The 230686-nt window shown below is 69.3% G+C and carries 214 protein-coding genes (1 of these 214 running past the window's edge); 141 read left to right on the top strand and 73 right to left on the bottom strand.

Translation table 11 applies throughout. The features are described from left to right. The first annotated feature begins 47 nt into the window (after nucleotides 1–47). The gene (locus ACQEVO_RS04875; RefSeq protein WP_432909275.1) at nucleotides 48–1163 is read left to right on the top strand and encodes a D-alanine--D-alanine ligase family protein; all 1116 of its coding nucleotides are present in this window, start codon (nucleotides 48–50) and stop codon (nucleotides 1161–1163) included. A gap of 85 nt (nucleotides 1164–1248) precedes the next feature. On the opposite strand, the gene ACQEVO_RS04880 is transcribed toward ACQEVO_RS04875, so the two are convergent. Continuing rightward, on the bottom strand, nucleotides 1249–1884 hold the full coding sequence (locus tag ACQEVO_RS04880; protein ID WP_432909276.1) for a DUF3515 domain-containing protein: 636 nt from the start codon (nucleotides 1882–1884) through the stop codon (nucleotides 1249–1251). Nucleotides 1885–2521: 637 nt separating this feature from the next. Here ACQEVO_RS04880 and ACQEVO_RS04885 point away from each other — a divergent pair. From ACQEVO_RS04885 to ACQEVO_RS04900, 4 genes are read left to right on the top strand one after another with little or no spacing between them, the layout of a single operon-like run. After that, entirely contained in the window at nucleotides 2522–3535 is a 1014-nt protein-coding gene (locus ACQEVO_RS04885; RefSeq protein ID WP_432922329.1) for a thiamine-phosphate kinase, read from the top strand. Nucleotides 3536–3546: 11 nt separating this feature from the next. Then, a complete protein-coding gene (locus tag ACQEVO_RS04890; protein WP_432909278.1) occupies nucleotides 3547–4230 on the top strand; it encodes a uracil-DNA glycosylase in 684 nt (227 codons plus the stop codon). Between the two features lie 36 nt (nucleotides 4231–4266). Then, nucleotides 4267–4497, top strand: a complete 231-nt coding sequence (locus tag ACQEVO_RS04895) for a hypothetical protein (RefSeq protein WP_280398301.1) — start codon at nucleotides 4267–4269, stop codon at nucleotides 4495–4497. 50 nt (nucleotides 4498–4547) lie between these two features. After that, nucleotides 4548–5429 (top strand): alpha/beta fold hydrolase, encoded by an 882-nt coding sequence (locus tag ACQEVO_RS04900; protein ID WP_432909280.1) that lies wholly within the window; start codon nucleotides 4548–4550, stop codon nucleotides 5427–5429. A gap of 89 nt (nucleotides 5430–5518) precedes the next feature. On the opposite strand, the gene ACQEVO_RS04905 is transcribed toward ACQEVO_RS04900, so the two are convergent. The 3 genes from ACQEVO_RS04905 to rpmB form a co-directional block, all read right to left on the bottom strand. Continuing rightward, nucleotides 5519–6304, bottom strand: a complete 786-nt coding sequence (locus tag ACQEVO_RS04905) for an enoyl-CoA hydratase/isomerase family protein (RefSeq protein WP_432909282.1) — start codon at nucleotides 6302–6304, stop codon at nucleotides 5519–5521. After that, entirely contained in the window at nucleotides 6301–6789 is a 489-nt protein-coding gene (locus ACQEVO_RS04910) for a GNAT family N-acetyltransferase (RefSeq protein WP_432909284.1), read from the bottom strand. The genes ACQEVO_RS04905 and ACQEVO_RS04910 overlap by 4 nt, the downstream gene beginning before the upstream one ends. Nucleotides 6790–7018: 229 nt before the next feature. Then, the gene (gene rpmB / locus ACQEVO_RS04915; protein WP_011210730.1) at nucleotides 7019–7210 is read right to left on the bottom strand and encodes a 50S ribosomal protein L28; all 192 of its coding nucleotides are present in this window, start codon (nucleotides 7208–7210) and stop codon (nucleotides 7019–7021) included. A 493-nt stretch (nucleotides 7211–7703) separates the two neighbouring features. On the opposite strand from rpmB, the gene ACQEVO_RS04920 reads away from it, so the two are divergent. From ACQEVO_RS04920 to coaD, 5 genes are all read left to right on the top strand, one after another. Then, nucleotides 7704–9434 carry a DAK2 domain-containing protein gene (locus ACQEVO_RS04920; RefSeq protein WP_432922332.1) on the top strand — a complete coding sequence of 577 codons (1731 nt, stop codon included), beginning with the start codon at nucleotides 7704–7706 and terminating at the stop codon, nucleotides 9432–9434. Between the two features lie 36 nt (nucleotides 9435–9470). Then, the gene (gene recG / locus ACQEVO_RS04925) at nucleotides 9471–11747 is read left to right on the top strand and encodes an ATP-dependent DNA helicase RecG (RefSeq protein ID WP_432909288.1); all 2277 of its coding nucleotides are present in this window, start codon (nucleotides 9471–9473) and stop codon (nucleotides 11745–11747) included. Nucleotides 11748–12493: 746 nt separating this feature from the next. Then, a complete protein-coding gene (locus ACQEVO_RS04930) occupies nucleotides 12494–15892 on the top strand; it encodes a pyruvate carboxylase (protein WP_432909290.1) in 3399 nt (1132 codons plus the stop codon). Then, nucleotides 15889–16482 carry a 16S rRNA (guanine(966)-N(2))-methyltransferase RsmD gene (gene rsmD / locus ACQEVO_RS04935; protein WP_432909292.1) on the top strand — a complete coding sequence of 198 codons (594 nt, stop codon included), beginning with the start codon at nucleotides 15889–15891 and terminating at the stop codon, nucleotides 16480–16482. Before ACQEVO_RS04930 ends, rsmD begins: the two co-directional genes overlap by 4 nt. Before the next feature lie 3 nt (nucleotides 16483–16485). After that, nucleotides 16486–16971 (top strand): pantetheine-phosphate adenylyltransferase, encoded by a 486-nt coding sequence (gene coaD, locus ACQEVO_RS04940; protein WP_432909294.1) that lies wholly within the window; start codon nucleotides 16486–16488, stop codon nucleotides 16969–16971. Here coaD and ACQEVO_RS04945 read toward each other — a convergent pair. Next, a complete protein-coding gene (locus tag ACQEVO_RS04945; protein WP_432909296.1) occupies nucleotides 16939–17514 on the bottom strand; it encodes a GtrA family protein in 576 nt (191 codons plus the stop codon). The two genes, coaD and ACQEVO_RS04945, sit on opposite strands and share 33 nt — an antisense overlap. Before the next feature lie 223 nt (nucleotides 17515–17737). Here ACQEVO_RS04945 and ACQEVO_RS04950 point away from each other — a divergent pair, with 223 nt between their 5' ends. From ACQEVO_RS04950 to smc, 13 genes are all read left to right on the top strand, one after another. After that, on the top strand, nucleotides 17738–18484 hold the full coding sequence (locus ACQEVO_RS04950; RefSeq protein ID WP_432909298.1) for a DivIVA domain-containing protein: 747 nt from the start codon (nucleotides 17738–17740) through the stop codon (nucleotides 18482–18484). A 104-nt stretch (nucleotides 18485–18588) separates the two neighbouring features. Beyond that, the gene (locus tag ACQEVO_RS04955; protein ID WP_432909299.1) at nucleotides 18589–19248 is read left to right on the top strand and encodes a YceD family protein; all 660 of its coding nucleotides are present in this window, start codon (nucleotides 18589–18591) and stop codon (nucleotides 19246–19248) included. Nucleotides 19249–19250: 2 nt separating this feature from the next. Next, nucleotides 19251–19433 carry a 50S ribosomal protein L32 gene (gene rpmF, locus ACQEVO_RS04960; RefSeq protein WP_280402095.1) on the top strand — a complete coding sequence of 61 codons (183 nt, stop codon included), beginning with the start codon at nucleotides 19251–19253 and terminating at the stop codon, nucleotides 19431–19433. Between the two features lie 14 nt (nucleotides 19434–19447). Continuing rightward, nucleotides 19448–20170: a ribonuclease III gene (gene rnc, locus ACQEVO_RS04965; RefSeq protein ID WP_432909302.1), complete on the top strand. Its 723-nt coding sequence runs from the start codon at nucleotides 19448–19450 to the stop codon at nucleotides 20168–20170. A gap of 1 nt (nucleotide 20171) precedes the next feature. Further along, nucleotides 20172–21059: a bifunctional DNA-formamidopyrimidine glycosylase/DNA-(apurinic or apyrimidinic site) lyase gene (gene mutM, locus ACQEVO_RS04970; RefSeq protein WP_432909304.1), complete on the top strand. Its 888-nt coding sequence runs from the start codon at nucleotides 20172–20174 to the stop codon at nucleotides 21057–21059. A gap of 80 nt (nucleotides 21060–21139) precedes the next feature. Beyond that, entirely contained in the window at nucleotides 21140–21721 is a 582-nt protein-coding gene (locus ACQEVO_RS04975) for a dihydrofolate reductase family protein (RefSeq protein WP_432909306.1), read from the top strand. A gap of 3 nt (nucleotides 21722–21724) precedes the next feature. Further along, nucleotides 21725–22783 carry a PHP domain-containing protein gene (locus tag ACQEVO_RS04980; RefSeq protein WP_432909307.1) on the top strand — a complete coding sequence of 353 codons (1059 nt, stop codon included), beginning with the start codon at nucleotides 21725–21727 and terminating at the stop codon, nucleotides 22781–22783. 356 nt (nucleotides 22784–23139) lie between these two features. Beyond that, entirely contained in the window at nucleotides 23140–24657 is a 1518-nt protein-coding gene (locus tag ACQEVO_RS04985) for a PstS family phosphate ABC transporter substrate-binding protein (protein WP_432909309.1), read from the top strand. 220 nt (nucleotides 24658–24877) lie between these two features. Then, on the top strand, nucleotides 24878–25021 hold the full coding sequence (locus ACQEVO_RS04990; RefSeq protein WP_432909311.1) for a hypothetical protein: 144 nt from the start codon (nucleotides 24878–24880) through the stop codon (nucleotides 25019–25021). 63 nt (nucleotides 25022–25084) lie between these two features. Beyond that, nucleotides 25085–25558 (top strand): OsmC family protein, encoded by a 474-nt coding sequence (locus tag ACQEVO_RS04995; protein ID WP_280401319.1) that lies wholly within the window; start codon nucleotides 25085–25087, stop codon nucleotides 25556–25558. A gap of 29 nt (nucleotides 25559–25587) precedes the next feature. Then, on the top strand, nucleotides 25588–25854 hold the full coding sequence (locus ACQEVO_RS05000) for an acylphosphatase (RefSeq protein ID WP_432909314.1): 267 nt from the start codon (nucleotides 25588–25590) through the stop codon (nucleotides 25852–25854). A 114-nt stretch (nucleotides 25855–25968) separates the two neighbouring features. Then, on the top strand, nucleotides 25969–26388 hold the full coding sequence (locus ACQEVO_RS05005; RefSeq protein WP_432909315.1) for a DUF1707 SHOCT-like domain-containing protein: 420 nt from the start codon (nucleotides 25969–25971) through the stop codon (nucleotides 26386–26388). Between the two features lie 190 nt (nucleotides 26389–26578). Further along, nucleotides 26579–30208, top strand: coding sequence for a chromosome segregation protein SMC (gene smc / locus ACQEVO_RS05010; RefSeq protein ID WP_432909317.1), 3630 nt, complete (start codon nucleotides 26579–26581; stop codon nucleotides 30206–30208). Between the two features lie 275 nt (nucleotides 30209–30483). Here the strand turns inward: smc and ACQEVO_RS05015 are convergent, their stop codons facing one another. Further along, nucleotides 30484–30873, bottom strand: a complete 390-nt coding sequence (locus ACQEVO_RS05015) for a DUF2237 family protein (protein ID WP_033241367.1) — start codon at nucleotides 30871–30873, stop codon at nucleotides 30484–30486. A 167-nt stretch (nucleotides 30874–31040) separates the two neighbouring features. Between ACQEVO_RS05015 and ftsY the strand changes: the two genes are divergently transcribed. The 6 genes from ftsY (at nucleotide 31041) to ffh (ending at nucleotide 39522) form a co-directional block, all read left to right on the top strand. Continuing rightward, nucleotides 31041–32867: a signal recognition particle-docking protein FtsY gene (gene ftsY / locus ACQEVO_RS05020; RefSeq protein WP_432909320.1), complete on the top strand. Its 1827-nt coding sequence runs from the start codon at nucleotides 31041–31043 to the stop codon at nucleotides 32865–32867. A 251-nt stretch (nucleotides 32868–33118) separates the two neighbouring features. Continuing rightward, nucleotides 33119–34423 (top strand): ammonium transporter, encoded by a 1305-nt coding sequence (locus ACQEVO_RS05025; RefSeq protein WP_432922335.1) that lies wholly within the window; start codon nucleotides 33119–33121, stop codon nucleotides 34421–34423. 5 nt (nucleotides 34424–34428) lie between these two features. Next, complete coding sequence (locus ACQEVO_RS05030) at nucleotides 34429–34767, top strand: P-II family nitrogen regulator (RefSeq protein WP_432922338.1); 339 nt, start codon at nucleotides 34429–34431, stop codon at nucleotides 34765–34767. A gap of 93 nt (nucleotides 34768–34860) precedes the next feature. Beyond that, complete coding sequence (locus ACQEVO_RS05035; RefSeq protein ID WP_432909322.1) at nucleotides 34861–37329, top strand: [protein-PII] uridylyltransferase; 2469 nt, start codon at nucleotides 34861–34863, stop codon at nucleotides 37327–37329. A gap of 168 nt (nucleotides 37330–37497) precedes the next feature. Further along, nucleotides 37498–37806 carry a hypothetical protein gene (locus tag ACQEVO_RS05040; RefSeq protein ID WP_280401325.1) on the top strand — a complete coding sequence of 103 codons (309 nt, stop codon included), beginning with the start codon at nucleotides 37498–37500 and terminating at the stop codon, nucleotides 37804–37806. Nucleotides 37807–37956: 150 nt separating this feature from the next. Continuing rightward, on the top strand, nucleotides 37957–39522 hold the full coding sequence (ffh, locus tag ACQEVO_RS05045; RefSeq protein WP_432909324.1) for a signal recognition particle protein: 1566 nt from the start codon (nucleotides 37957–37959) through the stop codon (nucleotides 39520–39522). A 155-nt stretch (nucleotides 39523–39677) separates the two neighbouring features. Here the strand turns inward: ffh and ACQEVO_RS05050 are convergent, their stop codons facing one another. Continuing rightward, complete coding sequence (locus ACQEVO_RS05050) at nucleotides 39678–41573, bottom strand: vWA domain-containing protein (RefSeq protein WP_432909326.1); 1896 nt, start codon at nucleotides 41571–41573, stop codon at nucleotides 39678–39680. A gap of 343 nt (nucleotides 41574–41916) precedes the next feature. Here ACQEVO_RS05050 and rpsP point away from each other — a divergent pair, with 343 nt between their 5' ends. From rpsP to trmD, 4 genes are read left to right on the top strand one after another with little or no spacing between them, the layout of a single operon-like run. Further along, nucleotides 41917–42366, top strand: coding sequence for a 30S ribosomal protein S16 (rpsP, locus tag ACQEVO_RS05055; protein ID WP_432909328.1), 450 nt, complete (start codon nucleotides 41917–41919; stop codon nucleotides 42364–42366). After that, nucleotides 42366–42608, top strand: coding sequence for an RNA-binding protein (locus tag ACQEVO_RS05060; RefSeq protein WP_030521790.1), 243 nt, complete (start codon nucleotides 42366–42368; stop codon nucleotides 42606–42608). The genes rpsP and ACQEVO_RS05060 overlap by 1 nt, the downstream gene beginning before the upstream one ends. Then, a complete protein-coding gene (rimM, locus tag ACQEVO_RS05065) occupies nucleotides 42609–43133 on the top strand; it encodes a ribosome maturation factor RimM (RefSeq protein WP_432909330.1) in 525 nt (174 codons plus the stop codon). A gap of 10 nt (nucleotides 43134–43143) precedes the next feature. Further along, complete coding sequence (gene trmD, locus ACQEVO_RS05070; protein WP_432909332.1) at nucleotides 43144–43830, top strand: tRNA (guanosine(37)-N1)-methyltransferase TrmD; 687 nt, start codon at nucleotides 43144–43146, stop codon at nucleotides 43828–43830. A 427-nt stretch (nucleotides 43831–44257) separates the two neighbouring features. On the opposite strand, the gene ACQEVO_RS05075 is transcribed toward trmD, so the two are convergent. Next, complete coding sequence (locus tag ACQEVO_RS05075; RefSeq protein WP_432909334.1) at nucleotides 44258–45115, bottom strand: response regulator transcription factor; 858 nt, start codon at nucleotides 45113–45115, stop codon at nucleotides 44258–44260. An 89-nt stretch (nucleotides 45116–45204) separates the two neighbouring features. Here ACQEVO_RS05075 and ACQEVO_RS05080 point away from each other — a divergent pair, with 89 nt between their 5' ends. From ACQEVO_RS05080 to ACQEVO_RS05145, 14 genes are all read left to right on the top strand, one after another. After that, complete coding sequence (locus tag ACQEVO_RS05080; protein WP_432909336.1) at nucleotides 45205–46830, top strand: AMP-binding protein; 1626 nt, start codon at nucleotides 45205–45207, stop codon at nucleotides 46828–46830. Nucleotides 46831–46952: 122 nt separating this feature from the next. Continuing rightward, on the top strand, nucleotides 46953–49448 hold the full coding sequence (locus ACQEVO_RS05085; RefSeq protein ID WP_432922341.1) for a Tex family protein: 2496 nt from the start codon (nucleotides 46953–46955) through the stop codon (nucleotides 49446–49448). A gap of 28 nt (nucleotides 49449–49476) precedes the next feature. After that, nucleotides 49477–50427 (top strand): hypothetical protein, encoded by a 951-nt coding sequence (locus ACQEVO_RS05090; RefSeq protein WP_432909338.1) that lies wholly within the window; start codon nucleotides 49477–49479, stop codon nucleotides 50425–50427. 126 nt (nucleotides 50428–50553) lie between these two features. Continuing rightward, nucleotides 50554–50895: a 50S ribosomal protein L19 gene (rplS, locus tag ACQEVO_RS05095; protein ID WP_030521783.1), complete on the top strand. Its 342-nt coding sequence runs from the start codon at nucleotides 50554–50556 to the stop codon at nucleotides 50893–50895. Nucleotides 50896–51008: 113 nt separating this feature from the next. Beyond that, entirely contained in the window at nucleotides 51009–51797 is a 789-nt protein-coding gene (gene lepB, locus ACQEVO_RS05100) for a signal peptidase I (protein WP_432909340.1), read from the top strand. A gap of 34 nt (nucleotides 51798–51831) precedes the next feature. Further along, nucleotides 51832–52557 (top strand): ribonuclease HII, encoded by a 726-nt coding sequence (locus tag ACQEVO_RS05105; RefSeq protein ID WP_432909342.1) that lies wholly within the window; start codon nucleotides 51832–51834, stop codon nucleotides 52555–52557. A gap of 139 nt (nucleotides 52558–52696) precedes the next feature. Further along, nucleotides 52697–53002 (top strand): DUF2469 domain-containing protein, encoded by a 306-nt coding sequence (locus ACQEVO_RS05110; RefSeq protein WP_011210678.1) that lies wholly within the window; start codon nucleotides 52697–52699, stop codon nucleotides 53000–53002. 393 nt (nucleotides 53003–53395) lie between these two features. Then, complete coding sequence (locus tag ACQEVO_RS05115) at nucleotides 53396–53752, top strand: YraN family protein (RefSeq protein WP_432909345.1); 357 nt, start codon at nucleotides 53396–53398, stop codon at nucleotides 53750–53752. Beyond that, a complete protein-coding gene (locus ACQEVO_RS05120) occupies nucleotides 53752–55260 on the top strand; it encodes a YifB family Mg chelatase-like AAA ATPase (protein ID WP_432909347.1) in 1509 nt (502 codons plus the stop codon). The genes ACQEVO_RS05115 and ACQEVO_RS05120 overlap by 1 nt, the downstream gene beginning before the upstream one ends. After that, the gene (dprA, locus tag ACQEVO_RS05125) at nucleotides 55260–56486 is read left to right on the top strand and encodes a DNA-processing protein DprA (RefSeq protein WP_432909349.1); all 1227 of its coding nucleotides are present in this window, start codon (nucleotides 55260–55262) and stop codon (nucleotides 56484–56486) included. Before ACQEVO_RS05120 ends, dprA begins: the two co-directional genes overlap by 1 nt. A gap of 273 nt (nucleotides 56487–56759) precedes the next feature. Further along, nucleotides 56760–57005, top strand: a complete 246-nt coding sequence (locus ACQEVO_RS05130; protein WP_432909351.1) for a hypothetical protein — start codon at nucleotides 56760–56762, stop codon at nucleotides 57003–57005. A gap of 97 nt (nucleotides 57006–57102) precedes the next feature. Further along, on the top strand, nucleotides 57103–58017 hold the full coding sequence (locus ACQEVO_RS05135) for a tyrosine-type recombinase/integrase (protein ID WP_432922344.1): 915 nt from the start codon (nucleotides 57103–57105) through the stop codon (nucleotides 58015–58017). 378 nt (nucleotides 58018–58395) lie between these two features. Next, on the top strand, nucleotides 58396–58737 hold the full coding sequence (locus tag ACQEVO_RS05140; protein ID WP_432909352.1) for a YidH family protein: 342 nt from the start codon (nucleotides 58396–58398) through the stop codon (nucleotides 58735–58737). Between the two features lie 10 nt (nucleotides 58738–58747). Further along, nucleotides 58748–59068 carry a DUF202 domain-containing protein gene (locus ACQEVO_RS05145; protein ID WP_432909353.1) on the top strand — a complete coding sequence of 107 codons (321 nt, stop codon included), beginning with the start codon at nucleotides 58748–58750 and terminating at the stop codon, nucleotides 59066–59068. A gap of 420 nt (nucleotides 59069–59488) precedes the next feature. On the opposite strand, the gene ACQEVO_RS05150 is transcribed toward ACQEVO_RS05145, so the two are convergent. Then, a complete protein-coding gene (locus ACQEVO_RS05150; RefSeq protein WP_432909355.1) occupies nucleotides 59489–59977 on the bottom strand; it encodes a M23 family metallopeptidase in 489 nt (162 codons plus the stop codon). Between the two features lie 2423 nt (nucleotides 59978–62400). Here ACQEVO_RS05150 and rpsB point away from each other — a divergent pair. The 5 genes from rpsB to ACQEVO_RS05175 all read left to right on the top strand — a co-directional run bounded on the left by rpsB (nucleotide 62401) and on the right by ACQEVO_RS05175 (nucleotide 67199). Further along, entirely contained in the window at nucleotides 62401–63225 is an 825-nt protein-coding gene (rpsB, locus tag ACQEVO_RS05155; protein WP_280399290.1) for a 30S ribosomal protein S2, read from the top strand. Between the two features lie 147 nt (nucleotides 63226–63372). Further along, a complete protein-coding gene (tsf, locus tag ACQEVO_RS05160) occupies nucleotides 63373–64197 on the top strand; it encodes a translation elongation factor Ts (RefSeq protein WP_280399289.1) in 825 nt (274 codons plus the stop codon). A gap of 257 nt (nucleotides 64198–64454) precedes the next feature. Then, nucleotides 64455–65183: a UMP kinase gene (gene pyrH / locus ACQEVO_RS05165; RefSeq protein WP_432909358.1), complete on the top strand. Its 729-nt coding sequence runs from the start codon at nucleotides 64455–64457 to the stop codon at nucleotides 65181–65183. 50 nt (nucleotides 65184–65233) lie between these two features. Then, nucleotides 65234–65791 (top strand): ribosome recycling factor, encoded by a 558-nt coding sequence (frr, locus tag ACQEVO_RS05170; RefSeq protein ID WP_432909360.1) that lies wholly within the window; start codon nucleotides 65234–65236, stop codon nucleotides 65789–65791. Between the two features lie 478 nt (nucleotides 65792–66269). Beyond that, nucleotides 66270–67199, top strand: a complete 930-nt coding sequence (locus tag ACQEVO_RS05175) for a phosphatidate cytidylyltransferase (protein WP_432922347.1) — start codon at nucleotides 66270–66272, stop codon at nucleotides 67197–67199. Nucleotides 67200–67214: 15 nt separating this feature from the next. Here ACQEVO_RS05175 and ACQEVO_RS05180 read toward each other — a convergent pair whose 3' ends face one another. Beyond that, complete coding sequence (locus ACQEVO_RS05180; protein ID WP_432909361.1) at nucleotides 67215–67607, bottom strand: LapA family protein; 393 nt, start codon at nucleotides 67605–67607, stop codon at nucleotides 67215–67217. Nucleotides 67608–67729: 122 nt separating this feature from the next. On the opposite strand from ACQEVO_RS05180, the gene rlmN reads away from it, so the two are divergent. Beyond that, on the top strand, nucleotides 67730–68839 hold the full coding sequence (gene rlmN, locus ACQEVO_RS05185) for a 23S rRNA (adenine(2503)-C(2))-methyltransferase RlmN (RefSeq protein WP_432909362.1): 1110 nt from the start codon (nucleotides 67730–67732) through the stop codon (nucleotides 68837–68839). A 66-nt stretch (nucleotides 68840–68905) separates the two neighbouring features. Further along, nucleotides 68906–70129 carry an L-2-hydroxyglutarate oxidase gene (gene lhgO, locus ACQEVO_RS05190; protein ID WP_432909364.1) on the top strand — a complete coding sequence of 408 codons (1224 nt, stop codon included), beginning with the start codon at nucleotides 68906–68908 and terminating at the stop codon, nucleotides 70127–70129. Nucleotides 70130–70163: 34 nt separating this feature from the next. Here the strand turns inward: lhgO and ACQEVO_RS05195 are convergent, their stop codons facing one another. The 3 genes from ACQEVO_RS05195 to dxr all read right to left on the bottom strand — a co-directional run bounded on the left by ACQEVO_RS05195 (nucleotide 70164) and on the right by dxr (nucleotide 72902). After that, on the bottom strand, nucleotides 70164–70322 hold the full coding sequence (locus tag ACQEVO_RS05195; protein WP_432909365.1) for a P-loop domain-containing protein: 159 nt from the start codon (nucleotides 70320–70322) through the stop codon (nucleotides 70164–70166). A 112-nt stretch (nucleotides 70323–70434) separates the two neighbouring features. After that, nucleotides 70435–71637 carry a M50 family metallopeptidase gene (locus ACQEVO_RS05200; protein WP_432909367.1) on the bottom strand — a complete coding sequence of 401 codons (1203 nt, stop codon included), beginning with the start codon at nucleotides 71635–71637 and terminating at the stop codon, nucleotides 70435–70437. Nucleotides 71638–71762: 125 nt separating this feature from the next. Next, nucleotides 71763–72902: a 1-deoxy-D-xylulose-5-phosphate reductoisomerase gene (gene dxr / locus ACQEVO_RS05205; RefSeq protein ID WP_432909369.1), complete on the bottom strand. Its 1140-nt coding sequence runs from the start codon at nucleotides 72900–72902 to the stop codon at nucleotides 71763–71765. A 95-nt stretch (nucleotides 72903–72997) separates the two neighbouring features. On the opposite strand from dxr, the gene ACQEVO_RS05210 reads away from it, so the two are divergent. The 4 genes from ACQEVO_RS05210 to ACQEVO_RS05225 all read left to right on the top strand — a co-directional run bounded on the left by ACQEVO_RS05210 (nucleotide 72998) and on the right by ACQEVO_RS05225 (nucleotide 77427). Next, on the top strand, nucleotides 72998–73261 hold the full coding sequence (locus ACQEVO_RS05210; RefSeq protein ID WP_432909370.1) for a DUF2631 domain-containing protein: 264 nt from the start codon (nucleotides 72998–73000) through the stop codon (nucleotides 73259–73261). Nucleotides 73262–73430: 169 nt separating this feature from the next. Next, on the top strand, nucleotides 73431–74588 hold the full coding sequence (gene ispG / locus ACQEVO_RS05215) for a flavodoxin-dependent (E)-4-hydroxy-3-methylbut-2-enyl-diphosphate synthase (RefSeq protein ID WP_432909372.1): 1158 nt from the start codon (nucleotides 73431–73433) through the stop codon (nucleotides 74586–74588). Nucleotides 74589–74712: 124 nt separating this feature from the next. Then, complete coding sequence (locus tag ACQEVO_RS05220; RefSeq protein WP_432909373.1) at nucleotides 74713–75576, top strand: GNAT family N-acetyltransferase; 864 nt, start codon at nucleotides 74713–74715, stop codon at nucleotides 75574–75576. Between the two features lie 63 nt (nucleotides 75577–75639). Continuing rightward, a complete protein-coding gene (locus ACQEVO_RS05225; RefSeq protein ID WP_432909375.1) occupies nucleotides 75640–77427 on the top strand; it encodes a penicillin-binding transpeptidase domain-containing protein in 1788 nt (595 codons plus the stop codon). A gap of 19 nt (nucleotides 77428–77446) precedes the next feature. On the opposite strand, the gene ACQEVO_RS05230 is transcribed toward ACQEVO_RS05225, so the two are convergent. The 6 genes from ACQEVO_RS05230 to ACQEVO_RS05255 all read right to left on the bottom strand — a co-directional run bounded on the left by ACQEVO_RS05230 (nucleotide 77447) and on the right by ACQEVO_RS05255 (nucleotide 83286). Then, a complete protein-coding gene (locus ACQEVO_RS05230; protein ID WP_432909377.1) occupies nucleotides 77447–77659 on the bottom strand; it encodes a hypothetical protein in 213 nt (70 codons plus the stop codon). A gap of 216 nt (nucleotides 77660–77875) precedes the next feature. Further along, on the bottom strand, nucleotides 77876–78373 hold the full coding sequence (locus ACQEVO_RS05235) for a peroxynitrite isomerase (protein WP_432909378.1): 498 nt from the start codon (nucleotides 78371–78373) through the stop codon (nucleotides 77876–77878). 75 nt (nucleotides 78374–78448) lie between these two features. Further along, nucleotides 78449–78976, bottom strand: a complete 528-nt coding sequence (locus tag ACQEVO_RS05240) for a hypothetical protein (RefSeq protein ID WP_432909380.1) — start codon at nucleotides 78974–78976, stop codon at nucleotides 78449–78451. Between the two features lie 76 nt (nucleotides 78977–79052). Continuing rightward, nucleotides 79053–80435 (bottom strand): APC family permease, encoded by a 1383-nt coding sequence (locus ACQEVO_RS05245; protein ID WP_432922350.1) that lies wholly within the window; start codon nucleotides 80433–80435, stop codon nucleotides 79053–79055. Between the two features lie 119 nt (nucleotides 80436–80554). Further along, entirely contained in the window at nucleotides 80555–81415 is an 861-nt protein-coding gene (locus ACQEVO_RS05250) for a helix-turn-helix domain-containing protein (RefSeq protein WP_432909382.1), read from the bottom strand. Nucleotides 81416–81651: 236 nt separating this feature from the next. Further along, complete coding sequence (locus ACQEVO_RS05255) at nucleotides 81652–83286, bottom strand: class I adenylate-forming enzyme family protein (protein WP_432909384.1); 1635 nt, start codon at nucleotides 83284–83286, stop codon at nucleotides 81652–81654. 700 nt (nucleotides 83287–83986) lie between these two features. Here ACQEVO_RS05255 and ACQEVO_RS05260 point away from each other — a divergent pair. From ACQEVO_RS05260 to ACQEVO_RS05280, 5 genes are all read left to right on the top strand, one after another. Next, on the top strand, nucleotides 83987–84430 hold the full coding sequence (locus ACQEVO_RS05260) for a DUF4254 domain-containing protein (protein ID WP_432909386.1): 444 nt from the start codon (nucleotides 83987–83989) through the stop codon (nucleotides 84428–84430). A 168-nt stretch (nucleotides 84431–84598) separates the two neighbouring features. Beyond that, nucleotides 84599–85363: a GntR family transcriptional regulator gene (locus tag ACQEVO_RS05265; protein ID WP_432922353.1), complete on the top strand. Its 765-nt coding sequence runs from the start codon at nucleotides 84599–84601 to the stop codon at nucleotides 85361–85363. A 102-nt stretch (nucleotides 85364–85465) separates the two neighbouring features. Further along, nucleotides 85466–86329, top strand: coding sequence for a type I methionyl aminopeptidase (gene map, locus ACQEVO_RS05270; RefSeq protein WP_432909388.1), 864 nt, complete (start codon nucleotides 85466–85468; stop codon nucleotides 86327–86329). Continuing rightward, complete coding sequence (locus ACQEVO_RS05275; protein ID WP_432909390.1) at nucleotides 86326–87966, top strand: cobyric acid synthase; 1641 nt, start codon at nucleotides 86326–86328, stop codon at nucleotides 87964–87966. The genes map and ACQEVO_RS05275 overlap by 4 nt, the downstream gene beginning before the upstream one ends. 97 nt (nucleotides 87967–88063) lie before the next feature. Next, nucleotides 88064–88627, top strand: a complete 564-nt coding sequence (locus ACQEVO_RS05280; RefSeq protein WP_432909392.1) for an alpha/beta hydrolase — start codon at nucleotides 88064–88066, stop codon at nucleotides 88625–88627. A 64-nt stretch (nucleotides 88628–88691) separates the two neighbouring features. Here the strand turns inward: ACQEVO_RS05280 and ACQEVO_RS05285 are convergent, their stop codons facing one another. Beyond that, nucleotides 88692–89771: an alpha/beta hydrolase gene (locus ACQEVO_RS05285; RefSeq protein WP_432909393.1), complete on the bottom strand. Its 1080-nt coding sequence runs from the start codon at nucleotides 89769–89771 to the stop codon at nucleotides 88692–88694. A gap of 520 nt (nucleotides 89772–90291) precedes the next feature. Here ACQEVO_RS05285 and mqo point away from each other — a divergent pair. From mqo to ACQEVO_RS05315, 6 genes are all read left to right on the top strand, one after another. After that, complete coding sequence (mqo, locus tag ACQEVO_RS05290) at nucleotides 90292–91749, top strand: malate dehydrogenase (quinone) (RefSeq protein ID WP_432909394.1); 1458 nt, start codon at nucleotides 90292–90294, stop codon at nucleotides 91747–91749. Between the two features lie 133 nt (nucleotides 91750–91882). Then, entirely contained in the window at nucleotides 91883–92332 is a 450-nt protein-coding gene (locus tag ACQEVO_RS05295) for a GNAT family N-acetyltransferase (RefSeq protein ID WP_432909395.1), read from the top strand. Between the two features lie 57 nt (nucleotides 92333–92389). Continuing rightward, on the top strand, nucleotides 92390–94417 hold the full coding sequence (locus ACQEVO_RS05300; RefSeq protein ID WP_432922356.1) for a VWA domain-containing protein: 2028 nt from the start codon (nucleotides 92390–92392) through the stop codon (nucleotides 94415–94417). Between the two features lie 50 nt (nucleotides 94418–94467). After that, nucleotides 94468–95082 carry a cob(I)yrinic acid a,c-diamide adenosyltransferase gene (gene cobO / locus ACQEVO_RS05305; protein ID WP_432909396.1) on the top strand — a complete coding sequence of 205 codons (615 nt, stop codon included), beginning with the start codon at nucleotides 94468–94470 and terminating at the stop codon, nucleotides 95080–95082. A gap of 58 nt (nucleotides 95083–95140) precedes the next feature. Further along, nucleotides 95141–96781: a cobyrinate a,c-diamide synthase gene (locus ACQEVO_RS05310; RefSeq protein WP_432909398.1), complete on the top strand. Its 1641-nt coding sequence runs from the start codon at nucleotides 95141–95143 to the stop codon at nucleotides 96779–96781. After that, complete coding sequence (locus ACQEVO_RS05315; protein ID WP_432909399.1) at nucleotides 96778–97164, top strand: cobalamin biosynthesis protein; 387 nt, start codon at nucleotides 96778–96780, stop codon at nucleotides 97162–97164. The genes ACQEVO_RS05310 and ACQEVO_RS05315 overlap by 4 nt, the downstream gene beginning before the upstream one ends. A 10-nt stretch (nucleotides 97165–97174) precedes the next feature. Here ACQEVO_RS05315 and ACQEVO_RS05320 read toward each other — a convergent pair whose 3' ends face one another. Both ACQEVO_RS05320 and ACQEVO_RS05325 read right to left on the bottom strand, forming a co-directional pair. After that, nucleotides 97175–98305: a hypothetical protein gene (locus ACQEVO_RS05320; RefSeq protein ID WP_432909401.1), complete on the bottom strand. Its 1131-nt coding sequence runs from the start codon at nucleotides 98303–98305 to the stop codon at nucleotides 97175–97177. A 1-nt stretch (nucleotide 98306) separates the two neighbouring features. Further along, nucleotides 98307–99437, bottom strand: a complete 1131-nt coding sequence (locus tag ACQEVO_RS05325; protein ID WP_432909403.1) for a phosphotransferase family protein — start codon at nucleotides 99435–99437, stop codon at nucleotides 98307–98309. Nucleotides 99438–99750: 313 nt separating this feature from the next. On the opposite strand from ACQEVO_RS05325, the gene ACQEVO_RS05330 reads away from it, so the two are divergent. Beyond that, nucleotides 99751–100410 (top strand): DUF305 domain-containing protein, encoded by a 660-nt coding sequence (locus ACQEVO_RS05330; RefSeq protein ID WP_432909404.1) that lies wholly within the window; start codon nucleotides 99751–99753, stop codon nucleotides 100408–100410. A gap of 38 nt (nucleotides 100411–100448) precedes the next feature. Next, the gene (locus ACQEVO_RS05335) at nucleotides 100449–100859 is read left to right on the top strand and encodes a PPOX class F420-dependent oxidoreductase (RefSeq protein ID WP_432909406.1); all 411 of its coding nucleotides are present in this window, start codon (nucleotides 100449–100451) and stop codon (nucleotides 100857–100859) included. Between the two features lie 114 nt (nucleotides 100860–100973). Here ACQEVO_RS05335 and ACQEVO_RS05340 read toward each other — a convergent pair whose 3' ends face one another. The 7 genes from ACQEVO_RS05340 to ehuB all read right to left on the bottom strand — a co-directional run bounded on the left by ACQEVO_RS05340 (nucleotide 100974) and on the right by ehuB (nucleotide 108373). Further along, nucleotides 100974–102455, bottom strand: coding sequence for an MFS transporter (locus tag ACQEVO_RS05340; RefSeq protein ID WP_432909408.1), 1482 nt, complete (start codon nucleotides 102453–102455; stop codon nucleotides 100974–100976). Nucleotides 102456–102461: 6 nt separating this feature from the next. Continuing rightward, nucleotides 102462–103733: a uroporphyrinogen-III C-methyltransferase gene (gene cobA / locus ACQEVO_RS05345; protein WP_432909409.1), complete on the bottom strand. Its 1272-nt coding sequence runs from the start codon at nucleotides 103731–103733 to the stop codon at nucleotides 102462–102464. Nucleotides 103734–103950: 217 nt separating this feature from the next. After that, nucleotides 103951–104694: a peroxide stress protein YaaA gene (gene yaaA / locus ACQEVO_RS05350; protein ID WP_432909410.1), complete on the bottom strand. Its 744-nt coding sequence runs from the start codon at nucleotides 104692–104694 to the stop codon at nucleotides 103951–103953. A gap of 442 nt (nucleotides 104695–105136) precedes the next feature. Beyond that, nucleotides 105137–105892: an ectoine/hydroxyectoine ABC transporter ATP-binding protein EhuA gene (ehuA, locus tag ACQEVO_RS05355; protein ID WP_432922359.1), complete on the bottom strand. Its 756-nt coding sequence runs from the start codon at nucleotides 105890–105892 to the stop codon at nucleotides 105137–105139. A 46-nt stretch (nucleotides 105893–105938) separates the two neighbouring features. Beyond that, entirely contained in the window at nucleotides 105939–106586 is a 648-nt protein-coding gene (gene ehuD / locus ACQEVO_RS05360; RefSeq protein ID WP_432909412.1) for an ectoine/hydroxyectoine ABC transporter permease subunit EhuD, read from the bottom strand. Between the two features lie 76 nt (nucleotides 106587–106662). Beyond that, nucleotides 106663–107415: an ectoine/hydroxyectoine ABC transporter permease subunit EhuC gene (gene ehuC / locus ACQEVO_RS05365; RefSeq protein ID WP_432909414.1), complete on the bottom strand. Its 753-nt coding sequence runs from the start codon at nucleotides 107413–107415 to the stop codon at nucleotides 106663–106665. Between the two features lie 73 nt (nucleotides 107416–107488). Then, the gene (ehuB, locus tag ACQEVO_RS05370; RefSeq protein WP_432909416.1) at nucleotides 107489–108373 is read right to left on the bottom strand and encodes an ectoine/hydroxyectoine ABC transporter substrate-binding protein EhuB; all 885 of its coding nucleotides are present in this window, start codon (nucleotides 108371–108373) and stop codon (nucleotides 107489–107491) included. 364 nt (nucleotides 108374–108737) lie between these two features. Here ehuB and ACQEVO_RS05375 point away from each other — a divergent pair, with 364 nt between their 5' ends. Further along, the gene (locus ACQEVO_RS05375; RefSeq protein ID WP_432909418.1) at nucleotides 108738–110495 is read left to right on the top strand and encodes a proline--tRNA ligase; all 1758 of its coding nucleotides are present in this window, start codon (nucleotides 108738–108740) and stop codon (nucleotides 110493–110495) included. A 140-nt stretch (nucleotides 110496–110635) separates the two neighbouring features. On the opposite strand, the gene ACQEVO_RS05380 is transcribed toward ACQEVO_RS05375, so the two are convergent. Both ACQEVO_RS05380 and ACQEVO_RS05385 read right to left on the bottom strand, forming a co-directional pair. After that, nucleotides 110636–111223, bottom strand: a complete 588-nt coding sequence (locus tag ACQEVO_RS05380) for a TetR/AcrR family transcriptional regulator (RefSeq protein WP_432909420.1) — start codon at nucleotides 111221–111223, stop codon at nucleotides 110636–110638. A gap of 445 nt (nucleotides 111224–111668) precedes the next feature. Next, nucleotides 111669–112403, bottom strand: coding sequence for a glucose 1-dehydrogenase (locus tag ACQEVO_RS05385; protein WP_432909421.1), 735 nt, complete (start codon nucleotides 112401–112403; stop codon nucleotides 111669–111671). A 123-nt stretch (nucleotides 112404–112526) separates the two neighbouring features. Between ACQEVO_RS05385 and ACQEVO_RS05390 the strand changes: the two genes are divergently transcribed. The 4 genes from ACQEVO_RS05390 (at nucleotide 112527) to ACQEVO_RS05405 (ending at nucleotide 117158) form a co-directional block, all read left to right on the top strand. Beyond that, nucleotides 112527–113603 carry an NAD(P)H-dependent amine dehydrogenase family protein gene (locus ACQEVO_RS05390; protein WP_432909423.1) on the top strand — a complete coding sequence of 359 codons (1077 nt, stop codon included), beginning with the start codon at nucleotides 112527–112529 and terminating at the stop codon, nucleotides 113601–113603. Between the two features lie 106 nt (nucleotides 113604–113709). Beyond that, nucleotides 113710–113901, top strand: a complete 192-nt coding sequence (locus ACQEVO_RS05395) for a hypothetical protein (protein WP_432909425.1) — start codon at nucleotides 113710–113712, stop codon at nucleotides 113899–113901. A 181-nt stretch (nucleotides 113902–114082) separates the two neighbouring features. Then, nucleotides 114083–115834, top strand: a complete 1752-nt coding sequence (locus tag ACQEVO_RS05400) for a hypothetical protein (RefSeq protein ID WP_432909427.1) — start codon at nucleotides 114083–114085, stop codon at nucleotides 115832–115834. A gap of 166 nt (nucleotides 115835–116000) precedes the next feature. Next, on the top strand, nucleotides 116001–117158 hold the full coding sequence (locus tag ACQEVO_RS05405) for a hypothetical protein (protein WP_432909429.1): 1158 nt from the start codon (nucleotides 116001–116003) through the stop codon (nucleotides 117156–117158). A gap of 621 nt (nucleotides 117159–117779) precedes the next feature. Here the strand turns inward: ACQEVO_RS05405 and ACQEVO_RS05410 are convergent. Together ACQEVO_RS05410 and ACQEVO_RS05415 are read right to left on the bottom strand one after the other, a co-directional pair. After that, the gene (locus ACQEVO_RS05410; RefSeq protein WP_432909430.1) at nucleotides 117780–118214 is read right to left on the bottom strand and encodes a ferritin-like domain-containing protein; all 435 of its coding nucleotides are present in this window, start codon (nucleotides 118212–118214) and stop codon (nucleotides 117780–117782) included. 220 nt (nucleotides 118215–118434) lie between these two features. After that, the gene (locus ACQEVO_RS05415) at nucleotides 118435–118986 is read right to left on the bottom strand and encodes a hypothetical protein (protein ID WP_432909432.1); all 552 of its coding nucleotides are present in this window, start codon (nucleotides 118984–118986) and stop codon (nucleotides 118435–118437) included. Nucleotides 118987–119145: 159 nt separating this feature from the next. Between ACQEVO_RS05415 and rimP the strand changes: the two genes are divergently transcribed. The 11 genes from rimP (at nucleotide 119146) to truB (ending at nucleotide 130452) form a co-directional block, all read left to right on the top strand. Continuing rightward, nucleotides 119146–119769 (top strand): ribosome maturation factor RimP, encoded by a 624-nt coding sequence (gene rimP / locus ACQEVO_RS05420; protein WP_432909434.1) that lies wholly within the window; start codon nucleotides 119146–119148, stop codon nucleotides 119767–119769. Then, nucleotides 119766–120794, top strand: a complete 1029-nt coding sequence (gene nusA / locus ACQEVO_RS05425) for a transcription termination factor NusA (protein WP_432909436.1) — start codon at nucleotides 119766–119768, stop codon at nucleotides 120792–120794. Before rimP ends, nusA begins: the two co-directional genes overlap by 4 nt. Before the next feature lie 254 nt (nucleotides 120795–121048). Continuing rightward, nucleotides 121049–121270: a YlxR family protein gene (locus ACQEVO_RS05430; RefSeq protein WP_432909438.1), complete on the top strand. Its 222-nt coding sequence runs from the start codon at nucleotides 121049–121051 to the stop codon at nucleotides 121268–121270. Between the two features lie 108 nt (nucleotides 121271–121378). Beyond that, nucleotides 121379–124357 carry a translation initiation factor IF-2 gene (gene infB, locus ACQEVO_RS05435; protein ID WP_432909440.1) on the top strand — a complete coding sequence of 993 codons (2979 nt, stop codon included), beginning with the start codon at nucleotides 121379–121381 and terminating at the stop codon, nucleotides 124355–124357. A 117-nt stretch (nucleotides 124358–124474) separates the two neighbouring features. Then, nucleotides 124475–124765 carry a DUF503 domain-containing protein gene (locus tag ACQEVO_RS05440; protein WP_280401480.1) on the top strand — a complete coding sequence of 97 codons (291 nt, stop codon included), beginning with the start codon at nucleotides 124475–124477 and terminating at the stop codon, nucleotides 124763–124765. A 17-nt stretch (nucleotides 124766–124782) separates the two neighbouring features. Then, complete coding sequence (rbfA, locus tag ACQEVO_RS05445) at nucleotides 124783–125223, top strand: 30S ribosome-binding factor RbfA (RefSeq protein ID WP_432909443.1); 441 nt, start codon at nucleotides 124783–124785, stop codon at nucleotides 125221–125223. Nucleotides 125224–125235: 12 nt separating this feature from the next. Further along, on the top strand, nucleotides 125236–126243 hold the full coding sequence (locus tag ACQEVO_RS05450) for a DHH family phosphoesterase (RefSeq protein WP_432909445.1): 1008 nt from the start codon (nucleotides 125236–125238) through the stop codon (nucleotides 126241–126243). A 186-nt stretch (nucleotides 126244–126429) separates the two neighbouring features. Continuing rightward, entirely contained in the window at nucleotides 126430–127776 is a 1347-nt protein-coding gene (locus ACQEVO_RS05455; RefSeq protein WP_432922362.1) for an MATE family efflux transporter, read from the top strand. Nucleotides 127777–127888: 112 nt separating this feature from the next. Then, a complete protein-coding gene (locus ACQEVO_RS05460) occupies nucleotides 127889–128848 on the top strand; it encodes a metallophosphoesterase family protein (RefSeq protein WP_432909447.1) in 960 nt (319 codons plus the stop codon). Between the two features lie 36 nt (nucleotides 128849–128884). After that, entirely contained in the window at nucleotides 128885–129553 is a 669-nt protein-coding gene (gene npt, locus ACQEVO_RS05465) for a 4'-phosphopantetheinyl transferase Npt (RefSeq protein ID WP_432909449.1), read from the top strand. Then, nucleotides 129553–130452, top strand: a complete 900-nt coding sequence (truB, locus tag ACQEVO_RS05470; RefSeq protein ID WP_432909450.1) for a tRNA pseudouridine(55) synthase TruB — start codon at nucleotides 129553–129555, stop codon at nucleotides 130450–130452. The genes npt and truB overlap by 1 nt, the downstream gene beginning before the upstream one ends. A gap of 435 nt (nucleotides 130453–130887) precedes the next feature. On the opposite strand, the gene ACQEVO_RS05475 is transcribed toward truB, so the two are convergent. Genes ACQEVO_RS05475 through ACQEVO_RS05485 form a run of 3 tightly spaced genes read right to left on the bottom strand, consistent with a single transcriptional unit; the run spans nucleotide 130888 to nucleotide 133072 of the window. Then, the gene (locus ACQEVO_RS05475) at nucleotides 130888–131568 is read right to left on the bottom strand and encodes a GntR family transcriptional regulator (RefSeq protein ID WP_432909452.1); all 681 of its coding nucleotides are present in this window, start codon (nucleotides 131566–131568) and stop codon (nucleotides 130888–130890) included. Next, nucleotides 131555–132286, bottom strand: coding sequence for a maleate cis-trans isomerase family protein (locus ACQEVO_RS05480; RefSeq protein ID WP_432909454.1), 732 nt, complete (start codon nucleotides 132284–132286; stop codon nucleotides 131555–131557). Before ACQEVO_RS05480 ends, ACQEVO_RS05475 begins: the two co-directional genes overlap by 14 nt. Before the next feature lie 45 nt (nucleotides 132287–132331). Next, entirely contained in the window at nucleotides 132332–133072 is a 741-nt protein-coding gene (locus ACQEVO_RS05485; protein ID WP_280401473.1) for a maleate cis-trans isomerase family protein, read from the bottom strand. Between the two features lie 86 nt (nucleotides 133073–133158). Between ACQEVO_RS05485 and ACQEVO_RS05490 the strand changes: the two genes are divergently transcribed. Together ACQEVO_RS05490 and ACQEVO_RS05495 are read left to right on the top strand one after the other, a co-directional pair. Further along, nucleotides 133159–134124: a D-2-hydroxyacid dehydrogenase gene (locus ACQEVO_RS05490; protein WP_432909457.1), complete on the top strand. Its 966-nt coding sequence runs from the start codon at nucleotides 133159–133161 to the stop codon at nucleotides 134122–134124. Between the two features lie 13 nt (nucleotides 134125–134137). Then, complete coding sequence (locus ACQEVO_RS05495; RefSeq protein WP_432909459.1) at nucleotides 134138–135541, top strand: amidase; 1404 nt, start codon at nucleotides 134138–134140, stop codon at nucleotides 135539–135541. 191 nt (nucleotides 135542–135732) lie between these two features. Here ACQEVO_RS05495 and ACQEVO_RS05500 read toward each other — a convergent pair whose 3' ends face one another. The 4 genes from ACQEVO_RS05500 to ACQEVO_RS05515 all read right to left on the bottom strand — a co-directional run bounded on the left by ACQEVO_RS05500 (nucleotide 135733) and on the right by ACQEVO_RS05515 (nucleotide 139133). Then, nucleotides 135733–136380 (bottom strand): LysE family translocator, encoded by a 648-nt coding sequence (locus ACQEVO_RS05500; RefSeq protein WP_432909461.1) that lies wholly within the window; start codon nucleotides 136378–136380, stop codon nucleotides 135733–135735. Nucleotides 136381–136441: 61 nt separating this feature from the next. Next, entirely contained in the window at nucleotides 136442–136936 is a 495-nt protein-coding gene (locus ACQEVO_RS05505) for a DUF3830 family protein (protein WP_432909463.1), read from the bottom strand. Between the two features lie 63 nt (nucleotides 136937–136999). Next, on the bottom strand, nucleotides 137000–138247 hold the full coding sequence (locus ACQEVO_RS05510; protein WP_432909465.1) for an aspartate aminotransferase family protein: 1248 nt from the start codon (nucleotides 138245–138247) through the stop codon (nucleotides 137000–137002). Between the two features lie 142 nt (nucleotides 138248–138389). Continuing rightward, a complete protein-coding gene (locus tag ACQEVO_RS05515; RefSeq protein ID WP_432909467.1) occupies nucleotides 138390–139133 on the bottom strand; it encodes a metal-dependent transcriptional regulator in 744 nt (247 codons plus the stop codon). Between the two features lie 123 nt (nucleotides 139134–139256). Here ACQEVO_RS05515 and ACQEVO_RS05520 point away from each other — a divergent pair, with 123 nt between their 5' ends. The 4 genes from ACQEVO_RS05520 to ACQEVO_RS05535 all read left to right on the top strand — a co-directional run bounded on the left by ACQEVO_RS05520 (nucleotide 139257) and on the right by ACQEVO_RS05535 (nucleotide 144761). Further along, on the top strand, nucleotides 139257–140222 hold the full coding sequence (locus ACQEVO_RS05520; RefSeq protein WP_432909469.1) for a bifunctional riboflavin kinase/FAD synthetase: 966 nt from the start codon (nucleotides 139257–139259) through the stop codon (nucleotides 140220–140222). Between the two features lie 187 nt (nucleotides 140223–140409). Beyond that, nucleotides 140410–140679: a 30S ribosomal protein S15 gene (gene rpsO / locus ACQEVO_RS05525; RefSeq protein ID WP_432909471.1), complete on the top strand. Its 270-nt coding sequence runs from the start codon at nucleotides 140410–140412 to the stop codon at nucleotides 140677–140679. A 397-nt stretch (nucleotides 140680–141076) separates the two neighbouring features. After that, nucleotides 141077–143374: a polyribonucleotide nucleotidyltransferase gene (locus tag ACQEVO_RS05530; protein WP_432909473.1), complete on the top strand. Its 2298-nt coding sequence runs from the start codon at nucleotides 141077–141079 to the stop codon at nucleotides 143372–143374. Beyond that, nucleotides 143349–144761 (top strand): M16 family metallopeptidase, encoded by a 1413-nt coding sequence (locus ACQEVO_RS05535; RefSeq protein WP_432909475.1) that lies wholly within the window; start codon nucleotides 143349–143351, stop codon nucleotides 144759–144761. Before ACQEVO_RS05530 ends, ACQEVO_RS05535 begins: the two co-directional genes overlap by 26 nt. Before the next feature lie 45 nt (nucleotides 144762–144806). On the opposite strand, the gene ACQEVO_RS05540 is transcribed toward ACQEVO_RS05535, so the two are convergent. After that, the gene (locus ACQEVO_RS05540) at nucleotides 144807–145127 is read right to left on the bottom strand and encodes an ArsR/SmtB family transcription factor (RefSeq protein ID WP_432909477.1); all 321 of its coding nucleotides are present in this window, start codon (nucleotides 145125–145127) and stop codon (nucleotides 144807–144809) included. Between the two features lie 91 nt (nucleotides 145128–145218). Here ACQEVO_RS05540 and ACQEVO_RS05545 point away from each other — a divergent pair, with 91 nt between their 5' ends. Beyond that, complete coding sequence (locus ACQEVO_RS05545; protein ID WP_432909479.1) at nucleotides 145219–146424, top strand: MFS transporter; 1206 nt, start codon at nucleotides 145219–145221, stop codon at nucleotides 146422–146424. A gap of 40 nt (nucleotides 146425–146464) precedes the next feature. Here ACQEVO_RS05545 and ACQEVO_RS05550 read toward each other — a convergent pair whose 3' ends face one another. After that, nucleotides 146465–146860, bottom strand: a complete 396-nt coding sequence (locus ACQEVO_RS05550) for a VOC family protein (protein ID WP_432909481.1) — start codon at nucleotides 146858–146860, stop codon at nucleotides 146465–146467. 136 nt (nucleotides 146861–146996) lie between these two features. Here ACQEVO_RS05550 and ACQEVO_RS05555 point away from each other — a divergent pair, with 136 nt between their 5' ends. Beyond that, entirely contained in the window at nucleotides 146997–148097 is a 1101-nt protein-coding gene (locus ACQEVO_RS05555; protein ID WP_432909483.1) for an alcohol dehydrogenase catalytic domain-containing protein, read from the top strand. 396 nt (nucleotides 148098–148493) lie between these two features. Here the strand turns inward: ACQEVO_RS05555 and ACQEVO_RS05560 are convergent, their stop codons facing one another. Continuing rightward, a complete protein-coding gene (locus tag ACQEVO_RS05560) occupies nucleotides 148494–149024 on the bottom strand; it encodes a CGNR zinc finger domain-containing protein (RefSeq protein WP_432909485.1) in 531 nt (176 codons plus the stop codon). 25 nt (nucleotides 149025–149049) lie between these two features. On the opposite strand from ACQEVO_RS05560, the gene ACQEVO_RS05565 reads away from it, so the two are divergent. The 7 genes from ACQEVO_RS05565 to ACQEVO_RS05595 all read left to right on the top strand — a co-directional run bounded on the left by ACQEVO_RS05565 (nucleotide 149050) and on the right by ACQEVO_RS05595 (nucleotide 154418). Then, nucleotides 149050–149223 (top strand): hypothetical protein, encoded by a 174-nt coding sequence (locus ACQEVO_RS05565; RefSeq protein WP_432909487.1) that lies wholly within the window; start codon nucleotides 149050–149052, stop codon nucleotides 149221–149223. Nucleotides 149224–149397: 174 nt separating this feature from the next. Further along, a complete protein-coding gene (gene dapB / locus ACQEVO_RS05570; protein WP_432909489.1) occupies nucleotides 149398–150150 on the top strand; it encodes a 4-hydroxy-tetrahydrodipicolinate reductase in 753 nt (250 codons plus the stop codon). A gap of 44 nt (nucleotides 150151–150194) precedes the next feature. Then, on the top strand, nucleotides 150195–150656 hold the full coding sequence (locus ACQEVO_RS05575) for a hypothetical protein (RefSeq protein ID WP_432922365.1): 462 nt from the start codon (nucleotides 150195–150197) through the stop codon (nucleotides 150654–150656). 62 nt (nucleotides 150657–150718) lie between these two features. Continuing rightward, complete coding sequence (locus ACQEVO_RS05580; protein ID WP_432922368.1) at nucleotides 150719–151129, top strand: flavodoxin family protein; 411 nt, start codon at nucleotides 150719–150721, stop codon at nucleotides 151127–151129. Nucleotides 151130–151220: 91 nt separating this feature from the next. Next, complete coding sequence (locus ACQEVO_RS05585) at nucleotides 151221–151916, top strand: LuxR C-terminal-related transcriptional regulator (protein ID WP_432909491.1); 696 nt, start codon at nucleotides 151221–151223, stop codon at nucleotides 151914–151916. Next, a complete protein-coding gene (locus ACQEVO_RS05590; RefSeq protein WP_432909493.1) occupies nucleotides 151913–153298 on the top strand; it encodes a sensor histidine kinase in 1386 nt (461 codons plus the stop codon). Before ACQEVO_RS05585 ends, ACQEVO_RS05590 begins: the two co-directional genes overlap by 4 nt. 100 nt (nucleotides 153299–153398) lie before the next feature. Further along, nucleotides 153399–154418 carry a hypothetical protein gene (locus tag ACQEVO_RS05595; protein ID WP_432909495.1) on the top strand — a complete coding sequence of 340 codons (1020 nt, stop codon included), beginning with the start codon at nucleotides 153399–153401 and terminating at the stop codon, nucleotides 154416–154418. Here ACQEVO_RS05595 and ACQEVO_RS05600 read toward each other — a convergent pair whose 3' ends face one another. Next, nucleotides 154419–154871 carry a hypothetical protein gene (locus ACQEVO_RS05600; RefSeq protein WP_280398516.1) on the bottom strand — a complete coding sequence of 151 codons (453 nt, stop codon included), beginning with the start codon at nucleotides 154869–154871 and terminating at the stop codon, nucleotides 154419–154421. Between the two features lie 148 nt (nucleotides 154872–155019). On the opposite strand from ACQEVO_RS05600, the gene dapA reads away from it, so the two are divergent. Then, the gene (dapA, locus tag ACQEVO_RS05605; protein ID WP_280398517.1) at nucleotides 155020–155928 is read left to right on the top strand and encodes a 4-hydroxy-tetrahydrodipicolinate synthase; all 909 of its coding nucleotides are present in this window, start codon (nucleotides 155020–155022) and stop codon (nucleotides 155926–155928) included. Next, the gene (locus ACQEVO_RS05610; protein ID WP_432909497.1) at nucleotides 155925–157934 is read left to right on the top strand and encodes an RNase J family beta-CASP ribonuclease; all 2010 of its coding nucleotides are present in this window, start codon (nucleotides 155925–155927) and stop codon (nucleotides 157932–157934) included. The genes dapA and ACQEVO_RS05610 overlap by 4 nt, the downstream gene beginning before the upstream one ends. A 91-nt stretch (nucleotides 157935–158025) precedes the next feature. On the opposite strand, the gene ACQEVO_RS05615 is transcribed toward ACQEVO_RS05610, so the two are convergent. Both ACQEVO_RS05615 and ACQEVO_RS05620 read right to left on the bottom strand, forming a co-directional pair. After that, nucleotides 158026–158586 carry a hypothetical protein gene (locus tag ACQEVO_RS05615; RefSeq protein WP_432909499.1) on the bottom strand — a complete coding sequence of 187 codons (561 nt, stop codon included), beginning with the start codon at nucleotides 158584–158586 and terminating at the stop codon, nucleotides 158026–158028. Nucleotides 158587–158655: 69 nt separating this feature from the next. Next, nucleotides 158656–159051 carry a DUF4189 domain-containing protein gene (locus tag ACQEVO_RS05620; protein WP_432909501.1) on the bottom strand — a complete coding sequence of 132 codons (396 nt, stop codon included), beginning with the start codon at nucleotides 159049–159051 and terminating at the stop codon, nucleotides 158656–158658. Nucleotides 159052–159174: 123 nt separating this feature from the next. On the opposite strand from ACQEVO_RS05620, the gene ACQEVO_RS05625 reads away from it, so the two are divergent. The 3 genes from ACQEVO_RS05625 to ACQEVO_RS05635 all read left to right on the top strand — a co-directional run bounded on the left by ACQEVO_RS05625 (nucleotide 159175) and on the right by ACQEVO_RS05635 (nucleotide 163693). Beyond that, the gene (locus ACQEVO_RS05625; RefSeq protein ID WP_432909503.1) at nucleotides 159175–159798 is read left to right on the top strand and encodes a TIGR03085 family metal-binding protein; all 624 of its coding nucleotides are present in this window, start codon (nucleotides 159175–159177) and stop codon (nucleotides 159796–159798) included. A gap of 156 nt (nucleotides 159799–159954) precedes the next feature. Beyond that, nucleotides 159955–162570 (top strand): DNA translocase FtsK, encoded by a 2616-nt coding sequence (locus tag ACQEVO_RS05630; RefSeq protein ID WP_432909504.1) that lies wholly within the window; start codon nucleotides 159955–159957, stop codon nucleotides 162568–162570. Between the two features lie 118 nt (nucleotides 162571–162688). Next, nucleotides 162689–163693, top strand: a complete 1005-nt coding sequence (locus ACQEVO_RS05635; RefSeq protein ID WP_432909506.1) for a TerC family protein — start codon at nucleotides 162689–162691, stop codon at nucleotides 163691–163693. Between the two features lie 126 nt (nucleotides 163694–163819). Here ACQEVO_RS05635 and ACQEVO_RS05640 read toward each other — a convergent pair whose 3' ends face one another. After that, the gene (locus ACQEVO_RS05640; protein WP_432909508.1) at nucleotides 163820–164104 is read right to left on the bottom strand and encodes a YciI family protein; all 285 of its coding nucleotides are present in this window, start codon (nucleotides 164102–164104) and stop codon (nucleotides 163820–163822) included. 143 nt (nucleotides 164105–164247) lie between these two features. Continuing rightward, nucleotides 164248–164799, bottom strand: a complete 552-nt coding sequence (locus ACQEVO_RS05645; RefSeq protein WP_432909509.1) for an amino-acid N-acetyltransferase — start codon at nucleotides 164797–164799, stop codon at nucleotides 164248–164250. Nucleotides 164800–165005: 206 nt separating this feature from the next. Here ACQEVO_RS05645 and pgsA point away from each other — a divergent pair, with 206 nt between their 5' ends. From pgsA to ACQEVO_RS05705, 12 genes are all read left to right on the top strand, one after another. After that, entirely contained in the window at nucleotides 165006–165662 is a 657-nt protein-coding gene (pgsA, locus tag ACQEVO_RS05650) for a CDP-diacylglycerol--glycerol-3-phosphate 3-phosphatidyltransferase (RefSeq protein WP_432909510.1), read from the top strand. Continuing rightward, nucleotides 165659–166168: a CinA family protein gene (locus tag ACQEVO_RS05655; protein ID WP_432909512.1), complete on the top strand. Its 510-nt coding sequence runs from the start codon at nucleotides 165659–165661 to the stop codon at nucleotides 166166–166168. The genes pgsA and ACQEVO_RS05655 overlap by 4 nt, the downstream gene beginning before the upstream one ends. A 124-nt stretch (nucleotides 166169–166292) precedes the next feature. Beyond that, nucleotides 166293–166733, top strand: a complete 441-nt coding sequence (locus tag ACQEVO_RS05660; RefSeq protein ID WP_432909514.1) for a helix-turn-helix domain-containing protein — start codon at nucleotides 166293–166295, stop codon at nucleotides 166731–166733. Between the two features lie 223 nt (nucleotides 166734–166956). Beyond that, nucleotides 166957–167790 carry a phage shock protein PspA gene (gene pspA, locus ACQEVO_RS05665; protein WP_432909516.1) on the top strand — a complete coding sequence of 278 codons (834 nt, stop codon included), beginning with the start codon at nucleotides 166957–166959 and terminating at the stop codon, nucleotides 167788–167790. 28 nt (nucleotides 167791–167818) lie between these two features. Beyond that, on the top strand, nucleotides 167819–168757 hold the full coding sequence (gene pspM / locus ACQEVO_RS05670; RefSeq protein ID WP_432909518.1) for a phage shock envelope stress response protein PspM: 939 nt from the start codon (nucleotides 167819–167821) through the stop codon (nucleotides 168755–168757). A 49-nt stretch (nucleotides 168758–168806) separates the two neighbouring features. Next, a complete protein-coding gene (locus ACQEVO_RS05675) occupies nucleotides 168807–169040 on the top strand; it encodes a hypothetical protein (RefSeq protein ID WP_432923382.1) in 234 nt (77 codons plus the stop codon). Between the two features lie 76 nt (nucleotides 169041–169116). Then, the gene (locus ACQEVO_RS05680; RefSeq protein WP_432922370.1) at nucleotides 169117–169827 is read left to right on the top strand and encodes a PIG-L deacetylase family protein; all 711 of its coding nucleotides are present in this window, start codon (nucleotides 169117–169119) and stop codon (nucleotides 169825–169827) included. A 310-nt stretch (nucleotides 169828–170137) separates the two neighbouring features. Next, nucleotides 170138–171301: a glycosyltransferase gene (locus tag ACQEVO_RS05685; RefSeq protein WP_432909520.1), complete on the top strand. Its 1164-nt coding sequence runs from the start codon at nucleotides 170138–170140 to the stop codon at nucleotides 171299–171301. A gap of 42 nt (nucleotides 171302–171343) precedes the next feature. After that, the gene (locus ACQEVO_RS05690; protein WP_432909522.1) at nucleotides 171344–171538 is read left to right on the top strand and encodes a DUF3046 domain-containing protein; all 195 of its coding nucleotides are present in this window, start codon (nucleotides 171344–171346) and stop codon (nucleotides 171536–171538) included. Between the two features lie 289 nt (nucleotides 171539–171827). Then, the gene (recA, locus tag ACQEVO_RS05695) at nucleotides 171828–172865 is read left to right on the top strand and encodes a recombinase RecA (protein WP_432909523.1); all 1038 of its coding nucleotides are present in this window, start codon (nucleotides 171828–171830) and stop codon (nucleotides 172863–172865) included. 82 nt (nucleotides 172866–172947) lie between these two features. Next, the gene (recX, locus tag ACQEVO_RS05700) at nucleotides 172948–173601 is read left to right on the top strand and encodes a recombination regulator RecX (RefSeq protein WP_432922373.1); all 654 of its coding nucleotides are present in this window, start codon (nucleotides 172948–172950) and stop codon (nucleotides 173599–173601) included. A 243-nt stretch (nucleotides 173602–173844) separates the two neighbouring features. Further along, nucleotides 173845–174426, top strand: coding sequence for a class I SAM-dependent methyltransferase (locus tag ACQEVO_RS05705; protein ID WP_432909525.1), 582 nt, complete (start codon nucleotides 173845–173847; stop codon nucleotides 174424–174426). 58 nt (nucleotides 174427–174484) lie between these two features. On the opposite strand, the gene ACQEVO_RS05710 is transcribed toward ACQEVO_RS05705, so the two are convergent. From ACQEVO_RS05710 to ACQEVO_RS05725, 4 genes are all read right to left on the bottom strand, one after another. Then, a complete protein-coding gene (locus tag ACQEVO_RS05710; protein ID WP_432909528.1) occupies nucleotides 174485–175378 on the bottom strand; it encodes an amino acid ABC transporter permease in 894 nt (297 codons plus the stop codon). After that, a complete protein-coding gene (locus tag ACQEVO_RS05715) occupies nucleotides 175375–176004 on the bottom strand; it encodes an amino acid ABC transporter permease (protein WP_432922376.1) in 630 nt (209 codons plus the stop codon). Before ACQEVO_RS05715 ends, ACQEVO_RS05710 begins: the two co-directional genes overlap by 4 nt. Before the next feature lie 134 nt (nucleotides 176005–176138). After that, nucleotides 176139–176978, bottom strand: a complete 840-nt coding sequence (locus tag ACQEVO_RS05720) for a glutamate ABC transporter substrate-binding protein (protein WP_432909531.1) — start codon at nucleotides 176976–176978, stop codon at nucleotides 176139–176141. 73 nt (nucleotides 176979–177051) lie between these two features. Continuing rightward, nucleotides 177052–177780 carry an amino acid ABC transporter ATP-binding protein gene (locus ACQEVO_RS05725; protein ID WP_432922379.1) on the bottom strand — a complete coding sequence of 243 codons (729 nt, stop codon included), beginning with the start codon at nucleotides 177778–177780 and terminating at the stop codon, nucleotides 177052–177054. 848 nt (nucleotides 177781–178628) lie between these two features. Here ACQEVO_RS05725 and miaB point away from each other — a divergent pair. Then, nucleotides 178629–180182 (top strand): tRNA (N6-isopentenyl adenosine(37)-C2)-methylthiotransferase MiaB, encoded by a 1554-nt coding sequence (miaB, locus tag ACQEVO_RS05730; RefSeq protein WP_432909533.1) that lies wholly within the window; start codon nucleotides 178629–178631, stop codon nucleotides 180180–180182. Beyond that, entirely contained in the window at nucleotides 180179–180898 is a 720-nt protein-coding gene (locus tag ACQEVO_RS05735) for an Rv2732c family membrane protein (protein WP_432909536.1), read from the top strand. The genes miaB and ACQEVO_RS05735 overlap by 4 nt, the downstream gene beginning before the upstream one ends. Before the next feature lie 33 nt (nucleotides 180899–180931). On the opposite strand, the gene ACQEVO_RS05740 is transcribed toward ACQEVO_RS05735, so the two are convergent. After that, a complete protein-coding gene (locus ACQEVO_RS05740; protein ID WP_432909539.1) occupies nucleotides 180932–182320 on the bottom strand; it encodes a DUF349 domain-containing protein in 1389 nt (462 codons plus the stop codon). Nucleotides 182321–182815: 495 nt separating this feature from the next. Here ACQEVO_RS05740 and ACQEVO_RS05745 point away from each other — a divergent pair, with 495 nt between their 5' ends. From ACQEVO_RS05745 to ACQEVO_RS05780, 8 genes are all read left to right on the top strand, one after another. Beyond that, nucleotides 182816–183616 (top strand): hypothetical protein, encoded by an 801-nt coding sequence (locus ACQEVO_RS05745; protein WP_432909541.1) that lies wholly within the window; start codon nucleotides 182816–182818, stop codon nucleotides 183614–183616. Further along, complete coding sequence (gene miaA / locus ACQEVO_RS05750) at nucleotides 183613–184590, top strand: tRNA (adenosine(37)-N6)-dimethylallyltransferase MiaA (RefSeq protein ID WP_432909543.1); 978 nt, start codon at nucleotides 183613–183615, stop codon at nucleotides 184588–184590. The genes ACQEVO_RS05745 and miaA overlap by 4 nt, the downstream gene beginning before the upstream one ends. Beyond that, the gene (locus ACQEVO_RS05755; protein ID WP_432909546.1) at nucleotides 184587–185423 is read left to right on the top strand and encodes a TrmH family RNA methyltransferase; all 837 of its coding nucleotides are present in this window, start codon (nucleotides 184587–184589) and stop codon (nucleotides 185421–185423) included. Before miaA ends, ACQEVO_RS05755 begins: the two co-directional genes overlap by 4 nt. A 70-nt stretch (nucleotides 185424–185493) precedes the next feature. Beyond that, nucleotides 185494–186372, top strand: a complete 879-nt coding sequence (gene dapF / locus ACQEVO_RS05760; protein WP_432922382.1) for a diaminopimelate epimerase — start codon at nucleotides 185494–185496, stop codon at nucleotides 186370–186372. Nucleotides 186373–186467: 95 nt separating this feature from the next. Beyond that, on the top strand, nucleotides 186468–188033 hold the full coding sequence (gene hflX / locus ACQEVO_RS05765) for a GTPase HflX (protein WP_432909549.1): 1566 nt from the start codon (nucleotides 186468–186470) through the stop codon (nucleotides 188031–188033). 124 nt (nucleotides 188034–188157) lie between these two features. Next, nucleotides 188158–189054, top strand: coding sequence for a lysophospholipid acyltransferase family protein (locus ACQEVO_RS05770; protein ID WP_432909552.1), 897 nt, complete (start codon nucleotides 188158–188160; stop codon nucleotides 189052–189054). A 176-nt stretch (nucleotides 189055–189230) separates the two neighbouring features. Continuing rightward, nucleotides 189231–190376 (top strand): acyl-CoA dehydrogenase family protein, encoded by a 1146-nt coding sequence (locus ACQEVO_RS05775; RefSeq protein ID WP_280425989.1) that lies wholly within the window; start codon nucleotides 189231–189233, stop codon nucleotides 190374–190376. Nucleotides 190377–190723: 347 nt separating this feature from the next. Beyond that, nucleotides 190724–191704 (top strand): lipase family alpha/beta hydrolase, encoded by a 981-nt coding sequence (locus ACQEVO_RS05780; protein ID WP_432909553.1) that lies wholly within the window; start codon nucleotides 190724–190726, stop codon nucleotides 191702–191704. Between the two features lie 65 nt (nucleotides 191705–191769). Here the strand turns inward: ACQEVO_RS05780 and ACQEVO_RS05785 are convergent, their stop codons facing one another. The 3 genes from ACQEVO_RS05785 to ACQEVO_RS05795 all read right to left on the bottom strand — a co-directional run bounded on the left by ACQEVO_RS05785 (nucleotide 191770) and on the right by ACQEVO_RS05795 (nucleotide 195318). Beyond that, complete coding sequence (locus ACQEVO_RS05785; protein ID WP_432909555.1) at nucleotides 191770–193146, bottom strand: alanine/glycine:cation symporter family protein; 1377 nt, start codon at nucleotides 193144–193146, stop codon at nucleotides 191770–191772. Nucleotides 193147–193430: 284 nt separating this feature from the next. Next, complete coding sequence (locus ACQEVO_RS05790) at nucleotides 193431–194516, bottom strand: NAD(P)H-dependent amine dehydrogenase family protein (protein WP_432909556.1); 1086 nt, start codon at nucleotides 194514–194516, stop codon at nucleotides 193431–193433. A 10-nt stretch (nucleotides 194517–194526) separates the two neighbouring features. After that, nucleotides 194527–195318 carry an SDR family oxidoreductase gene (locus tag ACQEVO_RS05795; RefSeq protein WP_432909558.1) on the bottom strand — a complete coding sequence of 264 codons (792 nt, stop codon included), beginning with the start codon at nucleotides 195316–195318 and terminating at the stop codon, nucleotides 194527–194529. 110 nt (nucleotides 195319–195428) lie between these two features. On the opposite strand from ACQEVO_RS05795, the gene ACQEVO_RS05800 reads away from it, so the two are divergent. Continuing rightward, nucleotides 195429–196346, top strand: coding sequence for a helix-turn-helix domain-containing protein (locus ACQEVO_RS05800; RefSeq protein ID WP_432909561.1), 918 nt, complete (start codon nucleotides 195429–195431; stop codon nucleotides 196344–196346). Nucleotides 196347–196521: 175 nt separating this feature from the next. Here the strand turns inward: ACQEVO_RS05800 and ACQEVO_RS05805 are convergent, their stop codons facing one another. Together ACQEVO_RS05805 and lexA are read right to left on the bottom strand one after the other, a co-directional pair. Beyond that, nucleotides 196522–197268: a histone deacetylase gene (locus tag ACQEVO_RS05805; protein WP_432909562.1), complete on the bottom strand. Its 747-nt coding sequence runs from the start codon at nucleotides 197266–197268 to the stop codon at nucleotides 196522–196524. A gap of 75 nt (nucleotides 197269–197343) precedes the next feature. Then, a complete protein-coding gene (gene lexA / locus ACQEVO_RS05810) occupies nucleotides 197344–198060 on the bottom strand; it encodes a transcriptional repressor LexA (RefSeq protein ID WP_432922385.1) in 717 nt (238 codons plus the stop codon). Nucleotides 198061–199069: 1009 nt separating this feature from the next. On the opposite strand from lexA, the gene nrdR reads away from it, so the two are divergent. After that, nucleotides 199070–199537 carry a transcriptional regulator NrdR gene (gene nrdR, locus ACQEVO_RS05815; RefSeq protein WP_432909564.1) on the top strand — a complete coding sequence of 156 codons (468 nt, stop codon included), beginning with the start codon at nucleotides 199070–199072 and terminating at the stop codon, nucleotides 199535–199537. 292 nt (nucleotides 199538–199829) lie between these two features. Here nrdR and hrpA read toward each other — a convergent pair whose 3' ends face one another. After that, nucleotides 199830–204101, bottom strand: coding sequence for an ATP-dependent RNA helicase HrpA (gene hrpA / locus ACQEVO_RS05820; protein ID WP_432909567.1), 4272 nt, complete (start codon nucleotides 204099–204101; stop codon nucleotides 199830–199832). Nucleotides 204102–204344: 243 nt separating this feature from the next. On the opposite strand from hrpA, the gene ACQEVO_RS05825 reads away from it, so the two are divergent. Then, entirely contained in the window at nucleotides 204345–204962 is a 618-nt protein-coding gene (locus ACQEVO_RS05825; protein ID WP_432909569.1) for a DUF5134 domain-containing protein, read from the top strand. A gap of 112 nt (nucleotides 204963–205074) precedes the next feature. Here ACQEVO_RS05825 and speD read toward each other — a convergent pair whose 3' ends face one another. From speD to ACQEVO_RS05840, 3 genes are all read right to left on the bottom strand, one after another. Further along, nucleotides 205075–205560 carry an adenosylmethionine decarboxylase gene (speD, locus tag ACQEVO_RS05830; RefSeq protein ID WP_432909571.1) on the bottom strand — a complete coding sequence of 162 codons (486 nt, stop codon included), beginning with the start codon at nucleotides 205558–205560 and terminating at the stop codon, nucleotides 205075–205077. Between the two features lie 39 nt (nucleotides 205561–205599). Next, nucleotides 205600–208074, bottom strand: a complete 2475-nt coding sequence (locus tag ACQEVO_RS05835) for a DEAD/DEAH box helicase (protein ID WP_432922388.1) — start codon at nucleotides 208072–208074, stop codon at nucleotides 205600–205602. 93 nt (nucleotides 208075–208167) lie between these two features. After that, nucleotides 208168–209106 carry a PAC2 family protein gene (locus ACQEVO_RS05840; RefSeq protein WP_432909573.1) on the bottom strand — a complete coding sequence of 313 codons (939 nt, stop codon included), beginning with the start codon at nucleotides 209104–209106 and terminating at the stop codon, nucleotides 208168–208170. Between the two features lie 413 nt (nucleotides 209107–209519). Here ACQEVO_RS05840 and ACQEVO_RS05845 point away from each other — a divergent pair, with 413 nt between their 5' ends. Then, a complete protein-coding gene (locus ACQEVO_RS05845) occupies nucleotides 209520–210878 on the top strand; it encodes a DUF4192 family protein (RefSeq protein ID WP_432909575.1) in 1359 nt (452 codons plus the stop codon). A gap of 20 nt (nucleotides 210879–210898) precedes the next feature. Here ACQEVO_RS05845 and galE read toward each other — a convergent pair whose 3' ends face one another. Both galE and ACQEVO_RS05855 read right to left on the bottom strand, forming a co-directional pair. Beyond that, nucleotides 210899–211879, bottom strand: a complete 981-nt coding sequence (gene galE / locus ACQEVO_RS05850; protein ID WP_432909577.1) for a UDP-glucose 4-epimerase GalE — start codon at nucleotides 211877–211879, stop codon at nucleotides 210899–210901. Nucleotides 211880–211882: 3 nt separating this feature from the next. Beyond that, nucleotides 211883–212569 (bottom strand): metal-dependent transcriptional regulator, encoded by a 687-nt coding sequence (locus ACQEVO_RS05855; protein WP_432909580.1) that lies wholly within the window; start codon nucleotides 212567–212569, stop codon nucleotides 211883–211885. A gap of 183 nt (nucleotides 212570–212752) precedes the next feature. Between ACQEVO_RS05855 and ACQEVO_RS05860 the strand changes: the two genes are divergently transcribed. Then, nucleotides 212753–214018: an acetoin utilization protein AcuC gene (locus ACQEVO_RS05860; protein ID WP_432909583.1), complete on the top strand. Its 1266-nt coding sequence runs from the start codon at nucleotides 212753–212755 to the stop codon at nucleotides 214016–214018. Further along, nucleotides 214011–216704 carry a GNAT family N-acetyltransferase gene (locus tag ACQEVO_RS05865; protein ID WP_432909586.1) on the top strand — a complete coding sequence of 898 codons (2694 nt, stop codon included), beginning with the start codon at nucleotides 214011–214013 and terminating at the stop codon, nucleotides 216702–216704. The genes ACQEVO_RS05860 and ACQEVO_RS05865 overlap by 8 nt, the downstream gene beginning before the upstream one ends. Before the next feature lie 160 nt (nucleotides 216705–216864). Here the strand turns inward: ACQEVO_RS05865 and ACQEVO_RS05870 are convergent, their stop codons facing one another. The 3 genes from ACQEVO_RS05870 to ACQEVO_RS05880 all read right to left on the bottom strand — a co-directional run bounded on the left by ACQEVO_RS05870 (nucleotide 216865) and on the right by ACQEVO_RS05880 (nucleotide 220051). Further along, complete coding sequence (locus ACQEVO_RS05870) at nucleotides 216865–217833, bottom strand: sigma-70 family RNA polymerase sigma factor (RefSeq protein ID WP_432909589.1); 969 nt, start codon at nucleotides 217831–217833, stop codon at nucleotides 216865–216867. 215 nt (nucleotides 217834–218048) lie between these two features. Further along, nucleotides 218049–219554: a DUF7059 domain-containing protein gene (locus ACQEVO_RS05875; RefSeq protein ID WP_432909591.1), complete on the bottom strand. Its 1506-nt coding sequence runs from the start codon at nucleotides 219552–219554 to the stop codon at nucleotides 218049–218051. A 56-nt stretch (nucleotides 219555–219610) separates the two neighbouring features. Beyond that, nucleotides 219611–220051, bottom strand: coding sequence for a DUF3099 domain-containing protein (locus tag ACQEVO_RS05880; RefSeq protein ID WP_432909594.1), 441 nt, complete (start codon nucleotides 220049–220051; stop codon nucleotides 219611–219613). Nucleotides 220052–220141: 90 nt separating this feature from the next. On the opposite strand from ACQEVO_RS05880, the gene ACQEVO_RS05885 reads away from it, so the two are divergent. Next, complete coding sequence (locus tag ACQEVO_RS05885) at nucleotides 220142–220378, top strand: DUF3039 domain-containing protein (protein WP_195054589.1); 237 nt, start codon at nucleotides 220142–220144, stop codon at nucleotides 220376–220378. 8 nt (nucleotides 220379–220386) lie between these two features. Here ACQEVO_RS05885 and ACQEVO_RS05890 read toward each other — a convergent pair whose 3' ends face one another. Continuing rightward, nucleotides 220387–221475 carry a YihY/virulence factor BrkB family protein gene (locus ACQEVO_RS05890; RefSeq protein ID WP_432909597.1) on the bottom strand — a complete coding sequence of 363 codons (1089 nt, stop codon included), beginning with the start codon at nucleotides 221473–221475 and terminating at the stop codon, nucleotides 220387–220389. A gap of 174 nt (nucleotides 221476–221649) precedes the next feature. Here ACQEVO_RS05890 and ACQEVO_RS05895 point away from each other — a divergent pair, with 174 nt between their 5' ends. After that, nucleotides 221650–223392 (top strand): DEAD/DEAH box helicase, encoded by a 1743-nt coding sequence (locus ACQEVO_RS05895; RefSeq protein ID WP_432909600.1) that lies wholly within the window; start codon nucleotides 221650–221652, stop codon nucleotides 223390–223392. A gap of 169 nt (nucleotides 223393–223561) precedes the next feature. Here ACQEVO_RS05895 and ACQEVO_RS05900 read toward each other — a convergent pair whose 3' ends face one another. Next, entirely contained in the window at nucleotides 223562–224158 is a 597-nt protein-coding gene (locus ACQEVO_RS05900; RefSeq protein WP_432909603.1) for a TetR/AcrR family transcriptional regulator, read from the bottom strand. 104 nt (nucleotides 224159–224262) lie between these two features. Between ACQEVO_RS05900 and ACQEVO_RS05905 the strand changes: the two genes are divergently transcribed. Next, on the top strand, nucleotides 224263–225003 hold the full coding sequence (locus ACQEVO_RS05905) for an SDR family NAD(P)-dependent oxidoreductase (protein ID WP_432909606.1): 741 nt from the start codon (nucleotides 224263–224265) through the stop codon (nucleotides 225001–225003). Between the two features lie 61 nt (nucleotides 225004–225064). On the opposite strand, the gene ACQEVO_RS05910 is transcribed toward ACQEVO_RS05905, so the two are convergent. Then, complete coding sequence (locus ACQEVO_RS05910) at nucleotides 225065–225568, bottom strand: DUF6194 family protein (protein WP_432909609.1); 504 nt, start codon at nucleotides 225566–225568, stop codon at nucleotides 225065–225067. 63 nt (nucleotides 225569–225631) lie between these two features. Between ACQEVO_RS05910 and ACQEVO_RS05915 the strand changes: the two genes are divergently transcribed. Beyond that, complete coding sequence (locus ACQEVO_RS05915) at nucleotides 225632–226354, top strand: MerR family transcriptional regulator (protein WP_432909611.1); 723 nt, start codon at nucleotides 225632–225634, stop codon at nucleotides 226352–226354. A 130-nt stretch (nucleotides 226355–226484) separates the two neighbouring features. On the opposite strand, the gene ACQEVO_RS05920 is transcribed toward ACQEVO_RS05915, so the two are convergent. Both ACQEVO_RS05920 and ACQEVO_RS05925 read right to left on the bottom strand, forming a co-directional pair. Then, nucleotides 226485–227036: a hypothetical protein gene (locus ACQEVO_RS05920; protein ID WP_432909614.1), complete on the bottom strand. Its 552-nt coding sequence runs from the start codon at nucleotides 227034–227036 to the stop codon at nucleotides 226485–226487. Continuing rightward, a complete protein-coding gene (locus tag ACQEVO_RS05925; RefSeq protein ID WP_432909616.1) occupies nucleotides 227036–228787 on the bottom strand; it encodes a DEAD/DEAH box helicase in 1752 nt (583 codons plus the stop codon). The genes ACQEVO_RS05920 and ACQEVO_RS05925 overlap by 1 nt, the downstream gene beginning before the upstream one ends. A gap of 366 nt (nucleotides 228788–229153) precedes the next feature. Between ACQEVO_RS05925 and ACQEVO_RS05930 the strand changes: the two genes are divergently transcribed. Next, nucleotides 229154–229927: a TetR/AcrR family transcriptional regulator gene (locus ACQEVO_RS05930; protein WP_432909618.1), complete on the top strand. Its 774-nt coding sequence runs from the start codon at nucleotides 229154–229156 to the stop codon at nucleotides 229925–229927. Nucleotides 229928–230008: 81 nt separating this feature from the next. On the opposite strand, the gene ACQEVO_RS05935 is transcribed toward ACQEVO_RS05930, so the two are convergent. Next, nucleotides 230009–230203 carry a DUF7455 domain-containing protein gene (locus ACQEVO_RS05935; RefSeq protein ID WP_030521621.1) on the bottom strand — a complete coding sequence of 65 codons (195 nt, stop codon included), beginning with the start codon at nucleotides 230201–230203 and terminating at the stop codon, nucleotides 230009–230011. Between the two features lie 273 nt (nucleotides 230204–230476). Between ACQEVO_RS05935 and ACQEVO_RS05940 the strand changes: the two genes are divergently transcribed. Next, nucleotides 230477–230686 carry the 5' portion of a DUF952 domain-containing protein gene (locus ACQEVO_RS05940; protein ID WP_432909621.1) on the top strand. It continues 150 nt past the right edge of the window, so the window shows 210 of its 360 coding nt (coding positions 1–210); it begins with the start codon at nucleotides 230477–230479; its stop codon lies beyond the right edge, outside the window.

Below are 230686 nucleotides of genomic sequence, written 5' to 3' on the forward strand. Positions count from 1 at the left end.
CCGGTGCGCCACGGTTACCGGCCGGCCCGGCAGGGTACCGTTCGGGCATGAGTCGGATCAGAGTTGCCGTGGTTTTCGGCGGTCGCAGTAACGAGCACACGGTGTCGTGCGTGTCGGCGGGTGCGGTGCTGCGCAATCTGGATCCGCAGCGGTTCGAGGCGGTGCCCATCGGTATCACCCCGGCCGGTACCTGGATGCTCGCCGATATCGATATCGCGGCCCTGGCCAGGCACGACCGGACGCTGCCGTCGGTGACCGGCGGTGGTACGGAACTGGTGCTGGCCGCCGATCCGAGTCGCGCCGGAACCCTGGTGGCGCTCGACGAACCGCGTTCCGTGCTCGAAACCGTCGATGTGGTCTTCCCGGTACTCCACGGGGCGTTCGGCGAGGACGGCACCGTCCAGGGAATGCTGGAATTGGCCGGTATCCCGTATGTGGGGCCCGGAGTGCTGGCCAGCGCCGCCGGGATGGACAAGGAATTCACCAAGAAACTGCTCGCCGCGGACGGCCTGCCCATCGGCGTACAGGTCGTCCTGCGCCCGGGCACCGGCACGGTGACCCCGGAGGATCGGCAGCGGCTGGGGCTGCCGGTTTTCGTCAAACCCGCCCGCGGCGGTTCCTCGATCGGGATCACCAAGGTCACCGACTGGGCCGGGCTGGATGCCGCGATCGCCACGGCCCGCGAACACGATCCGAAGGTCATCGTGGAAGCCGGCATCGTCGGCCGCGAGGTCGAATGCGGGGTGCTGGAATTCCCCGACGGCCGCGTGGAGGCCAGTGTGCTCGCCGAGATCCGGATGCCCGAGGACCTCGCCGACGCCGACGCCGGTGAAGAACCCGGCCCCGCCTTCTACGATTTCGACACCAAATACCTCGACGACGTCTGCGAATTCGATGTCCCGGCCAAACTCGACGACGAAATCGCCGACGAGGTCCGGGCCATGGCGGTACGCGCCTTCCGTGCACTGGACTGCCAGGGGCTGGCCCGGGTGGACTTCTTCGTCACCGACGACGGCCCGGTGATCAACGAGATCAACACCATGCCCGGTTTCACACCGATCTCCATGTACCCGCGGATGTGGCAGGAATCCGGGGTGGGCTACGCCGAACTACTGACCCACCTCGTCGACACCGCGCTCGCCCGCGGCACCGGGCTGCGCTGAGAACGCCGGTGGTCCTGCGCTGAGCCGCCGGCGGCTGCGGCGCCGAATGCGCCCGTCGTTCTTGCGCTGAGCGAGCCTGGGGATCTCAGTTGGGCAGTTCGCCCGGATCGATCGGCTGCACGGGCAGGTGCGCGGTGATGGTGTCGGATACCACCTGCAGCGGGGTCGGGCCGGAGCCGTCGGGAACCGTGAGGGCGATATAGGTTTCGCGGTCCACGGCGAACCAGGTGGCGGTGCCGGCGGTGTCGTCGCGCACCTCGAACCATTGCACGCCGTTGACCACCTGCAACGGTGAGGCCCGGTTGAACTCCAGCGGGCGGTCCAGGCCGCACCGCAGGACGATCGGATCGCCGCCGCCGGAGCGCTGCCAGGCCGCGGTCGCCGGGGGCGCGGGTTCGACCAAGGTGGCTCGGGTGAAATCGCCGAGTTCCGCAGGCAGGGCGGGCAGGAGTGCGGAACAGGCCGGGCCGTCGGCGGCGGGCGCCGGAACCGGGCCGAGTGCCAGCGGCTCCGGTTCGGCCGGGCCGCGCAGCACGATCACCGCCGCCACCACGACACCGACCAACAGGGCCACGGGGAGCGCTACGGCGGTCGCGATGAGGGCGGGCGAATAAGGGCGGCGTTCGGTTTCCGCGTCGTCGTCGGTGGTCTCGGTGGCGGCGGGGGCTTTCCCGGCTTCGGCCGGGGCCTCGGCGTCTTCGTCCGGCGATGTCCCCGGCATGCTCGACGTTCCTTTCTGCGGTGCGGGTGCACTCCGTTGGTCCGCGGTGGACCGATGTACCGCGCGGTGCCCGGCGCGGTTGTCCCGCGACCGTCGTGGCCGTCGCAGGCGCAACCGTGATCGATACCGCGGATGCGGTGACGGTCCGCGCGCCGCGGGTCGGTCATTACCGGGTTGCCACAGGTCCGCCGCTGTCGCTGTGGTGGCGACGGCGACGGTACGGCTACCACGGTGGCGGTCCGGTTGCCGCAGTGCGGTAACGCTTCGTGCCGCTGCGGCGGTGCACCGAACACAGGCTACCGGGAGCCCCGTGCGCATCGGGGCGCCGGTCGCGGCGTGTGGCGCGGTGGGTCCGGCGGTGCGGGGCCGACGGGATTTGCCGAACGGCGGGCGTTCGGCGCGGTGATCTACTCGCCGCGCGAGGGTGGCGGTGGCCCACCGCCGGTGATCCGGTCGCCGCGGTGGTTCACCGGGCACCGAGTACCGTCAGGACGGACAATGACGGACGGCCGGACGGCCGGACGGCCGGGTGGCCGGGAAGCCCTGCCACAACTCCGTACCGCGCGGCCCGCCCGCGGCGTTCGGAATCAGCGCAGACCACGCCGGCTTCGCGGCGACGAGCGAGAGAGGCTCCACGATCAGTACCCGACCGACAGTGCGCGAACTGGGCGAATTCGCCCTGATCGATCGGATCAACGCGGGCCGGACACAGGGACCGGCCGTCCGGCTCGGGCCCGGCGACGATGCCGCGGTACTCACCGCGGCACGCGGCCAGTACGTGGTGAGCACGGATATGTTGATCGAGGAGCGGCATTTCCGGCTGGATCTGTCCCGGCCGGAGGAGATCGGGCGGAAAGCGATCGCGCAGAACGCCGCCGACATCTATGCGATGGGCGCCGAACCGGTCGGATATGTGATCGGCCTGGGGCTGCCCGGGCACGCACCGGTGGATTTCGTCACCGAACTCGCGGACGGGTTCTGGGCCGAGGCGGCGCGGGCCGGCGGCTCGGTCGCGGGCGGGGATATCGTGCGCAGCGAGCGGGTGGTGATCTCCGTAACGGCTTTCGGTGACCCGATGGGGGAGCGGCCGGTCACCCGGTCCGGTGCCCGGGTGGGCGGTACGGTCGCGATCGCGGGCCGCCCGGGCTGGTCCGCGGCCGGTTTCGAGCTGCTGACAGGTGCGCACCCGGGCGCGACCCGGAACTACGGCGACTCCCTCGCGGGGATCGCGGTGGCCACGCACCGGGCGCCGCGACCGGATTACGACACGGTCCGCGCGGCCATGACCACCGGCACCCCGCCGACCGCACTCACCGATATCTCCGACGGGCTGCTCGCCGATCTCGGGCATCTGGCCGCGGCGTCGGAGGTGACGGTCGCAGTGGATTTCGCGAACCTTCGTGATCCGGATCTGGAAAGGCTTGCCGCGGAGCTGGAAAACGATGCGCGGCAATGGATCCTGACCGGCGGGGAGGACCATGTGTTCGCCGGGGTCTGGCCACCCGGGGTGACACCCCCGCCCGGTTGGACTCCCATCGGGGTCATCGAGCCTGGTCAGGGCGTGACGGTCGATGGCGGGCGGTACCACGGGCCCGGGGGGTGGGAAGCTTTCTCCGGGACGGACTCGGCGAAATCGGACCACTCACGATAGGTTGTGCGGTCATGGGCACGAAACCACTCGCGGAAATCATCGATCCGGGCTGGGCGAAAGCATTGGACCCGGTGGCCGAACAGATCGCGGCCATGGGTGAGTTCCTTCGTGCCGAGAACGCCGCCGGCCGCGGATACCTACCCGCCGGGGAAAATGTGCTGCGCGCCTTCCAGCATCCGTTCGAGGCCGTCCGGGTGCTCATCGTCGGCCAGGACCCCTATCCGACCCCCGGGCATCCCATGGGGCTGAGCTTCTCGGTGGCACCGGACGTTTCGCCGGTCCCGCGCAGTCTGGCCAATATCTTCGCCGAATACACCAAGGATCTCGGCCATCCGACCCCGACCAGCGGTGATCTGAGCCCCTGGTCGGATCAGGGCGTGCTGCTGCTGAACCGCGTACTGACCGTATCGCCGGGCAAACCGGCGTCGCATCGCGGTAAGGGCTGGGAGCAGGTCACCGAACAGGCGATCCGTGCGCTCGTCGGCCGCAGCGAACCGCTGGTCGCGGTCCTGTGGGGCCGCGACGCCGCATCGCTGAAACCGGCACTGGCCGAGGCCGAGGTGCCCTGTATCGAGTCCGCGCATCCGTCACCGTTGTCGGCGTCGCGAGGATTCTTCGGTTCCCGTCCGTTCTCCCGGGTCAACGAACTACTGGACGAACTCGGCGCGGAACCGGTGGACTGGCGCCTGCCCTGACCGGGCGTCGAAAAGGAAACAAGTGAGGAGCACACCATGAAACTGCGCGGCATCACCGCCACGCTCGCGCTGAGCGCCGCCCTGACCGGCGCCGCCGGGGCGACGGCCGGAGCGGCCCCGCTGACCCTCGAGCCGGCGCAGCCGGTCACCGAGCCGGTCGCCGAGGATTTCACTTCGACCGGTTCGTCCACGATCTCCGCGTCGGTGAACGCCAAGGGCGCATGCCTGTTCCAGCGGACCCTCAGCGCCATGGACCTGGACTGCTGATTTGTCCGTTCATACGGCGTAACGTCCGCATATTTGCGATGCTGCAAATCGTGAGTAATGCGAACAATCTGCTCGATCCCGTCCAGCTGCGCTTACGCGGCGTGGGCGGGATCGAGCTCGTTGCGGACCGGTACGGCCCACCGGAGGGCCCGCTCGTGCTGTTCCTGCACGGCGGCGGCCAGACACGGCACTCCTGGAAGCAGACCGGCGCCCAGCTCGGCGCCGCCGGGCTGCGCGCGGTCGCGCTGGACGCACGCGGTCACGGGGACAGCCAGTGGGCTGTCGACCGCGACTACCGCTACCAGACCATGGTCGGTGACGTACTCGCGGTCATCGAACAACTCGGCGGCGGCCCGGCCGTCCTGGTAGGCGCGAGTATGGGCGGGATCACCGGGCTGCTGGCCACCGCCGCCCCGGGCGGGGATGCGATCTCCGCGCTGGTCCTGGTCGATATCGTCACCCGGCCCGAACCCGCGGGGGTGAACCGGGTCATCAGCTTCCTGAGCAAGAACCCCGAGGGATTCGCCACCGTCGACGAAGCCGCCGACGCGGTCGCCGAATACATGCCGCACCGGCCCCGGCCGAAATCCAGCGCGGGCCTGCTCCGCAACCTCCGGCAGCGCGATGGGCGCTGGTACTGGCACTGGGATCCGGGCATCCTCGGCGACAAAGGGCAGGATCCGGACGAGATGGCCGCCGACCTGGAAGGCGTGGCCCGGGCACTGCGGATCCCGGTGCTGCTGGTGCGGGGTATGCAATCGGATGTGGTCAGCGCGGAAGGCGCGGCCGAGTTCCGGGAGCTGGTTCCGCATGCGGAAATCGCCGAGATCGGCAATGCCGCACACACCGCCGCCGGCGACGACAACGACGCCTTCACGGAAGCAGTTGCTGGGTTTGTTGCCCGCCGGCACGCGCGGGGTTCGGCCCCCTAGGTCCCTGCTGAACGCAGGGGCGGGCCGAACCCCGCCATGTGCCTCGCTGGACTCGGCGCCGCCGTGGTTGCGTTCGGTTTCCGGGTGAATCAGTTCAGGCCGGAATAGTCGGGGGTGCGTTTGGCGAGGAAGGCGTCGACGCCCTCGCGGCCCGTGGGGCTGCCGGCGGCTTTGCCCATGGCGTCGCGTTCGGCGTCCAGCTGTTCGCTGAGGGTCGACGTGGCCGACTGGCTGAGCAGGGTGCGGATGGAGGCGTAGCTGGCGCGGGGGCCGCGGGCCAGGGTGCGGGCCAAATCGCGGGCGGCCTGGACCACCGCGTCGTCGCTGCCGGTCAACCGCGCCAGGATGCCGAGGCGGTGTGCTTCGGCGGCGTCGAGTACCGCGTCGGTGAGCATGATGTCGCGGGCCTTCGCGGCGCCCACGAGCCGCGGCAGGGTCCAGGACATACCGCCGTCGGGGCTCAGGCCCACCCCCGGATAGGCGGGGCGCATCCGGGTGCCCGGGCCGCCGACCGCGATATCGGCGGCGCACACCAGGCTCATGCCGGCCCCGGCGGCCCAGCCGTGCACGGCCGCGACCACCGGTACCGGGGCGGCGTCCAGCGCGCGGACGAAGACGTGCAGCGTATCGGCGAGCTGGTACAGATGCGCGGAACGGTCTTCGGCCGCCGCGAAATCGCGGACGTCCCCGCCGGCGCAGAAATTGGGGCCCGAACCGGTGAGCAGGACGGCACCCACATCCGAACCCAGCTCCGCCAGTGCGGCGGTGCCTGCCGCGACCCCGGCGAAATCGAGGGAAGTGCCCCGGGCGGCGGTGGACAGGGTGATCTCCAGTACCCCGTCTTCGATCCGGACGTATTCGTTATCGGTGCTCATGACCGGAACTCTACTGCCGGGCGCACCATCCTGATCTCGGTTGCGCCCGCGAACCGTTCCGCCCGGGCGGTGCCGTCGGGGGTGAATCCGTATTTTCCGTAGAAGGCCCGGGCCCGCGGATTGCGCTCGAAAACCCAGAGTGAGCAGGATCGATCCGGTTCCAGTACCGAATCCATCAGGGCCTGGGCGAGTCCGGTGCCGTACCAGGGGGCCCGGACGTACATCGCGCCGAGCTCCCGGTCGGCGGCCGCGGGATATTCGTCCGGCCGGCCGTACTGGGTGAATCCGATGATTTCGGCACCGTGTTCGACGACGAAGAGTGTCTTCGCGGTGTGGCCCCGGGCGATTCGCTCCCAGGCCGCCGCGCGCTGGTCCGTATCGAAAGCCGCCAGCACATGATCGGGCACGATGCCCCGATATGCCTCCCGCCAGCAGGCGATATGGCAGACCGCCAGCGGATGGGCATGCTCAGGGGCCAGCGGCACGATCCGCCACGGTGCATCGGACGGGATCTGCGTTCCGCTACCGAGCTCGATGACAGCACCTCCGATTGGATGCGGGCAACGATTTCGGCCCCGGGTGCCGAGTGGCAACCGGGGCCGGAACCGAAGTGCTGTTGTTTGTGCAGATACGGCAGCGCTGCGGTTACCCGCGAATCGCCGGCGCGGTTACCCACGGCGATCGCGGCTCGGCCGCAGCGCGGTCGTCGCGGATTCAGCCGCGGACGACCTTGCCCGCCTTCAGGCAGGAGGTGCACACATTCATCCGACGGGTGTTACCCGGGGCGACCTGTGCACGCACGGTCTGGATATTCGGGTTCCAGCGACGGTTGGTGCGCCGGTGCGAATGCGAGACCGACTTCCCGAAGCCGGGGCCTTTGGCGCAGACGTCGCAGACGGCAGCCATAGTCGCGAACTCCTTCATGTCTTCAGGGGGATCTGCCACCGTGCGGCGGTCGATCCGAGATCATTGTCGTCATGCCTGCCGTGGAAACCACGGCGAGCGCAGACCGGTCCGGTCGCGCCAGGCAACCCTGCAAGGGTAGCCCGACCCGCGGTGATCCACCAAACCGGGGCCGGACCGCGCCTGACCGGCACGTTCGGTTCGACCCTACCGGCGGGCCGTGCGCGGATTCCCGCGGGGTTACCTGCTTCGTGCCGTGCCCGCCGAGGGCTACGCGGCCGGAGACAACGGTCGTGGGGCGTACCGGCGACGCATTCGCAGCCGCGTGGCGGCCGCTGTGTGTCAGAACTGAGCGGTGCCGTATGGCCGGTCCGCGGTGTCGGGTGCCCCCGCTAATCTGGCGGGCGAAAACCCGACGACCAGGAACGAGGTGGCGGTGCCCGAAACCCGGCAGGTGAGCGATGTTCCGGAGGGACAGCGCCCGGGGTCGCACGGTATGGCCGCGCGGGCGGACCGCGCATCGAAGAGCCGGGACGCGGGCACACCCGGTGGCGGGTTGAGCGATAGGGAATTCCTGCGGTGGGGCCACGCCTGCGTCGCGGCCTTGGAGCAGGCGCGCGTGGAGATCGACGGGCTCAACGTCTTCCCCGTACCGGACTCCGATACCGGGCGGAATTTGCTGGCGACCATGCGCGCCGCCACCGCGGAAGCCGACGCCGCGGTGGCCTCTGCCGGGGGCGTTCACCGGTATGCCGCGGCGATGGCGCACGGGGCGACGGTGGGGGCCCGGGGGAATTCGGGGATCATCCTCGCGCAGGTCCTGCGCGGGGTCGCGGAGGCGACGCGGGACAGCGGTTTGACCGGTGCGACGTATCGGACCGCGCTCGCGCGGGCGGCGCAGCTTGTCCGCGGCAGTCTCAGTGAGCCGGTGGAGGGAACCATCCTCACCGTGCTCGACCGGGCGAGCGCCACGGCGCGGGAGTGCGCCGGTTCCGGGCTGGCCGAGGTGGCCCGGGCCGCGGCCGAGGGAGCGGCCCGGGCATTGGACGAGACCGGCGATCAGCTGGAGGTACTGCGGGCGGCCGGGGTGGTGGACGCGGGCGCCCGTGGGCTGCTGGTTCTGCTGGACACGATGGTCGCGGTGGTCACCGGGGAAACCCCCGTTCGCCGCGAATACCCGGCGGCCACCGGCGCCCGGCTCGGCGACCGGCGCCGGGCCGCGCCGGAGCCGGTGCGTTACGAAGTGATGTTCCGGATTCTCGAGAGCGATGAGAATCAGGCCGACCGGTTGCGGTCCCGGCTGGCGGTGCTCGGGGATTCGGTGGTGGTCGCGGCCGACGCCGCCGGGGGATGGGCCGCCCACGTTCACTGCGCGGACGCGGGAGCGGCGGTGGAAGCGGGAATCGCCGCGGGCCGGGTGCGGGATATCCGGATCGAATATCTGGCCGGGGATCATCGTGAACCCGGCGCTGCCGCGGCGGGAGCGGCCGGTACCCGAATCGGCGGGCGAGGCGGGGGCGCGGATACAGGCCGGGGTGCTGTGCGCCACGACGGCGTTGTGACGGAGGTGGTCGATCGCGGGGTGCTGGCGGTGGCGGCCGGGCCGGGGGCGGCGGAGTTGTTCGAGGCGGCGGGGGCGGTGGTGCTCGGTGCCGAGCCCGCGCTGGAATCCGCGGCGTTGCTCGCGGCGATCCGGGGGATGCCGCATCGGGAGGTGCTGGTGTTGCCGAACGGGGCGCTACCCGCCCATGAGCTGGTGGCGGTAGGTGCGGCGGCACGTGATGCGCACCGGGATGTCCTGCTGCTGCCCAGCGCCAGCATGGTGCAAGGACTGGCGGCGCTGGCGGTGCACGACCGGGCGCGGATCGCGGTCGACGATGCCTTCGCCATGTCCGAGGCCGCCGCGGGCACGCGGTGGGGTGCGCTGCGCCGGGCGGAGGGCCGGGCGCTGACCATGGTGGGAACCTGCGCACCCGGCGACGGGCTGGGGCTGGTGGGCCACGATGTGGTGGTGATCGACCGCGATACCCGCGCCGCGGGGTACACCCTGCTGGACCGGATGCTGGGGCTGGGCGGGGAACTGGTCACCTTGCTCGTCGGCGCCGGGGCGCCGGACGGGCTGGCCGGCGATCTCGCGGAGCATATCGGGGCCGAATTCCCCGGTGTCGAGGTCGCGGTGTATTCCGGAGGGCAGCGCGCGGACCTGATACAGATCGGTGTGGAATGAGTAGGCGCGCGCGAGGGCGGCACTGAGCGGAGTGTTATGGCTACATTGAGCGATCGTCTCGACCATGTGCTCGGGGCGAAGGCGGCCGGGTCGCTGGCGGATGCGTTCGATATGCGCACCGTGGAGGATCTGCTGCGGCACTACCCGCTGCGGTACGCGACCCAGGGGCAGCCGCTCACCGAGGAGGCGCCCGAGGACGGTGCGCATATCACCGTGATCGGGCGGATCACCAAAGCCGAGTTGCGGCCGATGCGGCAGCGGCGGGGTTCGCTGCTGAAGGTGGTGCTCGACACCGGCTCCGGCCGCGGGGTGGATGTCACCTTCTTCAACGGTGACAAGGTGAAATACGCGGTGCGCGAGGGCGCCCGGGCCATGATGTCGGGGACCGTGAACTACTGGCGGCCGGGCCAGTGGAATCTCAGCCATCCCGGGTATCTGATCCTGCCCGAATCCGATACCGACGAGCCGGTGCTGACGACCGTGCGCGGTGGCGGGGATCTGCGCGGGATCGCGCAGAGCGCGAAAGGCGCGGGCGGGGTGGATATGTCGTTCTTCGAACGCGAGTTCATCCCGGTGTACCCGGCGACCGCGAAGGTGCAGAGCTGGGAGATTCTGGCCTGCGTACGGCAGGTGCTCGACCAGCTCGACCCGCTCGCCGATCCGCTGCCCGCCGAAGTGCGCGACGAGCGGGCGCTGATGCCGGTGGGTGATGCGCTGCGGTTGATCCATCTGCCCGAACACCAGTCCGATATCGAGCGGGCCCGGGAGCGCCTGCGGTTCGACGAGGCGCTGGCCCTGCAACTGGTGCTGGCCGAACGCCGGCACGAGGTGTCGGGGCGGACGGCCCGGCCCTGCCCACCGCGCTCCGACGGGATCGCCGCGGCCTTCGACCGGCGGCTGCCGTTCGAACTGACCGAAGGGCAGCGCACGGTGATCGGCGAGATCTCCGCGGATCTGTCCCGGGAGCAGCCGATGCACCGCCTGCTGCAGGGTGAGGTGGGGTCGGGGAAGACCATCGTGGCATTGCACGCCATGCTGCAGGTGGTCGACGCCGGTCAGCAGTGTGCCCTGCTCGCACCCACCGAGGTACTCGCCGCCCAGCACTACCGGTCGTTGCGGGCGATGCTCGGCGATCTCGGGCAGGCGGGGGAACTCGGTGCGGCCGAGACGGCCACCCGGGTCACGCTCGTCACCGGTTCCATGTCGACAGCCACCAAGCGGGCGGCGCTGCTGGCGGCGGTGACCGGGGAGGCCGGGATCGTGATCGGTACCCATGCGCTGATCCAGGATTCGGTGGAATTCTTCGATCTGGGCATGGTGGTGGTCGACGAGCAGCACCGGTTCGGCGTGGAGCAGCGAGATGCGTTGCGGGCCAAGGCGAAAGACGGTGTCTCCCCGCACCTGCTGGTGATGACCGCGACACCGATCCCGCGCACCATCGCCATGACCACGCTCGGCGATCTGGAGACCTCCACCCTCACCCAGCTGCCCCGTGGCCGCTCACCGATCGCCTCGAAAGTGGTACCGCGCCGCGTGCACCCCAACTGGGTGGACCGGGCCTGGGAACGAATCACCGAGGAGGTGCGGGCCGGCCGGCAGGCCTACGTCGTGTGCTCGCGGATCGGTGACGACGAGGAGAGCGGTGGCGCCCGCGGGAAGGGTGGCAAATCGCGCGGCGCGGATTCCGGGAAGGAGCCGCCCACCACCCAGGCCGTACTCGATGTCTTCGACCGGCTGCGCAGCGGGCCGCTGGCCGAACTGCGCGTCGGGCTACTGCACGGGCGGCTGCCGGCCGATGAAAAAGACCAGGTGATGCGCGATTTCAACGCAGGCGATATCGATGTACTGGTCTGTACGACCGTCGTCGAGGTCGGCGTGGACGTGCCGAACGCGACCGTGATGGTGATCGTGGACGCCGACCGGTTCGGGGTGAGCCAGCTGCACCAGTTGCGTGGCCGGATCGGCCGTGGCAAACATCCCGGCCTGTGTCTGCTGATCACCGACGCCGCACCCGGCGGGCCCGCGATGACCAGGTTGGAAGCGGTGGCCGCGACCACCGACGGTTTCGAACTGTCGGTACTCGATCTGCGGCAGCGGCGCGAGGGCGATGTGCTGGGTTCGGCGCAGTCGGGCACCGCGCGTTCGCTGCGGCTGCTCTCCCTGCTCGACGATCTGGAGGTCATCACCACCGCCCAGGAACTCGCGCGGGCGCTGGTCGCCGACGATCCCGGCCTCACCCGGCATCCGGGCCTGGCGGCGATGATGCACGCCGCCGTCGATTCGGAACGCCTGGAGTACCTGGCGAAGTCCTGATCGAGCGGTAGCGAAATTGCTTGCGGCAAACGGGAACCGGCGCGGACTGTGCAGCGTCAAAGCTGGCACAGAGCAACTGCGAGGGAAGGGTTGGGTGGGATGAGACCAGAGCGAGGGTGCCGTGCGGTTCGGCGGCGATCACCGCTTCCGCAATCGGGGATGCGCCCGGTGGTGCGGGTGATGCGGCATTGCCCGGAATGCGCCGCGGCCGAACGGATGAAACGACGCGAGACCGGTGCGGGCGAGCTCGACGGCTGATCAGGCGGGGCACCGGAGGCCGAGATCGGGGCTCGGCCGGCCCGGCCGGGGCGCATACCTGCGGACAACTCCCGGCCGGATCGGGTCGTCGGGGTCAGCGCACGGAATGGGCGGCGGCGACCACATTGCGAAGGGTCGGCGAACCGGCTGCGTGGCCCACGGTAGCCCGGCCATCGTGGCGAGCTGTCGCGACCGCCGCTACCGGCCGTGCGGCCACCGTCCGGCCGACGCCGCCACCGCGCTGTTGTGCACAGTGCGATCGTGCTGCTGTGCGCACTGCGACCCCGCCGCCGGGTCCGGTTCGGTCGTGCTGCGAAGGTTGCCCGGAGTTGGCCGGATCTGCGTGGCCGCACAATCCGCCGTGGTCGCCGGTGAGATGTGACGGCAGGGTGACCAAGGTTTCGCAACGGTGCAATGCCGCGTTGTGAAGATTCTGCGAAGTGGACTTCGGTGTCGAACCTGGATGTGGCGCCGGGTACGTTGGGTCAATGTTCTCGAAAGTCTTGGTTGCCAACCGCGGCGAGATCGCCATCCGAGCCTTCCGCGCGGCGTACGAGCTCGGTATCGGAACGGTTGCCGTCTTCCCGCACGAGGACCGCAATTCGGTCCACCGCCTGAAGGCGGACGAGGCGTACGAGATCGGTGAGGAAGGGCATCCCGTCCGCGCCTATCTCTCGGTCGAGGCGATCATCGAGGCCGCCCGGACCGCGGGCGCCGACGCCATCTACCCCGGCTACGGGTTCCTCTCGGAAAACCCGGATCTGGCGGCCGCGTGCGCACGAGCGGGGATCACCTTCATCGGCCCGTCGGCCGAGGTGCTGGAACTGGCCGGTAACAAAGCGCGGGCGATCGCGGCGGCGAAGGCGGCGGGACTGCCCGTCCTGAACTCCAGCGCCCCGTCCGCGGATGTGGGCGAGCTGCTCGCCGCGGCCGAATCGATGGAATTCCCGGTATTCGTGAAAGCGGTCGCCGGTGGTGGTGGCCGTGGTATGCGCCGGGTGGCCGCCCGCGAACAGCTGCGCGAGGCGATCGAGGCGGCCTCGCGCGAGGCCGAATCCGCGTTCGGCGACCCCACGGTCTTCCTGGAACAGGCGGTGGTCAACCCGCGCCATATCGAGGTGCAGATCCTGGCGGACACCCAGGGCAATGTCATGCACCTGTTCGAACGCGACTGTTCGGTGCAGCGCCGGCACCAGAAGGTGATCGAGCTGGCGCCCGCCCCGAACCTGGACCCGGAACTGCGCGACCGGATCTGCGCCGACGCCGTGGCGTTCGCGCGGCAGATCGGCTACAGCTGCGCCGGTACGGTCGAATTCCTGCTCGACGAACGCGGTAACCACGTCTTCATCGAGATGAACCCGCGGATCCAGGTCGAGCACACGGTGACCGAGGAGATCACCGATGTCGACCTGGTGCAGTCGCAGCTGCGGATCGCGGCCGGGGAGAGCCTGGACGATCTGGGACTGAGCCAGGACAAGGTGACCATCCGCGGCGCGGCGCTGCAGTGCCGGATCACCACCGAGGATCCGGCCAACGGTTTCCGCCCCGATACCGGGCGGATCACCGCCTACCGCACACCCGGCGGCGCCGGTATCCGCCTCGACGGCGGGGCAAACCTCGGTGCCGAGATCGGCGCCTACTTCGATTCCATGCTCGTGAAGCTCAGCTGCCGGGGCCGGGATTTCCCGGCGGCGGTGGCGCGAGCGCGGCGGGCGCTGATGGAGTTCCGGATCCGCGGTGTCACCACCAATATCCAGTTCCTGCTGGCGGTCCTCGAGGATCCCGATTTCAAGGCCGGACGGGTCACCACCTCGTTCATCGACGAGCGTCCGCAGTTGCTCTCCCTGCGTGAACCCGCCGACCGCGGCACCAAGATCCTGAACTATCTGGCCGATGTCACGGTGAACAAACCGCACGGCGCCCGGCCGACGGCGGTGTATCCGCACGACAAACTGCCGGCGATCGATCTGTCGGTACCGCCGCCGGACGGTTCGCGGCAGAAGCTGCTGACCCTGGGCCCGGAGGGGTTCGCGCGGGCACTGCGCGAGCAGAAAGCCGTCGGGGTCACCGATACCACCTTCCGGGATGCCCACCAGTCGTTGCTGGCGACCCGGGTGCGCACCAACGGCCTGCTCGACGTCGCCGGGCATATTGCCCGGCTGACGCCCGAACTGCTCTCGGTCGAATGCTGGGGCGGCGCGACCTACGATGTGGCGCTGCGGTTCTTGTACGAGGACCCGTGGGAGCGGCTGGCCGCCCTGCGCGAGGCGATCCCGAACATCTGCCTGCAGATGCTGCTGCGCGGGCGGAACACCGTGGGTTACACGCCGTATCCGGAGCGGGTGACCAGGGCGTTCGTCGCCGAGGCCACCGATACCGGGATCGATATCTTCCGGATCTTCGACGCGCTCAACAATGTCGACCAGATGCGGCCGGCGATCGATGCGGTGCGCGAGACGGGAACCGCGATCGCGGAGGTCGCGCTGAGCTACACCGGCGATCTCACGAATCCCGACGAGAAGCTCTACACCCTGGACTACTACCTGAAACTGGCCGAGCAGATCGTCGACGCGGGCGCACATGTACTGGCCATCAAGGATATGGCCGGCCTGTTGCGGGCCCCGGCGGCGGCGAAACTGGTGACCGCCCTGCGCAGCAATTTCGATCTGCCCGTCCACGTGCACACCCACGACACCCCGGGCGGTCAGCTCGCCACCTATCTGGCGGCGTGGCAGGCCGGCGCCGACGCGGTCGACGGCGCGGCCGCGGCGATGGCCGGTACCACCAGCCAGCCCGCGCTGTCGGCGATCGTCGCCGCCGCCGCGCACAGTGAGTACGACACCGGTCTGAACCTGGGCAATGTCTGCGATCTGGAGCCGTACTGGGAGGCGCTGCGCAAGGTCTACGCCCCGTTCGAATCCGGGCTGCCCGCCCCGACCGGTCGCGTCTACACCCACGAGATCCCGGGTGGCCAGCTGTCGAATCTGCGGCAGCAGGCCATCGCCCTCGGCCTGGGCGACCGGTTCGAGGAGGTGGAGGCAAAATACGCCGCGGCCGACCGGCTGCTCGGCCGGCTGATCAAGGTCACCCCGTCGTCGAAGGTGGTCGGCGATCTGGCGCTGTCGCTGGTCGGTTCCGGGGTGGATATCGAGGATTTCGCCGCCGATCCGGGTCGCTACGACATCCCCGATTCGGTGATCGGCTTCCTGCGCGGCGAACTCGGCACCCCGGCCGGTGGCTGGCCCGAACCGTTCCGGGAGAAGGCGCTGGCCGGACGTAGTGCCGCCAAACCGGAGACACCGCTGACCGCGGTGGACGAGGCCGGGCTGGCCGGCACCTCGCAGGAGCGCCGCGCGACCCTGAACCGGCTGCTGTTCCCCGGTCCGACCGCCGAGTTCCTCGCGCATCGCGAGAAGTACGGCGACACCACCGGTTTGTCGGCGAATCAGTTCTTCTACGGCCTGCGCCACGGCGAGGAGCACCGGGTCCAGCTTGAGAAGGGCGTCATCCTGCTCATCGGGCTGGAAGCCATCTCCGAACCCGACGAACGCGGGATGCGCACGGTGATGTGCATCCTGAACGGGCAGTTGCGCCCGGTTTCGGTGCGGGACCGATCCATCGCCAGTGAGATCCCGGCGGCGGAGAAGGCCGACAGGAACAACCCGCACCATATCGCCGCCCCGTTCGCCGGAGTCGTGACGCTTACCGTCGCCGAGGGCGATACCGTCGCCTCCGGAGACACCATCGCCACCATCGAGGCCATGAAGATGGAAGCCGCGATCACCGCACCGCGCGGGGGAGTGGTGAGCCGGGTGGCCATCACCCAGGTGCAGCAGGTCGAGGGCGGTGACCTGCTGATCGAACTGGGCGAGCGCGAATCGGAATGACCCGGATCGTCGCCGGAACGGCCGGTGGGCGGCGCCTGCGCGTACCGCCCGCCGGAACCCGGCCCACCTCGGACCGGGTACGCGAGGCGCTGTTCTCCTCGATCGAGGCCCGGATGGACCTCGACGGTCTCCGGGTGCTCGACCTCTACGCGGGGTCGGGTGCGCTGGGACTCGAGGCCCTGTCCCGTGGCGCCGCGGCCGCGCTGCTCGTCGAATCGGATCGGCGGGCGGCCGCGGTGCTGCGCGGCAATATCTCGGATCTCGGGCTGGCCGCGGCTCAGGTACGGGTGGGTGCGGTGGCTCAGGTGCTGGCGCAGGCCGGCGCGGGCGAATTCGATCTGGTTTTCGCCGATCCGCCCTACGAGCTGGCCACCGCGGCCGTCGAGGCCGATCTCGGTGCGCTGGCCGCCCACGGCTGGCTGGCCGAGGAGGCGCTGGTGCTGGTGGAACGGTCCGCGCGGTCGGCGGAGATCACCTGGCCCGCGGGCTTCGCCGCACGCGCCGCGAAACGGTACGGGGAAACCCGGATCGAGTCGGCCGTGTACGTCGGCGCCGCCGCGGTGGATCCCGCCGCACCTGCTAGCGTTTGAGCCATGGCAGGAGCATTGTGCCCGGGCTCGTTCGATCCGGTGACCAACGGCCACCTCGATGTGTTCCGCCGGGCGGCGGCCCAGTTCGACGAGGTCGTAGTCACGGTGAATGTGAACAAGAAGAAGCAGGGCATGTTCAGTGTCGAGGAGCGTATCGAGATGCTCCGCGACGCCACCGCGGATCTGCCGAACGTGCGGATCGCGTCCTGGGCCGGCCTGACGGTCGATTTCGCCCGGGAGCAGGGCATCACCGCGATCGTGAAGGGTCTGCGCGATGCCGGGGATTTCGGCTACGAACTGCAGATGGCGCAGATGAACAAGAAGCTCGCCGGGGTGGATACGTTCTTCATCGCCACCAACCCGTCGTTCAGTTATCTGTCCAGCTCACTGGTGAAGGAAGTAGCGGCCTTCGGCGGGGATGTCAGCGATATGCTGCCGCCGCTGGTGCACAAACGGCTACTCGACCGGCTCGCCGAGCGCGCGAGCTGATTCCTCCCGGGCGGCGCTGGCTTCCCGGGCCCGCCGCAGTGGCCGGAACACCAGGCCGCGCAGGGCCAGGAACCGCAATCCGCCCACGGCGGCACTGATGGCCAGGACGGCCGCGGCCTGCGCGGGTTCGGTCAGGGTGGGAGCGAGCACCTCCAGGGCGGCGAGAGCCGCGGTACTGATCCCCAGGCCCAGCAGCGCCAGCCCGCCGCCCTCCCATTGCGCGGTGAACCAGCCGACCCGCTCGGCCGCGTGGAAGGTGAGCCGCCGGTGCAGTTCGTTGGCCAGCACCGTGCTCACCACCGACCCGGCGACATTGGCCAGCAGCGTGCCGGCCCCGGTCAGGCTGAGGAACAGCAGCACATAGGAGATATTGCTGAGACCGCCCACCAGCGCGAACCGGATCAACTGCGGGAACGCCCGATCGCCGCGCAGGTATTGCAGCAGGCGCCGCTGCCAGGCCACCGGGGAGATCGGTTCCGGCCAATCGATATCCAGCTCCGCGGCGGACAGTGCCCCGGCGGAGGGCAGCTGCAGGATGGTCATGGGCGGTTCCGATCGGGCAAGGGACAGGTAGCCGCCATCCGGCCGATGGGGCTGCTACGAATTTATCATCAAGCGGAGAGAAGGTCTCCAGTTGATGATCGGAGTCACCGGATATCCGGCGGAACCAGCGACACACCGAAAGTAGGTTCGGCTCAGCCGACGGGCCGGGGCACACTGGGAACGGCGTGATATTTCGCCGATCGTCAGCAGGAGGGCACTGAGCATGTATCGGGTATTCGAGGCGCTCGACGAACTGGTCGCCATAGTCGAGGAGGCACGCGGGATACCCGCGACGCGCAACTGCATTGTTCCGCGTCCGGAAACGCTCGACCTGCTCGACGATGTCCGCGACGCGCTGCCGGCCGAGATCGACGACGCCCAGGATGTCCTCGACCACCGCGACAAGATCGTCGACGATGCCCGCGGGCTGGCCGAGGACACCGTGCGCACCGCCGACGAACAGGCCACCACCACCGTGGCCGACGCCCGCGCCGAAGCCGACCGGATCCTCGCCGAGGCGAAGGCGCACGCCGACCGGATGGTGGCCGAGGCCACTGCGCACGCCGACCGGCTGGTCGATACCGCTACCGCGGAAGCCCAGCGACTGGTCGCCGACGCCAAGGCCGAGTACGAATCGGTTACCGGCCGGGCCCGGGCCGAAGCCGACCGGATGGTCGAAGCGGGCCGCGCCTCCTACGACCGCGCGGTGGCCGACGGGCAGGCCGAACAGCGCCGTCTCGTCGAGGACACCGAGGTGGTCCGGGCCGCCCACGCCGAATCCGCGCGGCTGATCGATACCGCCCACGCCGACGCCGACCGGATGCGGGCCGATTGCGATCACTACGTCGACACCAAACTCGCCGAATTCGAAGAGACCCTCGGCGGCGCACTGCGCACGATCGGCCGCGGCCGGCAGCAGTTGCGCAACGGGGCCGGGGTGCCGGACTACGCGGCGGAGTTCCGCCGCTAGTACACCGGGCGATTTTGCAGGTAACCGCCCGTTTCGCGTACTGTGGTGTGGTTGCCCGCCGAATCCGGCCCAATACCCCGTACGACCCAGTGGAGTGTTCTTCGATGCCTGCCGATACAACCGCGCGCTCGCGTTCCGGTGCACGCCGTGCACACGACGCGGGTTTCGTGCTGGATGTCCGCAGCCTCGGTCGCGCCCCGGGATCCCTGCGCGAACTGCGGCGAACCGTCACCACCTCCGAACGGCTCGGACTGGACCTGATCGCGGTCCCGGCCGGGTCCGAGGTCGAGCTGGATCTGCGCCTGCAGGCAGTCTCGGAGGGCGTGCTCGTCACCGGAACCGTCACCGCGCCGGTGGCCGGTGAATGCTCGCGCTGCCTGGAACAGTTCACCGATTCGGTCGAGCTCTCGCTCACCGAACTGTTCGCCTATCCGGACAGCACTACGGATCGGACCGCGGAGGACGACGAGGTCTACCGGATGGTCGATGATCTCATCGACCTCGAGCCCCTCGTCGTCGACCAGCTGGGCCTGGAATTGCCGCTGCAGCCGCTGTGCACTCCCGATTGCGCGGGACTGTGCCCGGAATGCGGTATCCGGATGGCGATTGCAGGATCCGATCACGGGCATGAGATACTGGATCCCCGCTGGGCCGGGCTGGCGAAATTCGGCTCCGGATCGCCCGGCAGCGGCAGCCCCGACGAGGGTGCGGCCACCGGAGATCATTCCGCAGACATTGCACGTAACAGCACAGAGGAGAAGTAGTCGTGGCCGTTCCCAAGCGCCGGATGTCCCGTTCCAATACCCGGTCGCGGCGCAGCCAGTGGAAGGCTGTCGCGCCTACGCTGATCACCTGCCCGAACCGGGCCTGCGGTCAGAAGACCCCGCCGCATATCGCGTGCCCGTCCTGCGGTACCTACAAGGGCCGCCAGGTCGCCTCGGCCGTCTGATCCCCGGTCCAGAAGTGACCGCGGGCAAGGACGAATCCGGCGAGCGGCCGGATCATGCGAGTTTGCTCGCCGCCCTGGGTGTCGAGATACAGCCCGAGCTGCTCCGGCTGGCGCTGACCCACCGCTCGTACGCGTACGAGAACGGTGGGCTGCCGACCAACGAGCGGCTCGAATTCCTCGGCGACTCGGTACTCGGTCTGAGTATCACCGAGCGGCTCTACCACGAGCATCCGGAGAAATCCGAGGGTGAGCTGGCGAAGCTGCGCGCGAGCGTGGTGAATATGCACGCGCTGGCCGAAGTCGCCCGTGCGCTGGGCGAGGGCGGTCTGGGCGTGCATCTGCTGCTCGGCAAAGGTGAAGAACTCACCGGTGGCCGGGACAAACCCAGCATCCTGGCCGACGGGATGGAATCGCTGCTCGGCGCCGTGCATCTCGAGCACGGTATCGATGTGGCCCGTGAGGTCGTGCTGCGGCTGTTCGCCGATCTGCTCGAACGCGGGCCGCGGATGGGTGCCGGGCTGGATTTCAAGACCAGCCTGCAGGAGCTGACCGCCGAACGCGGTCTCGGCGTGCCCAGTTACGAGATCACCTCCACCGGCCCCGACCACGACAAAGAGTTCACCGCGACCACGGTGATCGCCGGGAATGCCTACGGGCAGGGGGTCGGACGGTCGAAGAAGGAAGCCGAACAGAAGGCGGCAGGTGCGGCCTACCGCGCGCTGACCGGCGAATCCTGAGGTGCCCGAACTTCCCGAGGTCGAGGTGGTCCGCCGCGGCCTGGCCGAGCACCTGTGCGGCCGGACCGTACGCTCGGTCACCGTCACCCATCCCCGTGCGGTGCGCCGGCATATCGCCGGTGCCGCGGATATGGTGGGCCGACTGACCGGTCTGACGGTCGCCGAGGCCCGGCGTCGCGGTAAATACCTGTGGCTCACCTTCGACCATCCCGGCGGTGATCCCGCCGACGACGCGCTGGTCGTCCATCTGGGGATGAGCGGGCAGATGCTGGTGCAGCCCGCGGACGCGCCGGTGGAGAAGCACGCGCATATCCGGGTGACCCTCGACGACCACCGCGAACTGCGGTTCGTCGATCAACGCACCTTCGGCGGCTGGGTGCTGGCACCGCTGGTCGAGGTGGACGGCGATGCGCTGCCCGATCTGCTGGCCCATATCGCTCGCGACCCCCTCGATCCGCGCTTCGACGCCGAACGGGTGGTCGCGGTCCTGCGTACCAAGCGGACCGAGATCAAACGGGTGCTGCTGGATCAGACGGTGATCTCCGGGATCGGCAACATCTACGCCGACGAAGCACTGTGGCGGGCGCAGCTCCACGGCGGCCGGATCGCGGCCGGGCTGAGCCGGCCGGTACTGCGGCGGTTGCTCGGCGAGGCCGCGGCGGTGATGAACGACGCGCTGGCCGCCGGCGGAACGTCGTTCGACGCGCTGTATGTGAACGTGAACGGCGAATCCGGCTATTTCGAGCGCGCGCTGGCGGTGTACGGGCGCGGTGACCGGCCCTGCCCGCGTTGCGGGACGATGATCGTGCGGGAGAAGTTCATGAACCGCTCGTCGTTCTCGTGCCCGCGCTGTCAACCGGCCGCACGGCGCCGGAAATCCGTCTCGTAGGACATCTCGCGCGACATCCGCCGAGGGGTTACGGTTTTCTCGGGCAAGATCACCAACCCGGTCCATCTGGGAAGGACGGCATGCGCAAGCTCACCTATTTCGTCGCCGCGACGATCGACGGGTTCATCGCGACCGAGGACGGGACCGTCGATTTCTTCCCGGTCGGGGGCGACCACGGGCCCACGATCACCGCACAGTACCCGGAAACCGTGCCCTCGGAGGTGCGCCGGGCACTCGGTATCGGCGCCCGCAACGCCAATTTCGACACCGTGATCATGGGCCGCAAAACCTATGACTTCGGGGTGCGCACCGGTACTTCCAGCCCGTACGCGCATCTGCGTCAGTTCGTGGTGTCCACCACGCTGACCGCGCCGCCGGACCCGGCGGTGGAAGTGATCGGCGCCGACCCGCTGGCCAGGGTGCGCGAACTCAAACGCGAGCAGGGTCCGGGTATCTGGTTGTGCGGCGGCGGTGAACTGGCCCAGGAACTGATGCCGGAGATCGACCAGATCTTCCTGAAGCTGCATCCGATCGTGCTGGGGCGTGGGCGGCCGTTGTTCGGCGCCGGGCCGCGGCTGCCCGAGCCCGCGGAGTTCCGGATCATCACCAGTCAGGTCTTCGACGACGGGGTGGCGTTCCTCAAATACGGAAGGGCCCGCTGAGCGGTGTCCGGCGAGGCGTCCGCTACCAGCGCCCGGCCCGCGCCCGGGCCGGTGGCGGCGCTGCGCGAGATCGGGTTCTGGCTCGAGCGGGGCCGGGAGAAAACGCACCGGGTGAAGGCGTATCGGCGGGCCGCCGATATCGTCGCGGGCCTCGGCGACGACGAGGTGCGCCGGCACGCGGCGGCCGGAACCTGGCAGGAGCTGCCGGGCATCGGTCCCAAGACCGCCGCGGTGATCGAGGAGGCGTACGCCGGTGCGGTGCCCCGGTATCTTGCGGAACTGCGGGCGGCCGCGAAGCCGATCGGACCCGAAGGTGCGGAGCTGCGGTCCCGGTTGCGGGGTGATCTGCACACCCATTCGGACTGGTCCGACGGTGGGAGCCCGATCGCGGAGATGATGGGCTGCGCGGCCGCCCTCGGGCACGAGTACTGCGCGCTGACCGATCATTCACCGCGGCTCACCGTGGCCAACGGACTGTCCGCGCAGCGGTTGCGCCGGCAACTCGAGGTAGTCGCCGAACTGAACGCGGAGCTGGCGCCCTTCCGGATCCTCACCGGGATCGAGGTCGATATCCTCGACGACGGCGCGCTGGATCAGGACACCGAACTGCTCGCCGAACTCGATATCGTCGTCGCCAGTGTGCATTCGCGGCTGCGCGACGACCGCGACACCATGACCCGGCGCATGGTGTACGCGGTGGCGAACCCGCACGTGGACGTGCTCGGGCATTGCACCGGCCGGCTCGTCGAGGGCGGGCGGGGCACCCGGCCGGAATCGGACTTCGACGCCGAGATCGTCTTCGAGGCGTGCCGCCGCTACGGGACGGCGGTCGAGATCAACAGCCGGCCCGAACGGCAGGACCCGCCGGAACGGCTGATCCGGCTCGCCGACGAGATGGGCTGCGAATTCGCCCTCGACACCGACGCACACGCCCCGGGTCAGCTGGACTGGCAGGGCTACGGCTGCGCCCGTGCCGCGGCCTGCGAGATATCGCCGGACCGGATCATCAACACCCGCCCGGTCGATGATCTGCTGGAGTGGACGCGCACCGGGGGTAGCTGAGCGCTCACCCCGTCGGCGAACCGGACACCTGCTGAAATTCGTTTCCGAGGACCCCAGCGGCGGTGAGGTCGTCGTCACCGGGTGAGCGGGAGGGGCGTCACCGGCTAGCGAGGTACGGGCTGGGAGGAGCGATACGGTGCGGGTGAACAAGGTGTGCGCCGGCCGTGCGAGATCGGTGTTGCCGTGCGAGATCGACGTCTACGATGCCCGGATCGCCGCGGGACCGCGCGCGGGCGGGGCGCGGAGTCGATGACGCGGCGGTGAACGGTTACCGAACTCTTCGCCGCCCTACTGGGTTTCGTGCCCGGATGGCCAAAGATGATGCGTAATGGGTGGATTCGGGGTGGTAACGACCGGTGGGTGAACTGCTGTTCAATATTGTGCTCCCGCTCGCCGGTATCGCGATCCCGGTAGGCGCTTTCTTCTGGGAGTTCGTGTTCGTCGGGCGTAAACGGCTCGGCTGGCGCGTACAGATGGACACCCCTGTCACCGGTGAGGCCGAATCGGGGCACGCCGGGGCGCTACGGCAGTTGCGGCAGACCGCCGACGGCTCCGAACGCAATCTGCAAGATCTGTCGGTGGTGCTGGTCCGGATCGAGAACAACGGTGCGACAGCCATCGACGCGGCCGACTACGTGACCGGACAGAACGGCCACGCCGGGCTGCATATCCATTTCCCGCAGCGCCGGGTGATCGGGATGGCAGTCACCGAACTCAGCAATCCGGGGCTCGCCGTCTGTTTCGAACCGGACTCCGGTTTCGGTCACCGCGAACTGACGGGACAGAACGTCGGCGTGATCGACCTGCCGAAGGTCCCGCTCAACCGCTCCGACCACTACAAGATCCTGGCAACCCTCGAACGGACCACGGGCTCGGGTGAATACCCCGAGCCCACGATGCAGGGTGTGGTCACCGGCGGTGGTATCGCCAAGACCCAGGGGCGCTCCGGTGCCTCGCTGCTCATGCTGGTGCTGATCGGTTTTCTGGTCACCGTGATCGCGGCCATGACGGTGCTCAATGTTGTCGAATCCGACGCGGCGCCGAGCGGTTGTGCCACCGGAGAACTCACGGTGGTGGGCTCCACGGCATTCGAAAGCGTGATCCGGGAAGCGGGCGACTTGTACGAGAAGACCTGCCCGGGCGCCGATCTCGACTACGAGTTCGAGGGCACCGACCGCGGGATGACCCGGGTGAGCGACGAACGCGGCCGCGACGGCACCCTGCTCGCGATCGGTGACGCGCCCAACGGTGCCGACTATCCGGGCCTGGTGCAGCGCCCGCTCGCACTGTCGCGGTTCACCGTGGTCGTGGACCCGGACGCGCGGGTCACCGGACTCACCGTCGAGCAGATCCGGGCGTTGTTCCGCGGGGAGGTGACGAACTGGCAGGCCGTGGGCGGTGCGGATCTGCCGGTGCGGGTGGTCAACCGGTTCGCCGGGTCCGGGACCCGGTGGAACTTCGAGACCCGGCTGCTGGGGTCGGAGCAGCCGGCCGAACCCGGTATCACCTGCAACCAGCTCCAGCGCACCGGCGGACCCGGGCGCTGCCAGACGCTGACCACCGACGATGTGCTCACCGAGGTCGCCGAGATGCCGGGCGCCGTCGGCTACAGCGAATACGCGGACGCCGTGGACACCCCGGGCGTGGTCGCCGTGCAGATCGGCGGCAGAACCGCGACACGGGAGAACATCGCCGATGCGAGTTACCCGTTCTGGGGCGTGGAGTACGCGTTCTCCTACGGCGATTTCGTTCCGGGGTCGGTCGGCGCGAGCTTCGTGCGGTTCCTGCTCCGGGAGGGCGGCCAGGATGTGATCCGCCGCTACGGGAACCTGCCCTGCGAAGAGGTCGCCGACCGGTCGCGTTGCTACCCGTAACCGGGGTTTCGTGCGGTGACCGGCAGGTGCGCCGGTGGCCGCCCGCACCTCGCCGCGCCGGGGGAAATCGAGGCGTAAAGATAGCGCAAGCAGCGTGTTTCGCGGGGGCCGGCAGGGGTAGTTTTCCCTTCGCGCCGCCGCTGAGCGCAGCCGGAAATTCCGGCGTCGACGGCGGGTACGCGACCGAGAACGGCCGGGTGAGGTGGACGGAAGGACGGCCATGTCCCTGGTGACCCCGACGTTGATCGCCGGATTCCTCGTCGGACTGCTCCTGCTGCGGGTGATCGCGGCGAACCTCGAGCACCGGGAGCCGCGGCGTATCCGGGTGGCCGCGCCGCGGCCGCGCCCGCTACGCAGAAGGTGAGCCGGGCGGGTACGAACGGGTGCGTATCGTAGCGCCGGGCGGGCGAATGGCAGGATCGCAACCATGGCTGATGACACCACCACCGCGGCTGCCGCGGCCCCGGCCGGCGCGCCGGCGGGGCCGACCACACTCTGGGTCGAGCGGACCGGGACGCGGCGCTATACCGGGCGGAGTTCGCGCGGCGCCGAGGTCCTGATCGGGTCCGAGGGAGTGCCCGGTGTGTTCACTCCCGGGGAACTGCTGAAGATCGCGCTGGCCGCGTGTTCCGGGATGAGCTCGGATTTCCCGCTGTCGCGGCGGCTCGGCGACGACTACGACGCCACCATCCGGGTCTCCGGTGCCGCCGACCGGGAGAACGAGGTGTACCCGCACCTGGACGAGGTGTTCGAACTCGACCTGAGCGAACTCGACGAAGCCGGCCGGGAGCGGCTGCTGGTGACGGTGCAGCGGGCGATCGACAAGGTGTGCACGGTGGGCCGGACCTTGAAGGCGGGAACCAAGGTGACGCTGTCGTTCGATATCGATACCGCCGACTGATCGTGGAGCGGCAGCCGGATACCGGCCCGGTGCGCTTGAGCGCCTGGGTGCACGGATATGTGCAGGGTGTGGGTTTCCGCTGGTGGACCCGGTCTCGGGCGCTGGAACTCGGGCTCACCGGGCATGCCACCAATGCCGCCGACGGGCGGGTGCATGTGGTGGCCGAGGGGGCGCGGCCGGCGGCGGAGGAATTGCTGGCGCTGCTGCGGTCGGGAAGCACGCCCGGCCGGGTGGATCTGGTGGTGGAGAGCTGGGAACCGGCTCGCGGCGGGTTGCAGGGGTTCGTCGAGCGGTAACAGCCCTTTCGACCCCGGGCGCGGGCCCATCCGCCTCTTGACATTCCATAGTGGGAGGAGCACTCTGAGGTTATTCCACAGTGGAGTGTGGGTTTGAGCCGTAAGGGGAGCGCTATGGAGATATCGACGGGCATCCGGGCCTCGGATGCCGAACGCGATCAGTACGTGCGGGAGCTGGGCCGCCATCTGGGTGACGGCCGGATCGATCTCGCCGAATACGACGAACGGGTCGCGCAGGTGTACAAAAGCGCGACCCGGGAGGGACTGAAGGACGTCCTCGCGGATCTGCCCCAACCCTCCCCGGCGCGGATGGTTGCGCCGCGCGACCGGTTCCCGATCTGGCAGCGGATCGAAGCGAGCGCCTGGCTGGGCGTCGGCGCGCTGGTGCTGGTGATCTGGGCGGTGATCTCGCTCGGCGTTGGCGCGTTCACCTATTTCTGGCCCATATGGGTCATCGGCCCGTGGGGCGCGGTGCTGGCAGTACGCGCGGCAACCGGTATCGAGGGCGGCCGCTGCCATCGGCGCAAGGTATAACGCCCGGTAGCCTCGGTGGTATCCGGTCGGCGGACGTGCCGGGGCGCGGGGTCCGATACCACCACCGCCGCCGGCAACCGATCGGCCATCGCCGGTGCGCCGGATAGGGCCTTCCTACAGCGGCCCTATAGCATGGCTGATCGGCCTGAGCGAGGCGGACAGTACATGGAGGCGGAAAGGGTCGTCGGCGTTGCATCTGAAAAGCTTGACGTTGAAGGGGTTCAAATCCTTCGCGTCCGCGACGACCCTGCGGTTCGAACCCGGGATCACCTGTGTGGTCGGTCCGAACGGCTCCGGGAAATCCAATGTCGTCGACGCGCTCACCTGGGTGATGGGTGAACAGGGCGCCAAAGCGCTGCGCGGCGGCAAGATGCAGGACGTCATCTTCGCCGGCACCTCCGGCCGGGCCCCGCTGGGCCGCGCCGAGGTCACGCTGACCATCGACAACTCCGACGGCGCGCTGCCCATCGACTACGCCGAGGTCTCCATCACCCGCCGCATGTTCCGCGACGGCGCGGGGGAATACGAGATCAACGGCAACTCCTGCCGGCTGATGGATGTGCAGGAACTGCTCAGCGATTCCGGTATCGGCCGCGAAATGCATGTGATCGTCGGACAGGGACAGCTCTCGGCCATCCTGGAATCGCGGCCCGAGGACCGGCGCGCCTTCATCGAGGAAGCGGCCGGGGTGCTCAAGCACCGCAAACGCAAGGAAAAGGCCGTCCGCAAACTGGACGCGATGCAGGCCAACCTCGCCCGCCTCACCGACCTCACCACCGAACTGCGCCGCCAGCTCAAACCTTTGGGGCGCCAGGCCGAGGTGGCGCGCCGCGCGCAGACGGTACAGGCCGATCTGCGCGACGCCCGGCTGCGGCTGGCTGCCGACGATCTGGTCACCCGGCGTGCCGAACTGGAAAGCCAGCAGCGCAAAGAGGCCTACGCGCGGGAACAGCAGATCACCGTGCAGAGCGAACTCGACGCGGCGAATGCCGCACTCGCCCAGCAGGAATTCCAGCTCTCCCGGCTCACCCCCAGCGCCGAAGCGGCCGGGCAACTGTGGTTCCAGCTGTCGGCGCTGGCCGAACGTGTCAACGCCACCACCCGTATCGCCGGTGACCGGGCCCGCCACCTCGATACCGCGCCCACCACGAACACCGGCCGCGATCCCGATCAGCTCGAGGCCGAGGCCGACCGGGTCGAGGCGGAGGAGGCCGAGCTCCGCGAGGCGGTCGAGATGGCCGCGGAAACCTTGGAGGCCGCCCGCGACGGGCTCGCCGAACGCGAACACGCCGCCAAAGCGGCCGAACAGGCACATCTGGCCGCTGTGCGGGCCATCGCCGACCGCCGGGAAGGTCTGGTGCGGCTTTCGGGCCAGGTCGAGAACCTGCGCACCAAGGCACAGTCGTTCGACGCCGAGATCGTCCGGTTGACCACCTCGATCACCCAGGCCCGGGACCGCGGGGCCGAAGCGCAGCGCGAATACGACAGTGTGCAGGACGAACTGGCCGAACTGGACGCCGGGGAAGCCGGGCTCGACGCACAGCACGAACATGCCGTCGAGGCGCTCGACCTCGCCGATCGCCGGGTCACCGAACTACGTGCCGAGGACCGGGACGCCGGACGGCGGGTGGCCTCGCTGACCGCGCGGATCGAAGCGCTCGGCATGAACCTGGCCAGCCGCGACGGCGCCGCCTGGCTCACCGAGAACCAGCCGGCCGGGCTGCTGGGACCGCTGTCGGAGCTACTGAGCGTGCACGCGGGGTACGAGGCCGCGGTCGCGGCGGTGCTCGGTCCGGTGGCCGAAGCGGTCGTCGCCGATACCGGGGAGACGGCGGTGAGTGCCGTACGGGCGCTCGGGAAGGCCGATGCCGGCCGGGCCGCGCTGGTCTACGAGGGTGCCGTTGCCGAGACCGGGAGCGATCTCGGCACCGGCCTGCCAGGGGCGGCCCGCCCACTGCGTGAGGTGGTGGACTGCCCGGATTCGGTGCGTGCGGCCGTCCTCGCGCTGACCAGCCGGGTGGTGGTGGTCGACGATCTGGACCGTGCCGCGGAGGTGCTCGCGCAACGCCCGGAACTGCGGGTCGTGACCCGTGAGGGCGATCTGGCGGGCACCGGCTGGCTCATCGGCGGATCCGATCGCGCGCCGAGCCGGCTGGAGATCCAGGCCGAAATCGATACCGCCGAAGCCGAACTGAAGGCGGCCCAGCGGCACGCCGAGGAATTGGAAGCGAGCCTGGCGGGTGCGCTGGAGGAACAGTCCGATCGCAAGGACGCCGTCGATCAGGCCCTGCTGGCCCTGCACGAATCGGACCAGGCTCTCAACGGTATCTACGAGCGGCTCGGCCGGCTCGGTGCGGCCGCGCGGGCCGCGACCGTGGAATCCGAGCGGCTCATCGAGCAGCGGGCGGCGGCCGAGACCGCGCAGGAGGAGGCCGTCACCGCGCTGGCCGAACTCGAGGACCGGCTGCGCCGCGTCGAACTCGAACAGGCCGACACCGACGGCGATACCGCCGACGCCGGCACCGAGGCCGCCGCGCTCGCCCGGGAGGAGGCCGCCGCCGCGCTGGCCGAGGCCCGGGCCATGGAGGTCGAGGCGCGGCTGGCAGTGCGCACCGCCGAGGAACGCGCCGAATCGGTGCGCGGTAAAGCGGATTCACTGCGCCGCGCCGCCCGCGCCGAACGGGACGCCCGGGCCCGGGCCGAACGCGCCCAGGCGGCGCGGCGGCAGGCGGCGCAGGTCGCGGCGGCGGTCGCCGAATCCGGTGCCGAACTGACCGCCGAACTGGAACGGGTGGTGGCGGCCGCCGCCGCCCGGCGCGACGATCTGGTGCGCCGGCGCACCGAATGCGCCACCGCGGTCGAACAGATCAAGGAACGAGTGCGGGCGCTGAGCACCCAACTCGGGCAGCTCACCGACGCGGTGCACCGCGACGAGGTCGCCAAGGCGCAGGCGGCGTTGCGTATCGAACAGCTCGAGACCACGATCGCCGAACAGTTCGGGATCGCCCTCGACGATCTCATCGCCGAATACGGCCCCGGCGTCCCGCTGCCCCCCAGCGATCTGGAGATGCGCGAATACGAGCAGGCCAAGGAGCGTGGCGAACAGGTCAGCGCCCCGGCCCCAATGCCGTTCGACCGCGCTTCCCAGGAGCGCCGCGCCAAACGCGCCGAAAAGGATCTGGCCACCCTCGGCAAAGTGAACCCGCTGGCGCTGGAGGAATTCGCCGCGCTCGAGGAGCGCTACAACTTCCTGGCGACCCAGCTCGAAGACGTCAAGAAGGCCCGCCAGGATCTGCTGGACGTGGTGGCCGAGGTGGACGCGCGGATCCTGCAGGTCTTCACCGATGCCTACGCCGACGTCGAACGCGAATTCGTGCAGGTGTTCTCCGCCCTGTTCCCCGGGGGCGAAGGCCGGCTGCTGCTCACCGACCCCGGCGATATGCTCACCACCGGTATCGAGGTGGAGGCGCGGCCGCCCGGGAAAAAGGTCAAACGGTTGTCGCTGCTGTCCGGCGGCGAGAAATCACTGACCGCGGTGGCGCTGCTGGTCGCCATCTTCCGCGCCCGCCCGTCGCCGTTCTATGTGATGGACGAGGTGGAGGCCGCGCTCGACGACACCAACCTGCGCCGCCTCATCGGCCTGTTCGAACAGCTGCGCGAGAAGAGCCAGCTGATCGTCATCACCCACCAGAAGCCGACCATGGAGATCGCCGACGCCCTCTACGGCGTCAGCATGCGCGGCGACGGAATCACCCAGGTGATCTCGCAGCGATTGCGTGGGCAGAATCTCGCCCCCGCCCCAGCTGCCGCCCCGACCTGATCGCTCCCGCGACGACGGGCCGGGTAAGCGTCTCGGGATGGCCCCGGCGGCGTGAGTGGTTTCCGGTTCACAGCGGGATGCGCGGCCCCGACCAGAGAGGACCGGGATCGTTGCCGATCCCCACGGATCGCCGCCCTCGCGCCGGTTGATCGGACTGCCCCGGACGATGAATCCGGCGTTCGTCCGCGAGGGCATCGGGCATCCGCTGCGCGGCAGCCCCGCGCCGCTGCTCGGCACGGGTGCCGGAATCGTCGGCGCGCGACCGGTGGCTTCTCTCAGAGCAGGTCGCTGACGTCGTCGGGGACGTCGACCGCGTATTTTCGCAGGATCTCCATCGATATCACTTCCAGGGCATTCTCATGGGTCGCCGCCAGTATCACCGGAGCGGCGACACCGTCCTCGTGCGCGTGCAGCCAGCGCACCGCCACCACACACCACCGGTCTCCGGGCTGGAGGCCGGGAAAATTGTTCTCCGGACGCGGTGTGCTCAGATCGTTGCCGATGGATGCCTGATGCTCCAGGAACTCGGCTGTGACGACCGTGCACACGGTGTGGCTGCCCAGATCCTCCGGGCCGGTGCTGCAGCAGCCGTCCCGGTAGAACCCGGTCAGAGGATCGGTGCCGCACTCTTGTAGCGGACCCCCAAGCACGTTTCGATCGGTCACATCGCCGATCCTATTGGCCTGCCGCGAGAACTTCCGCAGGACAAGAAATCTCACCGGCGGTGTTCGCGGGGCTGAGCTGGGAAAGCGCAGCGCATGGGAGTGCGGCCGGTGATGGCCGCCGCGCGGGCCGGGCGGGGTCGGCGGCGGCCTGCGGCGGCTCTGCAAGGATGGGCGGTGTGAGTGCGCAAGCCTGGATTCTGATCGCAGCGATCGCCGCCGTACTGCTGGTCGCGCTCGTGGCCGGTTTCGTCCGGTACCGACGCGGCCGGGTCTCGCTGACCCCGCCGGCCGAGAAAGGGGAACTGGCCGACCGGTCGGGTGGTTACCAGGCGGCGGGCGGGTTCACCTTCAGTCAAGGCGGGCAGGGCGCCACCGCCGCACCCGCACGCCCGAGTCCACCCGCGCCGCCGAGTCCCACTGAGCGGACGGATACCGAGGGCCAGCCCCATATCGGTGACGACGCCGCGGTACCGCGCGACGCCCCGCGCAGGGGTATCACCGATGTCCGGCTGCCGGATACGGTCGACACCGCCACCGCGCCGCCGGCCGAGCCCGGGGCGGCCGCGCCCACCACGGATTCCGCGGCGCCGGAAGCGCCGCCGGCCACGCCAGGGGAGGCCGCTGCCCCGGAGAAGCCTGCGTCACCCACCGCCGCCGACGCGGCCGCACCCGCCCGGCCCGATGCGCTACCGAAGGGCGCCGATACCGCGGCTCCGCAGGACACCGGCCCGGCGGCGCCACCGGACACCGGCACGACAGCGTCGCAAGGCACCGGCACGGCGGCTCCGCAGGACACCGGGGGTACCGCGTCCGCCGACACCGGCACCTCGACGCCGCCCGAGGCCGAACCTGCCGCTGCTACAGAATCCGGGTCGACAGCTCGGCCGGAGAACGGCGTGAGCGGCACCGCCGCGGGCGCTACCACCGCACCGGATACCGGCACCGCACCGGCGCAGCCCGCCGACCGGCCGGCCACGGCACCGCCCGTTACGCCACCGCCTACCGGCGAGGCCCCTGTGGTGGCCCCCGATACCGCGGCCGGGGCGCACCTCGTGCCGGATGTCGAGGAGATCGCGCCCACTTCCGGCCGGCTGACCAAACTACGCGGCCGGCTGTCACGGTCGCAGAATGCCGTCGGCAAGAGCCTGCTGGGCCTGCTCGGCGGCGGCGACCTCGACGAGGAATCCTGGGAAGAGGTCGAGGACACGCTGATCCTCGCCGATATCGGTACCGCCGTCACCACCGTCATCGTGGAGCGGCTGCGCGAGGAGATGGCGGCCCGCAGCGTGCGCACCGCCGACCAGGCGCGGGCGGTGCTGCGCGATGTGCTGATGGAATCGCTGCGGCCCGAACTCGACCGTTCCGTCCGGGCCCTGCCGCATGCCGATCATCCGTCGATCCTGCTCGTGGTCGGCGTCAACGGCACCGGCAAGACGACCACCACCGGCAAACTGGCGCGGGTGCTGGTCGCCGACGGCCGGCGCGTACTGCTGGGCGCGGCCGATACCTTCCGCGCCGCCGCGGCCGACCAACTCCAGACCTGGGGCGAACGGGTCGGCGCGGAAACCGTCCGGGGTAAGGAAGGCGCCGATCCGGCCGCCGTGGCCTTCGACGCGGTGACCACCGGAATCGAGTCCGGGGTGGACGCGGTGCTCATCGACACCGCCGGCCGGCTGCACACCAAGACCGGGCTGATGGACGAACTCGGCAAGGTCAAACGGGTGGTGGAGAAGAAGGCGTCGGTGGACGAGGTGCTGCTGGTGCTGGACGCCACCGTCGGGCAGAACGGGCTCATGCAGGCCCGTATCTTCGCCGAGGTCGTCGATATCAGCGGCGTCGTGCTGACGAAACTGGACGGCACCGCCAAGGGCGGGATCGTCTTCCAGATCCAGCACGAACTCGGTGTCCCGGTGAAACTCGTCGGCCTCGGCGAGGGCGCCGATGATCTCGCTCCGTTCGAACCGGCCGCCTTCGTCGACGCATTGCTCGGCTGACCGGGCCGGCGGCCGGGGTGTCCAGCCACCATGACACCGCGGCCGCCGATTGCCTCACCGTTGCCGTGCCGGCGACCTCACACACCCCGGTGACCGGCGCGTTCGGCGGCGGCAACACACTCGAAACAAAACGGCGCGATCCATTCACCTAGGTGAAACACCGGGGCGTCACGGATGAAACACCGAATGAGGACCCTTCTGTAGCGGGCCCGAAGTCGTGCAGGCGGCGGGCCGGAAGATGAGGGAGGTAACTGGTGGAAACCGTGATCGGAGCGCCCAATGCCGGCGATACCGCATGGATATTGACGAGCGCCGCGCTCGTACTGCTGATGACACCCGGCCTGGCGTTCTTCTACGGCGGTATGGTCCGTGGCAAGAACGTGCTCAACATGATCATGATGAGCATCAGCGCGATGGCCGTCGTCACAGTGCTCTGGGTGCTGTACGGCTTCTCGGTCGCCTTCGGGACCGACAAGGGCGGCCTACTCGGGGATCCGGGTCAGTTCTTCGGCCTGAAGACGCTGATCGCCGGTTTCGGTGACGAATCGGCGGGTGTCCCGCTGATCGGGAACATCCCGGCGACCGTCTTCGTCGCCTTCCAGGCGATGTTCGCGATCATCACCGTCGCACTGATCTCCGGTGCGGTCGCCGACCGGCTGAAGTTCAGCGCATGGCTGGTGTTCAGCGCCATCTGGGCCACCGTGGTGTATTTCCCGGTCGCGCACTGGGTCTGGGGTGGCGGCTGGATCATGGAGAAGGTCGAGGCCATCGACTTCGCCGGTGGTACCGCCGTCCACATCAACTCCGGCGCCGCCGCCCTTGCGCTGGCGATCGTGGTCGGTAAACGCGCCGGCTGGCCGAAAACCCCCTTCCGGCCGCACAACCTGCCGTTCGTCATGCTGGGCGCCGCGCTGCTGTGGTTCGGCTGGTTCGGGTTCAACGCCGGCTCGGCCGCTGCCGCCGACGGTGTCGCCGGTGCCGCCTTCATCACCACCCTGGTCGCCACCGCCGCCGCGATGATCGGCTGGCTCGTGGTGGAGAAGATCCGCGACGGGAAGCCCACCTCGCTGGGTGCCGCCTCCGGTATCGTCGCCGGCCTGGTCGCCATCACCCCGTCCTGTTCCTCGGTGAACGTGCTGGGTGCGCTGGCCATCGGCGTGATCGCCGGTGTGGTCTGCGCCCTCGCCGTGAGCCTGAAGTTCAAGTTCGGCTACGACGACTCGCTCGATGTCGTGGGTATCCACATGGTCGGCGGTATCCTCGGCACGGTGCTGATCGGCCTGTTCGCCGCTCCCGAGGCGCCCGCGGGTGCCGAGGGCCTGCTCTACGGCGGAAATCTCGAACTGCTGGGCCGGCAGACGCTCGGTGCGGTCGCGGTGCTCGTGTACTCCTTCGTGATCGCGCTGATCATCGCCTACGCGATCAAGTTCACGATCGGGCTGCGCGCCGATGCCGAAGCGGAGTCCAACGGTATGGACGACTCCGAACACGCGGAAACGGCATACGATTTCGCTGCACTGGGTGGTACCGCACGTTCGGCCGGCAAGGAGGCATGAACCCCATGAAACTGATCACCGCAATCGTCAAACCGTTCACGCTCGAAGACGTCAAAACCGGTCTGGAACAGGCGGGCGTATTCGGTATGACCGTGAGTGAGGTCCAGGGCTACGGCCGGCAGAAGGGCCATACCGAGGTCTATCGCGGCGCCGAGTACTCGGTCGATTTCGTTCCCAAGGTGCGGGTCGAGGTCGTGGTCGACGACGCCATGGTGGACCGGGTCGTGGACCTGATCGTCGACGCCGCGCGCACCGGCAAGATCGGCGACGGCAAGGTCTGGGTCTCCCCGGTCGAGACCATCGTCCGGGTCCGCACGGGCGAACGCGGCACCGACGCGCTATAGAGCCGCTGCCGCACCGGCAGCGGGTGTAAACGACGACAGCGGCCCCGCTCCCACCGTTACCGGTCGGGGCGGGGTCGCCTGTGTGAACGGGTGGTGGTTTGGTTGGGTGAGGACCGGCAGAAGCGGGAACACGGGCGGGCCGCCGCACCGCAGGGGAAATCCGCGGAACTGTCGCAGGGGGCCGCCGATCTGGTTCGCGCCCGTGATCAGTTGCTCGGCGGCGGGCAGCCGCGGCATCCGCGCCTGGACGCCGAATCCCTGCGTTCGGCCCTGGTGGACCTGTACGAACTGTGGCTCACCGGTAAGGGCACCGAAATCGGGATCACGCCGGACAGCGGGCTGGCGATCATGGCGGTCGGCGGACTGGGCCGGCGCGAGATGTTGCCGTACTCCGATCTGGATCTGGTGCTGCTGCACGAGGATATGGATCCGCAACGGGTCGCCGAGATCGCCGACCGGCTCTGGTATCCGCTGTGGGACGCCCACATCAAACTCGACCACAGTGTGCGCACCGTCCCGCAGGCGATGAAGGTGGCCGCCGGGGATCTGGTCGCCGCGCTCGGCATGCTGGACGCCCGGCATATCGTGGGTAATCCCGACCTCAGCGACCGGATCATCGCCGGTATCCGCAAGGAGTGGCGGCGCGATATCCGGGGCCGCTTCGACGAACTGGTCGGCGGGGTCCGCGCCCGCTGGGAACGCAGCGGCGAGGTCGCTCACCGCACCGAACCCGACCTCAAGAACGGCCGCGGCGGGTTACGCGATATCCAGCTGCTGGACGCGCTGGCCATCGCGCAGCTGACCGACGCCATGCCCGGTCTGGGGCCGGACGCACCGGGCGGCGGTCTGGCGCAGGCACATCGGCGGCTCCTGGATGTCCGCACCGAACTGCATCGGGTCGCGGGCCGGTCGCGCGACCAGTTACGCGCCCAGGACGCCGACGAGATCGGCGCGGCGCTGCGTATCGGCGACCGTTTCGATCTGGCCCGCACTCTCAGCGACGCGGCACGCACGGTCGGGTATTCGGTGGATGTCGGTTTACGCACCGCCGGTAACGCGCTACCCCGCCGAGGCCTGGCCCGTTTGCGGCGGATGCCGGTCCGCCGGCCCCTGGACGAGGGTGTGGTCGAACACGCGGGGGAGGTGGTGCTGGCCCGCGACGCCCGGCCGCAGCGCGATCCCGGCCTGGTGCTGCGGGTGGCGGCGGCGTCCGCGCAGACCGGTCTGCCGATGTCGGCGACCACCTTGAACCGGCTCTCCGAGGACGCCCCCGAACTGCGCGAACCGTGGCCCAAGGACGCTCTCAACGATCTGCTGGTCCTGCTCGGCGCCGGCCGCGGGGTGATCGACGCGGTGGAAGCGCTGGACCGTACCGGCCTGTGGGGCAGGCTCCTTCCGGAATGGGGTGCGGTCCGCGACCTGCCGCCGCGCGACGCCCTGCACATCTGGACCGTGGACCGGCATTCGGTGGAAACCGTCGCCTACGCGAGCGCGCTGAGCACCCGCGTCGCCCGGCCCGACCTGCTCGCACTCGGGGCGCTGCTGCACGATATCGGCAAGGGCCGCACCGAGGATCACTGTGTGGTCGGCGCCGAACTGGCCACCCAGATCGGCCGCCGGATGGGGTTGTGGCCGTCGGATGTGCAGGTTCTCAGTGCGCTGGTGCGTCATCACCTGCTGCTCCCCGATGTCGCGACCCACCGCGATATCGACGACCCCGCCACGGTGCAGTACGTGGCCGATGCGCTCGAACACGACCCGCGCCGGCTCGAACTGTTGCACGCGCTGGCGGAAGCGGATTCGCTGGCCACCGGCCCGGGTGTATGGGGCGAGTGGAAAGCGACCCTGATCGGGGAGCTGGTCCGCCGCTGCCGCACCGTGATGGCCGGTGAGGAACTCCCCGAACCCGAACCCATCCCCGACGAGTTGCTGGCTCGCGCGGCCGTCGGCGGTGTGCATGTCGAATTGACCCAGGGGGACGGTAAATACAGCTACCTCGCCACCGTGATCGCCCCGGATACTCCGGGTTTGCTGGCCGACACCGCCGGGGTCCTGGCGTTGCACTCGCTGCGAGTGCTCTCCGCCTCGGTGGGTGGCGCGGGAAACTCGGCGATCAACACCTTCGTGGTGACACCGACCTTCGGCGCCCCGCCGGACGCGGGCCTGCTGCGTCAGGAACTCAAACGCGCGACAGCCGGTGAACTCGATGTGCGGGCGGTTTTGGCCGCGCGGGAACGCGATACGCCCGGCGCGGCCCGCTACGCCCAGGCCGAACCCCGCCTGCTGTGGACGCCGGCGCCGGTCGACGGCCAGTTCCTGCTGCAGTTACGGGCCGAGGACCGAATCGGTTTGCTGTGCCGGCTGTCCGCGGCGCTGGCGGCCGCGGGTGCCGATGTGCGCTGGGCCAAGGTGGTGACCATGGGATCGTTCGTCGTCGATGTCTTCTGCGTGGATCTGGGCGAGGACAGCGGTCCGCAGCGGCTCGCCGCGATCGAAACCGCCGTGCTGGCGGAGGTTCCGCGCCCGGCCCCGCGTAAACCGCCGGAGCCGGAACGCACCTGACCGGGCCGTCCCCCACCCGGGCGGGTCGGTGGGTTTCGCGTGGTCACGGTGCCGAAGGTCACCGTTGCGCGTCGATTGCCCTGCAGTTGCTAACGGATCCGGAGCCGGGCCGTCCTCGGCCCCTACGATTCGGGAGTCAGCTGTCGCGCTCATGAGGGGAGCAGGTCGGTGGCAATCCAAGTGGTGACTTCGTCGATCATGACCAGCGATATGACCCCTCATATCGCCCGATGTGTGGGTGAGGCCTACTGGGTGGTGACCTGGCTGCCCGGGCGGACTCTCACCGAGGATCAGGCGATGGCGGCCATGAACGTGGCCGCCGCCGTCGCGACCACCGGCGTCCCCCCGGACGACGACTGGTCGCAGCTGGACTCCCTGGCCCGGGGCCTCGGCCTCACCGGCCGGGAAGCGGCCTATCTCGTCGCCGTGGAACAGCACGACTATCAGCGCGGTTTCTCCACACCCGCGCCGGGCTGACCGGCCGCGCCGGGTTCCGGCGCCGCGACCTTCCCGAGTACAGTGCGGGCACCGACAGTGCGTGCCGGGTCACGCCTGGGCGCCCGCTACGCTGGGACCTCCCATTACCCTGGGACTCAGTGATGACACTCGAGATCAGGAGCGCGCCAGGTGTTCGAATCCCTTTCCGACCGGTTGACCGGTGCCCTGAAGGATCTTCGCGGTAAGGGACGTCTGTCGCCGGCCGATATCGACGCCACCTGCCGGGAGATCCGCCTGGCGTTGCTGGAGGCCGATGTCGCGCTGCCGGTGGTACGCGGTTTCATCGCCCGGATCAAGGAGCGCGCCAAGGGTGCGGAGGTCTCGGCCGCCCTCAACCCGGCCCAGCAGGTAGTCAAGATCGTCAACGAGGAACTGGTCGGGATCCTCGGCGGGGAGACCAAGCGGATCACCCTCGCCAAGACTCCGCCCACCGTGATCATGCTCGCGGGCCTGCAGGGCTCCGGTAAGACCACACTCGCCGGCAAGCTCGCCAAATGGTTGCGTGACCAGGGGCATCAGCCGCTGCTGGTGGCCTGCGATCTGCAGCGGCCGGGTGCCGTCACCCAGCTGCAGGTGGTGGGTGAACGCGCGGGTGTCTCGGTGTTCGCGCCGCATCCCGGTACGTCGATCGGCGGTGGGGAGAACGCGCTCGGCGTCACCGCGGCCGATCCGATCAAGGTCGCCGAATCCGGCGTCGCCGAGGCCCGTGCCAAACAGTTCGACGTGGTGATCGTCGATACCGCCGGCCGCCTCGGTATCGACGCAGAACTGATGGCGCAGGCCGCCGGGATCCGCGACGCGGTGCAACCGGACGAGACCCTGTTCGTCCTCGACGCCATGATCGGCCAGGACGCCGTCTCCACCGCCGAAGCGTTCCGCGACGGTGTCGGGTTCACCGGTGTCGTGCTCACCAAACTCGACGGTGACGCCCGCGGCGGCGCCGCGCTGAGCGTGCGCAACGTCACCGGTGCGCCCATCATGTTCGCGTCCACCGGCGAGAAGCTCGAAGATTTCGATGTCTTCCATCCCGACCGGATGGCGAGCCGCATCCTCGGGATGGGCGATGTGCTCACCCTCATCGAGCAGGCCGAGCAGGTCTACGACGCGCAGCAGGCCGAGGAGGCCGCCCGCAAGATCGGCAGCGGTGAGCTCACGCTCGAGGATTTCCTCGATCAGATGCTGGCCATCCGCAAACTCGGCCCCATCGGCAACCTGCTCGGGATGCTGCCGGGCGCCGGGCAGATGAAGGATGTCCTGGCCCAGGTCGACGATAAACAGCTCGACCGGGTGCAGGCGATCATCCGCGGTATGACGCCGGCCGAACGGGAGAATCCGAAGATCATCAACGCCTCCCGCCGGCTGCGTATCGCCAACGGGTCGGGAGTGCAGGTTTCGGATGTGAACCAGCTGGTCGACCGGTTCTTCGAGGCCCGCAAGATGATGACGGCGATGGGCCGGCAGATGGGCATGCCCGGCGGAAATCGCCGCAGCAAGAACCGCAAGGGCGGTAAGAAGGGCAAGAAGGGCGGTCGCGGGCCGACCCAGCCGAAGATGCGTGGCGGGTTCCCGGGGATGCCGGGTATGCCCGGTGGGGGCGGTATGCCGGATCTGTCGAATATGCCGCCCGGTCTCGACCAGCTGCCGCCCGGGCTGGAGAACTTCGATCTCTCGAAGTTCAAGTTCCCGGACAAGTGATCCGGCGGTAGACCGCAGCGACGTCGCCGCCCCGTTGTGCAGGCCGGGCGGCGCAGGTGCGCGGACAGCTGCGCCCGCGGTGCCGTATCGCCTGCGTGATCGCGGCACGGCTCGTCTCCCCTGAGCGGTTCGGCCTGCTCAGGGGAGACGCCGGCTCAGTGCTTGCGGCGCCGCGCCAGTAGCAGTGCCCCGGCGAACGCCGCCACTGCCACCACCACGGCGCCCGCGAGGGCAACCCACACCAGCGGGGATACCTCACTATCGGCGGTTTCCCCGGCTTGCGCGACCGCGTCGCCGGGGGCCACCTGCTTCGAGTTCTCGCCGAATGTCGCCTCGCCCGCGGCATCGCCGTCCGCGTACTGCGGCCCGGGTTCCGGCTCGCCGGTGACAGCGACCTCCAGCTCGATCGGCACCGGCGCGACGGCGCGGGTGCTGTGGATCGTCGGACTCAGTTTGACCGCTATGTAGTGCCAGCCCGCGACAGCTTGATCGGCGACCGCGCCGCGTTCTTCCCGGTTGCGATAGCGGATAGGGGCGGTCGCGAGCGCCGGATCGTTGCTCGGCAGGGTTTTCTCGGTGCCCGCGTAGGAGTTGGTGTCGGAGTCGAGTTCGGCACGGTACGGGTTGTAGAGCGAGGTCGCGATATTCGAGGTGTACTCGCTGCCTTCCTCGGAACTGTTGCCGAACCGCACCCGGTAGGCCAGCCCCTGGCCCCAGTCCACCTTCACCCGGTAGAAGACGAACTCGCCGCGCTGGACGGTATCGGTGTAGCGGCCGGTACCCGGCAGATCCGCCGCGACATTGAACGAACCGCCACCGACGACCGGCACGACAGGCGTCATGGGTGCGGTGAACTCCACCGGCTGGGTCACCGCCGCGGGACCGGGGTCGGTGACCGCCGGTTCCACGCCGATGTTCAGCTCGATCGGCAACTGTGCGGGCGCGCCGTCGGAGATATGTGCCCATTCGAGCGCGAAATAGTAGCGGCCGCCACCCCGGCAATTGTCCCTACTCGCGCTACCGGAATCGGCTTCGGCGGCACCTCGCCAGGCACTGCTGACCGTCAGCGCCACCCCGTCGATGGAACGGGTCGCCAGCTCGCTTTCCAGGCTGTGGCAATCCTGGCCCTCGGCGCCGTAGACCCGCAGATCGAGCCGGTTGTTCGACGTGGACGCGTCGCCGTTGCCGCGGGGGAACGACACCGTACCGCTGAAGTACGCGGTCGCACCGTCGGGTACATCCACGGCGTAGTACTGCGTTTTCTTCTGCCCGACCACGTCCAGATACTGCCCGGGCCCGGCCACCGGAGCCTCTCGCCAGCCCGGCGCGCCTGTCAGGGGCAGCCCGACCGGTGCGTAGCTGCGCAGAGCGACGGCGCTGACCCGAGGCAGCACCTGCCCGAGTGTCGCGCCGTCGGCCGCATCGGTGTAGGTGCCGCCGGTGCTCTGGGCGATACAGGTCAACTGCGCGCGCGAGGCATCGTCGACCCCGAAACCGATGGCGTGCATCACGATCTCGTTCGCCTGGGCGCTGAGTTCGCGCGCGACATCACAGGGGTCCGGGGGTGCGCAGGTATCGAGACCGTCGGAGACCAGCACGATCGAGCGCGGTCCCTCCTGGGGCAGTGCGGCGGCGGCAGCCCGCAGCGAGGCGCCGATCGGGGTGTAGCCACGGGGGACGATCCGATCCGTCGCCGCGGTCAATGCCGGCTTGTCGATGGTTTCGGCCGGGTGCAGGATCTGCACGTCCTGGCAGCCCGCGGCCTTCTCCGCATCCGAGTTACCGGTGCCGGTGCCGTAGGCGGAGAGGCCGACTTTCGCGTTGTCCGGCGCCGCGGTGACGAAACTGCGGACGGCGTTCTTGGCCGCGTCCATCTTGGTACCGCCGCCGGGATCGGCCGCCAGCATCGAACCCGATGCGTCCAGTACCAGCATCGTCGGGGCGTACTCCGTCCCGGCCTGGGGCGACTGCTGCGCGAGCGCGGGCATCGCGACCGGTACCGAGGCGATCACCGCCGCTGCCGCCGCGGCGAGGACTCTGTTCAGAAACAACACGCTGTCCGTACTCCCGATCGTTGCCGCCGCGCGGACAGCGCGACCCAGCGGACACTACGCACGCGCACCACGGCCCGCCACCGGGCGGTACGGTTGTCCGGTAGTCACGGTATTCCCGATCGACGGGTCGCTGCCGGGCACCGGCGGCCCGGCGGAGCGGATGCGATTTCGATGCCGGGACCTGCGTCTGGCAGAATGGTCGATCGTCCTTCCGGACAGTGTCAGCCCGTCTCCGGTTACGTACCGCGCGGCGGTCACACACTTCATTCGCAAAACCGGGCTCGCGAACCGCGTGAGTCGCTGAATTGCGCCGTGACCACAATGAAAGGCAGATCAGCAGATGGCTGTTCGCATCAAGCTCACCCGTATGGGCAAGATCCGCAACCCGCAGTACCGCGTCGTCGTCGCGGACGCCCGCACCCGCCGTGACGGCCGGGCCATCGAGTCCATCGGCAAATACCACCCCAAGGAAGAGCCCTCGCTGATCGAGATCGATTCCGAGCGGGCCCAGTACTGGCTGGGTGTCGGCGCGCAGCCGACCGAGCCCGTGCAGCGGCTGCTGGAGATCACCGGCGACTGGCAGAAGTTCAAGGGCCTGCCGGGCACCGAGGGCACCCTCAAGGTCGCCGAGCCCAAGCCGTCCAAGCTGGACCTGTTCAACGCCGCGCTGGCCGCCGCCGACAACGAGCCCACCACCGAGGCCGTGACCCCCAAGAAGAAGGCCAAGAAGGACAAGGAAGAGGCCGCCGAGGCGACCGAATCCGGTGAGTCCGCCGAGGCTGCCGAGTAATGAGCGTCGTCGTCGCCGATGCCGTGGAACATCTGGTTCGCGGTATCGTCGCCAATCCCGATGATGTCCGCGTCGAGCTGATCACCGGCCGGCGCGGGCGCACCGTCGAGGTGCACGTCCACCCCGACGACCTGGGCAAGGTCATCGGCCGGGGCGGCCGCACCGCGACCGCGCTGCGCACCCTCGTCGCCGGTATCGGCGGCCGGGGTATCCGGGTCGACGTGGTCGACACCGATCAGTAGATGGAACTCGTAGTCGGCCGGGTCGCCAAATCGCACGGCGTGCGCGGCGAACTGGTCGTCGAGGTACGCACCGACGAGCCGGAGGCGCGTTTCGCGCCCGGTTCGTCGCTGCGCGGCCGGGCGCCACGCTCGAACGAGGTCCGTGAATTCACCGTGGAGTCGGCCCGAGAGCATTCGGGCCGGCTTCTGGTGCAACTGGCCGGGATCACCGATCGGGGTGCGGCGGACGCCCTGCGCGGGACATTGTTCCTGGTGGACAGCGAGGATCTCGGCCCGTCGCAGGACCCGGACGAGTACTACGACCACGAACTCGAGGGCCTGCGCGTGGAACTGACCGACGGCACCGCTGTCGGGACCGTCCTCGAGGTGCTGCATTCCGCGGCCGGTGAACTGCTGTCGGTCCGCGCCGCCGAGGGGGGTCGCGAAATCCTGATCCCGTTCGTCACCGCCATCGTGCCGACGGTGTCGATCGCCGACGGGCTGATCGTGATCGACCCGCCCGAGGGTCTGCTGGATCCCGAATGAGGTGCTCGTCGTGAAGATCGACGTGATCACGATCTTCCCGGAGTATCTGGAGCCGTTGCGCACCGCGTTGCTGGGCAAGGCCATCGACAAGGGCTTGCTGTCGGTCGACGTCCACGATCTGCGCCGCTGGACCCACGATGTGCACAAATCCGTGGACGATTCGCCCTACGGCGGCGGCCCCGGCATGGTCATGAAGCCCACCGTCTGGGGCGACGCCCTCGACGAGGTATGCCCCGACGACGCCCTGCTCGTTGTCCCGACCCCGGCCGGTGCCCCCTTCACCCAGGCCACGGCCACCCGCTGGGCCGGCGAACGACATCTGGTCTTCGCCTGTGGTCGCTACGAGGGAATCGATCAGCGGGTATTCGACGACGCGGCCCGCCGGGTCCGGGTCGAAGAGGTCAGTATCGGCGACTACGTCCTCATCGGCGGTGAGGCCGCGGTGCTCGTCATCACCGAAGCGGTGGTGCGCTTGATTCCGGGTGTGCTCGGCAATCAGCAATCGCACGAACAGGATTCGTTCTCCGACGGGCTACTCGAAGGACCCAGCTACACCCGCCCGGTGAGCTGGCGCGGTCTCGAGGTCCCGCCGATCCTGCTGTCCGGTGACCACGCCAAGATCGCGGCATGGCGCCGGGAACAGGCGCTGCTCCGCACCCGTGACCGCCGCCCGGATCTACTGCCCGGAGACAACTGATCGGGCCGGGGCGCCGCGGACACCGAACGGGATTCGCCGGGTGAGCAGGACTCACCAGCGGGCGCTCCGGGGTGTGCGGCACCGCATCCGATGCGGCCCCGAAACCCGCGCCGAGACCGCGGTCGTCTGCTGCCGGACCCCGGGTGAACGATCGTGTCGCGCGGTAGTGCGGCCGCGCGACACGGCGGTGCGGCCCGCTCAGGTTCAGGTGATCGATCATCCACCCGCCGTCGCGCGGCCCCGCTGGGTACGCCGCTCGCCGGGGTCGTGCCGAGTCGAGCCTGCTCTGCTTGCGCCATCGTTGTTTCCCGCCGAGTTGATCGAAGCCGCCGGGCAGGGATCGCGGGGCCGCCGCAGTGGGGCGGCCCCGAGACCGGGAGTGCAAAGCGGTACGACGAGCTGACGGGTCGGGTTGCCGGTGGCCGGCTCAGGGGATCAGGCGGAAGCGCCGGGCAGTGACCACTGCCTCGTGCCGGGAGCCGGCGTCGAGTTTGTGCATGGCGCTGCGCAGATAGCTTTTCACTGTCTCGGGGCCGAGGGAAAGGCGTTGGGCGATCGCCTGATTCGAGCAGCCCAGTGCGACCTGTACCAGGACGTCGATTTCGCGGCGGGACAGCCGGGGAGCCTCGGGCCCGGGCTCGCCGCACAGGGCCCGGGTCAGTTTGTCCCCGAGTGCGCGCAGAATTGTGCGTACTTGCTCGTCGGCGGTGGACGTTTCGGCAAGGGTGCGTAGTTCCGCCTGGACCGCCCGCATTTCCTCGGCGAGCGCGCCATCGGTGGCGGGTGCCGGTGCCGCGGCGTTCAACAGTCGTAGCCGCCGGTCCACCTCGTCGCGGATGGTGATCTCCGTGGCCAACCGGCGACCGGCCTGCAGCAGCGCCTCGGCCGTGCGTCCGCCGATCGGCCCGGATCCGCGCGTGGCCGCGTACAGCACGGCGCGGGAGCGATTCTGCACGACCACCGGAACTGCCACCACCGATCGGATGCCCTCGCTCAGCACCGGGCCGTCGTAGTGATGGGTGATCGACAGGGCGTTGCTGTAGTCGGTCACCGACGCCGGCCGCCGGGAATCGAGGACCTGGCCACCCAGACCGGAGGCGCGGTGTACCGACAGACCACGCAAGCCGTTGGTACGGATCCCGCAGAACTCGCTGAGCAGCAAGGTACCGGCCTGGACTTCCCCGCCGAAGACCACCGGAACCCCGGTGGTGCCCGCGACCCGGCGGATCTCGGCCCGGAGGGCGTCGCCGTCGCGGGGGCGTAACAACGCGGGAGGAGTGGTCATGGAGCTTTCACCCCTTTTCGGGGGTAGTGCCGACAAACTGTGACCTACATCCTATTGCAACACCGGATCGACGACCGAGGAGATGCGAGATGGGTGCCGACCCGAACGCGCGGGTGCGTGAACTGCTGGACACCTACGACCGTGCCGACGCCTGCGCGGCCGAGCTGCTCTGCGACCGGCACCCGGCCGATTCCGTCGCGTTCACCGTGATCGAGAGCGATCTCTCGGCGGCCGATCTCACCTACGGTGAACTGCGCGTACGGTCCGAGCGCTTCGCCGAAGCGCTGGCCGGCCTCGGGGTCGGGCCGGGCGACCGAGTGGCCACGCTGATGTCGAAATCGGCGGACCTCGTGGTGGTTCTGCTGGGTATCTGGCGGCGCGGCGCGGTGCACGTACCGCTGTTCACCGCCTTCGCCCCGCCGGCCATCGCGTTCCGGTTGCAGGCCAGTGGTGCCGCGCTGGTCATCGCCGATCCGGACCAGGCCGGCAAGCTGGCGCCGGGCGGGGATATGCCCGTCGACCCGCCCTGGCAGACGATCGTCGCCGGCGCCACCGATCTCCCGGGCGCACTGCGTATGGACGAACTGCCGTCGGCCGGCGCGGCGGTGGCGCCGGTGACGGTCGGCGGGGACGGTCTGCTCGTGCAGCTGTTCACCAGCGGTACCACCGGAACGCCGAAGGGCGTGCCGATTCCGGTCCGCGCGCTGGCGTCCTTCCACGCCTATCAGGAGTTCGCGCTCGATGTCCGCCCCGGCGACGTCTTCTGGAACGCCGCGGACCCCGGCTGGGCCTACGGCCTCTACTACGCCATCCTCGGCCCGCTGGTGTCGGGCACCCGGAGCCTGCTGCTGCACGCCGGTTTTTCCCCGGAGCTCACCTGGGAGGTGCTGCGCCGGTTCGGGGTCACCAACTTCGCGGCCGCGCCGACCGTCTACCGGGCGTTGCGTGCGGGCTCCGGGGGCCGGCCGGTCCGGCTGCGGCGGGCCTCCTCGGCCGGTGAACCGCTGACACCGGAGGTGGTCGCGTGGTCGGCCGAAGCGCTGGGGGTCGCGGTCCGCGACCACTACGGCCAGACCGAACACGGCATGGTGATCTGCAATGCCTGGCACGACGACCTGAACGCGGTGGCCCCGGCCGGTTCGATGGGCAGGGCGCTGCCCGGCTGGGAATGCGCGGTGCTCGCCGACGACGCCGATACCGAGGTACCCGCCGGCCAGGTCGGCCGGATCGCGATCGACACCCAGCACAGCGCGCTGCAGTGGTTCCTCGGGTACCTGGACGCACCCGAACGCACCGCGCAGCGCTACACCGCGGACGGCCGCTGGTACCTGACCGGCGACGCCGGATCACGCGACGCCGACGGTTTCTTCCATTTCTCGGCCCGCGACGACGATGTGATCATCATGGCGGGCTACCGGATCGGCCCGTTCGAGGTGGAAAGCGTGCTGGTCATGCACGAGGACGTGGCCGAGGCCGCGGTGGTCGGCCTGCCGGACGAACTCCGCGGCGAGGTATTGGAAGCGTTCGTGGTGCTGCGCGACGGGGTCGCGGCGGATGCCGCCCTGGAAGAACAGTTACAGACCCTGGTGAAGAAGAAATTCGCCGCACATGCCTACCCGCGGCGGGTGCATTTCGTCCTGGGCCTGCCGAAGACCCCCAGTGGCAAGATCCAGCGTTTCCTGCTCCGGGAGCGGGGCAGCGCCGCCACCGGATAGCCACGTCGGCGGCCGCGCACGGTCCCTCGGGGCCGGCCGGGCCGGGCCGGATTCGCCTGTCATCGGGCGAAGGTAGTGTGCGGGTCGTGACGACAGCGCCAGAGACCTCGAGTCCCGACACGATCCCCACCGACTCGGCCCCTTCCACCGGCCCGGCCGTTTCCGGCAGCGTGACCCGGCGCATCGCCGACGAGCTGGCGGTGCGGGAGAACCAGGTCGCCGCCGCCGTCGACCTACTCGACGGCGGATCCACGGTGCCGTTCATCGCGCGCTATCGCAAAGAGGCCACCGGTGGCCTGGACGACGCCCAGCTGCGCACCCTCGAGGAACGCCTGCACTATCTGCGCGAACTCGACGAACGCCGCGCCACCGTGATCGAATCCATCCGCAGCCAGGGCAAACTCGACGAGGCCCTGCACCGGCAGCTGCTGCTGGCCGAGACCAAGGCCCGCCTCGAGGACATCTACCTGCCCTATAAACCCAAGCGCCGCACCAAGGCCCAGATCGCTCGCGAGGCGGGGCACGAACCCGTCGCGGATGCCCTGCTCGGCGATCCGTCCACCGATCCGGCCGGCTATACCACCGAACAACTCGACGGCGCCCGGGCGATCCTGGTCGAACGGTTCGCCGAAGACGCCGATCTGGTCGGCGAACTCCGCGAACTGATGTGGAACCGCGGCCGGGTCACCGCCACGGTCCGCGCCGGGAAGGAAGAGGCCGGCGCGAAATTCGCCGATTACTTCGATTTCGCCGAGGAATTCACGGCCCTGCCCTCGCACCGCATCCTGGCGCTGCTGCGCGGTGAGAAGGAAGAGGTGCTCAGCCTGCACCTCGACCCCGAACCCGCCGATTCCGAACTCGCGCCGGGAGAACGCAGCGTCTACGAGGCGCGTATCGCCCAGCGGTTCGCCATCGCCGACGAGGGCCGCCCCGCGGACAGCTGGCTGCTCGATACCGTGCGCTGGGCTTGGCGGACCAAACTGCTGGTGAGCCTCGGCATCGACACCCGGATGCGATTGCGGCAGGCCGCCGAACGCGATGCGGTGGAGGTGTTCGCCGCCAACCTGCGCGATCTGCTGCTGGCCGCGCCCGCCGGTACCCGCACCACCATGGGCCTGGACCCCGGCTATCGCACCGGCGTGAAGGTCGCGGTGGTCGACGGCACCGGCAAGGTCGTGGCCACCGAGGTCGTCTACCCGCACAAACCGCAGAACCAGACCGAGAAATCGCTGGCCGTACTCGGTGCGCTGGTGGAGCGGTTCGGGGTCGAACTCATCGCCATCGGCAACGGCACCGCCTCCCGGGAAACCGATGCGCTCGCCGCGCAGCTGATCGAACGGATCCCGGGCAACAAGCCGACCAAGATCGTGGTGTCCGAGGCCGGGGCCTCGGTGTATTCGGCGTCGGCCTATGCCTCCCAGGAGCTTCCGGAACTGGATGTCTCGCTGCGTGGCGCGGTGTCCATCGCGCGGCGGCTGCAGGATCCGCTGGCCGAACTGGTCAAGATCGAACCGAAATCCATCGGGGTGGGGCAGTACCAGCACGACGTCTCGGAAACGCTGCTGGCGCGCTCGCTGGGCGCGGTGGTGGAGGACGCGGTGAACGCGGTCGGGGTCGATGTGAACACCGCGTCGGTCCCGCTGCTGTCGCGGGTTTCCGGTATCACCGGTTCGGTCGCGGAAAGTATTGTCGCCCACCGCGACCACAACGGCCCGTTCCGCAGCCGGACCGCTCTGCTGGAGGTACCGCGGCTGGGTCCCAAGGCATTCGAGCAGTGTGCGGGCTTCCTGCGCATCCGCGGCGGTGACAATCCGCTCGACACCTCGGCCGTGCACCCCGAGGCCTACCCGGTGGTGCACCGGATCCTCGACTCCACCGGTAGCGGGATCGCCGAGATCATCGGCAACGCCGGCGTGCTGCGGAGCCTGCGTCCCGCCGATTTCACCGATGAAACCTTCGGCGTGCCGACGGTCACCGATATCATCGGCGAACTCGAGAAACCGGGCCGCGATCCGCGCCCGGAATTCAAAACCGCGGAATTCGCCGCCGGAATCGAGAAGGTCGCCGACCTCGAGCCGGGGATGGTGCTCGAGGGTGTGGTCACCAATGTCGCGGCGTTCGGCGCCTTCGTCGACGTGGGTGTGCACCAGGACGGTTTGGTGCACGTCTCGGCGATGTCGAAGAACTTCGTCCGCGATCCGCGCGAGATCGTCAAATCCGGCGATGTGGTGAAGGTGAAAGTGCTCGAGGTCGATATCCCGCGCCAGCGGATCGGCCTGTCGCTGCGGCTCGACGACGAACCCGGTGCGGGGAAACCGGAACGCGGTCAGGGCCCCGGGGGCGAGCGCGGGCGCGGTTCCGGCGGACGGGACGGTGCCCCGCGCGGCGACGGTGCGGAGCGCGGTGGCCAGGGCCGGGGCGCGAAGAACCGCGGTGGCCAGGGCAACGCGGGTGGTCGCGGTGGTCAGGCCAATGCCGGAGGTCGCGGTGGTCAGGGCAACGGCGGCGGCCGCGGCGGCGACCGCAATCGGGGGCAGGGCCGCGATAATCGGCGGGATAATGCACCTGTGAACGGCGCCATGGCCGACGCACTGCGGCGGGCGGGTTTCGGAAAGTAAGCGGGCATCGTCGCTGAAGGGGGCCGGTATGCGGCAGTGGTGGTCCGAGGACGTCATCGCCGCCGGCCGGCTCCCGCTGCTGTGTTTCCTGGTCGGCTTCATCCTCGGATTCCTGGTGATCCGGATCAGTGTCCGGCTGATCCGGGCCCAGGTGCGCTGGTGGCCGGGCAATCTGAAATCCGGCGGTGTGCACATCCACCACATGGTGTTCGGGGTGGTACTGGTCCTGATCTCCGGGATCGGGATGATCGCCACCGCGGACGACGGTGGTGGTCCGGGCGTCGCGGCGGGGCTGGCGGCGTCCTTCGGCGTGGGTGCGGCGCTGGTCCTGGACGAATTCGCGCTGCTCTACTACCTGCGTGACGTCTACTGGGAGAAACAGGGCCGCACCTCGGTGGACGCGGTCTTCGTCGCGTTGGCCGTGACCGGTCTGCTGCTGCTCGGATTCCATCCCCTGTGGTTGCTCGAGATCAACGGTCTGCGCGATCAACCCGGTATCTGGGTGCGCGTACTGGTCGTGGTGTTCGCCCTGGTGAACCTGGCGCTGGCCGCCGTGGTGATCGCCAAGGGCAAGATCTGGACCGGCCTGTTCGGGATGTTCTTCCTGCCGCTGCTGGTGGTGGGTGCGCTACGGCTGAGCCGGCCCGGGGCGCCGTGGGCGCGCTGGCGCTACGGCAACAACCGGCGGCGGCTGATGTACCGGGCGATCGTGCGGGAACGCCGGTATCGCCGCCCCGTCATCCGGGCCAAGATCTTCGTGCAGGATCTGATCGCCGGGAAACCGGATGTCGAGCACGTCCGGTCGGCGGCCGAGGAGGAGCTGACCCGCCGGGTGGTGCCGGCGCCGCCCGCGCCGCACCGGCATCATCCGCTGCTGCACGACCTGAACAGATGGGCCCACGGTGGTGCGGCGGAAAGCGACGACGACCCGGGCGACCCGCGCACCGGGCCGGGGCCGGTTTCCGGAAGCGACCCCTGATCTGGCACAATGCACGGGTTGCCCTGGGCGCACTCGGCCCGGGCGCATCCCACATTCGGAGCACGAACCGGTCGAGCAACCGTGCCGCCAGGTTCCTCTGTTCGCGCGACCATCAGAAGGATGATCATGAACACCCTTGATTTCGTCGACGAGAGCTCGCTGCGCAGCGATGTCCCCGACTTCCGTCCGGGCGACACCCTCAATGTGCACGTGAAGGTCATCGAGGGCTCCAAAGAACGTATCCAGGTCTTCAAGGGCGTCGTCATCCGGCGCCAGGGCGGCGGTATCCGCGAGACCTTCACCGTGCGCAAGGTGTCGTTCGGTGTCGGCGTGGAGCGCACCTTCCCCGTGCACAGCCCCACCATCGATCACATCGATGTGGTGACCCGTGGCGATGTCCGCCGCGCCAAGCTGTACTACCTGCGGGAGCTGCGCGGTAAGGCCGCCAAGATCAAAGAAAAGCGCTGACCTGCCCCTGGTCACCGACACTCGCGCGCCTCGGCGCGCGGCCGTGACCTCGGCGAACAGCATTAGTAGCCCGGTGCCGCGTATCCGCTGCGGCGCCGGGCTACGCTGTTCGCGTGGCAGACGAGAGTTGGTCGGTATCGGGGTCGGATCCCGCGGACGGGCAGCCGCGCAGGCGCCGGGCGCGGCGGGCCGTCAAAGCGAAGAAGCAACGGCCGTTCTGGCAGGAACTTCCCATCCTGCTGGTGATCGCGGCGGTGATCGCCGCCCTCATGGTGACCTTCGTCGGCCGCCCCTATGTCATTCCCTCGCAATCGATGGAGCCGACCCTGCACGGTTGCGCCGGCTGCACCGGCGACCGGATCTATGTGCAGAAGGTGAGCTACTACTGGAGCGAACCGGAACCCGGTGATGTGGTGGTCTTCGTCGGGCCCCCGTCGTGGAACGGGCACTACCGCTCCATCCGCTCCGACAACACGGTTATCCGCGGCGTACAGAACTTCTTCTCCTTCTTCGGCCTGGTACCGCCCGATGAGAACGACCTGGTGAAGCGAGTGATCGCGGTCGGCGGCCAGACCGTCGAATGCTGCGACGAACAGGGCCGGGTGATGGTGGACGGACAGCCCCTCGACGAGCCCTACGTCGAGGACGACTACCCGTGGACCCCCGGCCAGGCCAACGCTTCCTACCCGGTGGGCCGGGTTTTCGGACCCGTGACCGTTCCCCAGGGCAATATCTGGGTGATGGGCGACAACCGCAACGAATCCGCGGATTCCCGCGCACACGTCGGTGACGAGTTCCAGGGCACCGTGCCGATCGAGAATGTGCGCGGTAAGGCGGTGTTCAAGATCTGGCCGCCGGGCCGGATCGGTCCGATCGAGGGAACGAATCCGCAGGAGAATTGAGTCGGGGCGGATCGAGTTGGCTACGAAGACGCGGATGAAACCGGTACGAGAGCAGAGTTGGCCACCCCGGGTGGTGATGCGCCGGGCGAGCGGGCTGCGGACCCTGGAATCGGCGCTGCACCGCTGCGGGCTCGGCCCGGTCGCCGGGGTGGACGAGGCGGGCCGCGGCCCCAGCGCGGGACCACTCGTCGTCGCCGCCTGTGTGCTCGGCCCGCGGGCGCACGACGCACTGGCCGGGCTCGACGATTCCAAGAAGCTCAGCGAGCCGACCCGGGAGGCGCTGTACCCGGTGATCACCCGGCTCGCGGTGGCCTGGTCGGTCGTCGTGATCCCGGCGGCCGAAATCGACGCCATCGGTATCCACGTGGCGAATATCCAAGGGATGCGCCGGGCCGTCGCCGGCCTCGGCGGCACCCCCGGTTACGTGCTCACCGACGGCTTCAGGGTGCCCGGGCTGCCCGTACCGTCCCTGCCGGTGATCGGCGGCGACGGCACCGCGGCCTGTATCGCGGCGGCCAGCGTGCTGGCGAAGGTCACCCGGGACCGGATGATGGTCGAACTCGATCAGCGGCTCCCGGGGTACGGGTTCGCCGAGCACAAGGGCTACAACACCAACCGGCATATCGAAGCGCTGCGCCGGCTCGGCCCCTGCCCGGAACATCGCAGGTCGTGGCGCAATGTACGGGACTGCACGGTCGAGCCGACGCCGACCGGCGAAATCCTCGCCGAGGCCACCGCGGGGTCCGGCGGAGCGGCCTGAACGGACAACCCGGGCCTTCACCGCACGCACGCCGCCCCCTCGCCGACGGGCTGCTGACCGGCCCACGGTGACATGCGCGGGCAGCATGAGCGATGATGACAACACACGCATGGCGGCGAGAAGGAGGACGTTCCACCCGATGAGTGCCGAGGACCTCGAGAAATACGAAACCGAGATGGAGCTCTCGCTGTACCGGGAGTACAAGGACATCGTCGGTCAGTTCTCGTACGTGGTGGAAACCGAGCGCCGTTTCTATCTGGCCAACTCCGTGGAACTCCGCCCGCAGAACGCCGACGGTGAGGTGTACTTCGAAGTCCGGATGAGCGACGCGTGGGTCTGGGATATGTACCGGCCGGCGCGGTTCGTCAAACACGTCCGGGTCATCACTTTCAAAGACGTCAACATCGAAGAGTTGGAGAAGCCGGACCTGCGGCTTCCGGAGTGACCCGCCGCAGCGATCTTCCCGCCGTGTGTCGGTAGTGCCGGTGCGCGAAGGGAGCCGTGGCTCGTCGGCCCGGCGGTCGCGGTCGGTCGCCCCGGACCGCGACCGGCGCCCGTTCGGGCGGCGGTCCGTCGTCTCCCGGGGCAGTGACTCCCGGGTCGCGCGTACGCGTGGGTCGGCGCGGATGCCACGATGACGCTGGTTGCCCACGTGATCGGTTCGCCGCCACAAGCGACGGCTGGGTGGTCGTGGCGGGAAGCCGGCCTGTGATGAGCGTCGGCAGCCGGCCGACCTGCTGTCCGTACCCGTAATCCACAGGGTGCGGTTATCCACAGGGATAGTGTTTCTGCAGGTCGGCGCGGGATCGGGCGCCCGCTCGCCACGGATGCTGGGTGGGTGGCACACAACACGGCGCTCGGCGCACAAGGGGAGGAACTGGCGGCGCAGTACCTGCAGGCCGCCGGGATGGAAATCGTCTGCCGGAACTGGCGCTGCCGGTACGGCGAACTGGATCTGATCGTCCGGGACGGGCGCATCACGGCATTCGTCGAGGTGAAAACCAGATCGGGTCTCGGCTTCGGGATACCGGCCGAAGCGGTCACCTACGAGAAACAACGGCGGATCCGCCGGCTGGCGCTGCTCTGGCTCACCGAACAGGACGGTCCGTGGCAGCGCATCCGATTCGACGTCGTCTCGGTCCTGCTGTCACGCACCGCCGATCCGGTGATCGAGCACCTCGAGGCGGTGTTCTGATGCCGCTCGGCCGGGCCTGCTCGATCGCGGTCCGCGGGATCGACGGGCAGGTCGTGGAAATCGAGGCCGATATCGGGCAGGGCCTGCCGTCGGTGCACTTGGTGGGTCTGCCGGACACCTCGCTGCAGGAATCGCGGGACAGAGTGCGTGCGGCGGTGGCCAATACCGGCGAGAAATGGCCGGACGGCCGGGTGATACTGGCGCTGTCGCCTGCGACGCTTCCGAAAGTGGGATCGACATATGATCTTGCGCTGGCGATCGCGGTGCTGGATGCGGCCGATATCGTGCCGTCGAGCCGGCTCGCCGGGACCGTGCTGCTCGGGGAATTGGCGCTCGACGGCCGGCTGCGGCGTGTGCGGGGAATTCTGCCCGCGGTGCTCGCGGCCCGCCGGGCGGGCCGGAAAACGGTGGTCGTCCCCGAGGAGGCGCTGTCCGAGGCGGGTCTGGTCGCGGGGATCCGGGTGCTCGGGGCGCCGACCCTGCGCGCCACTCTCGACTGGTTACGTGGCGAGCGGGAACTCGCCGAATCGGGGCCGCTTTCGCCCCGGCAGGTACCTCCTACCGGGGATCTGCGCGATGTCGCGGGTCAGCACGAGGCCCGGTGGGCGCTGGAAGTGGCCGCGGCCGGCGGGCATCACCTGCTGCTGACGGGCTCGCCCGGGATCGGTAAGACGATGCTCGCGCAGCGGCTGCCCGGTGTACTTCCGCCGCTGTCGGACAACGAGTCGCTGGAGGTCACCGCCATCCATTCGGTCGCCGGCACCCTGTCGGACGAACAGCCGTTGATCACCACACCCCCGTTCGTCGCACCCCACCATTCGACCTCGGTCAGCGCCATGGTCGGCGGCGGATCGGGGTCGGCGCGGCCGGGTGCGGTCAGCCGCGCCCACCGGGGTGTGCTGTTTCTCGACGAATGCGCCGAAATCGGTGCCAAGGTGCTCGAGGCGATGCGTACGCCGCTCGAAGAAGGGGAAGTCCGCATCGCCCGCCGGGACGGGGTCGCGCGGTTCCCGGCCCGGTTCCAGCTGATCCTGGCGGCCAACCCCTGTCCCTGCGCCCCCGCCCGCGATGTGGACTGCATCTGCGCGCCGCTGGCCCGGCGCCGGTACCTGGGCAAGCTGTCGGGTCCGCTGATGGACCGCATCGATATCTGGTTGCAGATGCATCCGATGTCCACTGCCGGGCTCGCGGCCGCGGAATCCGAGGACAGCGCGACGGTCCGCGCGCGGGTCACGGCCGCCCGCTCGGCCGCCGCCGCCCGCTGGCGCGAGTTCGGCTGGCGGACCAACGGGGAGGTGCCCGGCCATGTACTGCGGCGGCAATTCCCGCTACCCGGGGAGGCCACCGCACCGGTCGAGGCGGCGCTGCGGCTGGGGCGGATCTCGGCGCGCGGTGCCGACCGCGCGCTCCGGGTCGCCTGGACGATCTGTGATCTGCGCGGCGGTGACGTGCCCAGCGCACACGACGTCATGCAGGCGCTCAACTTCCGCCAGCGGGGCACCCAGTGATGCCGGGCGGGCCCGGAACGCCGGCGGCGCAGGGGGCCGCCGATGATTCCGGCCGCAGACAGCTCGCCTGGGCCTATCTGTCCCGCGTGGTGCTCGGCCCGTGCCCGGCGCTCACCGCGCTGATCGAGTCGGTCGGCGTGGTGGAGGCAGCGCGCGCCGTGCGGGAACGGGAACTGCCGCAGGTTCTGCACGCGGCCACGGCGCAGCGCCGTACCCAGGATCTGGCCGTCCGGGACCTGGAAACGATGGCGGCGCTGGGTGGCCGGCTGATCACCCCGGACAGCCCGGAGTGGCCGGCCTGGCGCATGCTCGGCCTGGCGCAGCTGCCACCGGGCCGAGATCCCGACAGCGCGCTGCCACTGGTGCTGTGGGTACGGGGAAACCGCAGTCTGACGGAACTGACCGAACAATCGCTGGCGGTGGTGGGTGCTCGCTGCAGCACCGGATACGGCGACCGGGTTGCCGGTGCGCTGGCCGGAGATCTCGCGGCCCGCGGCTGGACGGTGGTCTCCGGTGCGGCATTCGGTATAGACGGGATGGCCCATAGGGCCGCCCTCGCGGTCGGTGGCGCCACCCTCGCGGTCCTGGCCTGCGGTGTCGACCGGCCCTATCCGGCCCAGCACGACCGCCTCCTCGACCGGATCGCCGAAACCGGCCTGGTGATCAGCGAATATCCACCGGGCACCGTCGCTCGCAAACACCACTTCCTGGCCCGGAACCGGCTCATCGCGGCCCTGTCCGACGGAGTTCTCGTCGTCGAAGCCGGGGTGCGTAGCGGTGCCCGCAATACGGTGAAATGGGCCCGCCGAATCGGTCGCCCGGCCCTGGCCGTCCCCGGTTCGGTGGACTCCGCGGCCTCCGCCGGCTGCCACCGGATGATCCGCGACGGGGAAGCCACGCTGGTGAGCAGTGTGGAGGACATCCTGGCGGATGCCGCGCCGCTGCATCTGCCGATGGCGGATACACCCTCGCACCATCGGCTCACCGAGGCGCAGGCCGCCCTCTACGCCGCATTGCCCGGTGTGGGCGGCCGCCGGCCCGACGAACTGTGCGCCGCCACCGGGTTGGACATCGCCCAGGTGCGCGCCGGGCTGGCCGCACTGGATCTGGCCGGGCTCGCCGGGAGCGGAGGGTCGGGCTGGTATCGCCTACGCGGTGCGTCCGGAACACCGGTCAGGGGCATTACGGACGGCGGTCCGGGTACGACCACGGAGAACCCCGGGTGACGGTTCCCGACTCCGTCGGATGCCACGAGCGCGTGACGGCTTGCTGTCGCGGTCGGCATGAACAGCAACCTGCTCGGTGCGCGGCACGGTCCGCCGGCCGTGCGGCGCGGCAGGCGGCTATCGCCGATACCCGGGGGATCACGGGGAGACAGCAGATGCGGTCGGTACAGCGCGGATTCCGCGGCCGGCGAACGGCCGAGGTGCGCGGGTAATCCCGCCGGCCCGGCCGTGCCGGAGGTCGGTGTTCGGAGTCGTGGTCGCGGCGCTTTGCCCGTGGCCGGCACAGACGTCGGACGCCGGCAGCCGCGAGCGGCGATCCGCGCTTCGAATCCCGGCCGCGGGCACGAAATCGGCGACGAACCGGCGACCGCGCGGTTCGGCGATGTGGGCAAGGGCGGCGCGGGCACGGGCCGCGGTGAGTACCGCCGGCGCGGGCTGGAACCCCGAGGGGGCCGCGATCCGCACGTGCATACCGTCGGTCACGCCACCGAGCAGCAGCGAATGCGCCCCAAGGGTTGATTGGTTGTGCGCCCGAGACGGGGCTGGGTGGCGCCGTCGTGGTGCGGCGCGTGGGCTTGCGCGGTACGGGCGGGCAGGCGACGGTAGGGGGGTGGAACTGCCCGAGGACCTGGAAGCGCTGCTGACCGAATACGGCAGATATCTGGAACTCGGCCGGAACCGGTCGGCGCACACCGTGCGTGCCTACCTCGGCGATACCCGGTCGCTGCTACGACATCTGCTGGGGGAGACCGCCGATGTCTCCCTACGTGAACTGGATCTGACCACGCTGCGTTCGTGGCTGGCCGCGCATGCCGAACAAGGCGCCGCCCGCACGAGTATGGCCCGGCGGGCCTCTGCCGCCCGGGCTTTCACCGCCTGGCTCACTCATACCGGCAGGCTCGAACGTGACCCCGGCCTGCGCCTGGCCGCTCCCAAAGCGCATCGCAGCCTGCCCGCGGTGCTGGGGCAGGAGCAGGCGGGCCGGATCATGTCGGCGGTGGAATCCGGTGCGGCACAGCATGACCCGATGGCGTTGCGCGACCGGCTGATCGTCGAATTGCTCTATGCCACGGGTATCCGGGTCAGTGAACTCTGCGGACTCGATATCGACGATGTGGATCGCGAACGCCGGGTCGTCCGTGTGCTCGGCAAGGGCCGCAAGGAACGGTCGGCGCCCTTCGGCCTGCCCGCCGACGACGCGGTGCACCGATGGCTGCACCACGGCCGGCCCCTGCTGGCCACTCCGGAATCCGGTCGTGCCCTGCTACTGGGCCGCCGCGGCCGCCGCCTCGACCAGCGGCAGGCCCGGACCGTGGTGCACGCCGCGGTAGCCGCCGTCCCCGGCACAGCGGATATGGGCCCGCACGGCCTCCGGCATACGGCGGCCACCCATCTTCTCGAAGGCGGCGCCGACCTGCGAGTGGTGCAGGAACTTCTGGGCCACGCAAGCCTTGCCACCACCCAGCTCTACACCCACGTGTCCATCGACAGGCTCCGGAAGGCCCACGACCGAGCTCACCCCCGCGCGTAGAGCCCATCGGCGAAGGCCGGATCCAACTTTTGCGCGACAGCGGTCCATCGTGCTCATCGCCTCCCTGAACGGACGGCAACCCGGAGTCGTATCCGGAAGACTTCCCGACGGTTCCGGGTCCGGACCGGCGACGTCGCGACGGTCCGAGTCGGTCGACGCACCGTTTGTGCCCACTCGCCCGCCTGCGAAGGCCTGAAGCGGAAGATCCCCGTCCGGGCAGTGGGCGCGGACGCGTGGTCGTGTGGCGATACGCTGTCCAGCGGATTCGCCCAGCTGTGGCCGAAGTGCGGACCGGGAGGTGAGCGTGCAGACCATGAACAGCGCGAATACCCGATGACCCCACCACCGGGGGATGATCGCCAACCGGGCGGTGCCGAGGTGGCAGAACGTGCTGCGGTACCGATCGACTATCGGTTCACCCTGGCCAACGAACGGACCTTCCTGTCGTGGATCCGGACCGCACTCGGCTTGCTGGCGGGCGGGGTCGCGGTGCACACCGTGGTCGTGGAGCATTGGCAAACCGATTTCCGCGCGGCGCTGGCTGTCAGTTGCCTGGTGCTGTCCCTGACGGTGGCGGTGGGTGCGTACCTGCACTGGCGGCGTATCCGGGCGGCCATGGACGAGGGCCGGCCGCTGCCGGGAACGGTGCTCGTTCCGGTGCTCTCCGCCGGAACCGCGTTCGTCGCGATCCTGGCCTGCGCAGCGGTGCTACTGCATTGAGGTCGTGACGATGCCCGATCCCACCGAGGTCCGCCTGGCGGCGGAACGTACCGCTCTGTCGTGGCGGCGCACGTGCCTGGGCACGGTCGCCGTCGCGCTCCTGCTGCTGCGTGCGGTACTCGAAGCCGGTTGGGACACCACCGCGCTCGCACCAGGTGTCGCGGGCTTGGTGCTCCTGTTCGTCGCCGCCCTCGGCTACCGGCGCAATCTCCGCCTGCACCGGGGTGCCCGCAGTTCCGGTTCGATGACCCTACGGTGGACGACCGTCGCGGTGGTGCTCGCCGTGTCGATCACCACCGGGTTCGTTGTGTTCACTCCGGGCGCCGGATAGCGAAACCGCCGGACGGGCGCCGGTTCTCGTACAGGCAGCCGCCGCACGTTCCGAGCCGGCGAGGTCGGCCGCCGCACGCCCGGGGCCGGCCATGTCCACTGGTGGGCCGTCGTCGTACCACGTTGCCGGTGGGGCCAGCCCCGTACCGGGTTCGCTGGTGGTGCCGTCGTCGTACTGGGTTCACCGGTGCGATAGACCCGCCGTCGCGCGGTGCGGGCCGCCTCCTTGCCTCGGATCGGTGTGCGTCCGGCCTGGCCGGCGGCGTCCGGCTCCGCACCACACTCGCCGGCGCGAACGTCTCGGCCATTGGGCAGTGGTGAGCCCGGGTCGCTGTGGTCCGGGCTCACCGGATGCCACCGGATCAGCGCGGCGTTGCGGCCGGAGCCGGAGAACGGCCGCGTCCTGGTCCATTCGCTGCTGTCAGACAGGTTTGAGCCGGATCGGGGTGAGGTCGAGCAGGCCGAGCGGGTCCAGGTACTCGCGTTTCGCCCGGCGGGAGCTTTCGCGGCGGACCCCCCAGTGCAGGCAGGCCGCCGCGCATCCCGCATGTCCGGCCTCCAGCACACCGATCCTCGTCCCTCGGGTGACTCTGCTCCCCACCGCGAGTTCCGCTGTCACCGGCTCATAGGTCGAACGCAGGTCGCCCTCGTGACGAATGGATACCACTGGTTTGCCGGCGACCTCTCCGGCGAAAACCACCGTTCCGGGCCCCGCCGCGTACACCGCCTGGCCGGGTGCACCGGTCAGGTCGACGCCGCGATGTCCGGGCAACCAGTCCTGTTCCGGCGGGTCGAAGTGCCTTTCCACGGCCGGCCGAGGTCGCAGCGGCCACTCGAAAGGCCGCTCGGGGCCGGCGGCGGCCGTACCGGGCAAGAGCAGCGCGAATACCAGAACCAGCAACCCCGCCATCGGACCCGCCGTGGGCCGGGCGTACCCCCTCCATACGCCCGGCCCCGCACCGCTGCTCCTACTGCCGGACATGCGGGCAGGGACACGGCTGCGGACCCACCAGCGGTGCGAGCCGGATCAATGCGCGCAGCACCCCGTCGAGCAGCGGAAGCACACCGCACGTCGACTCCAGTGCGGATGCCGGGCCGGGAACCGATCCGGATCCGGACGGTATGCCGGGAGCGGCCGAGCCCGATCCCGGCCGGGAGCGGGGCGCTGATGCCGAACCGGATGGTGTGCCGGGAGCCGCCGAGCCCGACCCGGGCCCGGAACGGGGAGCCGATCCCGATCCGGGAGCCGCCGAGCCTGACCCCTGCCCGGGCCGGGAGGATCCCGACGCGGACCCACATCCGGCCACATCCTGTGTTGTGCCGTGGTTCCAGCTCGCGAACCCAGTAGGTTCCGGCCCGGCGCGGTCCGGTAGACCTGGGTCCACCGCGCCGGGAACGCCGGCCTCCTGGGCAAATCGGGTGCCGCCGGTGATTGCCGCGTTCTCGGTACGCGGTTCGTTGTGTCCCATTGGTCCGGCGGCTTCCCGCCGAGGCCCCGGCACCGATCCGGCGGCCGGCAGCGGCCCGCTGTGCGCGGGAATCGTTGCCGTTGCCGGCCCGGATGCGCCGCCCGCCGCGGCGGTCTCCCCGAACAGTGAGCTCGGCAAGAGAGCAGGCCCGGCACCAGCCCGTTCCAGGCCGGTCGAGATACCTCCGGTGCCGGCGTACGCGAGCGCGGGCCGATCACCGGAATAGGCCGCGGCGGTGCTTCCCGGCCCCAACGGGATCGCAACGATCACGGTCGTGAGGGCGGTAGAGAGTAGCGCCCCCGCCGGGCGACGGGGCGACCGTCGCCGATGGCGGGCCGGGGAGGAGCCAACACCCCGCTGCGGGTCGAGCATCCACGAGGAACCGGGTGCCGAGGCCATCGACGGCCGGTCATGGGACGCACCGTGTCCGAACGGGCGTACTGACGGCCGGCGTTCCCGGCCATTCATGCGTGCCGACGTGAATGCGGTCGCGCCGCGGCGCACGGCCGAGCTGCGTCGCTGGACCTTTGTCCGTGCCGATGCGAGTACGCCCGAGCCGTGGCGGATGGCCGGGCTGTGCGGCACGCTTGTCGGAATCGATGCGAGTACGCCCACGCGGAGCAGGACCGCACGTACCGGTGCAGCGAGGGGCCGCGAGGCCGCGCGGGGCGTCCGGCCCGCTGCCTTCGCCTGCGCCCATCGTGTCGATTCGCGGGGCGCCCGGTGTGCCCGCGGCGACCGGTCCGGGTCGCCCACCTGGTCCTCGGGCGTGGCACGGCGGATCGGGTTCCGGACGGGCGCGCGGCGTGACCGGCGGCCGGGTGCGAACGGGTGGGCGGCCGGCGCAGGCGGTTGTGTGATGCCGGGCCGCACCGTGGGGTACCGGGTCGTATGCCCGGGGTTCGCCCGTTGCGAATCGAAGGAGGTGAGAGACGGCCCTGGGTGATGGGATGTGCGGGCGGCGCCATACGCCATCCGTCGTTCGTAGCGTCGTGCGCGGCGCTCGATATCGCCGGGGCCGGCCGTGGCTTCCGCCGGATTGCCGGACTTCGCCGATCGCGGGCCCCGGTCGGGCAATTCGGTGCGCGTATCCGCAGGCGGGGTGGGCCTCGGCCGGTCCGCCGCCGCGCCGCACCCCATCCGGCCCGCGATCCGCGGACCCCGGGCCTGGCGAGCGCGTACGGAACGAACTTCCGTACCGAGCGTGGCCTGCCGATCGGTCCGGCCGCCCGGATGATCATGATCGTGGGTGCTCACCGGTCTGTCCGGTGCGGATCCGGATTTCCGGGGCCACGGCGCTGCCGATTCCGCGTGGCGTTCGGCTCGGGGCGCTGCGGGCCGGTTCTTCCTGGCGATATGGGGCCAGCAATGGGGTGCGGGTGGTAGCGCGGGATCCGTCGGTCTGTCCGGGCTCATGGTGTTCGTGCAGGTCATGTGGTCGTCAGCGGTCATAGGCTCAGCCTGCCCGGGGCGGATTCCCACCGGAACCCGCAATTCCGGCACCTGTGGATAACTCGCCTCCTGTGAACAAATTGCATTTCAAACGACTGGCCGGCGATCCCACGCCAGGTCCACGCGACCGGCCGATTTCCGATTCGCGCAGCGCACGCCGTAAACTGGCCGAGCGGTCTGTGTTCGCGGGTAACTGCGTGGCACCGATCGACTTCGCGCACCACCGTGCTTGTTCATCACGGCGCTGCCCGCCACGCGCTCCTCGCGGAGCCGCCGGCCGGCGGCGCGATTCCGGAACAGGGGACGTCTCGGCTGGTCCCGATCGACGATCGGGTCCGAACGTTCTGTGGTGCCAGGGCAGCAGGCCGCCGGCTTGCTGCGACAACCGGCAACGAAAGAGAGTACGAGAGCCATGGCTGTCGTAACCATGAAGCAGCTGCTCGACAGCGGCGCGCATTTCGGGCACCAGACCCGTCGCTGGAACCCGAAGATGAAGCGGTTCATCTTCACCGACCGCAACGGCATCTACATCATCGATCTGCAGCAGACGCTGACCTACATCGACAAGGCCTACGAATTCGTCAAGGAGACGGTCGCCCACGGCGGCACGGTCCTGTTCGTCGGCACCAAGAAGCAGGCCCAGGAGTCCATCGCGGCCGAGGCCACCCGGGTCGGTATGCCGTATGTGAACCAGCGCTGGCTGGGTGGCATGCTCACCAACTTCTCCACCGTGCACAAGCGCCTGCAGCGCCTCAAGGAACTCGAGGCCATGGAGCAGACCGGTGGCTTCGAGGGTCGCACCAAGAAGGAAATCCTCATGCTCACGCGTGAGATGAACAAGCTGGACCGCACCCTCGGCGGTATCCGCGATATGCAGAAGGTGCCCTCGGCCATCTGGGTCGTCGACACCAACAAGGAGCACATCGCCGTCGGCGAGGCCCGCAAGCTGAACATCCCGGTCATCGCGATCCTGGACACCAACTGCGATCCCGACCTGGTCGATTACCCGATCCCGGGTAACGACGACGCGATCCGTTCCGCCGCGCTGCTCACCAAGGTCGTCGCTTCCGCGGTGGCCGAGGGCGTGCAGGCCCGGGCCGGCCGCTCCGGCGGTGACGACAAGCCCGAAGCCGGTGCCGAGCCGCTGCCCGAGTGGGAGCAGGAACTGCTGGCGCAGGCCGCCCCCGGCGCCGAGGCCCCGGCCGAAGCGCCCGCCGAGACTCCGGCCGAGGCCTGAGTCGTCACCCCGTGTTCGGCCGCCGCTCACCGGCCACTGCCAAGGTGAGCGCCGCCGGATCCGAATTTTCCACAGCGGTGGTCACGGCGCACGAGTCGTGACCACCGCTGACCGGTACCTGACTTTCTCGAAGGAGGCTCGCCCCCGATGGCGAACTACACCGCCGCTGACGTGAAGCGGCTGCGGGAGCTCACCGGCTCCGGAATGATGGACTGTAAGAACGCGCTGGCCGAAACCGACGGCGATTTCGACAAGGCCGTGGAGCTGCTGCGCATCAAGGGCGCCAAGGATGTCGGCAAGCGGGCCGAGCGCACCACCGCCGAGGGTCTGGTCATCGCCAAGGACGGCGTGATGGTCGAGATCAACTCCGAAACCGACTTCGTCGCCAAGAACGCGGAGTTCCAGGAGCTGGCCGACAAGATCGTCGCTGCCGCCGCGGCCGCCAAGCCGGCCGATGTGGACGCGCTCAAGGCCGTGGCTCTCGACGGCTCGACCGTCGACGAGGCGCTGCAGGCACTGGCCGCCAAGATCGGCGAGAAGCTGGAACTGCGTCGTGTCGTCTCCCTGGACGGCCCGGTCGCCACCTACCTGCACAAGCGGGCGTCGGATCTGCCGCCGGCCGTCGGCGTGCTGGTCGAGTACACCGGTTCCGGTGACGCGGCCGCCGAGGCCGCCCGTGGCGCCGCCATGCAGATCGCCGCGCTCAAGGCCAAGTACGTCACCCGTGACGAGGTGCCCGCCGATATCGTCGAGAACGAGCGCCGGATCGCGGAGCAGACCGCTCGGGAAGAAGGTAAGCCCGAGGCCGCGCTGCCCAAGATCACCGAGGGGCGCGTGAACGGCTTCTTCAAGGATGTCGTGCTGCTCGAGCAGCCGTCGGTCACCGATAACAAGAAGACCGTGAAGGCGCTGCTGGACGAGGCCGGGGTCACCGTTACCCGGTTCGCCCGCTTCGAGGTCGGCCAGGCCTGACCTGTTCCCGCAAACCCCCGTCGCAGCCGCTGCGACGGGGGTTTCGTGCTGAGGGGGCGTCTTCCGACGTCCGCCGCCCCCTCGTACCGGCACTGCGGGGGAGTAGGGCAGGATAGAGGCCGCCTTGTGTTGGCCCTGCCGGGTAGCCGCGTACCGTGCCCGGGCCAGTCGGAAGCGGGCGGTACCGGAGGAAGTCCCGGCCCGCATCATGAGCACAACCACCGAGCACCGCCGATCGCCGAAGGAGACGCCAGCCGATGATGGAACCCGGGACCGACCGCCCAGGATATCGCCGGGTACTGCTGAAGCTGGGTGGTGAGATGTTCGGCGGCGGCACCGTGGGGCTGGATCCCGATGTGGTGCAAACCGTCGCGGAACAGATCGCCGAAGTCGTGGCCACCGGGGTGCAGGTCGCGGTGGTGATCGGCGGTGGAAACTTCTTCCGCGGTGCCGAACTCGAGGAACGCGGGATGGAACGCGCACGTTCGGATTACATGGGCATGCTCGGCACCGTCATGAACAGCCTTGCGCTCCAGGATTTCCTGCAGCAGCAGGGTATCGACACCCGCGTGCAGACCGCGATCACCATGGGGCAGGTGGCCGAACCGTACCTGCCGCTGCGCGCCAAACGGCATCTGGAAAAGGGTCGCGTCGTGATCTTCGGCGCCGGTATGGGCATGCCGTACTTCTCGACCGATACGACAGCCGCCCAGCGCGCCCTGGAGATCGGTGCGGATGTGGTGCTGATGGCCAAAGCGGTGGACGGGGTGTTCGACGCCGATCCGCGGCTGAACCCGAACGCCAGCATGTTCCAGGAGATCACCCACAAGGAAGCGATCGAACGCGATCTGAAGGTCGCCGATGCGACGGCGTTCAGTTTGTGCATGGACAACCAGATGCCGATCCTGGTGTTCAATTTGTTGACCAAGGGCAATATCGCCCGGGCGGTGGCCGGTGAGAAGATCGGCACATTGGTTCGATCCTGATACCGCGGGCCCGCGGGTCATGACGATGACGACGCAGTGGAGGAACGGTCGTGATTGAAGAAGCGCTCTTCGACGCCGAGGAGAAGATGGAAAAGGCTGTCTCGGTGGCGAAGGACGATCTCGGCAGCATCCGGACCGGGCGCGCGAACCCGGGGATGTTCTCGCGGGTCGTGGTCGACTACTACGGATCGCCGACCCCGATCACCCAGATGTCGAGTATCACCGTCCCGGAGCCGCGGATGGTGGTGGTCAAACCGTACGAGCAGGCGCAGCTGGGGCCGATCGAGACCGCGATCCGCAATTCCGATCTCGGGGTCAACCCGACGAACAACGGTGACATCCTGCGGATCACCATCCCGCAGCTCACCGAGGAGCGCCGCCGTGAGCTGGTCAAACAGGCCAAGCAGAAGGGCGAGGACGCCAAGGTCTCGATCCGCAACGTCCGTCGTAAGGCCATGGAAGAGCTGGGCCGGATCCAGAAGGACGGCGAGGCCGGTGAGGACGAGGTCGGTCGGGCCGAGAAGGAACTGGACAAGACCACGGCCCGCTATGTCGGCCAGGTCGACGAGCTGGTGAAACATAAGGAATCCGAGCTACTCGAGGTCTGAGCGGTCTCGGGTGTAGCCGTCGTCGAGGCGGCGGTGTAGTTTGCGCTCCCACAGCGGGTGAGGTGGGAGCGCAGGGTCCGCGAGTGGCACGAGCGGTGGGTGCCGGGCGGAAACCGGTGTCGTGCCGACGCCGGGAGGGCGAACCCCCGGGCCACCGGCCCGCGGATTGACGCACAATGAGAACAGCGGAGCAACGCCCGCTTCGGGTGGGAACGAACGGAACGACGACGAGTTGAGCGACGGGACAATCGTGGCCGAGAAAGCCGCCGCGACCGGTGCGGCCCGACCGCAGCCGCCGGCCGAGGGCATATCCGAACCGATATCGGCAGCCGCCGGTGCGCCCACCGGCGACCCATCGACCGGTGCACCCGGGGGCGCCGCATCCGCCGAGCCGGCCGCAGAGGCGAAGCCTGACGGTGGGGCGTCGGCGTCCGGTGTACCGGCGCAGAACTCCGGGCCCGGTGCGTCCTCGGGTTCCGTGCCGGGTGCTGCCGCTGCCGCTGTGCCGCCCGGGCCGGTTCACGGCGCTGTCACGGGCGGGTCGTCGGGTGCCGTATCCGATGCTCCCGCGGAGCCCGAGCCGCGCAAATCGCGCGCCGGGCGGAATCTCCCGGCGGCGCTCGCCGTCGGCTTGACCCTCGGCGTCTCGCTCATCGCGATCCTGCTGTTCGTCCCCAAGGTGTTCATCGGGGTCGCCGGTGTGGCCGTCGGTATCGCCACCTGGGAGGTGGCCAAACGGCTGCGCGAAGCGGATGTGCTGGTTCCCCGGACCCCGTTGATCCTCGGTGGTCAGGCGGTGTTCTGGCTGGGCTGGCCGTTCGGGCCCGGCGGGGTGGCCGGTGCGTTCGCGGCGACCGCGCTGACCTGTATGGTGTGGCGGCTGTTCGACCACGGCTTGCACACCGCCCCCCGCAACTTCCTGCGTGATACCGCCATCACGGTGTTCACGCTGGCCTGGATTCCGCTGCTGGCCTCGTTCGCGGTGTTGCTGCTCCTCGAGGATCCGGACGGCAACCTGCGGGTGCTCACCTTCATGATCCTGGTGGTGTGCTCCGATGTGGGCGGCTACGTAGCGGGTGTGCTGTTCGGTCGCCACCCCATGGTGCCCTCGATCAGCCCCAAGAAATCCTGGGAGGGTTTCTGCGGGTCGCTGGTGTTCGCGATCATCGGCGGCCTGCTCACCGTGACCTTGCTGCTGGAAGCAAACTCCATGATCGGGGTGGTGCTCGGTGTGGGCCTGGTGGTGATCGCGACCCTGGGCGATCTCATCGAATCGCAGATCAAACGCGAGCTGGGCATCAAGGATATGGGCACCATGCTGCCCGGGCACGGTGGCATCATGGACCGGCTCGATTCCATGCTGCCGTCGGCCTTCGTTTCGTGGCTGGTGCTCAGCACCCTGGTCTGAGCGCCGCCGGCCGGTTCATCTCTTGTGCACCGCGCGGCGCAGCTGCATGATGCGGACACCACCGACCAGGGCCATCACCAGCGCGCCGGCGATCACCGAGAGCAGGATCGTCACGCCCAGCGGGAGCGAGAAGTTCCAGAAGAGCATCTCGACGTTGGCGTCCTCGGAATTCTGGATGATGAAAATCAGCAGAATGATGCCGAGGACCGCAGCCACGATCAGCGCGATCCAGGTGATTCCGACCCGCGATTTGCCGACATCTCTGCGTTTGCGGACCGGCGGAGCGGTTTTCCGGCCGGTGGGAGGGGGCGCCGGTTTACCACCGGTGGGTTCGCCCGGCTGCCCGATCGGTGGCTGCGCGCCGGGCACCGCCCCGGTTTCCGGGATTCGATCATCTGAGGTCGCCATACGTCGATGATTGCCGACAGCTATCGCCGGCGCACGGATTTCCGGTAGGTCCGTCGGTCGCGCCGCGTGCACCGGTGGCTTGTCGCTGGTCACATCGGGCCGGATGCCACACTGGTAGGACTATGACCGCGCCCTTGCCCCTGGTTTTCGATGCACCCCGCCGCGGGATGCCGCCCCGCCACCTCGCCGACCTCGATGCCGAGGGGCGGCGCGCCGCCATGGCGGAACTCGGCCTGCCGAAATTCCGGGCCGACCAGATCGCCCGTCAGTACTACGGCCGGCTCCAGGCCGACCCGGCCGCCATGACCGACCTCCCCGCCGCGGTGCGCGACACCATCGCCGAGGCGCTCTTCCCGCCGCTGCTCACCCCGGTCCGGCATATCGCCTGCGACGCCGGGGAGACCCGTAAGACGCTGTGGCGCGCCGGCGACGGAACGCTGCTGGAAAGCGTGCTGATGCGCTATCCCGACCGCGCCACGCTGTGCATCTCCAGCCAGGCCGGTTGCGGTATGGCCTGCCCGTTCTGCGCCACCGGCCAGGGCGGCCTGAACCGCAACCTGTCCACCGCCGAGATCGTCGACCAGGTCCGCGCCGCCGCCGCCGACCTGCGCGACGGCGTGGTCCCCGGTGGGGAAGGCCGCCTGTCGAACATCGTCTTCATGGGGATGGGCGAGCCGCTGGCCAACTACAAGCGGGTGGTGAACGCGGTCCGCCGGATCACCTCGCCCGCCCCCGACGGCCTGGGGATCTCGCAGCGCAATGTGGTGGTGTCCACGGTCGGCCTGGCCCCGGCCATCCGCAAACTCGCCGACGAGGATCTCTCGGTGACGCTGGCCGTTTCCCTGCACACCCCCGACGACGAACTCCGCGACACCCTGGTCCCGGTGAACAACCGCTGGCCGGTGGCCGAGGTCCTCGACGCCGCCCGCTACTACGCCGATAAATCCGGCCGCCGCGTATCCATCGAATACGCCCTGATCCGCGATATCAACGACCAGCCGTGGCGGGCGGATATGCTGGGCGCGAAACTGCACAAGGCCCTCGGCTCGCGCGTGCATGTCAACGTCATTCCGCTCAATCCCACCCCTGGCAGCAAATGGGACGCCGCCCCCAAACCGGTCGAACGCGAATTCGTTCGCCGGGTCAACGAACAGGGCGTGCCCTGCACCGTCCGCGATACCCGCGGCCAGGAAATCGCCGCCGCCTGCGGCCAGCTCGCCGCCGAAGGCTGAGTTCCCGGCGCCCGAACAGCGTCGAGTACGTCCTTCCGATAGTTCACGCGAAGTAGGAGCACGTGTATGACCGACCGGGTGGTCGTTGTGGTCGGTGCGGGGATCGTGGGTCTGGCGGTGGCCAGGGAGATCGGGCTCCGGCGTCCGGGGGTCCGCGTTGTGGTGCTGGAGAAGGAAGATCGGGTGGCGGTGCACCAGACGGGGCACAACTCCGGGGTGGTGCACGCCGGGATCTATTACCAGCCGGGGAGTTTGAAGGCCGTCCTGTGCGCGCGGGGGCGGGCGATGTTGCGCGACTACTGCATCGAACGGGATCTGCCGTACGAGGAGTCCGGGAAGCTCGTGATTGCCGTGGACGACGGCGAAACAGGCCGCCTGGAGGACTTGGAGAGACGGGCCGGGCAGAATGCGGTGCCGGGCCTGCGGCGGGTGGATTCGGCGGGAATCCGCGATATCGAACCGCACGCCGAAGGAATCGCGGCGCTGTATTCGCCGCATACCGCGATCACCGATTTCGTCCGCGTCGCCGAGGCGTTCGCGGCGGATCTGGCGGCCATGGGCGGTGCGGTGCGGACATCGTGTCCGGTCGACCGGATCACCCGGACCGCTTCCGGTGTCGAAATCGGCACGGGCGAAGAGGTTTTGCGCGCAGACCAGGTGGTGCTCTGCGCCGGATTGCACGCCGATACCGTCGCGGGGCTCGCGGGAGCCGAAAGCGGGCCGCGCATAGTCCCTTTCCGCGGTGAGTACATGAACGTGGTGGCGCAGAAGAGAGATCTGGTGCGCGGACTGGTGTATCCCGTCCCGGATCCCCGGTACCCCTTTCTGGGCGTCCATTTCACGCGGCGGGTGTCGGGCACGGTGGAAGTCGGGCCGAACGCGGTCCTGGCGTTCGCGCGGGAAGGGTACCGCCGTACCCGGTTCGTGCCGCGGGATATGGCGAAAACCCTGGGATGGCCCGGCTTCCGGCGGATGGCCCGGCAGCATTGGCGCACCGGGCTCCAGGAAATGTACGGCTCGGTGTCGATCAGTGCGTACATGCGTAAGGCACAGCGCTACATTCCGGAAATCGGCGCTGCGGACGTGGTCCGCGGGGGAGCGGGTGTCCGCGCCCAGGCCCTCGACGCCGACGGCACCCTGGTCGACGATTTCCGCATCGACCGGCTGGGCCCGGTCACCGCCGTCCGCAACGCACCCTCACCCGCGGCCACCTCCTCGCTCGCGATCGCCGAATACATCGTCGATGTGATCGACGGCAAGGACCCGGCCGCGCTGAGCCCCAACCGATAGCCGAGCGCTGTCGACGCGGCGGCAGGCCCGCACGTCACAGCTCCTCGACGAGATATCTTTCGCCTTCGGGATTGCGGCCGGCGGCCGCCGCGACCGCCTCGAGCAGGGTCGATTTACCGCCGCCGTTCGCGCCGACGAGGGACGTCACACCCAGCGGCAACGAGAGGCCCCGGGACCGGGTCGGGTACCGCACCCGCGGGCAGTTCCTACGGATAACCGGTTTGTGTCGGCGGTGGCCCGGAGACAGTGCCCGGGCGCGTGTGCGCGGCGTGTGCGGCGATGCTCTCCGAGCCCGGACAGCGAGGTCAGGGGAAGAGGTTGATCGGGTTGACGATATCGGCGGCGAGGGTGAGCAGCATGTAGGCGCCGCCGAGGACGACCGCTACGTAGGTGAGCGGTAGCAGTTTCAGGTAGTCGACGGGGGCGCCGGGGGCCAGGCCCTTCCAGCCGCGGAAGGTGTTGCGGATCTTCTCGTACAGCACCACCGCGATATGGCCGCCGTCGAGGGGGAGCAGCGGGAGGATGTTGAAGGCGCCGAGGAAGAAGTTCAGGCTCGCCAGGACGAGGATGAACATATTCCAGTAGCCGCGTTCGGCGGTTTCGCCGCCGATCTTGCTGGCGCCGTACACGCTGACCGGAGTATCCGCATCGCGTTCGCCGCCGGTCACCGCGTCCCAGAGCGAGGCGACCTTCGCCGGCATCTGGGCCAGCGATTGGAAGGTGCGGATGAACATATCCCCGGTGAACGCCGCCGAGGCGGGGATCGCGCCGAGAATGTCGTACTGGACGGGTTCGTAGAATTCCTGGCCGACGCCCACCACGCCGACTTCCCGGCCCGGACCGCCTTCGCTCGGGTAGCGCATCGTCTGCTCCGGGACGACCTCGATATTCATGGTCTGCCCGTCGCGTTCGACGGTGTAGGTGAAAGGGCCGTCCTGCTGCTGGGTGAGGGTCTGGAATTCCTTCCAGGTGTCGACCGGTTCACCGTCGACCGCGGTCACCACATCGCCGCGCTGCAATCCGGCGCGCTGGGCGGGACCCTCTCCGGTGCAGGTGCCGACGGTGCCGTCCGGGTTCTGCGGCGCGACACAGCTCATCTCGCCGAGGGTGGTTTCCGGTGGCTGGTTCAGGTTCGGCAGCCCCCAGCCGACGGCCAGCACCACGATCAGGAGGAATCCGAGCAGGAAGTTCATCGCGATCCCGCCGGACATCACGACGAGGCGTTTCCAGGTGGCCTGCCGGTACATCGCCCGGTCGACTTCCTCGGGCTCGAGTTCGTCGAGCGCGGTCATCCCGGCGATATCGCAGAAACCGCCGAGCGGGAGCCATTTGACCCCGTATTCGGTTTCCCCGCGCCGGAAGGAGAACATTTTCGGGCCGAATCCGATGAAGTACCGCCGCACCTTCATTCCGGTGGCCTGCGCGGTCCACATATGCCCGCATTCGTGCAATGCGATCGAAATCGTGATGCCGAGGGCGAACAGCACGAACCCCAACACGAACAGCATGTGGTTTACAGCCCTCCTGCGATGTGCAGATCGTTTCTCCCGGCCCGCACGGAGACCGGAGCGGCCGCGAGCACGTATCCACAGTAACCGCCCGCGCGGCGGGCCTCGACTATCTGGGACATGGATTACCGGGTTACCAGGGTGCGGGCGCGGTCACGGGCCCATTCGTCGGCGGCGAGGACCTCGGCGAGTTCCCCGGGTTCGGCGCGCCACTGATCCGCGTCGTGGACGGCCTGCGCCACGGTTCGCACGATTTCCGGGAAACGGATCCGCCCGTCGAGGAAGGCCTGGACCGCGACCTCGTTCGCCGCGTTGTACACCGCGGTGACGCAGCCGCCGGCCGTGCCGGCTTCCCGGGCGAGTTCCACCGCCGGGAACACCGTCTCGTCGACGGGTTCGAAGGTCCAGGTGGCGGCGGTCCGGAAATCGCACGGCGGGGCCGCGCCGGGAACCCGGTCCGGCCAGCCCAGGGCCAGCGCGATGGGCAGTTTCATATCGGGGGGGCTGGCCTGGGCCAGCGTGGATCCGTCGGTGAAGGTGACCATGGAGTGCACGATCGACTGCGGATGCACGGTGACGTCGATCCGGTCGTAGGGGATCCCGAACAGCAGATGCGTTTCGATGAGTTCGAGGCCCTTGTTCACCAGGGAGGCCGAGTTCAGCGTGTTCATGGGGCCCATGGACCAGGTGGGATGGGTTTTCGCCTCGGCGGGGTTGACCCCGTCCAGCATTTCGGTGGTCCAGCCCCGGAAGGGCCCGCCGGAGGCCGTCAGGATCAGCTTGTCGACCTCTTCGGCCCGTCCGCCGCGCAGGCACTGGGCCAGTGCCGAATGCTCGGAATCGACCGGTACGAGCTGGCCGGGGCGCGCCGCCCGGGTCACCAGCGAACCGCCGGCCACCAGTGATTCCTTGTTCGCCAGCGCCAGCGTGGCGCCCGATTCCAGGGCGGCCAGGGTCGGCTCCAGCCCGAGGGAGCCGACGAGCGCGTTGAGCACCACATCCGCCTCGGTGCTGCGCACCAGTTCGGTCGCCGCGTCCGCTCCCGCGAACGGCACCCCGAGCCGGGCCGCGGCCGCCGGATCGGCCAGGGCGACGTTGGTGGTGCCGGTGGCGGCCATCTGCGCCGCGAGCAGGTCGGTGTTGCCGCCGCCGGCGGCCAATCCGACGATCTCGAATCTGTCGGGGTTGGCGGCGATCACCTCGAGCGCCTGGGTGCCGATGGAACCGGTGCTGCCGAGCAGGAGAACTCTGCGGAGATCTGACACCCGCCCATTGTCACCGACCGCGACCCTACTGGCTACGACGGGCGGTCGTATGCCACGATATCGAGCAGTATCCGTTCTCTCGAGGAGGAGCGATCGTGGCCGCCACGGACGTCGAACCCGCCACTGACCAGCACGTCACCAAGGTGGACCCCGCGGAGGTTCCGTCGGCGGCCTGGGGTTGGAGCGGCGAATCGCGCACGACCTTCCGGGTGGCCGCGGTGGTGGTGATCATCGCGCTGCTCGGCATGCTGATCGGCAACCATTCCGGCAAGGTCGAGGACCTGTATCTGGTCGGGTTCGCGGCCGCGCTCGCCGGAATCCTCGTCTACGACGTCATCTACCGCCGCAAACCGCGCTGACCTGCTCTTTCGTCAATATCGCCGACCGTGCTGGGCATCGCCGGGGTTACACCCCGGTGACGTCCGGGTGCCGGTCGCCGGTGTAGCCCATGTCTCGGCGGCGTAGTGCCGCGGCCGGACTACACTCGGCACCGACCGGCCGGACCAGTACGAAAGTAGGCAGCCGAAAGTGACCAGCACAGTCGGATTGGGGATGCCGACCGCACCGGCGGCGGTGCTCGCGCCGCGGCGCAAAACCCGTCAACTGATGGTGGGTGGTGTCGGTGTGGGCAGCGACCACCCGATCTCCGTGCAGTCGATGACGACGACCAAAACGCACGATGTGAACGCGACCCTGCAGCAGATCGCCGAACTCACGGCGTCGGGCTGCGATATCGTGCGCGTGGCGTGCCCGCGGCAGGAAGATGCCGACGCGCTGCCCATCATCGCGAAGAAATCCCAGATCCCGGTGATCGCCGATATCCATTTCCAGCCGCGCTATATCTTCGCCGCGATCGACGCGGGCTGCGCGGCGGTGCGGGTGAACCCCGGCAACATCAAGGAGTTCGACGGGCGCGTCAAGGAGGTCGCGAAGGCGGCCGGAGACGCGGGTATCCCGATCCGGATCGGTGTGAACGCCGGCTCCCTCGACAAGCGGATGATGGAGAAATACGGCAAGGCCACCCCGGAAGCGCTGGTGGAGTCGGCGCTGTGGGAGGCGAGCCTGTTCGAGGAGCACGGCTTCGGCGATATCAAGATCTCGGTCAAGCACAACGATCCCGTCGTGATGGTCGAGGCGTACCGGCAGCTCGCCGCGCAGTGTGACTACCCGCTGCATCTCGGGGTCACCGAGGCCGGCCCCGCCTTCCAGGGCACCGTGAAATCCGCCGTCGCGTTCGGCGCCCTGCTGAGCGAAGGTATCGGCGACACCATCCGGGTTTCGTTGTCTGCGCCGCCGGCCGAGGAAGTCAAGGTCGGCGGGCAGATCCTGCAGTCGCTGAATCTGCGCCCCCGCAAATTGGAGATCGTGTCCTGCCCGTCGTGCGGGCGGGCGCAGGTCGATGTGTACACGCTGGCCAACGAGGTCACCGCCGGCCTCGACGGGCTGGAGGTGCCGCTGCGGGTCGCGGTCATGGGTTGTGTGGTCAACGGACCGGGCGAGGCGCGGGAAGCCGATCTGGGCGTTGCCTCGGGCAACGGTAAGGGGCAGATCTTCGTGAAGGGTGAGGTCGTCAAGACCGTGCCCGAGGCGCAGATCGTGGAAACCCTCATCGAGGAAGCCATGCGGATCGCCGAGGAGATGGGTGCGGACGCCGAAACCGGTGAACCGGTCGTCAGCGTCGGCTGACCGGCCGATGGCAACGGCTCGCGGCCGCCGCGAGCCGTTGCGTTCTGCGCGGCTGTCGCCGCGTGGACCGGCGCTTTCGGGATATCCGTATCGCGTGGGCGCTGTTCATGGCAGGCTGTACTAGGTGCGGAGTCTGCTGGAGCCGACCCGGCGCGCGAAATACGTTCCCGCGCGCCAGCTCGCCAAGCGGGACCTGGGACAGGTTCTCCGGGTGCTCGACGAGGATCCGGTCGCGGCCTGTATGGTTGCCGCCCGGCTACAGGAATACGGCCTGGACAACCGGTGCGGGCAGGGCGAGCTGTGGAGTCACGGCGGCCCCTCGGAATCGTTGTGCTTCTCCGGTGTCAACCTGATCCCGCTGCGCGGTGGCCGCGACGCCCTGCGGGCGTTCGCCGACCGCGCCATCCGCTGGCCGCGCATGTGCTCATCGGTGGTGGGCCGGCGCGAACTGGCGCTCCCGCTGTGGGAAATGCTGGCCGACCACTGGGGGCCGGAACGTGAGCTGCGAGGTGCCCAGCCGCTGCTCGCACTCACCGATACCGCGGTCGCCCCCGCCGACGCGGAGGTCCGCCAGGTCCGGCCCGACGAGTTGGACCGCTACCTGGCGGCGGCCATTGCCATGTTCATCGAAGAGGTCGGGGTGGATCCGCGGGCCGGTGACGGCGGGCGCGGATATCGTCGCCGGGTCGCCGGGTTGATCGAGGCCGGCCGGGCCTGGGCGCGGTTCATCGACGGTGAGGTCGCCTACAAGGCCGAGGTGGGGGCGATGTCCCGGCGGACCGGGCAGATCCAGGGTGTCTGGGTGCATCCCGAGCACCGCGGGCAGGGGCTGGGTACCGCGGGTACGGCGGCGGTGGCGAATGCGGTGGTCGCGACCGGGCGCACCGCGAGTCTGTACGTGAACGACTACAACGAGATCGCCCGGCGTGCCTACCGGGCCGTGGGGTTCCGGCAGGTCGCGACCTTCGCCACGGTGCTTCTCGACTGAGTCCGGATAGATTCCGGTGCGCCGCAGGTGATCCCCGGCGGCGGATCGCTACCATCGGCCCCGATGACGATCCGTCCGGTACTCGTATTCGCGGTCGCGCTGCTCGCCTTCGCCACGACCGCCTGCCTCGCGGGCTCGGCCGGACCGATCACGGCCGCCGACGGATTCCTGAACGCCTTCGCCACCCGGGACCTCACCGCCGCTGCCGGACAAACCACTCGTCCCGAAAAAGCCCTCCCCGCACTCACGTCCGTCTGGACGGAACTGGGGGCCGAGGAACTACACGCCCAGTCCGGCGCGGCCCGGATCTCCGGGGACACCGCCACCGTCGACTACACCTACGAATGGCGGCTGGGCGGCGGACGCAGCTGGACCTATACCGGTCAGCTCCCGCTGGTGCGCAGCGGCGGCGGCTGGTCGGTGCGCTGGAGCGGCGCCGCGCTGCATCCACGGCTCGGCGACACCCAGACGATGGCCCTGGCGGTGCGGCAGGCGCCGCAGGCGCGGGTGAACGAACAGTCCGGCAGCGATGTGCTGATTCCCGGCACGGTGTCGCGGGTGACCTTCGATGCCGCCGCGAGCACGGACCCGCAGCGTGTGGCGGCGGAGGTGTCGCAGGCGCTGATCGGTATCGACGAACGGCTCACCCCCGAACGTATTCTCGATTCGGCGCGCGGCGCCGACGGCGTGTACACGGTGACCGTCCTGAACGAAACCGAGTTCGGCCGGGCCGGACCGCAACTGATCGGGTTGCCCGGGGTGCGGGTGACCCAGGAATGGGATCTGCTGCCGGCCGACCGGAAATTCGCCCCCGACCTGATCGCTCAGGTGCGGCAGGCCGTGATCGACGAGGTCGACGGCCGGGCCGGCTGGCGGGTGGTCGCCCGGAATCCGGGTGGCGCGGAGACCGGGGTACTGCACGAGGTGGCGGCACAGCCGGCGCCGTCGTTCTCGCTGAGTGTGGACCGGCGGGTACAGGACGCGGCGCAGCGCGCGGTCGACGGGCGCCGGGAACAAACCATGATGGTGGTGATCGAACCGTCCACCGGCGGCATCCTGGCCGTCGCACAGAACGCGGCCGCCGACCGGGACGGTCCGGTGGCCACGATAGGGCAGTACCCGCCCGGTTCGGTGTTCAAAACAGTGACCGCCGCAGCCGCGATATCGGAGGGACTCGCCACCCCGGACACCGTGGTCGCCTGCCCGAGCGCTATCACCATCGGCGAGCGGATGATTCCGAATTACAACGGTTTCACCATCGGGAATGTCGCGTTGACAACCGCTTACGCACGCTCCTGCAATACCTCGTTCGCCAAATTGGCCAGTGAATTGCCGGCCCCGGCACTTTCGGATACCGCGGCGACGTTCGGAATCGGCCCGGATTACACGATTCCCGGATTACCCGCCTATTCCGGATCGGTACCCATTTCCGAAGACCGGACCCAGCGCACGGAGGACGGCATCGGTCAGGGCCGGGTCGTGGTCAGCCCGTTCGGTATGGCATTGCTGGCGGGGGCCGTCGCCCGCGGCAGCGCACCCACGCCGTACCTGATCGCCGGCCGCGAGACCGTCGTCGACGGACAGCGGCCGGCGCTGGATCCGGCGGTGGTGCGCGGGCTGCGGGCGATGATGCGTGAGGTGGTGCTGACCGGTACCGCCAACCGCATCGCCGACCAGGGCGCGGTGTTCGGCAAGACCGGTGAGGCGGAGGTGGCCGGGGGCTCCCATTCCTGGTTCGTCGGCTACCGGGGCGACCTCGCGTTCGCAACCCTGCTGGTCGAAGGCGGTAGCTCCGATAACGCCGTCGGGGTGACCCGCGATATGCTCGCCGCTCTCCCGGCCGGCTACTGACCGTCCGGCCGTGACCCGGTCACGGCCCGGTGGTCGAGGGGCCGGGGTCGGTCGCGTAACGGTGACCGGTATCGGTATCCACCGGGTCGCTGACACGGGCGGGGGCGACGACCGAGACCGTATGGTCGGAGACCGGGGCCGAGGCGGCGGTGTCGGGACTGAGGATTTCGACCACCCCGGTGCCGCCGAGAATCAATCCGGCGGTGACGAGAGCAACGGTGGAACGCTTCATTTTCCGGCTCCCTCCGATTCAGAGGTTCGACAGAGTGCGAGCTCGGGTGGCTCCTGTGCGACCGGGCTCTGCGGAAGTGTTATCTGATGATTTGCTGCTCAGGTCAACCTAAGCCGGGAACAGTGACCGAGACAAGATGGAAAGCTGGGGAAAATCGACGATGAGCAAATCGTGACCCGGGCCGCCGAAATCCGTGACGGCTTCGTTATCCGTAGTTCAGATCTTCTGCAAACTGGCCGCGAGATGATCCTGTAAAGGCAGGCCCACGGCACCCATCTGCAGCGTGTAGTCGATCACGCCGCCGTGCATGTGGATGGTTCGGCTCAGCGCCGTCACCGACTTGGCGGTACTGCTCAGGCCGATGGCGGTGGATTCCAATTCCAGCCGGATCTCGTCGTCGGCGAGGGTCAGTTTGCCCTCGCAGATCTCGGTGATGCCGGTGGGATGGGACAGGATGAGTTCCACCCGGTCGGGCCCGGGGCAGCGCAGATAACCGGTTTCCACATGCAGCGGACGGTTGTCGTCGGCGTGCCGGGTGCGTTGCCGGTAGGTCAGGAACGGGCGGCCGAGGTGGCCGAAGGTGATCTCCTCCAGATAACCGAACGGCTCGATCGTCGGGTAGTCGCCCTGCCCCGAGCCGCGCCATGTACCCAGTAGGCCGGCCAGGGGCGCGATGGCGGGATGCGGGGCGGCGGGAGTTTGCGGTTCGGCCACGGCGCACAAGCGTAGCCCCTCGGAGGGCGATCGGGTACACCCGATCGCCGTACCGCGTGCCTCCCGGCGGCGCCGCTACTTGTTCTTGCGGCGGCCGAACGGCCAGAACGAACGGGTACGGCGCCGCGGCAGCGCCGCGTAGACCATCGTCATCTCGGCGAACACCCCCGCTTCGCGTTCCCGGTCGGCGCCGAAATCGTCGCGGCCGAGGATCTGGGTGATCGAGCCCGGGGCGATCGTGGCCAGCGCGTCCAGCAGCGCGGGGTTGAGGGCGCCGAGCGAGATCCGGGTGATGTCGGCGTCCTCGGAGCCCGGGCCGCCGTGCCCGAGCAGCATATGACCGACGGCGTGCAGCACGATGTGGTCGGCGTTGCGGCCGGACGCGGAGGCGTCGTAGACGACGATATCGTCGTGTTTGCGCGCAATCCACAGCCCGTTGCCGTTGCACCCCAGTTCGGTCAGCGCCGAGCGGTGCGCCGGTTGTAGCGATATCGGCCGCTTCCGGTAGGCGGCCACCTCGGCGAGATAGGTGTTGAGATCCCACGGGCTGGGCAGGGGCACCGACCCAGCCGCATCGCCGAATCTGGCGTCCATGCTTGTCATCGGCCAATACGTTACCGATCCCGCGGGCGCTCGTCACTTCAGCGATCTCCGGCCGCTGCGGCGGCGGATCCCGGTGCTACGGCTCGATATCGACTCCGGGTCCGAGGGGTTTCACATTGTGCGGTTTGTTCCACAACGCGGTGAGCGCCCACAGCACCACACCCACCGCGAGCAGGATCCCGGCGATCAGGTACTGCTGCGGATTGCGGTCGGTGAACGGTGTGGCCAGGTACGCGCAGCACACCGCGCCGAGTATCGGAAGCGGCGTGGGGGTGTGGAAATGCCGGTGCGGGACGCGGTCGCGGCGCAGTACCAGTACCGCCACGTTGACGATGGTGAACACCACGAGCAGCAGCAGCGCGGTCGTACCCCCGAGTTCGGGAACCTCACCGACGAACAACAGCAGCCCCAGCGCCAGCAGAGTGGTGAAGATGATCGCGATATGCGGGGTGCGGCGGGTCGGATGGACCCGGCCCAGGGCGCGGGGTACGACCTTGTGCCGGGCCATACCGTAGAGCAGCCGGCTGGCCATCAGCATATTGATCAGCGCCGAATTGGCCACGGCGAACATGGTGATGAACGCGAAGACCTGAGTGGGGAATCCGGGCGCGCCGATTTCCACCACCTGCAGCAGCGGGGTATCGCCTTCGGCGAGCTTGTCCAGCGGTACCAGCGCCACCGCGGTGATCGAGACCAGCACGTAGATCGCGCCGGTGATCAGCAGGCCGGTGAGCAGGATCCGCGGGAAGATCCGGCTGGGTTCCTTGGTTTCCTCGGCCATGTTCACCGAATCCTCGAACCCGACCATGGCGTAGAAGGCCAATGTGGTCGCGGCGATCACCCCGCCGAACGCGGACCGGTCACCGGTGTCGAATTCGACGATCCGGCTGAAATCACCGTTGCCGAAACCGAGTGCCCACAGGCCGATACAGATCACGATCAGCAGACCGGACAGTTCGACACAGGTGAGCAGCACATTGGCCTTCACGCTCTCGCCGACACCGCGCAGATTGATCGCCGCGACCACGGCCATGAACGCGAGCCCGATCAGCGTGAGCACCAGCGAATCCGCGCCGTCGAATTCGAAGGCCTCCGCGAAGTTGGCCGCGAAGGCTTTGGCGGCGGTGGCTGCGGAGGTGATTCCGGAACTCATCACCGCGAAGGTCACCATGAAGGTGAGGAAATGGATGCCGAACGCTTTGTGCGTGTAGAGCGCGGCTCCGGCGGCCTGTGGGTATTTGGTGACCAGTTCCAGATAGCTGAATCCGGTGATCATGGCGACCCCGAACGCCACCAGGAACGGCACCCACACCGCGCCGCCGACCTCCCCGGCTACCCGTCCGGTGAGCGCGTAGATACCGGTGCCGAGAATATCGCCCACGATGAACAACAGGAGCAACCACGGACCGATGACGCGTTTGAGTTCGGGCTGATGGTCCGAATCGGTCCGAGCGGTGATGTCTGCCAAGGTCCCCTCATTTCTCCTCGACGCACCCGGTGGGCACCGGGTTCGATGTGTATACCCGTTCGGTGGCCCGGTGACTCCTGTTCCGGCCGGTTCGCCGGCGAATCCGGCCGTCAGCTCATGGATTCCGCGGCATCGGCGATCATCGTCGCCGAATCCCGGGGGCTGAGCGCCATCGCGCGCAACTGGTCGAACATCACGCCGAATCGGCGGATCTCGGAATGCCCTTCGATCAGTGCGTCACCGGAAATGCCCTCGACATAGACCAATTCGGGGTCGGTGGGGTCCGGGAAGTCCAGGATGGTGAAGGAGCCGGCCATACCGGGGTGCGCACCGGCGTCGAAGGGCAGGATCTGCAGGATCACGTTCTTGCGTTTGGTCGCCTCACCCAGCCGCCGCAGCTGGCCGCTCATCACCTCCGGACCGCCCACCACGCGGCGGATGGCCGCCTCGTCCAGGACCACCCACAATTCGAGGGGTTCGTCCTTGGCGAGCACGGCCGCCCGGTCCATCCGGGCCCGCGCCCGGCGTTCCAGGTCGGAGGCTTCGAGTTTGGGCATGCAGGTATCGATCACCGCGGTGGCGTACTGCTCGGTCTGCAGCAACCCCGGGATGAACGAGGTCTGGTAGTGCCGGGCCGACAGCGCCACCGACTCGAAATTGATGTACGCGGCGTAGACCTCGGACAGGCTGGCCTCGTACGGCCGCGACATACCGGGTTTCTGCGCGTCGGAGAGTAGGTCCAGCGCTTCCGCGCGGCGCGTGGCGTCGACACCGTAGAGGTCCAGCATCGTCATCAGGGTGCGGCGTTGCGGACGGGCCTGCGCGGTTTCGATGCGGTAGAGGGTGGTCACGTTGATCCCGGTCCGGGTGCTGACCTCCTCTTTGCTCAGTTCGGCGTCCTCGCGCATCTCCAGCAGCAACACCGAGAGCCGGCGCAAACCCGCCGTGAGGACGGTGCGTTTGCCTGCCATGTCATCCCTTTCGACCAGCGCGGTGGGCAGCGCGCGGCACCCACCGGTTCACGGCGGCCACACGCCCTGTGCTGCCAACCATAACGACCAGCGCGGACAGATGGGATCGGCACGGTCGGGTAGCGGTGGACCGTGCCTCGCCGGCCGCCGCCCGCGACGGCCCCGGGCGGGGGATACCCGGGCGGAGAAGGCGAATGGTCAGCGGTGGCGGGCAGCCGGGTATACGGCGAGCACGCTCACAACGAGATTTCCCGGCGCAGCACCTTTCCGGTCGCGTTGCGGGGTAACGGTTCGGTGGTGAGTGTCCAGTGTTCGGGGACCTTGTAGTACGCGAGGCGCTGGGCGGTGAAGGCCCGCAGGTCGGCGGCCGTGACAGCGGCCGGATCCGCGACGACGACCACCGCCGCGATCCGCTGGCCGAGTTCGTCGTCGGGGAGGCCGAGGACCGCCGATTCCCGTACCGCGGGATGTTCGTCCAGGACGTTCTCTATCTCGGTGGGGTACACGTTCTCCCCGCCGCGCAGCAGCAGGTCGCTGCGGCGGCCCGCCATCCGTAGCCGGCCCTGTTCGAGGATGCCGAAATCGCCGGTGCGCAGCCGGCGTCCGTCGTCGAGTGCGGCGGCCGTGGCGGTCTCGTCGCGCCAGTAGCCGAGCATGACGTAGGGACTGCGCACGCAGATCTCGCCTTCGGTCCCGTCGGGTACGGGGGCGCCGCCGGGGTCGCGGATCTCGACGGATACTCCCAGGATCGGCCGTCCGACGGTTTCCGGTTCGGCCGCCAACTCGGCCGGGGTGGCGACCGTGGCCGCGGTCCCGCCCTCGGTGAGGCCGTAACTGGTGGTCAGCGCGATACCGGTGGTGGGCAGCCGGTCGCGGAGGCGTTGCTGGAAGGCGGGGGAGGCGGGGGCGGCGTTGAGGGAGAGCGAGGTGAGCGCGGACAGGTCGTAGCCGGCCGGGTCGTGTTCGAGCAGCCGGGCCGCGAGGGTGGGGACCGCGCCCCAGTTGGTGACCCGCTCCCGCGCCATCAGTTCCAGGACCTGCCCGGCATCGAAGGCGCCGGTGTGGATGATCACGGCGGCGCCGGTGGCCAGCCGGGGGACCGCGAGATTGTGCAGGCTGGCGATATGGAACAGCGGTGAGGTCAGCAGGAACCGCTTATCGCTGGGTTCGCGGTAGCCGGGCGGCGCGGTGAGCGCATCGGTGTAGCGGTGGTAGTCGGTGACGGCGATCAGGTTGCGGTGGGTGTGGACGACCCCTTTGGGCCGGCCGGTGGTGCCGCTGGTGTACAGGACCACGGCCGGATCGTCCTCGGCGACGGCCACCACCGGGGCGGCGCCGCGGTAGTCGTCGATCAGCCGCGGCAGGTCCTCGGCCATGGTGAGCACCGGGACCCCGGTACCGGCGAGCAGCGGGGCGCGTTTGGTATCGGCGACGACCACGGCGGGGGTGGTGTGCCGGATACCGTAGGCCACCTCGGGTTCCGCCCACCATGCGTTGTAGGCGACGGCGATCGCGCCGAGGCATTGTGCGGCCCAGAAAGTGATCACCCATTCCGGGGTGTTCGCGGCCAGGATGCCGATCCGGTCGCCCTTGCCGATCCCGTAGTTGTCCGCCAGGGCGCGGGCCAGGGCCTCCGCGGCCTCCGCATGCTCGGTGAAGGAGTACCGGCGCCCGGCGGTGACCAGGTAATCGCGGTCGCCCCAGGCGCGGGAGGCGTCGAGCTGTTCACGCAACGACCGGCGCCGATGGCGTACGACGGGGATCGGGACGCCCAGTACTTCCTCGGTGACCAGTTCGAAGGGACCGCCCGGACCGGTGAGTTCGGCAGCCCGGCGCGCTGCGGCGGCGCGGGGGTCGGCGGCATTGCTCATGGGTCCACATCCTTGTCGACGGTTCTGCGGAAAATCCTTACCTCATGGCCGGGAGCGGACTTCTTCCGCCCGGCCCGGAACGGTGGTGGCCGCGTGCGGCTGCCGTCGGGCGCCGAGGCCGGCACAGGCGGCTCCGCGGCGGGATCGATGGCATAGTCGGCAAATCGGTGGCAATCGCGAACGTGGTGATATGGCACGGGATCGGATGGTGCCGCGCAGGGCCGGTGGCCGGGAACGAAATGGAATGCGGCCGCGTGGGGTTCGGTTCTGAAAAGCGGTGTTCGCGACGGCCCGGCGCATACCTGCGCGCACCATAGGTATGCGTATGGTGCAGTGGCGGAAGCGCGGAGAGATCTCGGCACGGTTGCGATGTGGTCGCGTAACGCGCTGTCGGGCCGGGTCTCGCGGGTGAGCCGGGTAACGTTCGGCGCGGCGCGGATTCGGACCGCCGGCGGCAACGAGCATGGCGGGTACGTCTTTTCGGGTCCGGCCGTAGTGCGGTTCCGCGAGAAGGATCGTTAGGCTTGCGCATAACGCTGTTCGCAACATTGCGTACCGAAGTCTTGTGTTCTTGCATCTGTAAGAGCATGATCCAGCTAGCCTTGTTGTGAACAACGATCCGATGTCCGGGATAACCGAATCGAGAGCCGATCATGTTGGTACAGAGTGTGATGGTGCCGGGTGAGTCCGAGGGGTGCAGATGAGCGCGCCCACGCTGGGGACCCTGCCGACAGCGCCACAATTGCTGTGCGCATTCCAGGGGCGGCGGACCCAGGACCGGGTGTTACTACGTTTCGCGCACGCGCTGGTCGAACTGCACAAGCGCCGGGCCCATGTCCGCGATCTGGCCGATATCGCCGAAATCGACGGTCGCCGAGCGGAACTCGTGGACGACATCAACGCCTGGATCATGCGTAAGATGCCACAGCACCGCAACGGAGCGTCGCTGCACACCGAGAGTCTGGGTGCGGTGATCGATCGGATGGCACACAGCTGGGTCGCGGCGAATCAGGCCATCGAGGCGGACGGCGTGCGCAGTGACCGAACCCATCGCCACTGGTATCACCTGGCCGAACTGGTGGACGGGTACACGGATCTGATCGCCGAGGTGGCCGGCGGCAGGCGCCGGCTACCGGTGCAGTAGACGGGGAACGCGGAGCGCCGGTCCGTTCATCCCACTGAACACCAGCCCCCTCGCGGTGGGTTCGGCGACTACCGCGAGATGTCGAATGGCCTAGACCCAACGGTGAGTCGGCGGCGAACACTCGGTTAACCAAGCGGTGCAGGCCAATTGGAGGTAGTTACTGCCATGATGCACACAGAGAGCGTCGCCACCGTTGCGGCGCCGGAAGACCTTGGCGCGGCGGCGCCGGCGCCCGGCGGCGTGGCGGCGTCGAAGGTATACCGGGTACGCGCCGAAATCGACACGATGCTCGACGAGTTGCGCCCGGGAGACCGGGTGCCCGCCGAACGGGAGTTGGCGGGACGCTTCGGTGTCGCTCGCGAAACCGTCCGGCACGCGCTGCGAGATCTCGCGGTGGAGGGCCGGATCCGCCGCCAGGGCCGCGGAACCGTGCTCGCCCGGCCCAAGGTCGTTCGTCCGCTCGCTCCCGAACCGGCCGGTGAGGATGCCCCCGGGGTGGTGCGCCGGCTGCTGTCCTGGGAGGACGGAATCGCCGATGCCGAGATCGCCCGGGATCTCGATCTGGCACCGCAGACCCCGATCATGACCCTCGAACGCCTGCTCTACGCCGACGGCGACCCCATCGCGCTGGAACGTATCGACCTGTCCCTGGACCGGTTCGGCTGGCTGCGCGCCGGATTCGATCCACTGGGTTCGCTCGCGGCGACGATCGGCGCTTCCGGGGTCGAATACGCGGGTGCCACCGAGCGGATCGAAACCGTGCTCGCGGCGCCCCGTGAGGCCGGGTTACTGCGCTGCCGGCCCGCCGTTCCGCTGTTCCGGGTGGTCCGCCGCGGGATGGACACCCAGGGCCGGCCGATCGAACGGGTCGCCTCGCTCTACCGCGGTGACCGGGTCGCGTTCGAGGTCCGCACGGGCGGCCGGAGCCGCTGAACCGGGGTTCGCCGGGGCCCGGCCCCGGTCCCGGCCGTGTGGTGGGCGCGGCCGGTGACCGTTCCCGCCGACCCGCCGGCCTGCGCCGACTAGTCTTGAACCATGTCCGTGCGTACCCGCCAGCCGCTGCTCCCCGGAACCCCCACCCCGATCCGTGAGGTTCCCCGTACCATCGAACGCCCGGAGTACGTGTGGAAGAAGACTGCCCGGGAAGGTTCCGAGCCCTGGGTGCAGACCCCCGAGACCATCGAGAAGATGCGGATCGCCGGGAAGATCGCGGCCCAGGCGCTGGCCGAGGCCGGTAAGGCCGTCGCGCCGGGTGTCACCACCGACGAACTGGACCGGATCGCGCACGAATACATGTGCGACCACGGCGCCTACCCCTCGACGCTCGGGTACAAAGGTTTCCCGAAATCGTGCTGCACCTCGCTCAACGAGGTGATCTGCCACGGTATCCCCGACAGCACCGTGATCGAGGACGGTGACATCGTCAATATCGATGTCACCGCCTATATCCACGGAGTGCACGGCGATACCAATGCCACCTTCCTCGCCGGTGATGTGGACGAGGAGGTGAAACTGCTGGTGGAACGCACCCGCGAGGCCACCATGCGGGCCATCAAGGCGGTGCGGCCGGGTCGTGCGCTCAATGTGATCGGCCGGGTGATCGAGTCGTATGCCAATCGCTTCGGCTACGGCGTCGTCCGGGACTTCACCGGCCACGGCGTCGGGCCCACCTTCCACAGCGGCCTGGTGATCCTGCACTACGACCAGCCCGCCGTCGACTCCGTGATCGAACCCGGGATGACCTTCACCATCGAACCGATGATCAACCTCGGCGGTATCGACTACGAGATCTGGGACGACGGCTGGACCGTGGTCACCAAGGACCGTAAGTGGACGGCGCAGTTCGAGCACACACTGGTGGTCACCGAGACCGGTACCGAAATCCTGACCCTGCCGTGAGCGGGCCCGGCGGGGCGCTGCTGGTCGCCGGGACCACCTCCGATGCCGGGAAGAGCGTGCTGGTCGCCGGGATCTGCCGGCTGCTGCGGCGGCGCGGGGTGCGGGTGGCACCGTTCAAGGCGCAGAACATGTCGAACAATTCGGTGGTCACGCTCGACGGCGGGGAGATCGGCCGGGCTCAGGCGCTGCAGGCGCAGGCCTGCGGGCTCGAACCGAGTGTGCGGTTCAATCCGATTCTGCTGAAACCGGGTAGCGACCGCCGTTCGCAACTGGTGGTGCGCGGCCGGGTCATCGATACCGTGGGCGCCGCCGACTATATGGCCCACCGCAGCCGGCTGCGGGCGGTGGTGGCCGACGAACTCGCGGCGCTGCGGGCCGATTTCGATGTGGTGATCTGCGAGGGGGCCGGATCGCCGGCCGAGATCAACCTGCGGGCCACGGATCTGGCGAATATGGGCCTGGCGCGGGCGGCCGAACTGCCGGTTCTGGTGGTCGGCGATATCGACCGGGGCGGGGTGCTGGCGCATCTGTTCGGCACGCTGGCCGTGCTCGAACCCGAGGATCAGCGGCTCATCGCCGGATTCGTGATCAACAAGTTCCGCGGCGACCTGGGGCTGCTGCGACCAGGTCTGGACCAATTGGCGGCCCTGACCGGCCGGCCCACGCTCGGGGTGCTGCCGTACCGGGACGATCTGTGGCTCGATGCCGAGGATTCGCTGGGCACCCTCGCCGGAACTCCGGTGGGGCGTCCGGCCGCGCCGGTCGGCAGCGAATGGCTGAGCGTCGCGGCGATCCGGCTGCCCCGGATCTCCAATTCGACGGATGTGGAGGCGCTGGCCTGCGAACCGGGGGTCGCGGTGCGCTGGGTGAACGAGGTGTCGCAGCTCGTGGATGCCGACCTGGTGGTCGTCCCCGGGAGCAAGGCCACCGTCGACGATCTGAATTGGTTGCGCCGCACCGGTATCGCCGAGGCGCTGCACCGGCGGGCCGCGGCCGGTCGGCCCGTGCTGGGAATCTGCGGCGGATACCAGATGCTCGGGCGCCGGATCGTGGACCCGGTGGAATCCGGGGCCGGCGATATCGCGGGGCTGGGGCTGCTGGATGTGGAGGTCGAATTCGCGCCGGAGAAGGTGCTGTGCCGGACGACCGCATTCGGCGCCCCCGCCGCACCGGGTGCGCAACCGGCCGGGACCGCGGGTATCGCCGCGGACGGCTATGAAATCCATCACGGCCGGGTCCGCGCCACCACCGAAACACCGTGGCTCCACGTGACCGGACGCGCCGCCCCCGCGGCGGCCGCCACCGACGGGGGTCCGGGTGCTCCGGAACCGGAAGGAAGCGTGCGCGGCGCGGTCTGGGGTACTCATCTGCACGGGTTGCTGGAATCCGACGAATTCCGGCGAGCCTGGCTCACTCAGGTGGCGCGGGCTGCCGGCCGGACCGGGTTCCTGGTCGCGCCCGGGACCCGGGTGGCCGCCGTGCGTGCCGCGCAACTCGATCTGCTCGCCGATCTCGTCGCGGAGAATCTCGACGTCTCCCGGGTGGAGCGGTTGCTGAACGACGGGGTGCCGGCCGGTCTGCCGGTGGTCGGTTCCGCGCTGAGCACGCTGTCGGGGGCGGGATCGTCCGGGCTGTGAACGGGCCGAGACCGCCGCAAGATCATGCGTCACGATCCTCGCGCTCTTTGCGGGGAGTGCGCCAACGGAACCGACCGGCGGTGTAGCGTCAAGCGTCATGGAATCTCGGCGCATCGCGGTCGGTGACCGGGGCTGGACGGTGCGGGTGGACGGGCCGGTGACCCAGCACAGTGTGCTGTTGCTGCCCGATACCGGTGATCCGCCGGAGGTGTACGACCGGGTCTGCGCGCGGTTGCACAGCTCCGATCTGCGGACCATCGTCTTCGAAACCGCCACCGGCCTCGATCTCGCGGGCGTGTACGCGGTACTGGACGATCTCGGTGTGCCCTGGGCGAATGTCGCCGGGCGCGGTGCGGGAGCCAGCGTGGCGTGGCAGGTGTGCGCGAACGGGTTCGGCCGGTTCGTCAGCCTGATCGTCGCCGATCGCGGGCATCCGGCCGTGCCGGACGGTACCGGCGCCGTCCTCGATGCGGGTTGCCCGGCCGTCGAACTGCCGACCACCGTCCTGGTGACCAAGGGGCTACCGCGGTCGGTCGCCGATTCCTCGGGTCGGCATGTGTACGGCGAGTTCCGGGTGGTGGATCTCGACGTCGACAATGTCGCCGCCGAAGCGGACCAGGAATTCGCCACCGAGATCGTGCTGCGCACCAGTATGTGGTGACCACGCAGGCGCCGAACGCGCCGATGGGTCCGCCGGGATACCCGGTCCGCCGTCCGGCGCTGTCCTACTCGGCCGGGTTGTAGCCCGCGAGCCAGTCCAGCCAGCTGTCCAGTTCCCGGAACGCCTCGGTGCGCGGGCCCTCGGCCGACAGGAACACATCGTGGCGTGCGCCGTCGATCGGGACGATCGTGGTGCGGTCGCCGAGGCAACCGGCCCAGCGCTGGATCTGCGCCACATCGAGGACCGCGTCGGCCACATCGACCGCCGGACCGTATTCGCGGGCGAACTGCGTGAGCTTCGACCGCAGCAGCAACGCGGGCACTCCGATATCCAGACCCCGGTGCAACCGGGCCTGACCCAAGCGGATCGCCCGTAGCCAGCCGGCCCGGACCGGGAACCCTTCCCGGGGTTTCCAGTCGAGGTCGTAATCCCATTCGCCGGCCACGCTGTTGTGCAGGCTGTCGCCGTAGGCGCTGGATTTGCCCAGCGGCAGCGCGGACTTCGCCCGGAACCGCCCCACGGTATTGATCAGTTGCGTACCGACAGTGCGCACATAGGCGGGGCCTTGGAGATCGAACCAGGGGCTGTTCAGGACCAGCCCGCGGATTCCGGCCGCGGCCGAACCACCCGCGCGCTGCAACCGGTCCAGCCACAGCGACGCCACCAGACCGCCGGTCGAATGACCGACCACCAAGACCTTGCCCGGTGTCTCCGCGGTGATGAGGCGCAGCGCCTCGTTCAGCTCCCGGTCGTAGAGGGCCAGATCGCTGATGAAATGCGGCGTCTGGTTCGCGCGCAGGGAACGGCCGCATTTGCGCAGATCCAACGCGTAGAAGCGGTGACCACGCGCGGTCAGATGCTCGGCCACATGCCGCTGGAAGAAGTAGTCGGTGAAGCCGTGCAGGTACAGCACCGCCTCGGCCGTGCCGGACCCGGCCGCCGTGCCGGGCGTACCGGACAGGGCGCTTCCGGCACTGTCGGGATCGGGCAGGTGGCGAACCAGGGTCGCGACGATCTCGCCCTCCCCGTCGGGATCCGGCCCGAGGTCCAGTGTGCGATATTCGTAGCCGTCGCCGAGCACGTCCGGCTGCCAGGAATCGGCCCGGCCCAGCGTGCTGCCGGCGGCCGCGGATTTGTTCGTCACGCCGTCCAATCTAGGCGAAACCTCCGCCGACGCTGCGGTCGTGCGCGGTATGCGGGGGCTGCGCCCGCGCTGTGAAACCTTTCGCCTTCGCTGCGGCCCGGCCCGACGTATCGGCGGGCTTCACCCCCGCGCCGGGAGGGGTTGTCGCGGTGCGATCCAGGCGGTGACTCCGGCTTTTCGCGGTTCCGCGGGGCGGCCGAACCGGCGGCCGCCCGTGCGGTGAGCGCTGGTCGGTGGGGCGCCGCGGGAGAGGAATCTTTGTCACAATCGCCGCCCTGGCTGCGGATTCCGCGCGTGTCGAGGTGCACAATTAGCAGTAGTGAACGACGGGTAACCTACATTCGGCCGAGCCCGAGCAGGCTCCTCGCCGCCCGTACACAACTACATATGCGCCCGTGCCCCAGCGGACCACATCCTGTCGGGATGTGCGCCCCGCGCACCAGGACAAGGAAGTCGAACACCCGTGCCGAACGCTGCCCAGACTGAAAAGACCGATGTAGTCCTCATCGGTGCCGGCATCATGAGCGCTACCCTCGGCGCGCTACTGCGCCAGTTGCAGCCGGACTGGTCGATCACGGTGTTCGAACGGCTGGACGCCGCCGCGGCCGAGAGCAGCGATCCGTGGAACAACGCCGGTACCGGTCACTCCGCGCTGTGTGAGCTGAACTACAGCCCGCAGAAGCCGGACGGTTCGGTCGATATCGGCAAGGCCGTCGATATCAACGAACGGTTCCAGGTATCGCGGCAGTTCTGGGCCTACGCCGTCGAGAACGGGATCCTCAGCGATCCGTCCCGGTTCATCAACCCGATCCCGCACGTGAGCTTCGTGCACGGCGCCGCCGATGTCGAGTACCTGCGCAAACGCTACGAGGCGTTGTCCCGGCACCCGCTGTTCGCCGGGATGGAGTACATCGACAGCCCCGACGAGTTCGCCCGCCGGCTGCCGCTGATGGCCCGGGGCCGCGATTTCTCCGATCCGATCGCCCTCAACTGGACCGACGGCGGCACCGATATCGACTTCGGCTCGCTCACCAAGGAACTGCTGGCCTATATCGGCGCCACCGGCGGGGAGATCGCGTTCGGTAACGAGGTCCGGAACCTGAGCAAACAGCGCGACGGCAGCTGGAAGGTGACGGTGCGCAACACCCGTACCGGCCGCACCCGCACCCTGGTGAGCAAGTTCGTCTTCGTCGGTGCCGGGGGTGGAGCGCTGCCGCTGCTGCAGAAATCGGGGATCAAGGAGATCCGCGGTTTCGCCGGGTTCCCGGTATCGGGGCAGTTCCTGCGCTGTACCAACCGGGAACTGGTGGGTATGCACGAGGCCAAGGTGTACGGCAAGGCCGCCGTCGGTGCGCCGCCCATGTCGGTGCCCCATCTGGACACCCGCGTCATCAACGGCAAGCCCGGCCTGCTGTTCGGCCCCTACGCCGGGTGGACCCCGAAGTTCCTCAAGGACGGCAGCAACGCCGACCTGTTCAAGTCGATCAAGCCCGGCAACCTGACCCCGATGCTGGGCGTCGGCGTCACCGAACTGGGCCTGGTCAAGTACCTGGTCACCGAGCTGATGAAATCGCAGGCCGGCCGGGTGTACACGATGGAGGAGTTCATCCCGCGCGCCGAGGGCAGCGATTGGGAGCTCATCACCGCGGGGCAGCGGGTGCAGATGATCCGCCGCCAGGGTGCCGGTGGTGTGCTCGAACTGGGTACCGCCGTGATCGCCGCGCAGGACGGGTCGATCGCCGGCCTGCTGGGTGCCTCCCCGGGCGCCTCGACCTGTGTGACCGCCATGCTCGACGTCCTCGAACGGTGCTTCCCGGCCGAATACGCGACCTGGACGCCCAAGCTGAAGGAAATGGTCCCGTCGCTGGGGGTGAAGCTCTCGGAGAACCAGGCACTGTTCGGCGAGGTCTGGGATTGGACCGGCAAGGCCTTGCAGCTCACCGGTAGCGCGGCGCACGCCGTACCGGCCGGCGCCTGAGCCGGTATCGCCTGCTGATCGGCGCGGGCCACGGAACCTGTTCCGTGGCCCGCGCACTGCTGTGCGGACACCGGCGGTGCCCGGCCGAGGGCGTTCGCGTGCATCTTCCGCCAAGGTGTGATAGCAAGGCGCGATGATGTCTACGGTTGCACTCCGACGGTCATGGGCCCAGGATCTCGATACCGCCACCCTGTACGAGCTGCTGAAGCTGCGCGTCGAAGTGTTCGTCGTCGAGCAGAAATGCGCATACCCCGAACTGGACGGCCAGGATCTGCTGCCGGAGACGCGGCATCTGTGGCTGGACGACGAGGGCGTGGTGATCGCGACCCTGCGGCTGCTGGAGGAGCACGACGACGGCGTGAAATCGTTCCGGATCGGACGTCTGTGCACGGCCGTGGAAGCCCGCGGGCACGGCTACACCACCCGGCTGCTGCAGGCCGCGCTCGCCGAGACCGGATCGCATACGGTCCGGTTGAACGCGCAGACCTACCTGATCGATCTGTACACCAAGCACGGGTTCGAGGTCGACGGCGCGGAGTTCATCGAAGACGGTGTCGCGCACGTACCGATGCGCCGCGGGTAGGGGAGACCGGGCGCGCCCCACGGCACGTTTTAGAGTGGGGCCGTGTCCTATACCGAGATCGCCCGGCCCGCACCCCAGCCCTTCGCCGCCGCCGGTGGGGAGAGCGAGGCCGGTTTCCCGTTCTCGGCGGTGATCGGTCAGGAACAGCTGCAGCTCGCGCTGATCTTGTGCGCGGTGCACCCGGGAATCGGCGGCGTGCTGGTACGCGGCGAGAAGGGCACCGCGAAATCGACGGTGGTGCGCGCCCTGGCGCGGCTGCTCCCCCCGGTGGTGGACGAATCGGGTGCGCGGCCGGCCCGGCTGGTGGAACTGCCGGTCGGCGCCACCGAGGACCGCGTGGTGGGATCGCTGGATCTGGAGCGCGTGCTGCGCGACGGTGAGCAGGCGTTCCGGCCCGGTCTGCTGGCCGCGGCCCATCACGGTGTGCTGTACGTGGACGAGGTCAACCTGCTGCACGACCATCTCGTCGATGTACTGCTGGACGCGGCGGCGATGGGCCGGGTGCATATCGAACGCGACGGGGTCTCGCATTCCCATCCGGCCCGGTTCGTGCTGGTCGGCACCATGAACCCGGAGGAAGGTGAGCTGCGCCCGCAGCTGCTGGACCGATTCGGTCTCACCGTGGACGTCACCGCCTCCCGCGACGTGGATGTGCGGATGGCCGTGGTGCGCCGCCGCCTGGACTACGAGGCCGACCCGGCCGGTTTCGCCGCGGCCTACGCTCCCGCGGACGCCGCGATCGCCGACCGGATTCTCACCGCGCGCGACCGCCTGCCCGGTACCGCGCTCGACGATGTGGAACTGCGCCGGATCGCGGCGGTCTGCGCGTCCTTCGATGTGGACGGGATGCGGGCGGACCTGGTGGTCGCCCGGACGGCCACCGCCCATGCCGCCTGGTGCGGGCGCGACGCGGTGACCGCCGACGATGTGCGGGTCGCGGTCGAGCTGGCGCTACCGCACCGGCGCCGCCGGGATCCGTTCGACGAACCGGGGATCACGCCCGAACAGCTGGACGAGGCGATGCGGGATGCCGCCGACCAGGCGGAGCCGGGTCCGGAACAGAACGGCGAATCGGCGGCCGGGGCACCCGACGACGGCCGCGGTGGACGAACAGAGCGGCCGGACGATGATCCGGACGGCCCCGGTGGCGGTGCGGAGCAACCCGATGACGATCCCGACGGTCCCGGCGGCGGGCGGCCGTCCGGCGAATCCGGTGAGAAGTCCGGGAATCCCGGCCCCGCCGGCACCGGGCAGGCATCGACGCCGGTGGCGGCTCCGGTCCGGCCGCCCCGCTGGGAAGTACCGGGCCTGGGTGAGGGCGCTCCCGGGCGCCGCTCCCGCGCCCGGACCCGGCAGGGCCGGGTCGTGAACGCGACCCCCGAGCTCACCGGCGGCCTGCACCTGCTCGGTACGTTGCAGGCCGCGGCGCCGCAGCAGTGGGCCCGCGGCCGCCGAGGTGGTCCGTTGCGGCTCGCCGCGCCCGATCTGCGCGGTGCCTATCGCGAAGGGCGCGAAGGCAATCTGGTGGTGTTCGTGGTCGACACCTCCGGTTCCATGGCCGCCCGCGACCGGCTGTCGGCGGTGACCGGGGCGGTTCTCACCCTGCTGCGCGATGCCTATCAGCGACGCGACAAGGTCGCGGTGATCGCGGTGCGGGGAAGCGAAGCCGAACTGGTGCTGCCTCCGACCTCGTCGACCGATATCGCGGTACGCCGGCTCAGCGGCCTGCGCACCGGCGGAAAGACACCTCTCGCCGCGGGGCTGCGCAAAGCGCACGAGGTGGTGCGCCGGGAACGGGTGCGCGACCCGCGCCGCCGCCCGATGCTGGTGCTGCTCACCGACGGCCGCGCCACCGGCGGAACGGATCCCGTACCCCGGGCCCGCGCGAGCGCGGCACTACTGGCCCGCGACGGTGTGGCCTCGATCGTCATCGACTGCGAACGCGGCATGGTCCGGCTCGGCCTGGCGGCCGATCTGGCGGCGGCGCTGCGCGGCACGGTGGTCCGGCTCACCGAGCTGACCGGTTCGGCAGTCGCCGACACTGTCCGGGCGGGCGCGCCCGGCGCCGGTACCCGCGCGGCCTGATCCGGCCGCCGCCGGACTACTGCGAAACCCGATGAGACCGAGGAGATCAGATGCCCCAAGGGGTACCGGATAATGTGCCCGACGACGGGCTCACCACGCGGCAACGGCGGAACCAACCGGTGCTCGCCGTCCACACGGGCCCGGGCAAGGGCAAATCCACAGCAGCGTTCGGGATGGCGCTGCGGGCGTGGAACCAGGGATTCGATCTCGCGGTGTTCCAGTTCGTGAAGAGCGCCAAATGGAAGGTCGGGGAGGAAGCCGTCTTCCGTGAACTGGGCCGGCTGCACGAGGAGACCGGCGCCGGCGCGCCGGTGCAGTGGCACAAGATGGGTGAAGGCTGGTCGTGGAGCCGTAAGGCCGGCACCGAGACCGATCATGCCGCCGCCGCGCTGGCCGGCTGGCGGGAGATCGCGCGGCGGCTGCGGGACGCAGAACACCGATTCTATGTGCTGGACGAATTCACCTACCCTTTGAAATGGGGCTGGGTCGAGGTGGACGAGGTGGTCGAGACCCTGCGGAACCGCCCCGGGAACCAGCATGTCGTGATCACCGGCCGCGACGCCCCCGCCGCGTTGATCGAGACCGCGGATCTGGTCACGGAAATGACCAAGGTGCGCCACCCGATGGACGCCGGGCGCAAGGGGCAGCGAGGTATCGAATGGTGAGGTGCGCGCGCGGCCGGTCCACCCGGGAGAACGGTCCCACCGGAGCGGGCGTGCGCCGATGAGCACCGGCGCCGCCGGGGTCGTCCTCGCCGCACCGGCTTCGGGCAGTGGTAAGACCACCGTCGCGACCGGGCTCATCGGCGCACTACGCCGGGCCGGGCATCAGGTCGCGCCGTTCAAGGTGGGGCCGGACTACATCGACCCCGGGTACCACGGTCTGGCGGCCGGCCGGCCGGGGCGCAACCTCGACCCGGTACTGGTCGGCCGGGACCGGATCGCGCCGCTGTACCGCCACGGCTCCCGCGGTTGCGATCTCGCGGTCGTCGAGGGCGTGATGGGGCTGTTCGACGGCCGGATCGACGACCGGTCGCCCGATCCCGTGGCCGAAGGTTCCACCGCGCAGGTCGCGAGTCTGCTCGGCCTGCCGGTGGTCCTCGTCGTGGACGCGCGCGGGCACAGTCAAAGTCTTGCCGCGCTGCTGCACGGTTTCGCGACCTTCGACACCGGGGTCCGGCTGGGCGGTGTGATCCTGAACCGGGTCGGCAGCGAGCGGCACGGACAGGTCCTGCGCGCCGCCTGCGACCGGGTCGGGCTCGCGGTTCTCGGCGTTCTGCCACGGTTGGCCGAACTCGAGGTGCCCTCCCGGCATCTGGGTCTCATTCCGGCGGTCGAACACGGCAGTGCGGCGCTGCGCGCGGTGGATGCGATGACCGATCTGGCCGCCCGCCATATCGACCTAGCCGCTGTTGCCGCGCTGGCTGTCGCGCCGGGCCCGGGCCCGGTCTGGGACCCGGCGGAGCCGGGCAGACCAGCGAAGGCTGCTGGGCCCGCCGCCGGCCTGCCGGAGCCCCCGGGAGCCGACGCACCCGGCCGGCCTGCGATCCGTGGCGGAACCGGGTCGGCTGTGACCGGGGAACCCGCTGGGCCGAATGTCGTCACAGCGACCGCCGGGGCCGGTGCGATGGCGGGCCCGGCCGGGGCGCGTGGCAGGGAGGATGCGGCGCGGCCCGGCTTCGGGGAGATGGGTGGGCAACCGGTCGCTGCCGGGCCTGTGGCGGGTGGGCCGAGCCCGGTGATCGCGATGGCCGGGGGACCCGCGTTCACGTTCGGTTATGCCGAGCACCGGGAGTTGCTCACCGCCGCGGGGGCCGAAGTCGTGGTGTTCGATCCGCTGCACGATGCGCTGCCGGCCGGCGCCGCCGGACTGGTGCTGCCGGGCGGCTTCCCCGAGGAACATGCCGAAGCCCTGGCCGCCAATACCGTGCTTCGCACCGAGGTGGCCGCGCAGGCGCGGCGCGGGTTGCCGGTGCACGCCGAATGCGCGGGGCTGTTGTACCTCACCGAATCACTGGACGGTCATCCGATGGCGGGTGTCTTCGACGCGGTGGCCGAATTCGGTCCCCGCCTGACCCTGGGTTACCGGGAGGCTGTCGCGTTGGCCGATTCTCCGCTCTGGGGTGCGGGGGAACGGGTGTTCGGCCACGAATTCCACCGGACGCGCCTGGTGACAGCCGGCTCCCTGCCGCCCGCCTGGGGCTGGCAGGTGGACCGGACGCAGATCCGTGAAGGGCTGCTCGTACATCAGGTGCACGCCTCCTACCTGCACACTCATCCTGCGGGAAACCCGGCCGCAGTACACCGCTTCGTGGCGGCCGCGCGCATACATCAGAGCGCCGCTGCCGCCGAACCGGCGCGGTGAGCTCGCCGCGGACCGGCGGCCCCCTGCCGCCTTCGCTCGCCGTGGGCCTCGGGTTGCGCCCCGGCCGGCCGGTCGGCGATATTCTCGCGACCCTTGCCGCGGCCCTGCCCGACGTGCGGATCGCCTGTTTGGCAACGATCGATCGACGCGCCGAGGAACCGGGACTGCGGCGCGCCGCAGCGGTGCTGAAGGTGCCGCTGTACGGTTTTCCGGCCGATCGGCTGGCCGATATCCGGGTGCCGAACCCGTCCGATCAGGTGACGGCGGCACTCGGCATTCCCGGCGTGGCCGAAGCCGCGGCGCTGCTGGCCGGCACCGGTCCCTTGCTCCTGCCGCGCCGGGTGGTCTCGGGCATGGTGATCGCTGCCGCCGCGGCGAGCTGAGGTTGCGACTTCAGGGCGCCACCGACAGCAGATCCGCGAAACCGGTGGGGTCGTGGCGGCCGATACTGGCGTGCTCGAACAGGCCCCAGCCTTCGGCGTCGCCGCAGCGGGCGTGCGCGATATGGTCGGTCACACCCCAGGGGATGCGGCCGGCGATCGCCGGGTCGGTGAGGTCGTACCGGCTCGCCGAGGACCAGTCGCGGCCCTTCCACTGGCCGTGCTGCCAGTCCGGGTCGCCGCCGTAACCGCAGCCGATATGCAGCGGAATCCCGGTGACGGTGCGGATTTCGATGGTCAGTGGTTTCCCTTCGGGGGTACGCAGTTCCAGGCTCGCCGCCTCCGGATGCCGGGTCCCGGACCGGTAGTCGATGCCGACGCGCGGCCAGCCGAGTTGTTCGACCGAACCGTCCGGGAACACCCGGACCGCGTCGTTGAGGGTGCGGTAGCCGTCCGGGTTCTCCTGCAGGATCACCACCACCGCGAAATCGTCGAAACGCAGCGGAACGTAGAGCCACCAGAATCCGCCGGCGCCCTCGGCCGCGGCCCGGCCCGGTGGTTCGGCCTCGCCGACCGGGCGGATACCCCACGACCGGTCCCGGGTGCCCAGCCATACGTCCGGATCCACCGTGATGTCCTCGCCGCGCAGCGAGATCGTGCCCGCCCACGAGCCGACCTGCGCGAAACGTGAGGCGTCCAGCGTCGGGCGGTTTCCGGCGAGCATCACATGCGGCTGTTCCTGGACAGTGGGGAACGAACCGGTCCAGGTGAGGTCGAGAGCGAGTTCGTCGTGTTCGCAGAGCACCCGGAGCGTGCGCAACGGTTCGACGACTTCGATCCGGTAGCCGCTCACGGACATCTCCAGGCTCCGGTCGCTGCGGGCGTCGGAGAAACGCACCGAGGTGATCTCGTCACCGCGGCGCACGGCCGCGTAGGCATCGACGACCCCCAGATTCGGGTAGACCCCGAAACCGGTGACCAGCATGGTCGCGCCGTCGCGGTTGTGCGCGTTGAAATAACTGCGGTCGTAGAAGTTGCGGTCACTGGTGGCGGCGCGGGCGATCGGCAGCGGAGTCTGGTGGATCGGGTACTCGTCCAGCGGGCCGGGCGCCGAAGCCGGTGAGTGGGCGGTGTTTTCGCTCATTTCAGTCCCATTCGTAGGTGCCGTCGAGCATGGCCGCCAGGCTTGCCCGGTGCATGATGTAGTCGTCCCGGTCGGCGGGGGCGGTGTCCTCGCCCATATGGATCATGCGGCGTTTGATCCGGGCCATCACGATCGCGTGGCGCAGCGCGGCGTAGGTGAGGTGGAAATCCAGGTCGCGCACGGTGTGGCCGGTCAGCTGTTCGTACTGTGCGACCACGTCGTCGCGGCGCAGGAAATCGGGGAGTCCGGGCATGCCGAAGTTGGTGGCGATGTCCTGGAAGAATCTGTGCAGGAAGATCATCCAGGCCAGGTCCAGTTCGCGCGGGCCCAAGGCCGCCATCTCCCAGTCCAGTACCGCGATCGGTGTGCAGCCGTCGTAGATGATATTGCCGGGCCGGGCGTCGCCCCAGCTCAGCACATCCGGGCCGGGATCGGCGGGGAAGTGGGCTTCGAGCCAGTCGAAAGCGCGCTCGATCAGCGGAATCTCGTAACCGTCGTCCACCAGTGCCCACCGATAGAAGTCACGCTGGGCGGTGAGGTGGCGGCGCAGCGCCGGGGCGGGCCCGTCCATTTCCGGGAAACGCCGGGCCGGTTCGGTGATCGCGTGGATGCGGGCGAGGATATCGACAGTGTTGCGGGTCAGTTCGGCGCGCTCGGCGGGGGTCGCGTCGTACAACCAGCCCGCGAACACATACGGCGGGTTGTCGCCGGGGATGCGGCCGTTCACGCGGTCCATCACGAAGAACGGCGCACCGCAGACGGTGTTGTCGGTTTCCAGCCAGCGCAGCGGCGGCACCGGTACATCGGTTCGAGTCGCGAGTTCGTCGATGATCCGGTACTGCAACGGCAGATCGTAATCCCGGAACACCGGGAACGCGCCCTGCTCCGGCACCATCCGGGCGACGAACGACCCGCGCCGCGGTTCACCCGCGACCCGCCACTGCGCGTCGAACAGCACCGACGCGCTGGACAGCCCACCGGACTGTGGCCGGCTCAGCGAGGCGATCACCGGGGGTTCCTCGGCCCCGGTCCGCACCTGCAACCAGCCGGTGAGCTGGGTGGCGAGGGTGTCCAGATCGCGTTCACTGGTGGTGAGCTGCAGATGTTCGGTGGGATCTATCTCGTCGGGCATCGTCGTCCTCCTGCCATGGTGCGCGGCGGACCCCGACCGGCGCTCGAGTGCCGGCTGCGCCGCGATTCCGGCCGCTCGCGTGCCGCAGACTGTAACGTGTTTCACTCCGGTGCGGAGTCGATTCACCGCGATCCCGGAGCGGGTATCGCCGGTATCGCCACGCCGGGGGACAGGGACGGCGATAATCCTCGAGCAGGTCCGGATGTCGGCAGCCCGGGCCCGTGCAGGAGGTGTGCATGCTCGACTCGACCCGCCGCGGGGAACCGGCCGAGACGGGCGGCCTCGATCGCCGAGGGGCAGATCGGGTCCGGTCGTGAAGCGCGTAGGCGAAGGTATCGCCTACGCCGTTGCGGCCCTGGCGTTCCTGGTGCTCGGGGCGGTGATCCGGCCGCTGTTCACCGACGATCCCGCGCCGCCCGAAATACTGTCGGCCACCGAACTGGGGTTCGTCCAGGATATGGCCGCCCACCACCATCAGGCCCTGATCATGGTGCAGCGGCTCGACCCCGGCGCCGATCCCGCCGTCCGGCGCCTGGCCCAGCAGATCGACGACACCCAGCGGGCCGAAATCGGCACGCTGCTGGGCTGGCTGCGGATGGCCGGCGCACCGGCGGCCAACCCCGCCCCGATGGGCTGGATGCCCGCGGCAGCCCACGCCGCGCACGACGACCATACCGCCCACGACGGATCTGTCGCGCATACGGCCGCCGGCGGGCACACCATGCCCGGTATGGCGACCCAGGCGCAGCTCGACGCCTTGTCCGCCGCCCGCGGCCGGGCCGCTTCCGTATTGTTCCTGCAGCTCATGCAAGCCCACCACGAGGGCGGTATCGCCATGGCCCGGGTCGCCGACGCGCTGCTCTCCGGTGGTGTGGTGAAACAGGTGGCCCGCGAGATGATCACCGGCCAGACCCAGGAGTCCGGGCTGATGGCGCTGCTGCTGACGGAATTGGCACCGGCACCTCCGGGCTGACCGGAATTATCGCGCGGCGCAATCGGTTACCCGTGGTCATGAGCACAGTTCCGCTGCCGGAAAACCTGAAGAAGTACATCGACGAGAACCGGTTGTTCGTCACCGTGGCCACCGTGGGCCGGGACGGGCATCCGCACCAGACCGTCACCTGGCTGGACCGCGACGGCGACGAATTGCTCTACTCCACCACCACGGACCGGGTGCAGGGCCGTAATCTCGCCCGCGATCCGCGGATCTCGGTCCTGGTCACCGCCCCGGACAATCCCTACCTTTACGCCGAGGTCAAGGGGACCGCCACGCTCACGCCCGACCCCGAACTGCGCACCGGCAACCGGATCTCGCGCAAGTACACGGGCAAGGACTACGCCGATTTCAACCCCGACGCCGTGAACGACGGCCCGCGCGTCACTGTGCGCATCACCCCGCACAAGATCACCGGCCGGTTGTGAACCCGCCGGAGCCGGGTTTCGATCCCGGCAGATCCTGCCTGACGTAGGCGGACAGACCGGGCCCGGAAGGGATCGGCGCAAGCCGGTTACTCCGGGCCTGGACTTTGGAGGGGCTCAGGCGGCCTGGGCCTCGTCCTGCGCGTGCTGGGCGCGGGCGACCTCCGCGGCGGTGTAGCGCAGGGTGAGCGCGATCAGGCCGACGAGCAGCGCGCCGCAGGCGGCGACGAACATGGCCAGGGTGTACCCGTCGCCCAGGGCGGCGATCTCCGCGGGGGTCATCTGGGCGGGTTTGCCGTCGGTGCCGCCCTGGGACAGGGTGCGGGAGGCGGCCAGCGGCGTCAAGACGCCGATGGCGATCGGAGTGCCGAGGTTCAGGAACATCTGGCCGATCGCCGACAGGGGGCCGATCTCGTCCGGGGGGACGCCGACCAGGACGCACAGCGGGATCAGCACCATGGCGACGCCGATACCGAAACCGATCACCAGGAACAGCGGCAACAGCGTGGACCAGTAGCCGACACCGCCGTCGAGTGTCGAGCCGTAACCCAGCCCGGCCACCAGCACCACCGCGGCACCCACCAGCAGCCAGCGGGGCGCGATATGCAACGCCAGGCGGGTCGCGACGGCGCTGCCGACGCCGACGCCGACGGTGAACGGGATGAACGAAACACCGGCCACCAGCGGGCTGTAGCCCACCACGTTCTGGACGAACAGGCCCGCGAAGTAGGTGGTGGCGCCCAGGATGCCGCTGGCGAGCAGGATCACCACGAAGGTGGCGACCCGGTCGCGGCTGTCGAACAGCGTCCACGGCAGCAGGGGGTTGTCCACCGACCGCTCCGCGAAAACGAAGATCGGCAACAGGACCGCGCCCGCGATCAGGGTGCCGTAGACCAGCGGGCTGCCCCAGCCGAGCTCCGGTCCCTCGGTGGCGCCCCAGACGATCAGGGCGCACGCCAGGGTTCCGAGGAATGCGCCGCGCACATCCAGCGTGAGACGGTGGTGGCCGGTATCGCGGAGCGCGACCAGCGCGCCGATCACGATGAGTACGCCGATCGGCACATTGATCAGGAAGATCCAGCGCCAGCTGGCCTCGGTGAGCGCCCCGCCGATCACCAGCCCGCCGACCGAGCCCAGCGCCACCATCGATCCGAAGATGGCGAAGGCCTGGTTCCGTACTTTGCCCGGGGCGAAGGTGCTGGCCACCAGCGCGAACGCGGTGGGGGCGGCGAGCGCGGCGCCGGTGCCCTGGAAGGCGCGCGCCGCGACGAGCATCTGCTCGCCCTGCGCCAGGCCGCACAGCATCGAGGCCAGCGTGAACAGGCCGACGCCCAGGATGAACATGCGCCGCCGGCCGAACGAATCACCGATCCGGCCGCCGAGCAGCATCAAACCCGCGAAGGGGAGACCGTAGGCGGTGATGGTCCACGCACTGCCCGAACTGGACAGGCCCATCTCCTCCTGCAAACGCGGCAGAGCCAAGATCACCACGGTGCCGTCCAGCACCACCATCAGCTGTAATCCGCTCAGGACGAGGATGGCGAGGCCGAAGGCTCGCTTCGTCACGGGATACTGCACAGCCGGTGGGTTATCGAGCACAGTGGGTCACTGTAACCGACGGGTAGCGTCGGCGACCGGGGCGGCGGTGAACCCGGCCGTGGGCCCGATCACAACGATCGCGGGCGGCCGGATGCCCTCGTCGCGGACCCGTTCGGCCACATCCGCGAGCGTCGCCCGCAGGACCCGCTGGCCACGCAGCGTGCCCTCCTGGATCACCGTCGCCGGGGTATCGGCCGGGCGGCCACCCTCGCGCAATACGGCCGCGAACTGCGCGATCCGTTCCACCGCCATCATGAGAACGAGCGTGCCGCGCAGGCGCGCCAGGGCGGGCCAGTCGACCAGCGAATCCGGATGATCCGGTGGGATATGCCCGCTGACCACCACGAACTCGTGGGTCACGCCGCGGTGGGTGACCGGAATACCGGCGGCGGCCGGGACCGAGATCGGACTTGTCACGCCCGGAACCACCGTCACCGGCACACCGGCCTCGACGCAGGCCTCGAGTTCCTCGTAACCGCGCCCGAATACGTACGGGTCACCACCTTTGAGCCGGACCACGAATTTGCCGGCCCGCGCGCCCTCCACGAGGGCGGTGTTGATCGCGTCCTGCGCCATCGCCCGCCCGTACGGGATCTTGGCCGCGTCCACGACCTCCACGTCCGGTCCGAGTTCGGCGAGCAGTTCCGGCGGGGCCAGCCGGTCGGCGACCACCAGATCGGCGCGGGCCAGCAGGCGCCGGCCCCGGACGGTGATCAGGTCCGGATCGCCCGGCCCACCGCCCACCAGCGCGACCCCCGGTGTCATCGGTGTCGCGTCATCGGTCACCACACCCGATTGCAGCGCCTCCAGCAGGGCGGTGCGTACCGCGGCCGACCGCCGGTGCCGGCCGCCGGCGAGAACGCCCAGGGTCATCCCGTCGTAGCGGGCGGTCGCGGGGGTGACCGCCGTACCGGACTGGGCGTGATCGGCGCGGACACAGAAGATCCGGCGTCGCGTCGCCTCGGCGACGACAGCTGCGTTGGTTTCGGGTTCGTCGGTGCAGGCGATCGCGTACCAGGCGCCGTCGAGATCACCGTCGGCATAGTCGCGCAGGGTGAGCGTGAGCTGACCGCCGGTCGCCATCCCCTCGACCGCGGGCGTGGCCTCCCGGGCGATCACTTCCACAACGGCGCCCGAGGCGATCAGCAGCCCCAGCCGCCGCTGAGCCACGCTGCCGCCGCCGACGACGACGACCCGCCGCCCACTCAGATCGAGTCCCACCAGGTAGTTCGAATCCCCGCTGGACAGGTGGTCGGTATCGGCTGACGTATTCGGCACAAGGTGCGAGCCTACTTTCCGGCCGAGCGGCCCGCCGCAGCCGCCCACCGGGCCCGGTCGCCGAATCCGGCGCGATTCCGGGAGACCGGGCACGGGTCACCCGGCCGCTGTCCGGGCGACCGAGCGTCCCGCCACAGAACCCAGCGCTCGGAGACCACCCGGTTCGGGTGTCCGGTGCCCAAAGTTGATCGGCCACCTGGCAGGTGCGCGGCGAGCATCAGGTGAGGACGACCAGCTCGGTGTCCGAGGCGACCTCGACGCGCAGACCCGCCTTCCTGGCGACCCGGGCGAGTCCGCGGATATCGGTGGGTTCGGCGCGGGTCAGCACCAGGGCCCGGGCCAGCAGGCCCTTGTGGTGCTTGTTGAAATGACTGACCACCGTGCGCGATCCGTCCTCGTGTTCGGTGAGCACCGTCGCGGTGACCGCCCCCGGCACCCGGCCGAGCTGCTGATAGGTACCCGACCGCAGGTCTACCACCAGATCGCCGGCTGTTGCCTCGTGCAGAGCCGGGGCCAGGTGGTCGCGCCAGACCGCCGACAGGGTGGGGCGGCCCGGCAGGTTGGAGCCGCCGGACAGCCGGTAGGCCGGAATGGGATCGCCCGCGCGGACCGCGCCGAACAGCGCCGAACCGATCGCGAGCCGGGCGTAGGCCTTGGCGCGTTGCACCCGGGTGAACGACGCTGCGTCCAGGGCGTCGTACAGCACACCGGTGTAGCGCTCCAGCGCCGGGCGGGTGGGACAACTGCGCAGTGCGGCATTGCGGGCGAGCTCCGGCTCGGCGTTCTTGCCCAGCCCGAGCGCCACCCGGGCGGCGTCCGGATCACCGGCCAGTTTCACCAGGTCGTCGACCAAACCGTCGCGGATCTCGGTGAGCGAATCGAAGGCCAGCGCACCCAGGTCGAGCGGGCCGCCGGTACCGCCGTCGGATTTGGTCTCGGAAGGAGGTAACAGCACCAGCACGAGCGGTCAGGGTACCCGCCCCGCGTCCCGTCGGACGCGCCGCAGGTACACCTCATACGTGCCACCGGTCGCGATCCCGGCGGCCGTGCCGATCAGCGCGAGGCCGCGAACGCTCACATACGCCGGAGACCGGGCGGACACACGGGGAGCGCCGATGCGCTGCGGCGGGCCTCGAAGCTCCTTCCCGGAGCGCACCTGACTTGCCGGCCGATCCACGTCCGAGTCCTGCGGGGCCTTGGGGGACGTTGCCCGCGGCGATGGCGAGCACACCGTGGTCGAGAACGACTTGATCCTGGTCGGCGTCGCCGATCGCGGCCCATGGAACCACCCGACATCTTCCGCGCACGGCCCGGCCCCGAGCGGGGACCGGTACCGGGCCGTGTGCGAGGAGTGAGTTAGGCCCTACCCGCGGTGAGCGGCGGACTGCACGACCGCACCGCGGTCAGCGCACGGCGTCCAGGAACTCCCGGGTGCGTTCGTGTTCGGGTGCGTTGAATATCTGCTCGGGTGTGCCTTCCTCGAGGATCCGGCCGCGGTCGAACATCAGCACCCGATCGGAGACATCGCGGGCGAAACCCATTTCGTGGGTGACGATGAGCATGGTGATATCGGTGGTCTCCGCGAGTTCGCGCAGCACGTCGAGGACGCCGCCGACCAGCTCCGGGTCGAGCGCGGAGGTCACCTCGTCGAGCAGCATGACCTTCGGATCCATCGCGCAGCAGCGGGCGATCGCCACCCGTTGCTGCTGCCCGCCCGACAACTGCGACGGATGCGCCTTCGCCTTGTCGGACAGCCCCACCATCTCGAGCAGTTCCCTCCCGCGGCGCTCGGCTTCGTCACGGGATCTGCCGAGCACGTGGATCGGCGCCTCGGTGATGTTCTGCAGCACGTTCATATTGGGGAAGAGATTGAACTGCTGGAACACCATCCCGACCTGTTTGCGCATCTCCCGCAGATGCTTTTCCCGAGCGGGTACCAGTTTGCCGCCGCGCTCTTCGTGGGTGAGCGGCGCACCGTCGACCCGGATGACCCCGCTGGTCACGGTTTCCAGGGTCATCAGCAGCCGCAGGATGGTGGTCTTGCCGGAGCCGGACGGCCCGATCAGTGTCACCTTCTCGCCGCGGCGGACGGTGAAATCGAGCTCGTCGAGCACCACCAGATCGCCGAAGCGTTTGACCACCCCGTCGAATTCGATCATCGGCCGCGCCTGCGCGGCATCGCCGGCCGGTGTCCCGGAGACCGGTTCAGTAGTAGGCAAGTCGTTTCTCCAGTCGTCTGATCAGCACCGAGGTCGGGTAGCTGGCCAGCAGGAAGAACACGCCGGCCAGGGTCATCGCCTCGAGGTACGCGTAGTGACGGGCCCCGAATTGCTGTGCGGCGGTCACCAGTTCGACCACGGTGATGGCGAACAGGAACGGGGTGTCCTTGAACATCGACACCGCGTTGGTGCCGAGAGCGGGCACGCTCGCCCGGATCGCCTGCGGCAGGATCACCGACCGCCAGGTGCGTACCGGAGGCAGCGACAGCGCGCGCGCCGCTTCCCACTGGCCCGGCGGCACCGAGTCGATCCCGGCGCGGTACACCTCCGCGAGGTATCCGGCGTAGTGGATACCGAGCACCACGACCCCGATCTGCAGGGCCGAGAACTGCGGCAGTAACGCATAGGCGAACAGCAGCTGCACCACCAGCGGGGTGAACCTGATGAACTCGCTCACCGCGTGTACCGGCAATGCGATCCAGCGGGGGAGGGTGCGCCGGATGATGGCGATCATCAGCCCGAGCACCGCGGCGATCACGAATCCGAGCACCGTCGCCAGCAAAGTGATCCGGAACCCGTCCCACAGCACCGGCAGTGCGTCGGCAGCCCGCTCCCAACTCCATTCGACGGTCACCGGGCCTCCTTCCCGGCCGGGCCCTGCGGCCGGCGATCGGTACAGGCCCGGGCAGCGGCGGCGGTTTCATATCGCATCACGGCGCCACCTTCTGCCGGGTGGACGCGGTGCCCGCGACCGCGTCCAGTGAGGTGTCGGGGGCCAGGCGCAGGACTTCGCGCATCGAGGGGCCGCGGCCCAGTTTGTGTTTGGCCCGTGCTTCCAGCAGATTCATTCCCAGACTGAGCAGGTAGGCGATCACGAAGTAGATCAGCAGGCCGATCCCGAAGGCGAACAGGGTGTCGCCGGTGCTGTCCCGTAGTTTCTCGATCTCGAACGTCAGGTCCTGCAGGGTGATATAGGACGCGACCGCGGTGCCCTTCAACAGATGGACCAGCAGGTTGGCCAGCGGCGGGATCATCAGTGCCCACGCCTGCGGGAAGAGCACCCGGTGTAGCCGCTGCCAAGGGCTGAACCCCAGCGCGACGGCGGCCTCGACCTGTGGTTTCGGCACCGAGTTGAGGGCTCCGCGAACGACTTCCGCGCCGTATGCCCCGTAGTTCAGGCCGAGCGCGAGAATTCCGCAGAACACCGGGTCGAGCTGGTAGCCCAGCAGCGGCAGCACATAGAACAGCCAGAAGATCTGCACCAGGAGCGAAGTACCGCGGAAGAACTCGATCAGCACCCGCGCCGGCCCACGGACGGCGAGGCTGCGCGCCCGTGCCGTCGTGCCCAGGGTGAGGGCGAGGACGAAGGCCAGCACCGCCCCGCCGGCCGTGAGTTCGAGGGTGATCAGGATGCCGTCGAGGATCCGCGGCCATGCCCCGGTGAGGGCGTCGAGATTACTCACCGGCGGTGTCTCCCTTCCGGCCCCGGCAGGCCGGCGGGGAGCGCCGCCGCCGTGGAGTTGTCTACCGGCACGATCAGATATCGCCCGCGCACAGCTTGGCGGTGGTCAGTTCCGGATCGGGCAGTTCGGCTTCGGTGAAGCCGAACTCACCGACGAGCGAGAGGTATTTGTCCTTGTCCGAGGTGATCTTGCGCAGTTCGGCGTTGTAGGCGTCGAGCAGATCCTTGTCGTCGGTGCGGAACACGGTGCCGCCGGCGCCGATCTGCGGTTTGCCGTCGATTTCGGCGACGAACGATTCGGTGACCTCCACCGGAGCGTCCGGATTGTGGTCGGCCAGCCAGTTCAGCGAGATCGCAGTGAGCGCGAAAACATCGGAGCGGCCCGAGGTCACGGCGTCCATCCCGTCCTGCGGGCTGCCGACCTGCGTGGCGTCGATTCCCAGCGAGGCCGCGTAATCGGATTCGATGGCGCCGGTCATCGCCGCCATTTTGGCGCCCTTGTCCTTGATCGACTGCATATCGGTGAGCCCGAGCGGGTTGCCCTTCTTCACCATCAACGCCGTGGTGTACATGAACTCCGGCTCACTGAACGCGGCCTGTTCACAGCGTTCCGGCAGAATCGACATGCCCGCGCTCACCGCGTCGAACCGCTGCGCCTGCAGGCCCGGGATCAGCGCGCCGAAGTCGGTCTGCACGCCTTCCACCGTCTCGATTCCGAGATTGCGGAAGATCTCGCGGTGCAGGGCGACGGTTGCCCCGGTGAGTTGTCCGTTTTCCTCGAACGAGTACGGCGCTTCGCCGGCGAATCCGACGGTGACGGTGCCCTTGTCCTTCAAGGATTGCAGCAGTTCGCCGCTCCCCGCCGTATCGGTTTTGGTGCAGCCCGACAGCGTGGCCGCGGCCAGCACAGCCCCCGCGACGAGTGCGATTGCGCGCGCCCTTGATTTCTTGGTTCCCATCTCGGCCGACCTTTCCACGGGGCGCTGACGCAGGCTCTCCGGTGTCGATGTGCGGCGCTGGGGGCACAGAGGTCAGCGGCCATTTTCAGTTTGCTCGGGAACGATTCAGGCGGAAATTCCCGGTGGATCGAACCCTAGTGGCGTCCGGGTCCGACTCTCGGCGCCGCAATGAACCCGCAAAGAGAAGTTCAAAATATGTATATCGAAAAGTTATTAAAAAGTGTCTTGAACGTTATTGGAGCTTGAGTCCGGGGATCCGCCGGAAACCCGCCCCGACCGGCGCGGACCCCTCTGCGATGGGCCGGGTGCGAGAGGGGGTAATCCGGTGTCGGCGCCGATCGGGCAGGGTCTACGCTGAGCAACCGTGATCACCCGCCTCTCCCGCCTCTTCCTCCGTACGTTGCGCGACGACCCCGCCGACGCCGAGGTGCCCAGCCACAAGCTGCTGGTGCGCGCCGGCTATGTGCGCCGGATCGCGCCGGGTGTGTACTCGTGGCTGCCGTTGGGCCTGCGGGTGCTGCACAAGGTCGAGGAGGTGGTGCGGGCGGAGATGAACGCCATCGGCGCGCAGGAGATCTCGCTACCCGCCCTGCTGCCCCGGGATCCCTACGAGGCCACCAACCGCTGGACCGAATACGGCGACGCCCTGTTCCGCCTGCAGGACCGCAAGGGCGCCGATATGCTGCTCGGCCCCACCCACGAGGAGTTGTTCGCGCTCACCGTGAAAGGTGAATACAACTCCTACAAGGATCTGCCCGTCACCCTGTACCAGATCCAGGCCAAATACCGGGACGAGGAACGCCCCCGCGCCGGTATTCTGCGCGGCCGCGAATTCATCATGAAGGATTCCTACTCCTTCGACCTCGACGAAGCCGGCCTGAAGGCCAGTTACGACGCCCACCGCGAGGCCTATCAGCGCATCTTCGACCGGCTCGGGGTGAAATACGTGATCGTCGCCGCGACCTCCGGCGCGATGGGCGGTAGCGCCTCCGAGGAATTCCTCGCCGACAGCCCTGTCGGTGAGGACACCTACGTCGTCTGCCGGGAATCGGGTTATGCGGCCAATGTCGAGGCCGTGGTCACCCCCGCCCCCGCGCCGCTGCCGCTCGAAGGGCAGCCGGAAGCGGTCGTCCACGACACCCCGGACACGCCCACCATCGCCACGCTCGTCGACTGGGCCAATGCGGCCGGTATCGGCGAACGCCTCGGCCGCCCGGTCACCGCCGCCGACACCCTGAAGAACGTGATGGTGAAACTGCGGCATCCGGACGGTAAGGCCGAAATCGTCGGTATCGGGGTCCCCGGCGACCGTGAGGTCGACGACAAACGACTCGGTGCCTCGGTCGAACCGGCGGAGGTCGAACTGCTCGACGACGCCGATTTCGCCGCCAACCCCTTCCTGGTGAAGGGGTACATCGGCCCGAAGGGCCTGCAGGCCAACGGGGTCCGCTATCTCGTCGACCCGCGGGTGGTGACCGGAACGTCCTGGATCACCGGCGCGGACGAACCCGGCAAACACGTGGTCGGCCTGGTCGCCGGTCGCGATTTCACCCCCGACGGCACCATCGAGGCCGCACAGGTCCGCGACGGCGACCCCTCGCCCGACGGCCGCGGTGCGCTGGTCTCGGCGCGCGGTATCGAGATCGGCCATATCTTCCAGCTGGGCTACAAGTACACCGATGCCTTCGAGGTCGACGTCCTCGGCGAGAACGGTAAACCGGTCCGGCTGGTCATGGGCTCCTACGGAATCGGTGTCTCGCGCCTGGTCGCGGTGATCGCCGAACAGCAGCACGACGACAAGGGTCTGCGCTGGCCGTCCGAGGTCGCGCCCTACGACGTGCATGTGGTGATCGCGAACAAGGACGACGCCGCCCGCGCCGGCGCCGAAAAGGTCGTCGCCGCTCTCGACGCCCAGGGCCTGGACATCCTCTTCGACGACCGCACCGCCTCACCCGGCGTGAAATTCAAGGACGCCGAACTGCTCGGTATGCCCTACGTCCTGGTCATCGGCCGCGGCTGGGCCGAGGGCAAGGTCGAACTGCGCGACCGCTTCACCGGCGAAACCCTCGACATCCCTTCGGATTCCGCGGTGTCGGCGGTACTCGCCCGCATCCGGGGCTGAGGCCGGACGCGGTCCGTACCGGGCGAGTGGGCGATACCCGGCCGCCCGGTTCCGGGTCGGCGGGTGCCGGATTCCGCCGGCCTGTCTGCGGCGCTCGGACCGCCGGCGTCGGCGGAGCGGCGGCGTTCGCCGTCGTCTCCCTACGTCCTCGTCGATTTCACCAGCTGCTCGGCGGCGCTGCGGACGGCCGCGGGCGCGGTGTGCTTCTCGGTGATGGAGTAACTGACGATCGCCCCTTCGTGCAAGCTCAGCAACTGCACTGCCGTGGTCGCCGGGTCGCTACTGCCGGCCTCGGTCAGTAACCGGTCGAACAGGTCGTACAGCCACTGTTTCTCGGCGACGATCACCCGCCGGCCCGGGTGGTCGGGTTCGGGGAGTTCGGCGAAGGCGTTGATGAAACTGCAGCCCCGGTTGCTGTCCGGCAGCCATTCGGGGAGCACATCGAACGGTGTCAGCACCCGCTCGATCGGGTCGGTGCGGTCGGCGAGGCGGGACTCGATCAGGGCGCGCCAGCGACGGTCGCGCTGTTCGAGATAGGCGACCAGCAATCCGTCCTTCGAACCGAAGCGGTCGTAAAGGGTGCGTTTGGTGACGCCGGATTCGGCGGCGATGGTGTCGACACCGACCGCGTGGATACCGCGCGTGTAGAACAGCTCGGCGGCGGTATCGAGTATCCGCTGCGCCGCGGGGGTCAGTGTCGTGGTCGCATCGTGCGCGGGTGTGGACATACTCCGGATCCCTTGCCTTCACAGGTCTGTGAACCTAGTCTATCCACAGGAGCAACTTCACAGACCTGTGTAGTGGAGGTAGTCATGGGAGCAGCACGGACAGTTGTCCTCGCCCTGCGGGATTTCGCCCTCGGTGTTCACCTCGCGAACGGTATCCGGCACGGTGTGCCGCATGCTGTCACGCCCTCAGGGGGTCGCGCGCGGTCGCGGCGGACGGACGCGCGCCCGGCGGAAGGTGCGCCGGTGGTGCCGGTGTTCGGTCAGCGTCTTGTGAACCCGGCCGCCGTGAGTAGTTTCCGGGTGTGATCGCGCAGGCGCCGCGGCCTACCGGGCGAAAGCCCCGCCCTCGGTATCCGGCGTGCATTCTTGCCGATAGCGGTGCCGCGGGCGGGTTATCCGTCCAGCGGGCGGCCGTGCGGCGCGGCTCCCCCCGGCATCGGAAGTGCTACTTGTGTGGCACTCCGGTGACCAGCCCGCCGTCGACGACGAATTCGCTGCCGGTGGCGTAGGAGGATTCGTCGCTGGCCAGGAACAGGATGAAGGTGGCGACCTCGGCGGACTCCGCCGGGCGGCCGAGCGGGATCGTCACCAGGTCGTCGGGGATGCCCTCGGTCATCGGGGTGCGGATCAGGCCGGGGTGGACGGAGTTGACCCGGATATTGTGCGGGGCCAGTTCGAGGGCGGCCGATTTCGCGAGGCCGCGGACGCCCCATTTGGAGGCGACGTAGCCGTGTGCGAACGGGGCGCCGCGTAATCCCTCGATGGAGGAGACGTTGATGATCGAGCCGCCGCCGGCGGCGATCATCGGCTCGACCGCGGCGCGCATCCCGAGGAACGTGCCGACCAGGTTGACATCGATCACGGCCCGGAACTTCTCCAGCGAAAGTTTCTGCAGCGGTGCGCCGTTGACGATGCCCGCATTGTTCACCAGGACATCGAGTTTGCCGAATTCGGTGGTGGCGGCCGTGACGGCGGCGTCCCACTGGTCGGGTTCGGTGACATCGAGCGGGACGTAGCGGGCGGCGGGGCCGATCTCGTCGGCCAAGGCCTTGCCCTCGTCGTGGAGTACATCGCCGATGACCACCTGTGCGCCCTCGGCCACCAGCAGTTTCGCATGGGCCGCGCCCATGCCCCGTGCGCCGCCGCTGATCAGGGCGACTTTGCCGTCTACACGTCCCATGCCGGTGACGCTACCATGAAACTGGAACACGTTCTAGACACTGTTCCGGAACCGTGCTCGGAGCCCGAAGAACGCGGTGGGACGGTGATTTCACCGCTCGCGCCGCCGCACCCAGGAGAAAAAATGGCACTTCGCGTCGTCCTCGTCGGTACCGGCAATGCCGGCCGGATCGCCCTCGCGCAACTCATCACCGATCCCCGGTTCGACCTCGTCGGTGTGGGCGTATCGACCCCCGAAAAGGCCGGGCGGGACGCGGGCGAGCTGGCGGGGCTCGACGTCGTCACCGGAATCACCGCGGTCGGCGATATCGACGCGCTGCTGGCGACCCGCCCCGACTGCGCGGTGTACTGCGCGATGGGCGATACCCGGCTGATCGAGGCGATGGACGATATCGCGCGATTCCTGTCGGCGGGCGTGAACGTGGCCGGTACGGCGCCCGGTCTGCTCATGTATCCCTGGGGGACACTGCCGGACAAGCTGTTCGCCAAGGTGGAAGCGGCCGCGGCCGCGGGCGGGGCCAGCGTATTCGTCAACGGTGTGGACCCGGGGTTCGTCAACGATTTGATCCCCTTCGCGCTGGCATCCACCTGTCAGCGGGTGGAACAGGTGCGTTGCCTGGAAATCGCGGATTACGCCACCTACGACGGGTCCACGGTCATGTTCGACGTGATGGGTTTCGGCACACCGCTCGACGAGACCCCGATGCTGCTGCAACCGGGTGTCCTCGGAATCGCGTGGGGTGCGGGAATGCGCGCCCTGGCCGCCGGGCTCGGCGTGCGCATCGACGAGATCACCGAGAGCTACGAGCGCGAACCCGCGCCGGAGGACTTCGAGGTCGCGGTGGGTCCGGTCCCCAAGGGCAGCCAGGCGGCACTGCGGTTCGAGATCACCGGCCGGGTCGCCGGGCATCCGGCGATCGTCGTGGAACACATCACCCGGTTACGCGACGATCTGCGACCGGACTGGGCGCGCCCCGCGCAGGCCGGCGGATCCTACCGGGTGGAGATCACCGGGGAACCGTCGTATGCCGTGGACATCTGCCCGTCGAGCCGATCGGGCGATCACAACTACGCCGCGATCCTCGCTGGGGTCGGCCGGGTGGTCAACGCCATACCGGCCGTCGTGGCCGCCGAACCCGGTATCCGCACCACCGGTGACCTGCCGATGTACACCGGACCCGGAATCACGGCGCCCGCCTGACCGGGTGTATCTGCCTGCGGATTCGGCAGCGATCCGCGCGCCCGCCTAAGCTCGGGAACCGGGGCGAGCCGGTGGTTCGCCGCCGACACCAGGAAGGTTGCGCTGAATGTATGAGCCCGACCGGTCCGGCCCGCCGCGTGAGCCGAACCTGTCCGAACTGCGGGAGCGCGCCGCGCACGGCGATTCCGATGCCGTCGCACAGTTGCTCGATATCGGGGACGAACGCACCGATGCCGTGGACCTGAGCGAATTCGATCTCGGCCTGGACACCGCCGAGAGCACCGACGCCGAGACGTAGCCCACCGGCCTAACCGCCCGACCGCCCCGACAGGTCGCTTGTAGGGTGGGGGCCCATGGGTAGCGCTCCGGCAGTCGTACCGCAGCGATCCCCTGTCCCGGACCCGCCGCACAGGCGGTCGGCCCGGGGGCCGGGCGGGTTACGCCGAGGAAGATTCGCGGACGGGCGCACGGTGCTCGGAGTGGCCGCCTTCCTCATCGCGGTCCAGCTCGCCGTCCGTACCTGGGTTGCCGCGCACGGCTATTTCTACTGGGACGATCTGATCCTCACCGGCCGCGCCGGTACCTACCCGCTGTGGTCGGGTGAGCTGCTCCTCCACGATCACGACGGTCATTTCATGCCGCTGGCGTTCGCCGTGTCCTGGCTGGTGACCGCCGTCGCGCCGTTGAATTGGCCGGTCGCCGCCGCGGTGACACTGCTCATGCAGGCGGCCGCCGCGGGCGCGATTCTGCGCCTGCTGCTGATGCTGCTGGGGCGGCGCCGGGTCCTGCTGATCCCGCTCGCGTTCTACCTCTTCGGCCCCCTCACCCTGCCCGCGTTCGCCTGGTGGTCGGCCGCGCTGAACGCCCTGCCGCTGCAGTTCGCGCTGGCCTGGGTCGCCGCCGACGCGCTCGCGCTGGACCGGACCGGGCGCCGGCGGTACGCGGTGTCCGGGGTGGTGGTGGCGGCCGTATCGCTGCTGTTCTTCGAGAAGGCGGTCGTGGTGCCGTTCGTCGCCTTTGCGGTGGTCCTGCTGCGCCGGTCCGTCGACGGCCGGGGGATGGCGGTGCGCGCGGTCCTGCGCCGGGGCGCGGGTCTGTGGGCGGGTTCGGCGGTGCTCCTGCTGACCTGGGCGCTGGTCTATTTGGCGGTCGCGGGGATATCGACCGGGGACGGCGGGTCCGGCGAAATGGCCCATCTGCTGCCCCGGGCGGCCTGGGCCGGGGTGGTGACGGCGCTGCTCGGCGGGCCGTGGGGCTGGGAGCGCTGGGTACCGTCGGCGCCGTGGGCGGTCGCACCCGACTGGGCGGTGTGGGTGGCGTGGATACTGCTGGCCGCGGTGGTGCTCGCGACGATCCGCGCCCGGCCGGTGGTCTGGCGCGTATGGGCCGCGGCCGCGCTGTACCTGACGGCGGTGCAGATCCCGGTCGTGCTGATGCGGGCCGGGCCCAATACGGTCGACGAGCTCATGATGTCGCTGCGTTACCTGGCCGACGCCGCCGTCGTGCTCACCGTCGCGGGTGCGCTCGTGCTGCGGGCCTTCGCCCACCGCCGGCGCTCGGGTCGAGGCGCCGTCGGCGCCACCCGGTGGCCCGGCGCACCGGCGGCCGTGGCCGTGGTCGCGCTGTTCGTGGTGAGCAGCCTGTGGTCGACCTACACCTTCACCCGCAGCTGGTCGGCGGGGCCGACGGAAACCTACGTGACCACGGTGAAATCGGAGTTCGCCCGATGGGACGGGGTGCCGTTACTGGAACAGGAAGTCCCCTGGGGCGTGCTGAACCCCACCGCTTATCCGCAGAACGAGGCGAGCCGGGTACTCGCGCCGATCACCCCGCCCGGCGCCTTCGCCGACACCACCGAACACCTGCGGATGATCACCGACGACGGCGAATTCACCGAGGCCCGGGTGTGGTGGAACAGAGCTGTCGTACCCGGCCCGGTTCCGGGCTGCGGCCATCGAATCGACGGCGAGGTGCCGATCCGGGTCCCGCTGGACGGTCCCATGATCGCGCACGAGTGGACCGCCCAGCTCAACTACTTCGCCGACCGGGACGGGCAGGTCACGGTGGGATTCGAGAGCGGTGAGAAGGTCCTGGTGCCGGTGCGGCCCGGGATGCACACGGTGTACGTGCGGATCACCGGCAGCGGGTCGGCGCTGCTGATCCAGAACCGGACACCGGGGCTGCTGGTGTGCCTGGGTACCGGGCCGGTCGGCGTGGCCTCCTACGGCTGAACTTCCCAGCGACGGCAATACCCGAGGGCCCGGACCCAGGGTGTGCGTGTCACCGTGTCCGAAGGTGACCGGACGCGGGGCCCGTGGCCGTGCGCGTCCGGCAACGGCCCGCGATCGGCGCACCCGCCGGGGAGGTTCAGCAGGGCGAAATGGTGGAGACGTGCCGATGACCGAGGGCGGTTATGGTGCCGACGGCACAACCGTGGACGCCGTCGCGGGCCAGTTGGCCACCCGGCTCGGCGCGATCGGTGAAACCGCCGGCGAGGTGATGCGACGCGATGTGCGTACCGCGGCCGGCGGGGCCGAATCCATCGCCCTGCTGGTCCAGGCCGACGCGGTCGGTGCCGGTCGGATAGCGGCTGCTACCGCGGGCGAACAGGCGGTCGATCGGGGTGCCACCGCGCAGGTGGAGCAGGTGGCCACCGGAAAGCACTCGGCGCCCGATCCGGCGGCGAGCGCCGTCCCGTCGGCGGTGTTCGGAGCCGAGCCCGCGGAAAGCCCTCAACCGGACACGTCGGCAGTACCGGAGGAATCCACCCCCGCGGGTGGCGCGTGGTCTCGGCCCGCCGCGGAGCCTATTCCGGAGCAGTCCGGCGATTCGGGGCCCGGCCGGGTCGGCGCGGGCGCCGGTGACGCCGCGGTGGCAGGGGGTGTCGAGTCGGTCGACGGTGGTCATGCCGGCCACTCGCCGGACGAAGCCGGAGTACCGCATGGTGCGGGCGCGGCCGGTGAGGTCGATGGCGGTGCCGGTCATCCCGCAGTGTCGGCCGCGGTCGGCGGCGGGCACAGCGGGACATCCGAGCCGGAAGACCCGCCGGAACCGGCGCACGACGCCGCGAACGCGACAGAGCCAGTGGCCTCGGGCAGCGTATCCGGACCCGACCGGCCCGTGCCGGGCCCGGAGCCGGTTGCCGACGCCGCCGGGAAGGACCCCGTGGTCCCGGGCGACCCGGCCGGATCGCCGTCAGCGGGGACGAACACGACCCCGATGGCGGAGTCGCTCGCCGAAGCCCCGGCGGGCGAACCGGCGGTGCGGCAATCGTCCGCGCCGCCCGGCTCGACTCCGTGGACGCCCGATCTCGCCGGCGGCGGGGTCGGCGCGGCACAGGGTCAGGTGCCCGGAGGCACGCCGTGGAATGGCGGCGCCGGTTCCTCGATGCCGTATATGCCAGGAATGCCCGGCGGGCTGGGGTCGCTGACGCCGCAGGAAAGGCCGCCGCGTGGCAGCGCGCCCTGGTCCCGGGGCCGCGGTTCGACGCACGGTGGCGGAACCGTGTTCCCCCGCCCCCGAACGGACGGACCGGAACCGGCGGGCCGCGGCTGACTGTGCGGCCTCGGTCCCAGCGCGTAGCGATATGGCCGGGACCGTCCGATACCGTGTCGGAACGGCCACCGGTACCTGACGAAACCGGCGTGCACCGTGCTGCCGTGCGACCTCCGAGGAATTCGGTTCAGTACGACATCTCGGCCGTGGCCGGCTGGACCCCGACACAGACCGATAGCAGCAACTACTCGACCGGATCCCGCACTCGAGCGGCGACATCGGTCCGATCCTGCTCGACCGGTTCACGAAAGTGCCGCCGGAACCGGGCCGGATGCGGCGAAGATCGCCGGTGCCACGAGATGCGGCAGCCCATCGACCAGCGCGCGGCGGACCGGGCGGCCGGCGCCCGGGTGCCGATCCGAGCCGTGACATGCGCCGACAGGCGCGGCCGGGTAACCATGCCCGGGTTCGGAGTGCGTTCCGGCAGATCGCTGCCGCTGCACGAGACCGGGCGGACCGATCGGAGGAATCTCGATCGCAGGATGTACCCGCCGCCGGCATGGTGCGGGCAATTATCGACGGAGACCCCTCGGCCGCTGCGACCCGATGTCCGGGCCGGGACGAGCCCGCGGGGACCCGGACGGCCGGCGGTTCCCGTGCCGGAGCGGACCGCGCAGCTGTTCAGGGCCGTCCCGGGAAGGCGGTGGTGGCGGGTTCGGTGCCGCGGGCCGCCGACCAGACCGCGCGGCGCCCGGCACATTCGGTGAGTGCCTCGACGGCGATGCGGCGGGTGCTTTCGGTCTCGGCGCGCTCGACCACCGCACGCCAGGCCACCGCGGAATCGGTTTCGACGATGATCGCCAGCTGGGCCGCGGTGTCCGCGTCGGAAACCGGGAGCGGCGCCGTGTAGGCCGGGTCGGGTGGTGGCACGGTGGCGCGCTGACCGGTCAGCAGATCGACCGTCGCATCCCGCCGGGCGCGGTGCGCCGCGGTGTGCTGGGCGACCGTACGCCGCTGGTCCGCGCCGGTATGGGCGGCGATCACACCGTAGGCGTAGACGGCGGCGTATTCGGCGGTGAGCGCCTCGGCCAGCGCCCGCTGTTCGGTGGCACTCATGCTGTCTCCTCGGGTATGAGTGAGGGCGCTGCGTGGTTACGCTTCGCTGCCGCCTCCGGGCCTGACTCACTCATGCTGTGTCCATAGGGCATGAGTGAGGGCCCTGCGTGGTTACGCTTCGCTGCCGCCTCCGGGCCTGACTCACTCATGCTGTGTCGATCGGGCATGAGTGAGGGCCCTGCGTGGTTATGCTTAGCTGCCGCCTCCGGGCCTGACTCACTCATGCCAGCAGCACCCCCACGTGGACGGCGCACGCCGCGCTGATCGACGCGAGCAGGCCCGCGCGGTAACCGGACTGGGTGACCGCCAGATCGGCCGCCGCGCGCTGGGAAGCGGTGAGCTGATCGCGCAGTCCGTCGATACTCGGCGGTGCGGCCGGGGCCGGGGTGGTCGTGGGTGCCGGGGTGCGTACCGCCGGTGTCGTCCCGTCGCCGTACACACCGATCGCGCGGTCGATCTCGGTGCGCAGGGCGTCGGCGTGGGCGGTGCGTTCGGCCGCGATGGTGGTGAGCGCGGCGGTGCGGGCGGGATCGAGGGTGATCGCGGCGGTCGCGGCGGCGGCGTCGGAACGGGCCGAGAACTCCTGGGCGACGAGCACATCGGGTTCGGTGATCGGCTCTTCGGCGCAGGACAGCAGCGCGGGCGCGGTCAGCAGCCCGACCGCGCCGCCACCGGCCACCCGCAGGGCCGTCCGGCGATCGATGCGGCCCCCCTGACGTGCGGGTCCGCGGAAGAAACCGGCCGCGGGCCGGTGGGTAACACGCTCTGTCACCGGACCATCGTGCCAGATCCGCGCTGTGCGGCCGGGTTCGGCGTCGGCGGGCGGACTTACCGCCGACCGCTGGTCCTTTACCTTCTCGCGGCGCGTTACGCTGGGTGACCGGCACAGAACATTTCCGTCCGCGTAACAACTGAACCAGGAGCTGCCCATATGCCGATGCCGACCGAGGAAAGGGTGAGCCGGCTCGTCGCCGGACTCGTTGCCGGTCGAGGATTCGATCTCGAGGGAGTCGAGGTTTCCACCGCGGCGGGGCAGACCCGGGTGCGGGTTATCGTGGACAGCGACGACGCCGCGGACCTGGACAGTATCGCCGAACTCAGCAGCGAGGTATCGGCGCGCCTGGACGAAGCGGACGACGAGTTCGGTGCCTACCGATACCTGCTCGAGGTGACCACACCGGGTATCGACCGCCCGCTCACCGCCGACCGGCATTGGCGCCGGGCGCGGGGCCGCAAGGTCGCGGTCCGGTTGCGGCCGGGCGTGAAACCACCCGAACCGGGATTGCCGACCGCCTTCGACGCCCGGGTCGGAGCCCTCGACGGCGACCGTATCGCGCTCGTGGTCGGGGGTAAACGTGCTCCCCACCTGGTCACCGTCGCCCTGGGGGATATCGAACGCGCCGTGGTGGAAGTGGAGTTCTCCCCGCCCGGCGCCCGTGAACTGGAACTTGCCGGGGGTGTCGCCACCGGCCGCCCACCCGCGGGAGCGGACGCCGCGGAGCTCACCGCACACACCGTCGCCGCGTCCGATTCGACCGAAGGGACCATGGAATGAACATCGAAATCGAAGCCCTGCGCGCCATTGTCGCGGACAAGGGGATCTCGATCGAAACCGTGATCTCCGCGATCGAATCCGCACTGCTCACCGCCTACAAGCACACCGAGGGTCATCAGGCCAACGCCCGGGTCGAGATCGACCAGCGCACCGGCCTGGTGCGGGTGCTGGCCACCGAGCTCGACGCCGAGGGGCAGGTGGTGTCCGAATGGGACGACACCCCCGAAGGGTTCGGCCGGATCGCCGCCACCACCGCCCGCCAGGTGGTGTTGCAGCGGCTGCGGGACGCGGAGAACGAGAAATCGTTCGGCGAGTTCTCGACGCACGAGGGCGATATCGTCGGTGGTGTGGTGCAGCGGGATGCGCGCGCCAACGCCCGCGGCACGGTGGTGGTGCGGATCGGCAGCGAACTGCACGGCACCGAGGGACTGATCCCGTCGGCCGAACAGGTGCCGGGGGAGAGCTACGAACACGGCGACCGGATCAAGTGCTACGTGGTCGGGGTGTCCCGTGGTCCGCGCGGCCCGCAGATCACCCTCTCGCGCACCCACCCCAATCTGGTGCGGCGGCTGTTCGCGCTCGAGGTGCCCGAGATCGCGGACGGGTCGGTCGAGATCGTCGCGGTGGCCCGGGAGGCCGGGCACCGGTCCAAGATCGCGGTGCGGTCCACGGTGTCCGGGGTGAACGCCAAGGGCGCCTGTATCGGCCCGATGGGGCAGCGGGTGCGCAATGTGATGAGCGAACTCGCCGGCGAGAAGATCGACATCATCGATTACGCCGAGGATCCGGCGACCTTCGTGGGTAACGCGCTGTCGCCGTCGAAAGTGGTTTCGGTCACAGTGGTGGACCCGGATGCCCGCGCGGCCCGGGTGATCGTCCCGGATTTCCAGCTGTCGCTGGCCATCGGCAAAGAGGGGCAGAACGCCCGTCTCGCCGCCCGGCTCACCGGCTGGCGGATCGATATCCGCAGTGATGCCGCCCCCGATGCCGGCGGTTCGGTGCGTACAGAGGCCCAGCGCCGTTGACTCCTGCCCCGCATGTGGCGCGCCCCGTCCGCGACCAGCGAACACGCCACGACGACCCGCCGGTGCACGCGCAGCCGGGGGCGGGGTTGGAGGTCGGCGACCGGTCAGCGGTAGAGTGGTGTCAGGTTCGGTCCGAGTCTTCGGTTCCCGCCCACGAACGTGGAGAATCCGCGGCGCCCCGGCGCCCGGCGTATCCGGTACGTACGTGCGTCGGGTGCCGGAAACGAGAACCGGCCGCCGAACTGCTGCGGATCGTGGCGCGAGGGCCCGGCACCGGGAACGGTGCGGACGTCGTCGTGATCGTTCCCGATCCACAGCGCAGACTTCCCGGACGGGGTGCCTGGCTGCACCCCTTTTCGTCTTGTCTGCGCACCGCGGTCCGGCGCCGAGCGATCGGCAGAGCACTACGAGTGTCCGGACATCTGGATATCTCAGCCCTGGAGCAACACCTCGAGAACAGGCACGAGCACTCATGAGCACACCGTGAAGTACCAACGATGAACGTCCATCGGAGTTAACCCGAGGTCGTGCGGGTCCCCGCCAGCAGGCGGGCGGCGCTGCTCGACCTCTCAGTGAGGAGAGCAGTGGCAGGCAAGGCCCGCGTGCACGAGTTGGCCAAAGAACTCGGTGTCACGAGCAAAGAACTACTCGCGAAGCTCAAGGAGCAAGGCGAGTTCGTGAAGTCGGCATCGTCGACGGTGGAGGCACCCGTCGCGCGCCGGCTGCGCGAGTCGTTCGCGGCGAAATCCGCGCCGGCGAAATCCGATCGGTCGAACGGCAACAAGCCGTCGGCCCGCCCCGGTCCGGCAACCGGGGCCAAACCCGCGGCACCCGGACCCCGTCCCGGCCCGCGTACCCCGGCGCAGGCCGCTAAACCGAGTCCCGCCGAATCCGCCCCCGCGGCCGAGGCCGCACCGGCGCCGGCCGTCGACGGCGGCCCGAAGCCGGCCGCGGCTCCGCGGCCCGGTCCCGCGGTGAAACCGGGTCCGGCGCCGGCCCCGTCCCGGGAAGCGGCGCAGGCCCCGGCCGCGAAACCGGCCACTCCGCCCGCCCGTCCGGCGGGTCAGCAGCGGCCGGCGGCGCCCGGGCAGGCCCCGGCCCGGCCCGGCCCCAAACCCGGCCCGAAGACCCCTCGGGTCGGTAACAACCCGTATTCCTCGGCCCCCGAACGTGAGCGTCCGACGCCGCGTCCGCAGCCCGGCCAGGGTGGTCCACGACCCGCACCGGGTCAGGGTGGTCCGCGCCCGGGTCCGGCACAGGGTGGTCCACGTCCCGGCCAGGGTGGTCCGCGTCCCGGTGGTAACGCACCGCGGCCCGGCCCCGGTGGCCAGCGGCCCGCGGCGGCCCAGGGCGGTCCCCGTCCCGGTGGTCCGCGGCCGAGCCCGGCTTCGATGCCGCCCCGCCCGACACCCGGCGCCATGCCGCAGCGTTCGGCGCGGCCCGGTCCGGCGGCCGGTGGCCGTCCCGGTGGTGGCCGGCCCGGCGCCGGTGGTGGCGGTCGTCCCGGTGGTGGCGGCGGCGGTTACCGCGGTGGCGGTGGCGGCGGCGCACCCGCCGGTACCGGCGCACCCGCCGGTGGTGGCGGTTTCCGGGGTCGTCCCGGTGGCGGCGGTGGCCGCCCGGGTGGGCCCGGCGGCCGCGGTGGCGCGGCCGGTGCCTTCGGCCGTCCCGGTGGCGCGCCCCGGCGTGGTCGCAAGTCGAAGCGGCAGAAGCGCCAGGAATACGATTCGATGCAGGCCCCGTCGGTCGGCGGTGTGCGGCTGCCCCGCGGCAACGGTGAGGTCATCCGCCTCGCCCGCGGCGCGTCGCTGTCCGATTTCGCGGAGAAGATCGACGCGAACCCGGCCGCCTTGGTCCAGGCGCTGTTCAACCTGGGCGAAATGGTCACCGCGACCCAGTCGGTGAACGACGAAACCCTCGAGCTGCTCGGCGGCGAGATGAACTACGTCGTGCACGTGGTCAGCCCCGAGGACGAGGACCGCGAGCTGCTGGAATCCTTCGACCTCACCTACGGCGAGGACGAAGGCGGCGAGGAAGACCTCGAACAGCGGCCGCCGGTGGTCACCGTCATGGGCCACGTCGATCACGGTAAGACCCGTCTGCTGGACACCATCCGTAAGGCCAACGTCCGCGAGGCGGAGGCCGGCGGTATCACCCAGCACATCGGCGCCTACCAGGTGATGACCCACCTCGGCGAGGAAGACCGGCTCATCACCTTCATCGACACCCCGGGTCACGAGGCGTTCACCGCCATGCGTGCCCGTGGTGCGAAGGCCACCGATATCGCGATCCTGGTGGTCGCCGCCGACGACGGTGTGATGCCGCAGACGGTGGAGGCGATCAACCACGCCCAGGCGGCCGATGTGCCGATCGTGGTCGCGGTCAACAAGATCGACAAGGAAGGCGCGAACCCGGAGAAGATCCGGCAGCAGCTGACCGAATACAACCTGGTGGCCGAGGAATACGGCGGCGACACCATGTTCGTCGACATCTCCGCCAAACAGGGCACCAATATCGACGCCCTGCTCGAGGCGGTGCTGCTCACCGCGGACGCCGCTCTGGACCTGCGGGCCAATCCGGAACAGGACGCCCAGGGTGTGGCCATCGAGGCGCATCTGGACCGCGGTCGCGGCCCGGTTGCCACCGTGCTCATCCAGCGCGGCACGCTGCGGGTCGGCGATTCGATCGTGGCGGGCGACGCCTACGGTCGCGTCCGGCGCATGGTCGACGAACACGGGGCCGATGTCGAGGCGGCGCTGCCGTCGCGACCGGTCCAGGTCGTCGGTTTCACCTCGGTACCGGGTGCGGGCGACAACCTGCTCGTCGTCGACGAGGACCGGATCGCCCGGCAGATCGCCGACCGGCGCAATGCGCGTAAGCGCAACGCCCTGGCCGCGCGTAGCCGTAAGCGGATCAGCCTCGAGGATCTGGATGCCGCGCTGAAGGAAACCAGCGAGCTGAACCTGATCCTCAAGGGCGACAACTCCGGTACCGTCGAGGCGCTGGAAGAGGCCCTGCTCGGGATCGAGATCGACGACGAGGTGCGCCTGCGGGTCATCGACCGCGGTGTCGGTGGTGTCACCGAGACCAACGTCAACCTGGCGTCGGCGTCGAACGCGATCATCATCGGGTTCAATGTCCGGGCCGAGGGCAAGGCCACCGAACTGGCCAACCGCGAAGGCGTGGACATCCGGTACTACTCGGTGATCTACCAGGCCATCGACGAGATCGAGAGCGCGCTCAAGGGCATGCTCAAGCCGGTCTACGAAGAGGTCGAACTGGGCCGCGCCGAGATCCGGGCGATCTTCCGGTCGTCCAAGATCGGTCTCATCGCCGGCTGCATGGTCACCTCGGGTGTCGTCAAGCGCAACGCCAAGGCCCGCCTGCTCCGCGACAACATGGTGGTCGCCGAATCCACGACGATCAGCTCGTTGCGCCGGGAGAAGGACGACGCCATGGAGGTCCGCGAGGGCTTCGAATGCGGTATGACGCTGACGTACTCCGATATCAAGGAGGGCGACATCATCGAGGCCTACGAGTTGCGCGAGAAGCCGCGCGACTGACCGTGATACGGGCCGGGCGTACGCGTCCGGCCCGGTCATCGATACGGCACGACAGGCGTGGGGCTCGCCGTTCACGGCGGGCCCCCAACTGCGCCGGTGCCATAACTGGGAGGTTGCGTGTACCTCGGTGCACTCGAGTTCGACATCCTGCTGGGTGATGTGCACTCGCTGAAGGAGAAGCGTTCGGTCGTGCGGCCCATCCTGGCCGAACTGCAGCGCTTCGGGGTGAGCACCGCCGAGGCCGGGGAACACGACCGCTACCGGCGCACACTGCTCGCGGTGGCGATGGTGTCGGCCGGGATGGACCACCTGACGGCCGTGCTCGACAAATGCGAACGCCATGTCGCCGCGCGTCCGGAGTTACAGTTGCTGGCAGTACGCCGCCGTGTCTTCGGACCCGAGGACTGAAAGGGAAAGGAGCGGCCATGGTGGATCAAGCCAGGGCACGCCGGCTCGCCAAACGAATCGCCGCGATCGTGGCCACCGCGATCGAATACGAGATCAAGGATCCGCGGCTGGGTTTCGTCACGATCACCGATGCCAAGGTCACCGGTGATCTGCGCGAGGCGACCGTCTATTACACCGTCATGGGCGAAACCGTCGACGCCGAACCGGACTACCCCGCGGCCGCGGCCGGGCTGGAGAAGGCCAAGGGCGTGCTGCGGTCGAAGGTGGGCGCCGGGACCGGGGTGAAATTCACGCCGACCCTGGCCTTCGTGCTCGACACCGTGCCCGACGCCGCCCGGCAGATGGAGGATCTGCTGGCCCGCGCCCGCGCCGCCGACGATGCTGTCGCCCGGGTGGCGGCGGACGCGAAACCCGCGGGCGAGGCGGATCCGTACAAAACACCCCGCGACGACGACTGAGCTGCGGCCGTCATGACCACAACCGGCGCCGCTGTGGACTACTCCGCGGCCGTACGGGTGCTGGACGCCGCGCGTTCGGTGACCATCCTCTGCCATGTCCAGCCCGATGCCGACACTCTCGGTAGCGGGCTGGCGCTGGCGCAGGTCCTCGACAGGCGGGGCATTCCCGTGTGGGTGTCCTTCGCCGAACCCGCCGAGCTGCCGTTCGTACTGCGCACACTGCCCGGAACGCGGTTCGTGGTGCCACCCGCCGAGGTGCCGGCCGAGGTGGATCTGCTGGTCACCGTCGATTGCGGCAGCGCCGGGCGGCTCGGCTCCCTGGCCGACCGGCTGCCGGGGGCGCGCACCACTCTGGTGATCGACCACCATCGGTCCAATACCCGGTTCGGTGCCACGAACCTGATCGATCCCGACGCGGTTTCCACGGCCAGCGTGCTCACCGCGCTGCTGGATCTGTGGAAGGAGCCGATCGACGCCGATATCGCGCACTGCCTGTTCGCCGGGCTGGTCACCGACAGCGGATCGTTCCGGTGGGTCACCCCGGGCACCCATACGCTCGCCGAACGCCTGCTGGCCACCGGGATCGACGGCGCCGCCATCACCCGCACCCTGATGGACACCCACCCGTTCGCCTGGCTGCGGATGCTGTCCACGGTGCTCGCCTCCGCGCGGCTCGAGCCCGCGGCCCACGACGGGACCGGGCTGGTCGCCGCGTTCGTACTGGCCACGGATCTGGCCGGGGTCCGTCAGGAAGAGGCCGAAAGCGTCGTCGATATCGTGCGTGCCACCGCGGAAGCCGGGATCGCGGCGGTGTTCAAGGAAGCGCGCCCGGTGGACGGGCGGCGGCGGTGGACGGTATCGCTGCGCTCGAAGGACAGCGGTCCGGGCACCGACGACGGCGCCGATGTCGCCGCGATTGCCACCGGGCTCGGCGGCGGCGGGCACCGCTACGCGGCCGGGTACACGACCTACGGCGAGCCCGAGGAGATCCTCGACCAGCTCCGCGTCGCGCTGGATTGACGGTCCACTGCCGGATGGATAGGCAATCTCGGCAGGCGGCGCCGTCGGTTGCCGGTGGGAGCGCGCAGAGCGACGCGATGGGTGCACTCGGTGTCCGAGGGTTCGGCTAACGTGCTCGGCGGCGGGATGAGCGCCGCCCGCGACCCGAGTTGAGTCGCGATGGGTGAGTACGGACGGGGAGTGGCAATGCAGGCGGAGGCGACCGCGTCGTCGGTGGACGTGGATGCCGGGCCGCGGCGGATCCTGGCGCTGGCCCTGCCGACTCTCGGTGTGCTGGTGGCCGAGCCGATCTATCTGCTGTTCGATCTCGCGGTGGTGGGCCGGCTCGGTGCGCTGGCGCTGGCCGGGCTCGCGGTGGGCGGTCTGATCCTCGCCCAGGTCAGTTCACAGCTGACCTTCCTCGCGTACGGCACCACGGCCCGCTCGGCCCGCCGGCACGGTGCGGGGGACGACACCGGTGCGGTCGAGGAGGGCGTGCAGGCGAGCTGGCTGGCCGGCGGTATCGGGCTGCTGATCCTGGTGGTGGTTCAGCTCGCGGCGGTACCGATCGCCGGCGCCATCGCGGGGAACGGCGAGATCGCGGGCGAGGCCCTGGCCTGGCTGCGGATCGCGCTGTTCGGGGTGCCGCTGATTCTGCTGGCCATGGCCGGAAACGGCTGGATGCGCGGTGTTCAGCAGACCCGCCGGCCGCTCACCTATGTGGTTGCCGGGTTGGCGCTGTCGGCGGTTCTGTGCCCCCTGCTGGTGCACGGTCTCGCCGGGATGCCGCGGATGGGATTGCCGGGGTCGGCGGTGGCCAATGTGCTCGGCCAGCTCGTGACAGCGGGGTTGTTCGTGAGCGCGCTGGCCCGCGCCCGGGTGCCGCTGGCGCCGCGACTCACGGTGATGAAATCGCAGTTGATCCTCGGCCGCGATCTCATCGCGCGCAGCCTCGCCTTCCAGGCCTGCTTCGTCTCCGCGGCGGCGGTGGCCTCCCGGTTCGGGGCACCCTCGGTGGCGGCGCATCAGCTGGTACTGCAGCTGTGGAATTTCCTCGCCTTGACGCTCGATTCGCTGGCCATCGCGGCGCAGACGTTGGTGGGTTCGGCGCTGGGCGCACGCAACGCGGCCGGCGCGCGGTCGGTGGCCCGCCGGGTCACCGCCTGGTCCACGGTGTTCGCACTGGGGCTGGCCGCGGTATTCGCGGCGGGCGCGGCGTGGATACCGCCGCTGTTCACCACCGACGCCGCGGTACTGGACCGGACCGGCGTCGTCTGGTGGTTCTTCGTGGTGATGATCCCGGTGGCGGGGGTGGTGTTCGCGCTCGACGGTGTCCTGCTGGGTGCCGGCGACGCCGCCTACCTGCGCACCACCACGCTGGGGGCCGCGCTGCTCGGTTTCCTGCCCGCGATCTGGCTGTCACTGGTGTTCGACTGGGGGATCGGCGGAATCTGGTGCGGGCTGATCGCGTTCATGCTGTTGCGGCTGGCGGCGGTGAGCGCACGCTGGTTGTCGGGCCGATGGGTCCGCGTCGGAGCCGAGATCCCCGCATGAGCGAGGCGGTGGCGCAGCGTCACCACGCGGAGCCCGTGCTCGGGTTCCGCGGACACGGCGTGATCGGTATGTGTGCGGCGGGACCGGCCCGCGATATGCGAAGGTAGGTGTGGTGATACCCAAGTTGATGGCGGTGAGCGATATCCATGTCGGTCACCAGGGCAACAAACCCGTCGTCGAGGAGATCCGGCCCGATTCCCCGGAGGATTGGCTGATCGTCGCCGGTGATGTCGCCGAACGCAGCGACGATATCCGGTGGGCGCTGAAACTCCTACGCGAGCGTTTCGCGAAGGTGATCTGGGTGCCGGGGAACCACGAACTGTGGACGACCGCGAAGGATCCGGTGCAGATGCACGGCGCCGCGCGATACGACTACCTGGTGGCCATGTGCCGCGATCTGGACGTGGTCACCCCGGAGGACCCGTTCCCGGTGTGGACCGGCGCGGGCGCCGAGGCCTACGGCGGTGCGGTGACCGTCGCCCCGTTGTTCCTGCTCTACGACTACAGCTTCCTGCCCGCGGGAACGCGCACCAAGGCCGAGGGGCTCGCGCTGGCCAAGGACCGCAATGTCGTGGCCACCGACGAATTCCTGCTCTCCCCGGACCCCTACCTCACCCGGGACGCCTGGTGTGAGGCGCGGCTGCGCGCCACCCGCCGCAAGCTCGACAACCTGCCCGACGCGACACCGCTGGTGCTGATCAACCATTTCCCGCTGGTCCGCGAACCCACCGATATGCTCTGGTACCCCGAATTCGCGCTGTGGTGCGGAACGGAGCAGACAGCGGATTGGCATACGCGCTACAACGTGGTCTGCGCGGTCTACGGTCATCTGCACATTCCCCGGACCACCTACTACGACGGTGTGCGATTCGAGGAGGTCTCGCTGGGCTACCCGCGGGAGTGGCAGAAGCGCGGTAAACCCGAGAAGCTGCTGCGCCAGATCCTGCCCGACCCGCAGTACCGCCCGGGCGACCTGAACGAGTGGGGCGGTCATTTCGAGGTGACACCGGAGATGGCGGAGGCGGCCGCCGAGATGCGCGCCAAGGCCGAGCGCCGCCGCGGGCTCGCCTGAGCCGATGCCCGACGGCACCCAGTAGGCTCACCGACGATGATCGAGACAATCCTGCCCGCCGATGTCGCCTCCGCCGAGTTGCTCGACTATCCGGAGGACCTGAAACCGCATCCCGCCGAGGAACCGCTGATCGCGAAATCGGTGGAGAAGCGGCGCCGCGATTTCATCGGCGCCCGCCATTGCGCCCGCCAGGCGCTGGCCCAGCTGGGCGAGCCGCCGGTAGCGATCGGAAAAGGGGAGCGCGGTGCGCCGGTCTGGCCGCGCGGGATCGTCGGCAGCCTCACCCACTGTGACGGGTTCCGCGGCGCGGCGCTGGCGCACAAGATGCGCTACCGGTCGATCGGGATCGACGCCGAACCTCATGAAACCCTGCCCGAGGGCGTGCTGGATTCGGTGAGCCTGCCCGCGGAACGGGAGTGGTTGCGGAGCACCGATTCCCGGCTGCACCTGGACCGGCTGCTGTTCTGCGCGAAAGAAGCCACCTACAAGGCATGGTTCCCGCTCACCACCCGCTGGCTGGGTTTCGAGGACGCGCACATCACCTTCACGGTCGAGGAGGAGGGCGCCGAATCGGGAGCGGGCACGTTCCGGTCGCAACTGCTGGTTCCCGGGCAGACCGGTGACGGCGGTCTGCCGCTGACCTCGTTCGACGGCCGCTGGCAGATCACCGGCGGCTTCATCCTCACCGCGATCGCGCACAGCTGATGGCCGATCTCCTGGGCGGTGTGCTGATCGTCGACAAACCCAGCGGCCCGACCAGCCACGATATCGTGGCCCGCGCCCGGAAACTGCTGCACACCAAGAAGGTCGGGCATGCCGGCACGCTCGATCCGATGGCCACCGGTGTGCTGGTGCTGGGCGTCGAGCGTGCCACCAAACTGCTCGGGCTGCTCACCCTCACCACCAAGGCCTACACCGCCACGATCCGGCTGGGGTGCGCCACCACCACCGACGACGCCGAGGGCGAGATCCTGACCACCGCGGCGGCCGGGCACGTCACCGACGCCGATATCGCCCGGGAAGTCGCTGTGCTGAGCGGTGAGATCCAGCAGGTGCCGGCGACGGTGAGCGCCATCAAGGTCGGTGGCGAACGCGCCTACGCTCGGCATCGCGCCGGGGAAGAGGTGAAACTCGCCGCCCGGCCGGTCACCGTTTCCCGATTCGAGGTGCTGGCCCGACGCGATATCGCAGAGCTCGATCTGGTGGATCTCGATGTGGTCGTCGAATGCTCGTCGGGAACCTATGTCCGTGCTCTGGCCCGCGATCTGGGCGCCGCGCTGGGTGTGGGCGGTCATCTGACCGCGTTGCGCCGTACCCGGGTCGGGCCCTTCACCCTGGAGCACGCACGGACCCTCGACCAGCTCGCGGACGATCCCGCGCCGAGCCTCGATATGGATGCCGCGGTGCGCTTGTCGTTCCCGCACCGCCTGATCGACGCCGCGGAGGTGGAAAAGCTTCGGGACGGCCGCTGGCTCGAACCGGCCGGCGTCACGGGCGTGTACGCCGCGCTCACCGAGGACGGCCGCGCCATCGCACTCCTGCAGGAGAAGGGCACCCGAGCGTCGCCCGTCCTGGTGGTGCGCCCGCGCGGCCTGGTGGACTGAAGTCCCGCGCCGCGCGCTGCGGCGGCACCCATGTCCGGTGGCCGCCTCGAGGTGAGCGACCGCGGAGCGCCTCCGGGCCGAACCCGTCGGCCCGCGGCCCTGGACCGGATACGAGGCACGCCGTCGGCTACACAGCGGGTGCCGGCGACACCGGTGCGTACGGGATTCGGCCCCGCAGCCGACGAACGGCGGTGTGGTGATCGGCCGGGGCCGGCGGTTGCCGTCCTGTGACGGCCACCATTCGCGGCCGGTGCGCATCCGCTGCCGGGTCCGGGGAATCGAGCAGCCGCCCGATCACCTGGGTCAGGGCGACCGAGCCCGGCACGGCTGCGGTTGCCCGGAGATCCGGTGCGACGGACGGGAGTGGCCGCTGGGTTCTGCGCCCTGGCGGTCGGATTGTCTCAGGGCCCCGGACCCGGCCGCGCGCTGTCCGGTTCAGCCCGCGACGGGCTCTTCCGCGTATTTGCTGCGCAGGCGCTGGACCGCGTCGTCCATATGATCGCGCAGCAGGCGGTGGGCCCGGTCCGGTGTGGCGGCGCCGATCGCCTCGCGCAGTGCCACGTGCTCGTCGGCCTGAACGCCCAGATCGGGGTAGGTGGTCTGCAATTTGCCCAGGCACATCCGGGTTTCGATGAGCAGGGTGCGGGCCGCGCGCACGAGCCGGGTGCTCCCGGCCGCCGCCACCAGGGCCTCGTGGAACTGCTGGTCGGCATCGGAGACACCGGCGGCGTCGCCCGCCGCGGCCCGCTCGGCCATGGCCAGCACACTCGGTGCCAAGGCCTCGTAGGCGATATCCCGGCGGCCGTCGAGAATCAGGGCGAGCGCGCCGCCTTCGATCGCGGTGCGGGCCCGATAGATATCGACGACATCGGCGAGGGTGAGTTCGATGACGAAGATGCCCCGGTTGCGGATGCTGTGCAGCAGCCCCTCCGACACCAGCCGCTGCATGGCTTCCCGGACCGGCCCGCGGGACACCCCGAACTGGGCCGCGAGATCGGCCTCGCCCAGCTGCTCACCGGGTTCCAGCGCGCCGCGCATGATCGCTTCCCGGAGTTTGTCGGCGATCATCTCCGCGGTGGAGCGCTGATTGACGGGTTCGAAATCAACTACCGACATATGCGGGCCTTTCCGCGAACAGTGCACCCAGTGACGGCGAGATCCGGGTCGCCCCCGCCAGCCGCAGGCCCTCCCAGATGGTCACCTGATTGGCGGTGAGTACCGGTTTGCCCAGCGCGGCCTCCAGCCGGGGCAGTACCTCGAGGGTGTGCATGGCGGTATCGGGAATCAGCAGTGCTTCCGCTTCGGGATGGTCGTTGGCCCGGGCCAGCGCCAGTACCTGATCGGCGTCGAGGGTGCCGACCTCGGCGGCGGTTTCGATCCCGGCGCTCGCGAATCCGGCCACCGTGATTCCGGCGTCGGCCAGGAAATCGGCGAACAGCCGCGCCACATCCTCGGGATAGCTCGCCGCAACGGCCACCCGGCGCACGCCCAGCGCCCGGGCCGCGGCCACGAACGCGAAACTGGTGCTGGAAGCGGGGACGCCCGCCGCCTCGGACAGCCCGCGGACCTGCTCGCGTGCGCCCTCGGGGCCGTAGACGAAGCTACCGGAGGTGCACGCCCAGACCACCGCGTCGGGGTGATGGGCGGCGAGTTGTGCGGCGCCGTGGCGGAGTTTTTCCGGGCTGCCCAGGTCCAGCAGTTCGGGCACGGCATGCAGATCGGTGCCGTAGATATGGGCCACCGGCAGCCGGGCGTCCAGCAGCGCTTCCGCCCGCGGGTAATCGTCCTCGGCGGCGTGGTCGGGGTAGATGAATCCGATGGTCGGTGCCGGCATGGGTTCTCCGTTTCGGGGCTGGGATTCGTTCGGGGACATCATCTTTCAGAACACCTCCAGCAGCCAGCGGCCGGGACCCATCATCGGCAGCTTCATCCGCCCGAGACAGGCCCACATGGTGAGCTGATTGGCCGTGAGAATGGGTTTGCCCAGCACCTTCTCGAGCGGTTCGATGATGTCGTAGGTGGGCAGGTTCGTGCAGCTGACGAAGATCGCCTCGGCACGCGGATCGTCGGCGCCGAGAATGCGTTCGGCGATGGTGCGGTAGTTGACCTTCCAGATCCCGCCACCCAGGCCCAGATGGTCGGAACGGACCACCGAACAGCCGGCTTCGCCCAGGAAATCGCGCAGTTTGCCGGTGAGGATCTCGTCGTAGGGGGTCATGATCGACAGGCTGGTGATACCGAGATGCTGGATCGCCTCGAGTAACGCGCCGGAGGTGGTGACCGCGTTGGCGGCACCGGCGCGGCAGATCGTTTCGCGTAGCGAGCGTTCGTATTCGATGCCCTTGATGAAACTGCCGCTGGTACACAGATAGGCCACGACCTCGGGCTCCACGTGCAGGACGTTGCGGGTCGCGGCGGTGAGATGGGTGGCGTCGGACACCAGTTCGGCCATGGCCAGCGAGACCGGTACCGGTTCGTAGGGGGTACGGGCCAGGTGCAGGCTCACTTCCAGCGGCGCCCATCGCCACAGTTCCCGCTCCAGGGCCAGATCGAACGGTGCGATGACACCGATGCCCCGTTGCGCGACCGGGCCCTCGATATCGGGAAAATCGAACTCCACTGTGGCCCCTCTCGCGCTCAGCCGGGTAGACCTCCGAGAACGATCGGATTGTTGACAATCATACGATGTGATCATACTGTGTCAATATGAAATCGGGCCCCATCGTCACGGTTGTGCACAGTGACCAGCAGCCCGATCCGGCCCTGATGGCGCCGGTCAGTGCCCGGGCCGCGGTGCGCTACACCGATTCGGCCGGGTTGGCCGAGGCGCTGCCCGGTACCGAAGTGCTGTTCGTCTACGACTTCCAGACCCACGCCCTGCCCGCCGCCTGGCCGGCGGCCGACAGGCTGCGCTGGGTGCATATCGGCGCCACCGGTGTCGATACGGTCATGTTCGACGAACTGCGCGACAGCGAGGTCGTGGTCACCAATACCCGCGGGGTGTTCGATACCGCGATCGCCGAATACGTCCTCGGACAGATCCTCGATTTCGCCAAGGATCTCTCCGGATCGAACCGGTTGCAGCAGGAAGAGGTCTGGCAGCACCGCGAATCGGAGCGGATCGCCGGATCCACCGCGCTCATCGTCGGCACCGGGTCCATCGGGCGGGCCATCGCCGGTCTGCTGCGGGCAGCCGGCATGCACATCCGGGCCGTGGGCCGCCGGGCCCGCACCGGGGATCCCGACTTCGGCGTCGTCGCCACCGATCTGTACGCCGAACTCCCCGGCGCCGACTACGTCGTCGCCATCGCGCCGTTGACCGACGACACCCGCTATATGTTCGACGCCCGGGCCTTCGGTGCCATGAAACCGCATGCCCGGTTCGTCAATGTGGGCCGCGGGGAGCTCGTGGTCACCGACGATCTGGTCACCGCGCTGGAAACGGGCGCGATCGCGGGCGCGGCGCTGGATGTGGTGGATCCGGAACCGCTACCGCCCGGGCATCCGCTGTGGCAGCTGCCGAACGCGCGTATCACCCCGCACAACTCGGGTGATTTCACCGGCTGGCGTAACGAGATCGTCACCGCGTTCACCACCAATTTCGACCACTGGCTGGCCGGCCGGCCGTTGGACAACGTCGTCGACAAGACGCTGGGGTACGTGCCCGGCTGAAGGAGCGCCGCAGATGAACCAGCCCGAGCAACCCCGCCCGGCCGATCCCGCCGAGATGACCGCGGTCGAACTGGTCTCGGCCTATGCCGCCGGGACGCTGTCCCCGGTCGAAGCGACCGAGGCCGTACTCGCCGCGATCAGCGCGCGGGATGCCGATATCAACGCCTACTGCCTCGTCGACCCCGACCGGGCGCTGGTCCAGGCCAAGGATTCCGAGGCACGCTGGCAGTCCGGGCATGTCCGCGGGCTGCTCGACGGCGTGCCGATCTCGATCAAGGACATCTTTCTCACCGAGGACTGGCCCACGCGCCGCGGCTCGCTGAGCATCGGCCCGGAAGGGCCCTGGCCGGTGGACAGTCCGGTCGCGGCGCGGGTGCGTGAGGACGGCATGGTGATGGTGGGTAAGACCACCACGCCCGAAATCGCCTGGAAGGGCGTAACGGACAGCCCGCTGACCGGTATCACCCGCAACCCGGTCGACCCCGCGCGCACCGCCGGTGGCTCCTCCGGTGGCAGTGCGGCCGCGGTCGCCGCCGGGATGGGCCCGGTCTCGGTCGGTACCGACGGCGGCGGCAGCGTACGGATTCCCGCCGCGTTCTGCGGGATCGTCGGGTTCAAACCCACCCACGGCCGCATCCCGCTGTACCCGGCCAGCCCGTTCGGCCCGCTGGCCCATGCCGGCCCGCTGACCCGTACGGTCGAGGACGCGGCACTCCTGCTGGATATCCTCGCTCTGCCGGACCCGCGTGACCCCACGGCACTGGCTCCGACGCTGACCACGTTCCGTGGCCAGATCCAGCGCGATGTCCGCGGCGTGACCGCCGCCTATTCGCCGACGCTGGGCTACGTGCGACCCGAGCCGGAAGTCGAGGCGATCGTATCCGGGGCCGTCACCGCCCTCGAGGAGGCCGGGCTGCGCGTCTCGGCGGCCGACCCCGGATTCACCGATCCACGGGAAGCCTTCGACGTGATGTGGGCGGCGGGCGCCGCGGCGATGCTCGCGAATTTCCCGCCGGGTGCCCGCGAGAACGCCGACCCGGGCCTGCGCCGGGTCTGGGAGCGCGGCGAAACTCTTTCCGCGACCGACTATCTCGACGCCCGCGCCGTGGCCGCCCAGGTGGCGATCACCATGGGTACGTTCCACACCGTCTACGACCTGCTCATCACGCCCACGGTGCCGATCACCGCGTTCACCGCGGGGCATGATGTGCCTCCGGGCAGCGGGATGTCGGATTGGCCGGACTGGACCCCCTACACCTATCCGTTCAACCTCACCCAGCAGCCCGCGCTGAGTATCCCCGCCGGGCGCACCAGCGAAGGTTTGCCGGTGGGGCTGCAGATCATCGGCCCCCGGCACTCCGACGACCTGGTACTGGCGGTCGGCCGGTACGCGGAGGCGGTCCTGGCGGCGCGCTGACGGCGCCGCTGTGAGTGCGCCACCCTGCGTCGCGCCGAACGCCGGGGAGAAGCAGATTCGCGGTACTCACCGTGATCGAGCCGGCGGTCCGGTGACCCCGGGGGCCCGCTGCCGACGCATCGATACGCGACCGGACCGCGGTGCGTGTGTGGTGTCGGCGCGGTGCCGTATCCGCCGGATGGCGTGTTCGTTCAGCCGGCGGCCGGTTCCGGTGGATCCCCGAACAGCACGCCGATCCCCACCGCGATGAGGGCCGCACCGGCCACTGCGTCGATGCGCCGCCGGATACCGGAATCGGCGAACTTGCGGTGCAGGGCGGCGACCGTGGTGGTGAGAACCAGATACCAGGCGGCGACGACCAGCGCCGCGACGAGTGGGAACGCGATCGCCTCGGCCACGGAGACCCTGCCGTGCGGGACGAACTGGGGGATGAGCGCGACGAAGAGCACCGCGGCCTTGGGGTTGAGAATGTTCGACAGGAACCCGCGTACGGCGTTGTCGAATGGGGTTCCGGGACGGGCCGGCGCGCCGGCGCCCGGTACGCCGCCGGGGCGTCGCGCGGTGAGCAGCGCCCGGGCGCCGAGATAGACCAGGTACAGCGCGCCGGCGACCTTCACGAGGGTGAACGCCTGCGCGGAAGCGGCCAGCAGGGCGGCGATTCCGGTCACGGCTGCCAGCACCCAGACGAATATGCCGATCGCCACGCCGAGGGTGGCGGCCGCCCCGGCCGCCCAGCCGGTCAATGCCCGGCTGACGATCACCGCCATATCCGGCCCCGGTGAGACGGCGAGGAACAGCATCACGACCGCGAACGCGGCGTATTGCCCGGCAGTGGACATCGGCGGCTCCGATCACACGGCGATGATGACGCTGAGCCGGCGTGACGCCTGCGCCTGCCCGTCAGGCCCGGGCGAAGGCGAGGGTTTCGCCCGCCACACCGTGCAACCACAGGGTATTGCAGGCGGTGGCGAGTTCGTCCAGACCGTCCTCGATGGTGGCGAAGACATTGCCGGGGACCCAGCCGAGATCGCCGTTGATCAGCAGGTTGTTGCGGCCGTAGAACAGGGCGAGATCGGTGGCGCCCTGGTCGTGGTGGGCGGCCGAGCCCGGTTCGTAGCCGTAGGCCGGGTTGCCGATTTCCCAGGGCTCGAAATCGAACAGGCAGACGTCGCCGGGAATCGGGGTGACGGTGGGGTTTTCGCGATGCGGTGCGCCGGGGATCCGGGGTACCAGGGTGTAGACCTCGTTGCGGGCGTATTTGGCGTGGAAGGCGTCGCCCTCCTGCGGAAGGGCGTTCCACACCGCCTCGCAGGTGCGCGGCGCCTGGTCGTCGAGCAGCCGGGCCCGGCAGGTGATACCGGCTTTGGTGAGGGTGATCGTCAGATAGCGCGCCATGTGTCCGTCCTGGGGGTCGTGCGGAACGACCGGCCGCGCGGGCCGGTCCGTTCGCGGGGTGGGTCAGTGGCCGATTTCGGCGAGCACCTCCGACCAGATGCCGAGGGCGTCGGCGACCTGGCTTTCGGAGACGACGAGCGGCGGGATCATGCGCACCACGTTCATATACGCACCGCAGGTCAGCAGCAGCAGGCCCTTCGCGGCGGCGAGTTGCTGGGCGGCGGTGGCGGTTTCGCGGTCGGGTGAGCCGTCGGTGGTGACGAATTCGGCACCCACGAGCAGTCCGAGACCGCGGGTGTCGCCGATGGCCTTGGATTCGGCCGCCCGTACACCCGCCAGCAGTTGTTCGCCGCGCACCCGCGCGTTCTCCACCAGGTTCTCCGATTCGATCACCTCGAGGGTGGCCAGTGCGGCCGCACAGGCCACGGCGTTGCCGCCGTAGGTGCCGCCCTGCGAACCGGGCCAGGCGGCGCTCATCAGTTCGGCCGAGGCGGCGATCCCGGAGATGGGGAACCCGCTGGCCAGGCCCTTGGCCATCGTGATCACATCGGGGCGGATACCGAAATGCTGGTGGCCGAAGAACTTTCCGGTGCGGCCGAAGCCGGTCTGGATCTCGTCGAAGATCAGCAGGATGCCGTGCCGGTCGGCGCGTTCGCGCAGACCTTCGAAGAACACCCGGTTGCCGGGGATGTAGCCGCCCTCGCCGAGTACCGGTTCCACGATGAATGCGGCGGTTTCGGCGGGGGAGGTGAGGGTGGCGAACAGGTAGTCGAGTTCGCGCAGGGCGAAGGAGGTGGCCTCCTCCTCGCTCCAGCCGTAGCGGTAGGCGGTGGGGAAGGGGGCGACGTGCACGCCGGACATGAGCGGGCTGAAACCGGCGGAGAACCGCGTGCCGGAGGTGGTCATGGTCGCGGCGGCGACGGTACGGCCGTGGAATCCCCCGTGGAAAACGATCACGTTGGGCCGGCCGGTGGCCTGGCGCGCGAGCCGCAGCGCGGCTTCGACCGCCTCACTGCCGGAGTTCGCGTAGAACACCGAATCGAGCCCCTCGGGCAGGACCGTGCCGAGGCGTTCGGTGAGTTCCAGCATCGGCCGGTGCATCACCGTCGTGTACTGGCCGTGGATCAGCTTCGCGACCTGGGCCTGGGCTGCCGCCACCACCGCCGGATGGCAGTGGCCGGTACTGGTGACCCCGATACCGGCGGTGAAATCGAGGAAACGGCGACCGTCGGTGTCGTAGAGGTAGCAGCCGGAACCGTGGTCCACGGTGACCGGGGTGGCCTGCTTCAGGATCGGGGACAGTTCGGCCATGGCGGCGCCTCCGGGACGGTCGGTGCGGCGATCCGGACCGACGGGGATTGTCGGATTGTTGACAATTATGGATAGCACGGGGGCCCGGAATCGGCAATGCCCCGGGCTCACCGCCCGCGCGTCACCGGGTGTGTCGCGGCGGTCAGTCCCGCAGCCAGATCGCCTCCGCGGCGATACTGCCCAGATCCGTGAGGTTGTCGTCGCGCCCGATCCGCACCGCGATGGTGCCCGCGAAATCGCGTCGCTCCACCACCACGATCACCGTGTCCAGAGCGATCCCCACCGAATCGAAGTACCGCAGCATCTCCGGATCGGAATCGGAGATCCGGGCCACCCGACCCGATTCGCCCGCCTCGAAATCGATCAGCTGCCGGGCCGGGGGCGTCGGCACCGCGCCGTCCACCGACGGAATCGGATCCCCGTGCGGATCCCGGTCCGGGAAGCCGAGCTTGGCATCGATACGCGCCATCAGCAGATCCGAGACCGCATGCTCGAGAATCTCCGCCTCGTCGTGCACCTCGTCCCAGCCGTAGCCGAGCTCGCTCACCAGGAACGTCTCGATCAGCCGGTGCCGGCGCACCATGGCGATCGCGGCCCGGCGGCCCTCCTCGGTCAGCGTGATCGCCCCGTAGCGGGCATGCTCCACCAGGCCCTGGTCCGACAGTTTGCGCACCGCCTCCGACACCGTCGATGCGGAGACGCCGATCCGCTCGGCGAGCAGTTTGGTGCTCACCCGCTCCTGCGACCACTCCTGGGTCGTCCAGATGACTTTCAGGTAATCCTGGGCCACCGACGACAGCCCCGGAGCGACCGAATCCCCGGCGTCGGCGAGTTCCCGTCGGGTGGCGATATCTCGTTTTCCGGGCACAACCACGAGCTTAAGCATTCGTGGCTCGATACACATATCCCGCCACCTCGGAGAAACCCCGTGTTCGCGTGCGCGTCGCCGAGCCGGACGCCCTCCCACCCGAATACGGTGCGGCCGCGTGTTTGCGTAGGCTTGGCGTCTGTGCAGAGGTGGCGAAGTCTCGACGACGTACCCGCGGACTGGGGGCGGTGCGTGCTCACGATCGGCGTGTTCGACGGTGTGCACCGCGGTCACGCGCAACTGATCAGCCGGGCGGTGAAGTCCGCTGCCGCGCGCGGGGTCCCGGCGGTGCTGATGACCTTCGATCCGCATCCGATGGAGGTGATCCGGCCGGGTTCCCATCCCGCGCAACTCACCACGCTCACGCGGCGCGCCGAACTCGCCGAGGAACTCGGGGTCGACGTGTTCTGCGTGATGCCGTTCACCCACGAATTCATGAAACTCACCCCCGCCGAATACGTGCACGATCTGCTCGTGGAACGGCTGCACGTCGCCGAGGTCGTGGTCGGCGACAATTTCACCTTCGGTAAGAAGGCCGCGGGCACCGTGTCCACCATGCGCGAGCTGGGCGCGCGATTCGGCTTCGAGGTCGATGGGGTGACGCTGCTGGGCGAACACGCCGTCACGTTCTCCTCCACCTATATCCGCGCCTGTGTGGACGCCGGGGACATGGCCGCCGCCGCCGACGCGCTGGGCCGGCCGCACCGGGTCGAAGGTGTGGTGGTGCGCGGTGACGGCCGCGGCAAGAGTCTGGGCTTCCCGACCGCCAACGTGGCCCCGCCCATGCATGCCGCCATCCCGGCCGACGGGGTGTACGCGGGCTGGTTCACCGTGCTCGGCCCGGGCCCGACCATCGGCACGGTGACACCCGGTCAGCGCGCCATGGCCGCGATCTCGGTGGGTACCAATCCGACCTTCTCCGGCCGCGCCCGCACCGTCGAGGCCTATGTGCTGGACCGGGAGGCCGATCTGTACGGTCAGCACGTGGCCGTGGATTTCGTGGACCACCTGCGCGGAATGCGGAAATTCGAGTCGATCGACGAACTGGTCGCCGCCATGGGCCGCGACGTCGATGCCGCCCGCAAAATTCTCGGCGCCGGGAACTGAGGGGTTCGCGACCCGGTGCGCCGGGTGGCGAACCGCTCCGGTAGTGTGGCTCGCCGGGTCTGCTGCGGTCCGCGGCGGCGCCCACCCCGGTGACGGCAACCGGAGAACCGCTTGTTCGCAGGCGCTTTTCCCGGCGCTCGGCCCGGGCACCTTATGCGCGGAACTGAGAAACAGGAGTGGATGCCCCATGGCGTTGACCACCGAGCAGAAGAAGACCATTCTCGCCGAGTACGGTCTGCACGAAACGGACACCGGTTCCCCGGAGGCGCAGATCGCGCTGCTGTCCAAGCGGATCTCCGAGATCACCGAGCACCTCAAGGTGCACAAGCACGATCACCACACCCGGCACGGCCTGATGGCGCTGATCGGCCGCCGCAAGCGGCTGTCGAAGTACCTGGCGGACAAGGACATCAACCGGTACCGCAGCCTGATCGAACGCCTGGGCCTGCGACGCTGAGATCGTGAACACGCCCGGTTCCGTGAGCCGGGCGGCAGGTATGCCGGCGGGGCGCATACAATCGCCTCGTCGGCATTTTCGTGCGCGGGGAGCCACCCCCGTACGAGAACGACAGAACCAGCCGTCACACCCGCGCTCGTGGCGTCGGTCTTCGGTAGTGGCTTTTCGGCCCGGGGTTGATTCGCCGGAGAGCTTCGATCGTTGACCGCCTCCGCGTCGCCGTATCCAAGGGGATCCGGCCGGGTGTACGCGCCGCAGCCTGTTATACGGCGGCCGCTGACCGCAACGGTCACCGCGGTTCCGCCGTCGCGTCGCGTCCATACCTGGTACGGCTGACACAGCCGGATCGCGCCACCGGGCGCTGTATCCGGCGAGACGAGAGGTTGAGAACAGAGATATGCAAGAAACCACCGAACGCTCGAAGAGCACGGCCATCGAGGTCGAACCGGGTGTGTTCGAATCCGTCGCGCTGATCGACAACGGCGTGTTCGGCACCCGCACCATCCGTTTCGAAACCGGCCGCCTGGCCAAACAGGCCGCCGGATCGGTCGTCGCCTACCTCGACGACGAGACCATGCTGCTGTCGGCGACCACCGCCGGTAAGCACCCCAAGGACCAGTTCGATTTCTTCCCGCTGACCGTCGATGTCGAAGAGCGGATGTACGCGGCGGGCCGGATCCCCGGATCCTTCTTCCGCCGGGAGGGCCGCCCCTCCACCGACGCGATCCTCACCTGCCGCCTGATCGACCGGCCGCTGCGCCCCTCCTTCGTCGACGGCCTGCGCAACGAGATCCAGGTCGTCGTGACGGTGCTGAGCCTGGATCCGAAGGATCTCTACGATGTGGTCGCCATCAACGCGGCCTCCGCGTCCACCCAGATCGCGGGCCTGCCGTTCTCCGGCCCGGTCGGCGGTGTGCGGGTCGCGCTGATCAACGATGCCGTGGCCGGTACCCCGGCGGGTGGCCAGTGGGTCGCCTTCCCGACCAACGAACAGCTGGAGAAGGCTGTTTTCGATATGGTCGTGGCCGGCCGGGTCACCGAAACCGGTGATGTCGCGATCATGATGGTCGAGGCGGAAGCCACCGAGAACGTGATCGAACTGGTCGAGGCCGGGGCGCAGGCGCCGACCGAAACCGTGGTCGCCGAGGGTCTGGAAGCCGCGAAGCCGTTCATCGCCCGCCTCTGCCGGGCCCAGCAGGACATGGCCGAGCTGGCGTCCAAGCCCACCGAGGATTTCCCGCTGTTCCCGCCGTACGCCGACGACGCGTACGCCGCCGTCGAGGATGCCGCCAAGGCGCCGCTGTCGGAGGCGCTGAGCATCGCCGGTAAGCAGGAGCGCGAGGAGAAGATCGACGAGATCAAACTCGACGTCCTGTCCCGTCTCGGTGCCTCGTTCGAAGGCCGCGAGAAGGAACTCGGCGCCGCCTTCCGTTCGGTGACCAAGAAGCTGGTGCGCCAGCGCATCCTCACCGACGGATTCCGCATCGACGGCCGCGGCCTGGCCGATATCCGGGCGCTGTCCGCGGAGGTCGCCGTGGTGCCGCGGGCACACGGGTCGGCGCTGTTCGAGCGCGGTGAAACCCAGATCATGGGTGTCACCACCCTCGATATGGTCAAGATGGCGCAGCAGGTCGATTCGCTCGGCCCGGAAACCTCCAAGCGCTATATGCACCACTACAACTTCCCGCCGTATTCGACCGGTGAGACCGGCCGTGTCGGCTCGCCCAAGCGGCGCGAGATCGGCCACGGTGCGCTGGCCGAGCGGGCACTGATGCCGGTGCTGCCGAGCCAGGACGAGTTCCCGTACGCCATCCGTCAGGTGTCGGAGGCGCTGAGCTCCAACGGCTCCACCTCGATGGGCTCGGTCTGTGCGTCGACCCTGTCGCTGCTCAACGCCGGTGTGCCGTTGAAGGCGCCGGTCGCGGGTATCGCCATGGGCCTGGTGTCGGACACCGTCACCAACGAGGCCGGTGCGCAGGAAGTCCGCTATGTGGCGCTGACCGATATCCTCGGCGCCGAGGATGCCTTCGGCGATATGGACTTCAAGGTCGCCGGCACCCGTGACTTCGTCACCGCCCTGCAGCTCGACACCAAGCTCGACGGCATCCCCTCGCAGGTGCTCGCCGGTGCGCTGGGCCAGGCGCACGATGCCCGCACCACCATCCTGGACGTGATGGCCGAGGCCATCGCCACCCCGGACGAGATGAGCCCCTACGCGCCGCGCGTCACCGCGATCAAGATCCCGGTCGACAAGATCGGCGAGGTGATCGGGCCCAAGGGCAAGATGATCAACCAGATCACCGACGACACCGGCGCCAATATCTCCATCGAGGACGACGGCACCGTTTTCGTCGGGGCCACCGACGGTCCGTCGGCGCAGGCCGCGATCGACGCCATCAACGCCATCGCGAACCCGCAGCTGCCCAAGGTCGGCGAGCGGTTCCTCGGCACCGTGGTCAAGACCACCGCGTTCGGCGCGTTCGTCTCGCTGCTGCCCGGTCGCGACGGCCTGGTGCACATCTCCAAGCTCGGCAACGGCAAGCGCGTGGCCAAGGTGGAGGACGTGGTGAACGTCGGCGACAAACTGCGCGTGGAGATCGCCGATATCGACAACCGCGGCAAGATCTCGCTGGTCCCCGTCGACGAGACCGCCGACGAGGCGCCCGCCGATGCGGATACCGCGGCGACCGAGTAGTACTGGTCGTGTGACGGAGCAGAAAACAGCGGCCCCCCTGCGCCCGAGTGGGCAGGGGGGTTCGTCATCGGCGTGGCGGATCGGCGAAACCGTCGATATCGACAACGGGGTGCGGCGAACCGTCCTGCCGGGCGGTCTGCGGGTGGTGACCGAGCAGGTACCCGGCGTGCGCTCGGCGTCCGTGGGGGTCTGGGTGGGCGTCGGCTCCCGCGACGAGGGCCCCACCGTCGCCGGTGCCGCGCATTTCCTGGAACATCTGCTGTTCAAGGCGACACCGACGCGGTCGGCGCTCGATATCGCCGAGGCCGTGGACGCGGTCGGCGGCGAGCTCAATGCGTTCACCGCCAAGGAACAGACCTGCTACTACGCCCATGTGGTGGACGAGGATCTACCGCTCGCGGTGGACCTGGTGAGCGATGTGGTGCTCAACGGGCTGTGCCGGGCGGTGGACGTCGACCTGGAACGGCAGGTGGTGCTCGAAGAGATCGCCATGCGCGACGACGATCCGGAAGACCTCGTCGGCGATGCCTTCCTCACCGCACTGTTCGGGGATCACCCGATCGGGCGGCCGGTCATCGGATCCATCGAGTCCATCGAAGGGATGCGCGCGAGCCAGCTGCGGTCGTTCCACCAGCGCCGGTACACCCCGGACCGGATGGTGGTGGCGGTCGCCGGCAATATCGACCACGAGCACACCGTCGAACTGGTGCACCGTGCGGTCGCGGGCCGGCTGGATCCCGCGGCCGTTCCGGCGCCCCGCCGCGAGGGCCGTTTCCGGACGCGTGCGGAGCCCGCGCTGAGCTGGAGCCACCGCGACAGCGAACAGGCGCATCTGGTGTTCGGGGTCCGGGCGTACGGCCGGCACGAGGGCCCGCGCCGCTGGCCGCTGTCGGTACTGAACACCGTGATCGGCGGTGGCCTGAGCTCGCGGCTGTTCCAGCGGATCCGGGAGGAACGCGGCCTGGCGTACTCGGTGTACTCGAGTGTGGACACCTTCGCCGATACGGGCGCGTTCTCGGTGTATCTCGGCTGCCAGCCGGAGAACCTGAACGAGGTGACGGCATTGGCGCGCGGCGTGCTCGAGGAGATCGCGGCCGACGGCATCACCGACGCCGAATGCGCCCGGGCGAAAGGCTCGTTGCGCGGCGGGCTCGTACTCGGCCTGGAGGATTCGGCGTCGCGGATGAACCGCATCGGCCGCAGCGAACTCAGCTACGGCAATCATCGCAGTGTCTCCGAAACGCTGGCCCGAATCGACGCCGTCACCACGGAGGAGGTCGGGGAGATCGCCCGGTCGCTGCTCGCCCGCCCGTTCGCGGCCGCGGTGGCCGGACCGTACCGCCGGAAACGGGATCTTCCCGCCGCGGTGACCCGGCTGGTCGGCTGAGATATCCGCCGCTCGCGCCGCGGAGCGGGCCGGCCGTGCTGCCGGCTACTCCGGCCGGGCGCGGTTCGCGGCGGCGACGATCGAATCCAGTAGACCGGGCAGTGCCGCGTCGAGGGCTTCGGCGCGCAGTTGCTGGCAGGTGTGGCCGTCGATCACCAGGCGTTCGGTGACACCTGCCTCGCGCAGGATCTTGAAATGGTGGGTGGCGGTCGACTTGTTGATTCCGTCGTAGAGGGATGCGCAGCGCAGGGCGGTGCCCGCGTTGCTGAGCCTGCGCACCATTTCCAGGCGGACCGGGTCCTGGAGCGCGCCGAGGACAGCGGGAAGCGCGGCCACGGGGTGTGTCGCGGTGGTGGTGTCGGTCAATGGTCCGCCTCGGTCGGTTTGATGATCGTCGTACTCTACGTTACTGTCGATCAAGTTCGATAATCTTCAAACTTACCTGATCGGGGTTTCGATGGCAGCGATAACCGCAGCACCGGCGCCGGAGCGAGCGGTGCAACCCTGGGCCTACGCGCTGGTACTGGGAGCTACCGGCGTCGCACTCGGAGTATCGGGTGTCCCGGCCCCGCTGTACGGCCTCTACGAGCGGGAATGGCAGCTGTCGCCACTGATCACCACCATCGTGTTCGCGGTGTACGCGGTGGCCGCCCTGGTGGCGGTGCTGGTTTCCGGGCGTATCTCCGATGTGGTCGGGCGTAAACCGGTACTGCTGGGTGCGTTCGCGACCATGATCGCGGGCCTCGTGGTTTTCGTCCTCGCCGACAACGTCGCCATGCTGGTGCTGGCGCGGGCGCTGCACGGACTGGCAGTCGGGGCGACCGTGGTGGCCGGGGCCGCGGCCCTGCTGGATCTGCGGCCGCACCGCGGTGCCCGGTCCGGCCAGCTCAGCGGTGTTGCTTTCAATGTCGGTATGGCGGTGGCGATCATGGGGTCGGCGCTGCTCGCGCAATATGCCCCGAACCCGTTGCGCACTCCGTACGTCGTGATCAGTGTGATCTGCCTGATCGTGGCCGCGGGTGTACTCGCCCTGCGGGAACCGCACGCCGCCCGGGTGGCCGGCCGGATCCGCATCGCGCGCCCGGCGGTACCGCATGAGATCCGTGCCGATTTCTGGTTCTCCGCGCTCGGTGTGATGGCCGCGTGGTCGGTGCTCGGTGTTCTGCTGTCGCTGTATCCGTCGCTGGCCGCGGAACGGACCGGTATCCACAACCTGGTCTTCGGTGGGGTCGTAGTGGGCTCGACGGCCCTCGCTGCGGCCCTGGTGCAATTGTTCGCGACGCGGGTTCCCGCCCGGCGGGCCGCGATCATCGGCGATATCGGGATGGCGATCACCCTGCTGCTGACCATTCCGGCGCTGGGCACCCACGAGTGGGTCGCCGTGATCGGTATCGGGCTGGTGCTCGGCGCCACCTTCGGACTCGGCTTCGGTGGCTCGCTGCGGCACCTCTCCAATGTGGTTCCGCAGCACAAACGCGGCGAAACGATGTCCGCGTACTACCTGCTGGCCTACACCGCCATGGCGTTGCCCACCGTGCTGGCGGGCTGGGCCGCCACGGCCTGGGGACTGGACTCGGTGTTCCCGTGGTTCATCGGCGCCGTGGCCGTGGCCTGCCTCGTCGCGGCGGGCCTGGGCATGCGGCGCGGCGCGGTGGCGGCCTGAGCCGGTCCGGGTGGCCGGCGACCACCCGGACCGTCCTGGACTACTCCGGCCAACCGCCGTACGGGACGGTGATCAGCTCCAGGTAATGACCGCTGGGATCCAGGAAGTAGACCCCGCGCCCGCCGTCGTTGTGGTTGATCTCGCCCGGCGCGCGCTGATGCGGATCTGCCCAGTGCTCGAGACCGTAGCGCCGGATCTTGGCGTAGGCGGCGTCGAACTCCGCCTCCGAGACCAGGAACGCGTAGTGCTGCCCCTGGATCTCGGTGATATGCGGCGGTACGTTCGCGAAATCGAAGGTGACGCCGTTCGCGGTGGGCAACGCTATGAACGGGCCCCATTCGGGCCCGAGCTCCAGGCCCAGGATATCGGCCCAGAATTCGGCCGAGACCCGGTTGTCACGGCAGCCGACGATGGTGTGGTTGAACTGAATGGACAAAGGAAGATCTCCTCGGATCGTGATGATCCCGACCCCGGGCTCGGTACAAGGCGGCCAACGGGAGCACCATCACGGCAATCGAGGATAGTCCGATCCGGATCATGAGCGCGACCCCACCGCGGCCTACCGTGGTGTCATGAGAATTCGTGGGGCAGTCCTGGAACGTATCGGCGCACCCGGACCGTACGCCGAGTCCACGCCGATCACCGTCGGCGAGCTCGATCTCGCCGAACCCGGTCCCGGCGAGGTGCTGGTGCGGATCGAAGCCGCCGGAATCTGCCACTCGGATCTGTCCGTGGTCGACGGAAACCGGGTCCGGCCGGTGCCGATGCTGCTCGGCCACGAAGCCGCCGGAAGGGTCGAGTCGGCCGGTCCGGGGGCCGATCTGGCCGTCGGGCAGCGGGTCGTGATGACTTTCCTGCCGCGCTGCGGCGAATGCGCGGGTTGTGCCTCGAACGGCCGCACCCCCTGCATTCCCGGCAGTGCCGCCAACAATGCCGGCGAACTCTTGGCGGGTGGACGCCGGCTCCACCGCGACGGCACCGAAGTTCACCACCACCTCGGCGTCTCCGGATTCGCGACCTACGCGGTGGTGGACCGCCGGTCGGTGGTCCCGGTCGACGACGATGTGCCGCCGGAGGTCGCCGCCGTCCTGGGGTGTGCTGTCCTCACCGGCGGTGGGGCGCTGCTGAACTCAGCGAAACCGGCCGCCACCGACCGCGTGATGGTCGTCGGTCTCGGTGGAGTCGGGATGGCGGCGGTGCTGGTGGCGGTATCGCTCGGGGTCCGCGAGGTGATCGCCGTCGATACGGTCCCGGAGAAACTGCAATTGGCCCGGGACCTCGGTGCCACCGGCGCATATTCGCCCGCCGAGATCGCCGACGGGGAGATCCGGGCCGAAGTCGTCGTCGAAGCGGTCGGCTCGGCCCGGGCCTTCGAAAGTGCCGTGGCCGCGACCGCGCCGGGTGGTGTCACGGTGACGGTGGGTCTTCCGTCCCCCGAAGCTCGCGCCAGTATCTCGCCGCTCGGGCTGGTCGCTCAGGGGCGCTCCATCGTCGGCAGTTACCTCGGATCGGCGGTACCGTCGCGCGATATCCCGGAGTACGTCCGGATGTGGCGGGAGGGCCGGTTGCCGGTGGAGAAACTGATCTCCGCCCGGATCGGCTTGGAGGAGATCAACCGGGCCATGGACGAACTGGCGGCCGGGCACGCCCTACGCCAGGTCATCGTGTTCTGAGACCGGGTCTCCGGTGCGGCCCGGTATTCGGCACCGGCACGGAGCGCCCGCGCTCGTCCGCGAAGGTTGGTTCGGTGCGCAGCCGGCGATCCCCGGTCGGTCGCAGCGGTAGCGATGGAGCGCGCTCGGCCGCCGGATGCCCGGTGGTCGATACCGGTCCTTGCCTCCGTACGGTTGCGCAGGTGAGGGCTGTGCCCGGCCGTCGGTTCGGGTCCCGCAGGAGTCGTAGTGATGGCTCGCCTTCCGCGGCGTTGCCGGAACCCGGTTCCGGCCGGCGCCGCCCGCGCCGGCTGCCGCGGTGCGGCGGGCTCGCACCGGTCGGGTGATCGAGTCGGTGGACACCTGATCTCGGGCGTATTCAGCGGCCGCTCTCGGTCGGTGGGACGTGCCCGGCGTTCAGCTCTGTGCCGATGGGGAGGTCGTCGGGTGGGCGGTTCGCCGAGAGCGGTGTCTGGCGACGTTGACCCGATTGGCGCACCGATCGCTGCAGAACCGCCGCCGGCCGTTCCGTGAGGTGTCGACGAAAACCTGGGTGCATTCCTCCCGTGCGCACCGGCCGATCCGGTCCGGTGCGGCGCAGAACAGTTCGGCCAGCCCCGCGGCGGTATAGGCCTTCACCCGTTCGTCGATCGGGGCGTCCTCGGCGGCGTAGTGCAGATGTGGTGCGCGCTCGTCGTGCGTCGAGATGTAGGGACGGCTGGTCGTCTCGGCCAGCAGGGCGTTGAGGAGGTCGACACCGGGCGTGCGGAAGACCTCGTCGAGACGGTGGGTCCAGCGCCGCAGTTCGGCCGTCTGCCTCGGGCTGATGTCGCCGATCGGTTTGTAACCGGCATCGGCCAGCAGGTCCGCGAGGTCCTGATCGTCGGTCGCGTTGACCAGACGGACCGCCAGCTCGGCCGCCGCGCCGCCGTAAGGGTTGAAATGCACTGAACCATTACATCAGGCTCTTGGTATGGCAATCATCTGCACCGCGTGCGACTGGCCGGCACCGACCCTGCTGTCCGAACACGGGATGGTGCGCTACTGGCGCTGCCTGTGCGGGCAGTGGCTGGTCAGTGAGGCGAATACGGTGACAGCAGCTCCCGGCATCAGTGACTTCCGGGCGATTGTCTCGCGTTCCCGGTGAACCCCTGCGCTGTGTTCTGCCTGGTCCGTCGGCCGAGGACAGCAGGCGGCCGGGTTGCGCCGCCCCACGCACTCCGATCGTGCGCGCGGTCGAGCATCGACGAGGGGTGCCCGGTTCTCCTACGTCCGGCGCGCCATAGACTCGGTGCGTCCGACTACAGGTAGGAGTGGTGAGGTGACGACACCGATTCGGGTGGGTGTTCTGGGAGCGCAGGGCAAGGTCGGCCAGGCCATCTGCGCCGCGGTCGAGGCGGCCGCCGATCTCGAACTGGTCGCCACCGTGGACAAGGACGATCCGCTGACGCGCTTCACCGAGACCGGCACCCAGGTCGTGGTCGACTTCACCCACCCCGACGTGGTGATGGACAACCTGCGCTTCCTGGTGGACAACGGTATCCACGCTGTCGTCGGTACCACCGGATTCGACAGCGCCCGGCTCGACGAGGTGCGCGGCTGGCTGTCCGCCCGGCCCGGAATCGGGGTTCTGATCGCGCCGAACTTCGCGATCGGGGCGGTGCTCTCGATGCGGTTCGCCGAACAGGCGGCACGGTTCTTCGAATCGGTGGAGGTGATCGAATTGCATCACCCGAACAAGGCCGATGCCCCCTCCGGTACCGCCTACCGGACCGCCGGGATCATCGCCGAAGCCCGCAAACAAGCGGGGGCCGGCCCGGTTCCGGACGCCACCACCACCGAACTCGACGGGGCGCGCGGTGCCGAGGTGGACGGGGTGCGGGTGCATTCAGTGCGCCTGGCCGGGCTGGTCGCCCACCAAGAAGTGCTGTTCGGAACTCAGGGGGAGACGCTGACCATCCGGCACGATTCCATCGACCGCTCGTCGTTCGCGCCGGGCGTGCTGCTGGGCGTCCGGCAGATCGGTGCCCGCCCCGGCCTCACCGTCGGGCTCGATCCGTTCCTCGACCTGTGAGCGAATCCGGCGGCGCGACCGGGGATCCGGCGGCCGGTGGCGCGGTGGCCAAGGTAGTCCTCCTGGTGGGCTTCCTCGTCCTGGCGCTGATCTTCTATTTCGTCCTGCTGGGCCGGATCGCCGTGGAACTGCTCACCTCCGGTGATATCGCTGCCGTCGTGCTGGGCGTCGGGGTGCTGATCCTGCCGGTTCTCGGCGTATGGATGGTGGTGTCCACCATCCGATCCGCGCTCGATCACCAGCGGCTCGCCCGGCGCATGCACGACGAGGGCCGGGAACTGGACGTTTCCGGTCTCCCGCGGCGGCCCTCCGGACGTATCGAGCGGGCCGCCGCCGACGAGTTGTTTTTCACGGTGAAACAGGAATGGGAAGCCGACCCCGACAACTGGCGCGTTTCCTACCGCCTGGCCCGCGCCTACGACTACGCCGGTGACCGGGCCCGGGCGCGCAGCACCATGCGCCGCGCGGTCGAACTGGAACGGCGGGAACGCGATTCCGGCCGCTAGTTCCCACTAGGCTCGCGATTGTGCCGACGCTGCTGATCATCCATCACACGCCGTCCCCGCATATGCAGGAGATGTTCGAAGCGGTCCTGGCCGGGGCGAGCGATCCGGAGATCGAAGGGGTCGAGGTGGTGCGCCGCGCGGCGCTGACCCTCGGCCCCGCCGAGATGCTCGCCGCGGACGGCTATCTGCTCGGTACCCCCGCCAACCTCGGCTATATGTCCGGTGCTCTCAAGCACGCTTTCGACACCTGCTACTACCCCTGTATCGACAGCACCAAGGGCCGGCCGTACGGGCTCTACGTCCACGGGAACGAGGGCACCGAAGGCGCCGAACGCAGCGTGGCCGCGGTGACCACCGGGCTCGGCTGGGTGCAGGCCGCGAATTCGGTGGTGGTGATGGGTAAACCGGCCAAGGACGATCTGCAGCGATGCTGGGAACTCGGTGCGACCGTGGCGGCGCAGCTGATGGAGTGAAACGCACTCCCCTGGAATCTGGGGCTGACCACGCCGCGCGCGCCACGACATACTGCTCTGAGCACCGGATGCGCCTGATGGGAGTTGTGTTGTGACCGAACACGTCACCGACGGGCGCGGACCGCGCCGTATCGGCCTTGTCGAGGACCACGAATCGGTGGCGATCGGCTTGGCGGCCATGCTCGGGCCCGAACCGGATCTGGAACTGGTGGCGACCGCGGGAACGGTGAGCGAACTGCTGGAGCATCCGGCCTGCCGGGTCGACGACACTCCGGCGCTGGATCTCGTCGTGCTGGACCTGCGCCTGGCCGACGACTCCGCCCCGGAGGAGAACGTCGCGACATTGCGCGGCAACGGGGTGGAGGTCCTGGTGTTCACCGGCGCCGACAACACCTATCTGGTGCGCTCGGCGGCCCGGGCGGGGGTGCTCGGCGTGGTCCGCAAATCCGAGGACGTGGCGACCGTGGTCGCCGCGGTGCGCCGCGCCGCCTCCGGGGAACAAGTGGTGACCACCGACTGGGCGGCGGCCATCGACGGCGATCCGCAGTTGTCCCGCGTCGGTTTGAGTCCCCGGCAGGAGGAAGTGCTCACGCTGTACGCCTCCGGCGAGAAGGCGTCGCGGGTCGCGCGGCTGACCGGGTTGTCGGAACAGACGGTGAACGATTACCTGAGCCGGATCCGGCAGAAGTATGCCGACGCGGGCCGGCCGGCGCCCACCAAAACCGATCTCTACAAGCGCGCCGTGGAGGACGGCTGGCTACCGGTTCCCGAACATCGCCGCTCATGAGCGCGACCTCGACCTCCGTCGGCGCGGCCGGTCGCCCGGCGGTGTGGACGTCGCGGCCGTGCGCTGTGTGGTCCGGGGTGGTGGCGTTGATCCGGGCGCGCAATGCCGGTCCGGAGCCGGCGGCCGACCGGGTGGTCCGGCGGTTCGGCCTGGTGATCGGGCTGGTGGGGTCGCTCGCGGCGGTCCTGGAACTGCCCGAGATCATCATGCAGCAGCGCCCGGTCCCGCCGGTCTGGACGCTCATCACCGTCTGCGTCGCGTTCGTGATGTTGCCGGTGCTCGCGGTGGTATCGCTGCTGGCGGGTCCGCGCCTGGTCCGCACGGTGGCCGGAGCGGCCGCAGTGGGTTATCTGGCGGGCATGGCCCTGGTGATGCCCTACTACTACGAGGTGGCGGAGGCCCCCGGGCTGATCTGGGCGCATCGGCTGGTGATGATCGGCGTGCTGGCGGCCGCGGTGGCCTGGCGACCCTGGCCGGCCGGCGCCTACCTGGTACTGACCTCGGCGATTCCGAGCGTCGCGCTGCTGGTGATGTACGACCACATCGCCGTCTGGTACGCCGTCGAGAATTTCGTCCGCCTGGCCGGGCAGTGCCTGGTGTTCCTGTGGTGTGTGGTGCACGCGCAGGCAGCCGGCGCCCGGTTGGACCGCGAATCGGTGATCGCGGGCGAACGGGCCGCCGCGGTCGCGGGAACGGCCGCCCGGGAACGGGAACGCGCGCGGTTCGCCGTGCTGATCCACGACGCCGTGCTGTCCACGCTGCTGGACGCTTCGCGTACCCGCGGCACCTCGCCGGTGCTGCGGGAGCAGGCGCGGCGCACCCTCGACCAGCTCGACGCCACCCGGATCTCCGGTACCGATACCGAGCTACTGGACGCGAATTCGGCCATCGGTTTCCTGCGCGCCGCCGTGCACGAGGTGAACTCCGGTATCGAGTTCACCGTGCATCGCGGTGGGAACGACAGCGAATTGCGGATGCCGCAGGCCGCGGCCGCCTCGGTGGCCGCGGCCTTGGCGGAGGCGGTCCGCAACAGTCTGCGCCACGCCGGGGTCCCGGGCCGCCGGGTGCGGCGCGAGGTGACCGTGACGGTCGGCGCGGGGGGACTACTGGTCGTATTGCGGGACGACGGCAAGGGTTTCGACCGGGGCGCGGTGCCCGCCGACCGGCTCGGGATCGCGGCCAGCATCCTGGGCCGCATGCGTGCGTTGCCCGGTGGCGCCGGCTTCGTGGAATCGGCCCCGGGCCACGGGACGACGGTCACGCTGATGTGGGGAAGCGGCGCCGGCGACGAGGCCGCCGGTGCGGGCCCCACGGGTAGCGGTTCCGGCGACACAGCGCCGAAAGCGGTTGCGATGGCCCGGCGCCGGGAGTGGTTGCGGTGATCCGGCGCCGAAAGTGGTTGCCGTGGCCGGGCGCCGGAAGTGGTTGTGATGCGGCTGTGCCCCAGGTGCTTGCGGTGACCCGGTGGCGGAGGTGCTTGCGGTGACCCGGCGCGACAGCGATTTCGAACTGCGTTCCCTGCTCGGTATGCGCGGCCGCGCGGGGTGGGTTTTCCAGGTGGGCCTCGCCGTCACCATCATGCTGTACACGACGCCGCTGGCCGGCAATGTCCCGATCGCGCAGCTGCTCGTGGCGCTCGTGGCGATGCTCGGCGCGGGTGTACTACTCGTGCTGTGTCCCGGTGATCCGCTGCCGTGGCCGGCCACCGCCGCGGTGATCACGGCCGGGCCGGTGGCCGTGCTGGCAGCGCATCTGAATTTCGCGGAGGGCGCGCCCCGCCAGCCGTGGACGGCCTGTGCCGCTTCCTTCGTACTGGCAGCGCTGGCGGTGCGCGGCCGGATCGCCGCGGCCTGGGCGGGTGCGGTCGCGGTCGCGCTCACCCTCGGGTTCGTGGCCGTGGTGCTGGATATCTCGGTCGGCTCGCTGTTCGTGATGATCCTGCCGGTGGCCTGCTTGGCGGGAGCCACGGTCTGTGCGCTGATCCTGCGGCCCACTCAGCGTTCGCTGCGTTTGCTGCACGACGACGCCGCCATGCGCGCGGCGGCGGCGGCGACCATGGCGGCGGAGCGATCCGAACGGGCCCGGCAGCTGGACCGTTTGGACGAACTGGCCCGGCCGATGCTGGAACGGATCGCCCGCGGCGGGGAACTGTCCGCGGCCGAACAGGAGCAGTGCCGCCTGCTCGAGGCGGAACTGCGCGACGGTCTGCGGGCGCCGCAACTGATCAGCGACCGGCTCAACGCGGCGGCGCGCGGTGCACGGTCGCGCGGGGTGGAGGTCCTGCTGCTCGACGACGGCGGCTTCACCGGTGTCGCGGCGGCCTTGCGGGAACGGGTCCTCGAGCTCGCCGTGCGCGAGCTGGCCGCCGCCGACGCGGGAACGGTCACCGTCCGGGTGCTGCCGGCGGGGCGGCGGAATCTGGCAACCATCCTGGCGAGCGCGCCCGGCGGGGACCGCCGCACCGAGATCGACCGGACCGGTGCGGTCCTGGTCTCGACGTGATCAGGGTGTGTCGTCGCGTTTACCGCTGCCGTAGCCGCCGCGCATCTGGTCGCGTAGTGCGCCCGACACCACGCCGGCCATCCAGGAGTTCAGGGATTGCCCGCTCTGCGCGGCGGCCTCCTCGGCGCGGGACTTCACCTGTTCGACCAGGCGCAGGGTCACCCGGCTGATATCGCCGGTCATCTCCTCGAAGCTGGGGTTGTCGCCGGCCGGGTTCCGGTGCACTTCGACGGTGGCCTCGTCGTCGTGCAGCGAAACGCGTACGGTGCGGTCGCCGAGTTCGGTCGAGACGGTATCGGCGAGTTCGGTGAGTGCGGCCAGCAGGGTCAGCCGGGCCGAGTTCTCCACCGCCTTGGCGAGCGCCTCCGCCGTGGCCTGCGTTTTCTCGTCGCCGAGGGCGGCCGCGGCGACGAGGTCGTCGCGGATCCGGGCGGTGTATCGGGTCAAATCCATGACATCAGTGTGACGCCTTTCCTGATGTCATACAAGGGTGCGGTTGGCGCCGCAGCGATGCGCCGCTGATGTCATCACCGGGTCCGGCGGCCCAGAACACAGACGAGGGTGTCGAGGGTGGCACGGTGACCGGGTAGCCTTTCTGACCATGACGAACGGTGAATCGACGCCTCCGGTGTTGAGCGCGTCCGGCACGGTCGGTGTCGCGATGGTGACCCCCTTCAGCGCCGAGGGCAAGCTCGACATAGACACCGGCGTCGCCCTTGCGCACCGTCTGGTCGACCGGGGTGTCGACCTGCTCGCGATTTCCGGTACCACCGGCGAATCGCCGACCACCACGGAATCGGAGAAGGCGGATCTGCTGCGTGCGGTGGTGGACGCGGTGGGCAACCGGGCCACCGTGATCGCCGGCGCGGGCACCTACGACACCGCGCATTCGATCGAACTCGCCCGCAACGCCCAGCGTGCGGGCGCCCACGGCCTGCTCGTGGTGACTCCCTACTACTCGCGGCCGACCCAGGAGGGCCTGTTCGCGCATTTCACCGCCGTCGCGGACGCCACCGATCTGCCGGTGACCCTCTACGACATTCCGCCCAGATCGGTGGTGCCGATCGCCTCGGATACGATCCGCCGGCTCGCCGAACATCCGCGGATCGTCGCGGTCAAGGACGCCAAGGGCGATCTGAACGCCGGTGCCGCGCTGATCGCCGAAACCGATCTCGCCTTCTACTCCGGCGACGATATGTTGAATCTGCCGTGGCTGGCGATGGGCGCTGTCGGCTTCATCAGCGTGATCGGCCATCTGGTTCCGGAGCGGCTGCGGGAGATGGTGGACGCGTTCACCGCCGGTGATGTGGTGCGCGCGCGAGATATCAACACGAGCCTGCTGTGGCTCAACGCTGCCATGGCCCGCCTCGGCGGGGTGGCGATGACGAAAGGTGGTCTCCGGTTGCTCGGTGTGGATGTGGGCGAACCGCGCTTGCCGCAGATCATGCCCAGCCCCGAACAACTCGAGGATCTGGCCGCGGATCTGCGGGCGGCCGGGGTGCTCGAATGACCGAACCCGCCGCACGCCGTCCCCGCCGCACCGCGCGGCGGGATGCCGGTCCTGCCGAGCCGACGCCGGCCCCGCAGCCCGAACCCGCTCCCACCCCGCAGCCTGCGGAATCCCCGGCGGCTGCGGCCGAACAGGAACCCGGGATCGTGCGTGCCCCGGAACCGGAGCCCGTGGCTACCGAACCGGAAACCACGGCGGTCCGGCCGGAAACGGCGCCGGAGTCCCGCTCGTCACGGGACCGGCCGCGCCGGGGCAAAGGCCGCCAATCCGGGCGCGGCCGCGGCGATTCCGCCCGTTCCGTGCCGGCGGTACCCCCGGAGACCGCCGCGCAGGATCGTCTGTCGTTGCCGCCGAAGCTGCCCCGCGCGGGTCTGCGGGTGTTCGCGCTCGGCGGTATCGGTGAAATCGGCCGCAATATGACGGTGTTCGAATACGGCGGCAAACTGCTGATCGTCGACTGCGGTGTGCTGTTCCCCGAAGATCAGCAGCCCGGTGTCGATCTCATCCTGCCCGACTTCCGGCCGATCGAGGACCGGATGGCCGATGTGGCGGCGGTGGTGCTGACCCACGGCCACGAGGACCATATCGGTGCGGTGCCGTTCCTGCTGCGCCTACGGCCGGATATCCCGGTGGTGGGGTCGAAGTTCACCCTGGCCCTGGTCGCCGCGAAATGCCGGGAGCACCGGCTGCATCCGCGGCTGGTCGAGGTCACCGAGGGGGAGCGCACCGAGCACGGGCCGTTCGACTGCGAGTACTTCGCGGTGAACCATTCCATTCCCGATGCCCTCGCGGTGGCCATCCGCACCCCCGCCGGAACGGTTCTGCACACCGGCGATATCAAACTCGACCAGCTGCCGCTCGACGGCCGGCTCACCGATCTCGCCGGTTTCTCCCGCCTCGGCGACGAGGGGGTGGACCTTTTCCTGGTCGACTCGACCAATGCCGAAGTGCCCGGATTCGTGACCCCCGAGCGGGAGATCGGCGGGGTGCTCGACACGGTGATCGGCAAGGCGCGCAACCGGGTGATCGTGGCATCCTTCGCCAGCCATGTGCACCGGATCCAGCAGGTCGTGGACGTGGCCCAGAAGTACGGCCGCCGGATCTGTTTCGTCGGCCGGTCGATGGTGCGCAATATGCAGATTGCGCAGGATCTCGGCTATCTCACGGTGCCGGACGGGGTGGTGGTCGATCTCGACCAGGCCGCCACGCTGCCACCGGACAAACTGGTGCTCATCTCCACCGGTTCCCAGGGCGAACCGCTGTCGGCGCTGTCGCGGATGGCGCGTGGCGAGCACCGCCAGATCCATATCCGGCCCGACGATCTGGTCGTACTGGCCTCCTCGCTGATCCCGGGCAATGAGAATTCGGTGTTCACGGTCGTCAACGGCCTGGCCCGGCTCGGTGCCACGGTGATCACCCAGCAGAACGCGAAAGTGCATGTCTCCGGGCATGCTTCGGCCGGGGAACTGCTGTACCTGTACAACGCGGTGCGGCCGACCAACGCCATGCCGGTGCACGGGGAATGGCGGCATCTGCGCGCCAACGCCGCGCTCGCGGTCGCCACGGGTGTCCCCGAGGAACGGGTGGTGCTGGCCGAGGACGGTGTGGTGGTGGACCTGGTAGACGGGATCGCCTCCATCGTCGGCCGGGTTCCGGTGGGGCATGTCTATGTCGACGGCCTGTCGGTCGGCGATGTCGGCGAATCCACCCTGTCGGACCGGCTGGTGCTCGGTGAGGGTGGTTTCATCGCCATCACCGTCGCCGTCGACGCGACCACCGGTAAAGCGGTGAGCACGCCCGAGGTGAGCGGTCGCGGTTTCTCCGACGACCCCACCGCGCTGGCCGAGGCCGCCGAACTGGTGGAAGCCGAACTGCTGCGGCTGGCCGGGGAGGGCGTCACCGATACCCATCGCATCGCCCAGGCCGTCCGGCGGATCGTGGGCCGCTGGGTCGCCGATACCTACCGGCGCCGGCCGATGATCGTGCCCACCGTGCTCGGGGTCTGACACCCTCGAGATTCCGGGGCCGGAAACAGAAAACCGCCGCGGGGCGCGAGGCCCGCGGCGGTTTTCACCGGTGTCCGGTCCGGTCTGGTGATCAGGCTTCCGGCTGGCAGGCTGCCGAATCGAGGTCCGCGGACTTCACGATATTGCACGCGAAATCGTGCGCGATCTTCCACTGGTCGCCCTCGGCCACGAAATCGACCGAGGCGTTCTCCACCGGGCTGCCGGCGATGGTGACCTCGGCGTCGGCCTTCACCTTGCCCTCGGCGGGCTCGCCGACATTGGTGATCTTTACCGTTACTTCGTTCTTCTTGGCCGCCTCGACCAGCTTGTCGACCAGCTGCGGATCCTGTTCGGCATCCTCGATGAAGCCGAGCTTCTCTTCTTCACTCACCGCACCGTCGAGCGCCCGGGTGAGCTTGTCGTTGAGTTCCTCGACCGTCGGCTTGGGCAGGTTCGGTGCCGGTGTGGTGGTCGGCGCCTTCCCTTCCTCGCGCTCGCCCTGGGTCTTACCCGTTTCGAACTCGGCGGCGGCTTCGGTGGTGGTGGCCGCCGCGTCGGTCGAGGACTCCTCGGTGGACGAGCACGCGGTGAAGGTGAGGGCGGCGGCGGCCATCGTTATGGCGGCCACGACCCGGAATGGACGAATTTTCACAGTTCTGTTTCCCCTACGAGAGTATGTCGGCGAATTCGGCGCCGGCCGGAAAAAGTGGTCGGTACGAACTCACAGGTCGTAGCCGGAAGTGCAGTTCCAGTGCTCGATGTAGGCGTTACCCGGGTTGTTGGCCAGCGCCTCGGATCGCGCCGCGGACCGGGTGGAACCGGAACCGTAGCTCAGCCAGTTGTCCGACACCGCCAGCGCACCGCAGCCGTTGCGCCAGGAGATCTTGGCGACACAATCGGCGGCACCGCACCGATCCTCGGCGGCCTGCTCGGCTTCGGAGTAGCTGTCGTAGTCGTAGGACCACCCGTAGTTACCGGTGGACAGCGAGACTGCGATGGCGCCGTAGTAGCTGTTGTACTGCGCGTGCGCCGGTGCCACCGAAGCGGCGAACATCGAACCGATGGTCGCCACCAGAACGGCGGCGACGGTGAGAAACTTCTTCAAAGGTGTTCCCATTCTGTGTGTATCGGTCCACGACCCTATGGACCGAATGACAAAGTACAGAGCATCTCTGCTGCGTAGCAACCGGTTCGGATCGCATCCCCTCCCCGATGGCTGGGTCTCGGCTAAATTCATCGTGTGAACTTGGCTCAGCGTGAACGCCGTGCATTGGTCGAAACGATGAACGAGACCGGGCCGGACGCGCCTACCCTATGCGGTGAGTGGACCGTGCGCGACCTCGCTGCCCATCTGGTGGTCCGGGAACGCCGGCCCGACGCCGCGCCCGGGATCATGCTGCGCCCCTTCGCCGGTTATCTGCAGCGCCGGCAGGACAAGGCGGCACAGAAGCCGTTCGGGGAACTACTGGAGCTGGTGCGGACCGGCCCGCCGTGGTGGTCGCCGCTGCGGCCGGTGGACGCGTTCGCCAATCTCGGTGAAATGTTCGTCCACCACGAGGATGTCCGGCGCGCGCGGCCCGGCTGGGAACCGCGTGAACTGCCCGTCGAGGACCAGCAGCGACTGTGGTCGGTGCTGCGGCGGATGGGCAAGATGGCCTACCGGAAATCGCCGGTACCGGTGGAACTGTCGACCCCGGCGGGTGAACGGGTGCGGGTGGTGGACGGGACGGGTCCGGTGGTCACTCTGACCGGTACACCCGCCGAACTGCTGCTGCACGCGTTCGGCCGGGATCAGGTCCGGATCGATACGTCCGGGGAGCCCGAGGCGGTGCGGCAGGTGCTCGAACTCGATCGCTCGATCTGACATACGCACACCCCGCCGCCCGGGTCCGTCCGGGCGGTGGAATCGCCTTCGGGACGGGCCCGCGAGCGGCGGGGACGCGATATTCGCCGCGCGCCCGGACCTCGGTGCCAGTGTTGCGGATGGTCCCGATGGGGTTGTTGCGGCTAGCCTGAGCCCATGGCAGGTAAGTCCCGCGGCACAACCACACCGGGTGCGCGGGCGGGATCGGCTCGGGGGCGGACCACCGCGGCCCGTTCTCGTTCGGGCACGCGTCGATCGAACGGCGCGGCACGGGCTCAGGGCCCGGCACCCAAGACCACGCAGCAGGGCGCCGCGCGCAAGGCGCCCGCCCCGCGCGCCCGGCGCACCACGCGCCGCCCCGCGCCGCCCCGGCGTTCGGACACCGCGCCGCTGGCCGTATTCGGCCGGCTGGTCGGCGGCGGCTGGACGATGGCGGCCCGCGGTGTCGGCGCCGCCACCCGCGCGATCAGCCGGGCGGGGGAGATCGAACACGGACATCGCCGGGACGGGGCCGCCCTCGGCCTGATCGCGCTCAGCGCGGTGATCGCCGCCGCGGTCTGGCTCTCCGCCGGCGGCCCCATCGGGCATTGGGTGGAAGGCATCATCCGCGCCGTTACCGGTACCGCGTCGGCGGTGCTGCCGTTCGTGGCCTCCGGTATCGCCGTCGTACTCATGCGCACCGAACCGCGACCGGATATCCGGCCGCGGCTGGTGCTGGGCGGGTTGCTGATCGGCCTGCCGTTCCTCGGGCTGTGGCATATCGCCGACGGCGGCCCGGCCGACGCGGCGGGCCGAGCCGAAGCCGCGGGTTTCGTCGGCTTCGTCATCGGCGGGCCGGTCACCGACGGGCTCACGGCCTGGCTCTCGGTACCGATTCTGCTGCTGGCCATGGTGTTCGGGGTGCTGCTGGTCACCGGCACGACGGTGCGGGAGGCGCCGCAGCGGTTACGCGAGTTCTTCGGTGCGCCCGGCCCGGAGGCCGATTACCGCGATGGCTTCGACCCGGTCGACGACTACGAACCCATCGTTTCGCCGAGCCGGTCGCGGCGCCGTGGACGCACACCGTCGGAGAGCTACCCGGCCGAGGAATTCACCGGCCCGCTGCCGGACCCGGGCGGTGCCGGCGAGCCGCCGTTGCGCGATGCGAAACCCATCGCCGCCGGGGACGAGAAACCGGCCGCGCGGGCGAAACGTAAACCGGCCGCCGCGGCACCGGTCGACCAGACGCCGCCGCCACCGCCGGAACCGGAATTCGTCTCCGAGCGGGTGGCCGAAGGCGATTATCTGCTGCCGCCGATGAATCTGCTGGTCGACGGTGATCCGCCGCGCCGGCGCAGCGCTGCCAACGAGTCGATGATCGAGGCGATCACCGAGGTGCTGGTGCAGTTCAAGATCGACGCGGCCGTCACCGGATTCGTTCGCGGGCCCACGGTCACCCGGTACGAGGTGGAACTCGGGCCGGGCGTGAAGGTCGAGAAAATCACCGCGCTGACCCGCAATATCGCCTACGCCGTGGCCACCGAGAACGTGCGCCTGCTCGCGCCGATCCCCGGGAAGTCCGCGGTCGGTATCGAAGTGCCCAATGCCGACCGGGAACTGGTGCGGCTGGCCGATGTGCTGAAGGCGCCGTCCACCCGCAACGATCACCATCCGCTGGTGATCGGCCTGGGCAAGAACATCGAGGGCGAATTCCTCGCCGCGAATCTCGCGAAGATGCCGCATCTGCTGGTGGCCGGTTCCACCGGTTCCGGTAAATCGAGTTTCGTCAACTCGATGCTGGTCTCGTTGCTGCAGCGGGCCACCCCGGACGAGGTCCGGATGATCCTGATCGACCCCAAGATGGTGGAACTGACCCCGTACGAGGGCATCCCGCATCTGATCACCCCCATCATCACCCAGCCGAAGAAGGCCGCCGCGGCACTGGCCTGGCTGGTGGAGGAGATGGAGCAGCGGTATCAGGACATGCAGGCCAGCAAGGTCCGCCATATCGACGATTTCAACCGGAAGGTGAAATCCGGCGCCATCACCACTCCGCTGGGCAGCGAACGCGTCTACCGGCCGTATCCGTACATTCTGGCGATCGTCGACGAGCTCGCCGATCTCATGATGACCGCCCCGCGGGATGTCGAGGACGCCATCGTGCGGATCACGCAGAAGGCCCGCGCCGCCGGTATCCACCTGGTCCTGGCGACCCAGCGGCCGTCGGTCGACGTGGTGACCGGCCTCATCAAGACGAATGTGCCTTCCCGGCTGGCCTTCGCCACCTCCTCGCTCACCGATTCGCGGGTCATCCTGGATCAGCCCGGCGCCGAGAAGCTCATCGGTATGGGCGACGGCCTGTTCCTGCCGATGGGCGCGGGGAAACCGACCCGGCTACAGGGCGCCTTCATCAGTGACGAGGAAATCCACGCGGTCGTCGAGTTCACCAAGAATCAGGCCGAACCCGAATACACCGAGGGTGTCACCGCGGCCAAGGCGGGGGAGAAGAAGGATGTCGACCCGGATATCGGCGAGGATCTCGATGTCTTTCTGCAGGCCGTGGAGCTGGTGGTCACCTCGCAGTTCGGGTCCACCTCGATGTTGCAGCGCAAACTGCGGGTCGGGTTCGCCAAGGCCGGGCGGTTGATGGATCTGATGGAGACCCGGGGCGTGGTGGGGCCGAGTGAGGGGTCCAAGGCACGGGATGTGCTCGTGAAGCCGGATGAGCTGGACGGGCTGCTCTTCTCGATCCGCGGCGGCGGGGACGACACCGCGGAATCCGGGGACGAGTGACCGGCTCCCGCCGGCGCATGGTGTGAGAAGATCACCGGCAACCACCCCGCAACACGACCGAATCGGGCATATCGGGCATGATTGGGTTCATGACTCGCACCGCTGAACGGATCACCGTATGCAGGTAACCGCTCTCGTCTGGGGGATCACCATCGCGGTGATCCTCGGCCTGTTCGTTTTCGACTTCTTCGCCCATGTCCGCACCCCGCACGAACCGACCTTCCGGGAATCCGGTTTCTGGTCGGCGGTGTACATCGGCCTTGCACTCGCCTTCGGCGGGGTCATCGCCTGGAAATGGGGCGGCACCTACGCCGGCGAGTACTACGCCGGTTTCGTCACCGAGAAAGCCCTTTCGGTCGACAACCTGTTCGTCTTCCTGATCATCATGTCCACCTTCGCGGTGCCGCGGATCTATCAGCAGAAAGTCCTGCTGATCGGCATCGTGGTCGCATTGGTGATGCGCGGTATCTTCATCGCCGTCGGCGCCGCGGCGATCAGTGCGTTCAGCTGGGTCTTCTATCTCTTCGGGTTTTTCCTGGTCTACACCGCGATCAAACTGCTCAAGGAGAGCGGGCACGAGGTCGAGGAGGAACAGAAACGCGACAGTCGCATCGTCGCGCTGACCAAACGGCTGGTGCCGACCACCGAAACCTACGACGGCGACAAACTGATCACCCGGATCGACGGCAAGCGGGTGGTCACCCCGATGCTGCTGGCGCTGCTGGCCATCGGCTTCGCCGATCTGCTGTTCGCGCTCGACTCCATCCCGGCCATCTACGGCCTCACCGAACAGCCCTATATCGTCTTCACCGCCAATGCCTTCGCGCTGATGGGGCTGCGTCAGCTGTACTTCCTCATCGGCGGCCTGCTCGACCGGCTGGTGTACCTGTCCTACGGGCTGTCGGCCATCCTGGCCTTCATCGGCGTGAAACTCGTCCTGCACGCGCTGCACGAGAACAACCTGCCGTTCATCAACGGCGGCGAGCATGTGAGCGTGCCGGAGATCTCCACGGCGCTGTCGCTGTCGGTGATCCTCGGAATCCTGGTCGTGGCGACGGTGGCCAGCCTGCTGCGCACCCGGGGTCGCGCCCGGCCGGAATCGGCTCCGGAACCGAAGGAGTAGCCCCGAGGCGCGCCGGCCGGTCGCGCATTCCCGGTGCTGCCCACAGCTGCGTGGGCAGCCGGCCGGGTGTCCAGCCGGGCAACGGGATCCCGGCCCCGGATCGGCCGGCCGGCGCGGCGCGGTTGTTCACTCGGCGAAAACGCCGAGTACGGGTTGCCATTCGACGGCCCGCACCTGATCGATCAGTTTTTCCTGGGCGAACGGGTCCTGGGCCAGCAATTCGGCGAGGGTTCCGGCATCCGCCGCCCGGAACAGCAGTAGTGCGCCGGAACCGTCCGGGTACGGCCCACTGCTGAGCAGCGTCTGCGCCGCGACCTGGTCGGCGAGCCAGGCTCGGTGGCGGGGGCGATGGGTGTCACGATCGGCGATCGTGGCATCGGAATAGGTGTAGTGGACGGCGAATATCGGCACGGCACGACTCTAATGCGCGCGCCTCCCGTCGCGTGTCGCGCGCCGGCATCCGCTGTTCCCGCCACCGGCCCGCCCACCGGCGGACGCCTCGCATACAGCCCGCCACCCTCGAAGGGCCCGGTGGTGGTTCCCCGCGGTACCGCTCAGAGGGTGCGCAGCATCCGGGTATTGCCGAGCGTGTTCGGTTTCACATAGCTCAGATCCAGGAATTCCGCCACACCGGTGTCGTAGGAGCGGCACATTTCCGCGTAGACCTCCGCGGTCACCGGAGTGCCGTCGATCTCGGCGAAACCGTGCCGGGCGAAGAACTCGACCTCGAACGTCAGCACGAACAACCGGCTCAGCTCCAGCTCCCGGGCCACCTCGATGAGCTGTTCGACGATGAGTTTGCCCACACCGTGCCCCTTGACCTCCGGCAGCACCGCCACCGTGCGCACCTCGCCGAGATCGGCCCACAGCACATGCAGCGCACCGCAGCCCACCACGCGGTCACCGAGTTCGGCGACCCAGAACTCCTGCACGGATTCGTACAGGTTGACGAGGTTCTTCTCCAGCAGGATGCGGCCCGCGTACACATCGACGAGCCCCTTGATCGCCGGGACATCGGAGGTGCGGGCGCGGCGCACCCGCACGGAGGCGGTTTGCGTACCGGGCGCGTCGCCGGTCGCGCTGCCCAGGGGTCCCCGTGAGGTCATGGGGTGCACAGTAGTCGGCGGGGGTACCGATAGTCTGATTGTGTGCCGCAGACCCCGCCCGCCCGCTCGACTCCGCGCGCCTGTCCCGGCGTCGCGGCGCGGGGCCGTCGCCCGGGGTCCGCGCAGTGCCTGCCGAGCGCTTCCGCACAGTGTCTGTGGAGCGCGTGCGCGCAGTGCCCGACGAGCGCGTGCGCGCAGAGGCGGCTATGAGCGTGCACCCCGAGGAGATGGAGCTGGGACCACGGCCCGGGGCTGCACCGGTGCGCGGCGGGCCGGCTCCGGCGCCCGCCGAATCGGCGGTCCCGCTGCTGAATATCGCCAATATCCTCACGATGGCCCGGATCGCACTGGTGCCGTTGTTCGTGCTGGCGCTGTTCGCCGGCGGTGGCCACGAGACCGGCTGGCGGGTCACCGCGACCGTGCTGTTCGCGCTCGCCGCCATCACCGACCGGTTCGACGGGCAGCTGGCCCGCAAATACGGTCTCGTCACCGATTTCGGGAAACTGGCCGACCCCATCGCCGACAAGGCGCTGATCGGGTCCGCCCTGATCGGGCTGTCGATCCTGGGCGATCTGCCGTGGTGGATGACCGCCGTCATCTGTGCCCGCGAAATCGGGATCACGCTGCTTCGGCTGGCGGTGGTGCGGCGTGGGGTGATCCCGGCCGGTCGCGGCGGGAAACTCAAAACCCTGGTCCAGTCGCTGGCCATCGGCGTGCTGCTGCTGCCGCTGTCGGGCGGCTTCGCGACCGCGGGAATGGTGCTGATGTGGATCGCGTTGCTGCTGACAGTGGTGACCGGATTGGACTACGTCGGCCAGGCCGCGCGGCTCTGGCTGGCCGGACCCCACCGCAGCCGCCGATGACCACGGCCGACCCGTTGACCGGCGAAACCGCCGCCGCGGAGCTGATCGCGGCGCTGCGGGACAGTGGCCGTACCGTCGCCACGGCCGAATCGCTGACCGCGGGATTGGTCGCCGCGACCCTCGCCGGGGTGCCCGGCGCCAGCGCCGTATTGCGCGGCGGGCTGGTGGTGTACGCGACCGATCTCAAACACCGGCTCGCCGGCGTGGACGAACACGTGCTGGCCGCCGAAGGTCCGGTGGCCGCGAGCACCGCCGAACAGCTGGCGGTCGGCGCCCGCACCAGGTGCGGCGCCGACTGGGGAATCGCGCTCACGGGGGTCGCCGGACCGGACCCGCAGAACGGGATAGAGGTCGGCACCGTCTATCTCGGTCTCGCCGGGGCCGGGCATACCGAGGTGATGCGGTTGAAACTCACCGGCGACCGGTGGAATATCAGGTTCACAGCGACGCGCGCCGCGATACAGGAGCTGCTGCGGTGCGTGCGGGGCGCCACACCTACCCGGTGAGCGATTCCGCATCCGGCCCGGGAACCCACCGGACCGGTTCCGACGTTGTGCCAGGAGAGAACCGCGTGCGTGCCGTGGGCTGCGGCATATGAGGCGACGAGCCTACCGGGAGAAGGAGAACTCGATGACGCTGCTGCGAGAAGCGATCGGGGACAGTCTGCGGCGTGCCCGCCTCGCCCAGAGCCGGACCCTACGCGAAGTATCCACCTCGGCGCGGGTGAGCCTGGGCTATCTGTCCGAGGTGGAACGGGGTCGTAAGGAAGCGTCCAGTGAACTGCTGGCCGCCATCTGCGACGCCCTCGACGTCCCGCTCGCCCGGGTCCTGTGGGATGTGAGTACCACCATCGCCGGCGGCGAACTGCCGGTGGGCGCGGCACCCGCCGGGGCCCCGGCCGAAGCGGCCGCTGTCGAGCCCGCTACCGAACCCGTCGCCACCGAATCCGCCCCGGCCGGTGCCGGCGCCTCGATGTCGGCCGGATCCGCCCGGCCGCAGGTCGACGGCGACACCCGGATCGTCATCCCGGCACCTACGAACGGCCCGCTGGTTCTGGTCGAAGCGGCCTGATCCGGTGATAGCCGCGGTATACCCGATCGTGACAATGCGCGTAGCGCACCGGAACGGATAGATTCGTAGGAGGCGTCCGCGGGCCGCCCGCGGGCAGACGCGGCGCTTTCCGGTGGCCGGTACCGGGCGCCGCATGGTGGAGGATAGGTACTGCAGGAGTGCGTGACGGTCGCGCACTGGCGAGTCGCCCAGGCGGCACAGTAGATGGAGGCGGGATCAACCGATGGCTAATCCGTTCACGAAGGCCTGGAAGTATCTGATGGCCCTCTTCGACTCCAAGATCGAGGAGCACGCGGATCCGAAGGTCCAGATTCAGCAGGCTATCGAAGAAGCGCAACGCCAGCACCAGGCCCTGTCCCAACAGGCCGCGTCGGTGATCGGGAACCAGCGGCAGCTGGAGATGAAACTCAACCGGCAGCTCGACGAGGTCGAAAAGCTCAACGCCAATGCCCGCCAGGCGGTCTCCCTCGCCGATCAGGCCACCGCCGCCGGCGATACCGAGAAGGCCATCCAGTACACCAACGCCGCGGAGGCGTTCGCCGCGCAGCTGGTCACCGCGGAACAGTCGGTCGAAGACCTCAAGGTGCTGCACGATCAGTCGCTGCAGGCCGCCGCGCAGGCCAAGAAGGCGGTCGAGCAGAACGCGATGCTGCTGCAGCAGAAGGTGGCCGAACGCACCAAACTGCTCAGCCAGCTCGAACAGGCCAAGATGCAGGAGCAGGTCAGCGCCTCCCTGCAGCAGATGGACAGCACGCTGTCCGCCCCGGGCAGCGTTCCCAGCCTCGACGCCGTCCGGGACAAGATCGAACGCCGCTACGCCAACGCCCTCGGCTCCGCCGAGCTCGCCCAGAACACCGTGCAGGGCCGGATGCTGGAGGTCCAGCAGGCCAGTATCCAGATGGCCGGCCACAGCCGGCTCGAGCAGATCCGGGCCTCCATGCGCGGTGACGCCCTGCCCGCCGGTAACACCAATGCCGCGATCGACCCCGGCAAATCCGCCACCGAACCGGCCCAGCCCCAACCGCAGATGAACAAAGGCCAGACCGCTCAGCAGTAGCGGATCATGAGTTCGGCGAGGACAGCGTATGAAGTCTGATCGACCCCGGTTCCCCGCCGGGCCCCGGGACGTCGACCGCACCTGGCAGGAACTCCAGCCCCAGGTCGTCTCCGTCGCCGATTCGCTCCGGTCGGCCGGCGAGAACGCGCTCGTCGCAGTCCGGCGCTGGGCTGATCCCCGGGAACGGGAACTGCGCCGCCGGCGACGGGCGCGGCGCCGCAGTATCGGTTTGGGTACCGCTTCCGGTTTGACCACCGCCGGAGCGGTCGGCCTGGTCATTCTGTCCGCACCGGCCTGGGTGGTGCTCGTACTCGGCGGCGGGGCCGTCGCGCTGGTCACCGGCGCGGCACTGAGTACCCGTCGCTACCTGCAGTTGCGGCGTGCTCCCTTGCCGCTCGCCGGCTACGTCCCGCGTAAACTCCCGCCCGCCCGCTCCGCGGCCCGCCCCGCGATGTCCCGGCTGGCCCGCGCCGAACGCCTGCTGCACGATGTGGCCGGCCAGATCGCGCGCACCCGCCGCCTGCCCGCCGACGAACTCGACGATCTGGTGGCCACCGCGGCCTCCGGCGCCGCCGCGCTCACTGCGCTCGCCGCCGATATCGCCACCATGGAGGGTGCCGTGCGTACTCTCGGCGGTGGCGAACTCGGTGACCCCGCCGATGTACACCGCCTGACCGAAACGGTGCAGTCGATCGTGGCTCGGCTCGATACCGGTGTCGCCGAATACGAACAGGTGGTGGCCGCGGCCACCCGTGTGCTGGCCGTGGACGAAACCGGCGCGCTGCGCTACGAATTCGACGGGATCGTCGCCGATCTGCGCCGGGCCGCCGATCGGATGGACGGCTGGGCCCAGGCGCTCACCGAACTCGCCGACCGCGCCCCGGAGAGCCTGCTACCGCCGGCGCCCGCCGGAATGCCCCGGACCGAGCCCGTCGCGTCGCCGGCAGCGCGGCGTACACGTCCGTAACCCCGCTCAGGGTCATCCCTGATCTTCCCCCTATATTGCCTCTCACCTGGTGATTTCCGCTCTCCGCACTGCCATGCTCGACAGTAGGAGCAACCGCTGGGAGGCAGAAATGTTGTGGAAGATCATCGGCGTGGTCGCCGTCGTCTGGATCGCCCTGGCGGTGATCGGCGCGCTCGTCAAGGGACTGTTCCCGATCCTGGTGATCAGCGCCGTGGTTTTCGGGCTGTACCTGCTCTACAAGGCGATCTCGGGTTCGGACGACAACTCCACCACCAAAGTGTGACCGGCCTTCCCGTGGCAGAGTGTGCCGGCCTGCCGCGGATGCGGTGCGGATGAACGAGGATGGTCGTATGACGACCATTCCCCCGCTTCCCGAGGACTGGCAGCGCGCACTGGTGATCGTCGCGCACCCCGACGATATCGAGTACGGGGTCGCGGCGGCCGTGGCCCGGTGGACCGGCCAGGGTAAAGACGTCCGATATGTTCTGGCGACTTCGGGCGAGGCCGGTATCGCCGGTGTACCACCGGCGGAGTCGGGACCGCTACGCGAAGCCGAGGAACACGCCTCGGCGGCGGTGGTCGGCGTGCGGGAGGTCGAATTTCTCGGCTATCCCGACGGCCGGCTCGAACCGAGCCTGGAGTTACGCCGTGATCTGGCGGCCGCGATCCGGCGGCATCGGCCGGAGCTGGTGGTTCTCGGTCATTTCGGCCCGACCTGGGCGCCCGGGCACGTCAACAGCGCCGATCACCGGGCGGTGGGACGTGCGGGCCTGGACGCGGTATCCGACGCGGGCAACGAATGGATCTTCCCCGAAATCGCCGATCTCGCACCGTGGACCGCCCGCTGGGCGGCCGTCGCGGTCCCCAGCGGGGTCACCCACGCCGTGGACGTCACCGCCACCGTCGGCGCGGCCGAGGCGTCGCTGGCCGAACACCGGCGCTACCTCGAAGTCCTCGATCCGGACCGGCCGGTGGCCGAACAGGCCAGAGCCGTGGTGACGATGACGACCGCCCCGCTTCCCGGGTTCCCGGCCGCTCACGCGGTCGGTTTCGAACTGTTCACCTTCTGATTTTTTGGCGCCTGAATCTTTGGCGCCTGAATCTTTGGCGCCGACTTCGTCGGCGCGGGTTTTAGCCCCCCTTGGTCCCTGCGTTCCGCCCTCGAGACTCGCGGCTGCGCCGCCTCGCTTCGAGGACGGAACGCAGGGACGGGCCAAAACCTCCAAGGGCCTCGCTGAACTCGGCGCCGCCGCTGGGCGCGTGCGGGACGGCCGTGGACAAATTCTCTGGGTGCCTCGATGGATACGGTTGTTGTTCGTGGGTACCGGAGACCTCGAACCCGAGCATGTCTCGGATGGGGAACCATGGCAGGCTGGGCGGATGCGAGTAGCCGTTGTCGCCGGTCCCGATCCGGGTCATGCGTTTCCCGCTATCGCGATCTGCCGGCGTTTCCTGGAAGCGGGTGACGAGCCGGTGTTGTTCACCGGTCCGCGGTGGTTCGACGCCGCCCGGGAGGCCGGGATCGGAGTGCGCCGGCTGAAGGGCCTGGCGCCGCGCCCGGACGACGACGATGCCGACGCGGGTGCGCGGATTCATCAACGGGCGGCCTATATCTCGACCGAGATCCTGCCCGAGCTCAGCGCCATGCTGCCCGAACTGGTGGTCTCCGATGTGCTCACCGCGGGCGGCGGGATGGCGGCCGAACGGCTGCGGGTGCCATGGGTCGAGCTGTCCCCGCATCCGCTCTACCTCCCGTCGAAAGGGCTGCCGCCCATCGGTAGTGGTCTCGCGCCGGGGACGGGCCTGCGGGGTCGCGCGCGGGACACGGTACTGCGGATGTTCACCGCTCGCGCACTGCGCACCGGAACCCGGCAGCGCGAACTGGCACGCACCGGAGTGGGATTACCGGCCGCCGATCCCGGGCCGGCCGCCCGGCTGATCGCCACCCTGCCCGCCCTCGAGGTGCCGCGACCGGACTGGCCCGGGAACGCGCATCTCGTCGGACCGCTGTTCTGGGAGCCCACCGACCGGATTCTCGAACCGCCGCCCGGGGACGAACCGCTGGTGATGGTCGCACCGTCCACCGCGCACACCGGTGTGGCCGGGATGATCGATACTGTTCTGACGGCGCTCGACGGCGCCGGGGTGCGGGTGGTGATCTCCATGCTGGACGAGCCGCCCGCCGATCTCCCGTCCTGGGCGCGGGCCGGGCTGGGACGCCAGGACGATCTGCTGTCCCGGGCGTCGGTGGTGATCGGCGGCGGCGGTCACGGACTGCTGGCCAAGGCCTTGTCCGCAGGTGTTCCCGTGGTCACGGTGCCGGGTGGCGGAGATCAGTGGGAGCTGGCCAACCGTGCGCTGCGGCAGGGGAGTTCCCTGCTGGTACGCCCCTTGTCCGCGGAGGCGATCCGCGCCGCGGTACGCCGGATCCTGGACGAACCGGGGTTCGCCGCGGCGGCCCACGCCGCGGCGGCGGACGCCGGTGCCGTCGCGGATCCGGTGGATATCTGTCATCGGGTCGCGGGCGGTGTCCGGGCGGGCTGAGCCGCGGATGCCGGTGCGCCGGGGAAGGGTATCTTCGGGCACGTGCGGTTGACGGAATTCCAGGAGCTCTTGCACACCGAGTTCGGCGAGATGCGGGGCGACACTCTGCTGAACGATCACGTCATCCCCGGGTTGGGTAGCCGGACCGGTGCCGCGGCCATCGAAGCCGGGGTGGATCCGCGGGAGGTCTGGCGCGCGTTGTGCGCCGAGTTCGACGTGCCACGTTCCCGGTGGTAGATCTCTGCCCGGCAGCGGGCCGATCACACTCTCCGGGCGTGGTGGCGCGCCGTTCGCGCGCGGTCACCGCCGGGTAGCCATGGCATGCGGGCGGCGGATCCACGGCCCGCACCGCGATACCGCTGCCCAGCGGCGACCGGGGTGAGCACGGTACCGGCGACGCGCGGATCCGGAGCTTGACTCGAACATCTGTTCGTCTAGGCTGAGCCCCGGAACTTGTCGGTGCCGCGCTCTACTGTGGGCGCCAACCACACCACCTACCTACCACCCGGTGAAAAGGGGAGTCACGATGGCGCCACAGCCCTATGACCGCGACAAGGCGCTGGAACTCGCGCTCGCGCAGGTCGAGAAGAGTTTCGGCAAGGGGGCGGTGATGCGCCTCGGGGAGGAGGCCCGCCAGCCCGTCTCGGTCATCCCGACAGGTTCCATCGCGCTGGACGTCGCACTGGGTATCGGTGGCCTGCCGCGCGGCCGCATCGTGGAGATCTACGGCCCGGAATCCTCGGGTAAGACAACCGTCGCCCTGCACGCGGTCGCCAACGCGCAGGCCCTTGGCGGGGTCGCCGCGTTCATCGACGCCGAGCACGCCCTCGACCCCGATTACGCCGCCAAACTCGGCGTCGATACCGACGCCCTGCTGGTCTCCCAGCCCGATACCGGCGAACAGGCCCTGGAAATCGCCGATATGCTGGTCCGCTCCGGCGCCATCGACATCATCGTCATCGACTCGGTCGCCGCCCTGGTCCCTCGCGCCGAAATCGAAGGCGAAATGGGTGACAGCCACGTCGGCCTGCAGGCCCGCCTGATGAGCCAGGCCCTGCGCAAGATGACCAGCGCGCTGAACAATTCCGGTACTACCGCGATCTTCATCAACCAGCTGCGCGAGAAGATCGGCGTCATGTTCGGTTCTCCCGAAACCACCACCGGTGGTAAAGCCTTGAAGTTCTACGCGTCGGTGCGCCTGGATGTGCGGCGGATCGAAACGCTGAAGGACGGCAGCGACGCGGTGGGTAACCGGACGCGGGTCAAGGTCGTGAAGAACAAGGTGAGCCCACCGTTCAAACAGGCCGAGTTCGACATTCTGTACGGTCACGGGATTTCCAAGGAGGGGTCGCTGATCGATATGGGGGTGGAGCACGGGTTCATCCGGAAATCCGGTTCCTGGTACACCTACGAGGGTGATCAGCTCGGACAGGGTAAGGAGAATGCCCGGAAGTTCCTGCTGGAGAACACCGATATCCGCGACGAGGTCGAGAAGAAGATCAAGGAGAAGCTCGGGATCGGTGCGGATGTGACCGCCACGGAGGAGACCCCCGCCGATTTCTGATCCGATGAATCAGCGTGCCGCGTCCGGCGGTCCGGGCCTGTCCGATCCGGTGGCGGATGTTCGTCGCCGGTTGGACGAGCTCCTGGCCGCCGACGGGCGGTCCACCGGTTCCGGCCGGGGAGACCGGCCGGACGAGCCCGATCCGCAGCGGACTCGCCCGGCCGGTTCCGGCGGAGCCGGGCACGAATCGGATGCCGGTGATCCGGGCGGCAACCCGCCGGGCGGATCGGTGGAACAGGCGAAAGAAGCGTGTCTGCGGCTGCTCGCGGTGCGTGCCCGCAGTCGTGCCGAACTCGCGCAACGCTTGGCCGCCAAGGGCTTCGCGGCCGAGGTGGCCGAGCGGACACTGGACCGATTGGCCGAAGTGGGGCTGGTCGACGATGCCGAATTCGCGCGGCAGTGGGTGCGGCAGCGGCACAGTTTCGCCGGAAAGGGCCGGCAAGCGCTCGCCCAGGAATTGCGCCGCAAGGGGGTAGCGGCCGAGGATTCCGCCGCCGCGCTCGCGGAGGTCACCGCCGACGACGAGCACGATCGGGCCACCGAATTGGTGCGCCGCAAACTGCGCACGCTACCCGCGGGTCTCGACCGGGAGAAGGCCATGCGGCGGCTGGTAGGGATGCTGGCGCGCCGCGGCTATGGCCACTCGGTGGCGTACACGGTGGTCAGGGCCGAATGGGAAGCGAGCAATGGGGAGTCCGATATCGGGGATACGGATACCGATGAGCCGATCGGGTGATCCGGCGAGTCCACGGCTTTCGGTCGGTCGTCGGGTGATCGGCGACAGCTGTGGGCTGGAACGAATCCCGGCCGGATCCAGGAACTATCGGTGTGGCCTCGGAATGCCGGTGGGTCGGCTCCCGTATCGGCGATGATCGGTTGGGGCCGGGAGAATTCGGTGATGCTGTCTCTACTCGAGCGGTTCAACCGACGGCACCCGTGGAGCCACAATGATCATTACGGCCGGTGGATCGTGCGTCAGGTGGTCATATCGGGAGCCCGGAATGCACTCGATATCGGGTGCGGTACGGGCAATCTCCTCGCGCTGCTGCGCGGTCGGGTCGCCGAGGTCACCGGACTCGAACCCGATCCCGTGACCGCCCGCGTGGCGGCCCAGCGGTTCGCCGGCGATTCCGCTGTGCGGGTCCTCAACGTCGATTTCGCCGCCCGCGAGCCACACCGGCGTTGGGACGCCGTCACCTTGGTTGCCGTCCTGCATCACCTGCCTTTGGTCCCGGCTCTGCGCGAGCTGCGCGACTGTCTGGCTCCGGGCGGCCGACTCGTGATCGTCGGCTGCTACCGCGAAGCCGGCCCGGCCGACTTGTTAGCTGCCGTACCTGCGGTTATCGCCAACCCGATCGTCGGCATGATCAAACACCCCGCGCGTGCCGCCGGACTACCTGCGCATATGCGGGCACCCACGGCCGACCCGCAAGAGACCCTGGCCGAGATCAGGGCTGCCGCCCGGCAAACGCTTCCCACAGCCCGCATCAGGCGACGCCTGTTCTGGCGATACACCCTCGTCTACGACGCACCGCCCGCGGATACAGGCCGTTCCACGTAGCGAGCGGAGGGCGGGCCCAGCGTGTGTGCACTGTCGGGCCCGCCCACCATCCATTCGGCTACTTGGTGATGTCGACCCCGGGGGCGGCATCGGTGATGACGGAATCGGCGGCGACCACCGCGCCGCCGCGTTTGCGGCGACCCGAGCGCAGCCGCTTCTCCAGCTGGGTGGCGAGGGTGGAGAGCAGCACGTTCAGCACGATCATGATGATCGCGACGACGATGAGCGCGGGGATCGTGTTCTGTTCCGCAGCGCCGAGCTGCTGGGCGCTACGGACGACTTCCTCGTAGGTGATCACGTAGCCGAGGGCGGAATCCTTCAGCGCGACCACCATCTGGGAGATCAGCGCGGGCAGCATCGCCGTGATCGCCTGGGGGAGCAGGATCAGCCGCATCAGCTGGCCTTTGCGCAGTCCCAGTGCGACGCCCGCCTCGGTCTGCCCCTTGGGCAGCGACAGGATCCCGGCGCGCACGATCTCGGCGATCACCGAACCGTTGTAGATGGTCAGCGCGGTCACCACGGCGCCCAGCGCCAGGTACTCGGAATCGAAGACGTCGTATTCGGAGTACAGGGCGAACAGGAAGATCATCAGGATCAGCACCGGGACGGCGCGGGCGATTTCGACGATCGTGCCCGCGGTCCAGCGCAGCCACCGGTGATCGGAGAGCCGGGCGATACCGAAGATCATGCCGAGGACGAGCGCAAACACGATCGACAGCACCGCGGCGACCACGGTGCCTTCCAGGCCCGGCAGGATGTATGTGGTCCATACCGCGCCGTCGAGGAACGGCTCCCATTTATCGGCCGTGAACTGGCCCTGATTCGCGAAACCGCGGTAGACGAACCAGCCCGCGACGAGGACCGCCGCCAGCACCACCAGCGAATAGAGGATATTGCGGACGCGGGCGATGGGGCCCGGTGCGTCGTAGAGAACGGATGCCTTGCCACTCACCGGGCCACCTCGAATCGTTTGGCCAGATGCCCGAACAGCAGGCCGGCCGGCAGCGTCAGGATCACGAAACCGAGGGTGAAGATGAGGCCGATGGTCAGCAGCGCCGCCTCCGTTTCGATCATGTTCTTCATCAGGAAGGATGCCTCGGCCACGCTGATCGCCGAGGCGACGGTCGTGTTCTTGGTGAGCGCGATGAACACGCTGCCCAGTGGTGCGATCACCGACCGGAAGGCTTGCGGCAGCACGATGATCCGCAGGTTCTGCAGGAAGCTCAGGCCCAGCGAGCGCCCGGCTTCGGACTGGCCCAGCGGCACCGTGTTGATTCCGGAGCGCAGCGATTCGCAGACGAAGGCCGCCGTGTACACGCTCAGGCCGATCACGGCCCACCGGAAGTTGTTGTCGGCCAGTGAGGTGGGGCCTTCGGAGGCCAGGTTCATCCCGAGCGTGGAGTACAGGCCCAGCGAGCAGAACACCAGGATGAGGGTCAGCGGGGTGTTGCGGAATACGGTCACGTACGCGGTACCGACCCAGCGGGCCACCGGAACCGGCGAGACCCGCATACCGGCGACGAGGGTGCCCAGCACCAGCGAACCGACCGCGGACAGCACGGTCAGTTTTATGGTCATCCAGAATGCGTCGAGCAGCTGGGAGTCGTATTCCGAGATCAAATCGAACACGGTGGTTGCGCGCCTCCGATCGGCAGGTCGGGCCGGGACCGGAGGGCCGGGCCGTCGCCGGCCCGGCCCTCCGGTTCAGTGGTTCAGTACCGGTCCACCTGGGGTGCCGCCGGGGTTTCGTAGCTCGCGGCCTTGCCGACCGTCTCCTGGAACGCGGTGGCCCAGGCGCCCGAGCTGATCATTTCCTCGATCGCGTCGTTGATCTTGTCGCGGGTTTCCTGGTCGCCCTTCTTCACGCCGATGCCGTAGTTCTCGGTGGTGAACTTCTCACCCACGACCTTGTACTTGCCGGGCGACTGCGAGGCGTAGCCGGCCAGGATGATGTCGTCGGTGGTCACCGCCGCGACCGCCCCGCTGTTCAGGCCCTCCAGGCACAGCGAGTACGTGTCGTAGGTCTGCAGCTGGGTGTCCGGGTACTTCTTCTGGATGTTCTGGGCCGGAGTGGAACCGGTCACCGAGCAGACGGTCTTCCCGGCGAGGCTCTCCGGGCCGGTGACCTCGTTGTTGTCCTGACGCACCAGCAGGCTCTGCCCGGCCACGTAGTAGGGACCGGCGAAGTCGACCTTCTCCTTGCGGGCGTCGGTGATCGAGTAGGTGGCGACCACGAAATCGACCTGGCCGTTCTCGATCAGCGTCTCGCGCTGGGCGGACGGCGCTTCCTTGAACGTGATGGCGTCCGGCTGCACACCGAGTTTGGAGGCCACGTACTTGGCGACCTCGACGTCGAAGCCGCTGTAGGTGCCGTCGGTGTTGCGCAGGCCCAGGCCCGGCTGGTCGTATTTGATGCCGATGGTGAGCTTGCCCTCCTGGGCGTTCTGCAGGGCGGTCTGATCGCTGCCGCCACCGCAGGCGGCGGTGGTGGCAGCGGTGACGGCCACGGCGACCGCCCCGACCGCGAGGCGGAATGCTCGGTTGATCCTCATCGGGTTTCCTTCCCTCATCTTCTCGATGCTGCTGGGCGGCGCGGTGTGCTCGCGCGCTGCCGTCGCCGGACTGTCAGTGGCTCAGGATCTTGCCCAGGAAATCCTTGGCGCGATCCGATTTCGGCGCACTGAAGAACGTCTCCGGGTCGGTGTCCTCCACGACCTGGCCGTCGGCCATGAACAGCACCCGGTCGCCGGCCCGGCGGGCGAACCCCATCTCGTGGGTGACGACCAGCATGGTCATTCCCTCTTTGGCGAGCGAGACCATCACATCGAGTACCTCGTTGACCATTTCCGGGTCGAGCGCCGAGGTGGGTTCGTCGAACAGCATCACCTTCGGGCTCATCGCCAGGGCCCGGGCGATGGCCACGCGCTGCTGCTGGCCACCGGACAGTTGCGCCGGGTACTTATCGGCCTGGTCGGCGATGCCGACGCGTTTCAGCAGTTCCATGGCCCGGGTGCGGGCCTCTTCTTTCTTGGCCTTGCGCACCTTGACCGGCGCGAGCATGACGTTCTCGACGATCGTCTTGTGTGCGAAAAGGTTGAACGACTGGAAAACCATACCGACATCGGCGCGCAGGGCGGCGAGGTTGCGGCCTTCGGCGGGCAGCGGCACACCGTCGACCCGGATCTCGCCGGAGTCGATCGGTTCGAGCCGGTTGATCGTGCGGCACAGTGTCGATTTACCGGAACCCGAGGGGCCGAGCACGATCACGACCTGCCCGCGGGGCACCTCGAGGTTGATATCGCGCAGCACATGCAGGGCGCCGAAATGCTTGTCGACAGCGCGGAGGGAGATCATCGGCGGCGCGGCGGTATCGCCCGCCGCACCCGGCGTGTCGGCGTCGGTGGCGTCGGTCATGAAGATGACCTTAAGCCGAATTCCCGGATTTGCGCGCCTTTCGGCGACACACCCGGACGCCACACCGAGCCGACATTCGCCCTTAACTCCACGGTAAACCGCTGTAACCCATTCCCTCGCCGACGATTTCCCCGATCCGACCACGCCACCGGCCGCCACCCGATCGGCGCGCATGATAAGCACCCGCAGTCCGGTGGGCGGGAGCGGGTGAGTGTCGGCATCCGGGCATCGCCCCCCGCGGCCCGGGCGACACACCACCTCGCCGACATCTGTGGTCAGGTCCCCCCCGATCCGAAAGAAAGCGGAGAGCGCTGGCGGAGAAACGCCAGCACGAAGGATCGAGACCGAGAAGCGGTCCGCACCCCGAGTACGCACCATCCGGAGAAGCGGAGCCACGATGGCACTCGAGGCGACCAGCCGGTAATCGGCCGACCACTCGAGCCGCCCTGAAATCAACCCCGTGCCAGTCCACCTCCGTGGTTCGGGGCCCGTCTCGTTCTGGAGCGACAGAGCGGGGGAGCGAAGCGGAGGAGCGGCGGAGTGAAGAACGAGACATCCGGGGGCCCCGAACCCGCGCCGCCGAAGGCGGCGCCATGACACAGTTCGGGGCCCGTCTCGTTCTGGAGCGACAGAGCGGGGGAGCGAAGCGGAGGAGCGGAGGAGTGAAGAACGAGACCAAGGGGGCCCCGAACCCCGCGCCGCCGGAGGCGGCGCCAAAGACACAGCACCCGCGCCGCCGAAGGCGGCGCCGAAAACACAGCCCAAAACGCATTCCGTACCCTGGACGGGTGGATTCGATCGGACAGGTAGCGCTTCCCCCGCAGGTGGAGCCGGTGGGCGCGCGCAGTTACGAGGTCCGCACCTTCGGTTGCCAGATGAACGTGCACGATTCCGAACGCTTGTCCGGCCTGCTCGAGGATGCGGGCTACAGCAGGGCCGCGCCCGGCGCGACGGCCGATCTCGTGGTGTTCAATACCTGCGCGGTACGGGAGAACGCCGACAACAAGTTGTACGGCACGCTCGGTCACCTCGCGCCGATCAAGGCTGCGCGGCCGGGGATGCAGATCGCCGTCGGTGGCTGTCTGGCGCAGAAGGATCGCGAGACCGTGCTGCGTAAGGCGCCGTGGGTGGATGTGGTGTTCGGCACCCATAATCTCGGTGCGCTGCCGGTGCTGCTCGAACGCGCCCGGCACAACGACGAGGCCCAGGTCGAGATCCTGGAGTCGCTGGAGGCTTTCCCGTCGACGCTGCCCGCGCGCCGCGAATCGGCGTACGCGGGGTGGGTGTCGATTTCCGTCGGCTGTAACAACACCTGCACCTTCTGCATCGTTCCGTCGCTGCGCGGTAAGGAGGTCGACCGGCGCCCGGGCGATGTGCTGGCCGAGGTGCAGGCGCTGGTGGATCAGGGGGTGCTGGAGGTGACGTTGCTCGGGCAGAACGTCAATTCCTACGGGGCCTCGTTCGCCGATCCGGACCAGCCGCGCGACCGCGGTGCCTTCGCGAAACTGCTGCGGGCGTGCGGGAGCATCGAGGGGCTGGAGCGGGTGCGGTTCACCTCGCCGCATCCGGCCGAGTTCACCGATGATGTGATCGAGGCGATGGCGGAGACCCCGAATGTGTGCCCGCAGCTGCATATGCCGCTGCAGTCGGGTTCGGATCGGGTGCTGAAGGCGATGCGCCGCTCCTACCGGCAGGCTCGTTTCCTGGGGATCATCGACAAGGTGCGGGCGGCCATGCCGCATGCGGCGATCACCACCGATATCATCGTCGGATTCCCGGGGGAGACCGACGATGATTTCGAGCAGACCCTCGAGGTGGTGCGCCGCGCCCGCTTCACCAGCGCGTTCACCTTCCAGTATTCGCCGCGTCCGGGTACGCCGGCGGCGGAGATGGCCGAGCAGGTGCCCAAGCAGGTGGTGCAGGAACGCTACGACCGCTTGACCGCGCTGCAGGACCAGATCTGTCTGGAGGCCAACCAGGACCTGATCGGTACCGAGGTGGAGCTGCTGGTCGCCGATGGTGCCGGGAAGAAGAACGCCGCGACCGCCCGGATGAGCGGACGGGCCCGGGACGGCCGGCTGGTCCATTTCAAGCCCGAGGGCACGGGCGCCGAGATCCGGCCCGGCGATCTGGTCACCGTCGCGGTGACCGGTGCGGCACCGCATCATCTGGTTGCCGACAGTGGTGTCCGCGGTCATCGCCGCACCCGCGCCGGTGACGCTCATGCGGCCGGTACCACGCCCAAGACCGCGCCGATCGGAGTGGGGCTCGGCTTGCCGCGGATCGGGGCGCCCGAGCCGGAGCCGGTGGCTTCGGGTTGCGGCTCCGGGTGCGGAATATGACGGTGCCCGGCGACGACGACCGAGATCCCGCGGACCGGTCGGCCGGCGAATCCGGTCCCGGCCGCCCGGAGGACGGGCCGGCCGGCGATCCGGCCGCGGGCGACGACGAATCAGCCGACGGAAACGAGGAGCCAGTGAACCCGGCGGAGACCACCGAGAAATTCGAGCAGTTCCGCGACGATCTGGACGCGGTGGAACGCCGGATCGCCGGCGAGATCGACCCCGGCGTGCGTGCCATGGTGGTGGCGGGCGCGGTGTTCGTACTGCTGGTCTCGCTGGTGCTGCCGCATGCCGGTAGTGCGCGCGGTTTCGATGTGCTGCTGGGTTCGGAGGCGGCCGGGATCGAGCACATCGGGTTGCCGTCGCGGATTTTCGTCTGGTTCGTGCTGGTGTTCGGGATCGGGTTCTCGCTGCTGGCGCTGATGACCCGGCGCTGGGCGCTGGCCTGGCTCGCGGTGGCCGGTTCGGCGATCGCCAGCGCGTTCGGTGTGTTCTCGATCTGGCACCGGCAGACGCCGGGTATCAACAACTATGTGGGGGCGGGCCCGGGGATCGGGTTGATCCTGGGCACTATCGCGATCATGGTGCTGACCTTCCACTGGGTGAAGGTCGTATGGAGCCGGACCGCGCTGCAATTGGCTGCCGAGGAGCAGCGGCGGATCGCGGCGGCCGCCGAGGAGGAGCGGCAGCGCCGCCGCCGGCTCGGCGAGGACTGAGCCGGTGAACGTCGCGGCCGGCTCCCGCGACGTTCAGAGGTTGCTTACGGCGCCCTCTGCGGCTTCGGCCCATTCACGCCACTGTTTTGCCTGCTCGAGAGCCTTTTCGGCATCGCGGGTCTTACCGGCGGCACTGGCCTTGGCGGCTTGTTCCTCGAACTGGGCGACCCGTTCCCGGAACTGTGCGGCCCGGGCCAGCGCTTCCGGATCGGTCCGGCGCCATTGGGCGTCGACGGCCTGGCGGACCCGCTTCTCCAGTGCCCGTAGCTTGCTTTCCAGGTCGTGCATCCGCTCGCGCGGGACCTTACCGATAGCATCCCAGCGTTCCTGCAGGTCACGCAGGGCGGCCCGGGCGCTCTCGAGATCGGTATCGGGGTCGATCAGCGGTTCGTAGGCGCTGATCAGCTCTTCCTTCGCGGTGGCGTTGTCGGCGAATTCGGCATCCCGCTCCGAGGCCGCGGCATTGCGCGCGGCGAAGAACACGTCCTGGGCGCTTTTGAACCGCCGCCACAACGCTTCGTCGGCTTCGCGGGGCGCGCGACCGGCGTTCTTCCATTCGACGAGCAGGTCCCGGAATACCGCGGCGGTGGCCGCCCAATCGGTGGAACCGGAGAGTTCTTCGGCCCGCACGCACAGTTCTTCCTTGCGGGTCTTGGCGGCGGCACGTTCCCGGTCGAGTTCGGCGAAATGCGCGCCGCGGCGCCGGTTGAACGCTTCGCGGGCCTTCGAGTACCGGCGCCAGAGCGCATCGTCGACCTTGCGGTCGACCCCGCGGATGGTTTTCCACTCGTCGAGGATTTCGCGCAGCCGGTCACCGGCGGCTTTCCACTGGGTGGATTCGGCGGCGATCTGCTCGGCCTCGGCGGCGAGCGCTTCCTTGCGTTCGGTGTGCTCGTGCCGGGTACGCTCCTTCTCCTCCTTGGCGTGGGCGGCCGCCTCGTCGGAGTGTTCGGCGATGGCCCGCAACCGGGCCGCGAGCCCGTCGATATCGCCGATGACCGCCGCGGTGGGCAGCGTCTCGGCCAGCGCCAATGCCGCGGCCTTGGTTTTGCGGGCGTCGGTACCGGCGGCGAGGCGGGCCTCCAGCAGGGCCACCTCGGTGGCCAGATCGTCGAATCGGCGGCCGAAATGCGCGAGCCCCTCGGCGGGGTTACCGGCCTGCCAGGAGCCGACGATCCGTTCTCCTTCGGAGGTCTTCACCCAGGCGGTGCCGTCTTCGTCGACCCGGCCCCATTTGCTCGGGTCGGTGGTCGTGGGCACGACGACCGGATGCGGATGCTCGACGGCCGGGTCGGCCGGTTTCATCGCAGCGGGCGAGGGATGGGTCTCGCCGGGTTTGGGACGGTTGCGAGGTTTGGGAGCGGGCGACGGGCGGCCGGCGGTGCCGGGGCCTGGTTTGGCGGTTCCGTTGCTGTGGGTCATTGCTCCTCGTCCCTGCCGCGCGTCACGGCTGCCTGGTTTACGCGCTGCGCATACTGGCTATGCTCTGCTCATTCTGGCTACGCCCGCTCATTCTGGCCACATCCACCGGTAGGTGAGATCCACGCGCGGACGCGGTACCGGTTGAGACCGCCGCGGCGCGGGCCGCGGTGGCCGCGCTCCGGCAGCCACCACACCGGTCCGGCGGTATATGGCTCGACCTGCGGATCCGGTCCCACCGGCACCTGTTCCGGATACTTCGCACCCTAGCAATTACCAGAGGGTTTCCGGGAGAGACACTCATATCCCCGCCACGGGTGCGTGGCGTTCCTCCACCCGAGTGCCCTGCCTCCACTGCAAGAGAGTGGTCGTACTGCACGCGGATCGTGTTGCTTGCTGTGCGCCGGCACGCAGACGGGCCGCGCCGGCGTGCGGAGGCGACAGTGCTGCGGGACCGATCTCCTCCTCGTCATCGGCCGACGGGCTACGGTTGACGTCGTGTTCTGTCTCGCGGCCCTGATCCCCTCGCCGCCCGTCTTGGTTCCCGAACTGTGCGGCGGCGCGGTACCGGCCGGTGCCCGCGCTCCGATCCCGGCCCCGCCCGACGCGGCCGCGGGCCCCGAATCAGCCGTCGCGGCGCTGCGGTCCGCTGTCCTGGAGACCGGGACGGCGCTGGCCGAGGCGGCGTCGCAGTGGACCGTTCTCGGCGTGGGTGCCGCCGAGGGGCGGTACGACGCCGGCACCGTGGGTAGCTTCCGCGGTTTCGGGCCGGAGGTGACGGTTTCGCTCGGTGGCCCGGCCGAGGCGTCCGGGCGCCCCGATCCCGGTTTGCCGCTGGCGGTGCTCATCGCGGGCTGGCTGCGTGGTGCGGTGGCGCCCGCGGCGCAGGTCCGGGCGCAGATCCTGGCCGCCCGCAGTTCCGGGGCGCACTGCGCGGAGACCGGTGCGAAATTGCGGGCCGAACTCGATGCCATGGACGAGCCGCAGGCGGTACTGGTTGTCGCCGACGGCGCCGCGACGCTGTCGACGGCCGCACCGGGCTACCTGGATCCCCGCGCGCAGGGTGTGCAGGACGAGCTGGACCGGGCGCTGGCCACGGGCGACCGGGCCGCCCTACTGGCCATGGACGCCGGGGTGTGTGCCGAACTGATGCTGTCCGGCCGCGTCACGTATCAGGCGCTGGCCGGTCTCTTCGCCGCCGACCCGGAACCGCCGGTGGTCGTCGAACGGTATCGGGACGCGCCGTTCGGAGTCGGGTACTACGCCGGATCGTGGCGGCCGGGCGGGCCGGGCCGATGAGCGGGGCCATCCGCCCGGTCGCGGTGGTCGGCCCGACCGCTACCGGCAAATCCGATCTCGCGCTCGAGCTCGCCGAGCGGCTGGACGGCGAGATCGTCAATATCGACGCCATGCAGCTGTACCGGGGCATGGATATCGGGACCGCGAAACTGCCACCGGAGCAGCGGCGCGGAATCCCGCACCACCAGCTCGACGTACTCGACGTCACCGAGACCGCGACGGTTGCCGCCTACCAATCCGCGGCGGCCGCCGATGTGGAGGCGATCGTGGCGCGCGGACGGCTCCCGGTCATCGTGGGCGGGTCGATGATGTACGTCCAGGCGTTGCTGGATCAATGGGAGTTCCCCGCCACCGATCCGCGGGTACGGGCAAAATGGGAGGCCTTGCTGGCCGAAGAGGGTGTGAACGCCGTGCACGAGGCGTTGCACCGGGCCGATCCAGCCGCCGCGGCCACGATTCTGCCGACCGACGGCCGCCGGATGGTGCGGGCGCTGGAGGTCGTGGAACTCACGGGGCGGCCGTTCGCGGCGTCCGCACCCGCGGTGGGTGAGCCCCGGTGGGGCACCCGGATCCTCGGTGTGGACCGCGATACCGCCGAACTCGACCGCCGGATCGCCCAGCGCACCGACACCATGTTCGAGACCGGGCTGGTGGAAGAGGTGCGCGGGCTGGTGGAGCGCGGCCTGCGGGAGGGGCAGACCGCGCGCCGTGCCATCGGATACGCCCAGGTGCTGTCGTTCCTGGACCAGGAATACGACCTGCCCGAAGCCCGCGAGCGCACCTTCATCGGCACCCGCCGCTATGTGCGCCGCCAGCGCTCCTGGTTCCGCCGCGATCACCGGGTGCGCTGGGTGGACGCCGCGAACCCGGCCGCCACCGAGCGGGCGCTGTCGCTGCTGGCAGACTCTGCGGTATCCGATCCGGCACATTCCGGCGTGCCCGATTCCGCAGCGAAGGAGCCGACCCACCCGTGACCCGGCAGATCCACAGCCGCAATGCCGCTGTCCAGGTGTGGACCGCCTACCTCGACAACCGCACCAAACGCACCCGCGACGGCCGGTTCCTGGTGCACGGGGTCCGGCCGATCACCCAGGCGCTGGCCAACGACTGGCCGCTGGAAACCTTGTTGTACCGGCTCGGCGACAATCCGGGCCTGTCGGCCTGGGCGCGCGAAACGCTGGACCGCTGCGGTGCGCCCGCCGTCGGGCTGGCCCCGGAGTTGATGGCCGAACTGGGGGAGAAGAGCGGGGGCGCGCCCGAACTGGTGGCGGTCGCCGAGCAGATTCCGGCCGACCTGGGCGCCTACGAGGCCGGCGACCCCGGTGACGCACCGGTGGTCGTGGTGTTCGACCGGCCCAACTCGCCGGGCAATCTCGGTACCCTGATCCGGTCCGCGGATGCTTTCGGTGTTTCGGCGGTGGTGGTGAGTGGGCACGGAGCCGACCAGTACGACCCGCGCTGCGTGCGGGCGTCCACGGGTTCGTTGTTCTCGATACCGGTGTTCCGGGTGGCCGGGCCCGCGGAGGTGCTCGATTTCCGGGACCGCCAGATCGGCCGGGGTATCCCCACTCGCCTCGTCGGTACCGACGAGCGGGGCGCCCGCGCTGTCTTCGATCAGGATCTGCGGGACGCCACGATTCTGGTCCTGGGCAACGAGACCAGCGGGATGAGCGCCGCGTGGTCGGCCGCCTGCGACGATACGGTGTCCATACCGATGGGCGGCAGCGCCAGCTCACTGAACGCGCCGTCGGCCGCGGCGGTGGCACTGTACGAAATTTCCCGGCAACGCCGGACGTTTGCGAAGTGAGAACTCACGACGAGGAGAACCGACCGACGTGCACAGGGGCGACGACGTGACCACCAGTGGTGCGACGGCCGTGGAATTCACCAAGGGCCACGGCACGCAGAACGATTTCGTGGTCCTTCCGGACCCAGGGGTGCGGTTGGATCTCACCCCCGAGCGGGTCGCGGCGCTGTGCGACCGGCGGCGCGGCCTCGGCGCCGACGGTGTACTGCGCGTCGCGCGCGCCGGTGCGTTGCGGCAGGCCGGTGTGCTGACAGACCTGCCGGCGGGCGTGGGCCCGGACGATTGGTTCATGGACTATCGCAATGCCGACGGTTCGGTCGCCGAGATGTGCGGCAACGGTGTCCGGGTTTTCGCTCACTACCTGGTGTCGCGGGGCCTGGCGGCGGACGAGCGCTTCGTGGTGGGCAGCCGGGCCGGTGCACGCCCCGTCGTGGTGCATTCGGCCGGGCCGGTGCACGGCGAGGTGACGGTCGATATGGGCCCGGTGCAGGTGCTGGGGGAGTCGGCGGCGACGCTGGGGGGCTGGGGCTACACCGGTTTGGGCATCGATGTCGGTAATCCGCATCTGGCGTGCGCCGACAGCACGTTGACGGCCGAGTCGCTGGCGAAACTGGATCTCACGGTGCCGCCCGGATACGACCCGGACATGTTCCCGCGCGGGGTCAACATCGAAATCCTGACCGGCCTCGACGCCGGGCGCGGGGTCGATATGCGGGTGTACGAACGCGGCGTCGGGGAGACCCGTTCCTGCGGTACCGGCACAGTGGCGGCGGCGGCCGCGGCGCTGGCCGCCGATGGTTTCGACCTGGCCGGTGGCACCGGCGAAGTGACCGTGCGGGTGCCCGGCGGGCAGGTGCGGGTCGGGATCGCCGCGGGCGCGGCGTGGCTGCGCGGACCCTCCGAATTGGTAGCGACCGGTGAACTTGCGGCGGAGTGGTGGGCCGCCTAGCCGGGCGCGCGAGGTGTGCTCTGACCCGGTGAACAAGCCCCGGGCCGGAAATTCATATGCGCCGAGCAGCGCATCAGTGGCAGCATGGATGGTGTATGAGAAGAAATGACACGTCCGGGACCAGCGCATGGTCCCCTGAAGCGTTCGACGCGGACTCACTCGAGCACGACGATCGAGATGAGAGCGCCGACGCTACCGATATCAGCGGCGCGGAACGCGGCGACGATGCCGTCGTGCCCGGTCGCCGGGGCGGCTGGACGGCCGACCCCACCACCGGTGAACTCCAGCTCGACGAGCGCAGCGCCTTGCGCCGGGTCGCGGGCCTGTCCACCGAGCTCACCGATATCACCGAGGTCGAGTACCGGCAGCTGCGCCTGGAACGCGTGGTGCTGGTCGGTGTCTGGACCGAGGGCAGTGCCGCGAGCGCGGAGGCGAGTATGGCCGAACTGGCCCGGCTCGCCGAAACCGCGGGCTCGGAGGTGCTCGAAGCACTCATCCAGCGCCGTGACCGGCCCGATCCGGCCACCTACATCGGCTCCGGTAAGGCCGACGAACTGCGGGCGGTGGTGCTGTCCAGCGGCGCGGATACCGTGATCTGCGACGGTGAACTCACGCCCGCACAGCTGACAGCGCTGGAGAAGGTCGTGAAGGTCAAGGTGGTCGACCGGACCGCGTTGATCCTCGATATCTTCGCCCAGCACGCCACCTCCCGCGAGGGTAAGGCGCAGGTCGCACTGGCCCAGATGGAGTACATGCTGCCGCGGCTGCGTGGCTGGGGTGAGTCCATGTCACGGCAGGCGGGTGGCCGGGCCGGCAGCAACGGCGGTGTGGGTCTGCGCGGCCCCGGTGAGACGAAGATCGAAACCGATCGCCGCCGGATCCGCGAGCGGATGGCCAAACTGCGCCGCGAGATCCGGGAGATGAAAACGGCCCGTGACACCAAACGCGCGCGCCGCACCTCCAGCGGTGTGCCGGCGGTGGCGATCGTCGGTTACACCAACGCCGGTAAATCCAGCCTGATGAACGCGTTGACGGGGTCGGGTGTGCTGGTGCAGGACGCGCTGTTCGCCACCCTGGATCCGACCACCCGCCGGGCGCAGCTCGAGGACGGCCGCGAGGTGGTGTTCACCGATACCGTCGGATTCGTCCGGCACCTGCCGACGCAACTGGTCGAGGCGTTCCGGTCCACGCTGGAGGAGGTCACCGGCGCCGATCTGCTGCTGCATGTGGTGGACGGTTCCGATGCGCTGCCGATGGAACAGATCAAGGCGGTGCGTGAGGTCGTCACCGATGTGGTGCGGGAGTCCGGGAATCCGGCGCCGCCGGAACTGCTCGTGGTCAACAAGATCGACGAGATCGATCCGGTGGAGCTGACCCGGTTGCGTGCGATGTTGCCGCAGGCCGAATTCGTTTCCGTGCACAAGGATCTCGGTATCGACCGGTTGCGTACCCGGCTGGGCGAGGTGCTCGGCGGCTTGGATGTGGAAGTCAGTGTGCTGCTGCCGTACAACCGCGGCGATCTGCTGGCCCGCATCCATGCCGACGGCCGGATCGAGCACTCCGAGCACACCGAGCAGGGCACCCGGGTGCAGGCGAAGGTGCCGCGGGCGCTCGCCGCCGCGTTGTCCGGGTACGCCCATGCGGGAGCCGCCGGAGTGTGACCGGTTGCCGGCGCGCGACGGCGCCGCCGGCTCTCGCGGTAAAAGTGTGGGATCTCGCATATCCGGGTGTGATATCCGCTGATGTCGATTCACAATCAATATCAATCGACTTCAGGAGGGATTCATGGGATACACGGGCGGCCGCCCTGCCGGCGGGGGCCGGCACCGCGACCATTCGGCAGCACCGCGGCTGAGTGACGGTGCGCCGCTGTCGGTCGAGCTGAGCGATACCGATCTCCGGATGCTGGAAGCGCTGCTGTCGCCGGTGCGGATGTGGAGCGACCCGCGGTTCTTCGGTTTGTCGAATATCCCCGAGTCCGGGCCGGCGCTGCTGGTCTCCAACCACAACCTGCTCGGCATGATCGACGCCCCGCTGCTCCTGCCGGAGGTGCTGCGCCGGCGTGGCCGGCTGATCCGCGGGCTGGCCGAGAACGTGCTCATCCGGGTTCCGGGGGTGCGGCATCTGCTACACCACTACGGTTCGGTGCGCGGTACCCGGGAGAACTGCCGGACCCTGCTCGAACACGGGGAGACGGTGATCGTTTTCCCCGGCGGCGGTCGTGAGGCGATCCGCCGTAAGGGGGAGAAGTACGCGCTGCGCTGGGAGGGCCGCACCGGTTTCGCGCGGATGGCGATCGAATGCGGGGCGCCGATCCTGCCGGTGGCGATGATCGGTATCGACGATGCCTACGACATCATCGCCGACAAGGACGATCTCTTGCTGCGTCCGTTGCGCCGGCTGGTCGAGTCGCTCGGTATCCATACCGAGCTCACCCCGCCGTTGGTGCGCGGTGTGGGGCTCACCGCGATCCCGCGGCCGGAGCGGTTCTATTTCTCGGTGGGCACACCGATCGATCCGGAGCCGTGGCGCGGGGCACACGATCTGGACGAGGCCGCGGAGCAACTCTCCCTGGTTGTGCAGAAGGCGGTCCGGGAGGAACTGACCTTCCTGCTCGCCGAACGCGACCGCGACCGCGGCCGGACCCTCACCGGCCGGTTGCGCGAGCTGCTCCCGGTCTGAGTGATCAGCCCTCACAGGGCGCCGCTGTGAATGGCCCGGCGGTGTGTCGATCGCAGTCGGAACTGGTGCACCAGCGAATTCGGGGAGTGAAGTAAACAACGGTTCACACTCCGGGTACGGTGGATCACAGCGACGGGCCGGTGCGGCCCCGTCGGAGTGTTCACTAGGAGGTAGGTGTGGAGCGCACACTGTTCGAACCCGAGCACGACCTGTTCCGGGAGTCGTACCGCAAGTTTCTCGAGACGCATGTGGCGCCGTTCCACGACCAGTGGGCGGAACAGGGTGTAGTCGATCGTTCCGTCTGGCTCGAGGCCGGCAAACAAGGTTTCCTCGGCATGGCGATGCCGGAGGAATACGGCGGCGGTGGCGTGAAGGACTTCCGCTACAACTCGATCATCACCGAGGAAACGGTCCGCGGGCAGTACTCCGGTCTCGGCTTCTCGCTGCACAACGACGTCATCGCGCCCTATCTGCTGGAACTGGCCAACGAGGAACAGAAGAAGCGCTGGCTGCCGAAGTTCTGTTCCGGCGAACTCATCACCGCCATCGCCATGACCGAACCCGGCACGGGTTCGGACCTGCAGGGCATCAAGACCCGCGCGGTGCGCGACGGTGACGACTGGGTGCTCAACGGCGCCAAAACCTTCATCACCAACGGCATCAACTCCGATATCGTCATCGTGGTTGCCCAGACCGACCCCGAAAAGGGCGCGATGGGCTTCAGCCTGCTGGTGGTCGAGCGCGGGATGCCGGGCTTCGAACGTGGCCGCAACCTCGACAAGCTCGGGCTCAAGGCGCAGGACACGGCCGAGCTGAGTTTCACCGATGTCCGGGTGCCCGCCGCCAACCTGCTCGGTCAGGAAGGCATGGGTTTCATCCACCTGATGCAGAACCTGCCGCAGGAGCGGCTGTCGATCGCCGTCATGGCGGCCGCGGCGATGGAAACCTGCCTGGAATACACCTGCCAGTACGTCCGTGATCGCAAGGCGTTCGGCAAACCGATCGGCGCGCTGCAGAACACCCGCTTCGTGCTGGCCGAACTGGCGACCAAGACCACCGCGGTGCGCGTGCTGGTCGATCGCTGCATCACGGAACTGAACGCCGGCACGCTGTCGGTCGAGGACGCGGCCATGGCCAAGTGGTGGAGCACCGAGGAACAGGTCGCGCTGATCGACCGCTGCCTGCAGCTGCACGGCGGCTACGGCTATATGCGCGAATACCCGATCGCCCAGGCGTATCTGGACGCGCGGGTGCAGACGATCTACGGCGGCACCACCGAGATCATGAAGGAAATCATCGGGCGCAGCCTGAAGCTCTCCTGATCGGACTCCTCCGCCGACCGGGCGAATCCGTCCGATCGGCAGAGCGGTTGCCTGCCCGGCCCGGTAGCTCCCTTGACGGAGCTACCGGGCCGGCCTGCGTTCGGAGGGTGGCGCGCGGGTCGCCGGGTTCGAGCGCTGGGGCAGCCGGGCCCCGAGACCCGGTGGGAGACAGGTTTACCGCGCCTCGTGGGCGCCACGGAGTGGGTCCGCACAGGATGTGGCCTCACCCGACAATGGTTATTTGATTCATTTGTGTTCTCTGTACCAAATTTCTCGAACTCCGTCCCGCGGCTTGCGAGTGCGTGCTACACAGGTGCTTCCGTTCGGCCCACCAGGAGAAGAGCACCGTGATCGTCGGCATTCGCTCCCGCCACCCGTCCCGGCTCCAGCGAATCGGCCGGCCGGTCGCCGCGTTCGCGGCCGCCTGCCTGCTCGCCGTACCGGGTGCCGCCCAAGCGGATCCGGTACTGCCGGTACCGTTCGGCGCGGAAGCCACCCGCGCGGCGGTCACGCACTACAGCGATCCGGTTTCCGCCCCGCCCGGTGCGAACGACTGGAATTGCCGGCCCGGCACACACCATCCGGAGCCTGTCGTCCTGCTGCACGGGTACACCGCGAGTCAGGCCGGTAACTGGCAGACCCTCGCCCCCTTGCTCGTGAACAACGGGTACTGCGTGTTCTCCCTGACCTACGGGCTCGGCGCGGCGGCGGACCCGGCGACACCGGGCGGTACGGAGGTCCGGGTATCCGCGGAACGGGATGTGGCGCCGTTCGTGGAGCGGGTGCTCGAGGCCACGGGTGCCGAACGGGTGCATCTGGTGGGGCATTCGATGGGTACCGTGGCCGCGCGGTACTACACCGCGGTGCTCGGCGGCGCCGCACAGGTTGCCCGTTCGGTGAACATCGCCCCGCTCAACCAGGGGACCGATGTGCTGGGCGCGGCCACCATGACCGATATCGCCGAGAAGCTGGGCGTGGCCGACCTCGTCGAACGTGCCGCGCTCTCCCTCGGCTCCACCCCGGGTGGTAACGACCTGCTGCGCGGCTCGGACCTGATGGACGAGCTCGCGGCGGCCGGCTTCCCGGAAAACGTGGCCTACACCTTTCTCATGACCCGCTACGACGAACTGGTCGTCCCCTACACCAGCGGTAGGGGTCCCGTGGCGTCGAACATCACCAATATCGTCGTGCAGGACCACTGTCCGGACGCGCTGTTCGAGCATTTCACCGCCGCATCCGATCCCGTGGTCGCGCAGTACGTGCTCGCCGCGCTGGATCCGGCTGGGGGTGCCGCGATCGATTGCGCCGGGCGGCCTCGCAACAGCTGACACCGACACGCGCGGGGGCACGTTCCTTGCCGAACGTGCCCCCGCGGTGTCCGCGCACGGACCGGTCAGGTACTGACGATGAATTCCTCTTTCGCCTTGTTGTCGAAGTAGGCCTTCGTCTCGCGGTAGACCAGCGGCGAGAGGATCAGCAGGCCGATGAGGTTCGGCAGTGCCATCAGGCCGTTGGCCACATCGGAGAACACCCAGACCGTGTCCAGCTCCCGGGTGGCGCCGACGAAAACCACCAGGATGAACACGATCCGGTACGGCAGCACCAAGGCATTCCCGAACAGGAACTCGATGCAGCGGTCGCCGTAGTACGACCAGCCGAGGATGGTGGAGAAGGCGAAGAAGATGATGCTGATCGTCACGATCACACTGCCCCAGGTGCCGGGCAGCGCCTCGGCGAATGCTTCGGCGGTGTAGGTCGCCGGTGAGGCATCGGTTTTCCAGACCCCGGTCACCACGATCACCAGGCCGGTGAAGGACACCACCACCAGCGTATCGATGAAGGTCTGGGTCATCGACACCAGCGCCTGCCGTACCGGGTGGGTGGTCGACGCGGCGGCCGCGGCGATACCACCGGTACCGAGCCCGGACTCGTTGGAGAAGATGCCCCGGGCAACGCCGTACTGAATGGCCGCGGCGACACCTGCGCCGACGAAGCCGCCGGTCGCCGCGGTTCCGGTGAAGGCGTCGGAGATGATCTCACCGATGGCCGCGGGCAGATCCTCGATGCGGAAGATCAGCACGGCGAGCGCGCCCAGGATGTAGAGCACGATCATCACCGGCACGAAGACACTGGCCACCCGGCCGATCCCCTTGATACCGCCCAGGATGACCGCGGCGGCCAGGACGGTGATGATCAACCCGGTGACCCAGGTCTGCACATTCCATTCCGATTCGATATTCGCCGCGACCGTATTGGCCTGCGTCATATTGCCGATACCGAAAGAGGCGACCACACCGGCCACGGCGAAGAAGCCGCCGAGGAAGATACCGACCGGACCTTTGATGCCCTGCCGGAGATAGTGCATCGGCCCGCCGGCCTGCTTACCGGCGGCGTCGGTACGGCGGAAGCGCACACCCAGGAACGCCTCGCTGTACTTGGTGGCCATACCGACCAGGCCGGTCACCCACATCCAGAACACCGCGCCCGGGCCACCCAGCGAGATGGCGGTGGCGACACCGGCGATATTGCCCACGCCCACGGTGGCCGCCAGCGCGGTCGACAAGGCCTGATAGTGCGAGATATCACCTTCGGCGTCCGCGTCGCTGCGATCGAGGAAACCGAGCCGGAACGCGAGCGTGAACCGGCGCAGCTGAATACCGCGCAGCAGCACGGTCAGGTACAGCCCCGTCAGCAGGAGCAGCGGGATCAGCAGCCAGGGACCCCAGATGAAGTCACTGGCATTGCCGAGAAACTCGTCGAACCCGTCCATATAAGAGAAAACCGCCTCGTAGTACGGACCGTAGCCGGCGTCGCGCCACGGTCACCGGGTCACCGGCGCATCGCCGCTGATATTTCGGTTGGCATTCAACCATCCCGGCGCGACCTCGGTGCGATGAGTGCGTGGCGAGGCATATCGGACACGTATTTATCAATGTCTCGAAATGCCAGGTCGCCGGCGGCCGAGGTCCCGAGTGCATGCAAATCGCCACGCTGTCCAGGGGGATTGCCGGGACCTCGGCGTCAGGGCCCGCGCCGTTGTGCACGGTGCCGGTTTCAGAAACTGCCGGTCCCCGCTTTCCTCCCCGGTCCGGTGACCAGCGGCAGGTCGAGTGTTGTGCGTATGCCGGGTGCCGCCGCCACCACCGCGGGGACAGCGTTGACCACGCGCATCGCGGTCGCCACCAGACCTGCGTGATTGTGGTCGCCGGTCGCGCTGGAGAGACGGATATCCATGTGGTAGTTCGGCTCACCGGTGATCTCGACCCGGTAGGAGCCGCCCTCCTGCGCCGGCTGCGGCCACTCGGGTGCCAGATCGGCGCGCAACCGGGTGACATGCTCGAGCACCGTGACCACTTCGTCGCCCACCATGCCGCGGACCTCGAAACGCACCCCGGCGGTGGTACCGGCGGTGATCGGGCCCGCCGCGATCTCGAAATCCTCCGGCGCGGGAATCCGCTCGTGGGTTTCGGTGACGGCGTCCAGTTCCACCCCGAGCCCCGCCGCCAGCTGCCGCACCACACTGCCCCAGGCCAGCGACAGCACTCCCGGCTGCAGCAGCATGGGAGTTTCGTCGAGCGGTTTGCCGAAGCCCATGATGTCGAACATCACCGCCGCGTTGTCGTAGGTGGCGTAGTCGACGATCTCCATACAGCGGATCCGGTCGACCCGCCGGCAGGTGCCCGCGAGGGCCAGCGGGAGCAGGTCGTTGGCGAACCCGGGATCGATACCGTTGACGAAAATGGATGCGCCGCCCGCCGCCGCGGCTTCCTCGATCGGGCGCAGCAGATCCTCGGGCAGCACGTGCCACGGGTATTGCAGGAACACCGGCGCGCTCGCCGCGACGTTCACGCCCGCCGAAAGGATGTCCCGCAGATCGGCCAGCGCCTCCACGAGCCTGTTGTCGGTCATCGCCGTATAAACCACGACGTCGGGTTTCGCGGCGAGCAGCGCCGCGGAATCGGTGGTCGCCAGGACGCCGGTGCGGAGATCGAGGCCGGCGAGTTCACCGGCATCCCGGCCTGCTTTCTCATCGCTCGAGACGTGAACACCGACCAGTTCGAGCCGTGGGTCGTCGATGATTCCGGCCAGGGCGTGCTTACCGACATTGCCGGTGCCCCAATGCACTACGCGATAGGTCACGGTGTTCTCCTCACAGGTCCGGGATCGGGATATCGAGATTCGGCGCGATCAGCCCGCCGTCGGTTTCGATGACTTTGCCGGTCAGATAACCACCGGCCGGGGACGCCAGGAACAGGGCGGTGGCCGCGATATCGGCCGGATCGCCGATCCGGCGCAACGGCGTCGCCTTCTCCAGGGCGCCCCGCAGGTTGTCGTCCGCGGCGACGATCTCCAGGGAGGAGGTCGCGATGGAACCGGGGGCGATGGCGTTGACCCGGATCCGCGGGCACAGATCCATCGCGGCCAGCCGGGTGTAGTGCGCCAGCGCGGCTTTGGCGGTGCCGTAGGCGGCGAACGCCCGGCCCGGGAGCCGGCCCATCGTCGAGGTGATATTGATGATCGAACCGCCGCCGGCGGTGTCCAGCATGAGGGGGACGGCCGCCCGGACCAGGGCGTGCGCGTTGGCGACATTGAAATCGAACGCCTGCGTCAGATTGTCCGGGGAGGTGTCGAGCAGGGGTTTCGGCAGCGCGCCGCCGACATTGTTGACCACGATATCGAGCCGGCCGAACTCCGCGGCGGCGGCTTCCGCCAGCGCCGCGCAGGCCGCGGGGTCGGCGAGGTCGGCCGCCACGATATGCGCCCGGCGGCCGAGTTCGCGGACCTGTCCGGCGACCGATTCGAGATCGGATTCGGTACGCGCGGCGATCACGACGTCCGCGCCGGCCTCGGCGAAACCCAGGGCGATCGCGGCCCCCAGACCGCGGCCGGCGCCGGTCACCACGGCTACCCGGTCGTCGAGCCGGAACCTGTCCAGAATCATGGTCTTCTCCTGAGGTCGACTAGGCTGATGACGACTATTCGACGAAGTACCAACGAATAGTCGATGCAGTGTAGGGCCCGGCAGCGCGGGCGACAAGGGAGCGGTGACAGATGGCGGCATCGGGTTCCCCGCCCACCCGGCGGGTGGTGGCGGTGGTCGAGCTACTCCGGGAATCGCCCCGGGCGCGTACGGTGTCCGAGATCGCCGACGCGCTGTCACTGGCCCGCGCCACGGTGACCGCCGTACTCGCCGAACTGTCCGTGGCGCAGTGGGTCGTGCGCGACGCGAGCCGCGCCTACCGGCTGGGGCCGGCCTTGACGCGGCTCACCACCGCGGAAACCCCGGGTACCGACGCGGCCGTGGGTGCGGAACTGGCGGCCCTGGCGGAGGCGGCCGGATGTGGGGCGACGCTGAGCCGGATCGCCGGCGACCGACTCACCCTCGTCGCCAAACAGTACGCCAACGCGCCGGTCGTGCCCGGATTGTCGGTGGGACAGTCGATCCCGCTGGCGTATCCGGCCGGTGCCGCGGTGATGCCGTGGCGGCCGGCCGCCGAACGTGACCGCTGGCTCGGCTCGGCGAGGAACCAGGCCGGAGCCCGCGAGCTGCTGGATTTCGTTACCGCGTACGGATTCGCCATGTTCCGGCCCGAGGACGACGACGCCGGACTGGTCGACGTGCTCACCGAACTCCTCGGCGCGCTCGGTGCCGAACTCCTGCAGCCGGCGCTGCGCGCGAAACTCTTGCGTCAGCTCGCCCGGCTGACCGCACGCGCCTACACCGCGGCGGATCTCGAAGCGCCGCACGCGCTTCCGGTGAGCTACATCTCCGCACCGGTGTACCGGGGCGCGGAAACGCCCTACGAAGTGCAGTTGGGTCCGCTGCGCGCGGAGGTGGGACCGGCCGACCGGGCACGTTATGCCCGGCTCATCCGGGCGGGAGCCCGTGCGGTTTCGGCGGCGTTCGAATGGGGCGGCCCGCGGGATACCGAAACCACCCGGACAGCGGGTCGCCGAGCGCATCGCTGAGGATCATTGAATCTGCGCGCGTTCGGCGCCACCGGGATGCGCTGCTGTCCGGACTGTTGCCCACGGGGACCGGCCGCTCCGGCGCGGCCCGCGCCGAGGTGTCCGGTCAGGCGCGGGTCGCGGTAGGCCGACCCGTCGGCGGGGCTGTGTCAGGAGGCTTCGCCGGTATCACCGCTCAGCGCGCCGGCGGCGTCGGTGGATCTGCGTCCGAAAGGAGCCCGGCAACAGCTTCCGGGGTCCACTGTCCCGCCGCGCCCGGGCGGCTGGCCAGGTAGCCGGCGGTCTCGGTGACCGACCAGCGATGCGCCGCGCGCAGTCCGATGCCGATCCGGCGGAGATACGCCGGTGCGGGCGGGTTACCGGGCAGGTCGCGCCACCTGCGGCCGGCTGTGCAGGTAACGATGGGTACGCCCTGAAAAGAGCCGGGACACACCAGGGTTTCGTAACGACCGGGGCCGAGGTGGGCGCGGCCGGTCCGCAGGACCTCGGTCAGATCGAGGTCGGTACCCGCGGGGCGGTACATCTCCTGCGCGGCGATATCACTGAACTGGCCCCGGGTGAGCAGATATGCGTGCGCCGGAGTTTCGGCGGGCGTCGCCGGATCGTAGAAGGCGCGCCCGCCGGACCAGATCGCCGAGCGGGTCGCGAAATAGAGCAACCCGGGCAGGACCATGCCGATCGACCGCGCGGGCGGAGTCCGGTCCCGGCAGCCGCGCAGCGGCGACCGGCCGGAGACGGACTCGCTCGCAGGCGTGGTGACCGGTGCGCCGACGGCGCCATCGGGAACATCACCGGACAGATAGCAGCCCAGCCGGTCCGGATTCGCATTCGACCCGTAGGCCGCGTACCACACCAGGCCGGGTGTGGCCGCGAGATCGGCATCGGTGCGTGGCCTCGCGACGACAACGGTCTGCCTGCTCAACGGTTCTCACCACCTCGCTCCGGTATCCCGCGGTGAGCGCCGTGTACACCCGCGCACCGTGCCACGCCGGTCCGCTCAGATCTTGCGGATCACCGTCACGACCTTGCCCAGGATCCGGGCGTCGTTACCCGGGATCGGCTCGAACAGCGGGTTGTGCGGCATCAGCCAGACATCCTTACCGCTGCGCTTGAAAGTTTTGACGGTGGCCTCGCCGTCGAGCATGGCCGCGACGATATCGCCGTTGTCGGCCACGTTCTGCTGCCGGACCACCACCCAGTCACCGTCGCAGATGGCGGCGTCGACCATGGATTCACCGACGACCTTCAGCAGGAACAGCGATCCGTCGCCGACCAGTTCACGCGGGAGCGGGAACACATCCTCCACGGCCTGTTCGGCCAGGATCGGGCCACCGGCGGCGATGCGACCCAGCACCGGGACGTAGGTGGGGACGGGCTGGTCTGTGCCGCCGTCCTCGGCGCGTGCGACGGTGTCGGCGGCGACCGCGCCGTCGGCAGGAGCCAGGGTCGTCACCGAACGCACGGCCTCGTCCATTCCGCGGACGTCCACGGCGCGGGGGCGGTTGGGGTCGCGGCGCAGATAGCCTTTGCGCTCCAGTGTGCGCAGCTGGTGGGCGACCGACGAGGTCGAGTTCAGCCCCACGGCGTCGCCGATCTCGCGGATGCTGGGCGGATAGCCGCGCATGCTCACCGAGGATCGGATCACGTCGAGCACCTTGCGCTGACGCACGGTGAGATCCGCCCCGGTCGCCACCGGTTCGGGGCCGGCACCGATATCGGCTCCGTCACCCGTGTCGTCTGATTGGCTCACCACAACCGCCCTTTCTCGTCGGTCTTCGCGTCCGGCGGACCACTCCTGGTGGTGGCTCCGCGCCGGAGGTGCCCGAAGTTCATACCGTGGCAGTGAATCTAGTCCGAGCGTTGCGATCTATCAAACATCTGTTCGAGGTATGTCCGGCGTTGCTACTGACAACGGCTCCTTCGCATGGTAGAAATTCGAACATCAGTTCGTCGAACATTTGATCGAATCCAGCCGAGGTTCCGCGAAGCGACCAGCACGGAGGTCCATCCGATGAACACTGCGATCAGCGTGACCGGCACCGGTGCGTGGGAAGACGCCACCGCACGTCCGGCACTCGTTCCGATCCCGCCGGGGGAGACCGGAACGGGGCATCCGGATGGTGGCGGGTCACCGATGCCGGTCGCCGGCCGTGCCGCCCGGCCCTGTACCGGGATGGCACGGCCGGCGGCGGGGTCCGGCGGTCGTGCGGTAGTGGGATCGCGTTCCGGCACGCAGGCGGGCGCACCAGGCCGTCGTCGCGCCGCTGCCCGCGTGGAACCCGTGCGGTCCCCGGCTCGCCGGGGCCCTGCGGTCGCGCCTGTTCCGGACGAGCTCGTCCAGCGCGCCCGCGCCGGTTTCGCGGCGACGGCCCTTACGGCAGTGATCACGGCCGCCGTCGTGACCGGTTTCCTCGCCCTCGCGCATCTGCGGGCACCCGAACCCCAACCTGCCCCCGTTCCGGCCGGAATACCGGCCGTGGCGGTGCCGCCGGCCGCCGGCGCGGGATCCGGGATCCGGTAGCTCGTGGCCGGGTCCAGGCGCGGTCCCGGGGTGAGCGAAACCACGGCACACCCCGTGCCGGTATCCTCGATGTGTTATGCAGATGAGCCGGTGCCTGCCACCGGCCCACCCGGCACCGGGCAGCCACCCGGTGCCAGCGCTCGCCGGACCCGCGACCGCCGCCGGTTCGGCCGCGAGCGTTCGCAGCGACGAAGGACCCCGGATGCATTGCCCGTACTGCCGACACCCCGACTCCCGGGTCGTCGACTCGCGACTGGCCGACGAGGGCGCCGCCATTCGCCGCAGACGCTCATGCCCCGAATGCGGCCGTCGCTTCACCACCGTGGAAACGGCGATCCTGTCGGTCGTCAAACGCAGCGGGGTCACCGAACCCTTCAGCCGGGAGAAGGTCATCCGCGGGGTGCGCCGGGCCTGTCAGGGCCGCGAGGTCGACGACGACGCGCTGAACTTGCTGGCCCAGCAGGTGGAGGACGCGGTGCGGGCCAAGGGATCGCCCGAGGTGCCGAGCCATGAGGTCGGCCTGGCGATACTCGGGCCGCTACGCGAGTTGGACGAGGTGGCGTACCTGCGTTTCGCCTCGGTGTATCGATCGTTCACCTCGGCCGAGGATTTCGAACGCGAGATCCGGGAGATCCGCCGGGCGCGTGCCGCGGTAGTCGGCGGCGAGTGATCCGGTGCAGCCGCCGGGTGGGTATCCGCTCGGCGTTGCACAACGTTCGCCGGGGCACCCGCTGTACGTATGTGGTCGTGTAGGAGTCGGGTCGGCTCTCTGCGACGTCGGCGGGATATGCGCCGACCGGCCGCTGCGGTCCGGCGGCGACGGTGCTGAAGACCAGGGCACTCTTACCGGACCGGAGACTCCGGAGCCCCGCGCATCGGGTCGATTCCTCCGCACCGCACAGCCGCAGAGGGATTCGGTGCCGTGGGCCGGAGCACCCGGAACCGCACGGCGTCGGCTGTGATCAGCGCCGAATAGCGGCGGCCGCCTTCTGAATCCTCTTCACCGACACCGGATACGGGGTGCCGAGCCGCTGCGCGAACAGGCTGACCCGTAGTTCCTGGATCATCCACCAGAGCTCGGTGACCTCCGGCGCGGACCGCCGCGATTCCGGTAATCCGGCGAGCAACTGGTTGTAGACGGTGACCGCCGCGTCGACCTCCGCCATGGCACGGCGGTCGCGATCGGCCGAACCGGGCAGTGCCGCCAGCCGTTCGGCGGCGCCCCTGAGGTAGCGGGGGAGTTCCCGCAACCGCCCCGGGCCCCACTCCGAGACGAATCCGTCGAAAACGAGGTCTGCCAGCTGATCGCGGACATCGGCGGCGATATCGGATTCCCGCACCCCCGGGAGCGCGGCCGAAACCTCATGGGCCGCGGCCAGCACCGGAACCAGCAGGCGGACCAGGCGGGCCACCACGTCGTTGAATTTCGGCCGGATCGCCGCCACGAGCCGATCGAATCGATCCGGGTCGCGTACCGGTCCGCCGGCGGCGGCGATGAGCTGGTCGGCGGCCGCGGCGCGGCAATCCTCGACGAGTGCGTCCACCGAGCCGTACGGATTCTGGCTCAGCACCAGCCGATCCGCCGGTGACAGGCCCGCGGTGACCGCACGCACCGAGGTCGGGATCGCGGCCAGCACCAAGGCGCGGGTCCCGGCGCGCATGGCGCGCGCCTGTTCGGCGGGTGTTTTCAGTACCCGGACCGCCACACCGCCGGCTTCCGGAACCAAGGCGGGATACCCGGTGATCGGCTGGCCGCCGACCTCCCGGCGCACCGTGGCCGGCAGCGCACCCAGCGATTCCGAGGTCCATACGGTGGCCGGTGCCCGCTCGGCACCCGCGGTGGCCGCGGCCACCGACGCCGAAACCTGGTCGGACAGCCTGGTTCTGAGCTCGGCGAGGCTTTTGCTGGTATCCAGGACCCGGCCGTCGGTATCGACGGCGGCGAAGGTCATCCGGAGGTGGTCGGGTAACGCCGCCGGGTCCAGATCGGCCGGGGCGATGGGTGTTGCGGCCAGCCGGGTGAGTTCCCGAGCCAGTCCGGTGCGCAACGGCTCCGCGCGGGGAGTGAGTGCCGCGAGCGCGGCCGCGGCGAAATCCGGGGCCGGTACCACGGCCCGCCGCAGGTGTTTGGGCAGAGTCTTGATCAGGCCGGCGGCGAGTTCCGCGCGCATACCGGGCACCAGCCAATCGAAGCCGACCGCCCGGACGTGGGCCAGTTGAGCGACGGGAATCCGCACCGTCACACCGTCGTCGGCCTGTCCCGGCTCGAACTGGTAGGTGAGCGGGAAGGACAGCTCGCCCTGGCGCCAGGTGTCGGGGAACGCGGCCGGGTCGAGCCGGTCGGCGCCTTCGTTGACCACGGCGTCGATGGTGAAATCGAGCTGGTGCGGGTCCTCTCGGCGGGCCGTTTTCCACCAGGTGTCGAAATGCCGGACCGAGACGATATCGGCCGGGACACGCCGATCGTAGAACTCGAAGAGCACCTCGTCGTCGACCAGGATGTCGCGCCGCCGGGCCCGGTGCTCCAGGTCGGCGATATCCTCGAGCAGCGAACGGTTGCGATGGAAGAACTCGTGCCGCGTCTGCCATTCGCCCTGGACGAGGGCATGCCGCAGGAACAGCTCCCGGGTGATTTCCGGATCGATCCGGCCGTAGTCGACCGGCCGGCCGGTGACCAGCGGGACACCGTAGAGGGTCACCCGTTCGTAGGCGCGGGCGGTACCGCGCTTCGACGACCAGTGCGGTTCGGAGTAGGTGCGTTTCACCAGATCCCCGGCGAGCCGTTCGGCCCATTCGGGTTCGATCCGCGCCGCCATCCGGCCCCACAGCCGCGACGTTTCCACCAGCTCCGCCGCCATCACCCAGCGCGGCGGTTTCTTGGCCAGCGCCGAGCCGGGGAAGATCATGAATTTGGCATTGCGCGCGCCCAGGAATTCCCGGGATTCGGCCTCGCGGACACCGATATGCGACAACATCCCGGACAACAGCGCCTGGTGGATCGCGGTCGGATCCCACGGGTCGGTATCCGGAGTCATCTCGTCGACCGGGCGCGGGCCCTGCGCCCGGATCGCGACGACTGCGATCTCGCCACCGCCGCCGCCCGAGTCCCCTGCGGGCTTCCCCGGACGGTCGCCGCGTCGCCGCCGGGAACGGGCGGGAGCGTCGGCGTTCTCACCCCGGACCGGCCGGGGCGAGCCCGCTTCGGCGCTGCGATCGTGGAGCGACCAGCCCATGCCTTTGGTGATGGTGCGCAACTGACCGTAGAGGTCCTGCCACTCCCGGATCCGCAGATAGTGCAAGAACTCTTCCCGGCACATCCGGCGGAACCGGTTGGCCGACAAGGCCCGCCGCTGACCGGAGAGGTACTCCCACAGCCGCAGATAGGCCAGGAAATCCGAATTCGGCACGCTGAATCGGGCATGCGCGGTATCGGCGGCCTGCTGCTGATCGGCCGGTCGCTCGCGGACATCCTGGATCGACAGTGCCGCCACGATCACCAGCACATCGGCCAGGCAGCCCGTGCGGTGCGCCTCCACGAGCATCCGGCCCATCCGCGGGTCCACGGGCAGCCGTGCCATTTCCCGCCCGGTGGGGGTGAGTGTATGGCCGGATTCCGACCGTCTCTCGACCCGGCGTCCCGGCTCGCCGTTCTGCCCCGGGTCCGGTGTTCCGGCCGCCGGTGTGCCGGCCTCGTCGCCGGTCGCCGCGACGGCGCGGTCGCCGGCGGGGCCGGTGTCCGCGGATTCCCCGTCCCCGCCGGAGTGCGCGGCGCCCGACCCGGGCGCACGCCGGACCAGTGCGCCCAGCTCCTCGAGCAGGGCGACGCCGTCGCGGACCGCCCGGTTGTCGGGAGCTTCGACGAAGGGGAACCGCTCGATCGCGCCGAGCCCGAGGGAAGTCATCTGCAGGATGACTGCGGCGAGGTTGGTGCGCAGGATCTCCGGATCGGTGAAGGCCGGCCGCGCGTCGAAATCGTCCTCGGAGTACAGGCGGATACAGATACCGTCGGCCACCCGGCCGCAGCGGCCGGAACGCTGCCGGGCGGAGGCCTGTGATATCGGCTCGATCGGCAGCCGCTGCACCTTCGTCCGCATCGAATATCGCGAGATCCGTGCGGTGCCGGGGTCCACGACATAACGGATCCCGGGCACCGTCAGCGAGGTTTCGGCGACATTGGTGGCCAGCACCACCCGCCGCCCGCTGTGCGGGGCGAAGACGCGATGCTGTTCGGCCGCCGACAGCCGCGCGTAGAGCGGCAGGATCTCGGTGCGGGGAAGTTTCAGGTCGGCCAGGGCGTCGGCGGTATCGCGGATCTCCCGCTCGCCGGACAGGAACACCAGCACATCGCCGTCGCCCTCGGCGAACAGTTCGACCACGGCATCACAGATGGCGTCCACCGGATCCCGGTCCACCGCGCGGTCCTCGTCGTCCTCGGTATCCGCCACGGCCGGCAGCGCGAGCGGGCGGTACCGGATCTCGACCGGATACGAGCGCCCGGAGACTTCCACGATCGGCGCCGGGTTACCGGCCGCGTCGGCGAAATGCCGGGCGAACAGATCGGGGTCGATGGTGGCCGAGGTGATGATGATCTTGAGGTCCGGCCGCCGCGGCAAGAGCTGCTTCAGATACCCCAGCAGGAAATCGATATTGAGGCTGCGTTCGTGCGCCTCGTCGATGATGATCGTGTCGTAGGCGCGCAACAGCCGGTCGCGCTGGATCTCCGCCAGCAGGATGCCGTCGGTCATCAGTTTGACCAGGGTGTGCTCGGCGGCCTGATCGGTGAAGCGCACGGTATAGCCGACCGCGTCGCCCAGCTCGGTGTCGAGCTCGGTGGCGATCCGCTCCGCGACCGTACGGGCCGCCAGCCGGCGGGGCTGGGTGTGCCCGATCGCGCCGCGGATACCCCGGCCCAGTTCCAGGCAGATCTTCGGGATCTGGGTGGTCTTGCCCGACCCGGTCTCCCCGGCGACGACCACCACCTGGTTCGCGGCGATGGCGGCGGCGATATCGGCGCGCCGCGCCGTCACCGGAAGCTGTTCCGGGTAAGTGATGGCGGGCAGCGCGGCGCGACGGGCCGCGACCCGCTGTTCGGCGGCGGTGATCTCCGATTCGATCCGGGTGAGATCGCCACCGCGACCCCGGTCGAGCTGTTTACGCAGCCGATGTTCGTCGCGGAGGGTGAGTGAGGCCAACCGGGTACGAAGCTCCCGGTGCGTGACGGCAGTCCTGGTCATTGCGTTGACCAGGGTAACGAAGTCCAGAGTCGCCGCCCTCGGCGGTCGCGGCCGGATACGGCCCGGCGCCACCGGGGATGCGGCGGGATGCCTGCCGGCCGGTGCCGCGCGCTTCGGTCGGTCCGGTGGGTTGTCGCGCGCGGCGTGAGCGTGGGCCGGGGTTTCGGCGCCCGAAACCGTTCCCGGGCCGGCGGCGTCGTGGGACCATGTCCGGGGCGCGTCCTTCGTGAAAGGTAGTGTGGCATGGTTGATTTCGTTTCCGGCCACGCTGTGGTCCGGGCCGGTGCGGCGCTGGCCTTCCTGATCGCGGGTGCGCTGGTGCTGACCCGGGTGGCGCGCCGTCCGGTGCACGCAGGTGCGCGGTGTACCACCACCGGTTGCGCCGGCCCGGCCGGCGATCACGAAGCCGACGCGGCGCATCTGCTCATGTGCGCCGTGATGCTTGTCATGGTGCTGTTCCCCACCGCGCCACATGCCCATGCCCTGCACGGTGTGCTGCTGGCGATGACGCTGGTCCTCGCCCTGCTACTGGCCGGCCGGCTCGCCGGACGGGACCGGACCCGTCCGGGGGACGCCGGCCCGCTCGGTTACCACTTGCTGGCGGCCGTGGTGATGCTGGTGTCCATGTCGGGGCATTCCGCCGGAGGGCACGGTGCGGAGCCGGGTGCCGTGCCGGTAATCCTCGCCCTGGTGTTCCTGGCGGATGCGATCGCGGTGACGGTAACCGCGCGGTCCGGCGGCCGCCTGTGGTGGGCGGCGCATCCGGCGGCCGCCGGATGCGCATGGCCGGCCGGGGTCCTGCCGCACGTCGTCATGGACCTGGGCATGGCGTACATGCTGCTGCCCGGTGCGCTCGGCTGAGCTGCCCGGCCGGGACCGAGCAACTGGGCCGGCGCGCGACCGAGCTGCGCCGGCCGGGATGAACAGTGCGGATTCGCCGGGTGCGCTCGGTTCGGCGTACTGGCTTCTCGTTTCAGAGTGGGTCGGCGGCCGGCGCGCACAGCGAGCCGTGCTGCGCGGGCAGGAACGTTGTGCGGGCACCCGCCGAATCCGGCTCAGCCGCCGGCTCCGGCTCGGTTGGCGGGTTCGGCTCGGCCGGTTCGGCGGCCCGGCCGCGCAGCACGGTCGAGATCCGGACGTGGCGCGGTGCCAGCGCGGCGCGCAGGTGCTCGGCGACGGTTTCGGCGCTGCCCGCGGCGGTCCCGCAGGTGAAGACGTCGACGAAGATATCGCCGGACTCCGGATAGGTGTGCAGGGAGGCATGCGATTCGGCCAGCAGTGCCAGCACCGTGACACCGTGCGGAGCGAACTGTTTTCCCACCATCTCGCAGATCGTGACGCCCGCCGCCGTCAGCGCCCCGTGCAGTGCGGCCTCGAGCCTGTCGCGGTCGTCGCACAGCGCGCTGTCGACCCCGCCGAACTCGGCCAGCACATGCCGGCCGGTGAACTCCGCCGTCACGACCTCTCGACCTCACTCATCCGCATTCGGTGCCGGCGGTCAACCGGATACCACCGTGACCTCGTCGAACACCACATCGCCCGCGGCATCGGATTCGGCCAGATCCACGGTCGCGATTATCGCCCATCCATGATCGCCGGACGGATCGTCGAGGGTCTGGCGTACCTGCCAGAAACCGGGTCGCTGCTCGATCCGGAACAGTTGCGGGCCGCGGGCGTCGGGTCCGGTGCCGAGTGAGTCGTACTCGGCGAAATAGGGTGCCAGGTCGGTTTCCCAATCCGGCCCCGGGGAAAGCTCGGCGAGTTCGTCCCAGCGGCGCCGGGCGGCGAGCTCGACCCGGCGGAACATGGCATTGCGCACCATCACCTTGAACGCGCGCTCGTTGGCGGTGATGGGTCGCACCGTTTCGGCGCCGAACGCGATCTGCTCGGCATCGGTTTCGGCGCCCGCGCCCGTGAGCTGTTCCCATTCGTCGAGCAGACTGGAATCGACCTGGCGGACCAGCTCGCCCAGCCATTCGGTGAGGTCGTCCAGTTCCTCGGTGCGGGCCGCCTCCGGGACGGTGCGGCGCAGCGCCCGGTAGGCGTCGGCGAGGTAGCGCAGCACCACTCCTTCCGAGCGGGCGAGCTCGTAGTAGGAGATCAGCTCGGTGAAGGTCATCGCCCGCTCGACCATATCGCGCACCACCGATTTCGGGGCGGGCGCGAATTCCGAGAGCCAAGGGTGCCCGGCCCGGTAGGTTTCGTAGGCGGCCTCGATCAGGTCGGCGAGGGGTTTCGGCCAGGTGATCTCCTCGAGCAGTTCCATCCGCTCGTCGTATTCGATGCCCTCGGCCTTCATCTCGGCCACCGCCTCGCCGCGCGCCTTGTGCTGCTGGGCCATCAGCAGCTGGCGCGGATCCTCGAGGGTCGCCTCGACCAGCGACACCATATCGAGCGCGTAATTCGAGGATTCCTTGTCGAGCAGTTCGAAGGCGGCCAGCGCGAACGGCGACAACGGCTGGTCCAAGGCGAAATCGCGCTGCAGATCGACGGTCAGGCGGGCGTAGCGACCCGTCTCGTCGGGTTCGGGCAGCTGCTGTACGACGCCGGCGTCGCGCAGTGCGCGATACAGCCGGACGGCCCGCAGGATATGGCGGCGCTGCGCGGGCCGCGGTTCGTGATTGTCCTCCAGCAGATGACGCATCGCCTCGAAACAGTTACCCGGGCGCGCGATCACGTTGAGCAGCATCGAATTGGTCACCGCGAAACGCGACACCATGGGCTCGGGCGCGGCGGCGACCAGACGCTGGAACGTTTCCTCGCTCCACGAGACGAAACCCTCGGGTGGTTTACGGCGCTGTACCTTCCGCATTTTCTTCGGATCGTTACCGGCCTTCGCCAGCAGCCGGGTGTTCTCGATCTCGTGCTCGGGGGCCTGCACCACCACGGTGCCCATCGTGTCGTATCCCGCCCGCCCGGCGCGGCCGGCGATCTGATGGAACTCCCGGGCCTTGAGCCGCCGGGTGCGGACTCCGTCGAATTTGGTGAGCCCGGTGAGCAGGACGGTGCGGATCGGTACGTTGATACCCACCCCGAGCGTGTCGGTGCCGCACACCACTTTCAGCAAGCCGTCCTGCGCGAGCTTCTCCACCAGCCGCCGGTATTTCGGCAGCATGCCCGCATGGTGCACGCCGATGCCGTGCCGGATCAGCCGTGACAGGGTCCGGCCGAATCCCGAGGAGAACCGGAACTCGCCGAGCGCCTCGGCGATCGCGTCCTTTTCCGCCCGGCTCGCGAAATTCGCGCTGGTCAGCGCCTGCGCTCGTTCCAGTGCGGCGGCCTGGGTGAAATGCACGACATAGACCGGGGCCTGGTGAGTGGTCACCAATTCGGTCAGGGTTTCGGTGATCGGGGTGCGCGCATAGGAGAAGTTCAGCGGCACCGGGCGTTCGGTACCGGCCACCACCGCGGCGCTGCGGCCGGTCCGCCGTTCGAGGTCCGCGGCGAAGAAATCGACCTCGCCGAGCGTCGCGGACATCAACAGGAATTGTGCGTGCGGTAGTTCCAGCAGCGGTACCTGCCAGGCCCAGCCGCGGTCGGGGTCGGCGTAGAAATGGAATTCGTCCATCACGACCTGGCCGATATCGGCCTGCGGCCCCTCGCGCAGAGCCAGGTTGGCCAGGATCTCGGCGGTGGCGCAGATGATCGGGGCGGTCGGGTTGACCGCCGCGTCGCCGGTCACCATGCCGACCCGTTCCGCGCCGAATATCTCGCACAGCGCGAAGAATTTCTCGCTGACCAGCGCCTTGATCGGGGCGGTGTAGTAGGTGCGGCGGCCGCCGGTCAGGGCGAACAGATGCGCGCCCACCGCCACCAGCGACTTTCCCGAGCCGGTCGGGGTGGCGAGAATGACATGGGAGCCGGACGCCAGCTCCAGCAGCGCCTCGTCCTGCGCGGGATACAGGGGCGTGCCCTGATCGGCTGCCCATAGTGCGAACGACTCGTACAACGCGTCGGCGTCGGTTCCCGGTATCTCGAGCAGTTCGGTCAGATCCACCCCGGACACCCTACGGCCTGCCCGGCATCGATCACCGGCACGGTGGGCGTATGCCGGTGATCGCCACGATCAGTTCTGCTCGTCGTCGTCGGTGTAGCCGCCCTGTTCGGCGAGGAAGCGCTCGAATTCGGCGCCGAGCTCGTCACCGCTGGGCAGTTCGCCCTCGCCGACGAGCAGGCTGGACTGGCGCTCCTGGGCGGTGACGAAGGTGTCGTACTGCCGCTCCAGCGCCTGCACGACGGTCTCCACCTCGGCGTTTCCCGAGATGTGCTCGTTGACCTGCTCGCGGACCCGGGCCGCCGCCTCGCCCAGCGCGGCGAGCGGGAACTGCAGCCCGGAGTTCTCGCCGAGGTGTTCGAGCAGCGTCTGGGCCGCCTCGGGATACGAGGTCTGTGCCAGATAGTGCGGCACGTGCACCGAGAACCCCAGCGATTCGTGGCCGTGCTGGGCCATCCGGTACTCGAGCAGCGTGGACGCGCTGGCGGGCACCTGCAGTTCACCCGGCCAGCGCTGGTTGTCCGGGATGAGGTCGCGATTCGAGGAATGCGCGGTCACGCCCAGCGGGCGGGTATGCGGGATCGCCATCGGTATCGCACTGAGACCGATACTGCGGCGTACCCCCAGTTGCTCGGCCAGCAGCCGCACCGCCGTGGTGAACTTCTCCCAGCGCAGGTCCGGTTCCATACCGGCCAGCAGCAGGAACGGTGTGCCCGCGGTATCGCGCACCGCCCACAGGTTCAGTTCGGGTTCGGCGTAGTCGGCGAAATGATCGGATTTGAACGTCATCAGCGGGCGGCGCGAGCGGTAGTCCAGCAACTCGTCGACATCGAACGAGGCGACCAGCTCGCTCTCGAGGCTCTCCCGCAGATGCGTCGTCGCCAGCCGGACGGCATGGCCCGCGTCGGAGTAACCCTCGAGGCCGTGTACCAGAACCGGCCCCGAGCCGTCGTCGGACGACAGCTGCGGAGCGGGGAACTCCAGTTCGTACATTCGCGACTCGTAGTCCATCGCGTACTCCTTCCTGCGCGATCCGTCGGCGGGCCGGGTCATGGCTGGGTGTCCGCTGCCGCGCCGCGAGCCGCGAATCACGCTCCATTGTCCCCCATGACGATGAACGGCCACACGCGGCCGCTTCTCGGCGCTCGGTGATGACAACAGCGGGCGCCGCCGGTGAATTCCCGGCCCCGACCGGCCTCGATGCCGCATCGGGGTGTTCAGTGGCCGGCGGACGCAGGGAGTGTTGCACAGCCCGCGCGCGATTGTGCCGATTTTCGCCCCGGTGGCTCGGAAACGCCCTGCTCCCGGGAGGACGGGCCGCGGCCGTGTCCACAGCCCGAAGTTATCCACAGCCTTGTTTCTTCCGCGGCATTCGCCCAGTTCACGGTGTCGATCTGTCCTGCCGCCGCCCGCATGATCGGTCCATGACACCCGCAGCCGCCTCGGCCTCCCCGCCTCCCCTCGCAACGACCGGCGCATCCGAGCCACCGATCCCGGAGGGTCCGGGTCGGCCGCCGGCCTCGCCCGCCCGCCCCGGCCGCTGCCCGACGGCGCGGGCCTTCACCGCCCGGCCGGTGGCGGCGACGGCCCCCGCTGCCCGGCGTGGCGCGGCTCACGCCGAGCCCGGTGACCGGCCGCCCGTCCGGGGCCTGCTGCGCTGTGCCGAGGGCGTGGCCGGCGAGTACGACTGGCTCGCCCGGTCACGCCCGGCCCGGCTGGACGATCCGGGAGATCTCATCGCGGCGATTCCCGCCATGCTCGGTTTCTGCCCGGAGCGTTCATTGATCCTGGCCGTTCTCTGCGCGGGGCCCGAGGCCCCGCACAGTGCGGTCATCGATCTCGTCGTGCGGTTCGATCTGCTGCGTCCGGCGGCCCGGCGGCCGGCCGATACCGCCACGGTGGCCGCGGCCGCGGCACGGGTCTGCGCCCGGCCGGACGTGGTGGGGGTGCTCGCCGTACTTGTCGACGACGAGCTGGTGGAGCCGGAAAACGCGGTCGCGGAACCTGTTCCGGTATTGGCGGAACTGGAGCGGCGTCTGGCGTCCGCGGCGGTTCCGGTGCGAGCTGCCTGGGCGGCATCGGTTATCCGTGCCGGTCATCGCTGGTGGAGCCTCACCGACCCGGGGGAGCGCGGTCTCATCGCCGATCCGGCGGCCTCGAGGGTCACGCTGAACCGTGTGCTCGACGGGCGGCCGGTGCGGCGCAGCCGCGACGAACTGACCGCGCTGATCGCCGCCGACACCGCATTGCGCGCCGGCGTTTCGGCCGAACTCACCGCCGCGAAGTCCCGGGCCAAAGACCGCTATGCGGCGGCGGCCAGGCGTGGCGACCCGATCGGGTTCCTGCGTGGGGAATTGGCCACCGTGCTGTGGTTGATCGCGGGCGCCGAATCCGGCGGCGAACTCGAGGCCCGGGAACTCGCGGATCTCGCCGTCGCGTTACGCGACCGGGAACTGCGCGACAGTATGTTCGCGCTCGCCGCCACACCGCACGCGGCGGCGGCCGAACAGATCTGGCTGCGGCTGACCCGCGCCCTCGACGGTCCGGACCGGGCCGAAACAGCCACCCTGCTGGGTTATTTCGCCTACGTCCGGGGCGACGGCCCGTTCGCCGGGATTGCTCTGGACGCCGCGCTCTCGGCCGATCCGCAGCACTCGATGGCGAACCTCCTGCACACCGCCCTGGAGGCCGGGATGCGGCCCGAGCGGCTGCGTGAACTCGCCCGGTGCGGCCGCGATTGCGCCGCCGCGCTCGGCGTGGACCTGGACGCGGGGCAGTGGTGAGCCGCGCCCGGGCGCCGGGATCAGCGGGCGCTGTGTGCGCGGGATCCGAGGCCCCGCAGATAGTCCCACGCGGTGGATACGATCTCGTCGAGATCGTTGTGCTTCGGCTGCCAGCCCAGTTCGTCGATGGCCCGGCGGCTGGACGCGATCAGCACCGCGGGATCACCGGCCCGGCGCGGCGCATCGACCGCCGCGATCGGCCCACCGGTGACCCGCTCGCACGCCGAGATCACCTCGCGCACCGAGAAACCGGTGCCACTGCCGAGGTTGAAGACGCGATGGGTACCCGCCGTAGCGGTTTCCAGCGCCAGCAGATGGGCCTGTGCGAGATCCAGGATATGGATGTAATCACGGACCGCGGTGCCGTCCGGCGTGGGCCAATCCGTACCGAAAACCGAAATGGAATCCCGGTGGCCCGCAGCTACCTGCAGCACCAGCGGAATCAGATGGGTCTCCACCACCCGGTTCTCGCCGAGACCGCCGTAGGCGCCGGCCACGTTGAAGTACCGCAGGCTGGTCGCGGCCAGGCCGTGCGCTACCGAATACGACGTGATCGCGTGGTCGATGGCCAGTTTGGAGGCGCCGTAGGGGTTGGTGGGCCGGGCCGGGGCGTCCTCGGTGATCGGGACCTGCTCGGGTTCGCCGTACACGGCCGCGGTGGAGGAGAACACCAGCCGGGGTGTCCCGGTCTCCCGGACGGCCTCGAGCAACGTCAGTGTTTTCACCACGTTGCCGTGCCAGTATTTTTCGGGGCGCTGTACCGATTCGCCGACCAGCGACTGCGCGGCGAAATGCAGGACTCCGTCGAACTGCCGGGAGCGCAGCAGGGCCGGTGCGGCCTCGGCCACATCGCCTTCGACGAACTCGACGCCTGCGGGCACCCCGTCGGCATTGCCCGTCGACAGGTCGTCGACCACCACGACCTCGTGGCCCTGTTCGCGCAGCACCAGTGCGCAGACTCCACCCACATAACCGGCACCGCCGGTGACCAGAAGTTTCACGGTTCAGACCAGCTTCACCTGGACGGCGTGGGCCATCTCATCGGGCAGTTCGAAACCCCCGTGCCCCGGAACGGTGATCACGACGGCCCCCGGTTTGCTCTCGACCGTGACGCGCGCATCGGGGACCACACCGGCCTCGCGCAGGCGGCCGATCACCTCGGGATCGGTCTGGATATGTTCGGCCAGCCGCCGGACCACCACGGCGTGGGTCTGCCCCTGGGGCAGTTCGGAGAGCCGTTTGAGCGGCTCCTCGAGCAGATCGGAGGCGTTGATACCGAGTTCGTCCAGCCCCGGAATCGGGTTGCCGTAGGGCGAGGTGGTGGGGTGGTTGAGCACCTCGACGAGGCGTCGTTCGACGTCCTCGCTCATCACATGCTCCCAGCGACAGGCCTCGGCGTGCACGTTCTGCCAGTCCAGGCCGATGATGTCCACCAGCAGCCGCTCGGCCAGCCGGTGTTTGCGCATCACGGCGACCGCCATACTGCGGCCCTTGTCGGTCAGCTCCAGATGCCGGTCACCCGCCACGAGCAACAGTCCGTCGCGTTCCATCCGTGCCACGGTCTGGCTCACCGTCGGCCCGCTCTGCTCCAGCCGCTCGGCGATCCGGGCACGCAGGGGTACCACGCCCTCCTCCTCGAGGTCGTAGATGGTACGGAGATACATCTCCGTGGTGTCGACCAGATCCTTCACTGTTGCCCCTTCGTCGGCACGAATTCTACCTGCGCACCAGCGACCACGGTCGAACAGAGCGGGTCGCGTGACGCGATGGGAATACCGGCGGCGCGCGGTCCGGCGCCGCTGTCGCACATACATGTATTTCTACTGCATGACAACGCCGGATGGGGTTCCGCCCTTCCCACTACGGTTGCGATCATGGCCACTGCAGCATCGGAGGTACCTCGCCGTGACGGGCACGCGGCGACAGTCGTGTGGACCGACCGGTTCCTGGACTACTCGTGGACGCCCGAGCACCCGATGAAACCCGTCCGGTTGCGGTACACCATGGCGCTGGCGCGGGCGCTCGGGGTACTGGACGGAATCGAACTTCTGGAGCCGGGGCCCGCCGATACCGCGGACCTGCTCCGAGTGCACGCTGCGGATTATGTCGACGCCGTACGTCACGCGGTGCCGGCGGCAGTCCCGGGCGCCGAACTCGCGGACCCGCCCTACGGGCTCGGTTCGGCCGACAATCCGGTCTTCCCGCGGATGCACGAGGCCTCGTCGGTGATCGTGGGCGGGACCCTGGCCGGCGCGCGGGCGATCGCCGAGGGCACCACCCGGCGGGCGGTGAGCATCGGCGGAGGGATGCATCATGCGATGCCCGGCGCGGCGGCGGGTTTCTGCGTGTACAACGACGTGGCGGTGGCCATCTCCTGGCTGCTCGACCACGGATTCGACCGGATCGCCTATATCGACGTGGACGTCCACCACGGCGACGGTGTCCAGCATGCGTTCTACCGGGACCCGCGGGTGTTGACCATCTCCGTCCACCAGCATCCGGCGACGCTGTGGCCGAATACCGGGTGGCCCGAGGAGACCGGCAGCGGCCCCGGCGACGGCACCGCGATCAATCTGCCGCTGTTACCGGGTACCCGCGATCCGCAGTGGCTGCGGGCGTTCCACGCGGTGGTGCCCGGCGCGGTCGCGGCCTTCCGCCCGCAACTGGTGGTCAGCCAGTGCGGCGTCGACACCCACCGCGAGGATCCACTCGCCGAACTCGAACTCGGTATCGAGGGCCAGCGGGCCGCCTTCGCTGCCATGCGCGACCTCGCCGACCGTTACGCCGACGGACGCTGGCTGGCGGTCGGCGGTGGCGGATACGGTCTGGTCCGGGTGGTGCCACGAGCCTGGACCCATCTGCTGGGCATCGCACTCGACCGCCCGGTGGACCCGGCGACCGCGATACCGCAGGATTGGATCGATCTCGTACACACCGACAGGCCGCGGATATCGCCGCCCCGCACCATGGGCGACGGTGTGGATATCGCGTTCCAGCGCTGGGACGGGCCCGGGGGGACCGCGGAAACCGGCGATGCCCGGGCCGACCGCGCGCAACGTGCGGTCGACACCGCCGTTCTCGCCACCCGCCGAGCCAGCTTCGGCCCGCTCGGCCTGGACCCGGAGGACCCGCGTGACTGATCCCACTGTTCCCGATGATCCGGCCCCGGCGCCGCAACACTGGCACGCCGACGTCCTGGCCTCGGACGGGGGTGTCGTGCGATTGCGTCCGATCGCCCCGGCGGATGCCGAGGAACTGCAGCGGTTCCATACCGCCCTGTCCGAACGCACCCGCTACCTGCGCTATTTCGGGCCGTATCCACGGATCTCGCCGAAGGATCTGTACCGCACCACCCATGTCGACTACCGCGATCGGGTCGGGCTGGTGGCCGTGCTCGGTGAGTCGATCATCGCCGTCGGCCGGTACGAACTGCTCGACCGGTCGGACGTGCGGGCCGCGGAGGTCGCCTTCGTCGTGGCCGACGGGCATCAGGGCCGGGGCCTCGGCTCGATTCTGCTCGAGCATCTGGCCGGCGCCGCCGCGGAGAACGGGATAGACACTTTCGTCGCCGAGGTGCTGGCCGAGAACACGGTGATGGTCACCGTGTTCCGGGAGGCGGGCTATCAAGTGCAACGCAGCCGCGACGGGTCGGTACTGCATCTGGAGTTCGCCATCGACCCCACCGAGGCGCTGCGTTCGGTGCGCGATGCGCGTGAGCGCGCCTCGGAGGCACGCAGTGTCGGCAATCTGCTCGCTCCGCGCTCGGTCGCGGTGATCGGCGCCACGCCCAGCACCGGCCGGGTCGGCGGAGTGGTACTGGCCAATCTGCTCGCCGGCACCTTCCAGGGCGCGGTGTACCCGGTGAACCCCGACCGCCGGTCGGTACGCGGAGTGCACGCCTACCCCACGGTGCGCGATATTCCCGACGAGGTGGATCTCGCGGTCGTGGCGGTGCCGGCGGCCGCGATCAGTTCGGTGCTCGACGACTGCATGGCCAAGGGGGTGAAAGGCCTGCTGGTGTTGTCCGCCGGATTCGGCGAAACGGGGGAAGCGGGGCGGGTGGCCGAAGCGGAGCTGGTCGCGGCTGCCCGTGGCCACGGGATGCGGGTGGTCGGGCCCAGCGCGCTGGGTATCGCCAATACGGATCCGGTGGTCGGGCTGAACGCGACGCTGGCCACCGTGCTGCCGGGTCGCGGGCGGATCGGATTCTTCTGTCAGTCGGGGCCTTTGGGCGTGGCGATCCTGGCCGAGGCGGCCGCGCGCAATCTGGGCCTGTCCACGTTCGTCTCCGCCGGGAACCGCGCCGATGTCTCCGGCAACGATCTGTTGCAGTACTGGGATACCGACGCCGACACCGATGTGATCCTTTTGTACCTGGAGAGTTTCGGTAACCCGCGGAAGTTCTCGCGGATCGCGCGCCGGGTCGCCCGCAGCAAACCGATCGTGGCGGTGAGCCCGAGCCGGCTTGCCGCGCGCGGTGATTCGGAGGGCGAACTGGATCGGGCGGTGGTCCGGGATCTGTTCGCCCAGTCGGGGGTGATTCAGGCCGAATCGATTTCGGAGATGTTCGATTGCGCGGCGCTGCTGGGGTATCAACCGCTACCGCGCGGCCCGCGCCCGGCGATCGTGGGCAACAGCACGGCCCTGAACTGGCTCACCGCGGACGCCGCGCGCAGTGAGGGCCTGAGCGCCGCGGAACCCGTCGATCTGGGCCCGCAGGCGACTGCCGAGGATTTCCTCACCGCAGTGATCGCCGCGCTGCGTTCGCCGGAGACCGACGCGGTGATCGTCATCTTCGCGCCGCCGATCCCGTTGCCGCAGACGGGTTACGCGGAAGCGATCCGGGCTGCCGTCGCCGAAGCAGGCGAAACGAAACCGGTGCTGACCACCTTCGCCAGCGGCGACGGTATTCCGGATCTTCTCGCGGTGCGCGGGCCGGGTGCCGCGGCGGTGCGCGGTTCCATCCCGTCGTTCCCGGACCCGGCGCGCGCGGTGCGGGCGCTGGCCCGTATACAACGCTATGCCCGCTGGCGCGACCGGCCGCTCGCATCCGCTCCCGACGATGCGGCCCGATCCGGCCCGGAAGCGGGGCGTCCGGCCGGGATCGACAGCGAGCGCGCAGTGGCGCTCATGGCGGAATGGATGCGCGGGGACGGCCGCCGGCTGACCGACGACGAGACGGTGGCGCTACTGGATTGCTATGGGATTTCGGTGGTCGATTTCCGGGCGATTCGCGATGAGGATGCGGCGGTGGCCGCGGCTGCGGAACTGGGGTATCCGGTGGCGGCGAAGGCCACGAACGAGAGCTGGCGGCGTCGGCCCGATATGAGCTGGGTCCGGCTGGACCTCTGGCGGCCGGAAGCCGTGCGCCAGGCCTACCGCGATCTGGTCGAGTTGTGCGGCGACCCCTTGGTGCATATCCAGCGGATGGCGCCGAAAGGTGTCGGCTGTGTGCTCCGGGTGCAGGACGATCCGGCATTCGGTTCGGTGATCGAATTCGGGCTCTCCGGCCCCATAATCGAGCTGCTGGGCGATCGCGCGTACCGTGCGCTGCCGCTCTCCGCGGACGAGGCCGCGGCCCTGATCGACGCCCCGCGGGCCGCGCCGTTGCTCAGCGGAACTCCCGCCAGCCCGCGCGTCGACAAGGCGGCCATCATCGACCTGACCCGGCGCATTTCGGCCCTGTTCGACGATCTTCCCGAGATGCGGGAACTGTCCTGCGAACCCGTCCTGGCCAGCCCGGAATCGGCCGCGATCCTCTACGCCCGCGCCCGGATCGGGCCCCAGCCGAGCCGTTTCGATACCGGTCCCCGGCGCCTGGGCTGACGCGGGCCGCGGTGTGACCACCGACCGTTCCCCGGAGAGGCGCAACGTCGGCACAGGTTGCGGGACCACGGCGGACGGGCCGAACGGGTCGCGGCGGGGTCGGGTATGCCGATGACCGGCCGAGTGGGCCGGTCATCGTGGATATCGGTGTGGGGTGTTGTCAGCTGGCGTAGGCGCGCAACCGGTCGGCTCGTTCGCCCTTGCGGAGTTTCGACATGACCTCGCGCTCGATCTGGCGGACTCGCTCACGGGACAGACCGAACAGCTTGCCGATCTGATCGAGGGTGCGCGGCTGGCCGTCGTCCAGCCCGAACCGCAACCGGATGACCTGCTGTTCGCGTTCGTCCAGCGTATTCAGGACACTGCGGACGTCGTGGTGCAGCAGACCGGCGATCACGGCGCTTTCCGCGGAAGTCGCCTCGGAATCCTCGATGAAATCGCCGAGGGGGGCCTCTTCGTCGTTGCCGACCGGCATATCCAGGCTCACCGGGTCGCGGCTGTGGTCGAGCAGATCGGCGATCTTCTCGACCGCGATACCGGATTCGGCGGCCAGTTCCTCGTCGGTGGCTTCCCGGCCGAGCTGCTGATGCAGTTCACGCTTGATCCGGGCGAGCTTGTTGACCTGCTCCACGAGATGGACCGGGAGCCGGATGGTGCGGCTCTGATCGGCCATACCGCGGGTGATGGCCTGGCGGATCCACCAGGTGGCGTAGGTGGAGAACTTGAAGCCCTTGGCGTAGTCGAACTTCTCCATCGCGCGGATCAAGCCCAGATTGCCCTCCTGGATCAGATCCAGCAGCGGCATTCCGCGGCCCGTGTACCGCTTGGCGAGCGAGACGACCAGGCGCAGGTTGGCTTCCAGCAGATGCGACCGCGCCGCCTGGCCCTCCCGGACGACGATCGCCAGATCGCGCTTACGGGTCGCCGACAACCGCTTACCGGTCTCCAGCAGGTGCTGGGCATAGAGACCCGCCTCGATGCGCTTGGCCAGTTCCACTTCGTCGGCGGCGGTGAGCAGCGCGGTACGGCCGATCCCGTTCAGGTACACGCGTACCAGGTCGGCGGCGGGGCTCTGGGCGTCGAGGTCCGTATCACTGGGGCGCACACGAGTGGTGGCGGGGCTTGTCATGACTTGCCTCCTGTCGGTGGTGTCTCACTCCGAACAACGGACCCGACATAGGGAAAGTTCCCTCAGCGGGTACGGATAAACCGCTCTGAACTGGGGTTTTTGCCGTTGCGTTCTGAGAAGTTCCTGAGAACGGAACGCGCCGGGAAACCCGCGATCGACACGGCCGTAGCCGGGCCGCCGTCACCAGCGCCGCGAGAGCACGGGGGATGTAGGGGTCAGGCGGGGTGTACCAGCCCGTGCCGCACCAGCGCGGTGACAACCCCCAGCGCCGCGGCGGCGAATTCCGGGGCCACCTCGTCGGATCCCTGGGACAATGCCAGCAGTTCGACCAGTTCGTACAACGGCAGACCGTCCGGCCGCATTCCCGCGAGCAGGGAGACGGTGGTCTCGTCCACCTCGTGCTGCCAGCGCGGGCCGTCGCCCCGGTGCAGCCGGGTGACCCGGGGTTCCCAGCCGTCGGCACCGGGCAGCGAGACCTGTTCCAGCGCGGTTGCCGGGTCCACCCGGTACCGGGATCGCCACGCGAGCTCCGGATCCGACGCGACCGCGCGCAGCCAGGCAGACCGCTCGAAATACGCGAGGACCTCGGCGCCCAGCGGGTCGTCGAAACCGTGGGCCAGGTCTTCGGCCAGCACTTCGGTCGGCCCGTCGATCGCACGCAGGTAGACGAAGCCGAAGCCGATCCCGGTGACGCCCGCGTCGTCGAGGGCGGTGAGCCACTCCTGCGCGCGTTCCTGTGCCGCCGGGCTCCGAGGGTCGAGCCCGGCGTCCCGCAGCCAGGTGCCCACGTAGAGCGCCGGGTCGGCGATATCGCGTTGCACGATCCACGCGTCGATCCCCTCGGCCGGTAACCAGCCCGAGACCCGCGCACGCCAATCCTCGTCCTCGGTGTGCACCCACGCGCCCAGTACGGCCGCCGTCCCGCCGGGAGCCAGCAGCCCGGGGGTGCGGGACAGCACCAGTTCGGTGGCGCCGTCGAGGGCGAGGCCGGAATCGCGGTAGGTGTGCTCGATCCGGGCCGGGCCCACCACGAACGGCGGGTTGGCCACCACTTGATCGAACCGCCGGCCGGCCACGGGTTCGAACCACGAACCGGCGACCAGTTCGATGGCGAGGTCGTTGAGCGCCGCGGTGGCCTCGGCCAGCCACAGCGCCCGCGGATTGATATCGGTGGCGGTCACCGAGCGGGCGTAGCCGGCGGCGTGGACGGCCTGTACCCCGCAGCCGGTACCGAGGTCCAGCACGGACCCGACCGGAGCGGTGGGGGTCGCCCGCAGCAGGGAGAGCGAGGCATGGCCCACACCCAGCACGTGATCCTCGGTCAGGGTGCGCGGCGACATCGAATCGTCGAGGTCGGACAGGATCCAGCGGGTACCCGCGCCGGTGTCCAGCGGGCGCAGATCCAGCGCCGCGCGGATGCGGTCACCCTCGGCGATCAGCAGCCCCGCTGCGACCGCGTCGGCCACCGGGACCGGCGCCAGCGCGGCCGCCACCTCGTGTTCGGCGACCGCGTCACCGAGGAGCAGCAGCCGCACCAGGACGCCGAGATCGCCGGCTTCGCGCGCGATCCGTCGCACCGGGACCGGCTCTCCGCGCCCGAGCGCGCTGTGTGCTTCGCTACCCAGCACGTCGAGCAGGGTGCCGGCGTCGTAACCCACCCGGGTCAATGCGATGCGCAGGCCGGGGCACAACTCGGTGAGCGGTGACTTGTGTGTGGGCACAGCCGTACTCTGCCACCCGCGCGCGGCAAGTCCGGCAACCGGACGCCGGTTGCGGTCTATCCGTCGATGGCGTCGCGGTTGCGTTCCTCGAGCGCGGTGCGCGGCCGGTCCCAGCGGCTGGGTTCGTTCTTGTCCCGCGGCGGGCGATCGTTGGCGATCAGCACCGCGATCCACGGCAGCGGCACGGAGGCCGCCATGATCAGGATGGCGATCAGGGCGTTGTCGAAGACGGTGAAGGAGATACCGGCCAGGATCAGCGCCGGTATCCGGAACGCCATGATGATCGTGTACCGGCGTACCCGGGCCCGATGCTGGTCTTCGAACGAGGGGGCCGCCGCGGTGATGAGCGCCGCATGTTTGGGGTCGTCGCCGGGGAAGTACCCGGACGAACGAGAGGGACGGGCCGGCCGCGATGCCCCGATGTGTTCACCGTGACCGCTCGCACCGGCGTCGATGTGCTCCGGGCCGCGCCCGGAGTCTTCGCCGTGCTGCTGCATACCTTCGAGTCTTGCACTCCCCGGCCGCGCGCGTAACCCCGGTGCCGGTGGTGGATGAAGGCGGCGCCGCGGTACGGCATCATGGAGTCCGTGAGTACCGATACTCTGGTTCGCCCCGATACGACCACCGACGAGACCACCGGTGACGACACCCCGAAGTTCTTCCACTATGTGAAGAAGGACCGGATCGCCGAGAGTGCCGTCATGGGCACCATGGTGGTCGCGCTGTGCGGTGAAGTATTCCCGGTGACGCGCTCGCCCAAGCCCGGCTCCCCGGTCTGCCCGGAGTGCAAAAAGGTCTACGAACAGCTGCGCAAGGGCGACTGAGCGCAGGCTCAGCGCGTGCTCGACGGCGCCGGTGTCCCACCGGCGCCCTTGTCGTGCCCGTCGTTGCCGCGCCCGAAGCGGTGCACCGGGAGCCGGTGTGCTTTCGGCTCGGGTGACTCCCGGCCGTCACCGGACGGCGTCCCGCGGCGTTTGGCCAGCCAGGCCTTGAACTGCTCCAAGCGGGTGGCCCGCGCGGGCCAGAACTCCTGTACGGCCGCGTTGAACTCGGCGCCGAGGATCACCGCGAAACCGAGGAAGAACGTGAACAGCAGGAAAGCGATCGGGGTGGCCAGCGCGCCGTAGGTGACACCGGTCCGGGTGATCAGGGCCAGGTAGCGGCGCAGTCCCTCGCTGGCGGCCATGAAGAACACCGCCGCGACCAGCGCGCCGTAGAACATCCGGTGATACGGCAGCGAACTGTGCAGGGCGAGTTTGTACAGAGTGGCCAGCCCGACGATGAGCAGCAGCCCCACCGCGGGGTAGTAGAACGTATCGATCAGCCGCAACCCCGGTTCGCGCCAGCCGTCGGGCAGGATCCGGCCGATCAGCACCGGGCCCAGGGCCACCAGCGGCAGGATGAACACGGCCGCCACCAGGAACTGCACGTACAGCAGCAGCGCGAAGATCCGTTGCCAGACCGGGTGCCGGGCATGCTGCTGATCGTGGGCGTCGGTGATCGCATCGACGAAGGTCGCCATGGCCGACGAGCCCGCCCACAGCGAGAGCACGAAACCGACCGAGACGAAGGCCGCGCGGCCCTGGCCGAGCACGTCGCGAACGGTGGGCTCGATGAGGTCGGTGACCACGCTGGAGCTGAACAGGTCGCGGCTGAAGGTGAGAATCTTGGATTCGACGATTTCGACGGTATCGGGCCCGAAGAGGCCGCTGACGTAACCGAGCCCGCCCAGCAACCCGAACAGCAACGGCACCAGCGAGAGTGTCTGCCAGAACGCCGCGGCCGCCGATTTCGCGAAAATCGAGTCGTTCCAGGACTTCACCGCCACCCGGACGACCAGCCGCCTGGCCTGCACCAGGGCATGGCGCAACCACGAAGTAGCGCCCGGCTGGGGGCCGGCACCGTGTCCGTAGCTGTGCATGATCAGTCCAGCATCGCTTACATGAGTGTCCGGTGGTGTGGCGTGTGGCGAACGTGTCGGCGCGCGCCGGGTGAATCGCCGGTGACGCTGCCTTCCCGGTGGCCTTGTGACTCGCGTCGCGCCCGCCGCGCCGGTTTGGCGCCGTGGCGGCGGCGGCCGCTAGTGTTTGTCTTCGTGACCGAAGCGAGCGGCGCCACGGCGACGGAAGTTGCGGGCGCATCCCTGCGCGCCTGGCAGCGGCGCGCCCTCACCCGGTATCTGGCCACCAAACCCCGCGATTTCCTGGCCGTGGCGACCCCCGGCGCCGGTAAGACGACGTTCGCGCTGCGGGTGGCCGCCGAACTGCTGGCGGATCGGACGGTGGACCAGATCACCGTGGTCGCCCCGACCGAACACCTCAAACACCAGTGGGCAGCGTCGGGGGCGCGCGCGGGAATCGCCCTGGATTCCAATTTCTCCAATTCGACCGGCGGAACTTCCGGCGACTACCACGGTGTGGTGGTGACCTACGCCCAGGTCGCGGCGCATCCGTTCAAGCACCGGGTGCGCACGGAGAACCGGCGCACTCTGGTGATCCTGGACGAGATCCATCACGCGGGTGATGCGAAGAGCTGGGGTGACGCGGTCGCCGAGGCCTTCGGCGACGCCACCCGCCGGCTGGCGCTCACCGGTACCCCGTTCCGCAGCGACGACAGCCAGATCCCGTTCGTGAACTACGAACCCGACGAGGCCGGGCTGCCGCGCTCACGGGCGGATCATTCGTACGGGTACGCGGAGGCACTGGCCGACGGTGTCGTGCGGCCCGTGGTGTTCCTCGCCTACTCGGGCGAGGCGCATTGGCGTGACAGCGCGGGGGAGGAGTATACGGCCCGGCTCGGGGAACCGCTGAACGCCGAACAGACCGCCCGGGCGTGGCGTACCGCCCTCGATCCCGCCGGCGATTGGATCTACGCCGTGCTGCGGGCCGCGGATATGCGGCTGGCGCAACTGCGGGAAGCGGGTATGCCCGACGCCGGGGGCCTGGTGATCGCCTCCGACCAGGAACGCGCCCGGTCCTATGCCGAACTCCTGGAACATCTCACGGGCAACAAGCCGGTGCTGGTTCTGTCCGACGACCCCACCTCCTCGGCGCGGATCGGTGAATTCGCCGCCGGGAACCAGCCGTGGATGGTCGCGGTGCGCATGGTGTCCGAAGGTGTCGACGTACCGCGGCTGGCGGTCGGGGTGTACGCCACCAGCGCGTCCACACCGCTGTATTTCGCCCAGGCCATCGGCCGGTTCGTGCGTGCCCGCCGGCCCGGTGAGACGGCCAGCGTGTTCCTGCCTTCGGTGCCGGTGTTGCTGGATCTGGCCGCGCAGCTCGAGCTGCAACGCGATCACGTCATCGGTAAACCGCACCGGGAGAAGGACGGCCTCGACGACGAGCTGCTCACCGAGGCGAACAAGCAGCGCGACGAACCGGGCGAGGAGGAGCAGCGGTTCGTCCCACTGGCCGCCGATGCCGAACTGGACCAGGTGATCTACGACGGTTCCTCGTTCGGCACCGCGACCTTCGCCGGAAGTGCGGAAGAGGCCGATTACCTGGGGATTCCGGGCCTGCTCGACGCCGAGCAGATGCGTGCGCTGCTGCGGGAACGCCAGGCCCGCCAGGTCGCCGAGCGGTCCAAGGCCGAACCGGCCGCCCCCGCGCCGGCTCCCGCGCCCGCCGGGAACGCCGCCGAACGGGTCGCGACCGCCGATAAACTCGGTGAATTGCGCCGGGAACTGAACAGCCTGGTCGCCATGCACCACCATCGCACCGGCAAACCACACGGCGTGATCCACGGCGAGCTGCGCCGCCAGTGCGGTGGCCCGCCCACCGCGCTCGCCACCGCCGATCAGCTCACCGACCGTATCGCCGCCCTGCGCCGAATGTGATCCGGCGGCACCGGCCACCGACGCCGAATGTGGTTCGTCGGCGCAGGGGCGGGGCTACTCGCTGAGGCGCCCGGTTTCAGGGCTGACCTCGTGTCCGGTGGCGGCGCACCGCTGGCCCGGGCCGGGTCTGTGGCAACTCGCACCGGGTCTCGCCGGGCGGTCTCGTCCGCTAACGGCCGGGCCAGGCAGTCATGGCCCGGTCGACGGTGCGGGTGAGATCGGTGTAGCCGGCGCCGTCGCGGGCGCGGATGGATAATCCGAACAGGACCGTGGTGTAGAACTCGGCGAGCTCCGCGGTGTCGGTGCCGGCGGGTAGCTCACCCTCGGCGACACCCCGGTCCAGGCGTTCGTGGATCGCCGTGCGGGTTTCGCCGCGCTTCTCGGCGAGGAAATTACGCACACTGTCCGTCCGCGTCGTGTACGTGGCCCCCGCGAGCACGACCATGCATCCGTGCGGGCAGTTCTCGGCGGTGTAGGTGCGGGCATTGTCCCGCAACATCGATTCGATCGCGGCGCGGGCGGTGGGTTCCTCGCGCAGGGCACGCGCGGTACGGCTGCCCTCCTGTTGCCGGTAGAGCCCGACCGCCTCACGGAAGAGTGCCTCCTTGTCGCCGAACGCCGCGTACAGGCTGGGCGAGTTGATTCCCATGGCCGCGGTGAGGTCGGACATGGCGGTGCCCTCGTACCCGTGTTCCCAGAAGACCTCCAGCGCGCGGCGCAACGCGATATCGCGGTCGAAGCTGCGGGGACGTCCGCGTCCTGCCATCCGGTTCCTTTCTGTATCGATCATTAAATATACCTCTTGACGCGGCCGTGTCGATCAGCTTTCCTATTTATGTACTGATCGACACAGAAATAGAGGGAAACGGTATGCGGGATCTGGACGGCTCGGTGGCGCTGGTAACCGGCGGTAGCCGCGGAATCGGGGCCGCCGTCGCGCGGCAGTTGGCCGCCGAAGGCGCGGATGTGGCACTGACCTACCAGCATTCGCGGGAGCGCGCCGAGGCCGTGGTCGCCGAGATCGAAACACTGGGCCGGCGGGCGGTCGCCCTCGCCGCCGACAGCGCGGACGCGGCGGCCGTGGTCGGCGCGGTCCACCGGACGGCGGCCGAACTGGGTGGCCTGGACATCCTGGTCAACAACGCGGGGATCTTTCCCGCCAAGCCCTACCGCGAATTCACGGTCGCGGAGGTGGATCTGGCGCTGAACGTGCACGCCCGCGCGGCCTTCGTCGCCGGGCAGGCCGCGCTCGACCATATGGGCGAGCGCGGGCGGATCATCAGCATCGGCACCAACCTCACCGATCATGCTCCGTTCGCCGGCCTGAGCCTCTACAACCTGAGCAAATCGGCGCTGAACGGGTACACCAAGGCGCTGGCCCGGGAGCTCGGACCCCGCGGCATCACCGTGAACCTGGTGCAGCCGGGGGTCACCGATACCGATATGAACCCGGCCGACGGCGCGCGAGCGGCGGACCGGGCGGCCCGCACCGCGCTCGGCCGGTACGGCGCCGCGGATGATGTCGCCGCTACCGTCGCGTTCCTCGCCGGGCCGGGTGCACGAAGTATCACGGGGTCGGTCATCACAGTGGACAGTGGCACGAACGCGTGACCGAGAGCCGTACCGATTTCCCGCGGTAGGAACGCCTGCGTACCGGGCGTGGGAGCGCGCCTCAGCTCGCCGGTGGACGGCGCATGTCGCTCGAAACGTTCCTGGTGGCGGTCCTTTCCGTGCGTGCGCGGGCGCGGTCGTAGGCGGCCCGGAGTAGGCCCCGGACCGCCTGTGCCGTGCGCGGTCCCGGGTTCACCACCGCCAGCCACGCAGCGGTCCCGTAGACCGGGTGGGCGAGGACGGTATCGGCCGCACTCGGATCCTCGCTACCGGAGTGGGCGTCGCGGGGCGTGCGGCCCGTCCAGGTGCGGAAATCCGCCGCCGTGGCGCTGATGTTCAGCCGGAAGGTGTCCGGGCGATCGAGCCGGGACCGGTCGTCGCCGGGATAGTCCTTGGTGACGATGGTGGCGAACGGCTGGGTGCGCGCCGGGATCTCGCCGTCCGGGGCGTAGTGGAAGAACGTATCGCCCCAGGCGATTTCCGGTGTGCCGTCGCCGGGGCCCGGCCGCTGCGTGAGGACGCCGTCGAAGGCGGCGACGTATCCGATGATCTCGTCGATGGTCATGTATTCCAGCGTTACATTGAAGTGCTCGTGGAGGGTTTCGGGCACTGGATGGCAGGTGGTGATTTGGAAAGCCGCAACTCGGACGTTCTGCGCACGGCGGAGGTGGCGCGCCGTAGCGGATATTCCGTCCAGCAGTTACGCAACCTCGAGCGTGACGGTGTGCTGCCCGCCGCGCCCCGGACCCCGGCCGGTTACCGGATGTACGGCGAGGTACATGTGTGGTCCGCCCGTGCCTACCGCGACCTGACGGCCGGAACCGATCCCGCGACGGCCAAATCGATCCTGCGCGCGGTCCATTCCGGTGACAGCAGCCGGCTGTTCGCGCTTCTGGATGCCGCGCACGCCCGGATCGACCGGGAACGCCGTGATCTCGAGGCCGCGCGGGCAGCGGCCCGGGCCATCGCCGACGAACCGCTGGCAGATATCCGGCCGGGTGATTCGATGAGCATCTCCGAGCTCGCCCGAGCCCTGGGCGTACGCCCCTCGACGCTGCGGCACTGGGATTCCGCCGGGCTGGTCGTCCCGCGCCGCAACACCGGCCGCGAACCTCGGCACTACACCCCCGACGATGTGCGTGCCGCCCGGTTGGTCCACCAACTCCGGCTGGCGGGCTACGGAATCGAATCGCTGCGGGAGTTGATTCCGCAGCTGCGTGGGTGGCACCGGTGGGACGATCTGGCAGCCGCACTGGCAGCGCGCAACGCCCGGATCGACGCCCGGTCCGCCGCCTTGCTGCACAGCGCCGCCGCCCTGAACACCCTGCTCGTGCTGCGGCAGGACCGATGACCCCGGCGCGCCGCCCTTCCTCTTCCTGGGTCGAGCGGCGCCTGCGCGCACAGCTGGGCGGCGGGCTCGGCTTCCCGGCAATCCGGCGGGACCGGGGCCCGCAAACCCAGCTGCCGGCATGCAACCGGCCTCAGACTCCGAAGTATGCCGCCGGATCAATGAGGTTGAGCGGTACCCAGCGCGGACCGTCGGCGGGCTCCACCGAATCGTCCGGGCCCTGGTCCCGGCCGTAGCCTTGGAGGTCGAGGCTCAGGCGAGGGTCCTCGTCCACTCGGCGCGCAACATCGTAGAAGGTCGCCAGGACGTGCACACAGTGTGCGGTGCGGGCCGTGCAGGAGCAATCGATCGCTGCCGGCTCGGGTGCGACCGAAACGCCGGAACCGGTCACCGCCGCGTACATCTCGTCGGTCGGTATCGCCGGCGCCGGGCCGAGGGTCGCGGCCAGTACGGTGACCGCCTCGCGGGACAGTGGCGCCAGTTCGATATGGGTGATCGAGGCCTGGCCGCCGCGGTGGATATGCGCGCGCACGACCCGGCCTTCGATCTCGGTACGCACCCCGTGGTTGCGGGCGATGCTGCGGGCGCGCGGCAGCAGCGGGTCCGGGCGGGTCTGGCGCAGCGGCTCGGCCAGCCGCACCCAGTCCATGCCCCATCGGGTGTAACCGAATTCGTTGTCCGCCATCAGTTGCCTCGTTTCCGGCGCAGGATGTCCAGCAGCCGATCGTCGTCGAGCCGGGCCAGGTCGGCGATCCCGGTGCCCGTGCCGAATTCGGTGAGTGCCGATTTCCGCCGCTGCATATCCGCGATATGTTCCTCCACGGTCGTCGCCGAGGTGAGCGTGGTGACGGTGACGGTGCGGGTCTGGCCGATGCGATGGACCCGATCCGAGGCCTGTGCTTCCACGGCGGGATTCCACCAGCGGTCGAAATGGACCACATCGGCGGCCCGGGTGAGGGTGAGGCCGGTGCCGGCGGCCCGCAGACTCAGCACCAGCACGGGCGGTCCGTCCGGAGACTGGAATTCGTCGACGATTCCGGCGCGTTCGGGCTGGGACAGCCCGCCGTGGAAGAACGGCACGGCGATCGCGAACTGTTCGGCCAGATGCCGGACCAGCAGCTCCCCGGTCGCCCGGTATTGGGTGAAGATCAGTGTCGGCGCGGCGTTGTCCAGGTTGTTCGCCACGATATCGGTGCACAGATCGAGCTTCCCGGACCGCCCGGCGAGTTCGCCGGTATCGCCGTCGATCAGGGCGGGGTGATTGCACACCTGCTTCAGCGCGGTGAGCGCGGCCAGGATCTTCGTCTGCCGCCCGGCGCCGACGCCGAAACCTTCCGCTACGGCGCGGTCGAGCAGGCTGTCGTAGAGCCGCTCCTGTTCCGGCGTGAGATCGCAGAGCAGGTCGGAATGGATTTTCGCCGGGAGCGAGGCGGCCACCTCGGCCTTGCGTCGCGACAGCAGTACCGGTTCGACCGCGTCGCGCAGCCGCGCGGCGGCATCGGCCGAACCCTGTTCGATCGGTTTGACGAAGCGCCGCCGGAACTGGGTGCGATGCCCGAAGATACGCGGTGCCACGAGGTGCAGCAGCGCCCACAGTTCGTCGAGATGGTTCTCCACCGGGGTGCCGGTGAGCGCGACGACCGCGCGGGCCGGCAGTGCTCGCGCCGCCTTCGCGACCTGGGTCCGCGGATTCTTCAGCGCCTGGGCCTCGTCGTAGGTCACGGTCGCCCACGTGGTGGCGGTGAGCAGCGGTCCGTGCCGGCGCAGGGTCGGGTAGCCGGTGACCACCACGGTGCCGGGAGCGGTCTGCAACGCGCCGCCCCGCCAGGCCACCGGATGCAGCTCCGGCGCGAACCGGGCGATCTCGTGAACCCAGTTGCCCACCAGCGACGTCGGGCAGACCACCAGCTGAGGGCCCTGTTCCGCACGGTCCACCAGCAAGCCGATGGTCTGCACCGTCTTTCCCAGACCCATCTCGTCGGCGAGGACGGCCCCGCCGTGGCGCGCGACGGTCGCCCGTAGCCAGGCGATTCCCCGCGCCTGGTACGGCCGCAGATCGGCCCGTAAGCCGGTGCGCAGCAGGCCGGTGACCTCGGTGGTGTCCCGCAGGACCGCGCGGGCATGGTCTGCGTCCACGATCGCGGTGCCCTGTGCGTTCGGGACCGCGTGACCGGCGATGGGCAGCTCGGCCGGGGTACCGGCGAGGTTTTCCAACCAGGCGCGGGTCGAATTGCCGGGATTATCCACCGGCAGTTCCGTGAAACGGCCGGGCTCCACCAGGGCGCAGTCGACCTGCGCCGTACGAAGTCCGGCACTTCCGGCGCGCAGCTGCGCGAGGGTTCCGTCCGGGACGACCAGCGGGAGGGTCGCGGTTTCACCGAGCCCGCCGGGGGCGGGTCCGGTCCCGCGACCTGTCCACGTCCACAATGCGAACATGTGCCGGTCGGGTAGGTAGGTGGTCTCGATGGTCGGCAGCGCGCACCCCTAAAATCATCGTATTGCGTACGGAGTAATATTCGAACGCGTACGGTACCGGATTTGTTCCGGGTGTACCGGTGCGGGCATCGGCGCCGGACCGGGAAGGGAGATCCATGGGCGGTTATGCCCACCGACTGTCCGCCGGAGCCGAGCCGGCGGTTCCGTCCATACGGCCGCTCCGGCAGGCTCCACCACGTTCGGGTGGCCCGGCGCGGTACGAGGCCGCCGAGGGCGGCTATGAGCGAGTCGAACTGAGAGGCGGCAGTGGAGCGTAACCACGGAGAGTTCTCGGTCACGCCCCGTCGACACGAGACGAGCGAGCCCGTGGGTGCGGCCTCGCCTGGACGCCGGACGGGCGATCCGGGCCGGGCCGCGGACCCCGCTCGGATACTGCTGGAACTGTTGTGGCGGCATCGGCTGCCACCCCGTAAAGGGGGCCGCGGACCCCGGCAGACCGTGAGCGTCGACGAGGTCGTCACCGCCGCGATCGGCCTGGCCGACCGGGAGGGCTACGACAAGGTGTCCATCCGGGCGGTGGCCGCCGAACTCGGCCTGCGGCCGATGAGCCTCTACACCTACGTACCCAGCAAGGAAGCGCTCACCGTCCTCATGGTGGACGCGGTGGCCGCCGCGGACGACCCGATTCCCGGCGACTTGCCGGTGCGCGACCGCCTGGCGGCCGTCGCGCGGCAGATCCGCGACGAATACCTGGCCCACCCGTGGCTGTTCGAGGTCCCGTCGTGGCGGATGGTGCTGGGGCCGGGCCGGCTCCGCCGCTACGAGAGCCAGCTGGCGGCGGTGGACGGGATCGGCCTCGACGATCCGGAGATGGACCGGGTGATTTCCGTGCTGACCCAGTTCGCCACCGGTAACGCCCGTACCGCGCTCGCCGCGGCGCACAGCGCCCGCGAACAGTCGGACGCCGACTGGTGGGAAACCTACGGACCCCTGCTGACCGAGCTCATGCCCGCGGCCGATTTTCCGCTCTCCAGCCGGGTGGGCGCGGCGGTCGGGGAGCTCTACCAGGCGCCGGGCGATCCGGCCGGGGATTTCGAATACGGGCTCGAGCGGTTGATCGCCGCGATCCTGCCCGGATGAGCGTGGCGGGCGACCGGAGGGTCGCCCGCCACGGAAAAGCGGTGTTCAGTTGTTCGATGCTGTTGTGTCGGACGCGGACGGTCAGAGAGCGGGTGCGGACTCCGTATCGATCACGGCGTCCAGCTCGCGCAGTCGTTCCATATGTTCGTTCGCGTGATGCTGGCAGAAGAGCAACTCGCCACCTGCGGGCAGAACGGCACGCACACGGGCCGCCGCCCCGCAGCGATCACAGCGATCGACCGCGGTCAGTGGGGTGCTAGTCAGGGTTCCTGGCATGACTCCTCCGTCCTGGCTTCCGGCACTACAGACCGTTCACCTGGTGTGAGGCCCGTGGTCACTCCGCGGGCTCGCTTCCGCTACTTCCCAGCAGTGGTATGACTACTCTGTCAGACGTTCGGGGCGATGGGTTTGTTCCCGGTGGCTTCCCACTGTGTTTTCCCTAACACGACCAGCGGTTTTCGCCTGTGGCGAACACCGCGGACCGGGCGTGGAAAACCGGTGGATCGCCTGCTCCGCAACGACTGTCGAGTTGTGTATCGGAGGTTACCCGTGCCCAGTGACACTCACACCCTTGTTCACCTCTGTACTCCCGGTGAGTGGGCGATTGCACGCCGGGAGGGGGCTCATCGGCCCGCCTCGCTGGCGACCGAGGGGTTCGTACACCTCTCGGCACCGGACCAGGTGCACCTGCCCGCCAACCGCCTGTTCGCCGGCCGCTCCGATATGGTGCTGCTCCGGCTGGACCCGGCCCGGCTGGAC

This window comes from Nocardia sp. CA-290969 (assembly GCF_050936135.1).
Classification (GTDB): domain Bacteria; phylum Actinomycetota; class Actinomycetes; order Mycobacteriales; family Mycobacteriaceae; genus Nocardia.

Coding starts and splice junctions, on each gene's coding strand:
- ACQEVO_RS04875 (WP_432909275.1), top strand. CDS start 48: ATGAGTCGGATCAGAGTTGCCGTGGTTTTCGGCGGTCGCAGTAACGAG.
- ACQEVO_RS04880 (WP_432909276.1), bottom strand. CDS start 1,884: ATGCCGGGGACATCGCCGGACGAAGACGCCGAGGCCCCGGCCGAAGCC.
- ACQEVO_RS04890 (WP_432909278.1), top strand. CDS start 3,547: ATGGGCACGAAACCACTCGCGGAAATCATCGATCCGGGCTGGGCGAAA.
- ACQEVO_RS04895 (WP_280398301.1), top strand. CDS start 4,267: ATGAAACTGCGCGGCATCACCGCCACGCTCGCGCTGAGCGCCGCCCTG.
- ACQEVO_RS04905 (WP_432909282.1), bottom strand. CDS start 6,304: ATGAGCACCGATAACGAATACGTCCGGATCGAAGACGGGGTACTGGAG.
- rpmB (WP_011210730.1), bottom strand. CDS start 7,210: ATGGCTGCCGTCTGCGACGTCTGCGCCAAAGGCCCCGGCTTCGGGAAG.
- ACQEVO_RS04920 (WP_432922332.1), top strand. CDS start 7,704: ATGGCCGCGCGGGCGGACCGCGCATCGAAGAGCCGGGACGCGGGCACA.
- recG (WP_432909288.1), top strand. CDS start 9,471: ATGGCTACATTGAGCGATCGTCTCGACCATGTGCTCGGGGCGAAGGCG.
- ACQEVO_RS04930 (WP_432909290.1), top strand. CDS start 12,494: ATGTTCTCGAAAGTCTTGGTTGCCAACCGCGGCGAGATCGCCATCCGA.
- rsmD (WP_432909292.1), top strand. CDS start 15,889: ATGACCCGGATCGTCGCCGGAACGGCCGGTGGGCGGCGCCTGCGCGTA.
- coaD (WP_432909294.1), top strand. CDS start 16,486: ATGGCAGGAGCATTGTGCCCGGGCTCGTTCGATCCGGTGACCAACGGC.
- ACQEVO_RS04945 (WP_432909296.1), bottom strand. CDS start 17,514: ATGACCATCCTGCAGCTGCCCTCCGCCGGGGCACTGTCCGCCGCGGAG.
- ACQEVO_RS04950 (WP_432909298.1), top strand. CDS start 17,738: ATGTATCGGGTATTCGAGGCGCTCGACGAACTGGTCGCCATAGTCGAG.
- ACQEVO_RS04955 (WP_432909299.1), top strand. CDS start 18,589: ATGCCTGCCGATACAACCGCGCGCTCGCGTTCCGGTGCACGCCGTGCA.
- ACQEVO_RS04975 (WP_432909306.1), top strand. CDS start 21,140: ATGCGCAAGCTCACCTATTTCGTCGCCGCGACGATCGACGGGTTCATC.
- ACQEVO_RS04990 (WP_432909311.1), top strand. CDS start 24,878: ATGTCCCTGGTGACCCCGACGTTGATCGCCGGATTCCTCGTCGGACTG.
- ACQEVO_RS04995 (WP_280401319.1), top strand. CDS start 25,085: ATGGCTGATGACACCACCACCGCGGCTGCCGCGGCCCCGGCCGGCGCG.
- ACQEVO_RS05005 (WP_432909315.1), top strand. CDS start 25,969: ATGGAGATATCGACGGGCATCCGGGCCTCGGATGCCGAACGCGATCAG.
- ftsY (WP_432909320.1), top strand. CDS start 31,041: ATGGGCGGTGTGAGTGCGCAAGCCTGGATTCTGATCGCAGCGATCGCC.
- ACQEVO_RS05030 (WP_432922338.1), top strand. CDS start 34,429: ATGAAACTGATCACCGCAATCGTCAAACCGTTCACGCTCGAAGACGTC.
- rpsP (WP_432909328.1), top strand. CDS start 41,917: ATGGCTGTTCGCATCAAGCTCACCCGTATGGGCAAGATCCGCAACCCG.
- ACQEVO_RS05060 (WP_030521790.1), top strand. CDS start 42,366: ATGAGCGTCGTCGTCGCCGATGCCGTGGAACATCTGGTTCGCGGTATC.
- rimM (WP_432909330.1), top strand. CDS start 42,609: ATGGAACTCGTAGTCGGCCGGGTCGCCAAATCGCACGGCGTGCGCGGC.
- ACQEVO_RS05075 (WP_432909334.1), bottom strand. CDS start 45,115: ATGACCACTCCTCCCGCGTTGTTACGCCCCCGCGACGGCGACGCCCTC.
- ACQEVO_RS05080 (WP_432909336.1), top strand. CDS start 45,205: ATGGGTGCCGACCCGAACGCGCGGGTGCGTGAACTGCTGGACACCTAC.
- ACQEVO_RS05090 (WP_432909338.1), top strand. CDS start 49,477: ATGCGGCAGTGGTGGTCCGAGGACGTCATCGCCGCCGGCCGGCTCCCG.
- rplS (WP_030521783.1), top strand. CDS start 50,554: ATGAACACCCTTGATTTCGTCGACGAGAGCTCGCTGCGCAGCGATGTC.
- ACQEVO_RS05105 (WP_432909342.1), top strand. CDS start 51,832: ATGAAACCGGTACGAGAGCAGAGTTGGCCACCCCGGGTGGTGATGCGC.
- ACQEVO_RS05110 (WP_011210678.1), top strand. CDS start 52,697: ATGAGTGCCGAGGACCTCGAGAAATACGAAACCGAGATGGAGCTCTCG.
- ACQEVO_RS05120 (WP_432909347.1), top strand. CDS start 53,752: ATGCCGCTCGGCCGGGCCTGCTCGATCGCGGTCCGCGGGATCGACGGG.
- dprA (WP_432909349.1), top strand. CDS start 55,260: ATGCCGGGCGGGCCCGGAACGCCGGCGGCGCAGGGGGCCGCCGATGAT.
- ACQEVO_RS05145 (WP_432909353.1), top strand. CDS start 58,748: ATGCCCGATCCCACCGAGGTCCGCCTGGCGGCGGAACGTACCGCTCTG.
- ACQEVO_RS05150 (WP_432909355.1), bottom strand. CDS start 59,977: ATGGCGGGGTTGCTGGTTCTGGTATTCGCGCTGCTCTTGCCCGGTACG.
- rpsB (WP_280399290.1), top strand. CDS start 62,401: ATGGCTGTCGTAACCATGAAGCAGCTGCTCGACAGCGGCGCGCATTTC.
- tsf (WP_280399289.1), top strand. CDS start 63,373: ATGGCGAACTACACCGCCGCTGACGTGAAGCGGCTGCGGGAGCTCACC.
- pyrH (WP_432909358.1), top strand. CDS start 64,455: ATGATGGAACCCGGGACCGACCGCCCAGGATATCGCCGGGTACTGCTG.
- ACQEVO_RS05180 (WP_432909361.1), bottom strand. CDS start 67,607: ATGGCGACCTCAGATGATCGAATCCCGGAAACCGGGGCGGTGCCCGGC.
- rlmN (WP_432909362.1), top strand. CDS start 67,730: ATGACCGCGCCCTTGCCCCTGGTTTTCGATGCACCCCGCCGCGGGATG.
- lhgO (WP_432909364.1), top strand. CDS start 68,906: ATGACCGACCGGGTGGTCGTTGTGGTCGGTGCGGGGATCGTGGGTCTG.
- ACQEVO_RS05200 (WP_432909367.1), bottom strand. CDS start 71,637: ATGCTGTTCGTGTTGGGGTTCGTGCTGTTCGCCCTCGGCATCACGATT.
- ACQEVO_RS05225 (WP_432909375.1), top strand. CDS start 75,640: ATGACGATCCGTCCGGTACTCGTATTCGCGGTCGCGCTGCTCGCCTTC.
- ACQEVO_RS05230 (WP_432909377.1), bottom strand. CDS start 77,659: ATGAAGCGTTCCACCGTTGCTCTCGTCACCGCCGGATTGATTCTCGGC.
- ACQEVO_RS05240 (WP_432909380.1), bottom strand. CDS start 78,976: ATGACAAGCATGGACGCCAGATTCGGCGATGCGGCTGGGTCGGTGCCC.
- ACQEVO_RS05250 (WP_432909382.1), bottom strand. CDS start 81,415: ATGGCAGGCAAACGCACCGTCCTCACGGCGGGTTTGCGCCGGCTCTCG.
- ACQEVO_RS05255 (WP_432909384.1), bottom strand. CDS start 83,286: ATGAGCAATGCCGCCGACCCCCGCGCCGCCGCAGCGCGCCGGGCTGCC.
- ACQEVO_RS05260 (WP_432909386.1), top strand. CDS start 83,987: ATGAGCGCGCCCACGCTGGGGACCCTGCCGACAGCGCCACAATTGCTG.
- ACQEVO_RS05265 (WP_432922353.1), top strand. CDS start 84,599: ATGCACACAGAGAGCGTCGCCACCGTTGCGGCGCCGGAAGACCTTGGC.
- map (WP_432909388.1), top strand. CDS start 85,466: ATGTCCGTGCGTACCCGCCAGCCGCTGCTCCCCGGAACCCCCACCCCG.
- ACQEVO_RS05280 (WP_432909392.1), top strand. CDS start 88,064: ATGGAATCTCGGCGCATCGCGGTCGGTGACCGGGGCTGGACGGTGCGG.
- mqo (WP_432909394.1), top strand. CDS start 90,292: ATGAGCGCTACCCTCGGCGCGCTACTGCGCCAGTTGCAGCCGGACTGG.
- ACQEVO_RS05295 (WP_432909395.1), top strand. CDS start 91,883: ATGATGTCTACGGTTGCACTCCGACGGTCATGGGCCCAGGATCTCGAT.
- cobO (WP_432909396.1), top strand. CDS start 94,468: ATGCCCCAAGGGGTACCGGATAATGTGCCCGACGACGGGCTCACCACG.
- ACQEVO_RS05310 (WP_432909398.1), top strand. CDS start 95,141: ATGAGCACCGGCGCCGCCGGGGTCGTCCTCGCCGCACCGGCTTCGGGC.
- ACQEVO_RS05320 (WP_432909401.1), bottom strand. CDS start 98,305: ATGAGCGAAAACACCGCCCACTCACCGGCTTCGGCGCCCGGCCCGCTG.
- ACQEVO_RS05325 (WP_432909403.1), bottom strand. CDS start 99,437: ATGCCCGACGAGATAGATCCCACCGAACATCTGCAGCTCACCACCAGT.
- ACQEVO_RS05335 (WP_432909406.1), top strand. CDS start 100,449: ATGAGCACAGTTCCGCTGCCGGAAAACCTGAAGAAGTACATCGACGAG.
- ehuA (WP_432922359.1), bottom strand. CDS start 105,892: ATGATCGAATTCGACGGGGTGGTCAAACGCTTCGGCGATCTGGTGGTG.
- ehuB (WP_432909416.1), bottom strand. CDS start 108,373: ATGGGAACCAAGAAATCAAGGGCGCGCGCAATCGCACTCGTCGCGGGG.
- ACQEVO_RS05380 (WP_432909420.1), bottom strand. CDS start 111,223: ATGTCCACACCCGCGCACGATGCGACCACGACACTGACCCCCGCGGCG.
- ACQEVO_RS05385 (WP_432909421.1), bottom strand. CDS start 112,403: ATGGGACGTGTAGACGGCAAAGTCGCCCTGATCAGCGGCGGCGCACGG.
- ACQEVO_RS05390 (WP_432909423.1), top strand. CDS start 112,527: ATGGCACTTCGCGTCGTCCTCGTCGGTACCGGCAATGCCGGCCGGATC.
- ACQEVO_RS05395 (WP_432909425.1), top strand. CDS start 113,710: ATGTATGAGCCCGACCGGTCCGGCCCGCCGCGTGAGCCGAACCTGTCC.
- ACQEVO_RS05405 (WP_432909429.1), top strand. CDS start 116,001: ATGACCGAGGGCGGTTATGGTGCCGACGGCACAACCGTGGACGCCGTC.
- ACQEVO_RS05410 (WP_432909430.1), bottom strand. CDS start 118,214: ATGAGTGCCACCGAACAGCGGGCGCTGGCCGAGGCGCTCACCGCCGAA.
- rimP (WP_432909434.1), top strand. CDS start 119,146: ATGCCGATGCCGACCGAGGAAAGGGTGAGCCGGCTCGTCGCCGGACTC.
- nusA (WP_432909436.1), top strand. CDS start 119,766: ATGAACATCGAAATCGAAGCCCTGCGCGCCATTGTCGCGGACAAGGGG.
- rbfA (WP_432909443.1), top strand. CDS start 124,783: ATGGTGGATCAAGCCAGGGCACGCCGGCTCGCCAAACGAATCGCCGCG.
- ACQEVO_RS05450 (WP_432909445.1), top strand. CDS start 125,236: ATGACCACAACCGGCGCCGCTGTGGACTACTCCGCGGCCGTACGGGTG.
- ACQEVO_RS05455 (WP_432922362.1), top strand. CDS start 126,430: ATGCAGGCGGAGGCGACCGCGTCGTCGGTGGACGTGGATGCCGGGCCG.
- npt (WP_432909449.1), top strand. CDS start 128,885: ATGATCGAGACAATCCTGCCCGCCGATGTCGCCTCCGCCGAGTTGCTC.
- truB (WP_432909450.1), top strand. CDS start 129,553: ATGGCCGATCTCCTGGGCGGTGTGCTGATCGTCGACAAACCCAGCGGC.
- ACQEVO_RS05475 (WP_432909452.1), bottom strand. CDS start 131,568: ATGTCGGTAGTTGATTTCGAACCCGTCAATCAGCGCTCCACCGCGGAG.
- ACQEVO_RS05480 (WP_432909454.1), bottom strand. CDS start 132,286: ATGCCGGCACCGACCATCGGATTCATCTACCCCGACCACGCCGCCGAG.
- ACQEVO_RS05490 (WP_432909457.1), top strand. CDS start 133,159: ATGAAATCGGGCCCCATCGTCACGGTTGTGCACAGTGACCAGCAGCCC.
- ACQEVO_RS05495 (WP_432909459.1), top strand. CDS start 134,138: ATGAACCAGCCCGAGCAACCCCGCCCGGCCGATCCCGCCGAGATGACC.
- ACQEVO_RS05500 (WP_432909461.1), bottom strand. CDS start 136,380: ATGTCCACTGCCGGGCAATACGCCGCGTTCGCGGTCGTGATGCTGTTC.
- ACQEVO_RS05505 (WP_432909463.1), bottom strand. CDS start 136,936: ATGGCGCGCTATCTGACGATCACCCTCACCAAAGCCGGTATCACCTGC.
- ACQEVO_RS05510 (WP_432909465.1), bottom strand. CDS start 138,247: ATGGCCGAACTGTCCCCGATCCTGAAGCAGGCCACCCCGGTCACCGTG.
- ACQEVO_RS05515 (WP_432909467.1), bottom strand. CDS start 139,133: ATGCTTAAGCTCGTGGTTGTGCCCGGAAAACGAGATATCGCCACCCGA.
- rpsO (WP_432909471.1), top strand. CDS start 140,410: ATGGCGTTGACCACCGAGCAGAAGAAGACCATTCTCGCCGAGTACGGT.
- ACQEVO_RS05530 (WP_432909473.1), top strand. CDS start 141,077: ATGCAAGAAACCACCGAACGCTCGAAGAGCACGGCCATCGAGGTCGAA.
- ACQEVO_RS05535 (WP_432909475.1), top strand. CDS start 143,349: ATGCGGATACCGCGGCGACCGAGTAGTACTGGTCGTGTGACGGAGCAG.
- ACQEVO_RS05545 (WP_432909479.1), top strand. CDS start 145,219: ATGGCAGCGATAACCGCAGCACCGGCGCCGGAGCGAGCGGTGCAACCC.
- ACQEVO_RS05555 (WP_432909483.1), top strand. CDS start 146,997: ATGAGAATTCGTGGGGCAGTCCTGGAACGTATCGGCGCACCCGGACCG.
- ACQEVO_RS05565 (WP_432909487.1), top strand. CDS start 149,050: ATGGCAATCATCTGCACCGCGTGCGACTGGCCGGCACCGACCCTGCTG.
- ACQEVO_RS05580 (WP_432922368.1), top strand. CDS start 150,719: ATGCAGGAGATGTTCGAAGCGGTCCTGGCCGGGGCGAGCGATCCGGAG.
- ACQEVO_RS05590 (WP_432909493.1), top strand. CDS start 151,913: ATGAGCGCGACCTCGACCTCCGTCGGCGCGGCCGGTCGCCCGGCGGTG.
- ACQEVO_RS05600 (WP_280398516.1), bottom strand. CDS start 154,871: ATGGATTTGACCCGATACACCGCCCGGATCCGCGACGACCTCGTCGCC.
- dapA (WP_280398517.1), top strand. CDS start 155,020: ATGACGAACGGTGAATCGACGCCTCCGGTGTTGAGCGCGTCCGGCACG.
- ACQEVO_RS05610 (WP_432909497.1), top strand. CDS start 155,925: ATGACCGAACCCGCCGCACGCCGTCCCCGCCGCACCGCGCGGCGGGAT.
- ACQEVO_RS05620 (WP_432909501.1), bottom strand. CDS start 159,051: ATGGGAACACCTTTGAAGAAGTTTCTCACCGTCGCCGCCGTTCTGGTG.
- ACQEVO_RS05630 (WP_432909504.1), top strand. CDS start 159,955: ATGGCAGGTAAGTCCCGCGGCACAACCACACCGGGTGCGCGGGCGGGA.
- ACQEVO_RS05635 (WP_432909506.1), top strand. CDS start 162,689: ATGCAGGTAACCGCTCTCGTCTGGGGGATCACCATCGCGGTGATCCTC.
- ACQEVO_RS05645 (WP_432909509.1), bottom strand. CDS start 164,799: ATGACCTCACGGGGACCCCTGGGCAGCGCGACCGGCGACGCGCCCGGT.
- pgsA (WP_432909510.1), top strand. CDS start 165,006: ATGAGCGTGCACCCCGAGGAGATGGAGCTGGGACCACGGCCCGGGGCT.
- ACQEVO_RS05655 (WP_432909512.1), top strand. CDS start 165,659: ATGACCACGGCCGACCCGTTGACCGGCGAAACCGCCGCCGCGGAGCTG.
- ACQEVO_RS05660 (WP_432909514.1), top strand. CDS start 166,293: ATGACGCTGCTGCGAGAAGCGATCGGGGACAGTCTGCGGCGTGCCCGC.
- pspA (WP_432909516.1), top strand. CDS start 166,957: ATGGCTAATCCGTTCACGAAGGCCTGGAAGTATCTGATGGCCCTCTTC.
- pspM (WP_432909518.1), top strand. CDS start 167,819: ATGAAGTCTGATCGACCCCGGTTCCCCGCCGGGCCCCGGGACGTCGAC.
- ACQEVO_RS05685 (WP_432909520.1), top strand. CDS start 170,138: ATGCGAGTAGCCGTTGTCGCCGGTCCCGATCCGGGTCATGCGTTTCCC.
- recA (WP_432909523.1), top strand. CDS start 171,828: ATGGCGCCACAGCCCTATGACCGCGACAAGGCGCTGGAACTCGCGCTC.
- ACQEVO_RS05715 (WP_432922376.1), bottom strand. CDS start 176,004: ATGACCATAAAACTGACCGTGCTGTCCGCGGTCGGTTCGCTGGTGCTG.
- ACQEVO_RS05720 (WP_432909531.1), bottom strand. CDS start 176,978: ATGAGGATCAACCGAGCATTCCGCCTCGCGGTCGGGGCGGTCGCCGTG.
- ACQEVO_RS05725 (WP_432922379.1), bottom strand. CDS start 177,780: ATGATCTCCCTCCGCGCTGTCGACAAGCATTTCGGCGCCCTGCATGTG.
- ACQEVO_RS05735 (WP_432909536.1), top strand. CDS start 180,179: ATGACGGTGCCCGGCGACGACGACCGAGATCCCGCGGACCGGTCGGCC.
- ACQEVO_RS05740 (WP_432909539.1), bottom strand. CDS start 182,320: ATGACCCACAGCAACGGAACCGCCAAACCAGGCCCCGGCACCGCCGGC.
- miaA (WP_432909543.1), top strand. CDS start 183,613: ATGAGCGGGGCCATCCGCCCGGTCGCGGTGGTCGGCCCGACCGCTACC.
- hflX (WP_432909549.1), top strand. CDS start 186,468: ATGAGAAGAAATGACACGTCCGGGACCAGCGCATGGTCCCCTGAAGCG.
- ACQEVO_RS05770 (WP_432909552.1), top strand. CDS start 188,158: ATGGGATACACGGGCGGCCGCCCTGCCGGCGGGGGCCGGCACCGCGAC.
- ACQEVO_RS05785 (WP_432909555.1), bottom strand. CDS start 193,146: ATGGACGGGTTCGACGAGTTTCTCGGCAATGCCAGTGACTTCATCTGG.
- ACQEVO_RS05795 (WP_432909558.1), bottom strand. CDS start 195,318: ATGATTCTGGACAGGTTCCGGCTCGACGACCGGGTAGCCGTGGTGACC.
- ACQEVO_RS05800 (WP_432909561.1), top strand. CDS start 195,429: ATGGCGGCATCGGGTTCCCCGCCCACCCGGCGGGTGGTGGCGGTGGTC.
- nrdR (WP_432909564.1), top strand. CDS start 199,070: ATGCATTGCCCGTACTGCCGACACCCCGACTCCCGGGTCGTCGACTCG.
- hrpA (WP_432909567.1), bottom strand. CDS start 204,101: ATGACCAGGACTGCCGTCACGCACCGGGAGCTTCGTACCCGGTTGGCC.
- ACQEVO_RS05825 (WP_432909569.1), top strand. CDS start 204,345: ATGGTTGATTTCGTTTCCGGCCACGCTGTGGTCCGGGCCGGTGCGGCG.
- ACQEVO_RS05840 (WP_432909573.1), bottom strand. CDS start 209,106: ATGGACTACGAGTCGCGAATGTACGAACTGGAGTTCCCCGCTCCGCAG.
- ACQEVO_RS05845 (WP_432909575.1), top strand. CDS start 209,520: ATGACACCCGCAGCCGCCTCGGCCTCCCCGCCTCCCCTCGCAACGACC.
- ACQEVO_RS05860 (WP_432909583.1), top strand. CDS start 212,753: ATGGCCACTGCAGCATCGGAGGTACCTCGCCGTGACGGGCACGCGGCG.
- ACQEVO_RS05870 (WP_432909589.1), bottom strand. CDS start 217,833: ATGACAAGCCCCGCCACCACTCGTGTGCGCCCCAGTGATACGGACCTC.
- ACQEVO_RS05880 (WP_432909594.1), bottom strand. CDS start 220,051: ATGCAGCAGCACGGCGAAGACTCCGGGCGCGGCCCGGAGCACATCGAC.
- ACQEVO_RS05890 (WP_432909597.1), bottom strand. CDS start 221,475: ATGCACAGCTACGGACACGGTGCCGGCCCCCAGCCGGGCGCTACTTCG.
- ACQEVO_RS05900 (WP_432909603.1), bottom strand. CDS start 224,158: ATGGCAGGACGCGGACGTCCCCGCAGCTTCGACCGCGATATCGCGTTG.
- ACQEVO_RS05905 (WP_432909606.1), top strand. CDS start 224,263: ATGCGGGATCTGGACGGCTCGGTGGCGCTGGTAACCGGCGGTAGCCGC.
- ACQEVO_RS05910 (WP_432909609.1), bottom strand. CDS start 225,568: ATGACCATCGACGAGATCATCGGATACGTCGCCGCCTTCGACGGCGTC.
- ACQEVO_RS05920 (WP_432909614.1), bottom strand. CDS start 227,036: ATGGCGGACAACGAATTCGGTTACACCCGATGGGGCATGGACTGGGTG.
- ACQEVO_RS05925 (WP_432909616.1), bottom strand. CDS start 228,787: ATGTTCGCATTGTGGACGTGGACAGGTCGCGGGACCGGACCCGCCCCC.
- ACQEVO_RS05935 (WP_030521621.1), bottom strand. CDS start 230,203: ATGCCAGGAACCCTGACTAGCACCCCACTGACCGCGGTCGATCGCTGT.